The organism is Pseudoxanthomonas sp. USHLN014 (genome assembly GCF_037153335.1).
Classification (GTDB): Bacteria; Pseudomonadota; Gammaproteobacteria; order Xanthomonadales; family Xanthomonadaceae; genus Pseudoxanthomonas_A; species Pseudoxanthomonas_A winnipegensis.
Genome location: NZ_JBBCKO010000002.1, coordinates 225847 through 456532 on the forward strand (window position 1 = coordinate 225847; position 230686 = coordinate 456532).

A 230686-nucleotide genomic window follows, 5' to 3' on the forward strand; every position below is an offset into this window, starting at 1 on the left:
CCGGCGAATACCGCCACGACGGTGGCGCTGGCCTCCAGCGCGTCGTCGGGTTCGGGCTCACGGCCCTGTTCGGCCGCCAGGCGCCGGCGCATCGCCCGCAGCGGCGCCCCGGCCTGGCCGGGCCCGAGCCGCACCACGCGCAGCCCGGCCCCGGTCGGGGGGAGGGCGATGGCGATGGCGGAGGCGGCGGAGCCGATCGGAGACATGGGCGGACAAACAACATCAAACGCCCGGACGAGGCAGGGCCGTAACCCACTGTGAAGCAAGCATCGGGCCAATTCCCGCCAAAACCCGGTGAGCACACGCAACTGCGCGCCGATGCGGGGTTTTCCCGCCGGCCTGGGTGGAACGCGCGGGACCGCACCAGTGACGGTGGCGGTCACAAGCCGCCGCTGCGGCTCAGGCCGGTTCGTCGGGGATCAGCGCGCTTTCCAGCCGGGTGATGCAGTCCTTGAGCCACAGCTTGCGCTTCTTCAGGCGCTTGATGGTCAGCTCGTCGGCGTGCAGCTCGGCGATGCTGCGGCTGATCTGATCGTCCAGATCGCGGTGCTCCCGCCGCAGCGCGGCAAGCCGGATGACCGTATCGCTGGTGAGCTCCTGGTGCACGGCCCAAGCATACGCGGAAGACCGCAACGGGCGGTGCGCACGGGCCCGCCCGGCACCGCCCGGCGCGCGCCGGCCCGGGCAGGGACGGCGGCGGCCGGCTAGAATGCCCGACCCCCATGTCCACGCCCCTGCCCCTGCAGCTGATCGACAGCGCGCCGCCGGCCACGCCGGCCAGCGCCGATGCACGCGCGCGCCGCGAGCAGACCAAGCTGGCCAAGCGCCTGCGCCGCCAGGTCGGCCAGGCCATCGCCGACTACGCGATGATCGAGGCCGGCGACAAGGTGATGGTGTGCCTGTCCGGCGGCAAGGACAGCTACACCCTGCTGGACATCCTGCTGCAGCTGCAGCGCAAGGCGCCGGTGCCCTTCGAGCTGGTCGCGGTCAACCTGGACCAGAAGCAGCCGGGCTTCCCGGAGCACGTGCTTCCGGCCTATCTGAAAGACCTGGGTGTCCCCTTCCACATCATCGAGCAGGACACCTACTCGGTGGTCACGCGCGTGGTGCCCGAGGGCAAGACCCTGTGCTCGCTGTGCTCGCGCATGCGCCGCGGCGCGCTCTACGCCTACGCGGCCGAGCACGGCTTCACCAAGATCGCCCTGGGCCACCACCGCGACGACATGGTGGCCACGTTCTTCATGAACCTGTTCCACCACGCCAAGCTCTCCGGCATGCCGCCCAAGCTGCTGTCCGACGATGGCCGCCACGTGGTGATCCGCCCGCTGGCCTATGTGCGCGAGGCCGACATCGTCGACTACGCGCAACGCAGGGCGTTCCCGATCATTCCCTGCAACCTGTGCGGCAGCCAGGAGAACCTGCAGCGCCGCCAGGTCGGCAACATGCTCAAGGCCTGGGAGAAGGAACACCCCGGCCGGATCGAGCAGATCGCCCGCGCGATGGGCGACATCCGGCCCTCGCAGTTGGCCGATGCCAAGCTGTTCGACTTCGCCGCCCTTGGCCATGCCGAGGGCGCCTTGCAGCCCGATGCCCACGCCTGGCTGCGCGGCGAGACGCCCGGGCTGGACTGATGGCGGTGCGTGGGCTGAACAACGCATCGCGGCCGCTGGTCGCGCTGTCGGCGTTGGCCGTGCTGGCCGGCTGCGCGCGCGCCGGCGCCGATGCGCCCGTGGCCGCGCCCGAGACCTCCACGCCGACCCCGACCCTGGCCGCGCCGGCGGCGAGCGCCCGCCAGGCGGCCCAGCGCCAGGCCAAGATCGAGCAGGCCCTGGCCGGCCAGCAGTATCTGGACGATCCGGCCGGCCAGTGGGCGATCAGCGCCACGGCCAGCTCGACCTATGCCACCGCCCTGGCCGGCCACGACGGGCGCTGGACGCCCGAGGCGGCCACCGGCGCGCCCGACGCCGAAAGCGTGCGCTACCCCGAGAAGGGCTGGGCGCCCGAACAGGCGACCGGCAAGCGCCGCGCGCCGGAATGGCTGGAACTGCGCTACGACACCGCCGTGTCGGCCAGCGCGGTGCGCGTGCGCCAGGTCGGCCTGCCCGGCCGCCTGCGCCGGATCGAACTGATCGATCAGACCGGCGCGCGCCACGTGGTCTGGAACGGCCCGGACCGCAGCCCGCGCGACGCCCAGCAGATCACCTGGTTCCAGGCGCGCTTCGCGCCCACGCCCTACCAGACCCGCGCGGTGCGCCTGACCGTGACGCCCGGCGCGCCGACCGGTTCGATCGACGCGGTGCAGCTGGTCGGCACCCATCCCTGAAGGATCTTTTCGGCACTGCCGCCGCACCGACGTGTCAAGGCTGTCGGCGCGGTCCGCAGCGGTGATAATCCCCGATCCCTTTCGCCGCGCTGTCCGCCGCTTCCAGCGCGCCGCGCGCCCCATCCGGTCCCCTGCATGTTCTTTCGCAATCTCACCCTGTTCCGCTTCCCCACCTCGCTGGATTTCTCCGAACTCGACGCCCAGGTCGCCCAGGCCCCGCTCAAGCCGGTCGGCCCGCTGGAGATGAACTCGCGCGGCTTCATCAATCCCTTCGGGCGCTCGGAGGACGTCGCCACCCATCGCGCCGACGACGCGATCTGGGTCAGCGTCGGCGGCGAGGACAAGCTGCTGCCCGGCGCGGTGGTCAACGACCTGCTGGCGCGCAAGCTGGACGAGATCGAGGCCAAGGAGGGGCGCCGCCCCGGCGGCAAGACCCGCAAGCGGCTCAAGGACGACCTGCTGCACGAGCTGCTGCCGCGCGCCTTCGTCAAACCCTCGCGCACCGATGCGCTGATCGACGCGCGCTCGGGCTTCATCGCCGTGGACGCGTCCTCGCGCAAGAGCGCCGAGAACGTGGTGTCCGAGCTGCGCGGGGTGATGGGCAGCTTCCCGGCCATGCCGATCAACGCCGAGATCGCGCCGCGCGCGATCCTCACCGGCTGGATCGCCGGCGAGCCCCTCCCCGAAGGCCTGAGCCTGGGCGAGGAATGCGAGATGAAGGACCCCATCGACGGCGGCGCGGTGGTGAAGTGCCAGAAGCAGGAGCTGCGCAGCGAGGAAGTCGACAAGCACCTGGAGGCCGGCAAGCAGGTCACCAAGCTGGCGCTCAACCTCGACGACCACGTGTCCTTCGTCCTGGGCGAGGACCTGATCATCCGCAAGCTCAAGTTCCTCGATGGCGCGGTCGATCAGCTGGACGACAACATCGACGACCTGCGCGCCGAGCTGGACGCGCGCTTCGCGCTGATGAGCGCCGAGGTGCGGCGCCTGTTCTTCATCCTGGAAGGCGCGCTGAAGTTCAGCAAGGTGGAGTAGCGCCGCTGCGCGCGGGCGGTCCAATACCCATCACGCGCGTCCGTACAATGCCCCCATGCTGCTGCGCCGGCTCATCGCCAAACCCACCCGCACCGTCGAGCGGGACACCGTCCTGTACCCGGCGGCCGACGGCGGCGCCCCGCTGCAGATCCAGCGCGTGCGCGATCCGCGCGCCCGCCGCATCCGCCTCAGCGTGGACGAACGCGGCGCGCGCCTGACCCTGCCGCTGCGCGCCAGCCTCATCGCCGGCGATCGCTTCCTCGACCTGCATCGCGAGTGGCTCTACGAGCAGCTGGCCCGCAGCGTGCAGGCCTGCGAGGTGCAGCCGCTGCAGCCGGGCCAGAGCACGCACCTGCCGCTGCGCGGCGCGCTGATCCCGCTGCACTGGCAGCCCGGCCGCTACGCGCGCCTGGAACTGCGCGAGGACGGCCTGCACGTGCAATGGCCGGCGCGCGGCTCGCAGGCCACCCTGGCGCGCGCGCTGCGCGAGTTCTACGAGGCCCAGGCGCGCAGCGACGTGGCGCGCTGGATGCCGCGCCACCTGCCCGGCCTGCCGCGCGCGCCGACGCGGCTGCGGCTGAAGATCATGTCCTCGCAGTGGGGCTCGCTGAGCCCGGACGGCACGATGGCGCTGGACCTGTCGCTGGTGCTGGCCCGGCCGAGCGCGTTCGAGTACGTGCTGGTCCACGAGCTGTGCCACCTGGCCCAGGCCAACCACTCGCCGGCGTTCTGGGACGAGGTCGAACGCCGCTTCCCCGACTGGCGCGCCGAACGCGCCTACTTCCATCAGGAAGGCCGCGCCCTCAAGGCGCAGCTGCGCGCCTTGCTGCAGCCCTGAAGCAACAGGCACCCGTGGGTGGAGCCGGCTGTGGCTGGGTGGAAGCAACTGTCTCCTCGAATCTCGCAGCGGTCTGCCTGTAGAGCGGAGCTTGTGGCAATTCCCTCTTGGGGACTTCGCTGAGGCCTTCCCCACGAACCGAACGAAGAGCAGCGGAGCAAGCTCCGCTCTACAGGTGGGAGGCAATCGCAGGCCGGGCGCGGCCTCGGCCGACCGCAAGAACGATCAAACCGGCCCCGAGCCGCCTCGCTAAGCTGCCCGCACTCGCAGGGGACGGGGACCGATGGTCGCGGCGGAAAAAGCACTCTGGTACATCGAAAGCCACTACACCGAAGCGCTCTCGCTGGAAACCATCGCCTCGGTCGCCGGCGTGTCGCCCTTCCACCTGGCGCGACTGTTCCAGGCGATGACCGGCTGCTCGGTGGTGCGCTACCTGCGCGCGCGGCGACTCAGCGAGGCCGCGCGCCAGCTCGCCGAAGGCGCGCCGGATATCCTGGCCATCGCGCTGGCGTCGGGCTATGGCTCGCACGAGGCCTTCACCCGGGCTTTCAGCGAGCAGTTCGGCCTGACGCCGGCCGCGCTGCGCGCACGCGGCACGCTCGAAGGCCTCGACCTGGTCGAGCCCTGGCGCACGCCGGAAGGCCCCGCCGAGCTGCCCGAGACCCCACGCGTCGTCCACGCCCCGGCCTGGCGCATCGTCGGCATCGCCCGGCGCTACGTCGGAGGCACCACGCAGGGCATCCCCTCGCAGTGGCAGGCGCTGTATACCCATCCGTTTGCCCAGCCGCCGTCGGGCACCGCCTTCGGCGTGTTCTGCAACGGCGCGTCCGACGGCAGCTTCGACTATCTGGCCGGGTTCGAACGCCGCGATGCGCGTGATCCGGCCGCCGGGCTCACACGCCTGACGCTGCCCGCGCGCCGCTACGCGGTCGCGCTGCACCGTGGGCACATCTCGTCGATCCGGCGGACCTGGCGCGTGTTCGTCGGCGACTGGCTCCCGCGCTCCGGCCTGCCCGTGGCCGAGGCTCCGGATTTCGAGAAGTACAGCGACGACTTCGACACCCGCACCGGCATCGGCGATGTCGAGCTGTGGATACCCCTGACCGACTGATTCCCAGGACACCCCGATGACCCTGCTTCGTTTGACCTCCCTGATCGTGCTGACGGCGGGCCTGGCCCTCGGCGCGCGCGCCACGGCCGGCACCGCAGGCGAGGCCCATCGCCTGGCCCACGTGCCCAGCGCGGCCCTGCGCAATGCCGACCACCGCGATGACGTCCGGGTCACCGTGTGGTATCCGGCGGGGCCCGACGCGGCGGAAACACCGGTGCAGATCGGACCGCCGGGCGCGCCGCTGTTCGAATCCGGGCGCGCGGCCAGTGACGCGCCTGTGGCGCCGGGACGCTTTCCCGTCGTCCTGTTCTCGCATGGCAATGGCGGCTCGGCACGCATGATGGCGTGGTTCGGCACGGCGTTGGCGCGCGCCGGCTATGTCGTGATCGCGGTGGATCATCCCGGCAACAACGGCGTGGATGCGATGACGGTGGCCGGCAGCACCCTGGTCTGGGAGCGCGCCGATGACCTGCGCGCCGCGCTGGCGCTGGTGCGGCAGGATCCCGTGCTCGGCCCGCACCTGGACACGCGCCACATGGGCGTGGCCGGCTTCTCGCTGGGCGGCTTCACCGCCCTGCTCGCCCTGGGCGCGCGCGCCGACCTGGGCCGGCTCATCGCGCGCTGCCATGCCGATCCGCAGGAGGCCGCCTGCCTGCCGCAGGCCGAAGCGCCCGAGCTGACCCTGGCCGCGCGGGAGGCGGCGCTGAAGCGCGCGCCCCTAGCCGCGGAAGCGGCGCGCTCGGGCGATGACCACGCGATCCGCGGCCTCCAGGCCGCCTTCCTGATGGCACCGGGCGCCGCGCTGCTGCTGGCGCCGGACAGCCTGACCTCGCTGGATCGCCCCGTGACGATCGTGGGCGGCGAGGCCGATACCGTCGCACCGCTCGCCAGCGATGGCCGCTGGCTGGCGGAGCAGCTGCCGCAGGCCACGCTGACTACGCTTCCGCGGGTGGGGCACTACGACTTCCTCGGGCGCTGCACGCGTGCGGGCGTGGCGCGCATTGCCCTGTGCCAGCACCTGGCCGCACCGCAGGAGGCCACGCATGCCAGCGCGATCCGGCAGGCCATCGCCTTCTTCGATGCCCGTTTGAAAGTCGAGCGCCCTTAGTCGCGCCGAGGGTCAGGTGGCGCCTGCCGGGGCCTGGCCGAGGAGTCTGCGTGTGGCTGGGTGGGAGCAACTGTCTCCTCAAATCTCGCGACGGTCCGCCTGTAGAGCGGAGCTTGTGGCAATCCCCTCTTGGGGACTCCGCTGGGGCCTTTCCCACAAACTGAGCGAAGAGCAGCGGAGCAAGCTCCGCTCTACAGGCGGGAGCCGCCCTTGTGGCCTGTTGGGCCGATGCGGCGATGAAGCTTTACCGGGAGAGCCTCATCGCCGCCATGGCGGCTCCCACGGGGGTTAGTCGTTGCTGCCGAGGGCGTTGTCGATCAGGGCGGCCACGGCGGCGGGGTCGTCCATGTGCACGTGGTGGTGGCCGGGCAGCACGAAGGTCTGGCCGTGGCGCAGGCGCGCGGCGCGCTGGCTGCGGATCGGCTCGGGGAAGTAGGGCTGGGCGGGCGTGGCCAGGATCACCCGAGTCGGGCAGTCGATCGATTCGACGATGGCATCGACCTGGGCATGCGTGGCGCGATACAGCGAGGGCAGCATCAGGCGCGGATCGCTGCTCCAGACCCAGCCGGCGTCGACCGCGCGCACCCCGCGCTCGACCAGCAGGGTCGCGCTGGCCTGGCTCAATCCGTTGGCCTGTATGCGCGCGCGCACCGGCGCGTCCAGCGATGCGAACACGCGCAGCGGCCGTCGCGCGGGCTGGCGCGCCCGCTCGATGGCATCGCGCAGGCGGCTGCCGGCCTCGGCCGCATCCTCGGCCAGTCCGCCCAGCGCCTCGATGCAGACCAGCGCGCGCACGCGCCGCGGACAGGCCGCGGCGATCAGGCTGGAGATCCCCGCCCCCATCGAATGCCCGAGCAGCGCAAAGCGCGCCCAGCCCAGCGCATCGGCCGCGTCGAGCACGGCGTTGATCGCCACGAACGGCGAATACTCCACGCCCGGCGGCAGGTGCGGACTGTGGCCATGGCCGGGCAGGTCCAGCGCCAGCACGTCCAGCGGCTGCGGCAGATGCGCGAACAACGGCAGCCAGCTGGCCGCGTTGTCCAGCCAGCCGTGCAGGGCGATGACCTTGGGCCCGTGCGAATCGCCGCCGCGCAGCGCGGCCAGCGCGCCGACCTGGGTCGGCACCGTGACCGGGCGCAGGCTCATGCCCGCATCGGCCCGAACTGACGCTCCAGCATCGCCACCAGCGCGCGCGCATGGGCGGGCGCGTCGTTGAGGCAGGGGATGTAGCGCAGCGTGCCGCCGGCATGGGCGAAACCCTCGGCGAACTGCATGCCCACTTCCTCCAGCGTCTCCAGGCAGTCCACGGCGAAGCCCGGGCAGACCACGTCGACCTGGGTCACTCCGCGCGCGGCCAGGGCGGCCAGTTCGGTATCGGTGGCCGGTTCCAGCCAGCGTTCGCGGCCGAAGCGCGACTGGTAGGTCAGCGTCCACTCCCCCTCGCCCAGGCCCAGCGCCTGGGCGATCAGCGCGGCGCTGCGCTCGCAGCGCTGCGGATAGGGATCGCCGTTGTTGGCCACGCGCTGGGGCAGGCCGTGGAAGGAGAACAGCAGATGCGCGCCGGCGCCGTGGCGCGCGCGCCAGTGCGCGATCGACTCGGCCACCGCGGCGATCCAGTCCGGATCGTCCGAATAGTCCTCGACCCACTGCAGCCGTGCGTCCGGCGCGGCCGGATTCACCGCGCGCGCCACGTCCTGCATCGAGGCGGTGGTGGTGGTCGAGTACTGCGGATACAGCGGCAGCATCCGCACCAGCCCGCCCTCCTCCCGGGCCTGCTGCAGCAGCGCGCGCAGCGAGGGCTCGCCGTAGCGCATGGCCGGCACGACGCGCCAGTGCGGCAGCAGGGCCTGCACCTGCGCGGCCAGGCCGGTGGTATACACCGCCAGCGGCGAGCCGCCTTCCAGCCAGACCTTGGCGTACTTCTCGGCCGACTTGGGTCCGCGCAGCGGCAGGATCACCCCGCGCAGCAGCGGCTGCCACAGCAGGCGCGGAATCGCGACCACGCGCGGGTCGCTGAGGAACTCGGCCAGATAGCGGCGCACCGCCGGCGCGGTCGGCGCGGTCGGCGTACCCAGATTGGCCAGCACCAGGGTGCCGGCGATGGCGGAGGACGAGGAGGAAGCGGCCTGGCCCATGGCCGTGGCGAGGGGGGCGTCGGACATGGGCGGCATGATGACAGATGCCGCGCGGGCTCATGGCCGATTCACTCGCCGCTCACTAGGCTCGCGGCGTTGCATGGCGGCCGATGGCATCGTCGGCGCGCGCTGCGTTGTCCTGCCACTTCCCCCCGGAGCCTCCCGCATGCCCCTGTCCCGTTTCGCGCCGCGCCGCCTCGCCCGCCTGGGCGTGCTGCTGCTGGCCAGCCTCGCCGCCACGCAGGCCTTCGCCGGCACCGAACAGGACGACCGCGCCGTCAACGCCACGCGCGTGCTGACCGACATCCAGCGCATCCCCGAGGAGTCCATCCCCGACAAGCTGCTGGACGAGGGCAAGGCGATCATCGTCATCCCCGATTCGCTCAAGGTCGGCCTGCTGTTCGGCGGACGCAGCGGCCACGGCCTGATGTCGGTGAAGAATCCCGACGGCACCTGGTCGCAGCCGGTGTTCGTCAAGCTCACCGGCGGCAGCGTCGGCTTCCAGGCCGGCGTGCAGTCCTCGGACATCGTGCTGGTGTTCCGCAACGACCGCTCGCTCAACAACATCGTCAACGGCAAGGTGACCCTGGGCGCCGACGCCGGCGTGGCCGCCGGCCCGGTCGGGCGCAACGCCTCGGCCGCCACCGACGGCCAGCTCAAGGCCGAGATCTGGTCCTGGTCGCGCGCCCGCGGCCTGTTCGCCGGCATCGCGCTGGACGGGGCCGTGCTGTCCATCGACGACGACGCCAACGTGGCCGCCTACGGGCCGGGCGCCACGCCGCGCGCGATCTTCGAGGGGCGCACCGCTCACCCCTCCGCGCAGGTGGTGGGCTTCCGCGACGAGCTGGAGGAAGCCACCGCCGCCGCCCGCGCCGCCCGTGGCGGCGACGCGCGCCCGGTGGTGACCACCGGCACGCCCAGCGCGCCGCCGGCCGCGCCGGCCTATCCCGAGGCGCAGACCGCGCCGATCGGCGCGGGCCAGCCGGCCCAACCGCAGCCCGCGCAGCCGCAGCCGGCCCCGCAGCAGGGCTTCCAGCCGGTGGGCGAAGGTGAAATCCGCACCGAACAGCTGAACTGAACGCACAAGAACGGCACGCGACAGCGCGCTTGCGGTCGCCGCGGTCAGCGCAAGCGCGCGCGGCGTAGGCTATCCTGACTGTCCACTTCTACCCGGCGGGTCCGACATGGGCGGTTTGAGCATCTGGCACTGGATCATCGTGTTGGCCATCGTGCTGCTGGTGTTCGGCACCAAGCGGCTGACCAGCGGCGCCAAGGACCTGGGCAGCGCGGTGAAGGAATTCAAGAAGGGCATGCGCGACGACGAGGACAAGCCGGTCGCGCGCCTGTCCGACGAGGCGCGTGGCGCCGACGAGGCCGCCGCCAAGGAGCGCGAGCGCGAACGCAGCGGCGACGCCCGCTGATCGCAGGCGTGGTCGTGCTGGCCCCCTGCCCGCGCCGGCCCGGCGGACGCTGAGGGCCGCGTCATGTTCGAGATCGGCTTTCCCGAACTCATCGTCATCGCCGTGGTCGCCTTGGTGGTGCTCGGTCCCGAGCGCCTGCCCAAGGCGGCCCGCTTCGCCGGGCTGTGGGTGCGCCGGGCGCGCAACCAGTGGGACTCGGTCAAGCAGGAACTGGAGCGCGAGCTGGCCGCCGAGGAACTCAAGCGCAATCTGCACGAGGCCCAGGAGGCCCTTCGCCGCACCGAGGAACAGGCCCGCCGCGGCGGCGCCCAGGCGCAGCAGCAGTTCGACGAGTTGCGCACCGCGGTGAAGGACACCGGCACCGAGCACGGCGCCGCGGCGAACGCCGACACCGCTGCCGACGTGGCCGCCGCCTCCGCGCCGCATGCGCCCGTGGAATCCACCGCCGCCGAGTCGACCGCCGCCGAACCCGCCGCATCCGAGCCAGGCCATGAACGCCCCCGTGCCTGACCGTTCCGAGCACGAGGCCGAAAGCAGCCTGATGGAGCACCTGCTCGAGCTGCGCACGCGGCTGATCCGGGGCCTGGCCGGCGTGGCGCTGGTGCTGGTGATCGCCATGCCCTTCGCCAAGCGCATCTTCGAGCACCTGGCGCGCCCCCTGCTCTCGCAGCTGCCGGTCGATCAGGCCGCCAAGATGATCGCCGCCGACCCGACCTCGGGCTTCTTCGCGCCGATCAAGCTGGCCTTCTACCTGGCCCTGTTCGTGTCCTCGCCGTGGCTGATCTACCAGGCCTGGTGCTTCGTGGCGCCGGGCCTGTACCGGCACGAGAAGCGCCTGGCGGTGCCGCTGCTGGTGTCCTCGATCGCGCTGTTCTTCGCCGGCTGCGCCTTCGCCTACTTCGCCGTGCTGCCGGCGGTGTTCCATGCGCTGACGCTGTTCACCCCCGACGTGGTCACCCTGGCGCCGGACCCGGCCAAGTACCTGGACTTCGTGGTGGTGATCTTCCTGGCCTTCGGCCTGAGCTTCGAGCTGCCGGTGGCGATGGTGATCGTGGTGGCCGTGGGGCTGGTCACGCCGCAGCAGCTCAAGGAATCGCGCGGCTACGCCATCGTCGGCGTCTTCATCATCGCGGCGATCATCACCCCGCCCGACGTGGTCTCCCAGCTGATGCTGGCCCTGCCGATGTGCCTGCTCTACGAGCTCGGCATCCTCGCCTGCCGCTGGGTCCTCCCGCGCAAGGCCGCGCAAGCTTGAAGCTCGCACCCTGCGGGGCTCTAGCTCTTTGTGGGTAGAGCGGAGCTTGCTTCGCTGCGCTTCGTTCGGTTTGTGGGGAAGGCTCCAGCGGAGCAAGCTCCGCTCTACAGGAGACGGTTGCTCCTACATGGGTCGCACCCGGCCGATGACCCCGCTGAGAATGGATCAGGACTTCTTGCGCGCCGAAGCCGCTTAGCTCAACGCCTGCGGCAGCGGGCCGGCGGGCGGTGGCCGCGCCTAGCGAGGCAGGAGGCCGAGCGCCCGAATCAGGGCAGGATGCCCTGATTGAGGGACAAGCGGCCACCGCCCGCCGGACCGCTGCCCTTCCGAAGCCAAGAGCTCACGCGCCGCAATTCCCCAACAGGGGAGAACCCCGACCGGAGGAACGTCAGGCCGCGAAGGTCGAAGGCGGCGGCAGCGGCTCGGTCGGCGCGACGGCGCCAGGCTGGCCCAGCAGTTGGCTCCAGGCGCTGGTCACGCACCCGGCCAGCAGCGGCAGCATCACCCCCATCAGCAGCACATTGGTCAGCAGGATGCCCAGCAGCTGCCCGGCGACCATGGCCACGGCCAGGCCCAGCAGCTGCACCACGATCAGCAGCGGCACCAGCACGATCACCAGCAGCAGGTAGAACACCACCACCGCCGGCAGATTGTGCAGACAGGCGCGCAGGCTGTTGAACATCGCCTCCATGCCACGGCGCTGGCCGAACAGCACGTCCGGCACCGCCACGAACACCAGCAGGCTGGCCACCAGCCCGCCGGCGATCAGCAGCAGCAGCCACAGCAGCAGGCGCCCGGCCGGCAGCTGCGCCACCATGGCCGGATCGGGCTCGCCGCCGCTGGCGGCCTGCTGCTCGAGATGGCCGATGACCTCCTGCAGCTTCTGCACGCCCTCGGTGCCCAGCAGCGCCATCAGCAGCAGGCCGGCGGCGATGGCCAGCAGCACCTGCGGCAGCAGCGTGGCCACCAGGCTGGAGATGCGGCCGGAGCGGAACCCGCCGAACAGATCGCCCGGCACCACCGGCTGCGCGCCGGCCACCTTGCGCGCCGCGCCGACCATGCCGGCGAACAGCACCGGCGAGGCCAGCCCCAGCAGCAGCTGCAGGAACAGCCCCGGCACCGTGGCCAGCGCCATGACCTGGGCCACCAGCAGCGACAGCAGCGCCCACAGCGCGCCCAGCGCCCCCAGCTGCAGCGGCGCGCGTTTGAGCGCGGCCAGCCCGTCCAGCAGCCATTGCGCGCCGGCGCTCGCGGGCACCTTGTTGATCATCGACATCGAGACAGTTCCGAATGAACGCAGGGGGGAGGACAGGAAAGGCCCGGCGCGCCTGGCCGGGGTCAGCGGGCGCGGGCCTGGCGCGCGTGGCGCACGAACCGCCGCAACAGTGTGCGCGCCTGCGGCGCGGCCGTCACCTCGCGGTGGATGCGCACCGGGCACTGGCCGGTGCTGCGCAGGTGCTCGGCGCGGGCGACCACGTAGCCGCGCATGTGGTGGGTGGCGAACTCGGGGTGGAACTGCACGCCCCAGGCGCGCTCGCCCCAGCGGAAGGCCTGGCAGCCGTCGCGCTGCGAACGCGCCAGCACCGTGGCCCCTTCCGGCGCGCGCAGCACCGTCTGCACATGGCTGGTGTGGGCCATGAAGCCCTCGGGCAGGTGCGCGAACAGCGGGTCCTGCGCGGCCGGCGGATGCAGGTCGATGCGCACCGTGCCCGATTCGCGCCCGGCCGGGTTGTAGGCCACCTCGCCGCCCAGCGCGTGGGCCAGCAGCTGGTGGCCGTAGCAGATGCCCAGCAGCGGCTGGCCCTCGTGCGCGGCCTGGCGCAGCCAGCCGGCCGCGCGCTCGCTCCAGTCGGCGCGGTCGGTGACCATGGCCGAGGAGCCGGAGACGATGATCCCGGCGAAGTCGCCATGCGCGGGCAGCGCGTCGCCGCGCTCGACATTGGCCACCACCGCCTCGTCGGCCTCCAGGCCGGCGGCGACGCGGATCCAGTGGGAGAACCCGCCGTGGCGCTTGAGACTGCGCAGCGGCTGGCCGGTTTCGACGATCAGGAAGGGCGGGTTCATTCCCGGGGGGGCAGGACGGAGACGACTTCCTCGATTGTCGTCAGACCGCGCGCCACCATGTCAAGGCCTGCATCGCGCAGCGTGCGCATGCCCTGGATGCGCGCGGCGCGGGTGAAGGCGGCCAGGTCCATGTCGGCGCGGATCATCGCCCGCAGCTGCGGGGTCAGCGGCATCAGCTCATACAGGCCCACGCGGCCCATGTAGCCGGTGCGGCGGCATTCCAGGCAGCCGACCGGGGCGTTGGGCGCGGCGTCCTCGGGCACCTGGCGGCCGGTCTCCAGCAGCGCGTCCCAGGCGTGGGCCGGCAGTGTGGTGGGCTGGCGGCAGTGCGGGCACAGGGTGCGCACCAGGCGCTGGGCCAGCACGCCGCTCAGGGTCGAGGCGACCAGGTAGTGCGCCACGCCCAGGTCCAGCAGGCGGGTGATGGCCGAGGGCGCGTCGTTGGTATGCAGGGTGGACAGCACCAGGTGGCCGGTCAGCGAGGCCTGCACCGCCATCTGCGCGGTCTCCAGGTCGCGGATCTCGCCAATCATGATGATGTCCGGGTCCTGGCGCAGCAGGGTGCGCACGCCGGAGGCGAAGTCCAGGTCGATGTTGTTCTGGACCTGCATCTGGTTGAACTCGGGCGAGATCATCTCGATGGGGTCTTCGACCGTGCACACGTTGACGTCGGCGGTGGCCAGCTTGCGCAGCGTCGAGTACAGCGTGGTGGTCTTGCCCGAGCCGGTCGGGCCGGTCACCAGCACGATGCCGTGCGGCGCCTCGACCAGCGCGTTCCAGCCGGCGGCCTCGGTCGGGCTGAAGCCCAGCTCGGCGATCGGCTTGAACGCGGTGTCCGGGTCGAAGATGCGCATCACGCACTTCTCGCCGAAGGCGGTGGGCATGGTCGACAGGCGCATCTCCACCTCGCGCCCGCCGGGCGAGCGGGTCTTGATGCGGCCGTCCTGCGGGCGGCGGCGTTCGGCCAGGTCCATGCGGCCGAGCACCTTGATGCGCGAGACCACCGCGGTCATCACCGGCGGCGGCAGCTCGAACACCTTGTGCAGCACCCCGTCGATGCGGAAGCGGATGCGGCCCAGCTCGCGGCGCGGCTCCAGATGGATGTCCGAGGCGCGCTGCTCGTAGGCGTACTGCAGCATCCAGTCGACGATCTGCACCACGTGGTGATCGTCGGCGCCGACCTCGCCGCTCTGGCCCAGGTCGACCAGCTGCTCGAAGCTGGGCATGGATGTGTTCTGCTCGCGATCGCGCTGGTCCTTGGCGCCGCGCACCGAGCGCGTCACGCCGAAGAACTCCATCGTGTAGCGGTGCAGGTCCAGCGGATTGACCAGCGCCAGTTCGATGTGGCGGCGGGTCAGGTGGGTCAGGTCGGGCTTCCAGCTCAGGTCCAGCGGCTCGCTGGTGGCCATCAGCACGCGGTCGTGTTCGACCGCCAGCGGCAGGATGCGGTGGCGGCGGGCGTAGGCCTGGCTGACCACGGCGGTGACGCTGGCCACGTCCACCCGGGTCGGGTCGATGCGCAGGTAGCGCACCTCCACGCGGCGGGCCAGCCATTCGGTCAGGCGCTCCAGGCTCAGCTCGCCCCCGGCGGCCGCGGCCAGCTTGAGGTTGGCCAGCAGCACCAGCGGGTGCACCTCGCTGGCGCTGCGCGCGCCGGCGGCGGACATCTGGATGCGGCCGCGGTCGGCCTCGGCGACCAGGCCGTCGGCCAGCACCGCGCGGGCGACCTGGGCGAAGTCCAGCCGGCCCGACCCGAGCACCGTGGACTCCGGCGAGAAATCGGCCCTGCGCTGGGTCTGTTCCATTGCGGCATCGGCCCCCTGGCCATGTCCATGCGGCCAGAAGCGGTCGCATCACGCCCGTATACTAGCCCACCCCTTTTTCCGCCCTTCGCCGCATGACTGTCACGACGGCCACACCCATCACCTTCCAGGGCCTGATCCAGACCCTCAACCAGTTCTGGGCGGCGCAAGGCTGCGTGCTGATCCAGCCGCTGGACCTGGAAGTCGGCGCGGGCACCTTCCACCCGGCCACCTTCCTGCGCGCGCTCGGCCCCGAGCCGTGGAACGCGGCCTACGTGCAGCCCTCGCGCCGCCCCACCGACGGCCGCTACGGCGAGAACCCCAACCGCCTGCAGCGCTACTACCAGTACCAGGTGGCGATGAAGCCCAACCCGGACAACCTGCAGCAGCTGTATCTGGATTCGCTCAAGGCGCTGGGCATCGACCCGCTGGTGCACGACCTGCGCTTCGTCGAGGACAACTGGGAATCGCCCACGCTCGGCGCCTGGGGCCTGGGCTGGGAAGTGTGGTTGAACGGCATGGAAGTCACCCAGTTCACCTACTTCCAGCAGGCCGGCGGCCTGGAATGCAGGCCGGTGCTGGGCGAGATCACCTACGGGCTCGAGCGCCTGTGCATGTACCTGCAGGACTGCGACAACGTCTACGACCTGGTGTGGACCTACGGCCCGGACGGCACGCCGGTGACCTATGGCGATGTCTACCACCAGAACGAGGTCGAGCAGAGCGCGTACAACTTCGAGCATGCCGACGTGGCCGAGCTGTTCCACCGCTTCGACGCCTGCGAGCGCGAGGCGGTCAAGCTGGTCGAGGCCGGCCTGCCGCTGCCCGCCTACGAGCAGGTGACCAAGGCCAGCCACAGCTTCAACCTGCTCGACGCGCGCCGCGCCATCAGCGTGACCGAGCGCCAGCGCTACATCCTGCGCGTGCGCGCCCTGGCCCAGGCCGTGGCCAAGGCGTACTACGCGCAGCGCGAGAAGCTCGGCTTCCCGGGGCTCAAGCGCGCCGCGCACGAGGCCGCGGCATGATCCTGATCGGCATGTTCGACTCGCCGTTCGTGCGCCGCGTGGCGGTGAGCATGGACGTGCTGGGCATGCCGTTCGAGCATCGCGACTGGTCGGTGGGCCGCGACTTCGACCGCATCCGCGCCTACAGCCCGCTCGGGCGCGTGCCGGTGCTGGTGCTGGACGACGGCGAAGCGCTGACCGAATCGGCGGTGATCCTGGACTACCTCGACGAGGTCGCCGGGCCGCAGCGCGCCCTGCTGCCCGCGCACGGCGCGGCACGACGCCAGGCCCAGCGCCTGATGGGCTTTGCCACCGGCGCGGTCGAGAAGGCGCTGCACCAGGTGATGGAGCGCGTGTTCCGCCCCGCGGACAAGCGCCACGCGCCGTGGGTCGAGCGCTGCAACGCGCAGATGCGCGGCGCCCTGGCGGTGCTGGAGCAGGCCTGCGTCGAGGCCGGCGAGCGCGAGTGGCTCATCGGCGACGCGATGAGCCAGGCCGACATCACCCTGGCCTGCTGCACGACCTATGCGCGCGACGCGGTCCCGCACGATCTGGCCGACACGCCGGCGCTGGCCGCACGCGTGGCGCGCTACGAAGCGCTGCCGGTGTTCGCCAACCGCTACGTCCCGTTCTTCGCGCCGACCACCTGACGGCGCACGACGATCTTCCCGATGCATCTCGCTCGCCCAGCCGAGCGGACCCTTCTCCAAGGCTTGACCACATGAGCGAACAACTTCCCCTCCTGATCGAACTGGGCACCGAGGAGCTGCCGGTCAAGGCGCTGCCGGGGCTGGCCGATGCGCTGTTCGAGGGCATCAAGGCCGGGCTGGAAAAGCGCGGCGTGGCGGTGGACGCGCGCGAGGCGCGGCCGCTGTTCACCCCGCGTCGGCTGGCGGTGCTGCTGCCCGGCGTGGCGGTGGAGCAGCCCGAGCAGGCCAGCGAGGTGTTCGGCCCGTATGTGAACATCGCCCTGGATGCGGACGGCCAGCCGACCAAGGCGCTGAGCGGTTTCGCGGCCAAGGCCGGCGTGGACTGGACCCAGCTCGAGCGCACCACCGATGCCAAGGGCGAGCGCTTCGTGCTGCGCGCCACGCGCGCCGGCGCGCGCACCGCCGACCTGCTGCCCGAGGTGATCGCCGAGGCCGTGGCCGCCATGCCGATCCCCAAGCCGATGCGCTGGGGCGACCACGACTACGCCTTCGCCCGGCCGGTGCAGTGGCTGGTGGCGCTGCTGGGCGAGCAGGTCATCGACACCACGCTGATGGGCGTGGCCGCCGGCCGCGAGAGCCGCGGGCATCGCTTCGAGCACGACGCGCCGGTGTCGATCGCCGCGCCGGGCGACTATGTGGCCGCGCTGGAGGCCGCGCGCGTGCTGGTCGACCCGCAGCAGCGCCGCGCCCGCATCATCGAACAGGTCCAGGCCGCCGCGCGCAGCGTCGATGGCGACGCGCGCGTCACCGACGACAACCTGGAACAGGTCGTGTGCCTGACCGAGTGGCCGAACGCGGTCGCCTGCAGTTTCGAAGCCGCCTTCCTGGCCGTGCCGCAGGAAGCGCTGATCGAGACGATGGAGATCAACCAGAAGTTCTTCCCGGTGCTGCGCGACGGCGTGCTGACCGAGCACTTCATCGGCATCGCCAACATCGCCTCGCGCGATCCGGCGCAGGTGCGCGCCGGCTACGAGCGGGTGATCCGCCCGCGCTTCGCCGATGCCAAGTTCTTCTTCGACGAGGACCTCAAGCAGGGCCTGGTAGCGATGGGCGCCGGACTTGCGACCGTCACCTACCAGGCCAAGCTGGGCACGGTGGCCGACAAGGTCGCGCGCGTGGCCGCGCTGGCGCAGGCCATCGCCCCGCAGGTCGGCGCCGACGCGGCGCTGGCCCGGCGCGCGGCCGAGCTGTCCAAGAACGATCTGCAGTCGCGCATGGTCGGCGAGTTCCCCGAGCTGCAGGGCATCGCCGGGCGCCATTACGCGCTGGCGGCCGGCGAACCTCAGGAGGTCGCGCTGGCCATCGACGAGGGCTACCAGCCGCGCTTCGCGGGCGACGACATCGCGCTCTCGCCGCTGGGCAAGGTGCTGGCCATCGCCGAGCGCCTGGACACGCTGGCCGGCGGCTTCGCCGCGGGCCTCAAGCCGACCGGCAACAAGGATCCCTTCGCGCTGCGCCGCAATGCGCTGGGGCTGGCGCGGACGATCATCGAGAGTGGGTTTGATCTGGATCTGAAGTCGTTAATTGCACGCGCACACGGAGCCGTGAGTACCGATGTCGCCTCGACTATCGCGGAGAAGAGAACTCAAGCCGCGCTTTCCGCTTCCTCTGCGGGAGCCAAGGTAAGTGAATCCCAGGAGGGATCGTCTGAGTTATCAAGGAAGGACATCCTTGAGCTCTACGACTTCATCCTCGATCGCCTGAAGGGCTACTACGCCGACAAGGGCGTGCCGACCACGCAGTTCAACGCGGTGGCCGAGCTCAAGCCGGCCTCGCTGTACGACTTCGATCGCCGCATCGAGGCCATCGGCACCTTCGCCGCGCTGCCCGAGGCCGCCGCGCTGGCTGCGGCCAACAAGCGCATCGGCAACATCCTCAAGAAGGCCCAGGCCGAGGGCGTGCAGATCCCCGATCACCTGGATCGCGGCCTGATCGAACACCCGGCCGAGGCCGCGCTGGCCGAGGCCGTGCAGGCCGCGATCGGCGACACCGACACCGCCCTGCATCAGCACGACTACGTCGCGGTGCTGGCGCGCTTGGCGCTGCTGCGCGAGCAGGTGGACAGCTTCTTCGACATGGTGATGGTCAACGCCGAGAACCCGGCCGTGCGCGGCAATCGCCTGGCCCTGCTGCATCGGCTGCATGCGCGCTTCGGCAAGGTGGCCGATATTGCGCAGCTTTCGGCCTGAGGACGGCCCGGGAGGCCCGCTGGTCCCGCGCAGTCGGACACAGCGGGCTTGGGCTTTTCCAGGCGAAAGGCGCTGGGTTCCCGCGTTCGCGGGAACGACGGTGGGGCGTCTTGCGGCGCCTTCGGGACGCAACGCCATCATGGCGCCTTAACCCGGCGCAGGACGGCGGTTGGGTATGCTTTCCCCATGCGCGTCCTTTCCTCGCTTGCCCTCGCCGCCGCGTTGTCTCTGTCTCCGGCGCTGGCGTGGGCGGCGGCCATCGTCGACCAGGTCCAGATCAAGGGCCTGAACGAGGACGATGAGACCCAGGCCGCGATGGCCGAGAACATCCGCGTGGCCCTGACGCTGAACGACGCGCTGGGCAAGCGCCTGGGCGAGGCGCGGCTGGAGTATCTGTTGGAGCAGACCAAGGACGAGGCCGCCCACGCGCTGGAGCCCTTCGGCTACTACGGGCCGACCATCACCGTCACCACGACCCGCCTGGATGCCAGCCAGGCCGCGCGCGTGGAGCGGCAGAAGAAGACCGGCGGCAAGGACAAGGACGACGACGAGGATGACGACGACGATCGCGACACCGCGCCGCAGCCCAGCGCGCAGGTTCAGCGCGACGCCAGCGACGCCGACGGCAAGGTGACCACCTCGGTGGCCCCGGCCGACGTCAATCCCGATGCCAGCGAGGGCACCACCGCGCAGCAGGCCACCGGCGAGGCCGCGCCGAGCGCCGCCAACGCGCCGCGCGTGCGCGCGCCGGCCGATCACCTCACGGTGGTGGTCACCGTGGACCCGGGCGAACCGGTGCGCGTGCGCGATGCCGATATCCGCATCGAGGGCGAAGGCGGCAGCGACCGCTACCTGGCGCAGGACCTGAAGGACTTCGCGCCGCGCCCGGGTCAGGTGTTCGACCACCAGACCTACGAGGCCAGCAAGCTCAAGATCGTGCGCCGCCTGGCCGAGCGCGGCTATCTGGATGCGGACTTCCAGGACCGCCGGGTCGAGATCACCCGCGCCCAGCATGCCGCCGACATCGACCTGTCCTGGGTCAGCGGCATCCGCTACGACATGGGCCCGACGATCTTCCATCAGGATTACTTCCGGCCCGGCCTGCTCGACCAGCTGGTCTACTGGGACGAGGGCAGCTACTACCACCAGGGCAAGCTGGACCGGCTGCGCCAGTCGCTGGTGGCGCTGGACTACTTCAGCAACATCGACATCCAGCCCGATCCCGATCACGCGGTGGACGGCCGCGTGCCGATCGACGTCAACCTCAAGCTGGCCAAGCGCAACATCTACACCGCCGGCCTGAGCTACGGCACCGAGTACGGCGCCGGTGTGCTGGCGGGCATCGAGCGCCGCTACGTCAACTCGCGCGGGCACAAGTTCAAGGCGCTGCTGGACTACGCGCAGAACCGCAAGTCGCTCACCGGCACCTACCGCATCCCGGCGTTCAAGTGGCTCGATGGCTGGTATGCGGCCACCGCGCAGCTGTACGACGAGCAGACCGACTACATCGACACCCGCCGCATCGAGCTGATCGGCAGCCGCAGCGGCCAGCTCAACGAGAACTGGACGCTCACCGCCTCGATCCACGCCTTGCGCGAGCGCTGGAAGCTGGAGCTGGAGGACGAGAACGGCGACGGCGCCGAGGCGGCCGCGCCGTATCGCTACGCGACCTACGTCTATCCGCAGCTGGAGGCGCAGTACGTCAACGTGGACGATCGCCTGTTCCCGCGCAGCGGCATCGTCGCGCGCTCGACCCTGCGCGGCGGCCTGGAAGGCGCCGGCTCGGACACCAACTTCGCCCAGCTGCAGGTCGGCGCGAGCTGGTTCAAGGGCATCGGCGCCAACGACCGATTCATCCTGCGCGGCGAGATCGGCCAGACCAGCGCCGGCTCGCCCGACGCGCTGCCGCCGAGCCTGCGTTTCTACGCCGGCGGCGACAACAGCATCCGCGGCTACCAGTACCGCGAGGTCGGTCCGCGGGTGCGCACCGAGGGCGGCGAGTACTCGGTCGGCGGCAAGAAGCTGATCACCGCCAGCGCCGAATACGAGCACTACTACAAGGGCGGCCCCTTCGGCGGCGCAATCTTCGTCGACACCGGCAGCGCCTACAACGACTCGCCCGATCTCAAGACCGGCGTCGGCGTCGGCGTGCGCTACCGCTCGCCGATCGGCCCGGTGCGGGTGGACATCGCCCACGGCCTGAACGATCCCGACTCGGTCGTGCAGCTGTACTTGAGCATCGGAACCAGCTTGTGAGCCGCACGCCGCAGGACCTCACCCCCGAGGAGCGCGAGGCGCGCATCGCCGAACTGCGCGCCCGGCGCAAGGCGCGCATGCGCACGCTGGCCATCCGCAGCGCGATCGGCGTGGCCACGCTGGTGGTACTCGCGCTGGTCGGGCTGTACTGGCTGCTGCAGACCGTGGCCGGCCGCGACGTGCTGCTGGCGCAGGTGATCGCGCGCCTGCCGGCCGGCAGTTCGCTGACCTACGCCAGTGCCGAAGGCCCGGTCGCCGGGCCGCTGACGCTGCGCGACGTGCACTTCCACATGGACGGCATCGACTTCACCGCCAAGCGTGTGCTGCTGGATCCGGACCTGCGCCCGCTGCTGGGCAAGCGCCTGCGCCTGGACCGGCTGGAAGTGGAGGACGCCACGCTGGAGGTCGCGCCCAGCCCGGACAAGCCGTTCGAACTGCCGCGCTGGCCCGAGGTCATGCCGCAGATCGAGCTGCCGCTGAACCTGCAGGCCGACACGCTGCAGGTCGACCGCTTGCGTTACACCTCAGGCGGCGAGCCGGTGATCTACCTCGGCAGCATCCGCGGCGGCGTGGACCTGGGCGATGGCTATGCCGAGGCCAGCGCGGTGAAGATCACCAGCGACCGCGGCAACTTCTCCATCGACGGCCACTACCGGCCGGGCGACGACTACGACACCGACCTGACCGTCTCCGCCGGCTTCCCCGCACCGCGCGGCAAGACGCCGGCGCGGCTGGGGCTGGTCGCCCGCGGCGACGTCAAGCACATGCAGGTGGCGGTGGGCGGCAACGCGCCGGCGCCGGTGCGCGTGCATCTGGACGTGCGCGGCGCGACCAAGCCGGACTGGGCCATGCGCGCGGTCAGCAAGCAGCTGGACCTGTCGCTGCTGGGCGTGGGCGCGGCCGATGCGCCGCCGCTGGCCTTCGACCTGCAGGCCAGCGGCACCGACGGCGGCGCGGCCATCAGCGGCCACGCCCAGCAGGGCGAGAACGCGGTGGTGATCGAGCCCTCGCACGTGCGCATCGACGACACCACGCTGACCGTGCAGCCGCTGGCGGTTCAGCTGCTCGACGGCCGCGTCACCCTCAACGGCCATGCCGACTTCACCCAGACCGAGGACCCGAGCTTCAAGTTCGCGGTCAACGCGCGCGGCCTGAAGTGGGGCGAAGGCGATGCGCGCATCCAGGCCGATGCGGACCTGGGCGTGGCCGGGCGCAAGGCGGACTGGGCGGCGATCGGCACCGCCGATCTGGCGCGTGGACAGGACAAGGCGAAGGTCGACTTCGACGGTCGCGGTGACCTGGAGAAGGTGCTGCTCAAGACGCTCAAGGCGACCACCCCGGCCGGCGGGCTGCAGGTGACCGGCCAGGTCGGCTGGGCGCCGCAGCTGTCCTGGGACGTGGCGGCGACGCTGCAGAACTTCGACCCGGGCTACTTCGCCGCCGGCTGGAAGGGCGCGGTCACCGGCCAGCTGTCCAGCAAGGGCGCGCAGCGCGATCCGGCCGCGGGCAAGGGCACCGGCTTCGATGCGACGCTGGACATCCCGCAGCTGGGCGGCCGCCTGCGCGACCGCAAGCTGGCCGGCAGCGGCAACTTCGTCCTGCAGGGCGACAGCGGCCAGGGCAAGCTGGATCTGGGCCTGGGCGCCAGCCGCGTGCAGGCGCAGGGCAAGGTGGCCGACACGCTGGATATCGATGCGACCTTGAATCCGCTGGAGCTGGCCGACCTGCTGCCCGGCGCCACCGGCGTGCTGGCCGGCACGCTGAAGCTCTCCGGCCCGCGCGCCGCGCCGACCATCGAGGCCGACCTCACCGGCAACGCGCTCAAGTTCGACACCTATACCGCTCAGACCCTGAGCCTGAAGGGCCGGCTGCCGTGGAAGAGCGGCGATGGCCAGCTGGCCCTGACCGGCACCGGCGTGCAGGCCGGGCTGGCGCTGGACCGCCTGGACGTGCAGGCGCGCGGCGCGGTGCAGGACCTGCAGCTGCACGCGCAGGCCGACAGCCAGATGGCCTCGCTCACCCTCGCCGGCAACGCGCGTCAGGCGCAGGACGGCGCCTGGTCCGGCACGCTGGAGACGCTGCGCATCGTGCCGTCCAAGGGCGATGCCTGGGCGCTGACCCAGGCCGCGCGCTTCAGCCAGAAGGGCCAGGCCTTCACCCTGTCCGACAGCTGCCTGGCAGGCGGCGACGGCGGCAGCCTGTGCGTGTCGGCCGACTGGCCGCGCAACGGCGTGCGCGCGCACTCCGACCGCCTGCCGCTGACCCTGGTGCAGCCCTGGCTGCCGCAGCAGGACGGCCGCCAGCTCAGCCTGCGCGGCGACCTGACGCTGGAGGCCAACCTCAAGCCGCAGGCCAACGCCTGGCAGGGCCAGGTGCACATCGCCTCGATGGACGGCGGCCTGAAGATGGGCAAGAACAGCCGCGGCGAACTGGTCCACTACGATCACTTCAGCATCGATGTGGACATGACCCCGCAGAAGATCCACGGCCGCCTCGGTACGGGCTTCGCGGGCAACGGCTTCGTCGATGCGACCTTCGATACCGGCTGGGACAGCTACGCCCCGCTGACCGGCAACATCTATCTCTACAACGACCGCCTGTTCTGGCTGGAGCTGTTCTCGCCGGACCTGGTGCGTCCGCAGGGCAAGCTCAAGGGCCACATCGGCCTGGCCGGCACGCGCGGCGCGCCGCTGCTCAGCGGCGAGGCCGACCTGAGCGACTTCACCGGCGACCTGCCGGCGCTGGGCATCACCCTGGTGCAGGGCAATGCGCAGCTGGCCGCGCTGTCCGACGGTACCGCGCAGATCAAGGGCAGCGTGAAGTCGCAGTCGGCCACCGGCGGCGGCGGCACCGGCGGCGCGCTGTCCATCGACGGCTCGCTGGGCTGGCAGGGCGGCGACGAGCCGCTGCTGTTCCACGTGCGCGGCGACAACTTCCTGGCCTCGGACACCACCCAGCTGCGCGCGGTGATCGACCCGGACATGACCATCGCCCTGCAGGGCAAGGTGCTGGGCGTCGGCGGACAGGTCACGGTGCCCTCGGCCAACCTCAACCTGGAGAAGCTCAGCGAAGGCGTGTCCACCTCCGAGGACGTGGTGGTGCTGGACCCGGCCGATCCGGAGGAAGGCGGCAGCTCGCTGCTCAAGCTGGACCTGGCGGTGAACCTGGGCGACCAGGTGCGGATGAAGGGCTTCGGCCTGGAAGGCTCGCTGCAGGGCCAGATGAGCGTGCACTCGCGCGCCGGCCGCGCCATGTCGGCCACCGGCCAGCTCAACGTCGATGGCCGCTACACCGCCTATGGGCAGAAGCTGACCATCACCCGCGGCGAGCTGAGCTGGAGCAACGACGACGTCTCCGACCCCAACATCAACATCCGCGCCGAACGCGAAGTGGTCAGCGCCGGGGTGACGGCCGGCATCGACGTCACCGGCCGCGCCAGCGCGCCGCGCGCCAGCGTCTGGTCCAACCCGGAGACCTCCGAATCCGACGCGCTGGCCTACCTGGTGCTGGGTCGCCCGCTGAGCACCGCCAGCAGCCAGGAAAGCGCGCAGGTCAGCGCCGCGTCCTCGGCGCTGTCGGCCGGCGCCGGCCTGCTGGCCTCGCAGCTGGGCGCCAAGATCGGCCTGGACGACGCCGGCGTGCTGGAGTCGCGCACGATGGGCGCCTCGGTGTTCGGCATCGGCAAGTACCTCTCGCCCAAGCTCTACGTCAGCTACGGCGTGGCCATGGTCGGCGGCGGCTCGGTGGTCACCCTCAAATACCTGCTGCGCAAGGGCTTCAACGCCGAGATCGAATCGTCCACCGTGGAAACGCGCGCGTCGATCAATTGGCGCAAGGAGAAGTAGTCCTCATCGCCAGCAGCGCGAAGGCGCTGCGCAGCCAGCTCAACATCTTCAAAGGTCAAGGAATCAGGCCATGAACCGGGAAGACTGTATCGCTGTTGGATCGCGCCTGTTCGCGATCTTCCTGTTGATCACGTTGCTGCGGTCGTTCCTGCCGAGCATGGCGGCGCTGCGCGCGCAGCACGACACCACGGCGATGGTCTGGAGCCTGTCGGTGCTGGCCCTTGGCCTGCTGATCTGCGCCGCGCTCTGGCGCTTCCCGCTGACCATCGCGCGCAAGCTGCTGCCGGTGATGAAGGAGCCGCGCGCCGATCACGCCATGGGCGCCTCGACCACGTTGTCGGTAGGCCTGACCCTGCTCGGATTCTGGACGCTGCTGACGGCCCTGCCCGACGCCAGCTACTGGGTCACGATCTACCTGCTGACGCGACACGAAGCCTCCGGATATTTCGCCTGGGGCCCCGAGCAGTTGGGCGGCGTGGTCTCGACCTTGCTGCAGCTGGTCCTGGCGGTCTGGATGATCTTCGGAAGCACGGGCCTGCAGCGCCTCGTCACCCGTGTGCGATACGGCCGCGACGCCGACTCCGCCTGACCGCACTCGGCTCCGCGGACAACGATCTCGCGGTCTTTTGCAGCGCACCGGCTTTCGCATGACACGACGTCCATGACCGAACCGTCATGCGCTTCCCATTTGCCGCGTGCGCGGGCGGCCGCTACTGTCGCCGCCACGTTTCGCATCGCATTCGGATCCACATGACCCGCACCCTGCCCCTGGCCGCCTCGCTGGCGCTGCTGCTGTCCTCCACCGCCCGTGCCGACGAAGGCATGTGGCTGCCCACGCAGCTGCCGTCGCTGGCCGAGCCGCTGCGTGAGGCGGGTTTCCGCGGCGATCCGGCCGCGCTGGCCGATGTCACGCAGGCGCCGCTGAGCGCGGTGGTGAAGGTCGGCGGCGGCACCGGCTCGTTCGTCTCCGGCGACGGGCTGCTGGTCACCAACCACCACGTGGCCTATGGCGTGATCCAGTACAACATCAAGGCCGGCGCCAACCTCATCGACGATGGCTTCGTCGCGCAGGCGCGCGGCGAGGAACTGCCGGCCAATCCGGATTTCCGCGTGCTGGTCACCACCGCCTTCGACAAGGTCACCGACCAGGTGCTGGCCGATGCGAAGGGCAAGACCGGCCGCGCCTACTACGACGCCGTGGACGCGGCCAGCAAGCGCCTGGTGGCCGCGTGCGAGGCCGCCGGCAACGTGCGCTGCAGCGTGGCCACGATGGACTACGGCGCGGACTTCTATCGCGTGACCCAGCTGGAGCTGCGCGACATCCGCCTGGTCTATGCGCCACCGCGCGCCATCGGCAACTACGGCGATGAGATCGACAACTTCATGTGGCCGCGCCACGCCGGCGATTTCACCTTCCTGCGCGCCTATGTCGGCAAGGACGGCAAGCCGGCCGACTACAGCGCCGACAACGTGCCTTATCAGCCGCCGGCATTCCTCAAGATGGCCGTCGAGGGGCCGAAGGAAGGCGACTTCGCCATGCTGGCCGGCTATCCCGGCATCACCTATCGCAACCGCACCGCGGCCGAGTTCGAGGCGCAGGTCGGCCATGTGCTGCCGGCGCGGGTGGCGGTGTTCGATGCGCTGATCGCGCAGATCGAAGCGGCCGGCAAGGCAAATGCGGAGGCGCGCACGCGCTATGCCTCGCAGCTGCAGTCGCTGAAGAACAACCGCAAGCGCGCCGCCGGTGAGCTGGAAGGCCTGCAGCGCAGCGATGCCGCGCGCCTGCGCGCCACCGACGAGGCCGGCATGCTCGCGGCCACGCGCGGCGCGCAGAAGCAGCAGATCGATCAGCTGCAGCAGCTGCTGGCCCAGGGCCAGGCGCTGGGCGATCGCGACCTGCTGCTGGGCCTGGTCGCCGGGCAGACGCAGCTGCTGCGTTCGGCGCTGACCCTGGAGCGCCTGCGCCTCGAATCGGCCAAGCCCGACGCGCAGCGCGAGACCGGCTACCAGCAGCGCGACCAGGCGCTGATCGAAGGCCAGCTCAAGCAGGTCCAGCGCCGCTACGACGCGGCCACCGAGAAGGCGCTGCTGACCGTGCTGCTGGGCCGCTACCAGCAGCTGCCGGAGGCGCAGCGCGTGCCGGCCTTCGATGCCGCCTTCGGCCGCACCCCGGCCGAACTGGCCAAGGCGCTGGACGCGCTGTACGGCGCGACCACGCTGGGGACCGAAAGCGAGCGCCTGTCGCGCTTCGCCGCCGCGCGCCAGGGCCAGCCGCTGGCCGACGATGCGCTGATCGCGCTGGCCGCCAAGCTGGTGCCCGCGCAGCTGGAACTGGAGAACGCCCGCAAGACGCGCGAGGGCGATCTGCTGCGCCTGCGCCCGGCCTATATGCAAGCGCTGGCCGCCTGGCGCGCCAAGCAGGGCCGCGCCAGCTATCCCGATGCGAACAGCACGCTGCGCGTGAGCTTCGGCCGGGTGACGCCGCTGGCGCCGCGCGATGCGGTGGCCTATGCGCCGCTCACCACGGTGGCCGGCATCGTGGAGAAGAACACCGGCACGGTGCCGTTCGACGCGCCCAGGCCGCTGCTGGAGGCGATCGCCAAGGGCGATTTCGGCAGCACCGCCGACCCGGTGCTGAAGACCCAGACCGTGGACTTCTTGACCAACCTGGATACCACCGGCGGCAACTCCGGCTCGCCCGTGCTCAACGCCAAGGGCGAGCTGATGGGCCTGAACTTCGACAGCAACTGGGAAGCGGTCAGTGCCAGCTGGTGGTACGACCCGCGCTACAAGCGCGCCATCCACGTCGATGCGCGCTACATCCGCTGGCTGCTGGCCAAGGTCTATCCGGCCCCCGCCCTGCTGCGCGAGATGGGCGTGCCGGCGCAGTAAGCCTTGCTTCTGCCCCCTCCCCTTCGCCGTAGGCGAAGGGGAGCTTGAGGTCGCGAACTAGCGACGGATGGGAAGGGGTGCCTTGCTCTTCGCTTTGAGATCTGCGCGACCTGACCAAACCCCCTCCCAGCCTCCCCCTTCTGCGCAAGGGGAGGGGCAGCACGCTGCACCCTGCTTGGCCTTCTGGCCCAGTAAGCCCACAAACCCAAGACGCTGCACCGCTTCTGCCCCCTCCCTTTCGTCGTAGACGAAGGGAGCTCGAAGTCGCGATCTAGCGACTGAGGGGGAGGGGTGCTTTTGCTCTTTGCTTTGAGATCTGCTCGACCCAGGATCGCCTCGCAGTTGTCGGTGGTCTCAAGGTGCAGAATCCTGCTTTCCCCAATCCCCACAGGGAGCATGCCGCAGTGACCCAGACCGCCAACGTGATCGCCGTGGATCACACGGGCTTTGCCGTTTCCTCATTGGACGAGTCCATCCGCTTCTGGACGCAAGCGCTCGGCTTCACGCTGCAGCGGCAGTCGGAGATGGGAGGCGAGTTCCTCCATCAGGTCACAGGGGTGGACGATCCGAACGTGCGGACCGCAATCGTCGAGGCGCCGGACGGGTTCGTGGTTGAACTGCTGCAGTACTCCGGAGGCCGCGAGCATGGAGCCGTACCGGAGAGCGCAGGTGCGATCGGCGCCGCCCACCTGGCGCTGGCCGTGAAGGACATCCACGCCGCCATCGCGCGCGTCGAGGCCGCGGGTTGGAAAGCGAAAGGCAGCCCGCAGCCGATTCCGGGCGGGCCACGCAAGGGGACGTTGGTTGCCTATGTCGCGGGCCCCGATCGCATCACGATCGAGTTCATGCAACCGCCAGCGGAATGATCGGGCGCGTGAGAGGGGTAGCCGCGCCTGCAGTCCAAGTGATTAGCCAGCATTTCGTTTGATGATGTCGCCGCGCTGCGGAGCGACCCAGCGAAAACTCCGATTGCCGAGCCAGCGACTGAGAAGACGGCAGCTCTTCAGTTGAAATCGCCTCGGCTGAGACAACCCCCTCCCGGCCTCCCCCTGCTGCGCAAGGGGAGGGGCGGAGCGTGAGCTAGGTGACCTTCTTGAAGACCGTGATGCCTAGGACGAACAGGATCACGGCGATGATGATGAAGGCCCAGAACAGGAACTTGGCGATGGCGAACGCGCCGCCGGCGATGCCGCCGAAGCCGAGTACGCCGGCCACCATACCGATGATGGCGAAAATCAGTGCCCACTTGAGCATGGGATGTCTCCTTGCACGGTCAGATGACGGCACCCTAGCCAGCGCGCGGTGCGCATCGGGTGAGGACACGCAAACGCGATGCTCACATTCCGCGTAGCACGGCCAGCGACGACCGCGCGGCGCGTTGCTCAGGTATCCCATAGCCCGCGCGGGCCGGCGCACGCTGACGACCCGCCAACCTCGCAATCCCGGAAATCCCTGCGGTCCTCGTAGCCTCCTGACCTCTGACCTCTGACCTCTGACCTCTGACCTCTGACCTCTGGCCTCTGGCCTCTGGCCTCTGGCCTCTGGCACGAGTCTCCCGCGCAATCCCGCTCCAAGCCAACGAACCGCCCGCCAACGCACCACGCGCCGCCGCTGCTCTCAGCGCATCAACGGCGCGTGCTGCTGCACATCCTGATCGCGCGACTGCACCTGCGGCGGTGGCGCCTGCGGGCTCTGCAGGGCCTGTGCGCTCTGCTCCAGTGGCTGGCGGCTGGCCTGGGCGCTTTCGACATGGCTGCGCAGGGCGTCGGGCGAGCCCGGCTGGCCCTGGACGGAGAACAGCCGGCCATCCCGGCCTTCGTGCACGCTGTCGATCCGGTGCAGGCCGTCCTGCTGCGCCTGTGCCGCCATCGCCGCGGCGGTCTGGCGGAAGGCCATCCCGTCCAGGGCGGCACCGGTCTGCGTGCGTCCCAGGCCTTGCGCGGCATCATCGTAGAGGCGGTTGCCGGATAGCCCGTCAGGCGCCGCGGCCGGCACGCCGAGCCGTGGCTTGGCGCTGGTATCGACATACGTCGCGCTGGTGGAGACCTGGCCCTTGGACACGCCCAGCGCCTTGAGGTCGACCTCGATTTGCGGCGCGCCCTTGCCCGGGTGGTAGTGCGCCTCGGCCTGGCCGGCGTAGTCGAGCAGTTGGGAGACGTTCTGCTGCGGGTAGCCGCGCGCTTCGTAGAAGTAGGTGTTGACCGCGGCCAGGTTCTCCTTGGTCTGCGCCATCTTCAGCCCGTCCAGCGTGATGCCCGGACGCGGCGTGTAGGTCGGGTTGGCCGGCGTGCCGCCCTTCTGGATGTACGGATCCATATCGTTGGGCGAAGTGTTGTAGACATCGCGCAGCGTCGCCTTGGGGTTGTCCTTCAGCACCTGGGCGACCACGACGTTGTAACCGGTCAGTTCGGCATGCGTCTCCAGGCTGCGCGAAGTCTCGTTGAACTGCTTGATCACCGCGGTGTAGTCGTGGACCTTGCCGCCGCTGCCGGCCAGCGCATTGACGCCTTTCTCCAGGCTGGCGTCCGAGGTCATGATCTGCGCGCGATCGGCGGCGTGCTTGACCTCGTGGCCCAGGGTGAAGCGCACCGAGTTGAGCATCTCCGGGTCGGTGCGCGCGATGTGCAGCTGGCTGGGGGAAATCTGGATGGTGCGCGAATCGCCCATGTAGACGCCCAGTGCGCCGTTGACGTTGAGCGCCTCGATCCTGTCCAGCTGCTTCTTCTCGATCGCGTCGAGCACATTGGCCTTCAGGCCCGGCGTGCTGTCCAGCACGGCCTTGAGGTCTTCCCCCGGATGCACGCTGCCGCTGGCATTGGCCTTGTCGAAGGCATCCAGCATCGACTGCAGCTGCTGTTCGGGGGTGGGCGAGGGCTTGCCTGCGACGTGCTTGTCGTTCATGTCCTGGTCCTCGCCAACGCTACTGGTAGACGCCGATCACCATGGACGCCACGCAGTCCGGCGCGGGCGAGGCGCCGCGCGCGGGGCGGACATGCAGGTTCACGCTCACGCCCTGGCGGGTGAAGTACCAGGCTTCGTTGCCGCGGTGGCCGGCCGGCAGGTGCTGGCCGGAGAAGCCGGCGGCCGCCAGCGCGCTGCGGTAGCCCTCGACGCTGGCGCAGGGTGCGGCCGCATCGTCGGGTTCGAAGGAGAGCAGCAGGCTGTCGACCTGGCCGGAGGCGTTCTTGTGCGAGGACACCAAGCTGTAGCGGCCCTGGCCTTCGACCGGGCCGGCGATGCCATAGATCGTCGGATCTTCGGCATTGACCTCCACCTCCACGCCCGTCAGGCGCTGCAGCTGCGCCGGTGCGAGATCCTCGCGGCTGTGGATGCCGTCGATCAGGCGCAGGACGCGCTGGTTGAGATCGTCCAGGCTCAGGGGCGTGGCGGTGGTGGCATTCATCATCGGATCCTTCGAAAGGATGGAAGCGGCGGCGGGGGCGGCGTCCGGACGCGTCGGTGTCGCGCAGCCTGTGGTCGCAAGGCCGCTAACGGCCAGCCAGATCAGGCGCAGGGAAACGACGGCGGCAGATGGGGTCGGACGGTGCATGGAGATCGGTCTCGCTGCGAGAGAGAGGCCACCCCCGGATGGCCCGGTTCACCTTCTAGCAGCGCCCCGGAAAGCGGTCAAACCCGTCAGCTGCGACGTCTGTCCCAGCTTCAGTGTCTTCACCGGAAGAACTGGCTCGGCGTCTGCCCGAAGCGGCGCTTGAACATGGTCGCGAACGCGCTGGGGCTGTCGTAGCCCAGCGACAGCGCCACATCGATCACCTTCTCGCCCACCGCCAGGCGTTCCAGCGCGCGCAGCAGCCGCGCCTGCTGGCGCCACTGGCCGAAGGTCATGCCCAGCTCGCGCTGGCACAGGCGCTGGATCGTCTTGACGTCCACGCCCAAGCGCCCGGCCCAGTCCTGCAGGGTGGAGGCATCGTCGGGCGCCTGTTCCAGCTGGCGGCCGATCGCGCGCAGCCGCGCGTCGCGTGGCTCGGGCAGATGCAGGGGCAGCACCGGCAGGGTCTGCAGTTCGTCCAGGATCAGGCGCATGAGCCGGCCATCGCGCGAGTCGGCTGCGCACGGGGAGGCGACCTCGGCCGCGGCATGGATCAGCGCGGCCAGCAGCGGCGTCACCGAGACGGTCGAAGGCGCCTTCGGCGCGGCCGGCAGCGCGCCGGGCAGGATGTACAGGCTGCGCATGCGCACCAGGCCGATGCAGTGCACCTGATGCCCGACGCCGGCCGGCATCCACAGCGCACGCGTGCTCGGCACCACCCAGCGGCCATCGCCGGCGCGCACCGCCAGCACGCCGCCTTCGGCATAGACCAGCTGGTGCCGGTCGGGATGGTGGTGCAGCGGAATCAGGGTGTCGGCGGGGTAATCGCGGGCCAGGCAGGTCACCGGCACGTCGGCGGCCGCCCCGACGCGGCGGGGTTCGCCCAGGCCGTCGATGTCCTTTTCGCGGGAGGTCATGACCAGATCGCGCAAGAAAGGCGTTGGCGGCGACTTTACCATGCGCCCCCTGCCCGTCCCGGACCGTGCCGCCGTCATGTCGACCACCACCGCGCCCCTGCCCGCCCAGCCCGCCACGTCAGCGCCCGCGCGCAGCCCGGTCGCGGTGGGCGTGCTCGCCGCGCTGACCGGCTCGCACCTGGTCAACGACATGATGCAGTCGCTGATCCTGGCGCTGTATCCGATCCTCAAAGGCCAGTTCCAGCTTAGCTTCGCCCAGGTCGGCCTGATCACCCTGACCTATCAGCTCACCGCCTCGCTGTTCCAGCCGCTGATCGGCCTGCGCACCGACCGCAAGCCGGCGCCCTACTCGCTGCCGATGGGCATGGGTTCCACGCTGTGCGGCCTGTTGCTGTTGGCCTATGCGCCCAACTTCGTCATGGTGCTGTGCGCGGCGATGCTGGTGGGCATCGGCTCGGCGGTGTTCCATCCCGAGTCCTCGCGCATCGCGCGGCTGGCCTCGGGCGGGCGGCATGGGCTGTCGCAGTCGGTGTTCCAGGTCGGCGGCAATACCGGCACGGCCATCGGCCCGCTGATCGCCGCGGCGGTGATCGTGCCCAACGGGCGCACCAGCGTGGCCTGGTTCGCCGGTGCGGCGCTGATCGGCATGGGCCTGCTGACCTATGTCGGGCGCTGGTACGGCCTGCAGCTGGCGCGCAGCGCGGCCAGGCCCAAGGCGGCGGCGCCGGCCGGCATCGCGCCGCTGCCGCGACGCACGGTGGCCTGGGTGATCGGCGTGCTGCTGGTGCTGATCTTCAGCAAGTACTTCTACATCGCCGGCATCAGCAGCTACTACACCTTCTTCCTGATCCAGAAGTTCCACCTGTCCGTGCCCAGCGCGCAGCTGCATCTGTTCGGCTTCCTGCTGGCCTCGGCGGCCGGCACGCTGATCGGCGGGCCGGTGGGCGACCGCATCGGCCGCAAGCCGGTGATCTGGGCCTCGATCCTGGGCGTGGCGCCGTTCGCGCTGCTGCTGCCCTACGCCAGCCTGGGCTGGACCACGGTGCTGACGGTGATCATCGGCTTCGTGCTGTCCTCGGCGTTCTCGGCGATCCTGGTCTATGCGCAGGAGCTGATGCCGACCCGCATCGGCACGGTGTCCGGGCTGTTCTTCGGTTTCGCCTTCGGCATGGGCGGGCTGGGCGCGGCGGTGCTGGGCGTGCTGGCCGACCACACCAGCATCTTCTGGGTCTACCAGGTGATCTCGTTCCTGCCGCTGCTGGGCATCGTGGCCGCCTTCCTGCCCAACCGCCGGCACGCCTGAGCCGGCGTGCGGCCCGGCCCGGGCGGCAGCACCTACCGCGCGCCGAGGCCGCGGATCAGCAGGACCAGGATCACCGCGACGACGACCAGCAGCACCGGCACCCACCGCCGGACGCCCGACCGTCGGGGTCGCGGATTCGCATCACCCGGTAATCCCGCCGCCTCCGGCGATCGACGCGTCGTGGCCTCGGCTGGGCGAGCGGACGAGGACTGCGCGAGGGTCAGCTGGGTCAGCCGCGCCATGTAGCGGTCGGCGAAGGCGATCTGCTCGGCCTCGGGCAACCGCTGGACGACGGCCTCCAGCGCGCGACCGGCCTGGCGCAGCATCCGATCCTGCGGGCCTGCGAATTCGCGCGCGTGCTGTTCTGCCAACTGCTCTGGATCGGGGATCATGGTGACGTCCTGTCATGGGTGGTATTTCCGAGTCGGCCGGCGATCCACGGCCCTTAGTTCTTCTAGCAGCGGCTCGGCATCGCGTCAAACCGCAATTTGGACATGCGCGATGAAAGTCAACCGCTTGGACTGACGCACGCAGGACGCCACAATCGCCGGCCCTGTAGTCCCGGTTGAACCACGCAATGGCAGCACTCTCCGCGGCGCTCGCGCGCCAGATCGCCCAGACCATCGCCGACGAGATCGGCGCGCAGGCCGCGCAGGCGCAGGCCGCCATCGCCCTGCTGGACGAAGGCGCCACGGTCCCGTTCATCGCGCGCTACCGCAAGGAAGTCACCGGCGGCCTGGACGACACCCAGCTGCGCACGCTGGAAACGCGCCTGGTCTACCTGCGCGAGCTGGAAGACCGCCGCGCCGCGATCCTGGCCAGCATCGACGAGCAGGGCAAGCTGACCGACGAGCTGCGCAACGAGCTGCTCGCCGCCGACAGCAAGTCGCGCCTGGAAGATCTCTACCTGCCCTACAAGCCCAAGCGCCGCACCCGCGCGCAGATCGCGCGCGAGGCCGGCCTGGAGCCGCTGGCCGACGGCCTGCTGGCCGACCCCACGCGCGTACCGGAGACCTTCGCCGCCGGCTTCGTCGATGCCGACAAGGGCGTGGCCGACGCCAAGGCCGCGCTGGAAGGCGCGCGCGCCATCCTGATGGAGCGCTGGGGCGAGGACGCCGCGCTGCTGGGCGAATTGCGCACCTGGCTGCAGGACAACGGCGTGATCCGCGCCCGCGTGGTGGAAGGCAAGGAAGACGCCGGCGCCAAGTACCGCGACTACTTCGACCACAGCGAGGCGCTGGCCAAGATCCCCTCGCATCGCCTGCTGGCCCTGTTCCGCGCGCGCCGCGAGGAGTTCATCCAGCTCGACCTGGAGCCCGGCGCCGACGTCGAGGCCGGCAACGCCTATGCCGAAGGCCGCATCGCGCGCGCGGCCGGCATCGACCACCGCGGCCGCCCGGCCGACGCCTGGCTGGCGCAGGCCTGCCGCCTGACCTGGCGCGCCAAGCTGCACCTGCACCTGATGCTGGACCTGTTCAACCAGGCGCGCGAGAAGGCCGAAGGCGAGGCCATCGAGGTGTTCGGCGACAACCTCAAGGACCTGCTGCTGGCCGCCCCGGCGGGGCCCAAGACCGTGCTCGGCCTGGACCCGGGCATCCGCACCGGCTGCAAGGTCGCCGTGGTCGATGCCACCGGCAAGCTGGTGACCACCGACACCATCTACCCGCACGAACCCAAGCGCCAGTGGGAGCAGTCGCTGCAGACGCTCAAGCGCCTGTGCCAGCAGCACGACGTGGCGCTGATCGCCATCGGCAACGGCACCGCCAGCCGCGAGACCGACAAGCTGGCCGGCGAAGTCATCAAGGCCTGCAACAATCCCAAGCTGCAGAAGATCGTGGTCAGCGAGGCCGGCGCGTCGGTGTATTCGGCTTCGGAAACCGCGGCCAAGGAATTCCCCAACCTGGACGTGTCGCTGCGCGGCGCGGTGTCCATCGCCCGTCGCCTGCAGGACCCGCTGGCCGAGCTGGTGAAGATCGAACCCAAGGCCATCGGCGTGGGCCAGTACCAGCACGACGTGGACCAGTTCCGCCTGGCGCGCGCCCTGGACGCGAAGGTGGAGGACTGCGTCAACGCGGTCGGCGTGGACGTCAACACCGCCTCGGCCGCGCTGCTCACGCGCGTGTCGGGCCTGTCCTCGACCGTGGCCGAGAACATCGTGGTCTACCGCGACCAGCATGGCCCCTACCCGACCCGCAAGGCGCTGCTGAAGGTGCCGCGCCTGGGCGAGAAGACCTTCGAGCAGTGCGCCGGCTTCCTGCGCATCAACGACGGCGAGCAGCCGCTGGACGCCTCCGCGGTGCACCCGGAGGCCTATCCGGTGGTCGAGCGCATCCTGGCCCAGGCCGACGGCAAGACCATCAAGCAGATCATCGGCGACACCGCCTTCCTGCGCGGGCTCAAGGCCGAGCGCCTGACCGATGAGACCTTCGGCGTGCCCACCGTGCGCGACATCCTCAAGGAACTGGAGAAGCCCGGCCGCGACCCGCGCCCGGAGTTCAAGGCCGCGCGCTTCGCCGAGGGCGTGGAGGACATCAAGGACCTGCGCGAAGGCATGATCCTGGAAGGCGTGGTGAGCAACGTGGCCGCCTTCGGCGCGTTCGTGGACATCGGCGTGCACCAGGACGGCCTGGTCCACATCTCCGCACTGTCCGACACCTACGTCAAGGATCCGCGCGAAGTGGTCAAGGCCGGCGACATCGTCAAGGTCAAGGTGCTCGAGGTGGACGTGGCGCGCAAGCGCATCGCCCTGACCCGCCGCCTGGACGACGTCCCCGGCGCCCCCACCAGCGGCCCGCGCGAGGACCGCAATGCGCGGGGTAACGAGCGCGGCGGCCAGCGCCACGGCAGCGGCAACGCACGCCCGCCCAAGCCGACCGCCCCACCTGCGGACAATGCGCTGGCGGCGGCGTTTGCGCGGGCGCGGGGGAAGTGATTGCGCGCGTGCGGCCCAAATACGGGTGATCCGCACGCACTCGCCCAACCCAGGTCCGTCATCCCCGCGCAAGCGGGGATCCAGGGACTTTCGCGCGGACGCTGACGGCACCATCGTCGATGGGCGAGCCAGCATCCGCGGCTTGTCGCAGCCTGCGCGACCAGCACGCGTAGACTCCGAACCAGCCTGGCCAACAGAGGCGGTGCGCAGGTGTGTACCGGTTGGGGGCGTGTCGCCATGGAAGATCTGTCACCGTCGGACTTGAAGACGATCCTGCATTCCAAGCGGGCCAATCTTTACTACCTCCAGCATTGCCGCGTCCTGGTCAACGGCGGCCGGGTCGAATACGTCACCGACGCAGGCAAGCGATCGCTGTACTGGAACATCCCGATCGCCAACACCACCACGATCCTGCTTGGCACCGGCACCTCGGTCACGCAGGCGGCGATGCGCGAACTGGCCAAGGCCGGCGTGCTGGTCGGCTTCTGCGGAGGTGGTGGCACGCCGCTGTTCACCGCCAACGAGATGGACGTCGAGGTGGCCTGGTTCTGCCCGCAGAGCGAGTACCGGCCGACCGAGTACCTGCAGGCCTGGGTACGGTTCTGGTTCGACGACGACTTGCGCCTGACGGCGGCCAAGGCCTTCCAGCAGGCGCGCGCGCGACGCATTGGCGAACAGTGGCGGCATCGCGCGCCGCGCGAGGCCGGGTTCGCGCCGGACACCGCTCGGCTCGACGCGCTGCTCGCGCGCACGGCCGGGCAGATCAAGCTCGCGCAGGACGGCACCGCGCTGTTGACCGAGGAAGCGCGCCTGACCAAGGCGCTGTTCAAGCTGGCGGTGGACACGGTCGGCTATGGCGAATTCACCCGCGCCAAGCGCGGCACGGGCAGCGATCCGGCCAACCGCTTCCTCGACCACGGCAACTATCTGGCCTACGGCCTGGGCGCCACCGCCGCCTGGGTGCTGGGGCTGCCGCACGGGCTGGCGGTGCTGCATGGCAAGACCCGGCGCGGCGGACTGGTGTTCGACGTGGCCGACCTGGTCAAGGATGCCAGCATCCTGCCGCAGGCCTTCATCTCGGCCATGCGCGGCGATGACGAGCAGACCTTTCGCCGCGGCTGCATCGAGGCGCTGACCCGCAGCGAGTCGCTGGACTTCATGATCGACACGCTCAAGGCAGTCGCGCTGGACATCGCCGCGCAGGTCAAGGCATGAACATCCTGCTGGTGTCCGAGTGCGACAAGCGCGCCCTGACCGAAACCCGGCGCATACTCGACCAGTTCGCCGAACGTCGCGGCGAACGCACCTGGCAGACGCCGATCACCCAGGCCGGATTGGACGCGCTGCGCCGGCTGCTGCGCAGGACCGCACGCAAGAACACCGCCGTGGCCTGCCATTGGATCCGCGGCCTGGACCACAGCGAACTGCTGTGGATCGTCGGCGATGCGCGCCGTTTCAACGCCGAGGGCGCGGTGCCCACCAACACCACCGTGCGCAACGTGCTGCGAGGCGAGGACGAGAACGACTGGCACAGCGCCGAGGACATCCGCCTGCTCGCCCAGCTTGGCGCCCTGCTGCACGACCTGGGCAAGGCCAGCCTCGCCTTCCAGCGACGCCTGCGCGGTCAGCTGCAGGAAAAAAATCTATATCGCCACGAGTGGGTCTCGCTGCGGCTGTTCCAGGCCTTCGTCGGCGACGACGACGATGCGGGCTGGCTGGCGCGGCTGGCAGCGGCGGAGTACGACCAGACCTCATGGACCGCGCCGGGCCGCTACCTGCGGGACGGCGTCGATCCCGGCATCGAACGTCACCCGTTCCGGTCTATGCAGGCGCGCGCGCCACTGGCGGCCGCCGTGGCCTGGTTGATCGTCACCCACCATCGCCTGCCGGTGATCCCCGCGCGGAACGAGGACGGCACCCAGGCCCGGCTGGGGCGGCGTGCCTCGGAGTTCAGGCACGCCTGGCTCACCACGCCGTTGGCGGAGGTCGCCCACGACTGGAACGAGGTGCGGCCCGCAGCCGGCGCCGATGCGAAGCCGTACTGGGAACTGGCCGGTGAGCTGCCCGTCATCGCCGCGGGATGGCGCACGCAGGCGGCGCGACTGGCGCGCCGGCTCGCAGCTCTGCGCGGGCGACGCGACGGCGACTGGCTCGGCAATGCCTACGTCATGCATCTGGCGCGGCTGTGCCTGATGCTGGCCGACCACTATTACTCCAGCCTGAGCCTGGACAAGGCGGGCCAGCCGGTCGCCGCACGCCAAGGCTTCGTACGGAGCGGGCAAACGCTCTTCGCCAACACCGCAAAGAACCTCCGCGGCGAACGCATCGCCAACCAGTCGCTGTTGGAACACCTGCTCGGCGTCGCCCACAGCGCCGGCCTGATCGCCCATGCCCTGCCAGGCTTTGAACGCCACCTGCCACGGCTGGCCCAGCATCGAGGCCTGCGCAAGCGCAGTGCCGATTCGCGCTTCTCCTGGCAGGACAAGGCCTTCGATGCCGCGGCCAGTCTGCGCGGGCAGGCCGTCGAACACGGTGCCTTCGTGGTCAACATGGCCTCCACTGGTTGCGGCAAGACCCTGGCCAACGCGCGCATCCTGTATGCCCTGGCGGATCCGCAGCTGGGCCTGCGCGCCAGCTACGCGCTCGGCCTGCGCACGCTTACCCTGCAGACCGGCCGCAGTTACCGCCACGACCTGCACCTGGGCGACGACGAGCTGGCGGTGCTGGTCGGCGGATCGACCAGCCGCGCGCTGTTCGAATTCCACGAGCGTCAGGCCGAAGCCGGTGGCTCGGCTTCGGTGCAGTCGCTGCTGGAGGAAGACAGCCGCGTGCTCTACGACGGCAACGTGGCCGACCACCCGCTGCTGTCGCGCGCCCTGGCCGATGCCGACATCCGCAAGCTGCTTTCCGCGCCGATGCTGGTCTGCACGGTGGACCACCTGGCGCCCGCCACCGAGGCCCTGCGCGCCGGGCGCCAGATCGCGCCGATGCTGCGGCTGATGAGCGCCGACCTGGTGCTGGACGAACTGGACGACTACGACCTCGACGATCTGCCGGCGCTGACGCGGCTGGTGCACTGGGCCGGCATGCTCGGCACGCGGGTGGTGCTGTCGTCGGCGACGCTGCCGCCGGCGCTGGTGGAGGGCATGTTCATGGCTTACCGGGCCGGACGCCGCCTCCATCGCCGCAATCGCGGTGCCGACGGCGGCCGCGATGAAACGCTGGTCGAGGTGCCATGCCTGTGGACAGACGAGTTCGGCGTCCATGTGCAGACCTGTCGCGACGATGCGGCGTTCGCTGCGGGCCACAGGTCGTTCGTCGACAAGCGCGTCCGCAAGCTGGAACAAGCCGAACCACTGCGTCTGGCCGAAGTGATTCCGCTCCCTGTCGTCGCGCAGCAACGCGAACGCACCCGCATCGACTTCGCCACCCATCTGCATCGGGCCTGTCTGCGCCTGCATGCCGATCACGCCAGCCTCGACCCCGTCAGCGGCAAGCGGGTCAGCTTCGGCATCGTGCGCATGGCCAACATCGACCCGCTGATCGATGTCGCCCGTGCCCTGCACACGCAAGGCGCGCCGGAAGGCACGCAGATTCATCTGTGCGCCTACCATGCGCGCTTTCCGCTGGTGCAGCGCTCGGCGATCGAGCACCTGCTCGATGCCGCGTTCAATCGCCGCGACAAGGACGCCATCTGGCGGATGCCCGCGGTGCGTTTCGCGCTCGACGCGCATCCGGCGAACGATCACCTGTTCGTGGTGCTGGCCTCGCCGGTGTGCGAAGTGGGCCGCGACTGGGATGCGGACTGGGCTGTAGCCGAACCCTCTTCGATGCGATCACTGATCCAGCTTGCCGGCCGCGTACAACGGCACCGCCGGCTCGCGCCCCGCACGACGAATGTCCTGGTATTCGACACCAATCTGAAAGCACTAGAGTCGCCAGGCGGCGGAACGCCCGCCTTCTGCCTGCCCGGATTCGAAAAGCGCACCGCGGACGATCGCTTCCTGCTGGCCTCGCACCGTCTGGCCGACGTGCTGCGCGCGCAGGACTTCCGGCGCGTGGATGCCATCGCGCGGATCCGCCCCCGGGCCGAGGCCGAATGGAGGCCGCGCCACGACCTGGTCGATCTGGAGCAGGCCCGCATCGCCGCCAGCATGCGGCCCTACCTCGCGCCTGCGCCTGCGGGTTCGTCGCGCCGTGCGCCCCCGCCCTCGCCGGAGGCGGAACCCGACCACGCGCCCCTGGCATGGCGATATCCGCAGGCGGCGCTGATCGGCGTGCTGCCGCAGCAGCAGCCCTTCCGCAACGACCGCGAGCCCAAGGCCACGCTGGTATTCCTGCCCGGCGAGGAAGAGGACGAATGGATTCCGTATCGCGTCGAGGAGGCGCTGGAGCGCAGCGGCCAGTCGCCCTATGTTCCGGCGTGCGAGCTGCTGCACGAGATCGCGTTGTACTCGGCCCCCGGAATTGGCGCCTGGGGCCGCTTCGGGCTGGCCGACCTGCTGATCGAACAGGCCGAGGCATTGGACAAGCCTTTGGCCGCCATCGCGCCGGCGTACACCATGCTGCAGCTGCCGCGCAGCGACCAAGGCTGGCGGTGGCATCCCTGGCTGGGCTTCAGCCGCAGCCGCTGAGGCGATTCAATGCCAGCCGGTCAGTGCGAAAAGTCTGCGCCTTCAATCACACGCGGCGTGAGCGTCCGACAATGGCGCTGCCACTCAGGCGACACAATCGTATCGAGAAGGATCGGTCCGTGGGTCCGTTACGATAGAGATCTGTCGCGCGCGTGCGCACTCGCGTGCCGGCAACTCGAGTTCGATGCCGCCTAGTGGCTCGACTCGACCACGAATCACTGCATACAACGCGGCCCCAGAGTCATCCCAGGCGGGCGTCTCCGGCACGGCAACTTCCGCACGTGGGCGTAAGCGCGACTTCAAATCATTTCCGAGCTTGCGGATCGTCGTAATGAAAATGGAAACCTTACCGAAGTAGCTGCAATGCTTGCATTCTAAGCATTTCTAACGGAGGTTTCTCTTCGCTATCTCGTGTTGTGAGACAGCGACGCGCTAGTTATTCGACCAAGGAATGGAGCAATGAGGGGAGAGGAATGCCTGAACTAACCGGAAGAGCCGAAGCATTTTATGAGGCCATCGCCGCCTTCATCGAGACCCGCCGCGCGGCCAAGCTGAAGGGACAGGAGGACGCAGCCGGGGCCGCGTCCAAGTACGACTACGCCACCTGGCTCGCCGATGCCGCGCGCCGGGTGGGGCAGATCCAGGCGGTCACCCACGTGCTCAAGGCCACCCATCCGGACGCGCGCGGCAGCAGCCTGCACGTTGCGCCGGGCGGCCTGCCGGCGCACGCCGAGATCGGCAGCCATGTGCTGGGCAAGGACTATGCCGAGGACGTGGTCGGAAACGCCGCGGCGCTGGACGTGTTCAAGTTCCTCAAGATCGAAGTCGAAGGCCAGCGCCTGCTGGACTGGATGCAGGCCGGCGACGCCGATCTGCTGGCCGCCCTGTCCGACGACGCCGCGCAGGCGGCGGGCTGGATGCAGGCCTTCGCCTCGCTGCTGCGCGAGGACCAGCGGCCGGCCTCGCACCCGATGGCCAAACAGGTCTACTGGCTGGTCGGCGATGATCCGCTGGACGACGGCGGCTATCATCTGCTGCAGCCGATGTTCTCCAGCATGCTGGTACATGCGGTGCATACCGAGATCCAGGACGCGCGCTTCGGCGAGGCCAACACGGCCGCGCGCCAGGCCTTCCGCGCCGGCGCGCCCTCAGAGACCGTCTATCGCGACTATCGCGGCCTGGTCGTGCGCAAGCTGGGCGGCACCAAGCCGCAAAACATTTCCCAGCTCAACAGTGAACGGGGCGGCGTGAACTACCTGCTGTCGTCCTTGCCACCACCCGCATGGGCGTCGCGCAGCACCAATCTGTTCAAGCGCGATTCCGCCTTCGATGAGCTGCTCCGGTTCGGCGGGGTGCGCGAGCTGGTATACGCACTGGCCGACTTCCTCAAGACCAATCCCGATCCTGTGGCGGACACCCAAGCGCAGCGCGACACCCTGGCCCAGGCGATCGCCGACGAACTGGGCATGTTCGGCGCAACGATCCGCGGCGGCTACGCGCCGGGCTGGTCGCGCGAGGCGGAATGCAAGCTGCCCGACTGCGAACAGCTATGGCTCGACCCGGGACGGTACGACCTGGACATCCGCCAGGATCCGCAGCATCCGGAGTGGACCACGCAGGACGAAGCCTTCCGTCGCAACTACGACTGGGGCGACTGGCCCGACGAGCTGGCGACCCGCTTCGGACTGTGGCTCAACGGCCAGCTACGCAAGCGCGGCGGCGACGCCTTGGCCGGGCTTAACGAGCCGGAGATGCGCCATTGGGCCAGGCAGGCGGTCCTCGATGTCGCCTGGCCGGTGCCCATGCAGCGCCGCGCCAACCGGGGTGCGGCATGAGCGCCCTGCCCCGCTTCACCCATCTGCTGGTGCTGCCGCACGTGCGTGTGCAGAACGCCAATGCCATCTCCAGCTCGCTGACCCACGGTTTTCCCTCCATGACGGCCTTCCTGGGCCTGATGTGGGCACTGGAGCGCAAGGCACGCCAGGCAGGGCTGGCGCTGGAGTTCAACGCCGTCGGCGTGGTCAGCCACGGCTGGCAGGAACAGGTGACCGAGGGCGGCTTCGTCAAATCCTTCCGCCTGACCCGCAACCCGGTGGACAAGGACGGCAGCACCGCCGCCATCGTCGAGGAGGGCCGCATCCACCTCGACCTGAGCCTGGTCCTGGCGGTCCATGCCGAGCACTGGGACGCGCAGACGCAGGCGCACGATGTCTCGCGCATCGCCGATCTGCTGGCCGGCATGCGTGTGGCCGGCGGCAGCGTGCTGGCGCCCGCTCATGCCATTGCGTGGCGCCAGCGCCCCTGGCTGGCCGACCTTACCGGCAGCGAGGAGGATCGGCGCAAGTCGTTCCGCGAGGTCTGCCTGCGGCTGCTGCCCGGCTCGGCACTGGTCGCACGCGACGACCTGCTCGCCGCGCGCCTGTCCCAGCTGCGCGCGTCGGCGCCCGAGACCACGCACCTGGAGGCATGGCTGTCGTTCTCACGCCTCCACTGGCGTCACGACCCACAGGCGGACCACAACAAGGGCCGCTGGGTCAGTGACCGCAGGAAGGGCAGCGGCTGGATCGTGCCGATCCCGGTGGGCTACGGCGCGCTCGGCCCGGTGCACGCTGCGGGCAGCGTGGCCCACGCCCGCGATGCCGCCACGCCGTTCCGCTTCGTCGAAAGCCTGTACTCCCTGGGCGAGTGGATCGGCACCCACCGCCTGCAGGCCCCGCACCACCTGCTCTGGTACGCCGACAGCCGCCCCGACGACGGCCTGTATCGCTGCCGCAACGACTACCGCCCTGCCGGCTCCACGGCCGATCCGCTCTCCGCTTGACGCCCATCACGACAAGGAATTCCATCATGGCAACCGAAGCCCTCAAGACCGCCTCCGTCCTCGCCTTCGAGCGCAAGCTCGACCCGTCCGATGCCCTGCTCTTCGCCGGCCCCTGGGACCAGCGCAACGACGACGCCGACTGGCAGCCGGTCCTGGTTCGCGAGAAATCCGTGCGCGGCACCATCTCCAACCGCCTCAAGACCAGCGGCCAGGATCCGGCCAAGCTGGACGCGGCCATCCAGAGCCCCAACCTGCAGACCGTGGACGTGGCCGCGCTGCCCGCCGATGCCGACACGCTGAAGGTGCAGTTCACCCTGCGCATCCTCAGCGGCGTTGGCGACCCGTCCGCCTGCAACGACGCCGGCTACCGCCGCAAGCTGCTGGACACCGTGGCCGGCTACGTCCGCGAACACGGCCTGGGCGAGCTGGCGCGGCGCTACGCCGCCAACCTCGCCAACGGGCGTTTCCTCTGGCGCAATCGCATCGGCGCCGAGCAGGCCGAGGTCCACGTGGCCCATCTGCAGGACGGACTTCCGGTCGCCGAGTGGCGCTTCGATGCGCTGGCCCATGCCATGCCGACGCTGGCGCCGCCGCCGGCGCAGGCCGCATCCGTGAGCGCGCTGGCCGCGGTGATCGAAGCCGGCCTTGCCGGTACAGCCCACGCGCTGTTGCGCGTCACCGCCTTCGTCCGCCTGGGTCATGGCCAGGAGGTGTTTCCTTCGCAGGAGCTGATCCTCGACCGCGGGCGCGGCGACAAGAGCAAGACCTTGTACAAAATCGGAGACGACAAGGACGCCGCAGCCGCCATCCACTCGCAGAAGATCGGCAATGCGCTGCGCACCATCGATACCTGGTATCCGAGCGCCGATGAGAACGGCGCCATCGCCGTGGAACCGTATGGCTCGGTCACGACCCAGGGCAAGGCGTACCGACAGCCCAAGGAGAAACAGGACTTCTACACCTTGCTGGATGCCTGGGTGCTCAAGGACAAGGCGCCGCCGGTCGAGCAGCAGCACTTCGTGATCGCCACGCTGGTGCGCGGCGGCGTCTTCGGCGAGGCGGGTTGAGGCCATGACCACCCACTTCATCGACCTGCGCGTGCTGCCCGACCCGGAGACCGGGCCGGCGCAGCTGCTGGGCGCGCTGTACGACCGCCTGCATCTGGCCCTGGTCCGGCACCGCCGCGACGACATCGGCGTCAGCTTTCCCCACTACAGCCTCAACCCACGCGCGCTAGGACCGGTCCTGCGCCTGCATGGGGCCGCCGAGGCCCTGCGCGAACTGATGGACACCGCCTGGCTGGGTGGCGTGCGTGACCACGTCCGCATCGGCGAACTGGCACCCGTCCCTCCGCACGCCGAGCATCGCACCCTGCAGCGACGGCAGTTCAAGACCAGCGTGGACCGTCTGCGACGTCGCCGCATGCAGCGCAAGGGCGAGACCGCCGAGCAGGCGGCCCATGCAATTCCCGAAAGTGTCCAACGGCAACCCGACCTGCCCTATGTGCATCTGCGCAGCAGCAGTACCGCCCAGCCGTTCTGCCTGTTCCTCGCCCGCGGGCCGCTGCGCGAGCAGCCATCGCCAGGCCCCTTCAACAGCCACGGCCTGAGCAGCATCGCGACCGTGCCCTGGTTCTGACCCTTTTCTCCGCGGCAGGCGGAGGCTCTTTGAAAATCAATCACTTGGCCACGACTCCTGGAAAGGGGGCGTGGCCTTTTTGTGCGGCTATTCTTTGGGAATTCAGGGGTTTAGGAAAAGAAGTATCTAGTTCGCTGCCGCGTAGGCAGCTCAGAAATGATCGAGGCAGCTCGCAGCGGCACCGCGGACGTTCGCTGCCGCGTAGGCAGCTCAGAAACGTTCAACCAGATGATCCTGGACGTGGAAGCCGTTCGCTGCCGCGTAGGCAGCTCAGAAATCAAGTGGGTGGATGCGACCGAAGTCTCGACCGTTCGCTGCCGCGTAGGCAGCTCAGAAATGCCCTGGAAGGGCTTCGGAAGGAGCCGTGGTGTTCGCTGCCGCGTAGGCAGCTCAGAAATGACCATGGCCGACCGCATGGAGGAAAGCCGCGTTCGCTGCCGCGTAGGCAGCTCAGAAAGGCACGCCTGACGCGCGCGCGGCGATCACCTGGTTCGCTGCCGCGTAGGCAGCTCAGAAAATGCAGCTCGTCGCGACTTGGATGCCGCCCTCGTTCGCTGCCGCGTAGGCAGCTCAGAAAGTCCGCAGCAGTGAAATAGTGCTCGCTGTCGAGTTCGCTGCCGCGTAGGCAGCTCAGAAATGGCACCCGTCGCGTCCACTGGCCCGGCCGAGGTTCGCTGCCGCGTAGGCAGCTCAGAAAACGAGGCCTGGGAGCACACCGCCCGAGAAGCCGTTCGCTGCCGCGTAGGCAGCTCAGAAACTTCGCCTCACTTGCAGTGCGCCCGGACTGAAGTTCGCTGCCGCGTAGGCAGCTCAGAAAAACATCCCCGACGGCTATCGCCGCGATCGCAAGTTCGCTGCCGCGTAGGCAGCTCAGAAAGCACCTTCGAGCGGATCTACAACCGGTTGCCCGTTCGCTGCCGCGTAGGCAGCTCAGAAAAGCATTGTCGCCAGCTCTTCCCGCAGCAGTTCGTTCGCTGCCGCGTAGGCAGCTCAGAAAATCAGCGCGGCGTGCATCTCCTCGATGCGTTCGTTCGCTGCCGCGTAGGCAGCTCAGAAACGCATCCTGCGCATCGCCCAGCACCGGTTCAACGTTCGCTGCCGCGTAGGCAGCTCAGAAATGCCAGGCCCGGATCCCGGCGATCGCCGCTTGGTTCGCTGCCGCGTAGGCAGCTCAGAAATTCCAAGGTGATCGACGTGTGATCGTAGTTCGGTTCGCTGCCGCGTAGGCAGCTCAGAAACGAGAGAAGGCCCATGTCCGTGAATGAAGTGTGTTCGCTGCCGCGTAGGCAGCTCAGAAATTGCCGGGTTCATCCGGGAGGGCTGGCACGTCGTTCGCTGCCGCGTAGGCAGCTCAGAAAAAGAAGGGCCAGTTCAGCGCGGCAATCGCTGCGTTCGCTGCCGCGTAGGCAGCTCAGAAACTCGTAGGCGCGGCCGCTGGCGTATTCGGTCGGTTCGCTGCCGCGTAGGCAGCTCAGAAAAAGTTCGGGTGAGCACATGGGCCAGGCTTCGAGTTCGCTGCCGCGTAGGCAGCTCAGAAATGCATCAAGTCCCAGGACGAGCCGTTGCCCTTGGTTCGCTGCCGCGTAGGCAGCTCAGAAATGACCTGGCCGGGCAGTTCGGCATCCCCTTCGAGTTCGCTGCCGCGTAGGCAGCTCAGAAATGGTGGCGCCACCGGCGCAGCGTGACCACGCTGTTCGCTGCCGCGTAGGCAGCTCAGAAAAGGACGCGTGAGAACCTGAACTACTCCGCCGAGTTCGCTGCCGCGTAGGCAGCTCAGAAAGTCCAGCATCAGCGCGTCCTCGCACTTGCTGTGTTCGCTGCCGCGTAGGCAGCTCAGAAAATGCATCTGTGCCTGGCTTTCGCCGCCATTGGCGTTCGCTGCCGCGTAGGCAGCTCAGAAATTTGACAGAAAGACGGGAAGTTGCGTCGCGCCGTTCGCTGCCGCGTAGGCAGCTCAGAAAAACACCTGCCGCGCCCGCCTGTCGGGGATGGTGTTCGCTGCCGCGTAGGCAGCTCAGAAAAGCCAGGGCCTCGTACACCGCGCGCTCGTCTGGTTCGCTGCCGCGTAGGCAGCTCAGAAAACCAAGAAACTGCGCGAAGCCGAGGAAGATCTGTTCGCTGCCGCGTAGGCAGCTCAGAAAGGGCGGAAAGGTCAGCGCGATAGTGCTGCGCAGTTCGCTGCCGCGTAGGCAGCTCAGAAAGCCAGATGTTGTATCGCCTCGACGGTGACCTCGTTCGCTGCCGCGTAGGCAGCTCAGAAACGCAAGATGGTCGCGGAAAAGGCCAAGGTGTCCGTTCGCTGCCGCGTAGGCAGCTCAGAAAATGCAGGGGCCTGACGCGCAGTTCCGGTTCGGGTTCGCTGCCGCGTAGGCAGCTCAGAAAAACGGCAACTGGCGCACCTATGAAGCGAACGGGTTCGCTGCCGCGTAGGCAGCTCAGAAAAAACTCGGCATAGGCGCGATTGTTGTCACCATGTTCGCTGCCGCGTAGGCAGCTCAGAAAATGAAGACTTCGTGCCCGTCATCGTGACGGTGGTTCGCTGCCGCGTAGGCAGCTCAGAAAATCGCGATCCTTGCGCCGCGAGGTGGTGGCGAGTTCGCTGCCGCGTAGGCAGCTCAGAAATAGAAGGGGATGTCGTCGTCGGCGAAGTCGTCGTTCGCTGCCGCGTAGGCAGCTCAGAAAATGTCCAGCGCGAAGGACGCATCGTCCTCGCCGTTCGCTGCCGCGTAGGCAGCTCAGAAAAACCTGTACCCCAATCGGGACGGGTACAAGTAGTTCGCTGCCGCGTAGGCAGCTCAGAAATGATCGAGCTGCAGGCCCATTCGATCTCCAGTGTTCGCTGCCGCGTAGGCAGCTCAGAAAGTGGTTCCGGTGGTGCTGGCGCCGAACTGGCGGTTCGCTGCCGCGTAGGCAGCTCAGAAATGACCTACCGCGCATCCTGGCGCCCGGGCGAGGTTCGCTGCCGCGTAGGCAGCTCAGAAAATAAGCAGCACTGGCAGCGAGAACCCGAAGTTGTTCGCTGCCGCGTAGGCAGCTCAGAAACCAGAGCTGGACTTCTACCCGATCGGCAAAGCGTTCGCCGCCGCGTAGGCAGCTCAGAAACGGCAGGAAGATCGGCGGGGCGTGGTATGTCGGTTCGCTGCCGCGTAGGCAGCTCAGAAATCCAGCCGGTCCAGCGTGATCGACTTGCCTAGGTTCGCTGCCGCGTAGGCAGCTCAGAAATAGGTGCGCGATCAGCGCATCAGCATCGGCGTGTTCGCTGCCGCGTAGGCAGCTCAGAAAACGATCAATCGTGGTCTTGCCTGCTCAATGACGTTCGCTGCCGCGTAGGCAGCTCAGAAATTGCCCTCGTGTTCCAGCCACTCGCCGTTAGCGTTCGCTGCCGCGTAGGCAGCTCAGAAAATCTGGGGCGGCTCTCCGAGGACGGCCAGCAGGTTCGCTGCCGCGTAGGCAGCTCAGAAATGACGCCGGAGGGCGACGACGGCGCGGTGAGGGTTCGCTGCCGCGTAGGCAGCTCAGAAATCCCTGATCCAGCCGCCTGTGCGGGTGGACATGTTCGCTGCCGCGTAGGCAGCTCAGAAATGGCCCGCGTCCTGTTCGTCGAGGACGAAACCGTTCGCTGCCGCGTAGGCAGCTCAGAAATCCTGTCGCTTGCGCTGAATGCGCGCCTCTTCCTTCGCTGCCGCGTAGGCAGCTCAGAAATGGAAAAAAACTGATAGCGGCGGTCGAGGCGCGTTCGCTGCCGCGTAGGCACCTCAGAAAACCGCGGAAGCCCTGCTCGAACTTCTGACGCATTTCGCTGCCGCGTAGGCAGCTCAGAAAACACAAAGGGCGGCTGCTCTCTTGCGGAGGCTGTTCGCTGCCGCGTAGGCAGCTCAGAAAGTCCAAGGGCATGAATTTGCCGCAGTACTGGCAGTTCGCTGCCGCGTAGGCAGCTCAGAAAGCTCAATCAATCATTTCGGGCAATCGCCCACAGTTCGCTGCCGCGTAGGCAGCTCAGAAACCACCGCAGAGAGCGCCATGCAACGTGCTGAGGTTCGCTGCCGCGTAGGCAGCTCAGAAAATGTCCGGCTGATCGGCGAGGTGGGCGGAGGGGTTCGCTGCCGCGTAGGCAGCTCAGAAAATGACAGGGCAGCAACCGAGTCTGGCCCGCGGGTTCGCTGCCGCGTAGGCAGCTCAGAAATCTGAAGCGGCCGATAAGCCTAGGGAACGTTCGTTCGCTGCCGCGTAGGCAGCTCAGAAAACCGAACACAGCGCCGGTGTCGATGTAGCGAAGTTCGCTGCCGCGTAGGCAGCTCAGAAAACCGATGCCAGCCGAGAGCTTCGCCCAGTCCTGTTCGCTGCCGCGTAGGCAGCTCAGAAAATCCGCAAGGGCTGGCTGATCGACGGGACGTGGTTCGCTGCCGCGTAGGCAGCTCAGAAATGAGCGCATGGCCGTGGCCGACACGCGCGAGGGTTCGCTGCCGCGTAGGCAGCTCAGAAAAGTTCGCCGATGCGCTCCGGAAAGAGGCTGCATGTTCGCTGCCGCGTAGGCAGCTCAGAAAGCGCAACGGACAGTCCACCGCTACATCCCCAGGTTCGCTGCCGCGTAGGCAGCTCAGAAAGTTCCCCACCTCCCCGGCCTGGGCGGCGATGGGTTCGCTGCCGCGTAGGCAGCTCAGAAATTCAACGACCTGCGGGCCAAGGCCGGCAGCGAGTTCGCTGCCGCGTAGGCAGCTCAGAAACACCGACCAGGTCATCAGCGGCTGGGCCGCATGTTCGCTGCCGCGTAGGCAGCTCAGAAAGGCCACCGGGCGCTCGGCGGTCTTGATCGCACGTTCGCTGCCGCGTAGGCAGCTCAGAAAATGTGCCGTCCGGCGCTGATAGCACACCCGCCGTTCGCTGCCGCGTAGGCAGCTCAGAAAAACAGCGCGCATCCCTTCCGCCGCATTCCAGGGTTCGCTGCCGCGTAGGCAGCTCAGAAATTCGACCATGGCGGCACCAGGCCCCAGACCATGTTCGCTGCCGCGTAGGCAGCTCAGAAACGCCCGATGGCCTTGGCGCGCTGGCGATCACTGTTCGCTGCCGCGTAGGCAGCTCAGAAATCCATGTAGTTGTCGCGGTGGAGGTTCACTCAGTTCGCTGCCGCGTAGGCAGCTCAGAAAAAACCCATGGAAATGGAGCCCGCCGTGACCGTGTTCGCTGCCGCGTAGGCAGCTCAGAAAGAGAAGGAGGCCGGCCACGCCGACCACACCGGGTTCGCTGCCGCGTAGGCAGCTCAGAAATTGAGGAAACTCCCGTGCAGATCACTGCCGCAGTTCGCTGCCGCGTAGGCAGCTCAGAAACTGGTGGCGAACGCCGCGCCTCGCTCGGAGAGGTTCGCTGCCGCGTAGGCAGCTCAGAAACGAGATCCAGAAGGGTAACGAGGATTTGGTGCGTTCGCTGCCGCGTAGGCAGCTCAGAAAAGCCGGCGGCGCCTGTGCCGGCACCTATACCCGTTCGCTGCCGCGTAGGCAGCTCAGAAAACCGGAGGCGGCAACGATCTGTCCTACCCGACGTTCGCTGCCGCGTAGGCAGCTCAGAAATCGCACACCTCGCGCAGCCTGGGCTCGCTGTAGTTCGCTGCCGCGTAGGCAGCTCAGAAAACGGTGAACGCCTGCGGCCGCTTCTCGCCGATGTTCGCTGCCGCGTAGGCAGCTCAGAAATATCTCGACGACTGCAGGGAGGCGGGGGTGAAGTTCGCTGCCGCGTAGGCAGCTCAGAAAACAGCGACAGGTGCGGTCATGGCTGGGCTCCGGTTCGCTGCCACGTAGGCAGCTCAGAAAGTGGATCAAGGGCGCGCCCGCGGTCTGCGACAGTTCGTTGCCGCGTAAGCAGCTCAGAAAGCGTCGCATAGCTGTCTCTGGCCGCCGTGTTGGTTCGCTGCCGCGTAGGCAGCTCAGAAAGACGCGCTCGGTGCGCGCATGGCGCCAGGCGAGTTCGCTGCCGCGTAGGCAGCTCATAAAATGTGGAGCGGCCCAGCGTGGCCGACTTCCGAGTTCGCTGCCGCGTAGGCAGCTCAGAAAAACTTCGCCGGCCGGGTGAGGGAGGTCCTGACGTTCGCTGCCGCGTAGGCAGCTCAGGAAATCAACCAGACCGACAGCACGGCGGCCCAAGAGAAGGTCCGTTACCCCAGCCCTCTCACCCCGCCGGCTCGGCAATGATCACCTCAACCCCCATCCGCTGCAGCCCCTCGCGCGTGGCGGCGTCGATGCCGGCGTCGGTGATGATGGTCTGCACCTGCTCCAGCTTGGCGATGCGGTGCAGGCTGACCTTGCCGAACTTGGAGGCGTCGGTCAGCACGACCACGCGGCGGGCATGTTCGACCATGCGCTGGTTGAGGCGGGCCTCGGAGGCGTCGTGGGTGGTCAGGCCGAACTGCAGGTCCAGGCCGTCCACGCCGAGGAACAGGGTGTCGAAGCTGTAGGCGTTGAGGCTCAGCTCGGCCTGGTTGCCCTGCAGCGACAGCGACTGCTTGCGCAGCTGGCCGCCGGAGAGCAGCACGTTGACGCCGGGCGCGGTGGCCAGCTCCCAGGCGATGTTCAGGCCGTTGGTCATCACCGACACGTCGCGATGGCCGTGCAGGTGGCGCGCCAGGGTCATGGTGGTCGAGCCGGAGTCGATGATGATGTTGTCGCCGGGCCTGACCAGCTGCGCGGCGCGCAGGCCGATGGAATCCTTCAGCGGCAGGTTGAGCGTGTCCTTCTCATGGATGTCGCGCTCCTGCGGCGGCGTGCGCACCAGGCTGGCGCCGCCGTGCGTGCGCGTGGCCAGCCCCTGGGCCTGGAAGTGATTGAGGTCGGCGCGGATGGTCACCGCCGAGACGCCGAAGCGCTCGACCAGCGCGCCCACCTGCACGCCGCCCTGCTCGATCAGGGCCTGCAGGATCTGCTGGCGGCGGGAGCGGGTGTTGCGCGTGGCCATCGCGGGGTGCCGGGAGGGTTCGGCAGCTTAGCCGGACGCGTCGCCGGGGCGACGACCGGGAAGCGAGGACTGCGACGAGGACATGGCGTGCTCCTGGGGACTCGAGGACAGGCCCGGCTGGCAGGCCAGCAGGGCCGCGCCGCGCGCGCCGCCGGCATCGCCGAAGCGCGGCGGCACGATCGGCGGCACCTGCGCGCCGGCGAACAGGTGCGCGGCCACCGCACCGGGCAGCTGCGCATACAGCGGTGCGTACTGCGACAGCCCGCCGCCCAGCACGATCACGTGCGGGTCCAGGGCCAGCACCAGCGCGGCCAGGCTGTGGCCGAGCAGATCGCGATGGATCTCCAGCGCCTGGCGGGCACGCGCATCACCCGCCTCGGCCAGCGCGATCACCGCGGCCGCGTCGGGCGCGGTACCGCCCAGGTGGCGTTCCAGCGCGGCCAGGCCGCTGCCGGAGACATAGCGCTCCACGCAGCCCTGCAGGCCGCAGCCACAGGGCAGCAGCGGCAGGCCATGGCGCTGCAGCAGGTGGCCGGGCACGCTCCAGTGGCCCCATTCTCCGGCCAGGCCGTTGAAGCCGGTAATCAGCCGCCGGTCCACGCAGTAGCCGCCGCCCGCGCCGGTGCCGAGGATGGCGCCGAACATGCTCGGATAGCCCTGCGCGGCGCCGCCGTGGGCCTCGGACAGGGCGAAGCACTGCAGGTCGTTGCCGAAGGCCAGTGGCCGCGCCAGCCGCGCGCGCAGGTCGGCGGCGACGGTCTGTCCGGTCAGCGCCGGCACGTTGGCGCTGAGCTGGCGGCCGCTGCCGCGCTCGCGCACGCCCGGCAGGGCGATGCCGATGGCGCTGGTCGCCTGGCCCAGCGCGGCGTCGGCCTGCTCCACCAGCGCGGCGACCGCGGCGAGGAAGCCGGCGTAGTCGCCCTGCGGCGTGGCCACGCGCTGGCGCCAACGCACCTGCGCGGCCGCATCGCAGGCCACCAGTTCGATCTTGGTGCCGCCGATGTCGATGCCGTAGCAGGCGGGCGATGCGTCAGCCATGGTGGATGGTGACGCCCTGCACGACGCGGTTGACGGTGCCGTCGGGGAAGGGATTGTCCGGGGTCAGCCCCAGCGCCGCCGAGCGCCGCAGCGCGTAGAGCTGGGCCAGGCCCAGCCACACCGGCGCCAGCCACGCATCGTCCAGCGCCGGCGTGGTCGCCGGCACGGTCAGGGTGAAGTCGTCGTCGGCCCCGATGTCGGCGTGCGGACCGATCGCCAGCACCCGGCCGGCCACGCCGTCGCGGCGCAGTTCGGCCAGCAGGTCCTGCTCGTAGCGGCGCGCCAGCGGCTGCACGCTGCGCAGCACGATCACCAGGGTGCGCGCATCCAGCGTGGACTTGGGGCCGTGGCGGAAGCCCAGCGGCGTGTTGGCCAGCGCCAGCACGCGCCCGGCGGAGAGTTCGAGCACCTTCAGCGCGGCCTCGCGCGCCAGCGCCTCCAGCGGCCCGCTGGCCAGATAGATCACCCGCTCGAACGGGCGCGCGGCCAGCGCCGCCACCGGCGCGTCCCACTGCGCCAGGCCCTGGCGCGCCAGCGCGGCCACCTGGTGCAGGCGCGCGCCGCGCGTGTCCACATCGCCGCGGTCGAACACCGCCAGCGCCGCCAGCAGCATGCAGGTCAGGCTGCTGGTCATGGCGAAGGCCTGATCGCAGCTGGCCGGTGGCATCAGCAGGGTGAAGGTGTCGGCCCGCCCGGCGCCGCGCCGCGCCAGTTCGCCCTGGGCGTTGCAGGTGATGTCGAGGAAGCGCGCCTGGTCCACGCTGGCGCGCACCAGTTCGACCGCCGCCACGCTCTCCGGGCTGGACCCGCTGCGGCCGAAGGACACCAGCAGGGTCGGCCGGTCGCGCTGCAGGTACAGCGCCGGATGGGTCAGCAGGTTGGTGGTGTGCAGGGCCCGCACTTCGGCCGGCCACTGCGCGTTGATCGTGTCGGCCACCATCTCGGCGATGAAGCCCGAGCTGCCGGCGCCGGTGAACAGCACGCGCTGCCGCGGGTCGGTCAGCGCATCGCCCAGGAAGGCCTGCAGCTGCGGCCAGGTCTGGGCGAGGGTCCGGGCCAGCGCCTCCCACAGCGCCGGCTGCTGGGCGATTTCGGCCGCCGTGTGCGCGCCTCCCAGGCGCTGCCAGGCGGGGGCATCGGAAAGCGGAATCAGGTCCATGCAAGCATCCAGTTGGGCCGGCGCAACATCCCGTCTTCCTTTCGAAATGTCAAATAACGAAAGAAAATGAAAAGGTTCGCCATCGCATGCACCACGCTGTGGGCAGGCCGTCGCTGCTCCAGCGCATCGATCGAGCCAGCGGCGGGCGGCTCAACGCGGGGAGGCACCAGCGAAGCGAAACAATCCCGCCGGCCAATCTTTCTTTTCAGCACGCGATTAGTTGCTTTTGCCTTTCATTTCGTTGACACCTTTCGAAATACTGCCGTACAGTCGGCGGCGAACTGCAATTCGCACGTCGGTCGAACCGGCAAACGGAGCCTTCCAGGTGCAAGTCCGAGCCCCGCGATCGCCGCTGCGTACCACCCTCCTGTCAGCGCTGCTGCTGGCCTCCGGTGCGGCCGGGGCCATGTCGATCGGCAACGTGCGGTCGGTCAGCGCGCAGGGCGAGCACGCCTGGCTGCTGCGCACCGACAACGGCGGGGTGATGCGCATCGAGGTGGTCGCCGCCGACATCGTGCGCGTGCAGGCCGGGCGCGACGGCAGGCTCACCGGCGCCGGCGACAAGGCGACGCCGATCGTGCTGCCGCAGCCGGCCACCGGCGCGCAGGCGCGCCTGGAGGAAGACGCCCAGGAGCTGCGCGTGCGCACCGACGCGCTGGTGCTGCACGTGCAGCGCGCGCCCGTGCGCCTGCGCCTGGAGCGGCTGGACCAGGGCCGGGCGGTGGCGCTGTGGCAGGAGCTGCAGCCGCTCGACCTGGACCAGGACCGCAGCGTGCAGGTGCTGTCCTCGCAGCCGGACGAAGGCTTCTACGGCGGCGGCCAGCAGAACGGGCGCTACCAGTTCAAGGGCCGCGAGCTGGAGATCTCCTATTCCGGCGGCTGGGAGGACGGCGACCGGCCCAGCCCTGCACCGATGCTGCTCAGCGACCGCGGCTGGGGCATGTTGCGCAACACCTGGCGCGACGGCGACTACGACCTGCGCCAGCCCGACCAGGCCACGCTGCTGCATCGCGAGGACCGCTTCGACGCCTATTACTTCGTCGGCGCCGGCCTGCCGCAGCTGGTGGAGCGCTACACCCGGCTCACCGGCCGGCCCACCCTGCTGGCGCGCTGGGCGCTGTCCTACGGCGATGCCGATTGCTACAACGATGGCGACAACGCCAAGAAGCCCGGCACCGTGCCCGACGGCTGGCACGACGGCCCCACCGGCACCACGCCCGACGTGATCGACACGGTGGCGCGCCAGTACCGCGCGCACGACATGCCCGGCGGCTGGATCCTGCCCAACGACGGCTACGGCTGCGGCTACACCCAGCTGCCGCAGGTCGTGCAGGGGCTGGCCAAGTACGGCTTCAAGACCGGGCTGTGGACCGAGAACGGCGTGGACAAGATCGCCTGGGAGGTCGGCACCGCCGGCAGCCGGGTGCAGAAGCTGGACGTGGCCTGGACCGGCAAGGGCTATCAGTTCGCCATGGATGCCAACCGCGCGGCCTACGACGGCATCCTGGACAACTCCGATTCGCGCCCGTTCCTGTGGACGGTGATGGGCTGGGCCGGCATCCAGCGCTATGCGGTGGCCTGGACGGGCGACCAGAGCGGCAGCTGGGACTACATCGCCTGGCATGTCCCCACGCTGATCGGCTCGGGGCTGTCGGGGCTGGCCTACGCCACCGGCGATGTGGACGGGATCTTCGGCGGCAGCGCCGAGACCTATACCCGCGACCTGCAGTGGAAGGCGTTCACGCCGGTGCTGATGGGCATGTCCGGCTGGTCGGCCAACGACCGCAAGCACCCGTGGTGGTTCGACGAACCCTATCGCAGCATCAACCGCGCCGCGCTCAAGCTGAAGATGCGCCTGACGCCGTACATGTACGGGCTGGTGCACGAGGCGGCGCAGACCGGCGCGCCGCCGGTGCGCGGGCTGATGTGGGACTTCCCCGGCGACCCGCATGCGCACGATGAGACCTACAAGCACCAGTTCCTGCTCGGCCGCGACCTGCTGATCGCGCCGGTCTACCGCAGCCAGGCCGCCAGCCGCGGCTGGCGCCGCGACATCCACCTGCCGGCCGGCACCTGGATCGACTACTGGGACGGCCGCCGCGTGCGGGCCGGCGCGCAGGGGCGGCAGCTGGACCGCCAGGTCGATCTGGCCACGCTGCCGGTGTTCGTACGCGCCGGGGCGATCGTGCCGATGTATCCGGAGATGCTGTTCGACGGGCAGAAGCCGCTGGACGAGGTGACCTTCGACCTGTATCCGCAGGGCGACTCGCAGTACACGCTGTACGAGGACGACGGCAGCACGCGCCGCTACCAGCAGGGCGAATCGAGCACGCAGGACGTCGTCGTGCACGCTCCGGAGCAGGGCGCCGGCCCGGTGCGGGTGGAGCTCGGCGCGGTGCAGGGCCAGTACCAGGGCCAGCTGGCGCAGCGCCGCTACGCCTTGCGCGTGTCCAGCCGGCAGGCGCCGCGCGCCGTGCGGCTGGACGGCCGCGCGCTGCCGCAAGTGGCCGATGCCGCCGCGCTGGAACGCGCGACCGAAGGCTGGTCCTTCGACGCCGCCGAGCGCCGCGGCACGCTGCACGTACGCACCGCGGCGGTGGACATCCGCACGGCGCTGGCCCTGGAACTGGACTTCCCCGTCGCGCCCGCGCCGGCCGACGATGCCTACCCGGCCGCGCCGGAGCTGGGCCGCGCGCTGCCCGCCGACAGCCTGCTGGTCGTCAACCGACCAGCCGAGGAGCCCGGGCAGCCGCTGGAGAACGCCTTCGACGACGACCCCGGCACCTGGTTCCGCACCGTGCGCAACCAGGCCGTGCGCACCGGCGCGCACGAATGGGTGGTCGGCTTCGGCGAGCGCAAGCTGATCGACGGCATCGAACTGGCCCCGCGCAACGACGCCAACTGGAAGCACGGCCAGGTGCGCGACTACGAGGTCTACCTGGCCGACAGCAACGGCGAGTGGGGCGCGCCGGTCGCGCGCGGCACGCTCAAGCTGGCGCAGGGCACCCAGCGCATCGACTTCCCCGCCCACGCCGGGCGCCTGCTGCGCTTCCGCGTGCTCAGCGTGCAGAACCCGGAGGGCGATGGCGCCTCGGCCACCGATCCGATGGTGCTGGCCGCCCAAGGTGGCGGCGGCGCGCGCGCCATCGATGCGCTGCAGCCGCGCGATGTCGGGCCGATCACGCTGTCCACCTTCCATATCCTCGAACACGTCGAGCCCGAGCGCCCCGCCCAGCAGCGCTTCCTGTCCGAGCTGCCGCTACCGGCGGCGCTGGCCAGCCGGGTCATGCCGGACCGCGCGCTGCGCGGCGGCGAGCTGCGCATGAACGGCCTGCTGTTCCGCCGCGGGCTGGGCGTGGGCCCCGACAGCCGCATCGACCTGGCGCTCAAGGGCCAGTGGCGCCTGCTGCGCGCCGACCTGGGCATCGACGATGCCTGTCGTCAGGCCGGTGGGCTGCAGTTCCAGGTGTTCGGCGACGGCCGCCTGCTCTACGACAGCGGGCTGGTCCAGGCGCCGGGCGTGGTCAAGCCCGAGCTGGACATCCGCGGCCTGTCGACCCTGAGCCTGCGCACCACCGGTGCGACCGGCGCCTCCCCGTCCCAGGTCTGCGCCGACTGGGCCAATGCCGTGCTGATCGGCCAGGAGGGCGACACCGCCAGCGTCCTGCGCCCATGACCCCCGCGTAACACCGCTCTGCCCCGCCCTTCCAGCCGCGACCGCAAGGCCGCGGCCCTGGGATCGCTTTGTCCGGCGCACCGCCACCCAAGCGCCGTTATCTGCCAGGAGAGACCCTCGATGTTGCCCGCACGCCCGTTCCGCCCCCGCTCCCGTTCCCCGCTGTCGCTGGCCCTGGCCAGCGTGCTGCTGGCCCTCGCCCTGCCCGCCGCCGCCCAGGACACCACCGACCAGGACGCCGAGCAGGCCAAGGACCAGCAGGCCACCGACCTGGCCCGCATCCAGGTCACCGGCTCCAACATCAAGCGCACCGATGTGGAAACCGCCTCGCCGGTGCAGGTCATCAGCAAGCAGGAAATCGAGAACATGGGCGCGCGCACGCTGCTGCAGGTGCTCGACAACCTGCCGGCGGCGCGGCCGGCGCAGCAGGACTTCCGCTCGCTGTTCTCAGGCTCCGACGGCGCCTCGCAGGCCAACCTGCGCGGCCTGGGCGCGCAGGGCACGCTGGTGCTGCTCAACGGCCGCCGCCTGTCCTATTACGGCGCGCCGGCCGGCTTCCAGACCCAGTTCGTCAACATCGATGCGATTCCCGCCGCGGCGATCGAACGCATGGAAGTGCTCACCGACGGTGCCTCGGCCGTGTACGGCACCGACGCGATCGCCGGCGTGATCAACGTGATCACCAAGCGCGACTACCAGGGCGCCGAGATCAACCTGACCACCGACCGCTCCTCGCGCATCGACTCCTACGGCGAGCACCAGGCCAGCATCACCGGCGGCTTCGGCGACCTGGACCGCGACCGCTACAACGTCTACGGCTCGGTCAACTACTACAAGCGCGACGCGATCCCGCTGAGCGATGTCTACGACAAGCGCCCAGCGCAGTATTACGTCAACAATCCCAATTACCTCAAGAACCTGCGCCTGGGCACCGGCAGCAAGCCCGGCGAGTTCAATCCGGGCAGCTACTTCGCCTTCGACCCGGTCACCGGCGCACGCGTGCAGGAGGCCGCGCCGGGCTGCAACAACGTGCTCACCACCGAGGCGGCCGGCCCGCGCTGCATCTGGCAGACCTGGATGAACAACGAGATCGACGGCGGCGCGCAGTCCGAGCGCACCACGGTCTACCTCAACAGCCACTTCCTGGTCGGCGACACCACCGAGGCCTTCGCCGAGGGCACCTACACCGACATCGACCTGCGCGCCAATGGCGGCACGCCGCGCGCGTTCAACACCACCACCGGCAATCCGACCAGCTGGTTCTCGCGCAATACCGGCACCACGGTCAACCAGTTCCTGTATCCGTATCTGGGACCGAACAACGAGTACAACCACGCCAGCCCGGCGCTGAAGGCGATGATGGGCGGCGTGGTCGGCCTGCAGTACCTGCTGCAGGACGCCGGCGATGACTACTTCGGCCAGCGCAATACCGACAAGAGCTATCGCGTGGTCACCGGCCTGCGCGGCCAGCTGGGGCAATGGAACTGGGAGACGGCCTTCGCCACCGCCGGCAGCCACTCGGTCACCTACCAGACCGTCAACGTCAACCTGAAGGGCTTCGAGAAGGCCTTCGGCCCGTTCACCGTCGACCCGGGCACCGGGCGGGTGATCATCTCCGACCATCCGGCGTACAAGTTCGGTGAGATCAGTGAGGCCAACGCGGCGCTGATCCGTGAGGCGTTCCCGACCTTCGACATCCAGTCCTGGACGCGCCTGCATACCCTGGACGGCAAGATCGAAGGGCCGATCGCGCAGCTGCCGGCCGGCGAGATGCGCGCGGCGTTCGGCTTCAACGCCACCCGCGAGACCTTCTACACGCCGGGCAATCCGGACGCGGCCAATGGCCTGATCACCCAGCAGGGCGGCTCGTGGTTCGACGGGGCGCGCAATACCTATGCCCTGTTCGCCGAGACCGTGGCCCCGCTGACCGAGAAGCTGGAATTGGACGCGGCGTTGCGCGCGGACAAGTACCCCAACTTCGACACCAACCTGGCGCCGAAGATCGGCCTGAAGTACCAGGCGCTGCCCGAGCTGATGCTGCGCGGCACCTACTCCGAGGGCTTCCGCGCCCCCAGCCTGGCCGAGGCCGGCGCCGGCGGCGTGTTCGCCCAGCTCGGCGGCTACCGCGACGAGACCCGCTGCGCCGAGACCAACGCGATCGCCAACCTGCTGCTGCAGTCGCGGCGCGCCGGCGATGTGGACCTGGGCAATGCGCTGCTCAACAGCGACTGCAGCCGCACCGTGGCGCGCATGACCCAGCCCAACAAGAACCTGCAGCCGGAGAAGGCCAAGATCGCCACGCTGGGCTTCGTGTTCGAGCCCGTGCGCTGGCTGTCGGTGTCGGCCGACTACTGGTTCGTCTATCGCCGCAACGAGATCGTGGCGCCGGACTACAGCAAGCAGACCGACATCCTGTCGATGACCCGCTCGCCGATCACCGACGCCGACCGCGCCAACCTGGCGCAGCTGGCGGCCATGTGCGCCGACCCCAGCGCCGGCGTGGCCTGCCCCGGCACGCTGCCCGGCTACAGCGTGGGCAACGTGTCCGCCGTGGTGGGCCAGTACAAGAACCAGGGCAAGACGCTGATCGACGGCTTCGACATCGATGCGCGCAGCCAGTTCTCGCTCGGGGCCTGGGGCAAGTTGAACCTGGGCCTGGCCGCCACCATCGCGCGCCGCAGCGAGAGCTACATCGACGAGGAGTACCGCTGGTACTACGGCAACACCGTGGGCTACTACAACAACCCGCGCCTGCGCGCCACGCTCAACGCCGACTGGACCTACCAGGCGTTCACCACCAGCCTGTTCTTCAACTACACCGACGGCACCAAGTGGGGCTGGGACCGCATCGACGCGCAGGACAACAATGCGCAGACCTGCACCGCCGGCTACCTGCCGCTGGAGAAGAGCAAGTGCGACGGCGCGCCGTCGTGGTGGACGGCCAACCTCAGCGTGGCCTGGCGCCCGGACGCGCACTGGAACGTGGGCCTGACGCTGAAGAACCTGTTCGACCGCAAGCCCTTCTACGACCCCAACAGCTTCCTGGGCGACTCCAGCGACTACGCCAGCATCTACGGCCGGGTGGTCAGCCTGCAGGCGGGGTACAAGTTCTGACCGGCGTGTGCCCCTCCCCTTGCTAAGCAGGGGGAGGTGGGGAGGGGGTTGGCTCCGCGCGCGTGGTGGTGGAGCCCCCCTCCCCTCCCCTCCTCTCCTTCGCCTACGGCGAAAGGCAGGGGCGGAAGCCGAGCAACACGTGGCACCGTTTCAACGCGCCGGCGCGCCTTGCCGGCTCATCGCATTCCAATGAAGAGGACACCGCATCCATGAACCGCAGAGACTTCATCGCCGCAGGCGGCCTGCTGGCGGCCACCAGCCTGTTGTCGGCCACCCCCGCCTGGGCGCGCGGCCGGCGGCTGCGCATGGGCGTGATCGGCACGGGCATGCGCGGCCAGGTGCATCTGACCGAGCTGCTGCGCCGCGACGATGTGGACGTGGTGGCGCTGTGCGACATCGAGCCGATCATGCTCGGACAGGCCCAGGCGATGGTCGCCAAGGCCGGCAAGCCGGCGCCGAAGCTGTATGGCGCCGACGGCGACGTGAACGCGTGGAAGCGCCTGCTCGAGACGCGCGGGCTGGACGGCGTGATCATCGCCACGCCGTGGGAATGGCACGCGCCGATGGCCATCGGCGCGATGCAGGCCAAGGTGGCGGTGGGCTGCGAGGTGGTCGCCGGCATCACCCTGCAGGACCACTGGGACGTGCTGGAGACCCAGCTGCGCACCGGCACGCCGTACATGCTGCTGGAGAACGTGTGCTATCGCCGCGATGTGATGGCGGCGCTGCAGATGGTGCGCGCCGGGCTGTTCGGCGAGTTGATCCACCTGCAGGGCGGCTACCAGCACGACCTGCGCGGGGTGAAGTTCAACGACGGCAATCCCGCCCACCCCTACGACAGCGGCGTGGAGTTCGGGCCGAAGGGCTGGTCGGAGGCGCGCTGGCGCACCGAGCATTCGGTCGAGCGCAATGGCGATCTCTACCCCAGCCACGGCATCGGCCCGTGCGCGATGTACACCGGCATCAATCGCGGCAACCGCTTCACCCGCATCAATGCCTTCGCCACCAAGGCGCGCGGCCTGCACGACTACACGGTGGAGAAGAGCGGCGGCACCACGCATCCCAGCACCAAGGTCACCTTCAAGCTGGGCGATGTGGTCACCACGACCCTGGCCTGCGCCAACGGCGAGACCATCCTGCTGCAGCACGACACCTCGCTGCCGCGCCCGTACTCGCTGGGCTTCCGCGTGCAGGGCACCAAGGGACTGTGGATGGACCTCAACCACGGCGTCCATATCGAAGGACGCAGCCCGCCGCACGAGTGGGAGGACTTCAAGGCCTACCAGGACCAGTACGAGCATCCGCTGTGGAAGCAGTACGCCGGCGATGCCGCCGGCGCGGGCCATGGCGGCATGGACTGGTTCGTCATGCACGCCTTCGTCGAGGCGCTCAAGGCCCAGGCGCCGATGCCGATCGACATCTTCGATGCGGTGACCTGGAGCGCGATCACCCCGCTGTCCGAGCAGTCCATCGCGCAGGGCTTCCAGACGCTGGACTTCCCGGACTTCACCCGCGGCCAGTGGCAGCAGCGCAAGCCGATCTTCGCCTTCGACGCGCGCTACTAGCCCGCACGACGCTTCACCTCCCGGCGCCGCCCGGCTCTGCCTGGCGGCGTTTTTTTGCTGTTCGTCGCGATGCCGGAGAGACGAATCAGTCGAGGGGCATTGGATTGAGGCGCGTGAGCGGACTTTGCCCAGCCTCTATCCGGCACGCCCTCTTTGTAGAGCGGAGCTTGCTCCACTGCGTTTCGGCCGGGTCATGGGGAAAGCCCCAGCGGAGCGAGCGCCGTTGACTCTTGATCGGACAGCCTCTTGCCCTGTGGGGTCAGCTGTCTCTTCCGACCACGTCACGCCCTCCTTGTAGAGCGGAGCTTGCTCCGCTGCGTTTCGGCCGGGCATGGGGAAGGCCCCAGCGGAGCGAGCTCCGCTCTACACGTGGGAGCGCCCTTGTGGCCTTATTCGGCCAATGGCGGACCCAACAACGCGGGCCCTCCAACGCAACGCGCGCGGCAGCGGGCCGGCGGGGGGGGGGGCCGCCCCCCGCCGGCCGGCCCCCCGCCCCCCCCACCCCGGGCGGGTGCCCCTTTTGGGGGGAACCGCCCCCCCCGCCCGCGGGCCCGCTGCCCCTCCGAAGCCAAGCGGGCGCGCCACAAGCCCTCAATCGGGGAAAATTCCCGGTGCGCGAGGCCCGGCCATTGGACCAAGGTAGTAGCCCAACAGTCCGATATTCGCACCATCAAGCGAATATCGAACTTGAATGCTGCACTGCGATAAAACTAGCGTGTGCACCTGTCCTCGCGGGTGCCGGATCGACGGCGGCCGTTGCCGCGGCATCACGCGCGCCCCGCCCTTGCGGCATGCTGCGCGGCCCGCGCAGACACCCCTGTACCGCCGGAGATCCAGATGCGCCCCGTCCTCCTTGTCGCCAGCGGCCTGCTGGCCTGCCTGCCGCTGCTGGCCTCCGGCCATCAGGCCGAGCCCGATCCGGCCCCGCGCCAGGTGCTGAAGGTGGACCGCTACGACGATGACGAGGCCCCGGGCTCGCTGCGCTGGGCCATCACCACCGCCAACGCCGCTCCCGGCACCTACCGGATCGAGATCGCCGCGGTCGGCGCCGCGCCCTATGTGATCAAGCCGCGCGCGCCGCTGCCGGAGATCAAGGGCCCGGTCGCCATCGTCGGCCTGCCCTTCGCGCAGTCCGGCCAGTACGTGGCCATCGACGGCGCCGCCTACGTCACCGGCACCGGCACCCAGGCCTGCCCGGGCGCGGTGCCGGGCCAGTACGGCACCAACGTGCGCACCACGACCCTGCCGGGCCTGGTCCTACGCGACACGCAAGGCGTCGAGCTGGCCGGGCTGGAAGTGCGCAACTTCTGCATCGGCGTGCTGATCAACCGCAGCCACGACAACTGGCTGCACGACAACCGCATCGTCGCCAACAAGGGCGGCGCCGGGGTGATGCTGACCGGCGACGACGGCAACGGCCAGTCCACGCCCACGACCACCGTGCACAACCGCGTGGTGCGCAACGAATTCATCGACAACGGCGATGGCCTGGAGCTGACCCGCGGCGCGGCCTGGAACCTGGTGGCCGACAACCTGTTCCGCTCCACCGACGCCAATCCCGAGCCCTCCCAGGGCATCGAGATCCTGTGGGGCAACGACAACCTGGTGCTGCGCAACCGCTTCGAGGACTACTCCGACGGCCTGCAGATCAACTGGGGCAACCGCAACACCATCGCCGCCAACACCTTCACCGGCAATTCCATCGGCGTCAGCCTGACCGGCCGCGACAACGTGGTCGACGGCAACACCATCACCGGCAACGGCATCGGCGTGGCGCTGCGCCCGCAGCCGGTGTCACGGCCCAACCGGATCACCGGCAACGCGATCTTCGGCAACGGGCTGAAGATCGAGCGCTGCCAGGCCGGCGGCGCCTGCGTGCCGGGCCAGGTGCGCGGGGCGATCGTGTTCGGCGTGCCGGGGCTGGAACATGCCGACTTCGTCGGCTCGCGCGGCGGCGGCGTGGAGAGCGACCCCGCCAAGCTGGCCAAGATCTGCAGCGCGCGCGTCACCGACCACTGCCAGCCCGCGCCCAACGACGGCCTGGCCGCGCCGGTGGTCGAACAGGCCCGCCGCAGCGGCGCCACCCTGCAGATCCAGGGCCAGCTGCGCGGCACGGCCAACACCGTCCAGCGCGTGGAAGTCTTCGGCAACCCGCGCGCCAGCGACACCGAGGCGGCCCGCTACCTGGGCGATGCCCTGGTGACCACCGACGCCCAGGGCCAGGCGCGCTTCTCCTTCGCCGTGCCGGCCACGGCCGATGTCGCGGGCGTCACGGCGACCGTGACCGCCGTAGACGGGGCCACTTCGCCCCTGTCCGCGCCGCGCGCCGTGGCGCGCTGAAGTCCCTGCCCGACCGCCGCACCCGTAATTCCTTCGCATTCACAGGTAATCCCCCCATGTCGTACGTCTCCCGCCCCTTCCCCCGCGCCCTGACGCCGCTGGCGCTCGCCCTGCTGGCCACGCCGCTGCTGGCCCAGGCGCAGGACCGCTTCGATGCGACCACCATGACCGGCGGCTGGAACGGCGAGCGCGCCGCGCTGGTGGACAAGGGCATCAGCCTGCGCGGCGACTACGTCGGCGAGGCGATGGGCGTGGTCGATGGCGGCCTGGCCACCGGCGCGCGCTACGCGCAGCAGGTGCGCGTGGGCTTCGACCTGGACATGGGCAAGCTGGCCGGCTGGGACGGCGGCACCTTCCGCTTCACCCTCAACGACCGCCGCGGCCGCAGCACCTCGGCCGACCTGGTGGGCAACCGCTTCCCGATCCAGGAAGCCTACGGCGGCCAGTACACGCGCCTGTCCGAGCTCAGCTACGACCAGACCTTCAACGCCGGCCGCTCGTACTTCAAGCTCGGCTTCTACGCGATGGGCAACCAGTTCGGCCTGCTCAGCGCCGGCACCAGCTTCGTCAACGCCGCCTTCTGCGCCCACCCGCTGGCCATGAGCGGCAACAGCGGCTGGTACAACTACCCGACCGCGCGCTGGGGCGGTGAGTTCGCCGAGCAGCTGACATCCTCGGTGAACCTGCGCGCCGGCTGGTTCCAGGTCAATCCCAACCTGGGCGGCAACATCGAGCGCAACGCGTTCCGGCCCTTCGTCGAGGGCACCACCGGCTCGCTGTTCCCGGTCGAGCTGACCTGGAAGCCGGGCGCCGGCACGCTGTATCCGGGCGTGTACAAGTTCGGCGGCTATTACGACTCCTCGCGCGTGCCCAAGAAGGGCCTGGACACCAGCAGCGTCACCGGCCGCGACGGCGCCTACGTGCTGGCCGAGCAGAAGCTCTACACGCCGGGCAGCGACGCGAGCATCGGCCTGAACGCCTTCGCCGAGTACATGGTCTCCGACAGCGACACCGCCCAGCTCAAGCGCTGGTACGCCATCGGCGGGGTGTGGCAGGGCGTGGGCGCGCGCAGCAAGGACCGCATCGCGCTGGGCTACGTCGGCTCGGACATCAACCACCGTCTGCTCGATGCGCGCCGCGCCGCGCTGACCACCGCCGGCGTGCCGGCCGATTCGCCGCTGTTCGCGCTCACCGGCGCCGAGGAGCTGTACGAGCTGTCCTACAGCTTCCAGGTCAATCCGTGGCTGATGCTGCGCCCGGATGTGCAGTACATCACCAACCCCGGCACCTTCTCCTACGCCCAGACCGACAACGCCTTGGCCGTCGGCCTGCAGGCCAAGATCACCTTCTGAAAGACGCCGCACCGCACGCCATCGCTCCCGGGAGGGACTTGAGATGAAGCTCCGCCGTACTACCCTAGCCGCCCGCATGCTGCTGGCCCTCGCCCTGATGGCCGGCGCCGCTACCGCCGCCAATGCCGCCGACATGACCAACGCGTCCACCCCGCCCGCCGTCCGCACCATCGCCGTCAAGGGCGTGCAGATCGGCCAGGGCGCGCCGAAGACCATCGTGCCGATCACCGGCAAGACCGCGGCCGAGCAGCTGGCCCAGGCCCAGCGCATCGGCGCCAATGCCGATACCGACGTGGTCGAGTGGCGCATCGACTACCTGGACATCGCCAGCGACGCCAAGGCGCTGGTCAAGCTGGCCCCGCAGATCGCCGCGGCCGCGGGCGGCAAGCCGGTGATCCTGACCTTCCGCACCAAGGCCGAGGGCGGCGCCACCGCGATCGCCGATGCCGACTACGGCAAGCTCTACGCGGCGCTGATCAAGGCCCATGCCGCCGACCTGTACGACGTGGAGATGTTCCGCGACCGCGCGGTGGTCCAGGCCATCGTCGCCGCCGCGCACGCGGCGGGCGCCTACGTGGTGATGTCCAACCACGACTTCCACGCCACGCCGGACACGGCCGAGATCGTCGCCCGGCTGCGCCAGCAGCAGGCCCTCGGCGCGGACGTGCTGAAGATCGCGGTGATGCCGCAGAACCCCGGCGATGTCCTCAAGCTGCTCGATGCCACCTGGCAGCTGCGCCAGAGCAGCGACCGGCCGCTGCTGACCATGTCGATGGGCCCGGTGGGCGTGGTCTCGCGCCTGTCCGGCGAGACCTTCGGCCAGGCCATGACCTTCGGCATGATCGGCACGGCCTCGGCGCCGGGCCAGATCGAGGTCGGCGCGCTGCGCGGGATCCTGACCACGCTGGACAACGCCACCAAGAAGCCGCAGTAACGCTGCCCACGGCGCCCGTGACCGCCGCATGCGGCGGCGATGCGCGTCCGTGTGCGAGCAAGGTCGTCCTCGACGCGAGCGCTGTGCTATCGGCGCCGCGTCGGCCAGTCCGATTGAAGGAGTCGCCATGGCCCACGCCACAGCCCCCAACGCCCCGCTCACGCTGCAGTCGATGAGCCCGTTCCAGTGGCTGGCCATCGCCATCTGCGTGCTGCTCAACATGCTCGATGGCTTCGATGTGATGGTGATGGCCTTCGCCGCGCCGCACGTGTCGGCCGACTGGGGCCTGAGCGGCAAGGAGCTCGGGCTGATGCTCAGCGCAGGCCTGGTCGGCATGGCCGCCGGCTCGCTGGTGCTGGCGCCGCTGGCCGACCGCTACGGCCGGCGCGCGATGATCCTGTGGTGCCTGGTGATCCTGACCGTGGGCATGGCGCTGTCCGGCCTGGCGCGCAATGCCTGGCAGCTGGCCGGGCTGCGCGTGTTCACCGGCCTGGGCATCGGCGGCATGCTCGCCGGCGTGGGCGTGATCACCGCCGAATACGCCAGCCCCAAGTGGCGCAGCACCGCGGTGGCGCTGCAGGCCACCGGCTATCCCATCGGCGCCACGCTGGGCGGGCTGATCGCCACGGTGCTGCTGGAGCGCTGGGGCTGGCACGCGGCGTTCTTCTTCGGCGCGCTGGCCTCGCTGCTGTGCATCCCGGTGGTGCTGGCGCTGCTGCCCGAGTCCCTGGACTTCCTGCTCAGCCGGCGCCCGCCCGACGCGCTGGCCCGGCTCAACGCACTGCTGGCGCGCATGCGCGCCCCCAGGCTGGACGCGCTGCCGCCGGTGCCGCCGGCGCCGGAGAAGGCCGGCTACGCGGCGCTGTTCACGCCGCGCCTGCGCCGCAACAGCGTGCTGATCGCGCTGGGCTTCTTCATGCACATGTTCGCCTTCTACTTCGTGCTGAGCTGGACGCCCAAGCTGCTGGTGCAGGCCGGGCTGTCGGCCGAGCAGGGCGTCACCGGCGGGGTGCTGCTGAACCTGGGCGGCATCATCGGCGGGGCCTTGTTCGGCTGGCTGGCGGCGCGCTTCGCCCTGCCGCGACTGACCGCCGTCAGCTTCCTGACCGCCGCGCTGGGCATGGTGGTGTTCGCCTCGCTGGGCACGCAGCTGCAGCTGGCCTTCCCGGTGGCCTTCGTGATCGGCGCGGCGCTGTTCGGCTCGATGGCCGGCCTGTACGCGGTGGCGCCGATCGTGTTCGAGCCGACCGTGCGCACCACCGGCCTGGGCTGGGCGATCGGCATCGGCCGCGTCGGCGCGATCCTCTCGCCGATGACCGTCGGCGTGCTGGTCGACGCCGGCTGGCAGCCGGCCAACCTGTACTACGTGCTGGCCCTGCCGCTGCTGGTGGCCATCGCCGCGGTGCTGACGATGCGCCTGCAGCCGGCGCGCTGAGGGCGGGCGCGGAGGCGCGAAAGCCGGCCGCGCCCGAGGCATTCGACTTTGGTCCAGTTTGTGCGAATAACGAACTTAAAACCGATATTCGGATTGACGCGATTTTTCGCGCGGTCCACCTTGACGGCCCGCGCGGCTTGCGCGCGCGGACTGTCCAAGCGAGAGGATGCGACTTCGATGTCCCTGATTGCCCAAGCGCGCGCGGCCGGCGGCGGCGCGGTGATGCCATGATCGACAAGACCCTGCCCTCGTGCGCGGCGGCGGTGGCCGACATCCGCGACGGCGCCACGGTGATGATCGGCGGCTTCGGCACGGCCGGCATGCCCGATGCGCTGATCGAGGCGCTGATCGAACACGGCGCGCGCGAGCTGACCATCGTCAACAACAACGCCGGCAACGGCGAGACCGGCCTGGCGGCGCTGATCAAGCACAAGCGCGTGCGCAGGATCGTGTGCTCGTTCCCGCGGCAGAGCGACTCGCAGCATTTCGATGCGGCCTACCGCAATGGCGAGATCGAGCTGGAGCTGGTGCCGCAGGGCAACCTGGCCGCGCGCATCCACGCCGCCGGCAACGGACTGGGCGCCATCTTCACCCCGACCGGCTACGGCACCGAACTGGCCGCCGGCAAGGAAACCCGCGAGATCGACGGCAGGCACTACGTGCTCGAGTACCCGATCCATGCCGACGTCGCGCTGATCAAGGCGCACCGCGGCGATCGCTGGGGCAACCTGGTGTACCGCAAGACCGCGCGCAACTTCGGCCCGCTGATGGCCATGGCGGCCAAGTGCACCATCGCCCAGGTCCATGAGGTGGTCGAACTCGGCGGGCTCGATCCCGAGGCCGTCGTCACCCCCGGCATCTTCGTCCAGCGCGTGGTCGCGGTCGGCCACGCGGAGGCCCGCGCATGAGCGGCTATCAGCGCATGACCCGCGAACAGATGGCCGCGCGCGTGGCGCGCGACATCCCCGAGGGCGCCTACGTGAACCTGGGCATCGGCCTGCCCACCCAGGTGGCCAACTACCTGCCGGCGGACAAGGAGATCTTCCTGCAGAGCGAGAACGGCCTGCTCGGCATGGGACCGGCGCCCGCGCCGGGCCAGGAGGATCCGGACCTGATCAACGCCGGCAAGCAGCCGGTGACGCTGCTGACCGGCGGCTGCTATTTCCACCACGCCGATTCGTTCGCGATGATGCGCGGCGGCCATCTGGACATCTGCGTGCTGGGCGCCTTCCAGGTCTCCCAGCATGGCGATCTGGCCAACTGGAGCACCGGCGCGCCCGATGCCATCCCCGCCGTCGGCGGCGCGATGGACCTGGCCATCGGCGCCAAGCAGACCTACGTGATGATGGATCTGTTGACCAAGACGGGTGAGAGCAAGCTGGTCGCCGAATGCAGCTATCCGCTGACCGGCCTGCGCTGCGTCAGCCGGGTCTACAGCGACCTGGGCGTATTCGATCTCGGCCCCGACGGAGCGCGCGTGGTCGAACTGGTCGATGGCCTGTCCATCGAGGAACTGCAGCGCCTGACCGGCCTGACCCTGGCGCACTGAACGGAGCAAGCGCATGAGTGAAGTTTTCATCGTCGATGGCATCCGCACGCCCGTGGGCCGCTATGGCGGCATCCTGAGCGGCGTGCGCGCCGACGACCTGGGCGCGGTGCCGCTGGCGGCGCTGCTGGCGCGCCACCCCGACCTCGATCCGGCCGCGATCGAGGACGTCTACCTGGGCTGCGCCAACCAGGCCGGCGAGGACAACCGCAACGTGGCGCGCATGAGCCTGCTGCTAGCCGGCCTGCCGGTCAGCGTGCCGGGCAGCACGGTCAACCGCCTGTGCGGTTCGGGCCTGGATGCCATCGGCACCGTCGCCCGCGGCATCCGCGCCGGCGAGCTGGGCCTGGCCATCGCCGGCGGCGTGGAGTCGATGTCGCGCGCGCCATGGGTGATGGGCAAGGCCGAGAGCGCCTTCGCCCGCAACCAGCAGATCGAAGACACCACCATGGGCTGGCGCTTCATCAACCCGAAGATGAAGCAGCTTTATGGCGTGGACCTGATGGGCGAGACCGCCGAGAACGTGGCCGCGCGCTACGGCATCTCGCGCGAGGACCAGGACGCCTTCGCCCTGCGCAGCCAGCAGCGCACCGCCGCCGCGCAGGCCGCCGGCTTCTTCGAGGGCGAGATCACGCCGGTCACCGTCCCCGGCAAGAAGCGCGGCGAGACCATCGAGGTCAGCGTGGACGAGCATCCGCGCGCCGACACCACGCTCGAGGGCCTGGCCAGGCTCAAGCCGATCTTCCGCCAGCCCGGCACGGTCACCGCCGGCAACGCCTCGGGCATCAACGACGGCGCCGCCGCGCTGCTGCTGGCCAGCGCCGAGCAGGTGCAGGCGCTGGGCCTGACCCCGCGCGCACGCGTGCTGGGCTTCGCCAGCGCCGGCGTGGAGCCGGCCTACATGGGCATGGGCCCGGTGCCGGCCACGCGCAGGCTGATGGCGCGCCTGCGCCTGTCCATCGGCGACTTCGATGCGATCGAACTCAACGAGGCCTTCGCCGCCCAGGGCCTGGCCTGCCTGCGCGAACTCGGCGTCGCCGACGATGCCGCCCACGTCAACGCCAACGGCGGGGCGATCGCCCTGGGCCATCCGCTGGGCATGAGCGGCGCGCGCATCACCCTGACCCTGCTGCGCCAGCTCGAGGCCAGCGGCGGCCGCTGCGGACTTGCGACCATGTGCATCGGCGTGGGCCAGGGCGTGGCGCTGGCGATCGAGCGGGTTTGAGTGGCCCGAGGATCGTTCTGCCTCGTAGAGCGGAGCTTGTGGCAATCCCCTTTTGGGGACTCCGCTGAGGCCTTCCCCGAGCATCGCCCCGTCCTGTAGAGCGGAGCTTGCTCCGCTGAGGCCTTCCCAACGAGCTGAACACCTGCGCGTCTTTGGCGTGAAGCAAAATCAACAACAGCAACAACAACAACAACAGCAACAGCAGCGGAGCAAGCTCCGCTCTACATGAAGCAACAGCGGCGCCTCGGTGTCGCCCAGCCAACGGAGCCCGCGATGCGCGATTCCCCCCTTTCCGGTTACCGCAAGCCATACCCCGGCTCGCAACCGCCCTACATCCACCCGCCCTACGCCTCCACGGTGCTGCGCGGCGTGGGCAGCGACCCCATCGCCATTCCGGTGACGCTCTCGGAGGTCACCGGCCCCACGCTGGACCGCCTCACCCTGGGCGAGCATGCGGCCGACCTGACCGCGGGCTTTGCGGGCGAACCGCTGGGCGAGCGCATCATCGTCTCCGGCCGCGTGCTGGACGAGAACGGCAAGCCGGTGCGCAACACCGTGGTCGAGGTCTGGCAGTGCAATGCCGCCGGCCGCTACCTGCATGCAGGCGACCAGCACGACGCGCCGCTGGACCCCAACTTCAAGGGCACCGGCCAGGTGCTGACCGACGCGCACGGCCACTACCGCTTCAAGACGGTCAAGCCCGGCGCCTACCCGTGGCGCAACCACTACAACGCCTGGCGCCCGGCGCATATCCATTTCTCGCTGCATGGCGCGGGCATCGGCCAGCGCCTGGTCACGCAGATGTACTTCCCGGGCGATCCGCTGCTGGCCTTCGACCCGATCTACAACTGCGTGCCCGACCCGCAGGCCAAGGCGCGCATGGTCTCGGCCTTCGACTGGGAGACCACGCAGAACGAGTACGCGCTGGGCTATCGCTTCGACATCGTGCTGCGCGGCCGCAAGCAGACCGTCTGGGAGTAACGCATGAGCCTTCAATCGACCCCGTGGCAGACCGTCGGCCCCTACTACCGTCTGGGTCTGGAGCCGCTGTACCACACGCAGATCGCCCCGCCCGAGGCCAAGGGCGAACGCGTCACCATCACCGGCACGGTCTACGACGGCCTGGGCACGCCGGTCAGCGATGCGGTGCTGGAACTGTGGCAGGCCGATGCCGACGGCATCTACGACCACGCCGAGGACCCGCGCCGCGACGCGCACGACCCGACGTTCCACGGCTGGGGCCGCGTGCCGACCGACGCGCAGGGGCGCTTCTCCTTCAGCACCATCAAGCCGGGCCGCGTGCCGGGCCTGAAGGGTGTCGCGCAGGCGCCGCACCTGGTGGCGCTGGTGTTCATGCGCGGGCTGCTCAAGGCGGCGCCGACGCGCATCTACTTCTCCGACGAGGCCAGCAATGGCGAGGACGGCATCCTGGCGCTGGTGCCGGAAGCGCGCCGCGAGACGCTGATCGCGCGGCAGATGGCGCCGGGGCAGTACGCGTGGGATGTGAAGATGCAGGGCGAACGCGAGACGGTGTTCTTCAGCTACTGAGGGCGGCTTTTCGCTCTTTGCATTAGCGGTTGCTGTTGCTGTTGCTGTTGCTGTTGCTGTTGCTGTTGCGGTTGCTGTTGCTTTGCTTCACCTGTCTGAGCCGTAAAGCGAGCCGAGCATCGCAGGAAGACGGGGCCGAAGAGTCGCCCTGTTTGAGCGAAGCGAGTTTGGGCGACGTGCCCCGTCTTCCGAGAAGCGCAGGGGACCGCCGCGTAGCGGCGGCTCGCGTCCCGGCGAGAAGCGGTTTTGCTTCCTTTTGACAAGACAAAAGGAAGTCGCGCCGCAGGCGCGAAAGCTTTGCACTTGGCGCGCCGCAGGCGCGTTGCTCTTGTCCAATCAGCGCTGCGCCAGTTCTTAGCCAAACTTGAATTTAATTTGCAAGCAAAACTTGAGGGCCATGCGGGCGCTTTTCAAAAGCAAAGCTTTCGCACGGCTTCGCCGCGCGAGCTACTTTTGTCTTGTCAAAAGTAGCCAAAACCGCTTCTCGCCGGGACGCACGCCGACGCTGCGCGTCGGTCCCCTGCGCTCCTCGCGAAGCAGGGCACGGCGCCCAAACTCGCTTCGCTCAAACAGGGCGCCTCTTCGGCCCTGCTTCGCTGCGGTGCTCGGCGTGCTTTACGGCTCAGACAAAAAGCGAAGTGCAACAGCAACAGCAACAGCAACAACTAAAGCAACGGCAACGGCAACGGCAACGGCAACGGCAACGGCAACGGCAACGGCAACGGCAACGGCAACGGCAACATGCAGCTTGACGTCATCCTTCCTGCCATCGGCCCACCATAATCCCACCAAGCCTCACACCGAAGACCCGCATCGATGACTTCCCGCCTGCTCGCCCCTCTGTTCGGCGATCCCGACATCGACGCCCTGTTCGATGACCGCGCACGGCTGCAGGGCATGCTCGACTTCGAGGCCGCGCTCGCTCGGGCCGAGGCGCGCTGCGGCGTGATTCCCGACAGCGCCGTCGGCCCGATCGCCAAGGCCTGCCGGGCCGAAGCCTTCGATCTGGACGCCCTCGGCGCGGCCACCGCGCTGGCCGGCAACCCCGCCATCCCGCTGGTCAAGGCGCTCACCGCCAAGGTGAAGGCACATGACGAAGACGCCGCGCGCTGGGTGCACTGGGGCGCCACCAGCCAGGACGTGATCGACACCGGCACCGTGCTGCAGCTGCGTCAGGCGCTCGACACCCTGACGCCGAAGCTCGAACGGCTGTGCGCCATCCTGCGCACGCTGGCGCAGGCCGAGCGCGACACGGGCCTGCCCGGCCGCACCCTGCTGCAGCAGGCCGTGCCGGTCACCTTCGGGTTGAAGGCCGCCGGTTGGCTCGATGCGCTGCAACGCGCGCAACGACGCCTGCGGGCGCTGCGCGCCGACGCGCTGGCGCTGCAGTTCGGCGGCGCCGCCGGCACGCTGGCCTCGCTCGAGGACCGCGGCCTGGACGTAGCCGAGGCGCTCGCCCGGGAGCTGGAACTGCCGCTGCCCGCGCTGCCCTGGCACACCGTGCGCGACCGCATCGTCGAGGTCGGCACCGCCTTCGCGCTGCTGGCCGGCGCGCTGGGCAAGATCGCCACCGATATCGTGCTGCTGATGCAGTCCGAGGTGGGCGAAGCCTTCGAACCCAGCGGCGCCGGCAAGGGCGGCTCCTCGGCGATGCCGCACAAGCGCAACCCGGTCGGCTGCGTGGCGGCCATCGCCGCCGCCACGCGCGTGCCGGCGCTGGTGTCCACGCTGTTCGCTGCCATGAGCCAGCCGCACGAGCGCGCGCCCGGCCAGTGGCATGCCGAATGGGAAACGCTGCCCGAACTCATCCGCCTCACCGCCGGCAGCCTGGCGCAGATGACCGTGGTGCTAGACGGCCTGCAGCTGGACCGCGCACGCATGGCCGCGCATCTGGACAGCTTCGGCGGCCTGCTTTACGCCGAGGCGGTGTCGGTCGCGCTGGCCGCCACGCTCGGCAAGTCCGCCGCGCACGCGCTGGTCGAAGCCGCCGCCAAGCGCGCGGTCCGCGAGCAGCGCCACCTGCGCGAGGTGCTGGCCGAAGACACGCAAGTCAGTGGCGTGCTCGATGCCGCGCGCCTCGACGCGCTGTTCGCCGCCGACAGCTGGCGCGGCATGAGCGACACCTGGATCGACCGCGTGCTCGCGGCCGATTGATCCCTTTCCCGCGACGGAGCCAACCATGGCATTTCTCGACCTGCCCACCCATCGCCTGCACTACCGCATCGACGGCGCCGAGGGCGCGCCCTGGCTGACCTTCTGCAACTCGCTGGGCACCGACCTGTCGATGTGGGACCCGCAGGTGGCCGAACTGGCACGCGACTTCCGCATCCTGCGCTACGACCGCCGCGGCCACGGCCAGTCCACCGCGCCCGCCGGGCGCTACACGATCGACCAACTCGGCGGCGACGTGGTCGCGCTCTGGGACGCGCTGGGGATCGAACGCACGCATTTCTGCGGGCTGTCCATCGGCGGGCTCACCGGGCAATGGCTGGGCCTCAACGCCGCCGACCGGCTGGCACGGCTGGCGGTGTGCGCCACGGCCGGCAAGATCGGCACGGCCGAGAGCTGGGAGGCGCGCATCGCGCAGGTGCGCGAGCATGGCCTCAAGGCACTGGCCGAGGGCACGGTGATGCGCTGGTTCACCGAGCACTACACCGACACTCACGAGGAACAGGTGCGCGCGGTGCTGGACACCTTCCTGGCGACCTCGCCCGAGGGCTATGTCGGCTGCTGCAACGCGGTTGGCCAGGCCGACTTCCGCCACGACCTGGCCGGCATCGCCGTGCCGCTGCTGGCCATCGCCGGCGACGACGACCCGGTGTGCCCGCCGGCCGACCTGCAGTTCATCGCCCAGCACGTGGCCGACGGCCGCTTCGCCCAGGTGCCGGGCCGCCACATCTGCAATCTCGAATCGCCGGCCGCCTTCACCGCCGCGCTGCGCGACTTCCTCACCGCCTGAAGCCTTCGAAGGACCCCCACGATGGACGAACAAGCCCGTTACGAAGCCGGCCTGGCCGTGCGCAAGGCCGTGCTGGGCGAGGCGCACGTGCAGCGCTCGCTGGACGCGCGCACCGACTTCACCCACGAGTTCCAGCACTTCATCACCCGCGCCGCCTGGGGCGAGGTGTGGACACGCGACGGCCTGCCGCGGCACACCCGCTCGCTGCTGACCATCGCGATGATGGTCGCACTGGGCCACGACGAGGAATTCAAGCTGCACATCCGCGCCGCCCGCAACAACGGCGTCAGCGCGGACGAAATCAAGGAAGTGCTGCTGCAGACCGCGATCTACTGCGGCGTGCCGGCGGCGAACCACGCCTTCGCCCTGGCCAAGCCGATTCTGGAGGAGCAGGCGGCCGAGTCGGCTGAGTGAGGTTTTGGTCGGTGTGGTTGCCGGGAGGTCGTGGAAGGGATGTCCACGCCGTTTCCAAGGCCGACGCGCGCTTCGTGCATTGCCTTTGGGTGTTTGAACCGGCGTCCTCGGCGTGATCGATCTGATTCGGGTAGATCAAAAGCGAAGCAAGAGCGAGAAGCGCAAAGTCCCTGGATTCCCGCTTTCGCGGGAATGACGATCTGAAAGGACTGCTTCGGCCCCGGCTCCCCGCCTCCGCCCCACCTCCCGCTGTTGCTGTTGCTGTTGCTGTTGCTCACAGCCTCTGCTTTTGCAGTCGCTTTCCCTGTCTGAGCCGTAAAGCGAGCCGAGCATCGCAGGAAGTCAGGGCCGAAGAGTCGCCCTGTTTGAGCGAAGCGAGTTTGGGCGACGTGCCCTGACTTCCGAGAAGCGCAGGGGACCGCCGCGTAGCGGCGGCTCGCGTCCCGGCGAGAAGCGGTTTTGGCTACTTTTGCCGCGACAAAAGTAGCTCGCGCCCGCAGGCGCGAAAGCTTTGCCCTTGGCGCGCTGCAAGCGCGATGCCTTTCGCCTTTGATACCGACACCCAAGCGCCGGCTTTAAACCCAAGCCAGCGCAGGCGCTCAACTCAACTCAACACCGCCCCCAACCGCGCCGCCGCCTGCCGCAACGGCGGCAACAGCTGCGCATGCATCGTCTGCAGACTGACCCTTCCCGCCTGGGTCCCGATGTTGAGCGCCGCGATGACCGCCCCGGCCCGGTTGCGCACCGGCACGGCGATCGAGCGCAGGCCGATCTCCAGCTCCTGGTCGGTCAGCGAGAGCTCCTCGCGCCGCACCTTGGCCAGCACCTCGAGCAGCTCGGTCGGATGGGTGATGGTGCGCTCGGTCCGCGGGCGCAGCGGATTGCGCTCCAGATAACCTTCCAGCGTGTCCGGCGGCAGCGAGGCCAGCAGGATGCGGCCCATCGAGGTGCAGTACGCCGGCAGGCGGCTGCCCGAGCGCAGGCCGATGGACATGATGCGCACCGTCTCGGCGCGCGCCACGTACAGCACGTCGTCGCCGTCGAGCACGCCCAGCGAGCAGGACTCGTGCACGGCATCGCGCAGCGCGTCCAGCACCGGCTGGGCGGCCACCGCCAGCGGCGCGGAGGCCACGTAGGCGCCGCCGATGCCCAGCACGCGCGGCAGCAGCACGTAGCCGCGGCCGTGCTCGCCCACGTAGCCCAGCTTGGCCAGCGTGTACAGCGCGCGCCGCACCGCCGCGCGCGGGATGCCGGTCTCGGCGCTGATCTGCGACATGGTGACCTCGCGCCCGTGCTGGGCGAACACGCTCAGCACCGCCATGCCGCGCGCCAGCGAGGTCATGAAGTCCGGGTCGCCCTGGGCCGCCTCGATCTGCCGCATGATCTCGCGCGCCAGGCCGCGCTCGGCGATCGCCGAAGCCGGAGCGGGCTTGCGGCGAGCGCGGGGCTTGGAAGAGTCGGTCATCGGCGGGCGGTTCTGCGGGCGGGCGGAGCGCCATGGTAGCGGCGCGCGCGGCGGGCGCCCAAACGAGAAGCGGCGGACCGGTGAAGGTCCGCCGCTCGTCGCTGCCTTAGCGCCGGCGTGGCCGACGTGCGAAACGCGGCTTACTTGGCGTCCGGCAGGGTGTAGGCGATCACGTAGTCGCCGCGGTCCGGCGACTGGCGCGCGCCGCCGGCGGTGACCACGATGTACTGCTTGCCGTTGACCGCATAGGTCATCGGGCCGCCCTGGCTGCCGACCGGCAGACGCGCCTTCCACAGTTCCTTGCCGGTGCCGCTGTCGAAGGCGCGCAGGTAGTAGTCCTGCGTGCCGGCGATGAACACCAGGCCGCCCTGCGTGGCCAGCGTGCCGCCCAGGGTCGGCATGCCGATCGGCATGGGCATGTGCATCTTGATGCCCAGCGGACCGGTGTCCTCGACCGTGCCCACCGGCACCTGCCAGGCGATCTGGCGGGTCTTGAGGTCGATCGCGCTCAGCGTGCCGAACGGCGGGGCCTGGCAGGGGATGCCCAGCGCGGACAGGAAGCGGTTCTTGTTGACCGCGTACGGGGTGCCCTTGAGCGGCACCGCGCCCATGCCGGTGTTGACCGCCTCGCCGCCGCTGGAGGCGGCCGCCTTGTCGGCCTTCTGCGGGATCATCTGCACCCACAGGCCCAGGCGCATGTCGTTGGCGAAGGCGTAGCCATGCACCGGGTCGAACGACAACCCACCCCAGTTCATGCCGCCCAGCGAGCCGGGGAAGCTCAGCGACACGTCGGTGCCCGGCGCGGTGTACAGGCCCTCGTAGCGCATCTGCTTGAAGGCGATGCGGCACAGCATCTGATCCAGCAGGGTGGCGCCCCACATGTCCGACTCGGCCAGATGCTTGGTGCCGATCTGCGGCATGCCCACCGACAGCGGCTGGGTCAGCGAATAGGGCTCGCCGGGGATGTCGGCGGCCTTGACCGGGACTTCCTTGACTTCGGTCAGCGGCTTGCCGGTGGCGCGGTCGAGCACGTACAGCTGGCCAGCCTTGGTGCCGATCATCACCGCCGGGGTGGTGCCGTTGCCGGTGGGGAAGTCGATCAGGCTCGGCTGCATCGGCAGGTCGAAGTCCCACAGATCGTTGTGCACGGTCTGGTAGACCCACTTCACCTGGCCGGTGCTGGCATCCAGCGCGGTGATCGACGCGCCGAAGCGATGGTCCAGCGCGGTGCGCTCGGCGCCATACAGGTCGGTGGAGGGGCTGCCCATCGGCAGGAACACGGTGTTCATCGCCGCGTCGTAGGACATCGGCGCCCAGACGTTGGGCGTGCTGCGCGCGTAGGTCTGGCCTTCGGCCGGCGGCGCCTTGTCGTCCGGATTGCCCGGGTCGAAGGCCCAGCGCTGGGCGCCGGTGATCACGTCGAAGCCGCGGACCACGCCGCCAGGCATGTTGGCCTGCACGTTGTCGGCCACGCGCCCGCCGACCACCACGGTGGTGCCGGCCAGGGTCGGGGCGGAGGTGAGCTGATAGAACGGATCGGGCGCGGCGCCCAGCCCGGCCTTCAGGTCGACCTGGCCATCGGTGCCGAAGCCCTGGCAGAACGCGCCGGTATCGGCATCCAGGGCGATCAGGCGGCCGTCGATGGTGTTGGTCAGCAGGCGGCGCTCACAGTTGGCGCCGGCCGGCAGGCTGACCGGGGTCACCGCCGTGGAGCCGGCCGCGGTGGGCTGCACCAGCGGCTTGCTGGCATCGAAATAGGCCAGGCCGCGGCAGCGCTGCCAGACCGAGGACTGGGCGTTGATCTCGCGCTTCCACAGCTGCTTGCCGCTGGCCGCGTCCAGCGCGATCACGTTGTTGTGCGGCGTGCACAGGAACACCTTCTGGCCGATCTGCAGCGGCGTGTTCTGGTCCTCGGCGCCGTTGCCGTTGCTCTCGGCGATGTCGCCGGTGCGATAGGTCCAGGCGACCTTCAGGTCCTTGATGTTGTCGCGGTTGATCTGGTCCAGCGCGGCGAAGCGGCTACCGCCGTCGGTATTGCCGTAGGCCACCCAGTCGGTCTGCGCATGCGCCGGGTCCACCGGCACCAGCGCCGGGCCGGGGCCCTTGGCGGCCACCGTCGGATGCGGCACGAACATGCCGGCCAGGCCGCCGGCGCAGGCCAGTGCCAGCACCGCCGCCAGCGCGTAGGCGCCGCGGCCGCCGGGCAGGCCGCGGGCGCGGCGCAGCGTCGGGTAGGCCAGCGCCACCAGCAGCGCCAGCACCGCCGGCATCATCAGCCGCGAGGCCAGCGGCCAGAATTCCAGGCCGGCGTCCCACAGCGCCCAGACGACGCTGAGCACGAAGGCCACGGCGTACAGCCAGGCACCGGCCGGGCGGCGCAGCACCAGCAGCACCGCCGAGACCAGGCTGGCCGCGCCCATCAGCAGGAAGTAGAGGCTGCCGCCGAGGGTGGCGAGCCTGATGCCGCCGGCCAGCAGCGCCAGGCCGATCAGCGCCAGCAGCAGGCCGACGCTCCACAGCAGGATCCGGCCACCGGCCGGCACGTTCGTTTGGGTTTGCACGTTCTGATTCCTCTGCAACGTGATGGCGGCATCCGCCGTCGAAGGACGGCCGCAGCGAGGGCGGGCGCCGGGGCGCAGGATGGCATGCCGCGGCCCAGGCGGGCGTCGGCGGGTTGGGCGATTATCGCATTAGCGTTCGGTAATAGCACAGACGTGCGAACACCGATGGATGTGACGGACTGTGCCGGCTCCGACGTTTTTCCGACCTTGGTGAAGGGCGTACAACGCGCCGACGCGGGGATGTCGCGATGCAACACATCTGCGGAGTAGCGTTGCGCGCTTCTCACCGGCTGCAATCCCATGTCCGACCTTCCGCTGGCGCCTCGTCGTCTTGTTCACTGTGCCCTGTTGCTGGCCGTTACCGCGGCCGGGGGCTGCTCCGCCAACAAGCCGACCACCGAGACGCCGCCGCGAGTCGGGGTGATGACCCTGGGCGCACGCATGCTGCCGGTCGAGCGCACCCTGCCCGGCCGGACGGTGGCCTACGAGACCGCCGATGTGCGCCCGCAGGTCGGCGGGCTGCTGCGCCAGCGCCTGTTCGAGGAGGGCCAGGAGGTCAAGGCCGGGCAGCCGCTGTATCTGATCGACCCGGCGCCGTACCAGGCCGCCTACGACGTCGCCCGCGGCAATCTGGTCCAGGCCGAGGCGGCGCTGGCCAGCGCGCGGCCCAAGGCCGAGCGCACCCGCACCCTGACCGCCATGGACGCGGCCAGCAAGCAGGACGCCGACGATGCGCTGTCCACCCTGCGCCAGGACGAGGCGGCGGTGGTCGCGGCCAAGGCCAATGCGCAGGCGGCCAAGATCAACCTGGACTACACCCGCATCACCGCGCCGATCTCCGGCCGCATCGGCACCTCCGCCTACACCGTCGGCGCGCTGCTCACCGCCGACCAGGACACCGCGCTGACCACCATCCAGCGGCTGGATCCGATCTACCTGGACGTCACCCAGTCCAGCACGCAGATGCTGGCCCTGCGCCGTCAGCTCGATGCCGGGCAGATCCATGCCATCGACGGCAAGGCCCAGGTGCAGGTGCGGCTGGAGGACGGCAGCCCCTATGCGCACGCCGGCACGCTGGAGTTCGTCGGCACCCAGGTCAACGCCGGCACCGGCAACGTCACCCTGCGCGCGGTCGTGCCCAACCCCGAGCACCTGCTGCTGCCCGGCATGTACCTGCGCGCGGTGCTGCCGATGGCCACCGACCCGGGCGCGGTGCTGGTGCCGCAGCAGGCGGTGACCCGCGACAGCAAGGGCGAGCCGCTGGTGAAGCTGCTCGATGCGCACAATCAGGTGGTGGAGCGCCGCATCCGCACCGGCGAGGTGGTCGGCCACGACTGGGTGGTGGAGTCGGGCCTGAAGCCGGGCGATCGGCTGATCGTGATCAACGCCAGCCGCGCCGAGCCGGGCAAGCCGGCGCAGCCCTACCCGGTCAGCGCCGCGCAGCTGGACGCCACGCCGGCGCTGCCGACCGACGACGCCCAGGCCGAGTAAGGGACCCCTCGCATGTCGCGCTTCTTCGTCAACCACCCGACGGTGGCCTGGGTCATGGCCATCGTCATCGTGCTCATCGGCATGCTCGCCATCCATGCGCTGCCGGTCGAACGCTATCCGCAGATGGCGCCGCCGACCATCACCGTGCGCGCCAGCTACACCGGCGCCTCGGCGCAGACGGTGGAGAACACCGTCACCCAGCTGATCGAGCAGTCGCAGCAGAGCCTGGACCATCTGCTGTACATGACCTCCACCAGCGCCTCGGACGGCAGCGCCCAGGTCAACCTGGTGTTCGAGACCGGCACCAACGCCGACACCGCCCAGGTGCAGGTGCAGAACCAGCTGCAGTCGGTGATGTCGGTGCTGCCGCAGGCCGTGCAGCAGAACGGCCTGGTCATCACCAAGTCCAGCGGCTCGCTGTTCGAGGTGGTGGCGTTCACCTCCGACGACGGCAGCATGGACAACTTCGATGTCGCCAACTACATGGAGTCGAACATCGATGACCAGATCAGCCGCGTCAGCGGCGTGGGCAACATCCAGCCGCTGGGCTCGGAATACGCCATGCGCATCTGGCTGGATCCGGAGAAGCTGCGCAAGTACGCGCTGATGCCCTCCGATGTGGAGAACGCGCTGCAGTCGCAGAACACCGACGTGTCGGCCGGCGAGATCGGCGGCCAGCCGGCGCTGCGCGGCCAGCGCCTGGACGCGACCGTGACCACCCGCAGCCGCCTGCAGACCCCGGCGCAGTTCGGCGCGATCGTGCTCAAGAGCGACGCCAGCGGCGCCGCGGTGCGCCTGTCGGACGTGGCCACCATCGGCCTGGGTCCGGAGACCTACGACAGCATCACCCGCTTCAACGGCAAGCCCTCGGCCTCGCTGGGCATCGAGCTCAACTCCGACGCCAATGCGGTGGAGACCTCCGAGGCGATCGAGAAACGCCTGCAGGAGCTCAAGCAGTACTGGCCGCACGGCTACAACTACCACATCGCCTTCAGCACCACGCCCTTCGTCACCACCTCGATCAAGGAGGTGGTGATCACCCTGATCGAGGCGGTGCTGCTGGTGGTGGCGGTGATGTACCTGTTCCTGCAGAACTGGCGCGCCACGCTGATCCCGACCATCGCCGTGCCGGTGGTGCTGATGGGCACCTTCGGCGTGCTGGCCGCGTTCGGCTATTCGATCAACACCCTGACCATGTTCGCCATGGTGCTGGCGATCGGCCTGCTGGTGGACGATGCCATCGTGGTGGTGGAGAACGTCGAGCGCGTCATGAGCCAGGAAGGCCTGCCGCCCAAGGAGGCCACGCTGCGCTCGATGCAGCAGATCGGCGGCGCGCTGGTCGGCATCGTGCTGGTGCTGACCGCGGTGTTCGTGCCGATGGCGTTCTTCAACGGCGTCACCGGCGTGATCTACCGGCAGTTCTCGATCACCATCGCCGCCTCGATGATCCTGTCGGTGCTGGTGGCCATGACCCTGACCCCGGCGCTGTGCGTGACCATCCTCAAGCCGCTGCACCAGGGCGAGGAGGCGATCGGCTCGCACGGGCGCTTGGGCCGGTTCTTCCTCTGGTTCAACACGCGCTTCCGCCGGCTCACCGAGCGCTACCGCGGGCTGGTCGAGCGCGTGCTGGGCCGACGCGCGCTGGGCCTGATCGCCTATGCGCTGCTGATCGCGGTCACCGGCCTGCTGCTGTGGCGCCTGCCCGGCGCGTTCCTGCCCGACGAGGACGAGGGCATGCTCAACGTGCTGGTCAAGCTGCCGGCCGGCTCCACCCTGGAGCAGACCCTGGCGGTGACCGACCGCCTGACCCAGGCCGCGCTGAAGGATGCCGGCGTGCGCTCGGTGCTGTCCTCGGCCGGCTTCAGCGTGACCGGCGCCGGCCAGAACGTCGGCATGGCCTTCATCCGCCTGAAGGACTGGGACGACCGCGACGACGACGCGGCGACCATCGCCGATCATCTGAACAAGGCGCTGGCCGACGTGCCGGATGCGGAGCTGTTCGTGACCTCGCCGCCGGCGATCACCGGCCTGGGCGACGCCTCGGGCTTCACCTTCGAACTGATGGACTACGAAGGCGCCGGCCACGCCGCCCTGGTTGCCGCGCGCGACAAGCTGCTGCGCCTGGCCCAGCACGATCCCAAGCTGATGAACGTGCGCTACGCCAGCCTGGAGGACGCGCCGGTGTACGCGGTCAAGATCGACGACGCCAAGGCGCAGGCGCTGGGCCTGGATCCGGGCGACATCAACGCCACGCTCAACAGCGCGCTCGGCGGCGACTTCGTCAACAACTTCATCTACAAGGGCCGCATCAAGAAGGTCTTCGTCCAGGGCGATGCGCAGGCGCGCATGACGCCGCGGGACCTGGACCGCTGGACGGTGCGCAACAGCGGCGGCGACATGGTGCCGATGTCCTCCTTCACCCAGTCGCACTGGACCAGCGCGCCGGCCGCGCTGGAGCGCTACAACGGCGTGTCGGCGATGGAGCTGACCGGCCAGGCGGTGCCCGGGGTCAGCTCGGGCGCGGCGATGGACGAGATGGCCGAACTGAGCAAGCAGCTGCCGCACGGCTTCGGCTACGCCTGGTCGGACATGGCCTACCAGGAGAAGCTGTCGGCCAACCAGGCGCCGGCGCTGTACGGCATCTCGCTGCTGTTCGTGTTCCTGTGCCTGGTGGCGCTGTACGAGAGCTGGTCGATCCCGTTCGCGGTGATGCTGGCGGTGCCCGTGGGCGTGTTCGGCGCGGTGGCGCTGATGAGCCTGCGCGGGCTGGAGAACGATGTGTACTTCCAGGTCGGCCTGCTGACCACCGTCGGCCTGTCGGCCAAGAACGGCATCCTGATCGTCGAGTTCGCGCGCGAGCTCGAGCACAAGGGCGAGAGCCTGCTGGCCGCCACCCTGCACGCGGTGCAGATGCGCCTGCGGCCGATCCTGATGACCTCGCTGGCCTTCCTGCTCGGCGTGCTGCCGCTGGTGTTCAGCAAGGGCGCCGGCTCGGCCGCGCGGCACTCGCTGGGCACCGGCGTCACCGGCGGCACGCTGGCCTCGATCACGCTGGGCCTGTTCTTCGTGCCGCTGTTCTACGTGAGCGTGCGGCGGCTGTTCCCGGATCGCACGGCGGCCAGCACGGAGGTGCAGGCATGAGCACGCCCGTCCGCATCGGCGTGGCCGCGGCCACGCTGCTGGCCCTGGCCGGCTGCACCCTGGCGCCGACCTACCAGCGCCCGGCCGCGCCGGTGCCGGCCGACCTGGCCGCGGCCGACGCCGCGCCCGCCGCCGGCATCGCCGTCGACACGCTGGCCCTGCCGGACTGGCAGCAGGTGTTCCTGGATCCGCGCCTGCGCCAGACCATCGCGCTGGCGCTGCAGAACAACCGCGACCTGCGCGTGGCGATGCTGTCCATCGACAAGGCCCGCGCGCAGTACCGCCTCCAGCGCGCCGCGCAGCTGCCGTCGTTCGACGCCAACGCCAGCATGAGCCGCGGCCGCACCAGCGCCGCCAGCAACGACGACGGCGTGTCCGAGGTCAGCACCAGCGACGCGCTCCAGGTCGGCCTGAGCAGCTGGCAGCTGGACCTGTTCGGCCAGCTGCGCAGCCTGAGCCAGGAGGCCCAGCAGACCTGGCTGTCCAGCGCGGAGAATCAGCGCAGCGTGCGCCTGAGCCTGATCGCCCAGGTCGCCGCGGCCTGGCTGACCGTGGCCGCCGACCAGGCGCAGCTGACGCTGGCCCAGCAGACCCTGGACAGCCAGGCGCAGACCCTGCAGCTGACCGAGCGCCAGCACAGCGTCGGCAGCGTGTCGGGATTGGACCTGGCCCAGCAGCAGACCAGCGTCGAATCGGCGCGGGTCGCCGTGGCCAGCGCCGCCACCCAGCTGGCGCAGGCGCACGACGCGCTGCAGCTGCTGGTCGGGGCGCCGCTCGATGCCACCCTGCTGCCGACCGAGCAGGCGCTGCAGGACAGCGTCGCCCTGGCGCCGCTGCCGGCGCACCTGTCTTCGGCGGTGCTGCTGCAGCGCCCGGACGTGCTCGCCGCCGAGCACAGCCTGCAGGCGGCCAATGCCGACATCGGTGCCGCGCGCGCGGCGTTCTTCCCCTCGCTGAGCCTGACCGCGTCCACCGGCCGCAGCAGCGATGCGCTGTCCACGCTGTTCTCGGCCGGCAGCCGCACCTGGTCGTTCGTGCCCAGCATCACCGCGCCGATCTTCCATGCCGGCGCGCTGAAGGCCTCGCTGGATGCCTCCAAGCTCGGCAAGGACATCGCCGTGGCGCAGTACGAGAAGGCGATCCAGTCGGCCTTCGCCGAAGTGGCCGACGCCCTGGCCACGCGCGACCACCTGCAGGCGCAGCTGACCGCGCAGCAGGCCTTGGTGGACGCCAGCCAGCGCAGCTACACCCTGGCCGACGCGCGCTACCGTGCCGGCCTGGACGGCCACCTGGCGGTGCTGGATGCGCAGCGCTCGCTGTACGCCGCGCAGCAGGCGCTGATCACCCTGCGCCAGCAGGACGCCAGCAACCGGGTCACGCTGTACCAGGTGCTGGGCGGCGGCGCCGACGCCCAGGCCACCGCCGCGCGCTGAGCCGCCGCGGCGCGGGCATGCGCCCGTCATCGCCCGCGCATGAGCCCATGCGCGATCGCCATCTGCGCCGGCACCGCACGGCCGACGCGTGGCCGATAATCGCGGTCCATCGCCTGTGGGGAGATCGTCGATGTCGCGCCGCCTTGCCGCCCTGCTGATCCTGGGCCTGTTCGCCTCGTCCCTGGCCCCGGCGCGCACGCCGGCGCAGGGCGCGGCGCCGCCCACCGCGCACCTGACCGTGCCCGCCGACGACGGCCTGCCCCTGGCGGTCTGGGCGCGCGTGCCGGCGCATCCGCGCGGCACGATCCTGCTGGTGCACGGGCGCACCTGGAGTTCGCGCCCCAACTTCGACCTGCAGGTTCCAGGCGAGCCGGCCGATGCGCGCTCGGTGCTCGCGGCGCTGGCCAAGGCGGGCTACGCGGCGTATGCGCTGGACCTGCGCGGCTATGGTGCCACCCCGCGCGACGCCTCCGGCTGGGATACCCCGGAGCGCGCGACCAGCGATGTGATCGGCACGCTGCGCTGGCTCGCTCAGCGCCATCCCCAGCTGCCGGCGCCTGCCCTGCTGGGCTATTCGAACGGTTCGCTGGTGGCGCTGCTGGTCGCGCAGCAGCAGCCGGCCGCGCTGTCGACGCTGGTGCTGTACGGCTTCCCGGTCGATGTCGACGCGCCGCCCTCGCCGCCCGCCGACACGCCGGCCCAGCCGCCGCGCCAGCCCACCACCGCCGAAGCGGCGGCCTCGGACTTCATCACCGCCGGCGCGTTCCCGCCGGCGGTGCGCGAGGCCTACGTCGCCCAGGCGCTGGCCGCCGACCCGGTGCGCAGCGACTGGCGCGCGACCGAGCAGTTCCGCTTCACCCCCGAACAGGTGCGCCTGCCCGTGCTGCTGCTGCGCGGCACCCACGACCCGCTGGCCACCCAGGACGAGAGCGGCCACCTGTACCGGCGCCTGGGCAGCGGCGACAAGACCTGGGTGACCCTGCCGGACGCGGACCACGTCGCCCACGTCGAGGACGGCCACGCCGGCTGGGTGCGCGCAGTGACCGATTTCCTCAGCCGTCCGCGCGTGCCGGCGAAGTCCGCACCGTGAAGCGCACGACGCCCGGGATCGCCGGGCGTCGGATCGGTCACGCGTTGAAGTGAGGGCTTGGCGCCTCAGGCGACGCGGCTAGCGCCGCGCCGCGCGCGCTCCAGGTGCACCAGCAGCAGCGAGATCGCCGCCGGGGTCATGCCGGGGATGCGCTGGGCCTGGCCCACGGTCTGCGGGCGCACGCGTTCGAGCTTGCCCTGCACCTCGGCCGAGAGCCCGCGCACGCCGGCGTAGTCGAACGCCTCCGGAATCGGCGTGCCCTCGTTGCGCTGCTGGCGCTCGATCTCCACGCGCTGGCGATCCAGGTAGCCGGCGTACTTCACCGCGATCTCGACCTGCTCGGCCACCTGCGCATCGTCCACGCCCGGGCCGATGCCTTCGACCCGCATTAGCCGGGCGTAGTCCAGCTCGGGGCGCTTGATCAGGTCCAGCGCGCTGCTCTCGCGGCTGACCGCCACGCCGAGTGCGGCCTCCAGCTGCCGGCCCAGTGCGTTGGCCGGGGTGGCCCACAGCGCGCGCAGGCGCTGGGTCTCGCGCTCGACCGCCTCGCGCTTGGCCTCGAAGCGCGACCAGCGCGCGTCGTCGACCAGGCCCAGCGCGCGGCCGATCGGCGTCAGGCGCGCATCGGCGTTGTCCTCGCGCAGCTGCAGGCGGTATTCGGCGCGGCTGGTGAACATGCGGTACGGCTCGGAGGTGCCGTGGGTGATCAGGTCGTCCACCAGCACGCCCAGATAGGCCTGATCGCGGCGCGGCGACCAGGCGTCCCGGCCCTGCACCGCGCGCGCGGCGTTGAGCCCGGCCAGCAGGCCCTGCGCGGCGGCTTCCTCGTAGCCGGTGGTGCCGTTGATCTGGCCGGCGAAGAACAGCCCGGCCACCAGCTTGGTCTCCAGCGAGGCCTTCAGCCCGCGCGGGTCGAAGAAGTCGTACTCGATCGCATAGCCCGGCCGGGTGATGTGCGCCTGCTCGAAGCCGACGATGCTGCGCACCAGTTCCAGCTGCACGTCGAAGGGCAACGAGGTGGAGATGCCGTTGGGGTAGATCTCGGCCACGTCCAGGCCTTCGGGCTCGACGAAGATCTGGTGGCTGGACTTCTCGGCGAAGCGCACCACCTTGTCCTCGATCGAGGGGCAGTAGCGCGGGCCGATGCCCTCGATCTGGCCGCTGTACAGCGGCGAGCGGTGCAGCGCGTCGCGGATGATCTGATGCGTGCGCTCGGTGGTGTGGGTGACCCAGCAGGCGACTTGGCGCGGGTGCTCGCGCACATCGCCCAGGAAGCTCATCACCGGCAGCGGGTCGTCGCCGGGCTGCGGCGCCATGGCCGCGTAGTCCAGCGTGCGCCCGTCGATGCGCGGCGGCGTGCCGGTCTTGAGCCGGTCGATGGCGAAGGGCCGTTCGCGCAGGCGCGCGGCCAGGGTCGTGGCCGGCGCATCGCCCATGCGCCCGGCGGCGTACTGGGTCGGCCCGATATGGATCTTGCCGGCCAGGAAGGTGCCGGCGGTCAGCACCACGGCCGGCGCCTCGAAGCGCAGCCCGGTCTGGGTCAGCACCCCGCGCACGGCGTCGCCTTCGATCAGCAGGTCGTCCACCGCGGCCTGGAACACGGTCAGGCCCGGCTGCGACTCGACCATGCGCCGGATCGCGCTGCGGTACAGCGCGCGGTCGGCCTGGCAGCGGGTGGCGCGCACGGCCGGGCCCTTGGAGGCATTGAGCGTGCGCCACTGGATGCCGGCCAGGTCGGCGGCGCGGGCCATGGCCCCGCCCAGGGCGTCGATCTCCTTGACCAGGTGACCCTTGCCGATGCCGCCGATGGCCGGGTTGCAGCTCATCGCCCCGACCGTCTCGATGTTGTGGGTCAGCAGCAGGGTGCGGGCACCGGCGCGCGCGGCCGCCAGCGCGGCCTCGGTGCCGGCATGGCCGCCGCCGACCACGATGACCTCGTAGCGGTGGAAGGACGCATTCATGACGCGGATTTTCTCATGCGAAGGGCGGTCGCGGGCCCGGCAACGGGGCCGGCGCGAAAAAGTTGGCACGGCTTCTGCGTAATCCCATCGGCACCCATCGTGGCAAGCGACTTCGGGCGCCTAAGGCTGGTATTGGAACAGGGGCCAGCCGCTAGCGCACGTTGGGGACGCCGGGGTCGGCAGTCGGGGGACTGCCGGCCCCTCTTTTTTTGTGGCCACGGCGGCGGTCGAACAGCGGCGCGCCCTGGCCGGGAATCCAGCGGATCCCTAGAAAACACAACGCCCGGCATGGCCGGGCGTTGTGCTGTTTAGGCGCCGACGACCGGCAAGGGCCGGAACAGGGGGGATCCAGATTTCCCCACCGGGCGTCGGCATGGAAGCCGTTGTTAGCTCGTGTTACGTCAGAAAACGACGCAACCGGTCAACGTGGCGCTAGCTTGCGGGCGCGACCGGCTCGGACGCAAGCACTCATTCATCGTTGCCGATCGGGCGATGACGGAAGTGAGACGCCCGTGGCATTGCCTATTCCTCGTTGCGCGAACGCGGGGTCAGCCGCGGCGGCAGGGCCGGGCGGCTGGGCGTGGACCGCATCGGCCGCTCGACGCCTTCGGCGCGCGGCGGCATGGCCGGGCGCGACATGCCCGCCGGGTTGGACGGATTGGACGGCCGCTGCGGGCGCAGGCGGTCGGGCAGCTGCGGACGCCCGTTGTCGCCGGTCATCGGCGGGCGCGGCCAGCCGCCCGGGGGCGGGCGATGGTCGCCATCGCCGGGCCGGCCGTCGTGCGGCGGGCGCGGCACCGGGCGGATCACGTAGTAGGGACGGTTGTAGTAGTACGGCGCGTAGCCATACCCGTAACCGCCGCCGTAGCCGTAATAGCCATAGCCCGGGGCGCCGCCGTAGTAGCCGCCCCAGTAGCCGTCGGGATAGGTGTAGCGGTAGGTCGGGCTGCCCCGGTAATAGCCACCCGGGCCACTGCCGCCGGCGTAGTCGTAGGTGGCGCAACCGCCCAGCGCAGTGAGGGCGATGGCGGCGATCAGCAGGCGTTTCATGGTGGACCCCCCGGTCTGCACCGTTCTCAAGGTCGCCAGATTGGGCCTAACGCATTGAACCCGTGATTAATTCTGTCAGGCGCGTGACTTGCTGCAGTGCGGCGGCAAAAGCGCATCGGGTACGCTTAAGGCCATGTCCGACCTGCCCCATTTCGACGACGTTCTCGACGCCGCCGCCCGCATTGCGCCGCATGCGCGCCTCACCCCGACGCTGACCTCCTCCACCCTCGACGCCATGAGCGGCGCCCGGCTGTTCTTCAAGGCCGAGCACCTGCAGCGCACCGGCGCCTTCAAGTTCCGCGGCGCCTGCAATGCGGTCTGGGCGCTGGACGATGCGCAGGCCGCGCGCGGGGTGGTCACCCATTCCTCGGGCAACCACGGCGGCGCCCTGGCGCTGGCCGCGGCCACGCGCGGCATCCCCTGCCATGTGGTGGTGCCCGAGAACGCCGTCGAGACCAAGCTGGCCGCGATCCGCCGCAACGGCGCGGTGCTGCATCTGTGCGCGCCGACCATCGCCGCGCGCGAGGCGGGCGCCGCCCGGATCCAGGCCGAGACCGGCGCGCACCTGGTCCATCCCTACACCAACCCATTCGTAATCGCCGGCCAGGGCACCGCGACCCTGGAACTGCTGGAGCAGGCCGGCCCGCTCGATGCGCTGGTCACGCCGGTCGGCGGCGGCGGGCTGGCCTCCGGTTCGGCGCTGGCCCTGCACGCGCGCCATCCCGAGGCGCAGCTGTGGCTGGCCGAGCCGGAAGGCGCCGCCGACACCGCGCGCTCGCTGGCGGCCGGGACGCTGCAGCTGGACTTCGTCCCCGACACGGTCTGCGACGGCCTGCGCGGCACGCTGGGCGCGCCCAATTTCGACCTGCTGCGTCAGCACCGGGCCCGCGTGGTCACCGTGTCCGACGCCGACACCATCGCCGCCATGCGCCTGCTGTGGCAGGTGACCAAGCAGATCGTCGAGCCCTCCTCGGCCATCGTCCTGGCCGTGGTGCTGGCCAACCGCGAGGCCTTCGCCGGCAAGCGGGTGGGCCTGGTGCTGTCCGGCGGCAATGTCGACCTGGACGCGCTGCCCTGGTCCAGGGTGTGAGCCGCACGCGTCGCCGCTGGGGCCTGTGGGGCTGGGCGTGGCGCCTGGTCTGCGTGCTGCTGCTGTGGCTGGTCGGGGTCTCGGCCTACATCATCGGCGTGGGCTGGCGCGACCAGGCCGCGCCGGCCGACGCGATCATCGTGCTGGGCGCGGCGGCCTACGACGCGCGGCCTTCGCCCGTGTTCGAGGAACGCCTGCGCCATGGCATCGACCTCTACCAGCGCGGCCTGGCCGGGCATCTGATCTTCACCGGCGGCTTCGGCGGGGCCGGGGCGCGCTTCGCCGAATCGCAGGTCGGGCGGCGCTATGCGCTCAAGGCCGGCGTGCCCGAGCAGGCGATCCTGATCGAGACCACCTCGCGCACCACGCGCCAGAACCTGCAGCAGGCCGCGCGCCTGATGCAGGCGCACCAGCTGCACACCGCGATCATCGTCTCCGACCCGCTGCACATGGCCCGGGCGATGCGGCTGGCGCGCCAGGAAGGCATCAGCGCGCTCGCCTCGGCCACGCCGACCAGCCGCTTCCGCAGCGTCCGGGCCAGCTGGAAGTTCTTCCTGCAGGAGCTGTACTTCTTCCACCGCGACCTGGTGCTCGAAGCGGTCTAGGCCGGCCCCTTCAAGCCCCGCCATCCCCCGGGCGTTATCATTCCGCCTCACCCCACAGAAGCGACTGGCTTACATGAAGATCGACGGTACCCGGCGCCAGGACCGCGCCACCGAGTTGGTGCTGGCCTATTACGCGGCCTTCAACCGCAGCGATCGCGCGGCGATGCTGGCCCTGCTCACCGACGATGTGGCCCACGACCTCAACCAGGGCGCGCGCGAGATCGGGCGCGAGGCGTTCACCGCCTTCCTGCAGCGCATGGATGCCAGTTACAGCGAGCAGCTGCGCGACATCGTGGTGATGGTCTCGCCCGACGGCCGGCGCGCGGCGGCCGAGTATGTCGTGCACGGCACCTACCACCACAGCGATGCCGGGCTGCCCGAGGCCTCCGGCCAGACCTATGTGCTGCCGGGCGGGGCCTTCTTCGAGATCGAGGACGAGCGCATCGCGCGGGTCAGCAACTACTACAACCTGCAGGACTGGATCGCCCAGGTCGGCGGCTGAGGCCGCATCGGGATCGCACGCTCCACGCGTCCCGGGCGCCAGCGGCGTGCCGGGCGCCCTTCATCGTTGCTGCGGCGTGCCATGGCGATCGACGCGGGCGTGCGATGCTGGCGTCCCCCCGCGTCCCTGTCCGTTCAACGGAGCCTGCAATGATCAAGGTCAGCGTGATGTATCCCTACGTGGCCGGCGCGCGGTTCGATCACGCCTACTACGCCAACACCCACATGCCGCTGCTCAAGGCGCGCATGGGCGATGCCTGTCTGTTCTACACGGTCGACAAGGGACTGTCGGGCGGACTGCCCGGCAGCGATCCGGCCTTCGTGGCCATGTGCCACATCTATAGCGACTCGGTGGACAGCTTCACCGCGGGCTTCGGGCCGCATGCGCAGGAGATCCTGGGCGACATCCCCAATTACACCGACCTGGAGCCGGTCATGCAGATCAGCGAGGTCGTGATCAGTCAGCCCTGAGCGGGCGCCCGTCGCCGCGGCTCATTCGCCGCGACGGCGGATGGGGATGCGCGAGACCGGCACGGCGGCCACATCGCGGCCGCTTTCGCGGATCGGCGCGCCGGCCTGCGGCGCCCAGGCGTGGGCGTAGATGACCTCCCAACTGCTGGGCAGCACGCCCTGCGGCGTGCGCATCGCCTCGTAGGCGCGCGCGGCGGCGGCCAGTCGCGCCTTGCCGGTCAGCGTCGCGCGGCGCTGGGCCAGCGCATTGGTCGCGCCCAGCGCGCGCAGTTCGCGCATCAGCGCCGGCAGATCGGGATAGGTCAGGGTGAACAGATCGCGGTCCAGCACCGGATCGCGGAAGCCGGCCATCATCAGCGCATCGCCGAACTGGGCGATCTGCGGGAACGGGCTTACGTGCGGCGCCGGATCGCCGGCGAAGGCCTCGCGCAGCTCGATCAGCGTCTGCGGACCGAAGGTGGAGCACAGCAGCAGCCCGCCGGGCTTGAGCACGCGGCGAAAACCCGCGAACGCGGCCGGCAGGTCGTCGACCCACTGCAGGCACAGGTTGGCGAACAGCACATCGACGCTGCCCTCGGCCAGCGGCAGCGCGCGCGCATCGGCGCACACCCGCGCGAACGGCTTCCACCAGCCGGCCTGCTTCTTCGCCTCGCGCAGCATCGGCAGCGAGAAATCCAGCGCCACCACCTGCGCCTTGGGCCAGCGCTTGCGCAGCCTGGCCGCGGCGCTGCCCGGGCCGCTGCCCAGGTCCAGCACGACCTGCGGCACGCGCTGGTCCAGGTAGTCGAGCGATTCGAACAGGCGCTGCTCGACCTCGCGGTGGAGCACGGCGGCATCGGCATAGGTGCCGGCGGCGCGCGCCAGGGCGCGGCGCTGATGGCGGACATCGAACAGGGGCATGGGCCTATTGTCCGCCAGCGCACCGTCCCGCGTCAGGCGCGGCCCTGGCACGCTCCAGTTCACCGTCCGCGCAAGGCGCCGTCCAGGAACGGCACCAGCGCCGCCTCCACCGCGTCCAGGTGCGCCAGGAACGGCGCATGGCCGCCGCCGGCGATCTCCACGAAGCCGGCCTGCGGTGCCAACCCGGCGGCGGCGGCCATGCCGCGCGGCTGCACCAGCCGGTCGCGCGCGCCGGCGATCCACAGCGAGGGCATGCCCAGGCCCGGCAGCAGGTGGCGCAGGTCGCTGCGTTCGAGCAGCGCCAGGCCGGCCTGCAGCGCAGCCGGCGCCGGTTCGCCGCGGGCGAAGAGCATGGCGCGCAAGCTGCGCAGCGTGGCCTGCCCGTGCGCGCTGCCCAGCGTGTCCAGGGCGATGAAGCGCTCCAGCGTGCCGCGATAGTCCTGCGTCAGGTCGCGGCCGAACTGGGCGAACACCGCCGGCGGCACCGCGTGCGGCCAGTCCGGCGCGGCGGTGAAGCGCGGCACCGAGGACAGCATCGCCAGCGCGCGCACCTGGCCCGAGCTGGCCGCGGCCTTGAGCGCGAACAGGCCACCCAGCGACCAGCCCAGCCACGCCGCCGGCGGCGTGGCGGCGCAGATCGCCGCGACCGTGGCCGCCAGGGCCAGCGGCACCGTGCTGTCGCGGCTCAGGCCGTGGCCCGGCAGGTCGACCACGTGCAGCTCGAAGCGGTCGGCCAGGCGTTCGACCAGCGGCGCGAATACGCCGCCATGCAGTGCCCAGCCGTGCACCAGCACCAGGGGCGCGCCGTGGCCGTGGGTTTCGATGTGCAGGGTCATGAGGGTCGCGGTGTGGGCTGCAAGCGATCTGCCACGCGCGCGGACGCCGAACGGGCATCGACCCCGCGCGGCACGGAGACAGGCGCCGCGCTCACGCCACGCCGGCTGCCTCTTGCAGCTGCGGCGCGCGGGTGCGGGCCAATGCCTCGACCAGGCCGTCGATGTCCTCGGGCGTGTGCAGCGCGGTCAGCGTGACGCGCAGGCGGGCGGTGCCCTCGGGCACGGTCGGCGGGCGGATCGGCTTGACCCAGTAGCCGGCCGCTTCCAGCGCCGCCGACCAGGCCACCGCCTGCGCGTCGGCGCCGCACAGCACCGGCTGGATCGGCGTGTCCGAACGCAGCAGGTCCAGCCCGGCCGCCGCGGCCTTGGTGCGGAAGCGATCGATCAGGCCGGCCAGCCGCTCGCGCCGCCAGTCGTCGCGGCGCGCGTGGCGGATCGCCTCGCTGCTGGCGCGGGCCAGCGCCGGCGGCAGCGCGGTGCTGTGGCTGTAGGGCCGCGCGGTCTCGGCCAGGTGCTGGATCAGCGCGGCATCGCCGACCACCAGCGCGCCGTAGCCGCCCAGCGCCTTGTCCAGGTTGATCAGCTGCAGCGGGACGTCCTCCTCGGTCAGGCGCGCCTCGGCGACGCTGCCGCGACCGGCCGGGCCGCGCACGCCCACGCCGTGCCCATCGGCGACGTAGAACAGCGCCTTCTGCACCCGCGCCACCAGGGCCAGCGCGCGCAGCGGCGCCACGTCGCCGTCCATGCCGAACACGCCATCGGTGGCCAGCAGCGCCGCGCCATCGGGCACGTTGCGCAGCTGGCGGATCGCGCCTTCGGCGTCGCCATGCGGATAGCGGCGCAGCCGGCAGCCGGCCAGGCGCGAGGCGTCCATCAGGCTGGCGTGGTTGAGCCGGTCCTGCACGCAGACATCGCCCTCCTCGCCCAGCAGCGCCTGCTGCACGGCCAGGTTGGCCAGGAATCCATTGCCGAAAAGCAGCGCCGCCGGCGCCTCCAGCCAGTCGGCGACGTCGCGTTCCAGCGCCGCGTGCGCGGCGTGATAGCCGCTGGCCAGTGGCGAGGCCCCGGCGCCGGCGCCCTCGCGCGCGGCCGCCTCGGCCAGCGCGTTGGTCACCTGGAACTGCTGCGCCAGGCCCAGATAGTCGTTGCCGCAGCATTCGACCAGCCAGCGGCCGTCGACCTCGACCCGCACGCCGTCGCGGCGTGCGACGGCGCGGCGCACCCGCACGCGGTCCTGGGCCACGCGCAGCTTGCGCAGCGCGACGATGCGGTCGTGCAGATCGGGGCGGGCCATGCTGCGTCCTGTGCGTCTGGCGTGGGTCGGCCGGCTAGCGTAATCCAGCCGATGGCGACCCGGATGACCGGCCACGCCGCCTAAACGCGCCGCGTATCCGCCAGCGCCGGCCCGGCCACGGCACCCGCCGGCCCGACAGGCGCTAAAGTCGCCGTATGCATCGGCAAGGACTGCCCTGGACGATCCGCATGGAGGCTTCCCCCACACAGTGGTTGCAACGCCTGGGACGCGCGCTGCTGGCGCCGCGCTGCCTGGTCTGCGACGCGCGCGGCGAGAGCGGGCTGGACCTGTGCGCGGACTGCGCCGCTGCCCTGCCGTGGAATACCACCGCCTGCCCCCGCTGCGCGCTGCCGATGCTGCACGCCCAGACCTGCGGACACTGCCTGCGCCATCCGCCGCCGATGACCCTCACCGTCGCCACGCTGGTCTATGGCCCGCCGCTGGACCGGCTGGTGCCGCGCCTGAAGTTCCACGGCGACCTGGCGGCCGGCCGGCTGCTCGCCGCGCTGATGGCCCAGGCCATGTCCGGCGCACCACGGCCGCAGGCCCTGGTGCCGGTGCCGCTGCACGACCGGCGCCTGCGCCGCCGCGGCTACGACCAGGCGCTGGAACTGGCGCGCGCCGTGGGCCGCCGCCTCGACCTGCCGGTCCTGGACACCGCGCTGCTGCGCAGCCGCGACACCGCCCCCCAGTCCGAACAGGACGCCCAAGCCCGCCGCCGCAATCTGCGCGGCGCCTTCAGCGTGCGACCAGGCGCCGCCCTGCCCGCGCACGTGGCCCTGATCGACGACGTGATGACCACCGGCGCCACCCTGCACGCCGCGACGCGCGCCCTGCTGCGCGCCGGTGTCGCGCGGGTGGATGGTTGGGTCTGCGCGCGGGTGGAGTGAGTCGGCTGCTCACTGGGCCTGCCTTGGATGCTGGAGCAACGGCGAGAGGTTTATGCTGCTGGGCAGACCGCCGTGGCAGCGCGCCCGCGTGTCATCCTGCCCTCGCCCGCTTGTCAGGAGAATGCCGATGTCCTTCGCCGCCGTTTCGGTTTCGCGCAGTTGGTGGGTGTTCCTGCTGTTCGGTCTGGTCGCCGTGCTGTTCGGCGTGTCCACGCTGATCTGGCCGGGCGGCACCGTGCTGGCGCTGGTGCTGGTCTTCGGCGCGTTCTCGCTGGCCGATGGCATCGTCAGCCTGATCAGTGCCTTCAGTCGCGAACACGTGCTGCCGCGCTGGCTGCTGGCGCTCTATGCGCTGATCTCCATCGCCTTCGGCGTGCTGGCCATCGCCCAGCCGGCGCAGATGGCCGCCGCACTGCTGTGGCTGCTGGCGGTGTGGCTGGTGATCGCCGGGGTGGCGCGCATCGTGTTCGCCGTGCAGGTGCGCAAGCACATCCGCGGCGAGTGGCTGCTGGTGCTCAGCGGGGTGCTGTCGATCCTGCTGGGCGTGCTGTTCTTCGTCTACCCGGCGGCCGGGCTGCTGACCATGGCGCTGTGGTTCGGCATCGGCGCAATCGTTTACGGCGCGCTGCAGCTGGTGGTCGCCTTCCGCCTGCGCGGGCATCGCCTGGCGGCCTGAGCCCGTCCGCTCAACCGGCCGGCATCACCGGCGGGACGTAGGGCAGGGTCAGCCCGAGCAGCCACAGCAGGCCGATCACCAGCGGGATGTGCACCAGCAACTGGATGAAGGTGAAGCCGACGATGTCGCGCGCCTTCAGCCCCAGCACGCCCAGCAGCGGCAGCATCCAGAACGGGTTGATCAGGTTGGGCAGGGCCTCGGCGGCGTTGTAGACCTGCACCGCCCAGCCCAGGTGCGCGTGCAGTTCGTTGGCTGCCTGCATCACATACGGCGCCTCGATCAGCCACTTGCCGCCGCCGGAAGGGACGAAGAAGCCCAGGATGGCCGAATACACGCCCATCACCGCCGGGAAGGTGTCCTGCGTGGCCACGTGCACGAACAGCTGCGAGAGATGGTGCGCCAGGGTGTCGCCATCGGCGCCCTTGGCCCCGGTGAGGATCATCGCGATGCCGCCATACAGCGGGAACTGGATCAGCACGCCGGTGGTGCTGGGCACGGCCTTGGCCACCGCGTTGAGGAAGCTGCGCGGACGCCAGTGCAGCAGCAGGCCCAGGGAGAGGAACAGGAAGTTGTAGGTGTTCAGGCTGGCGATCGCGGTGACCACCGGCTTGGAGACGAATTCGCCGGCCAGCCAGCCGAAGGCCAGCAGCGACAGCAGCACGGTCAGCAGCGGGCTGTATTCGAGCCATTCGCCCGGACGCGTGCGCGGCGGCAGCGCCTTGTCCGGCTCGCTCTGCGCCGCCTCGGGGAAGTCGGCCGCGGTACGCGCGGCCCGGCCCTGCGGCGCGGTGACCCAGCAGATCAGCAGCGAGACCCCGATCAGCACCGCGGTCAGCACGATCGACTGCCACAGGAAGATCGTCTCGGTGAAGGGCAGCACGCCGGTGATCTCCAGCAGGCCGGGCGGCATCGAGGCCGGATTGGCCTGCAGCTGCGCGGCCGAGGAGCTCAGGCCCATCGCCCACACCGCGCCCAGTCCGAGGTAGGCCGCGGCACCGGCGGCGCGGTAATCCATCTTCAGCTCGCTGCGCCTGGCCAGCGCGCGCACCAGCAGGCCGCCGAATACCAGCGAGAAGCCCCAGCTCAGCAGCGAGGCCAGCATGCTCACCAGGCCCACGTACACGATCGCCCCGCGGCCGCTGCGCGGCACCCGGGCCAGCTGGTCGATGAAGCGCGCCACGATCGGCGCGGTCGCCACCGCGTAGCCGCCGATGACCACGAAGGCCATCTGCATGGTGAAGGGAATCAGGCTCCAGAAGCCGCCACCGAAGGCCTCGGCCGTGGCCTTGGGCGTGGCGCCGGCGAGCATCGCGGCGATGGCCACCAGGATCACGCCCAGCACCGCGAACACGTAGGCGTCGGGGAACCACTTCTCGGCCCAGGCCGCGCTGCGCAGCGCCGCGCGGGCCATCACGCCCTGCCGGGCCTCGCCTTCGTTCGCCGCCATGAGCCTGCCCTCGTCATCCGATCCCCGGCCCGCATTGTCCAAGCCCCGGCCCGGCGCGGTCTGCTGGACGATGGTCTAGGCAAGGCCGCGCCGGCCGCCCGGCCGCGGCGCGTCAGGCCTTGAGCGCCAGCGACACCGCGATCCCGGCGAACACCGCCGCGCCGACCCAGTTGTTGTGCAGGAAGGCGCGGAAGCACGGCCCGCGCTCGCGGTGCCGGCACAGCCAGAACTCGTAGGCCACCAGCGCCACGGCCACGCCCAGGCCCAGCCAGTACGGCCAGCCCAGCGCCGCCTGCCGCCCGACCAGCGCCAGCGCCACGAACACCAGCGCATAGAGCAACCCCTGGATCGCCAGGTCCAGATCGCCGAACAGGATGGCGGTGGACTTGGACCCGGCGCGCAGGTCGTCCTCGCGGTCGACCATGGCATACCAGGTGTCGTAGGCGGTGGCCCACAGGATGTTGGCCGCGTACAGCAGCCAGCCCAGCGCCGGCACCGTGCCCTGCACCGCGGCGAAGGCCATCGGGATGCCGAAGCCGAACGCCAGCCCCAGATAAACCTGCGGCAGGTAGGTGTAGCGCTTGAGATAGGGGTAGCTGGCGGCCAGGAAGGCGGCTACCACGCTCAGGCCAATGGTCAGCCGGTTCATGGTCAGCACCAGGCCGAATGCCACCAGCATCAGCACCGCAAATACCCACAGCGCCTCGCGGCCGCTGACCCGCCCGGCGGCCAGCGGCCGCTCGCGGGTGCGCTCGACCTGCGGGTCCAGCCAGCGGTCGGCGTAGTCGTTGATCACGCACCCGGCCGAGCGCGTCAGCCAGACCCCGGCGGTGAACACCAGCAGCGTCCACCAGGGCGGCAACCCGCCCGCGGCCAGCCACAGCGCCCACCAGGTCGGCCACAGCAGCAGCAGCGCCCCGATCGGCCGGTCGCCACGGACCAGCTTCCAGTATTCCGCCAGCCGCCCGGGCCGCGGCGCCGGCGGCGCGTCGAATCGTTCGTAAGCCATCGCAAAAGGGTAGCAGGCCCGCGCAAGCCACCGCGGCAGCGTGCGCTCGCCCAAAGTCGTCGCCTGCCTCGCTTCGTCGTCCTCCCGGGGGAGCCATTGACTCCTCCGATCACGTCGCGCCCTCCTTTGTAGAGCGGAGCTTGTGGCAATCCCCTTTTGGGGACTCCGCTGCTCTTCGCCCGGTCCGCGGGAAAGCCCCAGCGGAGCAAGCTCCGCTCTACAGGGGGAGCAGCCCTTCGGCCCATGGCGGCGAGAGGCCTTCCCCACGCCGCCCCGCACCGCATTGCCGCTTCCGGCCACAACTGGCGTTAGTCCCCCGCAGGACGCTGCGCAGCCCCCCAAGCCCCTCCCTTCCCCTCCACACCCCAGGAAAACTCGATCGCATGCACGTTCTGGTCTGTGGAGGAGCCGGCTACATCGGTGCGCACGCCGCGCTGGCGCTGGCGCGGGCGGGCCATGAGGTCACCGTCCTGGACAACCTCAGCACCGGCCACCGCGCGGCGGTGCGCTGGGGGCGGCTGGTCGAGGCCGACCTGCTGCAGCCGCGGACGCTGGACGCGGCCTTCGAGCGCCCGGTCGATGCGGTGATGCATTTCTGCGCGCACTCGCTGGTGGACGCGTCGGTGCGCGATCCGTACGCGTACTACGAGAACAACGTGGTCGGCACGCTCAACCTGCTGCAGGCGATGCGCCGGCACGGGGTGGAGCGGCTGGTGTTCTCCTCGAGCGCGGCGATCTTCGGCCATCCGCAGGGCGCACGGATCGACGAGGCCCATCCCTGCGCCCCGATCAGCCCCTACGGCGCCAGCAAGCTGATGGTCGAGCGCATGCTGGCCGACGCCGCGCGCGCCTACGAGCTGCGCTCGGTGTGCCTGCGCTACTTCAACGCGGCCGGCGCCGCGGCCGAGGAAGGCATCGGCGAATCGCATGCCCGCGAGACGCATCTGATCCCCAACACCTTGCGCGCGGCGCTGGGCCGCGGCCCAGCGCTGCAGATCTTCGGCGACGACTACGACACGGCCGACGGCACCTGCGTGCGCGACTACGTCCATGTGCTGGATCTGGCCGACGCGCACCTGCGCGCGCTGACGCTGATGGAGCAGACGCCCGGCGCGCATGCGTTCAACCTGGGCAACGGCCAGGGTTTCAGCGTGCTGCAGGTGCTGCAGGCCGCGCGCGCGATCAGCGGGCGCCAGATCGACTACACGCTCGCGCCCCGCCGCGCGGGCGATCCGGCGACGCTGGTGGCTTCCGGGGACAGGGCGCGCACCGCGCTCGGCTGGCAGCCGCAGCACGCCACGCTGGACGCCATGATCGGCAGCGCCTGGCGCTGGCATCGCGCGCAGGCGTACTGAGATCCGCCGCGAGCGGCCTGCACAGCGCCCGGGGCGCGTTGCGCGGGTGCGGCGGTCCCGCCCGGCTGCATCGGACGCACGCGGCGACGCGCCATTGGCTGGCGCGGCTGGCGGCAAGTTCGCGTCGGCCGATGTTTTCAGGGATAATGCGCGCCGCCGTCGGCCCGCCGCGGCGTGTTGTTGCACCATGCGCCTGTAGCTCAGCCGGATAGAGTAGTGGCTTCCGAAGCCATTGGTCGGGGGTTCGAATCCCTCCAGGCGCGCCAGCACTCGTTCCGGGCAAGTCCGGAAAAGTTCAAGACCCTCGAGAAATCGGGGGTTTTTCTTACCTGATGCCTGCCCACACGCGCTGATCCATTCGAATCAGAGCTCGCCGAGCGCAGATGGGCGCCTCGATGAGGCGGCCTCCGCCTAAAGATCGCCCCCGCAGGCAGCCAGCTCTGGCGATGGAAGTCGCGCTTGGGGAGCCCATGATGAACGACGGGCGCCGGGCCTCTACCCGATCAGCTTGCGCAACCAGCCGCCCTCACGGCGGTGCGGGCTCGAGCGCGGCTGCGCTTCACGCCCCGGCCACCCTGCCGCGACCGTCTGACATAAATGCCGAAACAAGGGAGGCACGGTGGCTGTGCGCCACCGTGCCGCTCGAGCGGACCCTTCCTGGTTGCTCAGAACTTGTAGGCCACACGCATTCCATAGGTACGCGGTGGCTGGAAATCACTGAACACCAGGCCGGTCGCCGAGTAGTCGCTGTTCTTGATCGTGTTGTTCTCCAGATTGTCCACATAGGCTGCCACCGTCCAGCGGTAGCTCGGATCGGTGTAGGTCAGCGACAGGTTGGTCTTGGAGTACGCATCAATCCGGTACCAGGAATCGTTGAACGCCTGGGTGTAGCTCTTGGACTGCCAGTACGCCTCAAGCTTGGGAGTGAGCAGCGCGCCGCTGGCCAGCGGGACGTCATGCGAATAGCTCAGCTTCATCGACCAGTCCGGCGCATTGGGCAACTGGTTCCCCGCCAGGCTGGCGATGGTCTCCAGCGTGCGCGAGTTGCGGGCGTTGTCGAACTCGGTGAAGCGGGCGTGCTGCCAGGTCAGAAAGCCACTGACGTGGTCGTTGGTCGTCGGCACCCAGTCTCCTTCCAGCTCGATGCCGTAGATCCTGGATGCGCCCGCATTGGTCGTGACCAACCGGCTGCTGGAATCGATCACCAGATACTGGAACACCTGCATGTCCTGGTAGTCGCTGTAGAACGCTGCCGCACGCAGGTTCAGCGAGTTGTCCAGCAGCTTGGACTTCAAACCCAGCTCGTAGCTGGTGACCGTTTCGGGATCGTAGGACTTGGAGAATCCCGCCGGTGCGCTGGGCTGCACACCGCCCTGCTTGTAGCCGGTGGTGACCGAGCCATAGCCCATGGTGTCCGCCGACAGGTCGTATTCGACGCCTCCCTTCCAGGTGACCTTGGAGGTCGAGGTCGACGCGCCCGGCGTGGGCGACACGGCACCGCACGCGCCTGTGTTGGCCTGAGCCGACATGGCCTGGTTCAAGGTGACGCCGGGATTGGAGGCCAAGCCGCAGTACAGCGACTCGGTCGTGGCCTGGGACTGATAGTCGCGGCTGTAGCGCGCGCCGGCGGTGATGCGCAACGCGTCTGTCAGGCTCAGCGTGGCCTGGTCGAAAATGCCCGAGGACCGCTTGACGATGCCGTCGTCGGCGAAACCGCGGTAGTACAGATCGATGTTGCGGTAGATGCCGGCCGACCCCTTGTTGGCGATGTCGTTGACGAAGTAGTTCAGGCCGAAGACGTTGGTCAGCTTGTCCGAGTCGAACGCCAGGTTGATCTCATGCGACTGGGATTCGGACGAGTAGCTGGAGTACTGCTCGTAGGTGGGGATATTGTCGGCCTCGCCGGTGGTGGCCCACTTGTAGGCCGCATCCAGGTTCTGATAGCCGGCCAGGTAGGACAGCGTCCAGGCATCCGACAGGCTGTAATCCATGCGCGAACGAAAGGCGTTGGATTTGATGTAGTTATAGGGCTCCTCCGTCCCGTAGTTGGGCTGATCGTAAACACCCACGCCGTTGGTCGGCTTGACGTTCGCATCGGTGGAAATGCTGGCGCCCGGCTTGCCCTTGGAAACGAAGCTCTCCACCGACATACGCCACTTGAAGTCAGCCGTCGGCGTCCAGAGCGCGGTCAGGCGGCCGCCGATGTCATCCACCGCACCGTAGTTGCGGCCGGTGCTGCCATGGGTATCGAAGTAGCCATCGCTGCGATGCGTGGTGGCCGAGGCGCGCAGCGCGAAGGTATCGCTGACCGGGAGATTGACCGTCGCGTGGGTGAGGACGTCGTTGAAGCTGCCGTATGACACATCGGCCGCTCCGCCGAACTCGTGCGTCGGCTCGGCGGTGATGATGTTGATGTTGCCGCCCGTGGCGTTGCGGCCGTACAGCGTGCCCTGCGGACCACGTGCGATCTCCACGCGATCCAGGTCATACATCACGTTGGAGAAGCCCACCGGCAGGTCGACATAGATCCCATCGACATAGGTGGAGACCGCCGGGTTGCCATCCGGCGTGTAGGTCGCGTTGGAGATGCCACGCACGGCCACGCCGACATAGCTGTCCACGCCGATGGTGTGGATCTGCACGCCGGGGGCGATGGTGGCCAGGTCCTTGACGCCGGTGACGCCCGCATTGCGCAAGCCATCGGCATCCAGCGCGGTCAATGCGATTGCGGTCTTGTTGACGGTCTGCACGCGCTTCTGCGTGGTGACCTTGACGTCCTTGAGCTGTGTCGGCGCGGCCTTCTTGTCGGCGTCTGCGCTGTCCTGCTCGGGCGTGGCAGCCTGTGCGGCCGCCATCATCTGCACGGAAATCGCCAGGGCCAGCAATGAATGTTTGATGCCCAACGTCTTGGTTGCCGGGAAACGGGTCATGGAAAGGCGGCCTATGTGGGGTTGGCGATAGGAAGGGGCGGAAGTTCGATCGGGCGTCATGCCGGCGGCGCTGGCGCGTTGGCGCCTCGCGCCGCGTGACTCAACACTATTCAAACCGCGTGAATAAAAATGGCCGCTTCCTGTTGGACTGAAAAAAATCTGCGATCGGTTTCGCACCCCGGCTTTCGCGGTATCCGTGCATGCAACGCGCGCCTTTCGATGAAGCCGCTTCCGACCAACCGAGGGTGACCGTCAAACCGCCTTGCGAAGCGAAAAATGCTGCTCCGGATCGCAACTGGACAGCACCTGCGGCTCCAGCTGTCGCGCAATCACGACCAGGAAGGGCGCCTGGTCCCGCACTTCGCGAGCCAGCGGCTGCAGCGGCGAAATCAGCCCGCCGACCGACTGAGCGCACACCAGTCCTGGCGCGCCTTCCAGCTCCACCAGCCCCTTGATGCGCAGCAGCTGCGCGCCACAGGCGCCGGCGAGATTTTCCATCCATTCGATGAGGTAGCCGGCGTTGGTGCGCCGGGGGGCGACAATGGCCACGACGACATCGTGTCCAGACGCGCGCGCGGTCAGCTGCGGCGCATCGAAACGTAGGATCGGCACATGCGGCGCCTCGATCGCGGCAGCCAGATCGTCGTCATCGACCAGCACCGCGAACGGATTGATGCGAGAGATGGCGGCCGTGCAACGCTGCTGTTCCACCGCGCTCGCCAGGTCGCCGCGCGAGCGCAGGATGAAATCCGCGCACGCCAGTTGATCGATCGCTTCGGGCTGCGCCTGCAGATCGAGGTCGGTACGTGCATCGATGACGCAGACCACGCGCAGAGCATTGGAGAATCCAGGATAGAACGCCGCCAGCTCGCGCAGCAGCTGGCTTGTCCGCGCCAGGCCGCTGGCTTCGATCACCACCCGCTGCAACGTGCGCCCCGTTCGCCGCAGGTGCGCATCGGCCAGTTGCGCAATGACCGGTCCCGGGCTGTTACCGGAGCTGCAGCACAGGCAGCCGTTCGCCAGCAGCTGCATCTGCACGGCGTTGTCGGCCTGCCCGATCAGGATCGAATCCAGTCCGATCTGCCCGACCTCGTTGACGATCAGCGCGGTGTCTCCGGTCTGGGCGCGCTCCAGCCAGCGCACGATGCGGGTGGTCTTGCCTGCGCCGAGAAACCCGGTGACCAGCACGATGTCCATCAGGCCGGCGCCGCGTTCTGCGCCACCATCTGGCGCACATCCGCCAGCAGCTGCGCGGTGTCGAACACGATGCCGTCCTTGATGGTGTACTGCAGCGCGCGCTGCCAGCCTGTTTGGCCCGTGCGCTCATCCAGGCGCAGCGCGCCGGTGCCATAAAGCAGCTTGAAGTCCGACAGCGGATTCTGTTCGTGGATCAGCAGATCGGCACGGTAGCCGGTCTCCACGCGACCGATCTCGTCCTCCAGCCCCATCAGCGAAGCGCCGACGCTGGTGGCCGCGCGCAGTACTTCCAATGGATGGAAGCCGGCCTCCTGCAGCAGTTCGAGCTCGCGCACGAATCCGAATCCATAGATCTGGAAGATGAAGCCCGAGTCGCTGCCCACGCACACGCGGCCGCCGCGATTCTTGAACTCGTTGATGAAGGCCATCCAGAGCTGGTAGTTCTGCTTCCACTCCACCTCGTTGGCGGTGGACCAGCGATACCAGTACGCGCCATGGCCGGTGGCCGAGGGCTGAAAGAACTTCCACAAGTTCTTCCACGTGTAGTCGGCGTGCCAGTCGGCTTGCCGCGCACGCATCAGGTCGCGGTTGGCGTCGTAGATGCCGAAGGTCGGTACGAAGCTGAACCCCAGCTCCAAGAACTCGTCCATCACCGCGTTCCACTTGGCGCTCCCCGGCCTGGCCGACTGCATGAAGGTGCGGCCGGCGGTGGCGAAGCGGTGATACTCGTTGGCGTAGTTGTAGTCGGACGGGTAGTCCTGAATGGTGCGATCTTCGAACAGCGCCTCGGGCAATCCGTAGTAGTGCTCCGCGCTGGTCAGTCCCATGCGGGCACTGGTCATCGCGGTCAGGCTGGTCACCGCCTGCTGCGCGTGATGGCATCCCGAGCGCAGACCGACTTCGGCACAGGCTTCCAGCGCAGCGCGCATGATCGCCGGCGATGCGCCGAAGAACTTCACGCCGTCAGCGCCGCGGTCCTTCAGCCGATAGACCCAGTCCTTGGCCTGGGCCGGCGTGAAGATGGTCTTGAGCATGTCGTTCACGGCGGGGAAGTACGCGTGCACCTGCATGCGCGGCGCGGCGATCGCGTTGCTCGCCGATCGTCGCTTCTGTTCCAGCGACCAACCCAGGCCGTTGATGCTGCCCATCTCACGCACCGTCGTCACGCCGTGGGCGAGCCACAGTTTGTAGATGTAGTCGGCCGGTGCCGACTCACCCACTTCCGCATGCGCCGGCCAGCCGATGTGCGCATGGCAGTCGACGAAACCCGGCGTGACGAATTTGCCGAAACAGTCGATCTCGTGATCCCCTCCCGGCAAACGCCCAATGGGCGAGAGGTCTTCGCGTCGAGACAACGGGCTACCGACGCCGGCCATCTGCACGATGCGACCGTGCTCGATCGCAATGTCCACCGGACCCCATGGCGGGGCGCCGGTGCCGTCGAGCACCGTCGCCGCGCGGAGCACCAGGCGCTTGAAGGGACCCTCCCCGCGGTCGCGCGGCGTTCCGCCCTGCACCGGCGGAAGCCCACGCTGGTTCAACAGCCGCGGATATTCCTCCCCGGCCGGGATCACTGCTTCACTCATGAGGTCTCTTGATCTTGCGAGTAGGGGCGACGCGGACTCACGGATCCCAGCGGCTGATCCGCTTCCAGGCGAACGGGGCGGCAAAGTCCAGTCGTTCGCGGTGATAGCCCGAGACCGGATGCGGCCCACCCTGCTGCGAGAACACCATCGTGGTCTCGCCCTGGGCATAAGCAGGCCACGGGGTTTGCGCCGTTCCGGGTTCCCCGGTCTTGGCGAAGTTGGTCCAGTAAGTCATCACCTGCTGTGAGAACGCCTTGTCCTGCGCATCGAGCGGGAAGGACCTGTCCGGCCCCGCCGACATGCGCGCCGCACCGAACACGAAGGCCAGCTCGCCCCCATGTGGCACGCCCGGCAGCTCGCCGACAGCCGCGGCAGGCAGGTGGTCGAAGGCATAGGTATAGGTCGGCACGCCATCGCGCGCGGCGACCTGGGCGTACATGCGATCCGAATACGCCATGTCGATATCGGACAGGAACGCGGTGCCCAGCTGCTGCTCGCTTCCCTCGGGCGCGGCCTGTCGATAGACCGCGCGGATGTTGTCGGCGTCATTGGGATATCCCGCCAGCGGATGGCTCAGATCGATGCCGTAGTACGGCATGTAGCTCGAGTCGAAGCTGTTGCTGCCCAGGATCCAAGGCTTATGCAGTGTTTTGCCATTCAACACCACCAGGTAGGGATCCTGCTGTACGAGCACGCCGTCCAGCACCGGATAAGTCCCCTTGAAGAAGGCAGGCTGCAGGAACGCGCTGGCTGGCAGCTTGCGCAGTGCCGCCAGCGCTTTGGCATCACGACCCTTGATGCCCAGCGTCTGTGCAAGTGTCTGGCCACGCGTTTCCGCGCTGCCCTGTCCGGCCAAGGGCTCGCTCAGGATGAAGCCTGGGCAGGAATGCGTGATCGCCTTGGAGAACAATCCTTGCGCGGCCGGCGAGGTCATCCAGATACTCACGTAGCAGCCGCCCGCCGACTCGCCGAAGAGGGTCACGTTGCCCGGATCACCCCCGAATGCCGCGATGTTCTCCCGGACCCAACGCATGGCCGCCAGCTGGTCCATCAGCCCGTAGTTTCCCAGCAGGGGGCCATCGGCCTTGGCCGCACTGAGCGCCGGATGCGCGAAATAGCCAAGGCGACCAAGACGGTAGTTGATGGTCACCACCACGACGCCATGACGGGCCAACGCACTGCCGTCGAAGGCCGGATCAGATCCTGATCCCACCACGCTGCCACCGCCGTGGATCCACAGCATCACCGGCAGCTTGCCCTGGTTCGCTTCGACGCCATCGCGCACGGGGCGCCAGAGGTTGAGGTTCAGACAGTCCTCGCTGGGCTCCACGGCCCACTGCCCTGGCTTGGCCGGCTGGATGCACGGCGCACCGTAATGGCTGGCATCGCGGACGCCCTGCCAATGCGCCGCGGGCTGGGGAGCACGCCAGCGCAATGCCCCGGTCGGCGGCGCCGCGTAAGGAATCCCCTTGAAGCTCTCCACACCTTCGACCGATACGCCCTGCACACGACCGGAAAGGGTCTCGGCCACGGGGTGCGACTGCGCCCGGGCGGCGGTCGGGGCCAGCGCCGCCAGCAGCAGGACGAGCGCGGGGATGTTGAGCAGGCTGGGCATGGCGCAAGGTCGGTCAGGCAGCGCGCGGGCAAGACGCGGGAGGGTTCGCCCGTCCCCCCGCGGCGTGAGACCGCGGCGAAAGACGACTTCTATCTTGGCGATTTTCCCCGCGCCGTCTGGCGCAAACCGGCGCAGAAATAGAACTAATCTGCCAATTGCCCCCGGAACTGGCGGCGGTACGACAGCGGCGCCTGCCCGACTTCTGCGCGGAAGGTGCGGGTGAAGTGGCTGGCGTCCTTGAAGCCGGTCGCCAGCGCCACCTGCAGGATCGACTTGTCGGTGCGGCCGAGCTGGGCCTTGGCCTCGCAGATCCGCTCGGAGATCACGTAGCGATGCGGCGAGACGCCGACGCTGCTGCGAAAGGCATGCGCGAAATGCGATTCGCTGACCTTGGCGATCCTGGCCAGCTCGGCCACGCGCAGCGGCAGGTCCAGGTTGCCGCGGATATGGCTGATGACCTGCTTCAGCGACGCGCTGCTGAGGATCGCGCTGGAGGCCGCGCTTTCGGTCTGGGTGGCATACCGCTCCAGCAGGTGGGCGACCATCGCGTGCACCAGCCCATCGACAAACGGAATGGCGAAGCGGCGCGAGCTGTTGGTCGCGTTCAGCAGCATGTTGCCTAACTGGGCGATGGTCGGATCACGGGTGTACATCGGCGCGCGCTCGCGCAGCTGGCGATGGACGAACTCGGCATCCTCGCCGGCGATACGGTCGACCGCGCTGGCCGGGATGCTGAGATGCAGATAATCGAAGGCGCCTTCGCTGATCCACTGCGGCGAGGCGCTGGGCGGCGTCAGGCGCATGGTGTTGGCGCTGATGGGGCCGGACCACACCACGGCGTTGTCCGCCCAGGCCCGGGCGGACATCGGCTGCAGGATGATCGAGAGCGTATAGGCCTGGTCCGGATGGCGGATCACCCCTGAGGGACCCGCGTCGGTCCGGCGCCACCGCATCACTGCCACGCCGGAGGAAGGCAGGTTGGGCACATACAGAGCCGGCTCCATGGCGTGGTCCTGTCGCAAGGCATCCACGAGGTGATCCGAATTCATGCTGCGCGCACTCCCCCTCGGCTGGAACCCCCGTCCTTGGATGGCCTAGCGTGTCGTTGCTGTCAGCATGAGCTTTGCCCGAATGTAAAGGCCGCGTCAATAGAGGGATTCGAGCGTCCTGCCCCTGGTCTGGACTCCGTACAGGCCGATCGCCAGCGCGCCGACCGCCAGCACCGCCGTGGACAGGCCGAACACCACCGCGAACCCGCCCAGCGGATAGACGAACCCCACCACGATCGGCGAGATCGCTGCGCCTACCCGGGAAACGGCGATGGCCAGGCCCTGCCCGGTGGCGCGGATGCGGGTCGGAAACACTTCGGGCGTGTAGGCATACAGGCCGGCGTAGGCACCATTCATGAAAAGAGAGAGGCATGCTGCCGCAGCGATGATCTTCCACTCCACGCTGCCGACCGCCATGACCAGCGCCATGCACGCGGCCAGGCCCAGGTAGGTCGAGACCACCGAGCGCCGACCGAAGCGGTCATTGAAATAAGCCGCGCTGAAGTACCCCGGCACCTGGGCCGCATAGATCAGCAGCGAGAAAGCGAAGCTGCGCTTGAGGTCCTGGCCGGAGGCCACCAGCAGGCTCGGCAGCCAGGTGAAGTAGGCGTAGTAAGTGAATCCGATCGAGAACCACACGGTGAGGACCACCAGGGTGCTGCGCACGTACGCGCGCGAGAACAGGTCGCCATAGCCCCCGCTGCGCGCGGCTGTGCTGGGTTCGACCGGCACGTCGACCGCGGCCGGCAAGGTCGGATGCTGCAGGCGGACCTCGGCTTCGATCGCATCGACGATCGCCGCCGCCTCGGCATCGCGGCCCTTGCTGACGAGCCAGCGCGGCGATTCGGGCAGGCGCCGGCGCCACCACAGGAGCAACAGGATCGGCGTGCTGGTGATCACCAGGATCCAGCGCCAGCCTTCGCTGCCCATCAGCGGGATGAACTGGGCCAGCAGGGCCGCGGCGATATAGCCGAACGAGAAGAAGCCTGTGAGCGCACCGGTGAAACGCCCGCGGAACCGCGCGCCGGCGAACTCGGCCAGGAACGGCGCGATCACCACGCTTTCGGCCGAAGTCCCGAGACCCGCCACGATCCGGAACACCAGGAACACCTGCCAGTCCTGCGCGAAGGCACTGGCGACGGTGGCCAGGCAGTAGATCGCAAGCGCCCACATCATCACCGCGCGCCGACCGAGCGTATCGGCCAGTCGCCCGGCCACCATCGCGCCGAACAGGCCTCCGATCGCGGTCGAAGCGCCGATCAGGCCGAGCTGCTCGCTGGACAGACCCCACAGGGTCTTCAGCTGCGGCATCAGGAAGGCAAGGATCGCCACGTCCATCGCGTCGAACAGATAGCCCGAGCCGCCGATCAGCAGCAGACGCAGGTGGAACCGCGAGAACGGCAGGCGTTCCAGCCGGGCGGCGATCGTGGACATCTGCCTTCGATGGGCGGTGGAAAAACTCACCTTACGACAACGAAATCCGCCCATCCGGCCTGCTGCCGCTGGAAATTGGTCGTTTCCTGCGAATGTGCGGGCCGGACCGATCATCGAGCGGACTGCGCGATGAGCGAGTCGGCACTCGCAGGCGAACGACGCCGAACGACACTGCCTGCTGCGATGGTCGGCCGGCGCTCGTTCGTCAGCTCGCGACTTGCTGGCGACACCGTCCGCTCGCGTCCCCGCGAAGGGCCGGCGGCAACACCCGCTGCGCCCATCGTTGAAGGAATGACGCGCACAGGCCAATGGATCGGGGCCGCACAGACCCGCCTCGTCAAGATCAACACGGCAGTGGCACACCGAGCGCGGCGGCGGCCACGTGTCCGCGCTCCCGCGTCCGATCGGACACGCGACGCTGTCCGATCGGACACCTTGCATCCAGAACACGCCGCACCACGGGCGCCGACGGTTGGCACGTGGCCTGCGTAAGAGACTTCCAGCCGGGCGATCTCGCGCGCCGCAATGGAGGATCGAAGTGATGCCGAGCCATGCACTTGCAGGGGCGCTGACGTTGCTGTCGCTGGTTTCCAGCCAACCACGGCTCGATGCTTCGACGCGCTACGAGCTCAGCGCCGAGACCGACGACGGCCGGATCACCGCGCTCGATGTGACCATCCGGCTGCAGGCCGACCCCTCTGGGCGGACCGTGATCGACTGGGCCGAGCAATGGGCGGGCGAGGAGCACTTGGGCCAGTGGGCGCGCGATATTTCAGTCGAAGGTGCGCGGCGCACCGCGGTGGCGCCACACGGGGGACGCATCGTGGACTCGGCCCCTGGCGCGCCGCTGGTGATGCGCTATCGGATCTTGTCGGCCCATCAGGCCGCTCCCGCTGTCTCGAACAGCAGGCAGCCGGATCCGATCGTGCGTCCCGACTGGTTCTACGCGGTCGGGTTCTCGCTCTATGCCCAGCCCGCCGGACGCGAGGACCGGCCGGCGACGTTCACCTGGCGCGGTCCGCACGGCATCGGCTTCGCTTCGGACGCGCAGCACCTGCAAGGATTGATGCACCAACCGCGCACGGGCAAGGACATTCGGGAAAGCGTGGCCATCGGCGGCCGCGACCTGCGGGTCTCGACCATGCGGGTGGGCGGTGAGCCGCTGCGCGTGGCCTCCATCGGCCGTTTCGGTTTCGATATGGCGGCCTTCGCCCGCCTTGCGGGGAAGGTCATTGCGTCCGAGCGCACGTTTTGGGGCGACGACCAGGCAGGCCCCTTCCTGATCACGGCCATCCCCCTGGCTTCGGAGCCGAAGCAGACGGGATTCAGCGGGACGGGCTTGGGCGATGCCTTTGCCACCTGGATCGGACAGGACACGCCGCTGCCGGATCTGGCCTGGTTCCTTGCGCACGAATACTTCCATAGCTGGAATCCCAGACAGCTGGGGCATACCGAAGACGCGACCGAGGCCCGGACGTACTGGATCAGCGAGGGGTTCACCGACTTCTTCGCGCGCAGGCTGATGCTGCGGGCGGGGCTGCTTTCGCCGGAGCGGTTCGTCGAGGAGTGGAACGAGGTCCTCGCCCACTACGCTCGCTCGCCGTATCGCACCTCGCCCAATGCCGTCGTCGCCGATCGCTTCTGGAAGGACGAACGCGCCCGCATGATGCCGTACCAGCGCGGCGCGCTGCTGGCCGCGGTCTGGGATCGCCGCTTGCGTCAGCGCTCCGGCGGGCGCACGAGCCTCGACGATGTACTTCATGACCAACGCAGACGCGCGCAGGCCGATCCCGCGCTTGCGCTGCAGGACGCGCTGGTCGCCGCGGCGGCCCACGCCGGGCTGGACCTGCGGCCGGAGATCTCCAGGTACGTCGACCACGCAGCGCCCGTGCTTCTGTCGGAAGACGCGTTCGGCGAATGCGCCTGGGTGGTCTCCGTCGACACGCCGGTGTTCGACAGGGGCTGGGACACCGAGGCGACGACGCGGCAGGGCGACGTCGTCACCGGGCTCGACCCCGCCTCCACGGCCTATGCCGCAGGACTGCGGAACGGGATGAAGTTGCTCTCGCAGTCCGGCGGAAACCCGGCCGATCCACAGGTCGAGATCACGCTCGTGGCCCAGGACGCGTCCGGCCAGCATCGTCTGCGTTTCAGGCCCCTCGGGCGGGAGACGGTGAGGCTCCAGCGCATCGAGTTGAACGCCGCGCGCTTCTCCGCCAGGCCGGAGGCGTGTCGCCAGGCCCTCGCCGGCTAGAGGCTGGTCGCGCGACGGGGAACACGGCGCCGCGCGGACCGCGCAGCGTCAGACCCTTTCCACCGCGATCGCCAGCCCCTGGCCGACACCGACGCACATCGTGGCCAGGCCCAGCCCGCCGCCGCCGACATGCAACTGGTGCATGGCGGTCTGCACCAGGCGGGTGCCGCTCATGCCCAGCGGATGGCCCAGGGCGATGGCGCCGCCGTTCGGGTTCACGCGGGCGTCGTCGTCGGCCAGGCCGAGCGCGCGGGTCACCGCCAGCGCCTGGGCGGCGAAGGCTTCGTTGAGCTCGATCACGTCGAAGGCCCGCAGCGGGCGCTGCAACCGCGCCAGCAGCTTGCGCACCGCCGGCACCGGGCCGAGGCCCATCACGCGCGGCGCGACGCCGCCACTGGCCATCCCCAGCACGCGTGCGCGCGGCGTCAGGCCGTGGCGCTGCACGGCGGCGGCCGAGGCCACGATCATCGCCGCGGCACCGTCGTTGATGCCCGATGCATTGCCGGCCGTGACCGTGCCACCCGGATTCACCGGCTTGAGGGCGGCCAGGGTCGCCGCATCGGTCTGCGGGCGCGGATGCTCATCGGTATCGACCACCGTCTCGCCTTTGCGCCCGGGGATGCGCACCGGGACGATCTCCTCGGCGAAGTAGCCCGCAGCCTGCGCCCGCGCGGCGCGCTGCTGGCTGCGCAGGGCCAGGGCATCCTGGTCCTCGCGCGACACGCTCGCGTCGGCCGCCACGTTGTCGCCGGTCTGCGGCATGGTGTCCACGCCGTACAGCGCCTTGAGCTGCGGATTGACGAAGCGCCAGCCCATGGTGGTGTCTTCCAGCTTCTGATCGCGGCCGAACGCGCTGCCCGCCTTGCCCATCACGAACGGCGCGCGCGACATCGACTCGACACCCGCGGCGATCGCCAGCTCCATCTCACCCAAGGCGATGGCCCGGTACGCCGCGCCCACCGCCTCCATGCCGGACGCGCACAGGCGGTTGAGCGTGACGCCCGGCGCCTCCTGGGGCAGGCCGGCCAGCAGCAGCGCCATGCGCGCGACGTTGCGATTGTCCTCGCCCGCCTGGTTGGCGCAGCCCATGAAGACCTCGTCCAGGCCCGACCAGTCCACGCCGGGATTGCGCTGCATCAGCGCGCGCAGCGGAAGCGCGGCCAGATCGTCGGTACGCACCGGCGCCAGGCCACCGCCATAGCGGCCGATGGGCGTGCGCACGGCATCGCAGAGAAAAACGTCCTGCATGGGAACTCCGTGAAGCGAGGGGGAAAGTCAGGGCCGGGCCGGCGCGCGCGTGGCGGCCACGATGGTGATGGCGCCGGCCAGCAGCAGCGTGCCGTAGGCCAGCTGCGAGGCGGCCAGGGTCCCGGTCTTGTCGATCAGCACGCCGACGATCATCGGCACGAACACGTTGCCCAGGCCGGCCAGGGTGGTGACCAGCGCGATGCTGCCTGCCGCCTTGGGGCCGGAGAAGGTGCTGCCCGGCAGGGTCCAGAACGGTCCGGTCGCGCCCAGCGTGGCCGCGGTGCACACGGTCAGCAGCGCGATCGCCGGCGCGGTGGTCAGGTGGGTCGTGCCCAGCACCAGCCAGGCGGCGGCGGCCGTGCCCAGGCACAGGGCCACGTGCCAGCGGCGCTCGCCGACCTTGTCCGAGTGGCGCGCCACCAGGAACTGGGTGACCAGGCCGGCCAGGAATGGGATCGAGGACAGCAGGCCGACGTGCAGCACGTCCTTGATGCCCGAGTTCTTGATGATGGTCGGGATCCAGTACGCATTGGCCGCCGCACCGCTGAAGACCGCCAGCGCGACGAAGGACAGGATGTAGACGCGCTTGTCGCCGAAGGCCTGCCACAGCGAGTGGTGCTGGCCCGGCGAGGCGGCGCTGTCGCGGTCCACGTCGGCCTGGACCAGCGCCTTCTCCGGAGCCGTCAGCCACTTGGCGTCGGCCGGCTTGTTGTCCAAAAAGTAGTAGACGACCACGCCCAGCACGCAGGCCGGCAGGCCTTCGACGATGAACAGCCACTGCCAGCCGTGCAGGCCAAGCGCACCGTCGAACAGGCGCATGATCGTGCCCGCCAGCGGTCCGCCCAGCATGCCGGCGATCGGCAGCGCGGCCATGAACAGCGCGGTGACGCTGGCGCGGCGCGCCTTGGGGATCCAGAAGGTGATGTACAGCAGCACGCCCGGGAAGAAGCCCGCCTCGGCCGCGCCCAGCAGGAAGCGATAGAGATAGAACTCGGTCGGCGAGCGCATCATCGCGAACGCCGCGCAGGCCAGCCCCCACAGGATCATGATGCGCAGGAACGTCAGGCGCACGCCGATCTTCTGCAGCCACAGGTTGCTGGGCACCTCGAACACGAAGTAGCCGATGAAGAACATGCCGGTGCCGATGCCGTACATGACCTCGTTGAAGCCCAGCTGGTGCATGAAGTCCAGGCGGGCGAAACCGATCACGTTGCGGTCGATCAGCGCCACGGTGTAGCACAGCATGATCAACGGCAGGATGCGCCACTTGATCTTGCGGTAGGTGGCATCGGCCGGCGAGGGCTCGGCCACGCCGGTAGCGGAAGAGGGTTGCACCTGGGAACTCATCGGGGATCTCGCATCAGGGTGTCAGGCGGCGCCGCGCCCCGCCAGACTGGCCGGCGGCGACGCGCTGCGTTAGGAGGAGGCTGCGGGCGGGCATTCAGTACTTGACGTGCAGGCCCAGGGCCAGGTTGTCGACCGTGGCGCCCACCGGCGCGCGCACCGGCGAGCCGTAGCTGGACGAGACGCCGTTGTCGATGCGCCCGGCCAGGGCGACCAGCGAGGTGTACTTGAACAGGCTGTACTGCACGCCGACGTTGTAGGCCTGCGCGCCCAGCCCGTAGGTGCTGCATGGCGCCGCGCCCGACAGCACGCAGTGGCCGGCGCCGGCGTGGATGTAGTTGGCCGCCAGGGTCAGCTTCGGCGTGGCCTGCCATTCCGCGCTGACCTTCCAGGTCGGCACGGTGTAGGACTTGAACTTGCCGTAGGCCGCGGTCGGGTCTTCGGCGTACTGCACGCGCGAGAGGTCCACGCCCAGCTTGACGCGCTTGGTCTGGTAGGCGGCGCTGAGGCGCAGGTTGCGGTCCTGCGAACCGCCGCCCTGGTTGGTGATCGAAGTGGCCGCCGGCGTGGTGGTCGGCACGCCGCTGATCACCAGATGGTTGGTATGCCGCTCGTATTGCAGCGCGGCGTACCAGGGCCCCTGCTCCCAACGGATGCCGTAGGAGTACGCGCGGCGAGGGCGGCCGTAGTCGGGGCCGTCCCGGTGCGGCATGTAGCTGGTCCCGAGGGAGAAGCCGTTCCACTTGGCGCTCTCCCACTTGTAGCCGTGGCTGGCACGGGTGACCCACGTCGTCGTCCCTGCGCGACTGCCCGTGCCGAAGGCCGCGCCGCCGAGCAACGCGGAGGTCGACACGAAATTGCTTTCGCTCACGCCGAGCATGCGCACCGGAGCGCCCCAGTTGGACAGGATGCTGTTGATGCGTCCGCCGGTGAAGGTCCCCAGGACGCGATGCGCCACGTAGACGTACGCATCGCGGCTGCGGTTGAAGTACTCGCTGTTGTCGTAGGGCTCGGTGACCTGCTCGTCCAGGCGGAAGCCGACGTCCCAGTCCGGGTTGAAGCGGTAGTGCCCGCGCATGGCGAAGAACGACTGCGACCAGTTGACCCGGTCGGCATCCGGCTTGTCGGTGACGCTGCGCAGGGTCGTGCTGGTGTTGGACTTGGTGGTCAGCGTGCTGACCTGGCTGCCGACCGCGGTGGGCTGACCGAACGAGGTCCATTGGTACTGCGGATACAGATTGCCGAAGAACTCGATGTTGGCGTCTTCGTTGCCGAAGGTGGCGGCATGGCCGCTGCCGACCATGGCCATCAGGCAGGCGCCGACGGCGATGCGATGGCGGCGCGGACGCGGCGAGGTGTTGCGGACAGGCATCGAGTTCCCTCCCAGGAGTGGATGCGAGAAGCGGGAGCGAGGCCGCCTGCGGCGGCACGCTGGATGGATGAAGCGCGGGGCGGGCGCGCGGCGGCTCAACGCAGGCCGGCCGACCAGCGGGCGATGGCCTCGACCACCTGCTGCGGCTGCTCGGGCAGCAGGGCGTGGCTGGCGCCGGGAATGGTGACCACTCTGACGCGCGGGCCCAGTTCCTCGCGCAGCTCCTGGCGGCGATCGGCCGGCATGAAGGGATCGGATTCGGCCTGCAGGTCCAGCAGCGGCACCTTGCCGCCCGCGCTCCACCACAACGCCTTGGGCGTGGCATCGCTGGCGTTGCGCTGGCTGGTGCGCACCTCGGGGTGCCAGCCGTCCAGCCACACCGAGGCATCGTTGCCCGGCGCGAAGAAGGTCGCCTGCAGCTCCTTCAGCCGATCCTCGCGCGAGGTCTTGGGATCGGCGATACGGATGATGCTGGCCGACAGGGACTTGGGATAGGTCTTGGCCGCCGCGGCCGCGACCACCACACCGCGCACGGACTGCGGATGCCGTGCGGCGAGCATGCGCGCCACCCAGTTGCCGTAGGCATGCCCGACGACGATCGCCGGCGCCTTGCCGGCCTGGTCGATCGTGCAGGCCACATCGTCGGCCAGATCCGCCAGCGTGATGCCTTCCATCGGCCCGCGGCTGTCGCCCAGCCCGCGCGGCTGCGGGCGCAGCACCTGGTAGCCCTTGGCGGCCAGGCCCTCGGCGATCGGGTCGTAATCCAGCGAATCGCGGCCCAGCGACGGCAGCAGCACGATGGTCGGCCCCTGGCCGTCCACCACCACGTCGATGCTGGCATCGCCGCAGCTCAGCTGACGATGCGCACGCGCACCTGCCGCCTCGGCGGCGCCCACGGTGGCCGGCAAGGCCAGACAGAACAGAACACGCACCCACGAGCGCTTCATCAGGCAATCCCTCCCGGTATTGCAGGCGCCGGGCCGGACGCGGCCGCACGACGCCTGTGCGCCGCATCCCAGGGACGACGGCACGACGGACTTCAATCGGACGACCGGCCTGACGCGGCCGGACGGTGTTAGTGGACCGGTCTTGGCACCGGCACCTGTCGCGTGCCGCAGGCGATCGCCTGGCGCGCGTCCTGGCTGGACATGAGGCCCTCCTCCTCGATGGCGTGGACCTGCGTTGCGCTGCAGGCGTCGATGGGGCGGAGTCTAGGCACGGTGTTTTTTCGGGCGCACGCCGTCGACGGTCAATCCAGCTATGGCGCGAATGCGATGGCTCGCAGCGGCCCTGCCGATCGCCCGCAAACGCGAGGTTTCCAGGGAATTCAAGGCGTCGCAGCGGCCCTTATCCTTTAGTCGAAGGGCGCGTCTGGAGGCGTTTGGCGCCGTTGGCCATCGGGCGGTTTGCTACCCTCGTTCACCTGATCCAGCGCGCCCGCCGTTCCGTCATGCCCACACCCAAGGTCACCAATCTTTCGCTCGATCTGGTGACCGATCTGGGGCGCTGGCGCGCGTTCGTGGCGATCGGCGAGCTGGGCAGCGTCACGCGCGCGGCGTTGTTCCTGGACACCAACCAGTCGGTGCTCAGCCGCCAGATCAACGCACTGGAGCGCGATTGCGGCGCGCGGCTGTTCAATCGCACCGGACGCGGCGTGCAGCTGTCCGAGCTGGGCGAACGCCTGTTTCCGCAGGTCAAGGCGCTGCTGGCCGACGCGGCGCAGCTCGAGCGCGACATCCGCGGCGAAGCACTGGAGCCGACCGGCCGGGTCACGATCGGCATGCTGCCGTCGATCTCGCAGGCGGTGACCGGCCGCCTGTTCTCGACCCTGCGCACGCGTTATCCCGCAGTCACGCTCAAGATCCTGGAAGGCTCCGGCGGCCAGGTCGAGGAGTGGCTGGCCGATGCCCGCGTCGATATCGCCGTGCTGTACCGCTATGGCACCTCGCTGCCGGAAGGCGAGCAGTCTCTGGCCGTGGTCGACAGCTATCTGATCGGCCGACGCGGCGATGCGCTGACCGCCGCCGAGACCGTACCGTTCACCCGTCTCGACCAGTTGCCCCTGGTGGTCCCCAGCGCGCCCAACGGCTTGCGCACGGCGCTGGATGCGCTGGCGCGCAGCTGCCATATCGGGCTCTCGCCGGCGATCGAGGCGGACTCGCTGCCGCTGCAGAAATCGCTCTCCGCCGGCGACGGCGTCTACACGGTGCTGCCCATCCATGCGGTGTGGAAGGAACTGGCCGACGGCGTGCTGCAGGCCGCGCGCCTGGTGGATCCGCCCATGCAGCGGATCATCTCCATGGCGCTGAGCCGCTCCAAGGCGCCGGCCCGCGCGGTCTCGGCCGTGGCCAGCGAGATCGATCACGCCTTCCAGTCGCTGGCGGCCGAGGGCCTGTGGCAGCGCGCCTTCGCCCCGACCCCCGACGCATAGCAGACATGCCGGCGGACGCGTAGCGCGCCCCGTCGCCCCACCCTATAACAGCCGATCGCGCGTCCGATGCGCGCCGTCCTGCGTTCGAACCGGAGTTGCCATGCCCCGCATCACCCTGCCCGATCCTGCCCACATGGATGCCGACCAGCGCGCGGTCCACGACCGCATCGTCAACGGCAAGCGCGGCAGGATCCAGGGCCCGCTGCGCGCCGCGCTGCATAACGCGGAGCTGGCGGCGCGCTGGTCGGCCCTGGGCGAACTGCTGCGTTACGACACGTCCCTGACGCCGCGCCAGAGCGAGCTGGCCATCCTGGTCACCGGCCGAGCCTGCAACTCGCCGTTCGAGTGGCACGCGCATCGGCTGGAGGGCGAGAAGGCCGGCCTGTCCGCGGAGATCCTCGAGGCGCTGCTGGCGCAGCAGATCCCCGCGGGGCTGGACGAGACCGAGCACGCCATCGTCTGCTTCGCCCGCGAACTCAACGCCGCCAACTCGGTCAGCGATGCGACCTACGCGCGGGCGCTGGCCCTGCTGGGCGAGAAGGCCGTGGTCGAGCTCACCGCGCTGGTGGGCTATTACACGATGGTGGCGATGACACTGAACACCCACGAAATCCCCCTGCCGGAGGGCGTCGCGCCGCCCTTCGACCTGCCGCAGCGCAACGGCCTGTGAGCGGCTGGGACTGCCATGCGCATGTCTTCGGCCCATATGCGCGCTTTCCGCTGGCCGACACCAGCGTGCATTCGCCCCCGCAGGCCAGCGTCGAGCAGTACCTGGCGCTGCTGCAGGCGCTGGACCTGCAGCATGGCGTGCTGATCCATCCCAGCGCCTACGGCCGGGACTTTTCCGCACTGTTCGACGCGCTGGACCGCTTTCCGCAGCTGCGCGGGGTGGCCGTGGCGCGTGTGCAGGATGGTATGGACCTGCGCGGGCTGCGCGAGCGCGGCGTGCGGGCCTTGCGCTTCAGCCACCGCAGCGGCGGCGACTTCCCCGGCGCGGCCACGCTGGAGGATCTGAAGCGGCTGGCGCCGGCGCTGGCCGCGGCGGGCCTGCATGCCGAACTGTGGAGCGACACCGCGGCGCTGTCCGGCGTCATCGGCACGCTGCGCGAACTGCCCGTGCCCCTGGTGATCGACCACGCGGGCGGCTTCGATCTGGAGGCCGGCGTCGACGCGCCGGCGTTCCGCGCGCTGCTGTCCTTGCTGGAAGGCGGCAACACCTGGATCAAGCTGTGCATGTACCGCAACCTGCTGCGCAAGCCGCAGCCCGAGCGCGGCCGTGCCTTCCAGCAGGCGCTGCAGCACGCGCGCGCGGACCGCATGCTGTGGGGCAGCGACTGGCCGCATCTGCGCGTGGAACCGGCGCCGGACACCGGCGCGCTGCTTGCGACGTTCCGCGACTGGGCGGGCGATGCCGCGCTGGCGCGCCGGATCCTGGAGGACCATCCGCGCGCGCTGTATGCCTGACCGGCGCGGCGCGCGCGCAATACGACCTTGGTCCTAACGGCTATGCGCGCAGCCGCATAGCAGCTCTGCCTGGCATCGCGTCGGCGCGCGCGCAGCGGCTTCCTAGACTGGCCTTCGACGAATCACCAAGGCCTTGCCGCAATGGACGACCTGACCCAGCTGCGCGTGGAGATCCAAGCCCACGTGGCGGTGCTGACGCTGGATGCGCCGCCGGTCAACGCGCTGACCCGCACGCTCAACGACGAGCTGGTGCTGGCGCTGGACCGCATCGGCGAGCTGGATGAGGTCCGCGCGGTGGTGCTCACCGGCGCCGGCAAGGTGTTCTGCGCAGGCGCAGACCTCAAGGGACGCGCCGAAGTGATCAAGGGCCCGGGCGATCTGGGCGCGCACCTGCGCCGCACCCGCGAATGCTTCCACGCGATCCGCGAATGCGCCAAGCCGGTGGTGGTGGCCATCAACGGGGCCGCGCTCGGCTCCGGCCTGGCGATGGTCGCCTCCTCGGACATCCTGGTCGCCTCGGAGCGCGCCTCGCTGGGCCTGCCCGAGATCGACGTCGGCTTGCTCGGCGGCTGCCGCCACGCGATGCGGCTGTTCGGCCACTCGCGCCTGCGCCGCATGGCGCTGACCGGCCTGCGCGTCGACGGCGCCGAGCTCTACCGGCTGGGCCTGGTCGAGGCCTGCGTGGCGCCGGAGGCGCTGCTGCCCACCGCGCTGGAGATCGCCCACACCATCGCCGCCAAGAGCCCGGTCGCCACGCGCATGAGCAAGCACACGCTCAACACGATCGAGCAGCTGAGCCTGCGCGACGGCTATCGCTACGAGCAGGACATGACCGCCGCGATCGGCCGCACCGAGGACGCGCGCGAGGCGCAGGCCGCCTTCCGCGAGAAGCGCGCGCCGGTCTTTGTCGGCCGCTGATGCCCTCCTTCCCTCTCCCATCGCCGCCGCGCGGCGATGTCGCACGGATATCCCGATGAGCTCCAACGCACGCCCGCTGTCGGGCATCAAGGTCCTGGATCTGAGCCGCATCCTGGCCGCACCGTGGGCCGGGCAGATCCTGGCCGACCTGGGCGCCGAGGTGATCAAGGTGGAGCGGCCCGGCGCCGGCGACGACACCCGCGCCTGGGGGCCGCCCTTCCTCAAGGACGCCGACGGCCGCAACACCGGCGAGGCGGGCTACTACCTGGCCGTCAACGCCGGCAAGCAGTCGATCACCATCCGCATCGACACGCCCGAGGGCCAGAACATCGTGCGCAGGCTGGCGGCGCAGGCCGACATCGTGCTGGAGAACTACAAGGTCGGCACGCTCAAGCGTTACGGCCTGGACGCCGACAGCCTGCGCGCCATCAACCCCAGGCTGATCTATTGCTCGGTCACCGGCTTCGGCCAGGACGGCCCGCGCGCCGAACAGCCGGCCTACGACTTCCTGATCCAGGCCATGGGCGGCCTGATGAGCGTCACCGGCGAGCGCGATGGCAAGCCCGGCGGCGGCCCGCAGAAGGTCGGCATCCCGATCGTCGACCTGATGACCGGCATGTATACCGCCGTGTCGGTACTGGCCGCGCTCAACCGGCGCCACGTCACCGGCCTGGGCGACACCATCGACATCTCCATGCTGGATGTCCAGGTCGCCTCGCTGGCCAACCAGGCGATGAACTACCTGGTGTCCGGCCGCACGCCGCAGCGCAACGGCAATGCGCATCCCAACATCCAGCCGCAGGACGTGTTCGCCTGCGCCGATGGCGACGTCATCCTGGTGGTCGGCAACGACGGCCAGTTCGCCAAGCTGTGCCAGGTGCTGGGCCAGCCCGCGCTGGCCGAGGGCGCATTCGCCACCAATGCCGGGCGCGTGGAAGGCATCCAGGCGCTGTCCGCGCGGCTCTCCGAGGCCTTCGCCGGGTGGCGGCGCGCCGACCTGCTGGCCGCACTGGATGCGGCCGGCGTGCCGGCCGGCGCCATCAACTCGGTGCCCGAAGTGCTCCAAGACCCGCAGGTGGTGGCCAGACAGATGGTCCGCCGCGTCCCGCATCCGCTGGGCGTGGAGGTGCCCCTGGTGTCCAGCCCGATGCGCTTCGCCGATGCGCCGCTGCAGCCGCGCGTGGCGCCGCCGCTGCTGGGCCAGCACAGCGAGCGCGTGCTGCAGGCGCTGGGTTACACCGACAATGACATCCAGGCCCTGCGGGCCAAGGGAGTGATCTGATGAAACTGCACTGGTCGCCCAAGTCGCCGTTCGTGCGCAAGGTGATGGTGGTGGCCCATGAGCTGGGCTGCGTCGAGGCGCTGCAGCTGCAGCGCTCGGTGGCGGCGATGCTCAAGCCCAATCCGGCCATCATGGCCGACAACCCGCTGTCCAAGATCCCCACCCTGGTGCTGGACGATGGCCAGGTGCTGTTCGATTCGGCGGTCATCTGCGAGTACCTGGATGCGCGCTTCCACGGCGCGCTGTTCCCGTCCGGCGATGCGCGCTGGAAGGCCCTGCAGCAGCTGGCGTTGGGCGACGGGCTGCTGGACGTGCTGATCCTGTGGCGCAACGAGCGCGAACGCGCGCTTCCGCTGCAGTCGTTGATCGATGCCTTCGCGCTCAAGACCGAGGCCTCGCTCGCACGCCTGGAGCGCGAGATCGAAGCCCGCCCCGGCGCGACGATCGACATCGGTCAGATCGCGATCGGCTGCGCGCTGGGCTATCTGGACTATCGTTTCGATGAGTTCGCCTGGCGCGCGCGAGCGCCGAAGCTGGCCGCCTGGTACGCCACGCTGGCGCAGCGTCCGTCCTTCGTTGCCACGGAGCCGGCCGATGGCTGATGCCCATGCCCTCGCGCTGGATCGCGCCGTGGTCGTCATCGGCGCCGGCACCATGGGCGCCGGCATCGCCGAGGTGGCCGCCGTCGCCGGCCATCGCGTCTACCTGTGCGACACCAGCGAGGCCGCGCTGGACCGGGGCCGTGCGCAGATCCGCGCCAGCCTCGACCGGCGCGTGGCCAAGGGCAAGGCCAGCGCCGAGGATGCCGCCTCCGCCTTCGCCCGGGTGATCGCCGCGGGCCCGAGCGCGCCGCTGCAAGGCGTGGGCCTGGTGATCGAGGCCATCGTCGAAAACCTCGACATCAAGGTCGCCGCGCTGACCGAGATGGCCAGGCGCGTGGACGACGATGCCATCCTGTCCACCAACACCTCCTCGCTGTCGGTGACCGCGCTGGCCGCACGCCTGCCCGCGCCGGAGCGCGTGGCCGGGCTGCATTTCTTCAATCCGGCGACCATCCTGCCGCTGGTCGAAGTGGTCCGCGGCCACGCCACCGACCCCGCCCTCGTCGAGACGCTGGTCGCCACCGCGCGCGCCTGGAAGAAGACGCCGGTGGTGTGCCAGTCCACGCCCGGGTTCATCGTCAACCGCGTGGCGCGCCCGTTCTACGGCGAGGCGCTGCGCCTGCTGCTGGAACAGCAGACCACGCCGGAGACCGTCGATGCGGTGATGCGCGAGTGCGGCGGCTTCCGCATGGGGCCGTGCGAGCTGATGGACCTGATCGGCCATGACGTCAATTTCGCCGTGACCCGCTCGGTGTGGCAGGCGTTCTTCCACGATCCGCGCTACCAGCCCTCGCTGGTGCAGCAGCAGCTGGTGGACGCCGGCTGGCTGGGGCGCAAGAGCGGTCGCGGCTTCTACGACTACCGCGACGATGCGCCGCGCCCCGATGTGCGCGACCTTCAGGGCCCCGCGCCGGCAAAGGTCCGCATCGAAGGCGCGCTCGGCCCCGCGCACGGCCTGGTGGCGCTGCTGGAACAGGCCGGCCTGAATGTCGAAAAGACCGAAGGCGCGGGCCTGCTGCGCGTGGACGGCGTCGCCCTGGCGCTGACGGATGGCCGCAGCGCCGGCGCACGCAGCCAGGCCCTGGGCGAGCCAGTGGTGCTGTTCGACCTGGCTCTGGACTACGCCGCCAGCAAGCGGATCGCATTGTCGGCCGCCGAGGGCACGCCCGCGGACGTCATCGCCCAGGCCGCAGGCCTGTTCACCGCGCTGGGCAAGCAGGTCTCGCTGCTGGGCGACGCCGCCGGCCTGGCGGTCTCGCGCACCGTGGCCATGCTGGTCAACGAAGCCGCCGACGCCGTGCAGCAAGGCATCGCCTCGGAAGCCGACATCGACGCGGCCATGACCGGCGGGGTGAACTACCCGATCGGGCCGCTGGCCTGGGGCCGGCGCGTGGGGCTGGACTACGTCGCCGCCGTGCTGGCCCATCTGTCGCAGGGCTACGGGGAAGACCGCTACCGCGTCTCGCCCTGGCTGCAGGCGCGTGCGCGTGAGGTGTCGCATGGCTGAGTTCGTCAGCGTGGCCACGCAGGCGCGCGTGGCGGTGGTGACCCTGTCGCGGCCGGCGCGCCGCAACGCCCTCAACCTGCAGGTCAAGCGGGAACTGGTCGACGCGCTGGAAGGGGCGCTGGCCGACGCGGAGGTCGCGGCGATCGTGCTCACCGGTGCCGGCGGCTACTTCGTGGCCGGCACCGACATCGCCGAGATGGCCGACATGCGGCCGATCGATCATGTGCTGCAGCGCTCGGGACACCTGTTCGAGGTCGTGCGTCATGCCTCCAAGCCCATCATCGCCGCGGTCGAGGGCTATGCGCTCGGCGGCGGCTGCGAGCTGGCGCTGGCCTGCGACCTGATCGTCGCCGCCGAGGACGCCCGCTTCGGCCAGCCCGAGATCAAGGTCGGCATCATGCCCGGCGCGGGCGGCACCCAGCGCCTGCTGCGCGCCGCCGGCCGCTACAAGGCCGCGCTGTGGGCGCTGACCGGCGAGATGATCCCCGCCGGCGAGGCCTACGCCGCCAACCTGGTTTCCATGCTCGTCCCCAGCGGCCAGGCGCTCGATGCCGCGCGTGAGATCGCCCTGCAGATCGCCGGGATGCCGCCGCTGGCCGTGCAGGCCATCCGCGAGGCCCTGCGGCTGGGCGCCGACGCCCCGCTGGAGACCGCCCTCTCCCTGGAGCGCCGCCTGTTCGAGCGCCTGTTCGACACCGCCGACCAGCACGAAGGCATGCGCGCCTTCCTCGAGAAACGCGCCGCGGTCTTCAGCGGGCGCTGAGCGTTGATGGCGCGGGCCGGCGTGACGCGGTCCCGTCCTGCTCCCCGGCCAACCGGATCGAAGCGCTGAACGCCTGGCTGGCAGCGCGTCTCGATTCCAGCGTCGCCGATGCCGACGGCGCGCGTCCGGATGTTCGCCTCAGCGCAGGATTCGCGCGCTTCTTCCAGATCCTTCGGCGCCAGGGGATCGCTATCCGCGCCGCAGCACCTCGCTCAGCGCGGCCTGCGCGAGGCGATTCTCCGCGGGCGTGCCGATGCTGATCCGGACCCAGGTGTCGTAAGGCGGGAAGGCGCGCGCGACCAGGATCTTGTGCGCCTTCAGTGCGGCGACGACCTCGGCCTGCGGTCGGCCGACGTCGAAGAAGACGAAGTTGCCCGCGGGCTCGGCGTAGCGCAGGCCCAGCCGGCGCAGGTGGTCGAGCCAGCGCGTGCGCTCGACGGCGACCTGTTCGCGCACCCACGCGAGGTGACCGGGATCGGCCAGGGAGGCGGCGGCGGCCGCGATCGAGAGCTGGTTCAGTCCGTGCGGACTGCCCACGCCGCGCTTGCGCAGCGCGGCGGCCAGATCCGGCGGCACCAGGGCGTAGCCGATCTGCAGGCCGGCCAGCGCGTGGATCTTGCCCAGGGTGCGGAACACCGCGACGTTGCGCCCGGCGCGCAGGTGCCGCACCGCGGTGCGCTCGGCCGCGTCCGGCAGGTAGTCCAGATACGCCTCGTCGACGATCACCAGCGCCTTGGCCGAGGCGGCCAGTACGAAGGCATCGAAGTCCTTCCCCGGACTCACCGTGCCAGACGGGTTGTGCGGATTGACCACGAACAGGGCCCGGGTGTCAGCCCGGATCGCGGCCAGCAGCCGGGGCAGGTCGTTACGCAGCGACGCATCCAGCGACACCTCGATGGCGCGCCCTCCGAACGGCGCGGCCGCATCGACCAGCGCGCCGTACCCGGGCACCGAGTACACGAAGGTGCCGCCCTTGCCCGCCACGGCAAGATGCTGGCCCAGCGGCTCGAGCACTTCGCCCACGATGACCTGCTCGGGCGCAACGCCCTCGAGAGCAGCGATCTGCCCGACCAGCGCCTGCCCCTGCTCGGCGGTAACATAGCGCGGCGCCAGCGGCAGGGCGCGCTGGATCGCCACCGGCACCTGAGGCGAGGGACCGTAGCTGCTTTCGTTGAGATCCAGGCGCACCAGCCCGTCGGCAGCGGCGGGCGCGTCGCGGCCGGCGCCGGCCGCCATGCCGGGCACGAGCGAGGCCAGCGGCGCGGCGACGGCCAGCGCGGCGTTGCGCGTCAGCCAGGCGCGTCGGGACGGATCGAAGGCATCGTGGTAGGCCATCAGAACTTCACCTGCAGTCTTCCGTAGTAATAGGCCCCGCTCCAACCGAACGGCGAGAGTTCGCTGTAGGGGAACACGCCATAGGTGTCGGCGCCAGAGACGGCGGGGGTGGTGGCGATATTGCGCGTGGGATAGGTGTTGAACACGTTGTCCGCGCCCAGCGTCAGCACCAGGTGCTTGGAAATGCGCAGGGACACATCCGCGTCGGTGATCCACTTGGCGTCCAGCCGCTGGATCACATCGTAGTTGCCGGCCGTCCCGGCCTCGGTGGGCAGGGTGCGGAAGGCGGTGCTGCCCTTGGCGAACTGCGCCACGTTGGCCGCGCTCTGGTTGGTGGCGGCGACCTGCTCGATCCGGCCATAGCGATGGGTGCCCAGGTGCACGCTCCACGGGCCTACATCCCATGCCAACGCCAGGGTCAGGTTGTCCCTGGGCTGTCCCTTCTCCACGCGGGTCCGCTCGGTGATGTCGAACAACGGCGTGCGCACGCCCAGCGCGAGGAGCTGCTCGGGGGTCGAGGCCACCCGGGTCAGCTCGGTCTTGTTGCGGTTGTAGCCCAGCGTGGCGGTCAGGCGGTCGCCGCCGTCCCATCGCCACACGTAGCGCGCGGACGCGTCCACACCCGTGGTGCGCGTGTCGGCGGTGTTGCTGAAGTAGCGCACGCTGGTGACGCCCGGCGAACCCAGCGCGGCAAGATAGTCGCGGATCGCCGAGGAGCCCGCGCCGTCGACGAAGTTGCTGGACAGGAAGATGCGGTCGTCGATGTCGATGCGGTACACGTCCAGCGAGGCCGTCAGCCCGGCGATGCCCCAGGTCAGGCCGGCCGTCAGATTGGTCGCCTTCTCCGGGTCCAGGTCGCGCGCGCCCAGGGCGCGGGCCTCGACCGAGTTCACCGGCGCGGTGCGCACCAGCACGTACTCGGGCAGGCCGGTGACGGCGTTGTTGAGCGTGCGGCTGCTGGTCGAGCTGAAATACTGCTGGGCCAGCGCGGGCGCGTGGAAGCCGGTGCTGGCCGAGGCGCGCAGCGCCACGCCGCCGTCGAGTTGATAGCGCAGCGCCAGCTTGCCGTTGGTGGTCGAGCCGAAGTCGCTGTAGTCCTCCCAGCGCCCGGCCAGCGAGACCAGCAGGCGGTCGGTCACATCGGTGTCTGCCTCGACATAGGCGGCGACGTTGTGCCGGCTGTAATCGCCCGCGTCGCCCGGCTGGATGCCGGCGAACCCCTGCGATCCGATCGTCGGCACGGTGCCGGCGGCCGGGCCGTCCAGCACGCGGTACGGGCCCCAGACGTAGGAGGCCTCCTCGCCCGGCCGGATCTCGTAGGTGTCGCGGCGGTACTCCAGCCCGAGCGCCAGCCGCAGCGGCGCGTGCCAGCCGACTTCGAAACTGTTGCCGGCATCCAGGTTGGTCGTCCACTGCGAGGCTTCGAGCGCGCCGTTGTAGAAGCGCGTCGGGCTGGCCGCGCCCAGGGTGGCGTTCAAGGTGTTGCGCGTGCGGTAGACCAGCTCGTTTCGGCCATAGACGCTGCTCAGATCCCAGCGCCACTGTCCCAGATAGCCCTTGAGCCCGGTCCCCAGCGAGCGGTCGGTGCTGTCGGTGTCCACCCAGGGCAGGAAGCCGTTCGGGTAGATCGCGCGCACGTTCTCCGGCTGCCCGGAGCGGCGCAGCGAGGCATTCGAACTGCCCTGGCTGTCGGTGGCGCCACCGAAGGCGTACCACTCCAGCCCTTCGGCCCAGGACAGCGGCTTGCGCAGGTTGGCGAAGAAGGTCTTGTCCTCGGTATCGGCGCTGTCGGCGAAGCGCCACAGCGCGTCGCGGTCGATCGTCGCCTCGCGCGGATCGGCCACCGCGCCGGCGGCCGCGCCGCCGATGGGGTTGAGGCCGGTGCCCGAGCCATAAGCGCCCGACAGCGCGACGGCCTGGCCGTTGCGCCCGATGCCGAAGTACTGCTGGCGCGTATCGGCCAGCGCGCGGTTGGCCGCCTTGCGGTCGCGATAGTCCCAGGTCAGGTGGATGCCGCCGCCTTCGGGAAAGGCGAAACCGGTGTCCAGCGAGACCTTGGTGGTGCCGCCGCCTCCGTCCTCGGTGGTGCCGCGGCTGACTGTGCCCTCGAAGCCATCGTCCTCGCGCAGCACGATGTTGATCACGCCGGCGATGGCGTCGGAGCCATATTGCGCCGAGGCGCCGTCGCGCAACACCTCGATCCGCGCGATGGCGCTGACCGGGATCGTGTTGAGGTCGGTGGAGACCGCGCCCTTGCCCACCGTGCCGCCGGTATTGACCCAGGCACTGGTATGCCGCCGCTTGCCGTTGACCAGGATCAGCGTCTGGTCGGGCGAAAGCCCGCGCAGCGTGGCCGAACGGATATGCGTATTGCCATCCGGCGTGGTCGGATGCGGGAAGTTGTACGACGGCAGCAGGGACTGGAGGATGGTGCTGACATCGGTATAGCCGCTGGCGCGCAGTTCGTCGCCACTGAGGACATCGATCGGGACGGGCGATTCCAGCACCGTGCGCGACTGGGTCCGGCTGCCGATCACGCTGACCTGGTCCAGGCGCTTGATCTCGGGGTCGGCGCCCGCCGCCGTCTGCGCGAACGACGGGGCCGCGACGGCAAGCAGCGATAAGGCGACGGCGGCGGGCAGCGCCGCGCGCGACGGGCGTGGATTCTTGGTTGGCGACATGGTGTGGATTCCCCTTTGGAGCCGGTGGGCACCTCGGTGCGAGACCGCGTCGTCACGCCCCCTGGCGTGTGGCATGCCCCCGACATGCTCGTGTTCATCCTCCGGATCTGCCGCACCGCGTCAAAGAGCATGGCGGCATATCCTGATAACGCGGCGCCGCGCCAAGCGGCCCGCGTTGGACGCGGATCCCAGGCGCATTCCGCCCCCGCCGGCACCGTCACACCGCCCGCACATGGGCGGCAGGAAGCTGGCTCCCCGGGGCTGCTGGAAGTGCGTCATGCGACTGCTCTCCTCCCTGCTGTTCTTCGCGCTGGGCCTGTCGATCGGCTCGGTCATCAGCGCCGTGCGCGACCAGCCCTTGCCCGAAACCGCAGCCCCGACCACCGAGCGGGTGAGCGCCAGCGGCGCGCTGCAGGAGCAAGGCGCGGTTCGGCCTGCGGCCAGCCCTGGCCCTAGCGCCGCCCCGAGTTCTGCGGGCTGCGGGTTTGATCAGGTCGCCTGCCCGACCGGCGCCGAGGCCTCCCTGCGCGGCTGAACGACGCGGGGCCGGCGCCAAGTGCTTGCGTGGACTGGGAAAGCTGCGCATAATGCGCGGCTCGCTGCGTCTGGCTTTCGGCCGGATCAGGGTCAGGAAGCGCGATTCCTTGCCCGCCTGGCAGCGGACCCATCCCGTATCGCATGGCCTGACCGCATCGGCGGCATGGGCCGGGGCCGCCATCTCCCAGGCTATGGGCGATCAAAATTACATCGAGGTGCACAGATGTCCCGCGTATGCCAAGTGTCCGGCAAGCGAGTGATGACGGGTAACAACGTCTCGCACGCCAACAACAAGACCCGCCGCCGTTTCCTGCCCAACCTGCACGAGCGCCGCTTCTGGGTCGCCAGCGAGAACCGCTGGGTCAAGCTGAAGGTTTCCGCGCACTCCCTGCGCACCATCGACAAGAACGGCATCGACTCCGTTCTGGCTGAGCTGCGTGCGCGCGGCGAAAAGATCTAAAGGAGATCAATCATGGCAGGCAAGCGCGACAAGATCCGCCTGATTTCTTCGGCAGGCACCGGTCACTTCTACACGACCGACAAGAACAAGAAGAACACCCCGGGCAAGATGGAAATGAGCAAGTACGACCCGGTGGTGCGCAAGCACGTGGTCTACAAGGAAGGCAAGATCAAGTGACCTCACGGCGCGGGCGCAAGCGCCCGCCTTTGCCGTGAGGTCATCCCCGCGAAAGCGGGGATCCAGCGCCTCCAGAAAAAGCCCGCCGCAAGGCGGGCTTTTTCGTGGGCGGATGGTGGGGCACCGAGCTCGATGCGCGTTGCTCGGTGGGAGCAATTGTCTCCTCAAATCTCGCAGCCGCCTGCCTGTAGAGCGGAGCTTGTGGCAATCCCCTCTTGGGGACTCCGCTGCCTTTCGTTCGGTTTGTGGGGAAGGCCCCAAGCGGAGCAAGCTCCGCTCTACAGGGGGAAGCCGCCGTGGCGGCTCCCACAACAGCAGGGGCTTCGGGATGACAGCGTCGACCGGATCTGGATGGGCAGGGCCGCACCGGCTATCGGCGCGGCGCGCGGATCGGCAGAATCGGGCGATGACCCGATCCGCGGTGACTGGATGACCGAGACCTCTGCCATCGGCGGCTGGCTGCTGTTCCTGGACTGGGTGATCCGGCTGGCGGCGCTGGCGTGGATTCCCTCGCGCACCACGCCGGCCGCGGCGCGCAGCTGGCTGCTGCTGGTGGGCTTCGTGCCGCTGCTGGGCCTGCCGCTGTATCTGCTGTTCGGCCATCCCTGGCTCTCGCGCGAGCGCATCCGCCGTCAGGCCGAGGCCTCGCAGATGATCCGCGACGAGCAGAAGCCCCTGGTCCAGCTGCGCTGGCATCCGACCGGCGACGGCGCCGACACCGAGATGGTGCCGCTGGTGGAACGGCTGGGCGATTTCATGCCCACCCATGGCAATGCGGTAACGCTGCTGGACGACTACGAGGGCTCGCTGCGCGCGCTGCTGGAGGACATCGCCGGCGCGCGCGATCGGGTGCACCTGCTCTATTACCTGATGTTCGACGACCAGGTCGGCGATCTGGTGTGCGAGGCGCTGCTTCAGGCGGCCGCACGCGGCGTGCAGTGCCGGCTGATGCTGGATGCGGTCGGCGCCAAGCGCGGCCTGCGCGCCTACACCGCGCGCCTGCGCGCCGGCGGCGTGCAGGTGCAGGAGCTGCTGCCCGGCGGCCTGCGCTGGCGCCGCAGCGGGCGCATCGACCTGCGCAACCACCGCAAGATCGCCGTGATCGACAACCGCGCCGCCTATGTCGGCTCGCAGAACCTGGCCGATGCCGGCGCCTTCGTGCGCGGCTATCCCAACCGCGAACTGGTCGCGCGCGTGGAGGGCCCGGCGGTGTCGCATCTGGAGGCGGTGTTCGCCAGCGACTGGTACCTGGAAACCGGGCAGCGCCTGGAGGTGATCGCCACCACCCCGGTGCGCGACGCCAACGTGGCCGCGCAGCTGCTGCCTTCGGGGCCGGCCTATCCGTTCTCCAATGCGCGCGACATGGTGTGCGCACTGATCCACCTGGCCCAGCAGAAGCTGGTGATGGTCACCCCGTACTTCGTGCCCGACGACGCCACGCTGAGTGCGCTGCGCATCGCCGCGCTGTCCGGCGTGGACACCCAGCTGATCCTGTCGGCCAGCAACAACCAGACTCTGACCGCCTGGGCGCAGGAGTCCTACTACGGCGAGCTGCTGGCCTCGGGGGTGAAGATCGCGCACTACCGGCCGCACTTCCTGCATGCCAAGCACATGAGCGTGGACGACTCGATCGCGCTGGTCGGCTCGATGAACCTGGACATCCGCTCGTTCGCGCTCAACGCCGAGGTCGGCATGCTCTGCTACGACGCCGACGTGGTCGCCAGCATGCGCAGGATCGAGGCCGGCTACCTGGCCCAGGCCGAGCAGCTGACGCTGGAGCGCTGGAACAGGCGCCCGGCGTGGAAGCGCAGCCGCGAGGGCATCGCGCGTCTGGCCGACTCGTTCATCTGAAGCCGCGCGTGGCGGCGGCGAAGCGCGTTGCGCGCGACGACGACGCCGCATGCGCGGAAACGCGCGACGACCGCCGGATTGGCGCGAGACGCGCCGCGCTTCAGCGCGGCCCGGACACCGCCAGCGCCTCGCGCGCCACGACCTCGGCCTGCCCGCGCAGCTCCGGGATCGCCAGCGATTCCCACAGCGCGCCGATGCGCAGACTGCCAATGGCCAGCAGCCCGGGCACGGGCTGGCCCTCGGCATCGCGCAGGCGGCCGTTGGGACAGGTGTCCAGGCCGATGCCGTGCGGACCGGGCGCGGCCAGGCCGCTGCCGATCAGCTCGGCCAGCAGCGGATTGCGCATGGCTTGCACGCGCAGCTCCACACCGGTGGCGTTGATCACGTGGGCCACTTCCAGGGCGAGGATCTCGCCGTGCGGGCCGTGGCCGTGCAGCTGCACGCAGCGCGCGCCGGCCATGGCCGTGTCCAGCCGCGCGCGATGGCGCCGCAGCTGGCCGCGGGCGAGCGCCTGTTGCAGCTGCGCGTGCACCGGAGCGGCGATACGGTGGCGGTGCACGTCCCACAGGCGCACGACGTGGCGCAGGAAGCGGCGCTGGTCGGCGGCGGACAGCGAAGTCCACAGCCGCTGCACGTGCGGGCGCAGGGCATCCATCACCGCCTGCCACGGCACGCCCTGCGCCTGGGCGCGGGCGACCTCGCGGCGCACGGCGCGCAGGCGCGCGCGCAGCGGCAGCGCGAGCAGGGCCTCCACATCGACGGCCTGCGCCGGCGCGCCGTCGACATGCGGCAGCGGCATCAGCCCATGGCGGGACAGCACATGCAGCGGACCGCGATGCCCGGCCGCCAGCAGCGCCAGCGCCGCATCGACCATGCTCAGGCCAGAGCCGACGATGCATACCGCGGCATCGGCCTCGATGCCGTCCAGCGCCGCGTTGTCCCAGGCCTCGATCCGGCGCGCCGGCGGCAGCGAGCGCGCGCCGCGCGCCGGCAGCGGACGCGGCGCGTTGCCGGTGGCCAGCACCACCGCCCGCGCGCGCACCGGGCCGGCGCCATCGAGCTGCAGCAGGAAGCCCTCGGCCTCGCGTTTCAGGCTCAGCGCGCGGGCCGGGAGGTGCTGCAGCGTGGCCGGACTGCCCGCATGCGCCTGGGCCAGGCGCGCGGCCAGGTAGTCAGCGAAGCGCTGCCGCGGCACGAAGGCCTCGGCGATTTGCGCGCGCGGCGTGTCGGGCTCGGCGTCCTGCAGCCAATCGACGAAGTCGCCGGGCGCCGCGTCGAAGGCGCTCATGCCGCCGGCGCGCACGTTGAGCAGATGCTCCGGGCGCTCGGTCGCGTGCGCGGCGCCGCAGCCCAGCACGGCGCGCGGCTCGAGCACCGCGATGCGCAGCGCCGTGGTGGCCTGGCGCAGCAGCTGGATCGCCACCAGCGTGCCGGCGGCGCCGCCGCCGACGATGGCGACATCGAACGGGGTTGCGCTCATCGGCGCCTGGCCTTGGCCGCCTCGGGCGGCGCCGTCTCGACCAGCGGCTGCGGGCAGCCGGTGGCGAAGAACTCGACCAGGAAGTCGATGAAGCTGCGCACCTTGGGCGCCAGGTGGCTGCGGCTGGCGTAGACGGCGAAGATCCGCAGCGGCGGCACCTCGTAGTCCGGCAGCACCCGCGCCAGGCGGCCATCCTCCAGCGCCTGGCCGACGATGAAGTCCGGCTGCAGGGTGATGCCCATGCCGGCGATGGCGGCCTCGCGCAGCAGGTCGCCGTTGTTGGCGCGCAGGCGCTCGGTCACGCGCAGGGTCTCCGCGCCCCCCGGCCCTTCCAGCGTCCAGGTGTCGCCGCCGGAGGAGTAGCGATAGCCGAGCACGCCCAGGCGCTCCAGATCGGCCACGCTCTGCGGCGTGCCGACCCGGGCCAGATAGGCGGGCGAGGCGCACAGGAACATCTGCGCCTGCGCCAGCGGCCGGGCGATCAGCGAGGGCGTGGGCTGGCGGGTGATGCGGATGGCCAGGTCGTAGCCCTCCTCGACCAGGTCGACCAGGCGATCGGACAGGTCCACGTCCACGGTGACCTGCGGATGCAGCTCGGCGAAACGCGCCACCAGTTCGCCCAGGCGGGCGATGCCGAAGCTCACCGGCGCGTTGATGCGCAGCAGGCCGGCCGGCTCCAGGGTCTGCGCGGTGACGGCGGCCTCGGTCTCGTCGAACTCGGCCAGCAGCTTCAGGCAGCGCTCGTGGTAGGCCGCGCCGGCGCTGGTCAGGCTGACGTGGCGGGTGGTGCGGTTGAGCAGGCGCGTGCCCAGGCGCTGCTCCAGCCAGGCCACGTGGCGGGTGACGCTGGGCGTGGACATGTCCAGGGCCTCGGCTGCGGCGGAGAAGCCGCTGCGTTCGACCACGGTCGCGAAGACGCGCATGGCATCGATGGTGTCCATTGTTGCTCGCCCTGTAACAAATTCTGGCCCGGGGCACAGTTTATCCCCGAGCGTTGCCACAATAGGGTGGTGGCCTGCTTCCCTGTCGTGACAGGTTCGCCCATGAACGCCGCCGCCCGCCTGCCCTCGCTGTACATCTCCCACGGCTCGCCGATGACCGCGCTGGACCCCAAGCTGGTCGGCGTGCGCCTGGGCGAGCTGGCGCGCACGCTGCCGCGCCCGCGCGCGGTGGTCATCGCCTCGGCGCACTGGCTGGCGCGCTCGCCGCTGGTGGGCGGCAGCGCGCGGCCGGAGACGATCCACGACTTCGGCGGCTTCCCGCAGGCGCTGTTCGACATCCAGTACCCCGCGCCGGGCGCGCCGGAGGTGGCCGGGCGCGTGGCGCAGCTGCTCGACCAGGCCGGCCTGGCGCCGCACATCGACCCGAACCGCGGCCTGGACCACGGCATGTGGGTGCCGCTGCGCCTGCTCTATCCCGACGCCGACGTGCCGGTGGTGCCGCTGTCGATCCAGCCGCTGGCCGGGCCGGCGCACCAGCTGGCGGTGGGCCGCGCGCTGGCGCCGCTGCGCGATGAGGGCGTGCTGGTGATCGGCTCGGGCAGCCTCACCCACAACCTGCACGACTGGCGCGGCGCCGACCACACTCGGCAGGCGCCGTATGTGCAGCCCTACATCGACTGGGTCGAGGCCACGCTGCGCCAGGGCGACGTGCAGGCGCTGCTGGACTACCGCCGGCGCGCGCCCAACGCCGCCCAGGCCCATCCCACCGACGAGCACTGGCAGCCGATCTACGTGGCCCTGGGCGCGGCCGGCGAGCACTTCCGCGCCACGCGCATCGATGCGGGCATCGACATGGGCTTCCTGGCGATGGACATCTACCGCTTCGACGACGCGGCACCGGCGCAGGCGGCGGCGTAGCGCGCCGCGGCGACCCAGCGACCCGCCAGCCCCGCCGCCCGCCCGCCATCGTCGTTCCCGCGAAGGCGGGAACCCATGGACTTTGGCGCATAGCGCTTGAGGCGCTGGGTTCCCGCCTTCGCGGAAAAGAAGGTTTCTAGCCGTCCGTAGCGCGAGCGCAAACCCAATCGCGTCCCCCGCGACGCCCCATGCGAAAATAGCGCGCATGAGTGACGGCACCCGCCCGGCGGCAGGCAAGGACACGGGCGAGGGGCAGCGCAGCCTCGATGACGCCCTGAAAGCGCGCATCCGCGACACCTACGCCGCGCTGCGCGCCAATACGCCCGGCTTCACCACGCGCCGCGCGCAGAGCCAGATGATCGGCGTGGCCTCGCGCGCGCTGGGCAGCAGCAGCGGCGTCGGCGTGGTCGAGGCGCCGACCGGCGTCGGCAAGTCGCTGGGCTATCTGACCGCCGGCGTGCCCATCGCGCTGGCGGCCAAGAAGAAGCTGGTCATCAGCACTGGTACGGTCGCGCTGCAGTCGCAGCTGGTCGAACGCGATCTGCCCGCCTTCCTCAAGGCCACCGGCATCCAGGCCAGCGTGGCCCTGGCCAAGGGCCGCACCCGCTACCTGTGCACGCGCAACGTGGCCGAGCTGCAGGGCACCGCGCCGGCGCAGGAATCGATGTTCGGCGACGAAGGCGCGCTGTACGACCGCCCGCTGAGCCCGGCCGACGCGACCCTGGCCAACCGGCTGGCCAGGCTGTTCACCGACAACCAGTGGAACGGCGACCTGGACGCCGCGCCCGAGGCGGTCGGCCCGGCCCTGCGCGGGCGCATCACCACCAACGCCGCCGGCTGCGCCGGGCGCAAGTGTTCCTACGCCAATCAGTGCCCGGTGTTGAAGGCGCGCACCGCCGTGCGCGAGGCGCAGATCGTGGTCACCAACCACGCGCTGCTGCTGTCCACCCTGGCGCTGGGCGACAACGAGAACGGCCAGCCGCTGATCGCCGCGCCCGGCGAGATGCTGCTGGTGCTGGACGAAGGCCACCACGTGGCCGGCGTGGCCATCGACCAGGGCGCCGCGCGCCTGCCGCTGGACGACATGGGCCGGCGCACCAGCCGCCTGCAGACGCTGATCGCGGCCACCTACCGGCTGGTGGACAAGGAAACCATCGCCAAGCTGCATCCCAACGAGGCGATCGAACTGGCGGTCAGCGTCAGCCGCCAGCTCAAGGCCTTCCACGGCCTGCTGGAGGCGGCGTGGACACCCGACCCGTCCGAGCGCGAGCCGCAGTGGCGCGCGCCCAACGGCCGGCTGCCGGCCGACTGGTCGGTGCCGATCGAGGCCCTGGCCGACGACACGCGCAGCCTGTTGAACTGGGTCAGCGCCGCCGCGCCGCTGGTGGGCAAGGCCAAGCAGGACGACGCCACCAAGGAGCGCGTGCAGCGCAACCTCGGCATGGCCCTGGAGCTGGTCCAGGCGCAGTACGACCTGTGGGCCGGCTGGCGCCGCGAGGACCCGGACGGCGCACCGCCGATGGCGCGCTGGATCACCCGCGACCGCGATGGCGACCTGGTGCTGCACTGCTCGCCGGTCTCGGCCGCGCAGGTGCTGCGCCAGCTGCTGTGGAAGGAGGTCGATTCGGTGCTGATGACCTCGGCCACGCTGACCGGCGGCAACGGCTTCACCGCGCTGGCCATCGACACCGGCCTGCCCGAGCATGCCGAGACCGTGACGCTGGAATCGCCGTTCGACCTGCCGCGCCAGGCGCAGCTGGTGGTGCCGAAGTTCCCCGCCGCGCCCGACGACCGCGAGGGCCATCCCAAGGAGGTCGCGCGCTATCTGGTACGCGAGCTGGACTGGGGCAAGGGCTCGATGGTGCTGTTCACCTCGCGCTGGAAGATGGAGAAGGTCGCCGACCTGCTGCCGGTGACCCAGCGCAACCGCGTACTGGTGCAGGGCGAGGGCAACAAGTCGCAGATCATCGGCGAGCACCTGCGCCGCATCGCGGCCGGGGAAGGATCGGTGCTGTTCGGCCTCAACTCCTTCGGCGAAGGCCTGGACCTGCCCGGCGAGGCCTGCACCACGGTGGTGATCACCCAGGTGCCGTTCGCCGTGCCCACCGACCCGCAGACGGCGACCCTGAGCGAGTGGCTGGAGAGCCGCGGGCACAACGCCTTCAACCTGATCGCCATCCCGCACGCGCTGCGCACGCTGACCCAGTTCGCCGGCCGCCTGATCCGGACCTCGACCGACACCGGCCGGGTGATCATCCTCGACTCGCGCCTGCTCAGTCGCCGCTACGGGCGTCAGATCATCGACGCCCTGCCGCCGTTCGCACGCGTGATCGGCTGACCGCTCCGCGGACGCAGCGGTTGTCGCCGTTTGCCGGTATTGTGCCTACGGTCACATCGCCGACGCTTCTTGAAGATGAGCGCCATCGCCCCCGCCCCCAAACGCCGCGCCGACGCCGAGCAGAACCGCACCCTGCTGCTGCAGGCGGCCGAGGAGGTGTTCACCGAACACGGCGTGCAGGCGCCGCTGGAGCTGGTGTCGCGCCGCGCCGGCGTCGGCCGGGCCACGCTGTTCCGCAACTTCCCCGACCGCCACACCCTGGTGCTGGCGCTGCTGGAGCGCGGCCTGGACCAGATCGAGGCCGAGGCCCAGCGCCTGGGGGACGATGCCGACGCGCTGGTGCCGCTGCTGCGCTTCGTGCTGGACCGGGTGGCGACCCATGCGCCGCTGGTGGACTACTGGCAGACCCAGGGCCGCGACCAGCCGGAGATCGAGGTGGCGATGATGCGGCTGGTGACGATCTTCCAGCCGCCGCTGCAGCGCGCGGTCGATGCCGGCCGCTGCCGGGCCGACCTGGTGGCCACCGACGTGCTGCTGCTGCTCAAGCTGTTCAGCGCCTGCGCGGTGCCGATGATGCAGCCGCTGGCGCCGTTCGAGCGCATCTGGGGCTTCGCGATGGACATCGTGCAGCCCGTCGCGGGCGAGGCCGACGCGGCCGGCTAGGGCCGCGTGCGCCTGCTTTCGCCCCTCCCCTTTGCGCGCAGCGCAAGGGGGAGGCTGGGAGGGGGTGCTTTTCGCGCAATGTTCGATGGTCAGCTCAGTACAGAACGCTGAAACGCTGGCCGCTGTGCTTGGGGGATTCGATCTCGTCGAGCAGGGCCACCGCGTAGTCCTCGTAGGAGATGCGGCTCTCGCCCTTGGCATCGGTGAGGAAGGCGTCGCCGCCCAGGCGGAACTGGCCGGTGCGCTCGCCCGGGCCGAAGAACGCCGCCGGCGACAGGAAGGTCCAGGTGATGTCCTTCACCCCGCGCAGCTCATCCAGGAAGGTCGCGCCGGGCAGCGCTTCGGACTTGTACGCGGCCGGGAACTCCGGCGTATCGACCAGGCGCACGCCCGGGGCGACCTCCAGCGAACCGGCGCCGCCGACCACGGCCAGGCGCGGGATCTTGGCCGCGCGCACCGCGGTCAACACGTGCTCGGGCGTGACCTCGGCGAACCTGGCGGCGCTGATGAAGACATCGTGGCCGGTCAGCTTGGCGCCCAGCCCCGCCGGGTCGGCGGTGATGTCGCCCTGGACGAAGGCCACGCCCTCGGGCAGAGCGTCGACCGGCTTGCGCGCGATGACGGTGACGGTGTGGCCGCGGCGCAGGGCCTCGGCCAGAAGACGACGACCGACGTTGCCGGTCCCGCCGAGCAGAGCGATGGATGCCATTGGAGCGACTCCTAGCTGGTTACGAAAAGGAACCATGCCATCATGGGCGTCACGCCCGCGTCTGCCAAGAAGGGAACCCCACGTGTCCAGGTAACCCCCAGGTAACCCCGTCACCCAGGTCCCCAACATCCCCAATCCCGAATCCCCAATCCCGATCAATCCAATGACCCTCCACCGCTCCACCGCCCCCTACGCCGCCCACTGCCCCGTGCGCGATGTGCTCGACCGACTGGGCGATCGCTGGAGCACGCTGGTGCTGCAGGCGCTGAAGGACGCGCCGCTGCGCTTCGCCGCGCTGCAGCGGGCCATCGACGATGTGTCCAAGCGGATGCTGGCCAAGACCCTGCGCGGGCTCGAGGAAGACGGGCTGGTCACGCGCACGGTGTTCCCCAGCAAGCCGCCGGCGGTGGAGTACGCGCTGACGCCGCTGGGCCGCAGCTTCGTGCCGCATATCGAGGCGCTGGTGGCCTGGGCGGAGACGCACCACGACGCGATCCGCAGCGCGCGCCGCCGCTATCAGGCCACGCCCGCGCACGACGCCGGACGCTGAAGTCGCGACCGCCGCGACAGGCGGCGCCGTCACCGGGTCGCGGGGAGCTTTGTCGTGTCGCTGGCGCGGTGCGGTCACGAACCGATGCGCGTCAGGACGCTACCCTGTGCGCATGACCTCTGCTGTGAACCACGGCTTCTCGCAGGACCACGCCGCCCTGCTCGATTCGCTCGCGGCCACGCCCGACCTGCTGCTGATCCAGGATCTGGACGGGGTGTGCATGGGGCTGGTGCACGACCCGCTGACGCGCACGCTGGAGCGTGAATACCTCGAGGCGGCGGCCCGGCTGGGCGATGCGTTCGCCGTGCTGACCAATGGCGAGCACATCGGCGCGCGCGGGGTGAACGCCATCGTCGATCGCGTGTTCGGCGCGCCCGGCCACGCCGCCGCGCACGGCGCCTACCTGCCCGGCCTGGCGGCCGGCGGCGTGCAGCTGCAGGACCGCTTCGGCACGCTCAGCCATCCGGGCGTCAGCGACGCGGAGCTGGCCTTCCTGCAGGGCGTGCCCACGCGCATGACGCGCTGGCTCTCCACGCTGCTGCTCGGCGCGCCCTACCACCTCGAACCGCATCGCGTGGCCACGCTGGCGGCCACCTGCGTGCTGGACAACCCGGCCTCGCCCACGCTCAACCTCAACGCCCTGCACCATGCTTTGGCCGAACAGCCGGCGCTGTACGCGCAGCTGCAGCGGCAGGCGGCGGACTTCATGCAGGCGCTGCTGCGCGAGGCGCGGGCGGAGGGGTTGGACGGCGCGTTCTTCGTCCACTACGCGCCCAATCTGGGGCGTGACGACGCCGGTGCCGAGCGCCTCAAGCCGGCCGCGGAGGGCGATGCGGGCACCACCGACTTCCAGTTCATGCTCGAGGGCGCGGTCAAGGAGGCCGGTGTGCTGGTGCTGCTCAATCACCATGTGCACGCGCGCACCGGCCGCTGGCCGCTGGGCGCGGATTTCAATGCGCGGCAGGCCCCACGCACCATCGAGGCCCAGGTGGCATTGGCACAGGCGCAGATCGCGCCGGCCGACATGCCGCGCCTGGTCGGCGTGGGCGACACCGTCACCAGCGTGGCGCACGACGGCGCGCAGCTGCGCGGCGGCAGCGATCGCGGCTTCCTGAGCCTGGTGCAGCGTCTGGGCGAGGCCTTCGGCACCGACAATCGCGTGCTGTTCGTGGACAGCAGCGCCGGAGAAGTACGACGGGCCGGGTTGGATGCGGCGCGCCTGTCGGCGGGCGCGGGCGATGCGGGCTTCGATCCGCGCACCGCGGCGCTCGGCATCACCGATGCGGACGATTCGCTGCGACTGGATGTGGTGTTCCCTGGTGGCCATGCGCAGTACGTGAGGTTCTTCTGCGCGCTGGCGCAGCGGCGCGCTGCGTAGCGCGTGCGACGCAGCTGGAATTGCCGGGGCTGGCACTTGGACTCACAGCGGCGCCGGCATTGGCATTGAGATGGACCTGGAAGCAGGAAGCCGTCGGCTGGTCGCGCGGCATGTCTTCCAAGCGCGCTGCTTTTGCCCCTCCCCTTTGCGCGCAGCGCAAGGGGGAGGTTGGGAGGGGGTTGCTCTTAAGCTTTTGCTGTTGCTCCATGCCAGTAGCAACGGCAAAGGCAACCGCAACAGCTCACCCCTCCCCGGCCCTCCCCTTCGCTGCGCGAAAGGGAGGGGGCCAAACGCTTGTGCGCTTGCGGTGCGTATGCCGTGTGGCTCAGTCGAGCAGGGCCAGGGCGCGCTGGACGTCTTCGGCGGTGCGGGGGCGGATCATGCGCGCGATCTCTTCGCCGTCGCGCAGCAGCACCACGGTCGGCCACAGCTTGACCCGGAACGAGCGGCCCAGCGGGCGGCCGCGGCCGTCTTCGATCTTCATGTGGGCGATGTCGCCGCGCGCGTCGAAGGCGCGCTTGAAGTGCGCCTGCGCCTCGATGCAGTGCGGGCACCAGGCGGTGCCGAACTCGAGGGCGGTCAGGCCGGGCATCGCGTCGATCTGCGTGCGCGCCGGCTCGGGGCTGGTGAATTGTCCGGTGTAGGCCATCGTGGTGCCCCTCCCAAGGCGTGGATGCAGCGCACCCTACCGCAGCGCACCTGACGCCGGCCAGCACAGGGCCGGCTACAGCGCCCGGACGTAGACCAGCTGCCCACCGTTGCCGCCGGCGGCGCGCTCCTGCACGGCGAAGTGGCGCGACTGGCTGCGGAACAGGTCGCTGAGCTTGCGATGGCCGTACAGGCGCGGATCGAAGTCGGGGCGGATCTTGTTGAGATAGGTGCCCACCGCGCCCAGCGAGGCCCAGCCTTCCTCGTCGGAAGCCTCCTCAATGGCCTGGCGCAGCAGCGACAGCGGCGGCGTATTGCCCTTGGCCTGCACCGGCTCGCTCGCCGCGGCGCTCGCGGCCTGCTTGCTCGCGCGCTTGGCCGGCGCGGGCTTGGCCGTCTCCGGCGCGGCACTGGCGGGCTCGGCGCGCAGCACATCGTTGTAGATGAACTTGTCGCAGGCCTGGACGAAGGCATCGGGCGTCTTGCGCTCGCCGAAGCCGTAGACCACCAGGCCTTCCTCGCGCAGGCGCTGGGCCAGGCGGGTGAAGTCGCTGTCGCTGGAGACCAGGCAGAAGCCGTCGAAGCGGTGCGTGTAGAGCAGGTCCATCGCGTCGATGATCATCGAGCTGTCGGTGGCGTTCTTGCCGCTGGTGTAGGCGAACTGCTGCACCGGCGCGATGGAGTGCTTGAGCAGCGCGGCCTTCCACTGGGTCATACGCGAGCTGGTGAAGTCGCCATAGATGCGCTTGACGCTGGCCACGCCGTACTTGGCGACCTCGGCCAGCAGGCCTTCGATCACCGCCGGCTGGGCGTTGTCGGCATCGATCAGCACGGCCAGGCGCTGCTGATCGTCCTCGCTGGCGGCCTTGAGCGGCGATTTGGGTTTCATGCGGGCTCCTTCGTAAAGCCGACATCCTACGCGCCACCCACGAAGCGCCGCGTCGCCGCAGCGTGCAATGGGCGCCGTGCTTCGGCCACACTTGCGCACCCGTCCGGATTCCAAGGCTTACCGCATGTCCGCTTGGCTGCGTCGCAAACCGCTCGACCAGATCACCGTCCACGAAGCCGGGCGCCGCCTGGTGCCCACGCTGTCCTGGCCGCATCTGGTGGCGCTGGGCATCGGCGCCATCGTCGGCACCGGCATCTACACGCTGATCGGCGTGGGCGCCAACCTGGCCGGGCCCGCGGTGCTGATCTCGTTCCTGGCCGCCGGCATCGTCTGCGCCTGCGCGGCGCTGGCCTACGCCGAGATGTCCACGATGATGCCCGCGGCCGGCAGCGCCTACACCTACAGCTACGCGGCGCTGGGCGAGCTCATCGCCTGGGTGGTGGGCTGGAGCCTGATCCTGGAGTACTCGCTGGTGGTGAGCACCGTGGCGGTGGGATGGTCGGGGTACTTCGTCGGCTTCCTGCAATGGCTGGGCGTCTCGTTGCCGCATGCGCTCGTCGCCGGGCCGCACGCCGGCGGCGTGCTCAACCTGCCGGCGGTGCTGATCACCTTCGCCGTGGCCGGGCTGCTGATGGCCGGCACCAAGGAGAGCGCCACGCTCAATGCGGTGCTGGTGGTGGTCAAGCTGATCGCGCTGGCGGTGTTCGTAGCGCTGGCGCTGCCGGCCTTCGACAGCGCGCACCTCACCCCGTTCATGCCCTATGGCTTCTCCAAGTCGCTGGGCGCCGATGGCGTCGAGCATGGGGTGATGGCCGCGGCGGCGATCATCTTCTTCGCCTTCTACGGCTTCGATGCGATCTCCACCGCGGCGGAGGAAACCAAGAACCCCGGCCGCGACCTGTCCATCGGCATCGTCGGCTCGATGATCGGCTGCACGCTGATCTACGTGCTGGTGGCGCTGGCGGCGGTGGGCGCGATGCACTTCACCGTGTTCGGCAAGAGCGCCGAGCCGCTGGCGCTGATCCTGCGCGAGCTGGGCCACGGCACGGCCGCGGCGGTGATCGGCATCGCCGCGGTGATCGCGCTGCCGACGGTGCTGCTGGCCTTCCTGTACGGGCAGAGCCGGATCTTCTTCGTGATGTCGCGCGACGGCCTGCTGCCGCGCGGGCTGTCCAAGGTCAACGCGCGCACCGGCACGCCGGTGGCGACCACGCTGTTCACCGCGATCCTGGTCGCGGCGCTGGCCGGGGTAGCGCGGCTGGACGAGATCGCCGCGCTGGCCAATGCCGGCACCCTGGCCGCCTTCACCGCCGTGGCCGCCTGCCTGCTGGTGCTGCGCAAGCGCGAGCCGGGCCGCGCACGCAGCTTCCGCACGCCGCTGGCCTGGGTCGTCGGGCCGGTCGCCATCGCCGGCTGCCTGTATCTGTTCTTCAGCCTGCCCAGCCGCACCCAGCTCTACTTCCTGGTGTGGAACCTGATCGGCCTGGTCGCCTACCTGGCCTACGGGCGGCGCAAGGCCGAGCTGGGCAAGGCCGACGCCCCGCGCTGAAGGCGCGGGCGCTTCCCTGCCCTGTGCGGACTAGGTCCGCTGGGCGGGGAAGCGCAGCAGGCAGATCAGCACGATGCCGATGACGCAGAACACCAGCGGCACGCACAGCGCGTAGGTCCAGTTGCCGGTGTGCGCCACCAGCTGCGCCATCACCACCGGGAAGATGCCCGCGCTCACGTTGCCCCAGAACGCGGTCCAGGCCGCCAGCAGCGGCGTGCGGCGCCCGCCGAAGTCCTGAACGGACGACCACAGCACGCCCTGCACCAGGCCCACGCCGCACAGCGACAGGCACAGCGTGACCACCACCAGGTGCAGGTTGCTGATGAACGGCACCAGCGCCAGCGCGCCGCCGCCCATGCACAGGCCGAGCACGCCGGCCGGCAGGCGCGCCTGCTTGAGCGAGCCACCGCGCTTGAGCAGGTGATCGGCGAAGAAGCCGTAGGCGGTCACGCTGGCATACAGCGCCAGCCACGGCATGGCGTTGTACCAGCCCGAGGCGGTAAGCGTGACGCCGCGTTCGCCGGTGAGGTACAGCGGCAGCCAGCTGAGGAAGAAGGCCTGCACGCTGATCAGGCAGAAGTAGAACGAGGACAGGAGCCAGGTGGTGCGCGAGGCCAGCATCTGGCGCAGCTCGGGCCAGATGTGCGTCTGGCCTTCGGCCGCCGCGACCGGCCCACCGGGCTGGCCGCGGGTGAGCAGGCACCACACCCCGCACAGACCGACGCCGATCAGCGCATAGGCGTAGAAACACACCCGCCATCCGTAGCGATAGGCCAGCGCGCCGGTGAGGATCGAGCCCACCACCGGCCCCAGGTACTGACCCGACAGCGCGATGGAGGTGAAGCGCGAGCGCCGCTCGGCGGGAAACCAGCGCGCGATCGCGGCCACCGAACTGGGCCAGTCCGGCGCCTGCGCCGCGCCCAACAGCAGGCGCAGCAGCAGCATGGTCCAGAAGCCGGCCGCCAGCGGCATCAGCCCGATGGCCAGCGACCAGCCGAACAACGCGATCGCCAGCAGCCTGCGGAAGCCATAGCGCTGGATCAGCCAGCCCGAGGGCAGCTGGAACAGCGCGTAGGTCCAGGAGATGGCCGCCAGGATGTAGGACATCTGCGCCAGTCCGAAACCGAACTCGCGCTGGATCACCGGCGCCACCATGACGAAGGCGTTGCGATCCACCGACAGGATCAGATTGATCGGCGCCAGCGCGAAGAAGAACGGCACCCAGGGCCGGATCCCTGCGCCGGTGGTACGCGCGCTCTGCTCACCCATGCTCATTGCATCCTCTGGTGGGGGGAACCGGACCTGGCATCGGACCGACGGACCAATGCCAGGCCATGGCGCTGGATCAGAAGTCGAAGGTCACATTGGCGAAGAACGTGCGCGGATCGCCGAGGAAGATGTACGTGGCCGAGCCGCCGATCCAGTAGGTCTTGTCGAACAGGTTGCTCACGCCCGCACGGTAGGTCACCGCGTGGCTGCCGACCAGCTGCTGGTACTTGGCCGTCAGGTCGTAGAGCGTGTAGCTGGGCGTGCTGACGGTGAGCTTCAGGGCGGTGTTCTGGTAGGCCACGGTCTTGCCGGTGTAGCGGGCCTGGGCCGAGAACGAGAGCCCTTCCACCGTCGGCACCGTGTAGTCGGCGTGCAGCGAGGCGCTGGTGCGATACGCACCGGGCACACGCTTGTTGAGCAGCCAGGGGAAGGAGGCGTTGAGGTAGTCGGCCTTGTCCAGCCACACGGCCGAACCGCCGACGACCAGATCGTCGCTGAGCTTCAGGTCCAGCTGGCCATCCAGGCCCTGATAGCGGCTGATGCCGCTCTGCACCCAGACGTTGCGCTCGTTGCCGTAGCCGGTGGCGCGGTCCACGCGGAAGGCGGCCAGCGCGGTGCGCACCAGGCTGCCGTCGTTCTTGAAGCCCAGCTCCCATTGCTTGCTGGTGCCCGGCTCCTTCAGCTCGCCGTAGTTGACGTACTGCGCGCCGACCGCGCTGCCCGGCTCCAGGGCCTCCGAATAGCTGGCATACACCGTGGTCTGCTCGCGCGGCTTGTACATCAGCGCCAGCGTCGGGGTGGTCTCGTCGGTGGTCACCTCGAGGCTGGACTTGGTGTAGCTGGTGGGCGAGGCGAAGGTGTAGCGGCTCTGCTGCTGGCTGTAATGGGTGAAGCGCACGCCGGCGATGGCCAGCCAGTGCGGCGTCAGCTGCACGGTGTCGCTGACGAACAGCGCCTGCTGCCGGTTCCAGTTGTTGGGGAAGCGCGCCTGGCCGTCCACGTCGATCGGCGTGTAGTTGAAGTCCTGATCGACATACAGGTTGCGATAGCCGTAGTTGCGATAGCCCGGCAGCTGGTGCGACAGGCCGCGCGTCTCGCGCTGCTTGATCGTGGTGCCGCCCAGCACCAGCCGGTTCTCCAGGCCGAACACGTCCACCGTGCCGGTCAGCAGCAGCTGCACCGCGTCGTTGTTGTAGATCTGCAGCCCCTCGAAGGTCCGGTCCTGATAGCGGCCGGCGGCGTTGATCAGGCTCAGATAGTCCTTGGAGAACACCTGGTCGGTGCGGCTGTGGGTCAGGCGCAGGTCGGCGGCCCAGTCCTGCGCGAACTTCCAGTTCAACCCCGTGCCCACGTAGAGGAAGCGCGGGTTATCGTAGGCCTGGTCGGCCTGCGGATTGCGCACCACACCTTCGGGCGAGGGCAGCCGCTCCTGGTTGTAGGAGGTCAGGAAGACCATCGGCGCCGGCTTGCCGAAGCGCGACTTGACGTAGATCGAGTCGAACGACCAGGTCAGCGCATCGGTGAGGTTGGCCGTAGTGGCCAGCGACAGCGCGCGCCGCTTGACGTCGGTGCCGGTCGGCGTGGTGCCGTCCTCGTTGACCGCGTTGAGGCGGAAGCCCAGGCCGCTGCCGTCCGAGGCGCCGCGGCCGATGTCCACGTGCTCCTTGAGGATGTTGTTCGAGGTCCAGCCCACATCGGCGCTGAGCAGGCTGCCCTCGACCGGCTTCTTGGTCACGTAGTTGACCGCGCCGCCCGGCGAGGTGAAGCCGTACATGAAGCCCGAGGCGCCCTTCATCAGCTGGATCTGGTCCATGACCTCGATCGGCAGGCTCAGGCCCCAGGTGGTGACCGGCACGCCGTTGAGCTTCTGGCTGCCGTCGGTGGAGGAGATCGCGATGCCGCGCACCGAGATGAAGGACGACCAGCCGGTGTAGGCGCTGCCGGCCTGGCGGGTCACGCTGGCGTCGCCGCCGAAGGCGTCGTACAGCGAGGCCGGCTGCTTGTCCTGCAGGGCCTCGGAGGACACGGCCGAGATGGAGAACGGCGTGTTGAGCTTGGACACCACGCCCAGCGCTCCGCCGGTCACGTCCTTGATCTGGCGGGTGCCCTTGGTGATGATCTTGCCCAGTTCCTTGACGTTGTCCTCGCCGCCGTCGGCGGGCGTGGCGCTCTGCGCGGCAAGCGGGCCGGCCGCGCCCAGCAGCACGGCGGCGATGACACAACACAGCAGGCGGGGCCGCGCGAGGGCGCGCCGCGCAGGGGCATGAGACACGACGGGGAAGGCGGAGCGGGTCATGGGGAGGTGTTCCTGAGAAGGCTGACAGGGAGGGCTGGCGAGCAGTGGAACGGCGGGAGGCGCGGGCGCGCTGAGCGGGTCAGTCGCCGATGCGGATGCAGTGCGTCGGCGGCAGCTGCCGCCGTTGGGACAGGGTGGGCAGGCGCTGGCGCGCGTCGATGACCTCGGCCGGATCCAGGCGCGCGCCAAGCACGGTGGGGTCATCGCCGGCGGCCGCGATGACCTGCCCGAAAGGCGCGACGATGCGGCTGTGGCCGTAGGTGTAAACGCCATCGCGCTGGCCGCACTGGGCCGGCGCGACCACGTAGCTGCAGGTCTCGATCGCGCGGGCGCGCAGCAGGACCTCCCAGTGCAGCGGGCCGGTGACCACCGAGAACGAGGCCGGGATCAGCAGGACATCGGCGCCGGCCTGGGCCAGGGCCTCGTAGAGATAGCCGAAGCGCAGGTCGTAGCAGATCGACAGCCCCAGGCGCAGGCCCAGCGGCACGATCTCCACCACCGTCGGCGCACCCTGGCCGGGGCGCACGCTGGCAGATTCCTGGAAGTCGCCGGCGCCGCCCAGGCGCACGTCGAAGGTGTGCAGCTTGTCGTAGCGCGCCACCACCTCGCCGCGCGGGTCGATCACATGGCTGCGGTTCCAGATGCGCGTGCCGTCCTCGGTGCGCAGCAGCAGCGAGCCGGTGTGCAGCCAGATGCCGAGCTCGCGCGCCAGGTCGGTGCACAGGGCCAGCGTGGTGTCCTGCGCCTCGGGCAGGCAGGTGCCCGGATAATCGCGGTTGTCGCGCAGCAGCAGGTTGGCCGCTTCCGGCAGGCATACCAGCTGCGCACCGGCATGCGCCGCCGCGCGCACCGCCGTGGCGATGGCGGCGTTGTTGGCGGCCACGTCCGCGCCGCTGCACAGCTGCACGGCGGCCACCTGCACCGGCGCGCTCATGCCGCGCCTCCACCGACGCGGTCGTGCGCGGCCAGGAAGGCATCGACATGCCGCATCGTCGCCTCGCGCTCCTCGACATGACACATGTGCGAGGACGCCGGCATGCACACCCAGCGCGCGTCGGGGATGCGCTCGACATAGGCGGCCACGCAGGCCGGCGTGGCCTCGTCGTGGGCGCCGGAGATGACCAGCGTCGGCGCCTGCACCTGGTCCAGGCGCGCGCCGATGTCCCAGTCGCGCAGGCTGCCGATGACGTGGAACTCGGTCGGCCCGTTCATGCTGAAGTAGACGGTGGGATCGTCGGCCATCGCGGCGAAGGTGCGCTGCACTTCCGCCGGCCACGGGTCCAGGCGACAGACGTGGCGCTGGTAGAAGACCTGGGTGGCGGCCTGGTAGTCCGGATGCTGGTAGTCGCCGGTGGCCTCGTGGCGCTCCAGCGCCTCGCGCACGTCCTGCGGCAAGGCCTTGCGCAGCCGTTGCGCCTCGCGCACCCACAGCGGAAACGACGAGGGCGAGGAGGCGATGACCAGGGCGTTGAGTCCGGCCGGCCGGCGCACCGCGTGCTCGGCCGCCAGCATGCCGCCCCAGGACTGGCCCAGCAGGTCGTAGCGCTGGGCGATGCCCAGGTGTTCGAGCAGCGCGTCCAGCTCGTCCAGGAACAGCTGCACCGTCCAGAAGGCATCCGGCGCCTTACGCAGGTGCGTGGAGCGCCCATTGCCCAGCTGGTCGTAGAACACCACCGGCCGGCCGCCCTGGGCCAGGTCGGCGAAGGCCTCCAGATAGTCGTGCGTGCAGCCCGGCCCGCCGTGCAGCAGCACCAGCGGGACCAGGCCGGAGCGCAGGTCGCCGACCACCCGATACCACGTGGCATGCCCCCTGAAAGAGACATGGCTTTCGCGGGGGACACTGCGCTGGTGCATCGATCGTTCCGGTTGCGGGGACAGTCCCCTTCGCAACCAAGACTCGCGATCCGGCGGGCTTGCGACAACTGTAAGAAATTGCAGTTTTATTGCGCGGGCCGGTCGCTAGCATGGATCCGCAACCCGCCAGAGCCCGCCGGCCTCACCGCCGCGGCGACGGCCCGCTCTTTGAGAATCCGCACATCAATCCAGCGGCTCGCGCAGATAGCCGAAATGCGCGGCACGGGCGATGGCCTGCGCCCGGTTGCGCCCGCCCAGCTTGCGCGCGGCGCTCTGCAGATGCAGCACCACGGTCGACTCGGAGCGCTTGAGCTTCCAGGCGATCTGCTTGGAGGACAGGCCCTGGGCCGAGAGCACGATGCACTCCTGCTCGCGCACGCTCAGGCCGATGCCGACCGGGGTGAGCTCCTCGCGGCCGAACAGCTGCGCCAGCCGATCGTTGGTCGCATGCGCCAGATAGGCCAGGCGCAGCACGTGCAGGTCCAGCGCCTGGCGCGCCTCGGCGAAACACGCGTCGTGCCACAGCGCGGTCATGGTGGCGAAGCGGTTGCCGGGCATGTGCAGCGGCACGGTGACCCCGCGCGTGTAGCGCCAGTCGTGCAGCACTTCGGCCACCGCGTGGCTGTCCTCGTCCAGATGCGGCTGCAGCGCCGAGGCCTCCTTGCGGTGATACGACCAGAAGAACGGGCAGGACCCGCGCAGCGCCAGCGCCTGCACCGGATCCTTCTGGTAGAGGCCCTGGCGCACCCACAGGTCGCGCATGTCCGAGGGCACGTTGCAGGGCTCGATCACGCTGGGCGTCATCAGCACGCCTTCGGGCGTGGTCGGCACCGGGGCGAAGTCGTAGATGAGCGCGTCGAAGCCGAAGCGACGCGCGATCTGCAGCGCATTGCGCAGGCAATCCTGGACGCTGGTCGCCGCGGGCACCATGTCGGGCAGTTCCCACGAATTGTCGATGGCGTGCATGAGCCGGATGTCCCCAAGCATCTCGCCCCGGCCCGCTGCAGGCCAGGAAGCGGCAATGGCGAACCCGGTCGTCCTGTCCGGGCGTGTAGCGCCCCTCCCCAGGGTCGCTTGCGGGGTCCTGGCCGGTCGCGGGCCGGTGCTGCGGCCCACCGCGCGCCTTGCGTCGCGCTGCCTCGCGCATCCGTGCCGACCGATCGCCAGGGCCGCGCTGGTGCAACCCCGAGCGCCTGCGTCCGGATCATAGCGCGGTTTTTTCGGCGCACGCGCGCGCAGGCCCCGACGGATTGATGTGCACCGATCGCCCTGGATTTCCCCATTTATTTCCGGAGTCGCGTCATCAACATCACCGTCAACAACAGCAAGCTGTTCACCCGCGGCCGCACCCCGCAGCTCGCGTGCCGCTACGACCAGCGCTTCAGCTACTGCCTGTATCTGCCGCAGACGCCGTACACCACCGCCTCGCGGATCGTGGTCGCCATGCACGGCAGCGAGCGCAGCCACCAGGACTACTGCGATGGCTTCGCCCAGCTGGCCGAGCGCTCCGGGGCGGTCGTGCTGGCGCCGCTGTTTCCCTGCGGCATCGGCGATCCGGACGACATGGACAACTACAAGTACATCCGCTACCACGACATCCGCTTCGACCTGGTGCTGCTGCGCATGGTCGAGGAGGTGCGCCAGCGCTACGGCCTGCAGCCGGCGCTGCTGCAGCTGTTCGGCTTCTCCGGCGGCGCGCACTTCGCGCATCGCTTCCTCTACCTGCATCCACGCACGCTGGAGGCGGTATCGATCTGCGCCCCGGGCCATCCCACGCCGCTGAACCTGCACGCGCCGTGCTGGCTGGGCGTGGCCGATCTGGAGCAGCAGTACGGGCAGGCCGTGGACCTGCCGGCGATCCGCCAGGTCGCCATCCACCTGGCCGTGGGCGAACTGGACACCGCCGAACTGCCGCCGCTCTCGCCGCGCGCCGCGCCCGGCGTGCCGACCCTGCAGCATGGCGCGGGCCAGACCCGCATCGAACGCCTGCAGGCGCTGTCGGCCAACTACCGCAGCTGCGGCATCGATCACCAGTTCGAACTGGTCCCCGGGGCCGGCCACCAGCGCGCGCCGCTGCAGGCCGCCGCGGCGCGCTTCTTCCTGCGGCAGCGGGGGCTGGGCGATGAATGAGCTGCCGACCAATCGCCTGGTCCAACGCCTGCGCGCAGGCGCGGTCTCGCGCGGCGCGTGGCTGTTCACCGCCAGTGCGGATGTCGCCGAGATCCTGGCCGGCTTCGCCCTGGACGCGCTGATCCTCGACCTGGAACACACGCCGACCAGCCTGGACCTGGCGCTGGCCCAGCTGCGCGCCATCGGCGCGCACGGCCCGACGCCGCTGGCACGGGTGGACGCGGCCGACAGCCGGCTGATCAAGCCGCTGCTGGATGCCGGCGCGCAGGGCATCCTCGCGCCGAACGTGGAGTCGGCCGAGCAGGCCGCGCAGCTAGTCGCGCACTGCCGCTATCCGCCCGCCGGCCGGCGCGGCCTGCACTACACGGTCTGCCGCGCCGCCGGCTGGGGCGCGCAGGCTTCGGCCTATGCCGCGCAGGCCGAGGCCAACACGCTGGTGGTGGCGATGATCGAGTCGTCGCGCGGCGTGGCCGCCATTCCCGAGCTGGCCCAGGTGCCGAGCCTGGACATGCTGTTCTTCGGCCCGCTGGATCTGTCGGCCAGCATCGGCGTGCCAGGCCGCTACGACGCGCCAGAGTTCCTCGAACTCTGGCACGAAGGCGAGCGCCGCTGCCGCGAGGCCGGGCTGGCCCTGGGCGGCACCGTCCTGCCCGGCCACGGCGCCGCGCGCCTGGCCGCGCGCGGCTATGGGCTGGTCACGCTGGGCGCGGACGTGGGCTTCCTGCGCGCCGGCGTGGCGGCGACGCTGGAAGACCTGGCGCACCGGCTGGCCTCGACCGCGGAGGTCGAGGCATGAGCGCCCTGCCACGCTACCGCCTCGGCGACTTCCCCGAGCCACTGGACGCTCCCCTGCGCGCCGCACTGGCCCAGGTGGAAACCTCCACCGTCGGCCACGGCGTCCCGTGGGGGCTGATGCGCCGCGACCTGCGTCCGGTCGCGCCCGGGCTGCGCCTGGTGGGGACCGCGGTCACCCTGGCCATCCCGGGCGCCGACTCGACCCTGCTGCACCACGCCCTGAGCCTGCTGCGCCCCGGCGATGCGCTGGTAATCGACCGCCTGGGCGATCGCGACCATGCCTGCCTGGGCGGCATCGTCGCCGCAGCGATCCAGCGCACCGGCGCCGCCGGCGTGATCCTCGATGGCCCCTGCACCGACCTGGAGCAGCTGCAGGCCACCGGCCTGCCGGTGTGGTGCCGCGGCACCTCATCGGTCACCACCCGCCTGCTGGACTGGGGCGGTCGCCTCAACCACCCGGTGAGCTGCGGCGGCGTGGTGGTCCAGCCCGGCGATGCGGTGGTGGCCGATGCCGACGGCGTGCTGGTGCTGCCGCGCCAGGAGGCCGCGGAGATCGCGCGCGCCGCGCTGGCCCTGCAGGCGCGGGCCGACACCCTGCTCGACGCGGTGCGCGCCGGCCAGGCGCTGGGCCTGCACAGCGGCGCCAGCGCCCTGGTCCTGGCCGGCGCCGGGCCCACGCGATGAGCTACCGCCACGTCATCGACGGCACGGCCTGGGACTTTTGCGATCTGCGCACGCTGCTGGCCAAGGCCAGCCCGCTGCGCTCGGGCGACCAGCTGGCGGGGCTGGCCGCCGACTCGGAACTGGAGCGCATGGCCGCGCGCCTGTGCCTGGCCGAGGTGCCGCTGCGGCGCTTCCTGCACGAGGCGCTGATCCCCTACGAGCAGGACGAGGTGACGCGGCTGATCCTGGACACGCACGACGCGGTCGCCTTCGCCCCGGTGGCGCACCTGACCGTGGGCGAGCTGCGCGACTGGCTGCTGTCCGAGCGCGCCACCACCGCGGCGCTGAACCAGCTGGCACCGGGCCTGACCCCGGAGATGGTGGCCGCGGTCAGCAAGCTGATGCGCAATCAGGACCTGATCCTGATCGCGCGCCGCTGCGAGGTGGTCACGCGCTTCCGCAACACGCTCGGGCTGGCCGGCACCCTGTCGGTGCGCCTGCAGCCCAACCATCCCACCGACGATCTGCGCGGGATCGCCGCCAGCATCGTCGATGGCCTGCTGTACGGCGCCGGCGATGCGGTCATCGGCATCAACCCGGCCAGCGACGATCTGCGCGGCCTGGCCGCGCAGGTGCGCATGCTCGACGACATCATCGCCGGGCTGGAGATCCCCACCCAGAGCTGCGTGCTGACCCACATCACCAACAGCCTGCGCATGATCGAGCGCGGCGCGCCGGTGGACCTGGTGTTCCAGTCCATCGCCGGCACGCAGGCGGCCAACGCCAGCTTCGGCATCGACCTGGCGCTGCTGGAGGAGGGCCACCAGGCCGCGCGCGCATTGGGACGCGGCAGCGTGGGCCAGAACGCCATGTACTTCGAGACCGGGCAGGGCAGCGCGCTGTCGGCCGGCGCGCACCATGGGGTGGACCAGCAAACCTGCGAGGCGCGGGCCTACGCGGTGGCGCGCCAGTTCCAGCCGCTGCTGGTCAATACGGTGGTGGGCTTCATCGGCCCCGAATACCTGCTGGACGGCAAGCAGATCATCCGCGCAGGGCTGGAGGACCACTTCTGCGGCAAGTTGCTCGGGCTGCCGATGGGCTGCGACGTCTGCTACACCAACCATGCGCAAGCCGACGCGGACGACATGGACAATCTGATGACCCTGCTGGCCGCCGCGGGCCTGACCTACATGATGGGCGTGCCCGGCGGCGACGACATCATGCTGATGTACCAGAGCAGCGCCTTCCACGACGCGCTGTACCTGCGCCGGCTGCTGGGGCTGCGGCGCGCGCCGGAGTTCGAGCGCTGGCTGCAGCGCGTGTCGCTGGCGGACGCCAACGGCGCGCTGCTGCAGCACGGGCGGCAGCCGGAGATGATGCAGCGCCTGCTCGCGCGCATGCCGCCGCAGGCCGGCCCATGAGCGAGGCCACCGATCCGGACCTGCGCGCGCCCCTGCCCGACCCCTGGCAGGCCCTGCGCGCGCACACCCCAGCCAGGATCGGCCTGGGCCGCAGCGGCACCAGCCTGCCCACGCGCGAGGTGCTCGCCGCGGGTGTGGCGCATGCGCGGGCGCGCGATGCGGTCCACGCCGCGATGGACTGCGCGGCACTGCGCGCCGCGCTGGCGCGGCTGGGCCTGCAGGCGATCGAGGTGGACAGCGCCGCGCCGGATCGCGCCCGCTATCTGCGCCGTCCCGACCTTGGACGGCAGCTGTCCGCCGAGAGCCGCCAGGCGCTGGGCCAGCACCCGCGCCTGCGCCAGGACGACGCCCTGCTGCTGGTGATCGCCGATGGCCTGTCGGCCACCGCCGTCGCGCGGCACGCCGTGGCGGTCTGCGCCCAGATCCTGGCCCAGCGCCCGGCCGACTGGTCGGTGGGGCCGGTGGTCCTGGCCCGGCAGGCGCGCGTGGCGCTGGGCGATGCCTGCGGCGATCTGGTCGGCGCGCCGATGGTGGCGGTGCTGATCGGCGAGCGCCCGGGCCTGAGCACCTGCGACAGCCTGGGGATCTACCTGACCCACACCCCGGGCCCAGGCCTGACCGATGCCGACCGCAACTGCATCTCCAATATCCACGCCGCCGGGCTGTCGCCCGCCCAGGCCGCCGCCAAGCTCTGGTGGCTGATCGGCGCTGCGCAGCTGTTGGGCGCCACCGGCGTGGCGCTCAAGGACGAAAGCCAAGGCCTGCTGCCCGGCTGAGGGCCTGGCCGGCAGGCCTGTGTTGGCCTACCTGCGCGCGGACAAATCGATCGCGCACACCGCCGCGCCGTCGCCGCCGCCGGAGAGCTCGCGGATCGGCGGCAGCTGCTGCGCCCGGGCGATGTCGAGCTTGCCGGCCGGGCAGTCGAAGGTCAGCGGGCCGGCGACCTTGACCGGGGCGAAGTGCCAGGAAGTCGGCTCGAGGTCGGCCGGCGTGATCCTGCCCTTGGCCTTGATCCAGGCCGCCAGGATCTCGCGGCTGCCGTCGGGCGCGGCCAGCACGATGTTGCGGCCATCCAGGCCCGGGAAGCCGCCACCGCCGCTGGCGCGGTAGTTGTTGGTCACCACCACGAACGGCTGCCTGGGGTCGATCGGCTTGCCCCGGTAGGTCAGCTGGGTGATGCGCTGGCCGGCCGGCTTGGTCACATCGATCACATAGGCCACGCCGCCCTGCAGCTGGTCGACGTTGTAGGGCACGTAGCGGGTGTTGATCAGCGCCTGCGGGCCGGGCTTGGCCGGGTCGATGGTGTTGTAGCGCTGGGCCGAGGTCTCCAGCCAGGCCTTGACCCCGGCGCCGTCGGTCTTCACCGCCGTCAGGGTGTTGGGATAGAAGTACAGATCGGCGGCGCTGCGCAGGGTCAGCGTGCCGGCGGGCACGTCGGTGTAGTCGTCCGGCCCGCCGAAGCCGGTGCGGAACGGCGCGGCCGCCGACAGCACCGGCACGTCCTTCAGTTCCGGATGCTGCACCGGCAGCTCGCGCAGCACGTAGTCGCGCTGGGCGGCGTTGACCACGGCCAGCGCGGTACTGTTGCCCACATCGGCGAAGTAGCTGGAGAAGTGCACGGTGCTGGTGCCGATCGGCGTGTCGACATAGGCCTGCGCGGCCGCATGCGCACGCGCCACCAGCGGTGCGATGGCCGGATCGACCGGCACGCACTCGGTCTTGGACGTGCAGATCGGGCGCACCTCGCTGTGCGTGCCGGCCGGGTCGATCGCCCAGCGCCCGTCGCGGCGCACCAGCTTCAGGTCGATCACGCCCAGGTCCTTGCCGAAGAAGCCGCCCATCACCGCCGGCTTGCCGCGCACGAAGCCGCGCGTGGCGTCGGTCTGCGGCAGATCCTTGTAGCGCGGCCCCGGGAATTCGGTATGCGAATGGCCCAGCAGCAGCACGTCGATGCCGGGCACGCCGGCCAGGTGCCAGCCGCCGTTCTCCATGTCCGGCGTGTACGGCGCGGCGTTGAGCCCGCCGTGCAGGATGCCGACCACCAGGTCAGGGTGCTGGGCCTGGATCTGCGGCAGGTAGCGCTGCGCGGCCTCGACCACGCCGGTCACGGTGACCTTGCCTTCCAGGTTCTGCTTGTCCCAGTCCAGGATCGGCGGCGGGGTGAAACCGATGATGGCCACCCGCAGCGGCACGCGCGCCGGCTTGCCGTCGGCGCCGGTGACGGTGATGTCCTTGGACACGATGGTCCAGGGCTGGAAGATCGGCTGGCCGTCGCGCGCGCTGAAGACGTTGGACAGCACCAGCGGGAAGTCGGGCCCCTTGCACTTGGTCTTGGTGCCGCCGTCGACGTTCATCGGCGTGCCGGTGACCTGCGACAGGAAGCCCAGGCCATAGTTGAACTCGTGGTTGCCGGCGGTGCCGCCGTCGTAGCCCATCGCGTCGAAGGCCTGGTAGATGCCCAGCTCCTCCTCGCAGCCGACCGGCTGCACCTTGGCCTGGAAATCGGCCAGCACCGAGCCCTGGATGGTGTCGCCGCTGTCGAACAGGAAGGTATTGGGAAACTCCGCCCGCGCGCGGCGGATCAGCGTGGCCACCCGCTCATAGCCCAGCGTCGGGTCTTCCTTCTGCTTGTAGTAGTCGTAGCTGAGGATGTTGGAGTGGACGTCGGTGGTTTCCAGGATCGCCACCTGCGCGGTGGCGCCATCGGCCAGCGCCGAGCGCGCGGCGGGCGCCGAGGCGCAGCCGGCCAGCGCGGCGGGAACGGAGCAGGACAGCAGGAGCAGGCGTTTTGAGATCACGAGCGTCACGCGGCGGAGCGGGCGGGCGAAAGTAGCAGATCGCGTTGGCCTGCCAATGTCACACCGGCGCATCGGGTGCGATTGAGGCGGGGACGCAGTGATGCGCTCGCTATACTGGACGCCTGCGCGCAGCGCTCCGGCTCCTTCCGCTCCAGGGACGTCCCCGATGCCCGAGATCAGCCATCTGCTTGCCTTCGCCCTTGTCGCCTTCGGCATGGTCCTGACGCCGGGGCCGAACATGATCTATCTGATCTCGCGCTCGATCAGCCAGGGCACGTCGGCTGGCCTGATCTCCCTGATCGGCGTCGCGCTCGGCTTCGTGTTCTACATGCTGTGCGCCGCGCTGGGCATCACCGCCTTCGTGGTGGCCGTGCCCTATGCCTACGACACCTTGCGCCTGGCCGGCGCGGCCTATCTGCTGTGGCTGGCCTGGCAGGCGCTGCGGCCCGGCGGCCGCTCGCCGTTCCAGGTGCGCGACCTGCCCAAGGACGATGCCCGCAAGCTGATCACGATGGGATTTCTCACCAATCTGTTCAATCCCAAGATCGCGGTGATGTATCTGTCCCTGCTGCCGCAGTTCGTCGATCCCACGCGCGGGGATGTGCTGAGCCAGTCGCTGGTGCTGGGCTCCACCCAGATCGTCATCAGCGTGGCGGTCAACGCCGTGATCGCCATGTTCGCCGGCCGCATCGCGCAGTTCCTGGCGCAGCGGCCGACCTGGCAGCGCGTGCAACGCTGGCTGATGGGCACGGTGCTGGCCGCGCTGGCGGTGCGCATCGCCACCGAATCGCGCCGCTAGCCTGCGGCGCCGGGCCGCGCCATACGCCGGCGCACGTGGCCGTGGGGCGATGCGGGGCTTAAGATGCCGCGCGCAACGTGTTCCCCATTCGAGAGGCATCGTCTTGATCATCCATCCCAAGGTCCGCGGATTCATCTGCACCACCACCCATCCGCTGGGCTGCGAGCTCAACGTGCGCGACCAGATCGCCGCCACGCGCGCGCGCGGCGTGCGCGGGGACGGTCCGAAGAAGGTGCTGGTGATCGGCGCCTCCAGCGGCTACGGCCTGGCCGCGCGCATCAGCGCGGCGTTCGGCTTCGGCGCCGACACGCTGGGGGTGTTCTTCGAGAAGCCCGGCAGCGACAAGAAGGCCGGCACCGCGGGCTGGTACAACGCGGCCGCCTTCGACAAGTTCGCCAAGCAGGCCGGGCTGTACGCGCGCTCGATCAACGGCGATGCGTTCTCCGACGAGGCACGCGCCAAGGTCATCGAGCTGATCAAGACCGAGATGGGCGGCCAGGTGGACCTGGTGGTGTATTCGCTGGCCTCGCCGGTGCGCAAGCTGCCGTCCACCGGCGAACTCAAGCGCTCGGCGCTCAAGCCGATCGGCGCGCCCTACACCTCCACCGCCATCGACACCAACAAGGACACCATCACCACCGCCAGCATCGAGCCGGCCACCGAGGAGGAGATCGCCGACACGGTCACCGTCATGGGCGGCCAGGACTGGGAACTGTGGATCGATGCGCTGGCCCAGGCCGGCGTGCTGGCCCCCGCGGCCAGGACGGTGGCCTTCAGCTACATCGGCACCGAGATCACCTGGCCGATCTACTGGCACGGCGCGCTGGGCAAGGCCAAGGCCGACCTGGACGCGACCGCGCAGCGCCTGGGCGCCAGGCTCGCCGCCACCGGCGGCAGCGCCAACGTGGCCGTGCTCAAGTCGGTGGTGACCCAGGCCAGCTCGGCCATCCCGGTGATGCCGCTGTACATCTCCATCGTCTTCAAGGTGATGAAGGAACTGGGCCTGCACGAGGGCACCATCGAGCAGCTGGACCGTCTGTTCCGCGAGCGCATGTACCGCGCCGACGGCGCCGCGCCGGAGCTGGACGACGAGCAGCGCCTGCGCCTGGACGACTGGGAGCTCAAGCCCGAGGTGCAGACCGCGGCCAAGGCGATCTGGCCGCAGGTCACCAGCGAGAACCTGTTCGAGCTGACCGACTACGCCAACTACAAGCGCGAGTTCCTCAAGCTGTTCGGCTTCGAGCGCGACGATGTGGATTACGACGCCGATGTCGATCCGGACGTGAAGTTCGATGTGATCGAGCTCTGAGGAGCTCTGAGCAGGAACGAGTAGGGAGGAACGAGGGACGCGTAAGCGCCTCCCTCGAGCCTCCCGCCTTCGTTCCCGCGAACGCGGGAAGTGCTTTTCGGCAGACGCACGTCTGACCATGCAGCGCCGCTGGCTTTACCGCGCGAACGTCCATGGGTTCCCGCGTTCGCGGGAACGACGGTAGGGGGTTGGTTGCGGGCTTCTGCTCGCGCCCCATTCCTCCGCCCTCGCTCCTGTTTCTCACGGAACATTTCCCCGCGCGGCGTATGTTTGCCGCTTCCGCTCTCCCCCTGTCTCCCCCACTTCCGCCACGATGAATCCAGCCTCGCCCCCCCACGGCGCGCCCGCGGTGATCCGTGTCACCGCCGGCAATTTCCTCGAGATGTACGACTTCATGGTCTATGGCTTCTACGCCACGACCATCGGTCACACCTTCTTCCCCTCTCAGAACGCCTTCGCCTCGCTGATGCTGTCGCTGGCGACCTTCGGCGCGGGCTTCCTGATGCGCCCGCTCGGCGCGCTGGTGCTGGGCGCCTACATCGACCGCCACGGCCGGCGCAAAGGCCTGCTGCTGACGCTGGGGCTGATGTCGCTGGGCGTGCTGCTGATCGCCTTCGTGCCCGGCTACGCCACGCTGGGCGTGCTGGCGCCGCTGCTGGTGCTGCTGGGCCGGCTGCTGCAGGGGTTCTCGGCCGGTGCGGAGCTGGGCGGCGTGTCGGTCTACCTGTCCGAGATCGCCACGCCCGGCCACCGCGGCTTCTACGTGGCCTGGCAGTCGGCCAGCCAGCAGGTGGCGGTGGTGTTCGCCGGTGCGCTGGGCGTGGCCCTGCACGCGTGGCTGGCGCCGGCGCAGATGGACGCCTGGGGCTGGCGCATCCCGTTCTTCATCGGTTGCCTGATCGTGCCGGTGATCTTCCTCATCCGGCGCTCGATGGAGGAGAGCCCGGAGTTCGCCGCGCGCACCGAGCGCCCGGACGGCCGCGCGGTGCTGCGCTCGCTGCGGCAGAACACTGGCGTGGTGCTGGCCGGCGTGGGCATGGTGATGATGACCACGGTGTCCTTCTACCTGATCACCGCCTACATGCCGACCTACGGCCGCGACGCGCTGCAGCTGTCCGACCTGGACAGCCTGCTGGTGACCTGCTGCATCGGCCTGTCCAACTTCGTCTGGCTGCCGGTGTTCGGCGCGCTGAGCGACCGCGTCGGCCGCCGCCCGCTGCTGGTGGCCGCGTCCCTGGCCACCCTGCTCACCGCCTGGCCGCTGCTGCACTGGCTGGTGGCCTCGCCCTCGTTCGTGCGGCTGCTGATCGCCGGCGAATGGCTCTCGCTGCTCTACGGCGCCTACAACGGCGCGATGGTGGTGGCGCTGACCGAGGTGATGCCGGCCTCGGTGCGCACCACCGGCTTCTCGCTGGCCTACAGCCTGGCCACGGCGACCATGGGCGGCTTCACCCCGGCGGTCTCGACCTGGCTGATCCACGCCACCGGCAGCAAGGCGGCCCCGGCGCTGTGGCTGTCGCTGGCCGCGCTGATCGGCCTGGTGGCGACACTGGTGCTGTTCCGCCGCGCGCGGGTGCAGGTCGGCGAGCCGACGCCTTCCTGAGCCTGGTGGCGGGCGTGGGCGAACGCTCCACGGTGCGCTCACCGCCCCGCCTCGCCCGCGTCCCTAGCTGCGCTGCATGCCCCAGCGCCGCACGGTCAGCCGCTCCAGGCCGCTGAAGACCACCACTTCCACCAGCAGCCCCAGCACGATCACCATCGCCAGGCCGGCGAACACCTTGTCGGTGTAGAGCTCGTTGCGGTTCTGGAAGATGTACCAACCCAGCCCGCCTTGGCCCGAGGTGGCGCCGAACACCAGCTCGGCGGCGATCAGCGTGCGCCAGGCGAAGGCCCAGGCGATCTTCAGCCCCGACAGAATCGAGGGCAGCGCCGCGGGCACCAGCAGCTGCACGACATAGCGCGGTCCGCGCAGGCCCAGGTTGCGCCCGGCCATGCGCAGGGTCTGCGGCACCGCCTCGAACCCGGCGAAGGTGCTCAGCGCCAGCGGCCACAGCACCGAGTGCACCAGCACGAACACCAGGCTGCCGGTGCCCAGCCCGAACCACAGCAGCGCCAGCGGCAGCAGCGCGATGGCCGGCAGCGGATTGAACATCGCCACCAGCGTGCCCAGCACATCGCGGCCGATGCGCGTGGAGGCCGCCAGCGCGGTCAGCGCGAACGCACCGAGCACGCCCAGCGCATAGCCCTGCGCCAGCACCCACAGCGAGGCGGCCACGCGCCGCGGCAGCTCGCCGGAGATCAGCCCGTCGTAGAAGGCGCGTGCGGTCTGCAGGAAGCTCGGCAGCAGCAGGTCGTTGCCGACCAGGCGCGCGGCGATCTCCCAGACGAGGGCCAGCACCACCAGCACCAGCGCGCGGCGCAGGCCATCCGGCCAGGGCCGGCGCCGCGCCTGCGGGATCGCGCGCGCGGCCTCCACCGGCACCACGCTGCGCGTGTATTCCGGGCGCACCGGCGGCTGCCGGCGCAGCGGCGTGGCCACCGCGCTCATGCCTGGGCCTCGGTGCGCACGCGCAGCGGCGTCGGCGCGGCGTGCGGCGCCTCGAACAGCAGGTGGTGGATATGCGCGCTGGCCTGCTGGAAGGCGACGCTGGCGCCGCTGCCGGCATCGAACTGGTGCGCGTTGAGTTCGGCGCGCACCTGGCCCGGGTGCGGCGAGAGCAGCAGCACCCGGCTGCCGACCACGAACGCCTCGTCGATGGAATGGGTGACGAACAGCAGGGTGAAGCGCACCTGCTCCCACAGCTCCAGCAGCTGGGCCTGCATGCGCTGGCGGGTCAGCGCGTCCAGCGCGGCGAAGGGCTCGTCCATCAGCAGCACGCGCGGCTGCATCGCCAGCGCGCGGGCGATGGCCACGCGCTGCTTCATGCCGCCGGACAGGGTGTGCGGATAGGCGTCGGCGAAGGCGGTCAGGCCGACCTTCTCCAGCGCATCGCCGGCGCGTTCGCGCGCCTCGGCCCGGCCCAGCCTGCGCGCGACGCGCAGGCCGAACTCGACGTTCTGCCGCACCGTCTTCCACGGCGCCAGCTGGTCGAACTCCTGAAACACCACGCCGCGATCCGGCCCGGGCGCGGCGACCGGCGTCCCGTCCAGCCGGATCTGGCCCTCGCTCGGCGTCAGGAAGCCGGCCACCGCCTTGAGCAGGGTCGACTTGCCGCAGCCCGACGGGCCCAGCAGCACGAAGCGGTCGGCCTCATGCACGTCGAAACTCACCCGATGGGTGGCGCGCACCACGCGCCCGGCCTCGGCGTACTCCAGGCTGACGTGGTCCACCTGCAGCATCGGCTGCGGCAATGCGTGCACGTTCACCGGCCTAGCTCCCGCCCGCGATGAGCGGGTCGTCGAAGAAGTAGTCGCCCACCGCGCCCGGCGCCTGCTTGATCGCGCCGACCTGCTGCATGAAGCGGCCCAGCCCCAGCGTGTTCTGCGGCGCGATGGTGAACTGCACCTGCGGATCGCGCAGCACGGCCAGCACCTGCTCGCGCTCGCTGCCCGGATTGCGCTGCACGTAGACCTCGGCCGCCTCCTCGGGATGGGCGACGATGAACTTGGCCGCCTGGTCCAGCCCGGCCAGGAAGGCGTGGTACAGCGCGGGATTGTCCTTGCGGAACTTCGCCGTGGCGTACAGCACCGTGGCCGAGGACGGACCGCCCAGCACCTGGTAGGAGTCCAGGATCACGTGCGCGGCCGGATTGCGCGCCAGCTCCTGCTGCTGGAACGGCGGAGTGGAGAAGTGCGCGGTGATCTCGCTGCCGCCGGAGATGATCGCCGCCGCCGCGTCCGGATGCGGCAGCGCGACCTGCTGCGCGTCCAGCTTCAGCGCCTGCGCCTGGCCCCAGCGCTGGGCCGAGGCGTACTGGAGGATGCGCGCCTGCACCGACACGCCGACCGCCGGTACCGCGATGCGATCGCTCGGGCGCAGATCGTCGATGCTGCGCACCGACGGCGCGTTGCTGATCAGCTGATAGGGGAAGTTGCCCAGCGAGGCCACGCCGCGCACGTCCTGGCGGCCGCGCGTGCGGTCCCACAGGGTGAACAGCGGCCCGGTGCCGGCGCCGGCCACGTCGATGGCGCCGCTGAGCAGCGCATCGTTGATCGCCGCGCCGCCCGACAGCTGCCGGGTCTCCACCTTGACCGCCAGGCCCTGGGTCTTGGCCTGCTCGACGATGAAACCCTTGGCGTCGGCCACGTCCAGCAGCAGGTAGACGATGCCGAACTGCTTGCCGATGCGCAGCGTGGCCTGCTGCGACGCCGCGCCCGCCGGCGCCTCGCCCTGGCCGGCGTTGCCGCAGGCCGCCAGCAGCGCGGCGCACAGCAGCAGCGCCGTGGCGGGCAGCAGGCGGCGGCGCAGGAACGCGCGGGTCGATGCGGAACGTGGGGGCATTGGACAGGCTCGGGATTGGGGATTCGGGATTCGGGATTGGGCGCGCTGCTTCAGAACGGCGCGTCGCCCTCGATGGTGGTGCGGTAGAGCAGGCGGCGTTCGCTGTCGGGCGTGCCGGCGGCCAGGTGCATGACCGAGCGGTTGTCCCAGAACACCAGGTCGTGCGGCTGCCAGCGATGGCGGTACACCAAGGATTCCCGCGTGCTCAGCGCGAACAGCTCGGCCAGCAGCGCATCGCTTTCGTCCTGCGGCAGGTCGACGATGCGGGTGGTGAAGTGCTCGCTGACGAACAGCGCGCGGCGGCCGGTCTCCGGATGGGTGCGCACCACCGGATGCCGCACCGGCACGACCTCGTCGATCTGTTCCTGGGTCAGCGCCGGGCGATAGGGATTGCGCGCACGCAGCTCCTCGTACTTGGCCAGGTAGCTGTGCTCGGCGAGGCGGCCGTCGATGGCGCGGCGCAGCTCGGCCGGCAGCGTGTCGAAGGCCAGGTGCTGGTTGGCGAACAAGGTGTCGCCGCCCTCGCGCGGCAGCTCCTGCGCATGCAGCAGCGAGCCCAGGCTGGGCCGCTCCTTGTAGGACAGGTCCGAATGCCAGTAGTGGCCCGCATCGCCCAGGCCGATCGGCTTGCCGTCCTGCTTGATGTTGGACACCACCAGCACCTCCGGATGCCCGGCCAGCTGGAAGTTGCGCAGCACGTGGATCTGCAGAGGCCCGAAGCGGCGGCTGAAGTCCACCTGCTGGGCCGGGGTGATGCGCGCATCGCGGAACACCAGCACGTGGTGGTCCAGGTGCGCGCGGTGGATGCGCGCGAAGGTCGCCGCGCTCAGCGGGCGCGACAGGTCCAGGCCCCAGACTTCCGCGCCCAGCGGCGCGTCGAAGGGGACGATCTCCACCGCGTCGGCGATGGCAGGGGAAACGGCGTGGGCAGCGACAGCCATGGGCGGCTCCGGGAGGGATCACGTCCAACGGCGCCGTGCGCCGCCGGACCTGCCACCCTAGGGGCCGTCAGACGGCGACTGAAATAGCCATCGGGCATGTCGTCCGCCTTCGATGGCATATGCCGCGCAAGGCGGTCGTCAGGAACGGGCCTTGCCCGGCCCGCCGGGCGCCCAGGCCGGCAGCGTGCGGCCGCGGGCGACCTTGAGGATGCGGCCCCAGATACGGGCGAACAGCTCGGTCAGCTGCTGATGGTCCATGCCGTGCGGATGGCCGCGCGATCCGGCCTCGTAATGCGCCAGCGCCTCGATCAGCGAGGCGCGCGGGTAACGCACGTACAGCGTGTAGACCAGCTCGATCAGCGGCCAGCAGCGGTGGATGTCGTCGCCCGCCTTGGCGCAGGGCAGGTCCATGAAGCGCGTCCGCCAGTATTCCTGCTCGACCTCGAGGTCCAGCCAGTCTGGCCAATCGCGGCGGCTCGCGTCCTGATCCATGGGGTGGGAAGTTACCCGGCGGCCGGGAAGCCGGCGTGACGGCAATCCCACTCCCTGGCCACCCGGGCGTGCTGCGCCGCGCCAGCCGGCGGCGCGATCCTGCGGCACCATGCGCTTCCCCAACGTGCGCCGGGAGCGCCATGTTCCGTCCCCTGTTCCTGCTGGCGTGCACGACGCTGTGCGCCGGCGCCGCGCTCGCCCAGCAGCCGCCGGCGCGCACCTGGGCCAATCCGGTCGACCTGGACTATCGCTACAACTTCGAGCAGCTCAACGAAGGCATCAGCTACCGCACCGGCGCGGACCCGGCGATCGTGCGCCATGGCGACGCCTGGTACCTGTTCCTGACCATCGCCGACGGCTACTGGCGCTCCACCGATCTGCTGCACTGGACCTTCGTCCGGCCCAGCCGCTGGCCGTTCGAGGCCCTGGTCGCGCCTGCGGCCGTGTCCGACGGGCAGCGCCTGGTGCTGATGCAGTCGGCCTTCGCCCCGCGCGCCGTGCTGCAGAGCACCGATCCGGCCAGCGGCCAGCTGGACTTCCTCACCCGCCTGCTGCCCGAACTGCCCGATGCGGTGAAGGAGAACTGGGACAGCCAGGTGCCGCCGGGCATGATCCCGTCCGGCCCCTGGGACCCGGATCTGTTCATCGACGACGACGGCCAGTGGTATCTGTACTGGGGCAGCTCGGACGTGTATCCGCTCTACGGCATCGCGCTGGACCGCACCGCGCGCGGCCTGGCCTATCGCGGCCATCCCCAGGCCCTGCTGGCACTCGACCCGGCGCGGCACGGCTGGGAGCGCTTCGGCCAGGACCATCGCGGCGCGGTCTTCCCCGACGGCCGGCCGGTGGGCAACTACCTGGAAGGCGCGTGGATGACCAAGCACGCCGGGCGCTACTACCTGCAGTACGCCGCACCAGGCACCGAACACAACAGCTACGCGACCGGCACCTATGTGGGCGATGCGCCGCTGGGGCCGTTCACCTACGCGGCCTACAACCCGGTCGCCTACAAGCCGGGCGGCTTCGTCCAGGGCGCCGGACACGGCTCGACCTTCCAGGACGCGCACGGCAACTGGTTCAACAGCGGCACGCCGTGGATCGGGGCGAACTGGACCTTCGAGCGGCGCATCGCCCTGTTCCCGGCCGGCTTCTACCCCGACGGCCAGATGCGCGTGTCCACGCGCTTCGGCGACTTCCCGCACTGGATGCCGGACGGCCCGGTCGATGATCCCGAGGCGCTGTTCACCGGCTGGATGCTGCTGTCCTACCGCAAGCGGGCCACGGCCTCGTCCGACGACGGCACCCATCGCGCGGCCAATGTCACCGACGAGGATCCGCGCACGTTCTGGGTGGCCGCCTCGGCCGACGCCGGCCAGACGCTGAGCGTGGACCTGGGCGGCGAGCGCACGGTGCGCGCGGTGCAGGTCGACTTCGCCGACTTCCAGTCCGGGGTGTTCGGCGACGGGCCGCAGGTGTACACCAGCTTCCGGCTGCAGCACTCGTACGATGGCCGGCACTGGGCGTCGCTGGCCGAGGTCGGCGACGACCCGGCCACGCGCCGCGACCGCCCCAACGCCTACCTGCCGCTGCCCGAGCCGGTGCGCACGCGCTACATCCGCTACGTGCACGGCCATGTCGGCGCGCAGCACCTGGCGATCAGCGACCTGCGCGTGTTCGGCAACGCCGACGGCCCCGCCCCGCCCGCGCCCACCGGCCTACGCGCCACGCGCGAGACCGATCGCCGCAACGCGACCGTCCGCTGGAACCCCGTCCCCGGCGCGGTCGGCTACAACGTGCGCTGGGGCCTGCGCGCCGACCGGCTGACCCTGACCTACCAGGTCTTCGCCGACCGCGGCACCACGCTGGAACTGCGCGCATTGAACACCGACCCTGGCTATGTGGTGTCGGTGGAAGCCTTCGACGAACGCGGCGTCTCGCCGCTGGCCGCGCCGGTCGCGCTGCCGTAGCCGCGGCGCGCGGGCAAAAAAAAGGCCGGGGGGAACCGGCCAGAAGGAGAACGCCACCGGCCCTGCGTGCGACTTGCTCAGGGTCGCGCCCATGGTCCTTGCGAGCGGCGTTCCTTGCCGTTGCGAGGGCTGCTGCCGGGGCGGATCGAGCATCGCCCGTCTCGCCTGGCGCAGGCCGTCGGGCGATATCCCGATACGGCGTAGGAAAAGTCCGAATGCGCGCAGGACTGCACACCCGGTCACGACCTTCGCCCCGGATCACAGGACCTGGCCGCTCGGTGGGAGCCACTGTCTCCTCAAATCCCGCAGTGGCCTGTCTGTAGAGCGGAGCTTGTGGCAATCCCCTCTTGGGGACTCCGCTGGGGCCTTCCCCACGAACCGAACGAAACGCAGCGGAGCAAGCTCCGCTCTACAGGGGGGGAGCGGAGAGCTGCGATGGCGCGCCTCAGGCGGCCGACGACCAGCGGCCCGGCATGCCGCCCGACTGCGGGATGGCGCGGCGCGCGCCGGCGCCGCCGCGCATGCAGCTCCAGCGCGGGCGGCCGCAGCCGACCAGGATGGTATCGGTGGCGATCTCGAAGGCCTCGGTCTGGGCGACGCTGAAGTTGCGCGTCAGGTCTTCGTAGACCTCGGCGAACGCGCTCCACCAGTCCTGCCCTTCGGGCGCCTGCTCGGTGTGCGTGGCCACGTACTCGGCCACCAGATCGATGGCCTGGCGCACTTCCTGGTCGCTCACGCCCCGGCGGAAGATGCGCTCCTCGATGTCGCGGGCCGCGGCCGACAGAGGCTGTTGTCTTACTGCGTTCATGCGATGCGCTGCCTGGCGGCGGGTCAAAACCGGGCGGCATGGTGGGCACAGCGATGTTTACGAGGGGTGTAGGCCAGATGCCATCCGCGTTGCAGGCCGCGCAGGCCTTGTCGCTACTGCGTTTGCCACTGAACAAGCGGTTGGGAATGTGATCGCCGGGCCGCGCCGGACGCCTTCGCTGGCGCAGTCAAGCCGCACTGCGGCAAGCACTTGCGCGATGAGCCCGGATGAGGGTCAGGCCCGCGCGGCGTGCGCGCGCTTGACCTGATACATGGCCACGTCGGCTTCGCGCATCAGCGCCGCGATGTCGTAATGCGGCCCGTACTGCACCGACACGCCGATGCTCGGCGTCACCTGCAGCGCGTGCGCGTTGGCCAGCAGCGGCGTGCGCATGGCGTACTCCAGCTTGCGCACCACGGCCTCCGGGTCCGAACCATCGTGCACGTGGTGCAGCAGCACCACGAATTCATCGCCGGCCAGGCGGGCGACGAAGTCCTCCGGGCGCAGCGTCTGGCGCAGGCGCTCGCCGAAGCCGCACAACACCGCATCGCCGGTCTCGTGGCCATAGGTGTCGTTGATCGGCTTGAAGCCGTCCAGGTCGATGAACAGCACCGCCAGCGGCTCGCCGGTGGTGCGCGCACGGGCCAGGGCGATGTCCAGCTCGACCATCCAGGCCAGGCGGTTGGGCAGGCCGGTGAGCGGGTCGGTCAGCGCGCGCTCCTGCAGCATGCGCGAGAGCCGGGTCTGGGCGGTGACGTCGTGCACGGTCAGCAGGAAGCCAGCGCGGCGCGCATCGCCGGGCGCCCGCGGGGTCGCGTCCGGCACGTAGATGGCGTGCATGTGGCGCAGCTCGCCGTGGCGGTCGACCACGTCCAGGTCGAACTCGGCCGTCTGCCCGGCCAGTGCGACATCGGCGTGCGGCAGGAGGCTGGCGAAGTGCTCGGGGGCGAGCACCTCGGCCATGTGCCGGCCGATGACATCGCCGGGCGGCCGCCCCAGCCAGTGCGCGTAATGGCTGTTGACGAACTCGTAGCGCAGATCCTGGCCCACCCGCGCCACCAGCGCCGGTACGTTGTCGGTGATGGTGCGCAGGCGCTGCTCGCTTTCGCGCAGCGCGGATTCGGCCTGACGCTGCTGGGTGAAATCCTGGATCTGCGAGACCAGGTGCAGCGGCGCGCCGTGCGCGTCGCGGATCAGCGACACCGACAGGTGGGCGTGGAGCAGGTGGCCGTCCCGGTGGAAGTAACGCTTGTCCAGCTGGTAGCTGGTGCGCTCGCCACGCAGTAGTTCGTCCAGCAGGTCCAGATCGACATCCAGGTCCTGCGGATGGGTCAGCCGCTGGAAATCCAGCCGCATCAGCTCATCGCGCGTGTAGCCGAAGATCGCGCACACCGCGTCGTTGACGTCCAGCCACCGGCCTTCCAGCGACACCAGCGCCATGCCCTGCGCAGCGGCGGAGAACGCCTCGCGGAAGCGCTGGCCTTCCACCAGCGCCGCCTCCTGCGAGGCGCGCAGCCGGGTGATGTCGTGCATCACCACCACCGCGCCCAGCAGCGAGCCGTCCGGCGCGCGCAGCGGGTCGCCGTTGCACAGCACCGAGCGCGAGGGCTGGCCGGCGGCCAGGATCACGATCTCGGCCTCCTGCACGTGTTCGCCCGACAGCGCGCGCACCAGCGGGATCTGGTCGGTGCTCAGCGGCGTCCTGCCGTCGGCCTGGAACAGGTCGAAATGCCGGGCCCACTGCGCCTGCGGCACCTTGGCCGGGTCCAGGCCGTGCCAGGCGCGCGCCTGGCGATTGAACTGGCCCAGCTGGCCCTGCGCGTCGCAGGTGACCACCGCATCGGGCATGGACTCGAGCAGGCGTTCGAGGGTCTGCTCGCGCGCCTCGGCGTGGTGCAGCACGCTGCGTGTCTCCAGCGCGCCGGTGGTGCGCGTGGCCAGCCGCAGCAGGCCCTCGCGCTGGGCCTCGGTGAGCTGGCGCGGCACCGTGTCGATGACGCACAGCGCGCCATAGACATGGCCGCCGCTGCCCACCAGCGGCGCGCCGGCGTAGAAGCGCATGTGCGGCTCGCCCAGCACCAGCGGGTTGTCCACGAAGCGCGCATCGGCGCTCAGGTCGGACACTTCCAGCAGCCCGCCGTGCTCCAGCGCGTGCGCGCACAGCGCCATGTGCCGGGGCGTCTGCGGCAGGCCCAGGCCGACGCGCGCCTTGAACCACTGCCGCTCCTCGTCGACCAGGCTGACCAGCGCGATCGGCGTCTGGCACAGGCAGGCGGCGAGCCAGGTCAGATCGTCGAACATCGGCTCGGCCGGGGTGTCCAGCACCTGCAGCGCGCGCAAGGCGGCCAGTCGATCGGGTTCGTGCGGGGGCGTCGGCTTGGCGGGATCGGCGGGTGCGGACATGCGAACGTCTCGTGGAAGACCGTCCGGCACGGCGCCGGCCTCGAGGAATTATCGGGCCAGCGCGCCCGGTTCGGAACACAGCCCGCTGCAGCCTGCCTGCAGCGGCGGCATGCCGTGGTGAGCGCGGGCGGACCTGCCTGAACGTCCGTACAGGCAGGCCGGGCGCGGCCCCGCATCGCTCGTACGGCGGACCCCGCGCTGGCAGGGCCTGGGCGCCCAAGGCGATGTGCTGTTGCAGCATCGGCAACGGACTTTGTCGCACAGCGGGCTGTCTGCACGGCGCGGGGCTGTTTAGGCTGGCCGCTGGATTCTCACCTTAAGGCCCTGCCGCCATGACCAACGCCTTCCTCGACGCGCACAAGACGCGTCGCACCCAGTACGCCCTCGGCAAGTCGCTGCCCGTCTCGCGCGAAGAGATCACCGCGCTGATCCAGGAAGCGGTCAAGCACGCGCCGTCCTCGTTCAACTCGCAGAGCTCGCGCGTGGTCATCCTCTACGGCGCGCAGAGCGACAAGTTCTGGGACCTGGTGCGCCAGGAGCTGAAGAAGATCGTGCCGGCCGATGCGTTCGATGCGACCGAGAAGAAGCTGACCAGCTTCGCGGCCGGCGCCGGCACCATCCTGTTCTACGAGGACCAGGACGTGATCAAGGGCCTGCAGGAGCAGTTCGCCCTGTACGCCGACAACTTCCCGGTGTGGTCCGAGCAGTCCAGCGGCATGGCCCAGCTGGCGGTGTGGACCGCGCTGGCCACCGTCGGCGTGGGCGCCAGCCTGCAGCACTACAACCCGCTGCCCGACGCCGCCGCGGCGGCCGAGTGGAACCTGCCGGCCAGCTGGAAGCTGCGCGCGCAGATGCCGTTCGGCTCGCACGAGGCCGAGATCGGCGGCAAGGACTTCATCGACGACGCCCAGCGTTTCCGCGTCTTCGGCTGAGCCCGCACGCCCGGCCGGCCCCGGTCGACGCGATCCAACACCGCGCCCCCGCAGGACACCTGCGGGGGCGCGGTCGTTTGCGCCGACGCTGCTTGAGCCCTTGCCGGCATCGGCAAGGCAACGGATAGTGACGCAGCTCTAACTTCTGCGTCAGGCGAACGCCATGACACTTGCGCCGCTGCTGCTGGGTCTCGTGCTGCTGCTCGTCGTTGGCGTGTGGTGGGCGGCACGACGTCGTCGACCCGGCAAGACCCTCGCCGTGGTCGCGGCCACGCCGGCGGCCGAGCAGGCGCCGCCGCCTTCGACCCCGGCGGAGGTTCCGCGTCTGCATCCGCTGATGCGCAGGCTGTATGCGGCGACCATGCACCGGCCGGACCTGGCCGACGCGACCCAGCCCATCGAGGGCCTGCAGGCGCAGGTGCTGCACCAGGCCGACTCGATCCTGGACTGCCTGGACCTGCAGCCGCAGTACATGCCGCGCCGCCCCAACCTGCTGCCGCAGCTGATGCGCGCGGTCAACGATCCGGCCGCCGACGGCCGCGCGATCGCCGCGATCATCGCCCAGGACCCGGCCCTGGCGACCAGCCTGCTGCGCATCGCCAACAGCGCGCTGTACCGCGCCGCCGGCGCGCCGCCGGTGGACACGCTGGAACGCGGCGTGGCGCTGATCGGCACCGACGGCATCCGCCGCATCGCCGCGACCGCCCTGATGCAGCCGGTGCTGAGCCTGGAGGGCGGCATGTTCGCCCAGCTCCCCGCCGCGATCTGGGGCTACGCCCTGCACGCGGCCACCGCCGCGGCCGACCACGCCGCGCGCCATGGACGCGGAGAAGACGCGCTGTCCGCGCAGCTGCTGGGCCTGCTGCAGGGCCTGGGCGCGGTGGTGGTGCTGCGCGTGCTGCAGGAGACCTACGCCCGCCATGAAGGCGCCGCGCCGGAGCTCGCGGTGGCCGCGACCCTGCTGGACCGCCATACCATCGCCACCGCCCGCACCGTCACCGCCGGCTGGGACCTGCCGCTGCCGATGGCCGAGGCGCTGATGGAGCAGCGCCCGCAACGCGATGGCCAGGCCCCGGCCACGCCGCTGGGCATCGCCCTGCGCTACGGCCGCCTGGCCGCCGCGCTGGCCGCGCTGGCGCGCCTGGACCAGCTGCCCGACGCCGACGCCCTGGCCCAGCTGGCCGCGCTCGAACCCGACGCCCAGGCCAACGCGCGCCTGTGGACGCGCCTGCGCGCCGAAACCCCGACCGACTGAAGGCCTCGGCTCAGAACGAGACCTGCGCGCGCACGCCGACCGTATTGCCCGAGTCCGGGCCCTGGTAGCTGCCGACCTTGTTGTCGGTGCGCCAGTGCACGACGTTGAGCATCAGCCGCGCGAAGCTGGTCAGATACCAGTTGACGCCGAAGGTGAAGGCCTCGCCCTCGCCACCGCGCGCGGCGTCGGTGAAGTCGTAGTCGTCGTAGCGCGCCAGCACCTCGAACGCGCCCCAGCCGCCCTCGGTCACCGGACGCAGCACCTTGGTGGTGGTCCACACGCCCGAACGCGAGGAGAAGCCGGGCTTCTCGCCGGTCAGCAGCCAGCCGGCGTAATAGCTGCTGGCCTTCTGCTCGCGCGAGGCCTCGGTGGAAGAATTGATGGTGCGCACCGTGGTCTCGGCGAAGGCCCAGCCGCTGCGCCAGGTACCGCCCAGCTCCGCGCCCCAGGCGTGGTCGTCGGTCACCCCGCCGATCGAACTGGCGGAGATGGCGACCTGACCGTTCCAGCCCAGCGCCACGCGCGAGGTCTTGTTGATGCTGGTGATGTCCTTGCCCAGGTCCTCGTACCAGTACCAGCCGCCCACATGCAGGAAGCCGGCGCTGGTCTTGATCGGATTCCAGTGCGCGCGCGCGGTGTAGGCGATGGTGTCGCTGGCGCTGCTGTCGCCGCCGATGTCGTCGCCGGTCACCGCCAGGCTGGCGTGCCAGTTGCTGCCGTAGAGCTTGGTCGTCACGCCCAGGCCGAAGAAGCCGCTCTGCATGCCGCCCACCGAGCCGACCGCGTTGCGCTCCATGAAGGGCGTGGTGGTGCCGCCGGTGGCGCCGTCGATGCTGCGGTCCTTGAGCTTGCTGCCCACGTAGACCTCGGCCGGCAGCCCGCCCAGCTTGGTGTCCCAGGACAGGTAGACGTCCTTCATGGCCACTTCGTTGCCGGCGAAGTCGGCCTCGATCTTGTAGCCCAGCGGACCTGCCTCGCCCTCGGCGCCGAGGCGGCCGCTGGCCAGGTCGGTGCCGGTGACGTTGCGCGCATCGAAGCGCGAGCCGTGCGTGCTGGTGAAGTCCATCAGCACGCGTCCACGCGGATGGAAGGTGAAGCGGCCATCGGCGCTCTTGAACTCCGGACCGCCGTCGCTCCAGCTGACGTTGCCGTCGCTCTTGGCGCCGCCACCGGCGACCGCCATCTGCGCGACCTGGGCCTTGAGGATCGCCAGCTCGTCGTCGCTGCGCGTGTCGGCCACCGCCGCGGCGACCTGGGCCTGGGTGGGATCGGCCGACGTGCCGGCCACCGCCGCGCCCGGCTTGCCGCCTTCCAGCGCCGACAGGCGTGCGTTCATCGCGCTGAGCTGTTGCTGCTGCTGCGCGATCTGCTGCGCCTGCAGCTCGATCATCTTGCGCAGCTGCGCCTCGGTGGCGCTGTCGGCCAGCGCCGGGGCGCTGAGCGCGGACAAGGCGCTGGCGATCGCCGCGGCCAGCGCGGCGTGTCGGACGTGCTTCATGGTGAGGATTCCCCGTAGAGGTGCGGCCCGCGGGCCGCGGGTGTCATTCGCCGTCGGCGGCGCCGGACGCGGCAGGATCGGCGCCGGACGCGCCGGCCGCCTGCATGAAGCCATGCATGCGCGCCCAGGTGGCGAACAGGCGCGGCCACTGCGCCGGTTCGGTGCCTGGCTTGCCCAGCCCCCAGCTGTGGCCGCCGCGTTCGAAGATGTGCAGTTCCACCGGCACCTTGGCCTTCAGCGCGGTCTGGTACATCAGCAGGCTGTGGCCGACATCGACGATGGGGTCGTCCACCGCCTGGGCCAGGAACACCGGCGGCATGTCGGCGCGCACGTGGTCCTCGACCGAATACGCGGTGCGGTAGTCGGCCTGGGTGGATAGCTCGCGCGCGCTGCGGGTCTTGTCCAGCGGCGGCTTCATCGACACCACCGGATACAGCATGCCTAAGAAGGCCGGACGCGCGGACAGCGCATCGGCCGCGTCCACGCGCGGATAGAAATCGTAGTCCCAGCGCGTGGCGATGATGCCGCTCAGGTTGGCACCGGCCGAGGAGCCGATGATGCCGATCCTGTCCGCATCGAAGCCCCACTGCGCCGCATGCTGGCGCATCAGCCGCATCGCCCGCTGCGCATCCTGGAAGGGCGCTTCGGCCTTCCATCCATCGGCCGGCAGCCGGTAGTACAGCACCGCACTGGTCACGCCGATCGAGGCCAGCCACTGCGCCATCGGCCGTGCCGCGGTGCCGACCTGGATGCGGAAGTAACCGCCACCGCCCACGATCAGCGCCGCGGTGCCGTTGGGACGCGCGGCGCGATAGATCTCGATGCGCGGGTTGGAGACCTGGCTCACCGAACCGGTGGCGCTGCCCTGCTTGCCGATCTTCTCCGGGCCCTTGACCACCTGCGGCAGGCTGCCTTCGGGCCAGAGCGCCAGGGTCTGTGTCGCCGTCTCGCCGGTCTGCGCCCATGCCGGCATCGTCGCCAGCAGCAGGCAGGCCATGCACCCGCGCATCGCATGCATCAATCGTCGCATCGTCCACCCCTCCCAAGGCTGTCGTGCCCTGCGCGCCTGACATCGAAGACAGACGCGAAGAGCCGGTGCGGAGTTATAGACCAGCGCGACGACGCGGCAGATAGCCCATTGGAGCTAATGCCTTGGTGCTAGCGGTGTCCCGGGCGACCGGTCCTGGCCACACGACGCACTGTCGCCAGCTGTAGGGTCGAGGTCGTCGGCGCGCCAGGAGCGGGCGTCATGGAGGCCTTGCGATACAGCGAAATCGTGCGCCGATAGGACAGCTTCAACGTCCTGGATATCGGGATCCGTCGTGCCGCGCTTCCTGCCTCGCCCACGAGTGCTGAGTACCGGCGACGGTCTGCCGTGGCCGCAACCGCTGGTGACAGCTCGTACGAACAGTGCGCTTCTTCGCATGCTTCTCACCCGCATAACTCCCGCTTGAACCCACGCGTTAAATCCGTCTGCGGCAAACGTGAAGGTTTGGATGCGCTTCAGATGCAAAGCCTCCTACTGGTTTGCGTCGCACACGGCGCATCCGCGCCAGCGACGGTTCTGAAACCGGCGATCCATGTGGACATCACCACGCTCGCCCCAGTCGAAAGGTCATTTGTATGAAGAAAATTTTCCTCCCCGCGGCCATCAGCGCAGCCCTCATCGCCCCGTCCGCGTTTGCGCAAACCGGCGGCGATACCTATCGCCCGGACCTGCAGGTCGGCCAGGGCAACTGGTTCGTCTCGGGCAGCGTCGGCCGCACCGACGGAGGCACCGCGGGTCGCTTCGGCAGCGGCGACTTCAACGTGTTCGAAGGCCGCCATGGCCGCCGCACCGGCTATGACGGCAGCGTGGGCTACCGCTGGAAGGTCGGCCCGCAGTGGGGCCTCGGCGTGGAAGGCGGTTACGCCGACCTCGGCAACCTCAAGGTCTCCAACGCGTTCAACAGCGATGAGGTCAACCAGCGCGACAGCGAGAACGCCCTGCGCGGCTGGCATGTGGGCGGCAACGCACGCTTCAACGTGACCCCGCAGTGGTACATCGGCGCGCGCGGCGGCTACTTCCGCGCCTCGGACAACAACATCAACTACTACAACTCCGTCGGCCAGAACCTGGGCCTGAAGAGCGGCGGCGACAGCGGTCGCAACAGCTACTACGCCGGCATCGGTACCGGCTGGAACGCCACGCAGAACTTCAGCGTCGGCCTGCACTACGATTACTTCCGGGCCAAGGCCGGCGAGGTGCGCGACCCGGCCACCGGCATCCGCTTCGATGGTCCCAAGCGCTCGACTGCCCTGCTGGGCCTGACGGCGGAGTACGCGTTCTAGGCCCGTTCCGCAGCGCATGAACCACCCCATCGCGGGCGTCGAAGCCGCCTGCGATGGGGCTTACTGATCAATACTCTTCGATAAGTGCCTGCTGGGCTTGGGCGTGACCAGCGCAGCACGGTGCAACCTCGCACGCGCGCAGCAGCCGCTGGTGGGAGCGCCAAGGACGATCGCATCGGGTCGCCGACATCGGGATTCTTCCGCAGCCCCTGGCCACGGCGCCAATGACCTTGTTCTTGGCTCCGGCGGCGAGCTCGGGTTAGCGCTTGGGGCGCACCGCTTTCAGCCGTCGGTCGAGACGGTCAGCGCTTCCCACTGCGCCAGCTCGGCCTCCAGCGCCTTCAACTTCTCGCGCACCAGCCGCAGGGCGTCGCTGCCCAGCAGCAGATGCGCGGGCGGCGCCGGCGCATCGATGACCGCCAGCATGGCGCGCGCGGCCTTGCGCGGGTCGCCCAGCTGCTTGCCGCTGACTTCCTGGCGGCGCTGGCGGATGGGATCGAACAGCGCGTCGTAGTCGCCGATGCTGCGCGGCGTGCGCACCATCGAGCGTCCGGCCCAGTCGGTGCGGAACGAACCCGGCGCCACCGAGGTCACGCGGATGCCCAGGTCGGCCACCTCCTTGCCCAGCACCTCGCCGATACCCTCCAGCGCGAACTTGCTGCCGCAGTAGTAGGCGATGCCCGGCAGGGTGATGAAGCCGCCCATCGAGGTGATGTTGAGGATGTGGCCGGCGCGTCGCGCGCGCATGTGCGGCAGGACCGCCTGGATCATCGCCACGGCGCCGAACACGTTGACCTCGAACTGCCGGCGCAGCTCCTCCAGCGGCGATTCCTCCAGCACGCCTTCGTGGCCGTAGCCGGCGTTGTTGACCAGCACATCGATCGCGCCTAGCTCGGCCTCGATGCCCTCGACGACCGGCGCAATCGCCACGGTGTCGGTGACGTCCAGCACGCGGGCGACGGCGCGGCCCGGCGCCAGGGCTTCGAACGCTTCGACGGCCTGCACGCTGCGCACCGTGCCGACCACGCGATGCCCGGCGGCCAGCGCCTCCTGGGCGAGCGCGCGGCCGAAGCCGCTGCTGACGCCGGTGATGAGCAGGTGTTTGGAGGTGGACATGGACGGACTCCGGTTGTGCGAGAGGAGTGCACAATAGAAATCAGCACTCCTCCTTCGAAGGCCGATCCGCCTCCAATCCTTGCCTATTCCTATGAACGACCCTCCATCACCGTCGGATGCGACCGGCGCCGGGCTGCTGCCGCTGGCGCCGCTGGTGCAGGCGCTAGCACCGCGCGAGGGCTATACGCTGACCGCGCTGGAGAGCGTGCGCCTGCTGCGCTCGGACCGGCCGCTGGCGCGCACGCCGGTGCTGTACGACCCCGGCATCGTCATCGTCTGCCAGGGCCGCAAGCGCGGCTACTTCGGCCGGCGCACCTATGTCTACGACGCGCACCAGTACCTGGCCGTCTCGGTGCCGGTGCCCTTCACCATGGAGACCGACGCCACCGCGCAGGCGCCGCTGCTGGCGCTGTACCTGCACCTGGACTTCCCGCTCGCCGCCGAGCTGATGCTGGAGATCGACCGCCACGGCGGCCCGCCCCGCACCGCCGCGCCGCAGAGCCTGCTGTCCAGCCCGATCGATCCGCCGCTGCACCAGGCCGTGCAGCGCCTGCTGCTGGCGCTGGCCACGCCGATGGAGGCGGCCATCCTCGGCCCGCAGCAGCTGCGCGAGCTGTACTACCGGCTCCTCACCGGACCGCAGGGCCCCACGCTGCGCGCGGCGCTGGCGATGCAGGGCCACTTCGGCCGGATCGGCAAGGCGTTGCGCCGCCTGCATGCGGCCTACGCGCAGCCGCTGACCGTCGCGCAGCTGGCCGAGGAAGCCGGCATGAGCGCACCGTCGTTCCACAGCCACTTCAAGGCCGTCACCTGCACCTCGCCCATGCAGTACCTCAAGTCCACGCGCCTGCACCAGGCGCGGCTGCTGATGGTGCGCGAAGGCATGACCGCCGCCGCGGCCTGCCATGCGGTCGGCTACGAGAGCCCCTCGCAGTTCAACCGCGAGTTCAAGCGCCTGTTCGGCCTGACCCCCGCGCGCGAGGTGCGGCGCATGCGCGACAGCTTCGCCGTGCCGCCGAAGCAGGCGGTGGCGGAGTATGTTTCGTCGCACTAGCAGCGCCGCGATAACCCCGTCCACCTTCCGATACCACTTCCGCCCGCCGTGACCACCACGACCACCCTCTACCGCCCCGTCGGACCTGAAGAGCTGGAACTGCTCAGGCAGTCCGACTTCACCCGTTGGCCGCCGCGCTTGCCGGAACAGCCGATCTTCTATCCGGTCACGAACGCGGAATACGCCGCGGAAATCGCCAGCAAGTGGAACGTCGCGGACAGCGGCTATGGCGCGGTGACCCGGTTCCAGGTCCATTCCCATTTCATGGATCGCTACCAGATCCAGAAGGTGGGCGGCGCCCGTCACACCGAATGGTGGGTGCCGGCCGAGGAACTCGAAGCACTGAACGACCATATCGTCGGCAAGATCGAGGTGATCCAGGAATTCGGCAGCAAGTAGTTGCCGCGCCGTCCTGCGATCAGTTCGGCGCCTGCGCGTCGCCATGCTGCACGGCTCTGCGCATCTGCTCCTCCGTCAACGGCGGCGGGCGGGCGATGGCAGGATGCTCGTAGGGGCGCATGCCGGTGACTTGCTTGATGCCTTTCCAGGTATGCCGCAGGCCCTGATTGATGCCGTAGATCACATAGCCGCCGTAGCGCGGATCGAGCGCCATCTGCTCGGGGCTGATGCCGGGGTCGTAGACCTTGTCGAAAGTGTTGGGCTCGACGGTGACGGGATTCTTGAAGGTGTAGAGATCCAGCACCTCCTCGTCCGGGCGAAGGGCCTGAACGCGATCGAGGGTGGTGACGGCGGTGGGCGGCGTTGTGGGTGGCGCCGGCGCGGGCGATGCCTGTTGGGCGAAGGCCGGAGTCGTGCCGATGCCTGGCGCCAGCACGGCGTAGGCGAACAGCCGCGCACACCGGGGCGCCCTCACGCGCTCACCTGCTCACATCGTTGGCCGAAGCGCCGTCCGCACAGCCCTGTCCGTCCTCGCCGCAGGCGCGGGCGGCGCGGTCCATCTGTTCCAGGCTCAGCGGCGGTGGGCGCGCGGTCGGAGGGTGGACCTGGCCCTTGACGCCGGGGATCGCCTGCAGGCCCTTGGCGGCGGCGCCGACCAGCTTGGAGAGGCCGTAGGCCACATAGCCGCCGCTCTCGGAGATGTCCTTGACCGACGGCGGCGGCTGATAGGCCTTGGAGAAGGGATTCGGATCGACCTGGATCGGATTGCGGAAGCGATAGAGATCGAGCACCTCGCCTTCCTCCGGCGGCAGCGCCTTGACCTCGCCCAGGGTGGGCACGTCGCTGCCGGCGCTCAGGCCGGGCGGCGGCGCGGCCGTGTCCTGCGTGTCTTGCGTGGCCTGGGCGCCGGCGGAGCGGTCGTCGGGCGCCTGCTGCGCATTGGCCAGCGGCGCGCAGGCCAGCAAGGCCAGCCAGAGGCTGCGGACGATGGCGATCCTGCTCAGAGTGCTGCTCCTTGACGGATGTCGTGCGGCGAAGGCGCCCATGCACCGCAGGCCAGACTCTACCGCCATCGCCCGGGGCCGCGGGTTGGTTTTCCGTTGCGCGGCCGGCGAGCACGCCCGCCGCGCGCAGGGGCGGTTCAGGCCTGGGGATCGACTTCGGTATCGCCAAGCGCATGGCGCACATAGAGCTGCTTGACCAGCACGTACAGCACCACCGTCATCGGCGCGGCCAGGACCACGCCCATCGGCCCGAACAGCGCGCCGATGCCGAACAGCGAGAACAGCAGCAGCGCCGGCGGCAGGTCCACCGCGCGCGCCTGGATCAGGGGCTGCAGCACATGGCCTTCGAGCTGCTGCAGCACCACGAACAGCGCCAGCGTGCCCAGCGCCACCTCCGGCGAGACGGTGAAACCGAGCAGGATGGCCGGGATCGCCGCCAGCACCGGGCCGACGATGGGAATGAAATCCAGCAGCGCGGTCAGCAGGCCGATGCCCAGCGCCACCGGCACGCCCAGCGCCCACAGGCCCAGGCCGGTCAGCGTGCCGATCACCGCCATGGCCAGCAGCTGGCCGCCCAGCCAGGCGCGCAGGGCCTTGCCGCTGCTGCTCAGGGCCTCGTCGGCGACCGGGCGCTGGTCCAGCGGCAGCAGGCGCAGCACGCCGCGGCGGTAGAGGTCCGGCTGCGCGGCCAGGTAGAGCCCGCCGACCACCATCAGCACCGCGTCGGTCACCCCGCGCCCGGCCGACATGACGAAGGCGCCGGCGTGCGCGGCCAGGGTCGAGGCGCCCTGGCGCAGCTGCTCGGGCAGGCGCTCCAGCTGCGGGCCCAGCGGGCTGGCCTGCAGCCAGGCGTGGAACTTGTTCCAGGCCGCCGGCAGGGTCTCGCGGAAGGTGTCGATCTGCCCGGCCACCTCGGTGCCGAACAGGGTGAAGATCCCGGCCAGCACCACCACCAGCACGGTGACCACCAGGCCCAGCGCGGCCCAGTCGGGTACCCGGACCCAGCGCCGCACCAGCAGGGTCAGCCCGTGCAGCAGCACGGCCACCACCACCGCGCCGAACATGATCAGCAGCAGCTCGGACAGCTGCCAGGCCAGCAGCGCCAGCGCGCCGATCGCCAGCACGACCAGCACGCGCGCCGCGAAGGGCCGCAGCGGGGAAGAAGGCACAGGGGTGGCGGTCATCCAGGACATCCAGGTAGGCAAGTGCGCAGACAGTAGCCGCAACCCGGGTCGAAACGAAGCGAAGGCGCCCGCGCCGGTCTCGCCGGCTGAGACGCCGCCGTGCTCCCCTGCCTCGCCCTGACCGCCCGGGCCCTCGCATGACCTACTCCCTCGCCCCCCGCACCGAAGCCAGCGAACGCGCCCTGGCGACCACCCAGGGGCAGCCCTCGCGCGACGGCGCGGTGCTGGGCGCGCGCCTGGCCCAGCGCTATGCCGACCGCATCACCGGGCGCTTCACCCTGCCCGGGCGCGAAGGCCGCTACGCGCCGATCCCGGACGATGTGCCGCGCGCGCTGGCCGACGCCCTGCGCGCGCGCGGCATCGAGCAGCTGTACGCGCACCAGGCGCAGGCCTGGGCCGCCGCGCAGCGCGGCGAGCACATCGCCGTGGTCACGCCCACCGCCAGCGGCAAGTCGCTGTGCTACACGCTGCCGGTGGTGAGCGCGGCGATGCGCGGCAAGGCCAAGGCGCTGTACCTGTTCCCGACCAAGGCGCTGGCGCAGGACCAGGTGGCCGAGCTGCTGGACCTCAACCGCGCCGGCGAGCTGGGGGTCAAGGCCTTCACCTTCGACGGCGACACGCCGGGCGATGCGCGTCAGGCCATCCGCCTGCATGGCGACATCGTGGTGTCCAACCCGGACATGCTGCACCAGGCGATCCTGCCGCATCACACCAAGTGGGCGCAGTTCTTCGAGAACCTGGCCTTCGTGGTGATCGACGAGATCCACACCTACCGCGGCGTGTTCGGCAGCCACGTCACCAACGTGCTGCGGCGGCTGAAGCGCATCTGCGCCTTCTACGGCGCCAACCCGCAGTTCATCCTGTGCTCGGCCACCATCGGCAACCCGCAGGCGCATGCCGAAAGCCTGATCGAGGACCGCGTGCATGCCATCACCGAATCCGGCGCACCGACCGGGGACAAGCATGTGCTGCTGTGGAACCCGCCGGTGGTCAACGCCGACCTGGGCCTGCGCGCCTCGGCGCGTTCGCAGTCCAACCGCATCGCGCGCATCGCGATCAAGTCGGGGCTGAAGACGCTGGTGTTCGCGCAGAGCCGGCTGATGGTCGAGGTGCTGACCAAATACCTGAAGGACATCTTCGACCACGACCCGCGCAAGGCGCCGCGCATCCGCGCCTATCGCGGCGGCTACCTGCCGACCGAACGGCGCGAGGCCGAGCGCGCGATGCGCGACGGCCGCATCGACGGCATCGTCTCGACCTCCGCGCTGGAGCTGGGCGTGGATATCGGCAGCCTGGACGTGGTGGTGCTCAACGGCTATCCGGGCAGCGTGGCGGCGACCTGGCAGCGCTTCGGCCGCGCCGGCCGCCGCCAGCGCGCCAGCCTGGGCGTGCTGGTGGCCAGCTCGCAGCCGCTGGACCAGTACGTGGTGCGGCACCCGGAGTTCTTCGCCGACGCGCCGCCCGAACACGCGCGCACCGCGCCGGACCAGCCGCTGATCCTGTTCGACCATATCCGCTGCGCGGCGTTCGAGCTGCCGTTCAATGCGGGCGAGGCCTTCGGCCCCATCGACCCGCTGGTCTACCTGCAGGCCATGGCCGAGAGCGAGGTCGTGCACCAGGAAGGCGAGCGCTGGGAGTGGATCGCCGACAGCTACCCGGCCAACGCGGTCAGCCTGCGCTCGGTGGCCGACGGCAACTTCGTGGTGGTCGACAAGACCAACGGCAAGCAGACCATCATCGCCGAGGTCGACTACTCGGCCGCCGCGCTGACCCTGTACGAGGGTGCGATCCACATGGTCCAGTCCACGCCCTACCAGGTCGAGCATCTGGACTGGGAAGGACGCAAGGCCTTCGTCACCCGCACGCACGTGGACTACTACACCGACAGCATCGACTACACCAAGCTCAAGGTGCTGGAGCGCTTCGACGGCGGCCCGGCCGGGCGCGGCGACGCGCACCACGGCGAGGTGCACGTGGTGCGGCGCGTGAGCGGCTACAAGAAGATCCGCTACTACACCCACGAGAACATCGGCTACGGCCCGGTCAACCTGCCCGACCAGGAGCTGCACACCACCGCGCTGTGGTGGCAGCTCCCGCAGGCCACGCTCGGCAAGGCCTTCGCCTCCAAGCAGGACGCGCTGGACGGCTTCCTCGGTGCCGCCTACGCGCTGCACGTGGTCGCCACGGTGGCGGTGATGGCCGACGCGCGCGATCTGCAGAAGGCGGTGGGCAATGGCGATGGCGCGTGGTTCGCGCTGGCCGACCAGACCGGCCGCGGCCAGCTGCGCGGCGCCGATGGCGCCGAAGGCGTGGTGGAACTGGAGCAGGCCTTCGTGCCCACCGTCTACCTGTACGACAACTTCCCCGGCGGGGTGGGCTTGAGCGAGCCGCTGTGGCAGCGTCAGGCCGAACTGGTGCAGCGCGCCGGCGAGCTCGTGCAGCGCTGCGACTGCAGCGCCGGCTGCCCCGCCTGCGTCGGCCCGGTCCTGGCCGCGCACGAGGACGGCAAGGGCGCCTCGCCCAAGACCCTGGCGCTGAAGGTGCTGGCGCTGCTGTCGGACCTGGAAGCGCATGCACGGCGCGAAGCGTCCTTCGACGGCGAAGCGGTGTTCGCGCCGATCAACCCCGCGCTGCAGATGCTGGATGAAGACCGTCCGGCCCGGGAGGCGCGGTCGTGAGCATGAGCCTGGAGCGCCTGCGCGCGCTGCGCAGGCAGGCCGGCGATCCGACGGTCCGGCAGGCGCCTGCGGCGCCGAGCGCCGCCGCGTCTGCTGCTGCGGAAACGGCGCAGGACAACGTTGCCCAACCTTCTCAATCGTTTCCCGCAATCCCGAACTCCGCTTCGCAGCGCGAAAGACAGGGCGCCCTCACTACCTCCGACCGCGCCGATCCCGCTTCTGCCCCCTCCCTTTGCGAAGCAAGGGGAGGGCTGGGGAGGGGTCAAGCTTTTGATCTTGATCCAAAGTCCAAACGCCCGATGCGCCTGGGGACACCCTCGACACCCGCCGCCAACGACACCCAGCCACCGCGCAGCCTGGACGCCCTGCGCCGGCTGATCGCCACCCGCGAACGCAAACCCGGCACGACGCCGGTACCGGCACGCAAGCCGGCCTCACTGGACCGCAGCCTGCCCGGGCGCGAACTCTCGCCCGGCCTGCACCTGATCGAGGCCTTCCTGCCGCAACCCATTCCCCGCGCGGCCCTGTCGCTGGCCTTCGCCAAGCGCCACGAAGACGCGGTGCATCCGCGCGACCTGCTGTTCTTCGATACCGAGACCACCGGCCTGGCCGGCGGCACCGGCACCCGCGCCTTCATGATCGGCGCGGCGGACTGGCATGTGGACGCCCACGGCGGCGAAGGCCTGCGCGTGCGCCAGCTGATGATCTCCACCATGGCGGCCGAAGCGCCGATGCTGCGCGCCTTCGCCAGCTGGCTGTCGCCGACCACGGTGCTGTCCAGCTACAACGGCCGCTGCTACGACGCGCCGCTGCTGAAGACGCGCTACCGCCTGGCGCGGATGGCCGAGCCCCTGTCCGCGCTCGACCATGTCGACCTGCTGTTCCCCACCCGCCGCCGCTATCGCGGCACCTGGGAGAACTGCCGCCTCGCCACCATCGAGCGCCAGCTGCTGCGCATCGTGCGCCAGGACGACCTGCCCGGCGCCGAGGCGCCGGCCGCGTGGCTGTCGTTCCTGCGCGGCGGCAGCGCCGGCAACCTGCGCCGCGTCGCCGAGCACAACCACCAGGACGTGGTCACGCTGGCCCAGCTGTTCCAGCGGCTGGTGCAGGCCGAAGCCGACGATCGCGAGGTGCTGTCGTTCGAAGAGGCGCCGTAGCGCGCGACGCGCTCAGCGGCCGAGGGCGCCCATCGACTCGTGCTGCTGCGGGGCCTGCCGCGCCTGCGCGGCCGCCTGCTGCTGCAGGGTTCGGCTCTGCTCGGCCTGGCTGAAGGACTGTTCGACCGGCGCCTGCACCGCCTCCTGCGTGGACACGGACGTGCGCAGATGCGCCGGATCGGCCGGATTGCCCTGCACGGCGAACACGCGTTCGCCGGCGCGCGACTGTGCGCCCTCGATGCTCAGATGCACGCCATCGACCCGGGTCATGCCCGACTCGACCGCCTTGGCGTAGAGGCTGGCGCTCATGCGCTCGCTGGCGGCATCCGGCGTGCGGCCCAGGCTCGCATCCAGCCGGGCCACATGCCCCTGGATCTGCTGGAACATCGGATCCAGCCGCAGATCCGCACGGCCCGGCAGCGGCACGGAGACCGGCTCGACCTCGCCACCGACCTGCCCATTGCGCGCCTCGCGCCCATGGCCCAGCACATCGGCCACACCGTGGACGACGTTGCGCGGCAGGGCCAGGCCCTGATGCACCAGATGGATGTCGTTGCGGTACTTGTCGATCATCGGCCGATACTCGGCGTAACGCGCCGCGTCCTCGGCGTTGATGATCGAGCCGCCGCCTTCGGGATTGGTCGGCAGGAAGTTGCTGCTGTAGTGCGCGGCGACGCCGACACCGAGCGCCACGCCGAACGGATTGCGCAGATCGGTCAGCACGCGATGGTCGTTGGCATAGCCGTGGCCCTTGAGCGCGGCGATGTCCTGCTCGGTCGCATAGGTGCGGACTTCACCGTAATGGCGGCTGGCGGCGCTCACGAAGTCGGTCGCGCGCACGTGATTGACGACGTCCTGGCCGCCTTCCGGGATGTGTCGGGTCAGCCCCGCGGCGCCGTATGCATCGAAGGTCTCGCCCTTGAGGCCGTACTCGTACGCGGTGATCTGGGCGAGCGTTCCGCCGAGGGAGTGGCCGGTGACGGTCAATGGAGCCGCGCGTTTGTCCTGGCCAAAATCGGCTGCACGCTCCATTGCATAGGCGGTGAACTTCTTGGCGTCCTCGGCCTGACCGTTAACGCCCAGCAGCACCATGCCGCCGTCAGCCACAATGCCGTCCTTGACGAGTTCACGGTCGAACTCAGTGCCTCTGTGAGCGAGAACCAGTTCACCCGAGTCGACCCTCTGGTAGATCGTGCCCTGATAACCGCTCCGGCTTGAGGTCTGATCGATGATGCGGAACTGCACGCCATCGACCGTGATCCCGTTTTCCCATTCCTCGCGGGGATAGGTTTTGTAGGCATCCGCTGCAAGCGCCGCGTACTCGTCCGTTGAGATCGCCATGCCTCGCTACTCCTTTGCGAGCGTGAAATCGATGAAGAACAGTTGGTCTCTCACCGAATCCTTGAACTTGGACGGATCCAGCTCGCTGGGAACCGTCATGCGGGGGAATGCGCCTTTGGGATAGCGGCCATCCCAGAAATACGTCCTGATGCGCGCGCCGTCCTTGAGGTCGTCGTGAAAAATGTGATGCGAGAACTCCGCATCCTCATCGTTGTCGTGGGCGCGGAGCTTGAACTGCACGGTCACCAGCGACCAATGGCAGACACCGAGTCCGTAGTAGTCCTCGTCCTTCAGGAGCCCGTCGTAGATCGTGCCGCGATAGGTGCCGTCGGCCTGCTTCGCCAGCTCGACGGGCACCCACTCCAGCAGGCTGGCGCGAGTGCCGGCCATGCCGCCGAGATCGGGACGACAGGCGGGGTCCAGGACCTCGTACTGCATGGCCGCCTCGACCACCTCGAACGGCCCCGGCGCATCCTTGATGGCCACGGTGACCTCGTACGCCGTGGGATGCGGATTGCGGTGGATGACCGGCTTCGGGGGCTGGTTGTCCTTGACGTCCACATGGGTGCGCGGGACTTGGCTTTGCATGGGCGTGGATCCACAGGCGGTGGCGACGAGCGCCAGAAGAAGGCCGGGCGCGATGACCGATGCGGATTTCATGGGCAGCGTCCTTGGCGGGAGGGAGATCGGCCTGCTCCGAGCAGGCAGGCCGATCTAAGCGCACTTCGGTGACGACTTCAACTTGCGCCGGGCAGCCTGCCTGTGGGCATCGCATTCGAGGCTCGACCGCTGACGCCGCGCGTACGGGTCGCGACGCGGACGCGTTCAGCGCCGCCTGGCGCCTGCGTCCAGCACCAGATGCGGCACGCCGTCGGAGGTCTTCTGCGGCGAGCGCCCGTGCGCATCGACCGTGGCGCGCACCAGGCTGCGCAGGTTGGAGAAACTGGCGAACCGCACCGTATCCACCGGCGCATCGAGCCGGATCTCGATCCGGAACAAGTCACCGACTGCAGACAAGCTCACGACGCGGCCGGTGAAAGGCTGCCCCAGGTAGCGCCCATGCACCCGCGCGTTCAAGTCCAGGGCGGGCAGCCCTTGCTGCCGCGCCAGGCGCGCATGCAAGGTGTTCCAGTCCTTCGCGCCGTGCTGGGCGGCGATCGCCTCCAGCGCCTGGGCATGACGGATTGCCGTCCCCTGCGCCTGCAGCGCCATGCGCAATGCCTTGGCTTGGCGTTTGGCTTCGACGAGGGTCAGGGTCATGGCGTCCCCTCGCGGGTCGCATCGCCAACCGGACCTCGCCCACGGCGCAGACGCCAGACGACAAACACGGCGCACAGCAGCATCGCGTCCGCCAACGGAAACGCCCACCACAGCGCGCGGCTGCCCCACGACGCGACGCAGATCAGGACAAGTGCCGGCGTGAGCACCCAGGGCTTGAGCAGCGTGAGCAGCGCCGCCTCGCGCGCCCTGCCCGCCGCCTGGACGGACAGCGCCAATACCAGCAGCGGCCCGGAGCAGACGTAGAACAGCAGCTGTGCGTGCAGGATCCTGGCGACGTCGTGGGCGACCTCGCGCGAGGGGGTGAACCACCACCCCAGCTCGGCACCGCCGGCCAGCAGCACGACCGCCACGCACAGGCACCAGAGCGCGGCGGCGACCATGCCCAGACGCACGCACGCCGTGGCGCGCTGCGGGAGGCCCGCGCCCAGGTGACGGCCCACGATCGTCTGCACCGCCAGCGCCATGGCCATCTGCACCAGGAAGGCCAACCCCATCAGGCGGGTCACGATGCCATAGGCCGCCAGCGTCGTCTCGCGATCCGGCGCCGTGCGCAGCGCCAGGATCACCGTCGCCGACACCACGACGGTGCCCAGCAGCCCCAGGCTGACCGGCAAGCCCAGCAGCAGGATGCTGCGCCAGGCCTGGGCGGGAATCGCGCCGGGTCGCGGGGGCGTCGGCAACCCCCGCACCGCGCGCCGGCGTGCAGCGACCAACAGGACCAACCCCACGGCCTGCGCCAGCAGCGTGCCGAGCGCGGAACCGGCCACGCCCAGGCCGCACCCTGCAATCAGCACCGCGTTGGCCGCGATGTTGACCAGGTTCATCACGACCGAAATCCGCGCGACCAGGGCGGCGCCGCCCTCGGTGCGCGAGGCGTCGGCGTAGACGCCGAGCAGCAGCTGCAAGGGCGCGGCCAGCGCGATGACGCGCAGGTAGTCGTGACTCAGCTGTGCCGCCCGCGAGCCGCCGCCTGCCAACGCCGCCGCAAGCGGCCTGCCGCACGTCAGGAACAGCGCCATCAGTCCGAAGCCGATGACCAGGGCCAAGGCCCGCGCCGCGCGCAGGTCATCGAACGCTGCGGCGTGTTGCCCGGCACCCAGGTGGCGGGCCATGCGGCTGGACAGACCACCGCCCACCAGCGCGGACAGCGCCGTGGTCAGCATGACCAGGGGAAAGAGCGCGCTGACGGCCGCCAGTGCGTCGGGGCCGACAAAGCGCCCGACGAAGACGCCATCGACCGCATTGAGCAGGCCGCCCAGCGACAACACGATCGCCATCGGCAGGGCGTTGGAAACGAATAGACGGCCAACCGGCGCCGTCAGGAACGGCTGCGCCGCTCCGGCTTGCTGGGCGTGTCGGGACGACATCGCTCACTCCTCATCCGAGGCATTTCGATGGGGGTGGGGCGCTTGCGTTGCCCACCTGCGAAATGCTTCGAGGGTGAGGGTTCACTGCTTCGGGGCTTCACCGTGACATGGCGTCAGCAAGCGGCCGGTGCCCGAGACCGGCGCGCATCTTACCCGACAAGCCGGCACCGCTGTCGCGGCGAAGCGGATGGAAGCCGCTGCGGGACGCTGGTTCATGCCCGAGGGCTGACGAGGACGGCCCCTGAGCGTGCCGCTCAGGGAGATCGCTCCAAGCTTCGATTCGCGACGCGTTCCGTAGCCGCTGCTCGCCTCACCGACGGGATGACGGCCTGCAGCATGTCTGCTTCGCTCTCACCGTCGCCGTGGCCCAGCGAGTGCCGAGACCGGCCGCGGTGCCGCGATTCGAAGAACCCGGAAAGCATTCGGCACCCGCATCATGCGGGTGCCGAAGCCTCGTTCACGACCCGCCCGCTTCTCGCACCAAGCACTCAGCCGTCGATGGGCTGGGCGAGGCCGCGCTGGAGGGTCTGGTTGATGATGAGCTCCGCCTCGCGTTGCGCACGTGCGCTGGCGGCGGCCTGCTGTTTGCCCAGCACGGCCTGCTGCTGGCCCAGCGCCTCCTGCTGGCGGGACAGCTCGGCCATCTCGCGTTGCATGGCCGGGTCTTCCATTTCCGCGCGGGCCTTCTCGGTGGCGCGGTGGGCGTCCTCGATGGCCTTGCGTGCGGCGGCGCTGTCGCCGCCGGCCACGCTTAGCTGCGCCTCGCGCACAGCGAGATCACCCAGGCGACTGCCGATCTCGCCCATGCGCCCGCCGATGCTGCCCTGCCGTTCGCCCAGCGCGCCCTGCTGCTCGCCGAGCTTGCCCTGGGCCTCGCCAATGCGAGAGGTCTCGGCATACACCGCCTTGAAGCGCGACAGGGTGGCCGCGTCGCGGATCACGTAGCTCTTGCCGGCGCGACGCACGAACAGCACGCCCTTGCCGTCGTCCAGCGCGCGCGCCCGGCGCAGATCTTCGGAGGACCCGCTCATCGTGCTCTCATTGCCCTGCACCAGCACGTAGGCGTCGCGGCTGGCGTCATGCGACTGGTGGAACAGGCCCCGGGTGCTGAACGGCGTGGCCGGCGGCTTGGGAGGGGCCGGCGGCGCAGGAACCGCGTCTGCAGGCGGCGCGGGCGGCGGCGGCGGCGGCGGAGCGGGAGGCGCCAGCAGGGCACGCATCCCGGCCGCCCGGGCCGCAGGCGCCGCGGGCGCGGCGGCGGCGGCCGGTTGCGCGGCGGCAGCGGGCTTGGCTTCGGCTACCGGCGTCTGCGGGGCCGGCGCGGCCGCCACCAGCCGCAGCGGAGTGACGCCGGCCACCGCAACACCGGCCAGGATCAGGGCCGCGCCGATGCGCGGGAAGGAGTGTGTGTTCTGCAGCATGAGCAGTCTCCGTTTGAGGCTGAGGAAGGACGGCGATGCACTGGCCAGGCCCGCGCCCGGTCTCGGCGCGACGCCGAGGCGGACCAGCAGGCGGCCGTAATCGCCGCGACAGTGACGGTTGCCCGCGATCACCGCGGCATCGACGGCGGCCTCGCGGGCCACGCCGTATTCGCGCACCGCGTAATGCACCAGCGGATGGAAGAAGGCCACGTGCTGGGCCAGCGCGGGCAGCAGGCCCCACCACAGGTCGCGGCGACGCAGGTGGACCAGCTCGTGGGTGAGGGCCATGTCCAGGTCGTCGTCGCCGATGCGGGCGGCTTCGGGCGTGGGCAGCAGCAGCACCGGGCGCCGCACGCCGACCAGCTGCGGCGAGCTGATCTGGCGCGACAGCCGCAGCGGCGGTGCGGTGCGCAGGCCGTGGGCCTCGGCCGCCAGGCGCAGGGCGCCGGACAGCACCGCGTCGTCGCAGGGATGCGAGGCGCGCACCAGCGCGCGGCTCGCGCGCCAGGCCAGCGCCGTGCGCAGGCCCATCACGACGATCCCGGCCAGCCACAGCGCCAGCAGCACCGTCTGCCAGGCCGGCAGCGCCCACAGCGGCGCGAGGGTGGGCGCCGAAGCGAGCGGCGCGACTGGCGCGAGAACGAGCGGCGCGGTCGCTTCGGTCGCAGGCATGAGGACGGCCGATGCGCGCGCGGCGGTCGGCAGCCACGGCAGCTCCAGCGGCGCGGCGACCAGGCCGATCACCGCCTGCAGCGCCACCGTCCACCACAGCCAGCATTGCGTGGACGCCGGCAGGCGCGGCAGCGCGCGGCACAGCGCCCACACCAGCGCGACCAGCAGCGCGGTCTGCACGCTGGTCGTGGCCAGGCGCGTGATCAGTTCCGAGGCGAAGGCGTCCATGCTCAGCCCTCCTTGCGCTGCGACTGCAGCTTGGCGACCAGCGCCTCGAGTTCGGCCAGCTCATCGTCGCTGACCTCGCTGCGCTGGGACATCCACGCCACGAACGGCGAGACCGAGCCCTGCAGCGTCTTCTCCACGAAGCTCTGTACCGCGCCCTGGACCACCGCGTCCTGGCCGGCCGTGGCGGCGTAGCGGTACACGCCATCGACCTGCTTGCGGCGCAGGTAGGCCTTGGTGCGCAGGCGCTCCATCATGGTCAGCACGGTCGAGCGCGCCAGCCCGCGCGCCTCGCCGAAGCCGGCGGCCACCTCGCCCACCGTCGCCTCGCCCTGCTCGCCGATGTACTGGAGCAGCGCCAGCTCCTGGTCCCCGATGCTCTTGCGGCGCATGGCCGTCTCCGGTTGCCTACACTTGTAGTCAACCTAGCGGTGCCGACAACTGTAGTCAACCCTGCCGGAGGTCATGGCCGACGAATGGCGTGGGTGTCAGGTCTCCAGGGGAACGGTCGGCACGATGTTCGGGTAGATCCGCTCCAGGTGTGGCTCGCCGCCCTTCTCCAGGTCGGGCATCAGATAGCCGTTGACCGGCTGGGAGCGGTTGACCCACAGCGCGTAGTACAGGTGATCGGCGCGCTCGTCGCCGGTGTTGGGGTGCAGCAGGATGGTCAGGCCCAGGCTGTTCAACTGCAGCCACGGCACGACCACCGGCAGCAGGTCATTGGTGAAGCCGAAGTAGAACGACGGGGTGACGTGCGGGCCGCGCGGCTCCAGGTTCCAGTTGCCCAGCTCCACCGGGAAACGCTCGGCGGTCCAGCGGCGGATCAGCGCGGCCTTCTCGTAGGTGTCCTCGTCGAAGTAGATATGCGCGTGATAGCTCTTCACGTCGGTATAGGCGCGCGGCTTGGCAGGCAGCGTCTTCTCGCCGGGCCGGATGCTGCGCGGACGCGGCGTGGCCTCGGCGGCGGTGTGCTCGCCCCAAGGGCTCTTGCCCGCATCCGGCGGCGGCACGAGGGCGCGGAAGCCGGGCTTGCCCGGCTCGGTGAAATTCTCGCCAGCGGCCGGCGCGGCCGCCGCGCCCTGCGCCGACAGCGCCAGCCCCCCGGCGGCCAGCGCACTCGCCCCGATCAGGCGGCGCCGCGCCGGCGACAGCAGATCGGCCCAGTCCTGATCCTGCGGCGTATTGCGTATCAGGCGCCCATGTCGGTCCACCAGGCGGTGGGCATGTTCCTCATCCTGCGGGCGCAGGGCGTCGTCGTGCGTGGCAGACATCGTGCAGGTCCAGGGCTCGTGCACGCACCCCATGCGTGCTTCGCGGCCATGGTAGGCAGCGCATCGAACTACACGATATGGCGATCGCGCATGAGCTCATGCGCTGGGCATGCCCGAGCCGTCGCGTCCGAGTTGCCTTGAGTCCGGGCAGCTTGAAATCGGAACATTCAAGTCAGGCCGAAGATCGGCACTGCATCGCGAAGCCCGATCCCGGCGGGTGGAGGAGCGACCCGCCGCTCAACACCCCAGAAAGCGCAGCCCCACCCCTGGCTCGGTCGCCAGGTACTTCGGCGCCAGCGCCGAATCGCCGAGCTTGGCGCGCAGCTTGCCGACCAGCACGCGCAGGTAGTGGGTGTCCTCGGTGTGGGTGGGGCCCCAGACCTCGCGCAGCAGCTGCGGCTGGGTGACCACGCGGCCGGCGTTGGCCACCAGCAGCGAGAGCAGGGCGAACTCCTTGCGGGTCAGCACCACGGGGGCGCCGTCCAGGTGCACTTCGCGGCGCACCAGATCGATGTGCAGGTGGCCGTCGTCGAACAGCGGCGGCGCGCTGGCGTCGGCCACCACGTGCTGGCGCAGCAGGCCGCGCACGCGCGCCATCAGCTCCTGCGTGCCGAACGGCTTGGTGACGTAGTCGTTGGCGCCGCCGTCGAGCGCGGCGACCTTCTCGCTTTCGGCGGCGCGCACGCTGAGCATCAGCACCGGCACCTGGCTCCACTGGCGCAGCTGCGCCAGCACTTCGTGCCCATCCAGATCGGGCAGGCCGATATCCAGGATCACCAGGTCCGCGCCCTGCGTGGCCAGCGTCTCCAGGCCGGCGCGACCATCGGCCGCCTGCAGCACCACGTAGCCCTGCGCGCGCAGGGAGATGTCGAGGAAGCGGCGGATCTGCGCTTCGTCGTCGATCACCAGCACGCGCGCGGGCGTGGTGGGGGCTTCAGTCGTCGTCGGCATCGTTGCGGGGCGGTGGCTGCAGCAGCGGCAGGGTGATGCGGATCAGCGTACCGCGCCCATCCTGACCGGGAAGTGCCTCCACGCTGCCGCCGTGCGCGCCGATCATGCCCTGGCAGATGGTCAGCCCCAGGCCGGTGCCGTGGCGGCCGCGGTCGCCGCGCTCGACGCTGTAGAACATGTCGAAGATGCGCGCGCGCTCGTCCTCGGGGATGCCCGGGCCACGGTCGGCCACGTCGATGCGCAGGCCGCCGGGCGCCAGCTGGGCCGACACGCGCACCGCTTGGTCCGGCGGGGAGAACTTGGCCGCGTTCTCCAGCACGTTGAACACCGCCTGCTCGACCAGCGCCGGATGCACCCACAGCATCGGCAACTCCGGCGCCAGCGCGGTCTCCACGCGCACGCCGGGCTGGTAGCGCTGCAGCCGGCGCACGGCCGAACCGATCAGCTCGTCCACGCCGATCCAGTCGCGGTTGAGGGTCAGGCCGGTGTGGCCCAGGCGGGTCATGTCCAGCAGGTTCTGGATGTAGCGGTCCAGGCGCTCGCCTTCGGTGAGGATGGTGTCCAGCAGCGCGCGCCGGTCCTCGACCGGCATGGCCTGCCCGTAGCCGGACAGGCTGCTGGCCGAGCCGATCATCGCCGCCAGCGGCGAGCGCAGGTCGTGGCTGACCGAGGACAGCAGGGCCGAGCGCAGGCGCTCGGTCTCGCCGCTCATGCGGGCGTTCTCCAGGTCGCCGACCAGGCGCGTGCGCAGGGCAGCCTGGGCGATGTCCTCGACCATGGCCTCGGCCAGGCGGCGGCGCTCTAGCCCCGGGGGCGAGGGATCGTCCATGCGCAGCCCGGCCACGCCGATGGTGGTGCGCTCGCCGGCGGTCATCGGCACGAACCACCAGCCCGCGCCGGCCAGGGTGTCGGTATGCCGGCCGCTGGGCGCGCCGTGGCGCTGGGTCCAGGCCGCGGCGGCGTGGTCGGTGTCGCCCAGCGCGGCGGTGGGCGCGGCCTCGACCTGCTCGCCCACGCGCAGCCAGGCCTGCGCGTCCAGGGCGCGCTCCAGCGCCCGGCGCCCGGCCTGCAGCACCTGGCCCAGGTCGGCGGCGGTGGAGAGCTCGCGCCCCAGCTGCTGCATCGCCGTGGCGTGGCGGTTGGCCGCCGCCAGCGCCAGCACCTGCATGCGCAGGCGCGAGGCCAGGCGCCCGGCCACCAGCGCGGCGGCCAGGAACAGGAACACCGTCACCACGCCCTGCTCGGCGCTGATGTGCAGGGTGAAGCGCGGCTCGATGAAGAAGAAGTTGTAGGCCAAAAAGCACAGCACGGCGCTGAGCACCGCCGCGGCCATGCGCGTGCGCGCGGCCACCACCACCACCGCGACGATGAACACCATCGACAGGTCGTCCAGCCCGACCCAGCGCTGCGCGATCCAGGCCAGCGCCACCGCGGCGACCGTCGCCAGCAGCGAGAAGCCGGCATCGTGCCGGCTCAGCCGCTGCGGCAGCGCATGCAGGCTGCGCCGCGCCCGGGCGCGCGCGGCCGGCGTGCTGACGATGTTGATCTCCAGGTGCGCGCCGCGCTGGATCAGCTGCTGGGTCAGGGTGCGGTTGACCATGCGCGCCAGCGGCCGCTCGCGGGTGCGGCCCAGCACCAGGGTGGACACGCCGGTGTGGCCGGCGTGGTCGAGCAGGGCGTCGGCGATGTTGGGGCCGTGCAGCAGTTCGGCCTCGCCGCCCAGGCGGCGCGCCAGGGCGAAGGCGCGGTCGATCTCCTGCTGGCTCTCGGCGTCGAACCCGCGCCGCTGCACGGTGACCACGGTCCACGGCGCGCCGCGGCGTTCGGCGATGCGCCGGGCCACGCGCACCAGGTATTCGCTCTGGCCGCCGCCGTCGATGGCCACCAGCACGCGCCGGCGTACGGGCACGCCGGCCTGGCCGCGCGCGGCGGCGTCCTCGCGCAGCGCGTTGTCCACGTGCTCGGCCGCGGTCTGCATGGCCAGCTCGCGCAGCGCGGTCAGGTTGGACGGCGAGAAGAACGCCTGCAGCGCCTGCGCCGCCTGGTCGGGCAGGTAGACCTTGCCCTGCTGCAGGCGTTCGACCAGCTCGCGCGGCGGGATGTCCACCAGCACGATGTCGTTGAGCCGGTCGAACACCGCATCGGGCACGGTCTCGGACACGCGCACGCCGGTGATGCGCAGCACCATGTCGTTGAGGCTTTCCAGATGCTGGACGTTGATCGTGGTCCACACGTCGATGCCGGCATCGAGCAGCTCGACCACGTCCTGCCAGCGGCGCTCGTGGCGGCTGCCCGGCGCGTTGCGGTGCGCCAGCTCGTCCACCAGCACCAAGGCCGGCTTGCGCGCCAGCAGCGCGTCCAGGTCCATCTCCTCCAGCACCCGGCCCTGGTACTCGACGCGCTTGCGCGGCTGCTGCGGCAGGCCTTCGGCCAGGGCGGCGGTCTCGCTGCGGCCATGGGTCTCCACGATGCCGACCACCAGGTCGGTGCCGCGCCGGAGCTGCTCGCGCGCGCGGCCGAGCATGGCGTAGGTCTTGCCCACGCCGGGCGCCGCGCCGAGGAACACGGTGAGCTGGCCGCCATGCTCGCGTTGCAAGCCCTCGATGAGGGCGTCGGCCTGGCGGGTGCGGGGGTCGGTCATGGGGAGATTTTGCTTGGGTTGCCTGGGGTTTTGTGGGTTGGGGGGCTTTCGATCTACGCGGAGCCAGGCGCCGGCACGGGGCACCAGCCTGAAATCCGTTATTCCCGCGAAAGCGGGAATCCAGGGACGTTGCTTCTCGCTTTGCGCATGCGGCGCGCTTCCAGCGGCAGGCCCCGGGAGAGCCCAAGGCAAGGGCAAAAGCGCAAAGTCCCTGGATTCCCGCTTTCGCGGGAATGACGAATTGGGGGGAGCCGACGCCAATGACGGATTGGGGGGAGCCGACGCCTGCCTCGATCTCAGCGCTTTGCGGCGTCCTCCAACGCCAGATTCAGCGCCACCACATTCACCCGCGGCTCCCCGAACACGCCGAACTGCTTGCCGGTTGTATGCGACTGCACCAGTGCGGCCACCGTCTCCACCGGCAAGCCGCGCGCACGGGCCACGCGGGCAATCTGGATCCGCGCCGCGGCCGGCGAGATGTCCGGGTCGAGCCCGCCGCCGGACTGGGTCACCAGATCGGAGGGCACCTGCGAGGGCGACACCCCCTCGCGCGCGGCGACCTGCGCGATCGCATCGTCCACGCGCTTGATCGCGTCGGGATTGCTGCGCGCCTGGTTGCTGCCGGCGGCCGACATCGGGTCGTACTTGGCCGCCGAGGGGCGCGGCTGGAACCACTGATCGCCCGCGAACGGCTGCGCCACCAGCGCCGAGCCGATCACGGTGTCGCCGCGCCGCAGCAGGCTGCCGGTGGCCTGCTCGGGAAACGCCACGCGCGCCAGGCCCGTGCCGATCAGGGCGTACAGCAGCCCCATCACCAGCAGCGCGACCAGGGACAACACCAGGGCCGGCCGCCACGCGGCGCGGTCCTGCAGAACGTGGGAAGACATGGCAGCTCCTTTTCCGGAAGGGCGGGACATCAGGGTCTGGGCGAGGTCGACGCGGCTCATGCGCCCACCACCGCGGCCAGGACGAGGTCGATCAGCTTGATCGCCACGAACGGCAGCACCACGCCGCCCACGCCGTAGATCAGCATGTTCCGGCGCAGCAGCACGGTGGCCGTGGCCGGGCGGAAGCGCACGCCGCGCAGGGCCAGCGGGATCAGCGCCGGGATCACCAGCGCATTGAAGATCAGCGCCGCCAGCACCGCGTTGCGCGGGCTGGACAGGTGCATGACGTTCAAGGCGGCCATCGAGGGGATCGCCGCGGCGAACAGCGCCGGCAGGATGGCGAAGTACTTGGACACGTCGTTGGCCAGCGAGAAAGTGGTCAGCGCACCGCGCGTGATCAGCTGCTGCTTGCCCACTTCCACCACCGCCAGCAGCTTGGCCGGATCGCTGTCCAGGTCGACCATGTTGCCGGCCTCCTTGGCGGCCTGGGTGCCGGAGTTCATCGCCAGGCCCACGTCGGCCTGGGCCAGCGCCGGGGCATCGTTGGTGCCGTCGCCGACCATGGCCACCAGCCGCCCGCCGGCCTGTTCGGCGCGGATGCGGGCGAGCTTGTCCTCGGGGCGGGCCTGGGCGATGTAGTCGTCCACGCCGGCCTCGGCGGCGATGGCCGCGGCGGTGAGCGGGTTGTCGCCGGTGATCATCACCGTCTTGATGCCCATCGCGCGCAGCTGGGCGAACTTCTCCTTGATGCCGTGCTTGACCACGTCGGACAGCTCGATCACGCCCAGCACGTGCCGGCCTTCGGCCACCACCAGCGGGGTGGCGCCGCCGCGCGCGACCTGCTCGACGCGGCCGGCCAGTTCGGAGGGCACGCTGCCGCCCAGCGCGGTCACGTAGGCGGCGATGGCATCCACGGCGCCCTTACGGATCGCGCGGCCGGCCACGTCCACGCCGGACATGCGGGTCTGCGCGGTGAAGGCCAGGTACTCGGCCTGGTCGGGCTCGGTGGCGGTGCAGCCCTGCTCGCGCGCCAGCCGCACGATCGACTTGCCCTCCGGCGTCGGGTCGGCCAGCGAGGACAGCAGCGCGGCCTCGCGCAGCTGGGTCGCGTCGATGCCGGCCAGGGTATGGAAGTGGGTGGCCTGGCGATCGCCGTGGGTGATGGTGCCGGTCTTGTCCAGCAGCAGCACGTCCACATCGCCCGCAACTTCCACCGCCTTGCCGGACTTGGCCAGCACGTTGGCGGCCAAGGCGCGGTTCATGCCGGCGATGCCGATGGCCGGCAGCAGGCCGCCGATGGTGGTCGGGATCAGGCACACCAGCAGTGCGATCAGCAGCAGCGGGTCGACGCGCACGCCGACGAACGCACCGATGGCCGGCAGCGTGGCGACCACGATCAGGAAGGTCAGCGTCATCGCCGCCAGCAGCAGGGTCAGGGCGATCTCGTTTGGCGTCTTCTGCCGGTTGGCGCCTTCGACCAGGGCGATCATGCGGTCCAGGAAGCTGTTGCCCGGCTCGGCGGTGACCTTCACCACGATCTCGTCGGTCAGCACCTTGGTGCCGCCGATCACGCCGCTGCGGTCGGTGCCGGCCTCGCGCAGCACCGGCGCCGACTCGCCGGTGACCGCGGCCTCGTTGATGGTCGCCAGGCCACGCACGATCTCGCCGTCGGCCGGGATCTGCTGCCCGGCCGAGACGATCACCAGATCGCCCGGGCGCAGCTGCGCGGCCGGCAGGCTGCGTTCGCTGGCATGGCCCTGGATGGCATCGACCTTGCGCGCGATCAGGTCCTGGCGCGCGGTGCGCAGCGAGGCGGCCTGGCCGCGGCCACGCGCCTCGGCGATGGCCTCTGCGAAATTGCCGAACAGCACCGTCAGCAGCAGGATCGCGCTGACCGCCAGGCCGAAGCCCAGCGGCGCGTTGCCGGTCAGCGTGACCAGCAGCGCGACCAGGGTGCCGGCCATGACCACGGCCATGACCGGGCTGCGCACCAGCTTGGCGGGATTGAGCTTGAGCACCGCATCGCGCAGCGCGGCACGGATGGCCGCGCCATCGAGCAGGCGCTGCGGCGCGCGGTGGGAATGGACTTGGGAATTCATGTTCAGCGTCCTTCAGTGCGCCATCAGCGCCAGGTGTTCGGCGACCGGGCCCAGCACCAGCACCGGCATGAACTGCAGCACGGTCAGCACGGCGATCACCGCGATCAGGGTCAGGGCGAAGGTGGGGGTCTCGATCTGCAGGCTGCCCGGCGACTCGGGCGCGGCGCGCTTGGCCGCCAGCTGCGCGGCGACCACCAGCGGCACGATCAGCGCCGGGTAGCGGCCCAGCAGCAGCACCAGGGTGCAGCTGAGGTTCCACCACGGCGTGCTGTCGCCCAGGCCCTCGAAGCCCGAGCCGTTGTTGGCGAAGGCCGAGGCGTACTCGTAGAACACCTGGCTGATGCCGTGGAAGCCGGGATTGGAGTTGGCGGTCAGCGCGGGCACCGCCAGCGCGATGGCGGTGAACAGCAGCAGCACGATCGGCTGCAGCAGGATCAGCAGCGCCAGCAGCTTGACCTGGCCGGTCTCGATCTTGCGCCCGAACAATTCCGGCGTGCGCCCGGTCATCAGCCCGGCCAGGAACACGCCCAGCAGCAGGTACACGATGAACTGCTGCAGGCCGCAGCCGATGCCGCCCCAGATGGCGTTGATCAGCATGTCGATCATGGCCACGCCGCCGCTGAGCGGGCTGAGCGAATCGTGCATGGCGTTGACCGAGCCGTTGGAGGTCTGCGTGGTCAGCGCCGCCCACAGCGCGGAGGCATCGGCGCCGAAGCGTACCTCCTTGCCTTCCATCAGCAGCGGGCTGGCGGCGCTGGCCGAATGGCCTTCGGCCCACACCAGCGCGGCGGTGGAGGCGGCCGACATCGCCACCATGCTGCCGAAGATCAGCCCGGCCAGCTTCCGCCGGCCGGTGAACGCGCCGACCATCACCACCACCGCGATCGGGATCAGCACCAGCGCGATGCATTCCAGCGCGTTGGAGAACGGGGTCGGGTTCTCCAGCGGCATCGCGCTGTTGGGCCCGTACCAGCCGCCGCCGTTGGTGCCCAGCTGCTTGACCGCGACCATCGCCGCGACCGGGCCCAGCGGCAGCTTCTGCGCGCTGAAGTCCGCGCTGTGCGCGATCGGCGTGGCCGTGGGACCGGCCTGCAGCGTGGAGGGCACGCCCTGGCTGCCGAGCAGCAGCGTCCACAGCAGGCACAGCGGCAACATGAAGCGCACGCAGGCGCGGATCACATCGCTGTAGTAATTGCCCACGTCGACCGCGCGCGCATCGCCTTCCTGGGCATCGGCGGCGCGGCCCTTGCCGAAGAACGCGCGCAGCGTGGCCACCGCCAGCCCCAGGCCCATCATCGGGGTGATCACCTGCAGCCCGGTGATGGCCACCATCTGCGACAGGTAGGACAACTGCGCCTGGCCGGAGTAATGCTGCTGGTTGGTGTTGGTCAGGAACGAGACCGTGGTGTGCAGCGCTAGGTCCCAGCGCATGTTGGGCACACCGTCGGGATTGAGCGGCAGCCAGGCCTGGGTCATGAACATCGCCCACACCAGCACGCCCACCACCACGTTGCTCAGCACGAAGGCGCCGGCATAGCCACGCCAGGACATGCCGCGCGCCGGGTCCACGCCCAGCAGCGCATAGAGCGGCCGCTCGACGAGGCCGAACAGCGCATCGCCGCGCATCGGCGCGCCGCGCATGACCCGGGCCAAGTACAGACCCAGCGGCCAGGCCAGCAGCAGTGCGGCGGCCAGGATCAGGAAGATCTCAAGCATGTCGTGGGTTCCTTCAGAAGTCTTCGGGTCGCAGCACGACGTAGAGCAGGTAGGCGGCGGCGAGGATCACCAGCGCACCACAGGTCAAAGCTAGCCAGCCAGGCATGGTTGTGTCTCCATGGACTGCGATCGGCGGCCATGCGTGCCGCGCGATCCGCAGGGGAATGAGGGAAGGGGGCATGCAGCTCCCTGCATGCGGCGCCCGCCCCGGGTGTGCCGGAACGGGCGAAAGTGTCGAGCGCGTGCCGGTAAAGGCGCTAGGCGCGATGCGCCGCCCTGCGTAAATTCTTCATCAAATCTCCGCCCGGCCAGGCCGCGCGGCTCAGAACCGATGCGCGAATCCGACGTAGCCCTGGACATCGGGCGTCCGGTCGTTCAGACCGAAGTTGGCGCCAAGATCGACCTGGAAGCCGGGAGCCAGCAGGTAGCTGACCGCCACGTCCGCGGAGGCCTGCCTGATCGTGCCGGCCGGGTCCTTGTTCACCGAGGACCACAGCTCCACCGCCACGCCCAGTCGCGGGGTGAGCGCGTGGGAGAGGTTGACCAGATTGGTCACGCCCAGGTGCGTGCCGCTGCCATCGCTGTCGGCCAGCGCATCCAGCTCCGGCCCCAGCAACAGGGTGAAGCCGCGCGGCAGGCTGAGGCTGATCGGCAGGGCCACGCCCCCCTCCCACTTGTCGTTGCCCAGGCCGTCGGCGGCGGTCGGCATCTTGACGAAAGGAATGACCGCCACACTCACCGATGGGCCCTCGTAGAAGCGGGTCTTCAGGCGCAGGGTCGCATCACCGCCGCCGGACAGGCGGGACATGGCGCCATCGGTGCGATCCAGCGTCCGCACTTCCACCTGTGGGGACCAGTACAGCTGGATGTCGGTGTTGTCGCTCAGTCCGTACTTCAGCCCGGTATTGGCGAAGGCGAAGGTCTCAGTCCTGGTCGCGGGCTGGGTATCGCGGGTGTAGCTGGTGACATCCGCTTCCACCTGCCAGTCGCCGGCGGGAACGGTGCAGACCGCATTGCTCTTGGTCGGGCGGTCGGTGCAGAGCGGTGCGTCGTCGCCGGCCGCCATGGCCGGGGCCGCACAGGCCAGGCCGAACAGCACGAGTGCGCCAGAGGCCAGCGGCGCGCGCCCACGCGGCGCGTTGAGTGAGGTCTCGATGTTCAAAACGAAGCTTCCTTGGCGTCGCCCGGCAATCAGCGGACGCGCGGTATGACGACATTCCGTGGCCTTCACACGGGATGTCGATCTGCTGGGTTGGGTGCGTGGGTGGCCTCGCCACGCCACGCTGCAAGGCCAGCGCAAGATAGGAAGGGGCGGCGTAAAGACACCATCCGCGCCCGCTGCCTCTGACATAAAAACCGCATCAAATCGCCAGGCGCGCGTGCTGCGCGGCGCAGAGATTGCGAAGAATTTATGCCGCAAGCGCCAATGCGCATGGCGCGTTGATGCCCTCGGCGCGAACCATGCGCGTCCCGCACCGTGGTGCGCTGTCAGCTGCCATGTTCATGTCCATCGTGTTGCTCCAAGGGCCGGCCGCCGGCCCGGTCTCACTGCCCCCGCATGCCGCGCTGTCCATCGACCTGATCCAGTGCGACACGCTGCCGGCCATGGTCGGCGGCCTGCACCTGGCCCGCTGCCAGCGCGCGCCGCTGGTGGTGCTCGACCCCGGCGCGTGGTCCGCGCGCGACTGCGCCCTGCACGGCGCGGCCTTGCGCGACGCGCTCGATGCGCTGGACGCGCCGTATATCGAACTGCACGACCACAGCGCCCAGGAATTCGCACACTGGGCCCATCCGCAGCACGAGGCGCTGGCCGTGTTCAACGTCGACCGCGACGCCGCCGCGCGCCTGACCATGGCGCTGGCCGTGGCCGCGCGCCTGGTCGCCGCGCCCCTCGACCCGCACTGAGGGCCGCCGCCATGTCCATCGTCATCGTCCGCGGCCCCGACCTCCTGCATGCGCCGCCGACGCCGCCGGCCTCCCTGCCCTCGCCGGTGATGCACGGCCTGGCCGAGCTGGCCTGCTGCGCCGGCAAGACCATCGCCCTGCGCAGTTGCGCCAGCGAGCGCGAGCTGCTGCAGACCCTCACCCTGTGCCGGCGCACCCAGGTCGAGCTGGTGCTGCTCGATCCCGGCGCCTGCAGCGCCAGCCCGCGCCTGCAGGCGCTGCTCGCACAGCAGCCCCTGCCCTACATCGAAGTGCACGACGATCCGCCCGGCCAGCCCGAGGCCTGCCTGCCCGACGCCAGCGGCCGGCGCGTCGGCCGGGCCCAGGGCTACGGCGCGCACAGCTACACCCTGGCACTGTCGCTGGCGCTGGAACACCTGGGCTGCAGCGAACTGGACGATGTCCATGTGGGCACCTGAGCCGGGCCCGGCGCGCACGCCGGTCGCGGTGCGCTACTTCGTCGATTACGAAGTGTGGGTGGGCGGCCAGGCGATCGCCTGGGGCCAGCTGATCCAGGCCGGGCCGCCCGGCGACCCGCTGCCTGGCGCGGACGCGGCCTGGCTGCACGACCTGCAGCAGCGCGCGGCCGACCGCCACGGCGTGGGCGCCGCCGAAGTGCGCATCCGCACGCTGGCGCGGCTCTAGGGCACGCTAGGCCCGCTGACATGCAATGACACGCGGCTTCATCACGCCGCAACACGATCGCGGCAATGCTTGGCTCTGCTGCCCATTGGAGAGAGTTGCCATGCGTCTTGCCCTGACCGCCGCCGCCGTGTCCCTGGCCCTGTCCGCCTGCGCCTCGGCGCCGCTGGCGTTCCAGCCGCTGGACGGCACCATCTCCGGCACCTGCCATACCGACATGGTCAAGGGCGCGGTCGGCCTGGCCGCCGCGCAGCCGACGCTGGAGCGCATCCGCGTGGACAGCGACAGCACCGCGCTGTCCACCGGCGATCAGGCCGCGACCGCGACCGAAGGCGGCTCGACCGTGCACGTGCAGGTCGGCGAACACAATGCGATCACCGCCATCGGCTGCAGCGGCACCACGGTGGCCATGCAGTAAGCCTCTCGCGGGCGCATCCGCTGTCCCGACGCCGGCGCTCGCGCCGGCGTCGTCGTGTCCGGGTCCGGATCAGGCCGCGGCCGCGCGCTTGGCCTTGCCCAGCGAGACCTTGTGGACCTTGGCCATCAGCTTCAGCGCGGCCTGCTCCCACTGCCGCTCGCCGCGCGCGTCGCCGGCGATCTTCTGCAGCCGCCCGTCCTCCCAGGCCACGAACACGCAAGGGTCGATGTACGCCTTGCGGCACACCGCCGGCGTGTTGCCCAGCGCCCGGGCGACCTCCTTGATCACCCCATTCTTGGCACGGTTCAGCCCGGCCTTGCTGGGCGGCTCGGGCAGCGGCGTGGCCGCCAGCAGCTTGAACGCCGCCAGCGTGCCGCCCCAGGTGCGGAAGTCCTTGGCGGTGAAGTCCTCGCCCATCACCTCGTGCAGGTAGGCGTTGACCTGCCCGGAGTCGACCGGCTGCAGCGTGCCGTCGTCGTCCTGGTACTGGAACAGCGCCTGCCCCGGCAGGTGCTGCACCGCGCGGATCAGCTTGACCAGGCGCGCATCGTCGATGCCGATGTCGTGCTCCAGCCCGCCCTTGCCGCGGAACTTCAGCCGCACCCGGTCGCGGGCGAAGGCCACGTGCCGGTTGCGCAGCGTGGTCAGGCCGAAGGAGCGGTTCTCGCGCGCATAGGTGGCGTTGCCGATGCGCACCAGCGTCTCGGCCATCACCGCCACCACGATCGCCAGCACCTTCTCGCGCGGGAAGCCGGCGCGCTTGAGATCCTGGCGCAGGCGCCGACGCAGGCGCGGCAGGGCGGCGCCGAACTGGACGATGCGGTCGAACTTGCCCTCGCCGGTGACCTGCATCCAGTCCGGGTGATAGCGGTACTGCTTGCGCCGGCGCGCATCGCGCCCGGTGGCCTGCAGATGCCCGCGCTCCTGCAGGCAGATCCAGACCTCGGTATAGGCCGGCGGGATGGCCAGCGCGCGGATGCGGGTCAGGGTCAGCGCATCGCGCACCGCGCGCCCCTCCGGGTCGCGATAGCCGAAGCCCTTGCCGGCGCGTCGCCGCGAGTAACCGGGCTCGGCATCGCTGACATAGACCAGGCCGGCCAGCTTGGCCACGTCGGCCATCGGCGGCGGGACCACCGGCGGGGCGGGGGTGCGCTTGCGGGAATTGGGAGAGGCAGCCATGCCGGCGGCACGTTGTCTGCTCGTGCATGAAAGCGCCGTCAACCGACGCATGCGCGGGCGCGTCGGCTGGTTAACATGAAGCCCTCATCGTCACGGAGCCTTCGCATGTCCCCCCTCTCCGCCTCCTCGCTGATGTTGCTGCTCGCGCTGGCCGGCTGCGCCGCGCCCAATCCCGACGAACAGGAACAGGCCGTGGCCCAGTCCGAGCAGCGCGCCGATGCCGCCGCCACCCCGACGCCGGAGGCCGCGCCGCCGGCCGACGCCAGCGCCTGCGACGCCACCCAGGCGCAGTGGATCGTCGGCAAGACGCCGGCCCAGGCCGACGTGGACCAGGCGCAGAAGGACGCCGGCGCCAAGAGCGCGCGCACGCTCAAGCCCAACCAGCCGGTGACGCTGGAATTCAACGAGAGCCGGCTCAACATCGAGGTCGACGAGAAGGGCGTGGCGGTGTCGGTGCGCTGCGGCTGAACAGCCCGCCCGCGCCCGGGTCGGCCCCGGGCGCGGAACCCCTGAAAACGCGGCGGTTTCGTTGCCCCTGAAACCGTCACTGCACCAAGGTGGCGCAGGCGTTGCGGCGGCGCACCAAGTTGTGGTGTCATCGCAAGTCCGGTGACACCTTCTTCACGTCTGCGCCGCCCATCGAAGGGCTCGGGTGCCGCCTGCCCCTCCTTCGTTTTCGAGGTAGCACCAATGGCCCCCCGCAACCGCCACGGGCTGTACGACCCCAACGACGAACGCGATGCCTGTGGCTTCGGCATGATCGCGCAGCTGGACGACCAGCCCTCGCGCCAGCTCGTCGATACCGCCATCACCGCCCTGTCGCGCATGACCCATCGCGGCGGCGTGGCGGCCGATGGCCTCACCGGGGACGGCTGCGGCCTGCTGATCCGCAAACCGGAAGGCTTCCTGCGGGCGCTGGCGCGCGAGGCGCATCTCGAGGTCGGCGCCCGCTTCGCCGCCGGCCTGGTGTTCCTGCCGGGCGACGGCGATGCCGCGCACGACTGCCGCGACCGCCTGGAGGCCGAGCTCACCGCCACCGGCGTGCGCGTGTGCGGCTGGCGCGTGCCGCCGACCGACGAATCGGTGTGCGGCGAGCTGGCCAAGGCCACCCTGCCGCGCATCGAGCAGATCTTCGTCGAGGCCGGTGCCGAGCAGGACGTGGAGGCCTTCGCCCTGGCCCTGTTCCTGGCGCGCCGCCGCGCCGAGCAGGCCCTGCGCGAGACCACGCCCGATTTCTATGTAGTGACCCTCTCGCCGCACGTGATCGGCTACAAGGGCATGGTGCTGCCCGACAAGCTGCCGGTGTTCTACCCGGACCTGCAGCGCAACGACCTGACCTCCAGCGCGGTGGTGTTCCACCAGCGCTTCTCGACCAACACCATGCCGCGCTGGCCGCTGGCGCATCCGTTCCGCCTGCTGGCGCACAACGGCGAGATCAACACCATCGAGGGCAACCGCTCCTGGGCGCAGGCGCGCAGCAAGGTGTGGAAGACGCCGAAGTTCGACATCGCCCAGTTCGATCCGGTGATCTCCATGCACGGCTCGGATTCGCAGAGCCTGGACAACATGCTCGAGCTGCTGGTCGCCGGCGGCATGGAGCTGATCCAGGCGCTGCGCATCCTGGTGCCGCCGGCGACGGCCTCGCTGGAGTTCAAGGACGCCGACCTGGCCGCGTTCTACGAGTTCTACGGCCTGAACACCGAGCCGTGGGACGGCCCGGCCGGCATCGTCGCCTGCGACGCGCGCTATGCGGCGTGCATGCTCGACCGCAACGGCCTGCGCCCGGCGCGCTGGATGCTGACCTCCGACCGCCACTTCCTGGTCGCCTCCGAGGCGGGCGTGTGGGAGCTGCCGGCCGAGCGCATCACCCGCAAGGGCAAGCTGGGCCCGGGCGAGATGATGGCCATCGACCTCAAGCGCGGCGACCTGCTCGACTCGGATGCCATCGATCGCATCAACCGCGGCCGCGCGCCGTTCAAGCAGTGGCTGCAGCAGGGCGTGACCTATCTGCAGACCGAGCTGATCGACCCCTCGCTGGTGGAGGAGCCGTTCGACGAGAAGACCCTGCGCAGCTACCACAAGCTGTTCCAGCTCAGCACCGAGGAAGTGGAGCAGATCCTGCGTCCGCTGGCCGAGACCGAGCAGGAGGCCACCGGCTCGATGGGCGACGACACGCCCATGGCCGTGCTGAGCCAGCACACCCGGCCGCTGTACGACTACTTCCGCCAGGCCTTCGCGCAGGTGACCAACCCGCCGATCGACCCGCTGCGCGAAGGCATCGCCATGTCGCTGTCCACCCAGCTGGGCCGGGAGACCAACATCTTCCACGCCGGCCCGGAGACGGTGAACCACGTCATCCTCAACTCGCCGGTGCTGTCCCAGCGCAAGCTGCGCCAGCTGTTGAAGATGGACCAGTACGCGCACAAGAACCGCTTGATCGACCTGTCCTATGCGCCCGAGGAAGGCCTCAAGGCCGGCATCGAGCGCATCTGCCGGGAGGCCGAGGCCGCCGCGCGCGAAGGCATGGTCATGCTGCTGCTGTCCGACCGCTATCCGGTCGCCGACCGGCCGATGGTCCACGCGCTGCTGGCCACCGGCGCGGTGCACCACCACCTGTCCAACGTCGGCCTGCGCTGCGACGTCAACCTGATCATCGAGACCGGCACCGCGCGCGATCCGCACCACATGGCCTGCCTGCTCGGCGTGGGCGCCACGGCGGTGTATCCGTACCTGGCCTACCAGACGCTGTTCGACCTGGGCCGGCGCGGCATCCTGCTGCTCAAGGCCGGCGGCGAAGTGGCCCAGATCGGCCGCAAGTACCGCAAGGGCGTCTACAAGGGCCTGTCCAAGATCATCTCCAAGATGGGCATCTGCACCATCGCCAGCTATCGCGCCGCGCAGCTGTTCGAGGTGGTGGGACTGGACCGTGAGGTGGTGGAGCTGTGCTTCCCCGGCGCGGCCAACCGCGTGGGCGGCGTGGGCTTCGAGCGCCTGGACACCGAGGCCCGGCAGCTGACCCGCAACGCCTGGAACGACCTGCGCAAGCCCGAGGTCGGCGGCCTGATCAAGTACGTCCACGGCGGCGAGTACCACATGTACAACCCGGACGTGGTCATGACGCTGCAGCGCGCCACCCGCACCGGCGATGCGAAGGATTGGCAGGCATACACCGACGCGGTGCACAACCGCCCGGTCTCGACCCTGCGCGACCTGCTGCAGCTCAAGCTGGCCGACACGCCGCTGCCGCTGGATCAGGTCGCCGAGGCCGGCGACGTGCTGCGTCGCTTCGACACCGCCGCCATCTCGCTGGGCGCGCTCTCGCCCGAGGCGCACGAGGCGCTGGCCATCGCCATGAACCGGCTGGGCGGGCGTTCCAACTCCGGCGAGGGCGGCGAGGACCCGGCCCGCTACGGCACCGAGAAGCGCTCCAAGATCAAGCAGGTGGCCTCGGGCCGCTTCGGCGTCACGCCCGAGTACCTGGTCAATGCCGAGGTGCTGCAGATCAAGGTCGCCCAGGGCGCCAAGCCCGGCGAAGGCGGCCAGCTGCCCGGGCACAAGGTCAACGAGCTGATCGCGCGCCTGCGCTACGCCAAGCCCGGCATCGGCCTGATCAGCCCGCCGCCGCACCACGACATCTATTCCATCGAGGACCTGGCCCAGCTGATCTTCGACCTCAAGCAGGTCAACCCGAAGGCGCTGGTCTCGGTGAAGCTGGTCAGCCATGCCGGCGTGGGCACCATCGCCGCCGGCGTGGTCAAGGCCGGCGCGGACCTGATCACCATCTCCGGCCACGACGGCGGCACCGGCGCCTCGCCGATCAGCTCGATCCGCTATGCCGGCGTGCCGTGGGAGCTGGGCGTGGCCGAGGCCCACCAGGCCCTGGTGCAGAACCAGCTGCGCGAGCGCACCGTGCTGCAGACCGACGGCGGCCTGAAGACCGGCCTGGACGTGATCAAGGCCGCGCTGCTGGGCGCGGACAGCTTCGGCTTCGGCACCGGCCCGATGATCGTGCTGGGCTGCAAGTACCTGCGCATCTGCCACCTCAACAACTGCGCCACCGGCGTGGCCACCCAGGACGAGCGGCTGCGCGCGGACCACTTCACCGGCCTGCCCGAGCGCGTGGAGAACTACTTCCGCCTGCTCACCGAGGAAGTGCGCGTGTGGCTCTCGCGCCTGGGCGTGCGCTCGCTGGACGAGATCGTCGGCCGCACCGACCTGCTCGAGCAGGTCGTCCACAGCCCGCGTCCGGGCGTGCACGTGGACCTGACGCGGCTGCTGGCCGGCGCCCAGGTCGACGGCGGCACCTGCGCCGCGCAGCGCATGTACGAGCCGCCGGACAGCCTGGCCACGCAGCTGGATTCGGAGCTGGCGCGGGCGATCGCGACCAAGGCCGGCGGCGACCACCGCCATCTGATCCACAACACCGACCGCTCGATCGGCACGCGCCTGTCCGGCGCCATCGCCCGCGCCCACGGCAACCACGGCATGAGCGATGCGCCGATCCAGCTGCGCTTCCGCGGCACGGCCGGGCAGAGCTTCGGCGCGTTCAACGCCGGCGGCCTGAACATGGAGCTGGAAGGCGAGGCCAACGACTACGTGGGCAAGGGCATGGCCGGCGGCCGGCTGGTGGTGCGCCCGCCGCGCGGGGCGCGCTTCGAGGCGCGCAACACCGCGATCCTGGGCAACACCTGCCTGTACGGCGCCACCGGCGGCGAGCTGTTCGCCGCCGGCCGCGCCGGCGAACGCTTCGCGGTGCGCAACTCCGGCGCGCTGGCGGTGGTGGAAGGCGCGGGCGATCACTGCTGCGAGTACATGACCGACGGCATCGTCATGGTGCTGGGCCGGGTCGGCCTGAACTTCGGCGCCGGCTTCACCGGCGGGCTGGCCTATGTGCTGGACGTGGACCGCGATTTCGTGGACCGCTACAACCACGAGCTGATCGACATCCACCGCATCAGCGGCGAAGGCTTCGAGAGCTACCGCCAGCACATCCACACCCTGATCCAGCGCCATCGCGAACTCACCGGCAGCATCTGGGCCCAGCAGATCCTGGACGAGTTCCGCGACTACATCGGCAAGTTCTGGCTGGTCAAACCCAAGGCCGCCAGCATCGAGTCGCTGACCGACGCGTTGCGGCGCGCCGCCTGACGGCGGCGGGATTGGGGATTGGGGATTGGGGATTGGCTGAAGCGATCCCTCCCCGATCCCCCCGCCCGGTCCCGCTTCTTCGAATCCCCAATCCCGAATCCCGAATCCCACCCCAATGAGCCGCAAGCACGCCTTCCAGTTCCTCGACCTGCCCCGGCAGATGCCCTCGCGCATCCCGGTGGAGCTGCGCACGTCCGGCGACTGGGGCGAGCTGTACGGCAAGTTCGACAAGGCCGACGCGCAGTACCAGGCCGGCCGCTGCCTGGACTGCGGCAACCCGTACTGCAGCTGGAAGTGCCCGGTGCACAACGCCATCCCGCAGTGGCTGCAGCTGGTGCAGGAGAACCGCATCCACGAGGCCGCCACGCTGTGCCACTCGACCAATCCGCTGCCGGAAGTCTGCGGCCGGGTGTGTCCGCAGGACCGCCTGTGCGAAGGCAGCTGCACGCTGGAGGAGTTCGGCGCGGTCACCATCGGCGCGGTGGAGAAGTACATCGTCGACACCGCGCTGGCCACCGGCTGGCGCCCGGACCTGTCCAGCGTGCAGCCCACCGGCAAGCGCGTGGCGGTGATCGGCGCCGGCCCGGCCGGGCTGGGCTGCGCCGACCGGCTGGCGCGCGCCGGCATTCATGCGGTGGTGTTCGACCGCTATGAGCAGATCGGCGGGCTGCTGCAGTTCGGCATCCCCAGCTTCAAGCTGGACAAGACCGTGATCGCCCAGCGCCGCGAGGTGCTCGAGGGCATGGGCGTGGAGTTCCGCCTGGGCGTGGAGATCGGGCGCGACGTCAGCCTCGATGCGCTGCTGGAGGAATTCGACGCGGTGTTCCTGGGTACCGGCGCGTATCGCTACACCGATGGCGGCCTGCCCGGGCAGGACCTGCCCAACGTACTGCCGGCGCTGCCCTTCCTGGTGCAGAACAGCCGCATCGTCACCGGCAGCGACGGCTGGGGCCGGCCGATCGCGGGCTGGGAGGACAAGATCACCCTGCCCGACCTCACCGGCAAGCGCGTGGTCGTGCTGGGCGGCGGCGACACCGGCATGGACTGCGTGCGCAGCGCCATCCGCCTGGGCGCGGCCAAGGTCACCTGCGCCTACCGCCGCGACGAGGCCAACATGCCCGGCAGCGCGCGCGAGGTCGCCAACGCGCGCGAGGAAGGCGTGCGCTTTCTGTTCAACCGTCAGCCGCTGTCGATCGAGGCCGGCGCCGACGGCCAGCTGGTCGGCGTGCGCGTGGCCGAGACCCGCCTGGGCGAGCCCGACGCGCGCGGCCGCCGCAACGCCGAACTGATCGAAGGCAGCGAATCGCTGCTGGACGCCGACGTGGTGATCATCGCCTTCGGCTTCTCCCCGACCCTGCCCACTTGGCTGTCGGCGGTGGGCGTTGAGGGCCAGGCCAACGGCCGCATCGTCGCCGGCGGCGACGAGCGCCTGCCCTACCAGACCACGCACCCCAAGCTGTTCGCCGGCGGCGACGCCGTGCGCGGCGCCGACCTGGTGGTCACCGCTGTGGCCGAAGGCCGCGACGCCGCCCAGAGCATCGCCGAGCTGCTGCTGGGCTGACAGCGCCCGACGAACAGAGACCCCCATCGTCATTCCCGCGAAAGCGGGGATCCATGGACGGCTTGGCAGACCGCGTAACGTCCATGGACTCCCGCGTTCGCGGGAGCGACGGGGTGTTGGCTATCGCGCAGCTTTGGTTACCGGAGCGGGGAACTGCACCGCCCGCGCATGACCTCACCTCGTCATCCCCGCGAACGCGGGGATCCATGGACGTCCTGTCGGTCCAAGCAACGTCCATGGACTCCCGCGTTGCGCGGGAGCGACGCGTGACTTGCGGACGCGTGTCTTGCGATCGCAGCGGCGGACTGCATCGCCCCCAGCTAACAACCCTTCGTCATTCCCGCGAAGGCGGGAATCCAGCGGCCTTCCACGTCCTGCATCCGGTTGCCGATGCAACCGAACTGGGCGTCGTTGAAGCTGCCCGTTAAGCTCAACGCTTCCCTCCCCTCGTCTCGCCTCGAACATGCCTGCCTTGCCTGCGCGCGTGCTGCGCGATTCTTCGCTCTCGGCCATGGCGGCCGGCTTCGTCACGGTGCTGGTGGGCTTCGCCAGTTCGGTGGTGATCGTGTTCCAGGCGGCGCAGGCGGTGGGGGCCAGTCAGGCGCAGATCGGCTCGTGGATCCTGGCGCTGGGGCTGGGCATGGGCGTGAGCTGCATCGCGCTGTCGCTGCGCTACGGCGTGCCGGTGGTCACCGCGTGGTCGACGCCGGCGGCGGCGATGCTGGCGGCCAGCCACACCGGCCTGCCGCTGCCCGAGGCGATCGGTGCCTTCGTGGTGTGCGCGGTGCTGGTGGCCGTGGCCGGGTTCTCCGGCCTGTTCGAGAAGACGCTGCACCGCATCCCGCTGCCGCTGGCCGCCGGCATGCTGGCCGGGGTGCTGCTGCGCTTCGGCCTGGACACCTTCGTCGCGCTCAAGACCCAGCCGCTACTGGTGCTGGCGATGCTGGTCACCTACCTGGTGATGCGCCGCTGGTGGGCACGCTATGCGGTGATCGCCTGCCTGCTGGTCGGCGTGCTGGTGGCCGCCGCCAGCGGCACCCTGCATCTGGAACAGGCGCATCTGACCCTGGCCCAGCCGGACTGGGTGACGCCGCGGTTCTCGCTGGCCGCGCTGCTGGGCATCGCGTTGCCGATGTTCGTGGTGACCATGGCCTCGCAGAACGTGCCGGGCGTGGCGGTGATCCGCGCCTCGGGCTTCGAGGTGCCGGTCTCGCCGGTGATCGGCTGGACCGGCGTGCTCACCGCGCTGCTGGCGCCGCTGGGCGCGTTCTCGTTGAACCTGGCGGCGATCACCGCGGCGATCTGCATGGGCCCCGAGGCGCATCCGGACCGCACGCGGCGCTACATGGCCGCGGTCTGGGCGGGGCTGTTCTATCTGGTCGTCGGCCTGTTCGGCGCCACGGTGGTGACGCTGCTGGCGGCGTTCCCGAAGGAACTGGTCATGGCCATCGCCGGCATCGCGCTGCTGGGCACGCTCGGCGGTGCGCTGGGCACGGCGGTGAAGGACGAGGGCAGCCGCGAGGCGGCGCTGGTCACCTTCCTGATTACCGCCTCGGGCCTGAGCCTGGCCGGCATCGGCGCGGCGTTCTGGGGCCTGGTCGGCGGCGTGCTGACGTTGCTCGTCCTGAAACCCCGCAAGGCATGACACCTGCGTCAGTCACCGCGGGTTTCATGCTGCGGTCGCACACGATCGCCTAGGCTCGGGATCACGATGCGGCCGTTCCCCCACCTGCCGCCGATGGCTGCTCGCAGCCGTGAGTCTTTCGCATCGTGGCCTGTCGTGCTCCGCGCCCGCGCGGAACCGCCAACGGCCGGCGGCGCCTGATCCGGAGACGTCCCATGCGCCCGATCCGCTATCGCCCCGCCGGCCTGCTGCTGGCGACCGCCCTGGCCTTCGCCCCCCTGGCCCACGCCGAACAGGCCCTGCGCTACGCCGGCGTCAACCTGGCCGGTGCCGAATTCCAGTCCAGCAAGAAGCCCGGCACGCTGTACAAGGACTACACCTACCCGTCCGAATCGGACTTCGCCTACTTCGCCGCGCAGGGCATGAACGTGGTGCGGCTGCCGTTCCTGTGGGAACGCCTGCAGCCGACGTTGAACGGCGAGTTCGACCGCGCCCAGCTGGACCTGCTGCGCAAGACCGCGCAGACCGCGAGCAAGCACGGCATCACCCTGCTGCTGGATGTGCACAACTACGGCGGCTACAACGGCCAGACGATCGGCAGCGCCGCCGTGCCGGTCGCGGCCTTCGCCGACCTGTGGCGGCGGCTGGCCAGCGAGCCGGCCTTCGCCAACAACGACAAGGTGCTGTTCGGCCTGATGAACGAGCCGCACGACATCAGCGCCAACGACTGGGCCGCCGCCGCGCAGGCGGCGATCGATGCGATCCGCGGCACCGGCGCGAAGAACCTGATCCTGGTGCCGGGCACGGCCTGGAGCGGCGCGCACAGCTGGACCAATGCCTCGGCCGGGCGCGGCGTCTCCAACGGCGATGCGCTGGCCGGGTTGAAGGATCCGGCCAACCGCCTGGCCTTCGAGGCGCATCAGTATCTGGACCGCGATTCCTCCGGCACCAAGCCCGAGTGCGGCGACGATCCGCAGATCGGCGCGCGCCGGCTGGAAGGCTTCACGCGCTGGCTGGAGGCCAACAAGAAGGTCGGCTTCCTGGGCGAGTTCGGCGCCAGCGCGGAATGCATCCCGGCGCTGGACGCGATGCTGGCCTATATCCAGGCCCATCCGCAGCAGTGGCTGGGCTGGAGCTACTGGGCGGCGGGCGCGTGGTGGGCACCGAGCTATCCGTTCAACGTGCAGCCCAATCGCGATGGCAGCGCCAAGCCGCAGCTGCCGACCCTGCGCAAGTACGCCGGGCAGGTCACCGGCAAGCCCGCGCACGACTGATTCGGCACCACCCAGCCGGAATCGCCGCCGGGTGGGCGGCGGTCCGGCATTGGCGCACGCGGCCGGGAGGCACGGCCACGGCGCGAGCTGGATAGCGCGCGACGCAAGGCCGCACGCGGCTTGCGCGATCGGTCCGGAACGAAGCATGCGGCGTGTTCCAGAACGCGACACGACCCGAGGATCCATCGGATCCGGCATCCGGCTTGCGCCTATGCTGGGTGCGTGCGCTCGGCTCCCGAGCCCAGGGACCAACCACCGAGCGCATCGGTGAGGACGCGGCGCGATCGCAGCATCGAGCGCCTGCAGCGTCTGCGCAGGATCGTGGTCGCCGCCGAGTTCGCCCTCTTCGCAACGCCGCCATCGGCCTGCCTCGTGCTCGCCGCTCCTTCGCCCGTTTGCCGTCGCCCGCGTCCGCGCCGACGGTGACTGACACCAGAGCCATCGCCATGCGCCCGATCGCCTCCCCCGTTCTGATGCGTTTCGCCCTGGCCTTCGCGTTGGCCTGCCTGTCGGCGCTCGCCGCCGCGCAGACCCGCGCGCTCGCGTACGTGGGCGTCAACCTGGCTGGCGCCGAGTTCGCCTCGGACAAGAAGCCCGGCGTGCTGTTCCAGGACTACACCTACCCTTCCGACGGCGACTTCGGCGACTTCGCCGATCGCGGCATGAACGTCATCCGCCTGCCGTTCCTGTGGGAGCGACTGCAGCCGGCGCTCGGCGGCACGTTGGATAGCGCCCAGCTGGCGCAGCTGCGCACCGCCGTCACCCGCGCGCGCGACCATGGCCAGGTGTTGATCCTGGATCCGCACAACTACGCGGCGTTCAACGACCAGGCGATCGGCTCGCAGGCGGTGCCCGACTCGGCCTTCGCCGATCTCTGGCGGCGGCTTGCGCTGGCCTTCGGCAACGATGAGGCGGTGATCTTCGGCCTGATGAACGAGCCGGTGGGCCTCAAGGCGACCCGCTGGGCGCGCACGGCGCAGACGGCCATCGACGCCATCCGCGCCACCGGAGCGAACAACCTCATCCTGGTGCCGGGCGTGGCCTGGACCGGCGCGCACAGCTGGACCAGTGCCGAGGCCGGCGGCGGCGTGTCCAACGCCGATGCGCTGGTCGGCCTGCGCGACCCGGCCAGCAACCTGGCCTACGAAGTCCACCAGTATCTGGACAGCGATTCCTCGGGCACCTCGCCCACTTGCGTGAGCCCCACCATCGGCGCCGAGAAGCTCGAGGCCTTCACCGACTGGCTGCGCGCCAATGGCAAGCGCGGTTTCCTTGGCGAGTTCGGCGCCGCCGCCAACGCCACCTGCCTGGCCGCGCTGGACGGCATGCTGGGCTACATCCAGAACAACGCCGAGGTCTGGGCGGGCTGGACCTACTGGGCCGGCGGTGCGTGGTGGGGCGACTACATGTTCAGCGTGCAGCCAAAAGACGATGGCAGCGCCAAGCCGCAGATGGCGATCCTGTCCGAGCGTGCGCGCCAGGCGCTCGATGCCGCGGTTACGGCGCGTCTATCCATCGGCGAGTCGCAAACGGCCAAGGCTCAGCCGGTCGAGATCAAGGCCAAGGGCAAGCGCTGAGTCCAGCCGCCGGCGCCGCTCCACGCCCGGGATCAGTCCGGATCGCGCAGCTGCAGCAGCCAGTGGCTGACCTGGCCGCGGCTGGCCGGCAGCGGCTCGAAGTCGAACTGCTGCAGCACCGGGTCGGCATTGGCCACGCGCAGCGGCAGCACCGCATTGCTGGGTTCGCGCGCGTGCAGGCCCTGCTTGAGCGCCTGCAGCTGCGCCTCGGACACCGAGGGGTCGAGCAGGGCGCGCATGTCGCGGCCGATCATGCCGCTGGCGTCCTCGTCGGCCAGGTGGGCGAAGGCGTCGTTGGCGAACAGCACCCGGCCGATCCCGGTCGGCCCGCGCTCGATGATCGCCACGCCCTGGCGCAGGCGCGCCAGCGAGGCTTCCAGCAGGCTGAAGTCCTGCTGCACGCGCTTGCGCTCCATCAGCTCGATCAGCACGCGCAGGCTGCGCGCCGATTCCAGATGCAGCAGCGACCACGGCCGCGCCTGGCCGCGCACGGTCTGCTGCCACAGATCGAAACTCTTGCGCGGCGACAGGCGCGAGTTGGGGATGTCCACCAGCTTGGCCAGCTCCGGGTTGCCGGCCCAGTTGATCGTCTCGATCTGTTCGCGGCGCGTCCACAGCAGCGCGCTGCGCGCCTGCGGCATCAGCGGCACGAAGATCAGGCCGGCCGCCAGCGGCGCCAAGTCGGCCAGTTCCGGGAAGGCGCTGCCGATGGCGTCCACGTGCAGCGCGCCGACCACGCCCTCGCGCAGGACCTCGTCGTCGCGCGCTTCGATCTGCTGGCGGATGCGCGCCAGATCCTCGACCGACGGCAGCGTGCCGTAGCCGATCACCTCATCGCCGTTGTAGATCGCCACGCCGTCGGCATCGACCACGTCCATCAGTTCCGGCGCCAGCTCGGTCAGCATCTCGGTGGAGAGCGTGTCGGCATTGTTGAAGGCGGTGATCAGCTTCTCGCGCACGGTCAGCAGCACGGCCTCGGTGCGCGCGCGCTCGACCGCCTGCAGCGCGCCGATGCGCGCGGCCAGGCCGCGGGTCAGCGCATCGGCGACATCGCGCATGGCGTGGCTGGCGAACAGCGGCGCGTAGTGATGGCAGGCGATCAGCCCCCACAGCACGTCGTTGACCACGATGGAGGTCACCAGCGTGGCGCTCACGCCCATGTTGCCCAGGTACTCCAGGTGCACCGGCGAGACGCTGCGGATGCTGACGTCGCTCAGATCCACCGGCGCGTGGTCGCGCGGGTCCAGCGGCGGTTCGATCGGCGAGGGCCGGTAGCCCACGTGCGCGATCTGGCGCACGCGGTTGCGCAGGTACAGCGCGCGCGCCTGCGCCGGGATGTCGGTGGCCGGGTAGTGCAGGCCCAGGTAGGCCTCGAGCTCGGGACGCCTGGCCTCGGCGATGACGTCGCCGTTCCACTCATTGTCGAAGCGGTAGACCATCACCCGGTCGTAGCCGAGCTGGGCGTGGATCTCGCGCGCCACGCGCAGGCTGGCCTCGTGGATGTGGCGGTCGCGCTCGACCAGGCGCAGCACCGGCAGCACGTCGCGCACGCCGACGTCGGAGGCCTGCGAGTCGCGCGGCTCGATCTCCACCAGCCACTGGCTGGGCGCCAGATGCCAGGCCGCCACGTAGACCTCCGACGGCGCATCGGCGCGCTGGGGGAAGCCGACGGCTTCGTGCGCCAGGTGCAGGGGCTCGCGTACCTCGTCGGCCGCCGGCAGCGTGCGCGCCTCCAGCGTCAGCAGCGCGTCCCAGCGCTGGCCGATCAGCTGCGCATGCGGCACGCCCAGCAGGTCGGCGGCGCTGCCGCTGGCCTGCAGTACCTGTCCGCTGGCAGGCTCGATGACGAGCAACGCGCCGTACGGCTGGACCGAGCCGGGGATATGGATCGGCTCGCGCGCGCAGGCATCCATGTCCACGGTGTCCGGCGACAGGCTCATGCGGCCACCCCGGCGGCGAGCTGCTGATGGAAACGGGCGAACATCGACTGCGCGCCGCCGATGGCGGCCTGGCGCTGCGCGGCGGAGGGCAGCGCCGCCTCCAGGCAGGCCTGGAACTGGCGCCAAGCGCCGGGCGCCTCGCTGCCCAGGTCGAAGTAGGCCAGCGCGGCGGACAGCGCCGGCTGGGCGGCGCGGAAGGCGCGCGCGATCAGGCGCCCGCCCAGCAGCGAGCCTTCGATCACATACAGCTGGCCCCAGGCCGCGGCCGCCGGCTCCGCCTCGGTCAACGGCGCGGCCGCGGGCGCGGCGACGCCGAGCGTGGCCAGGTCGGCGCGCAGCGCCGGCCCGCGCGCACGGTAATGCCAGCCCTGCGCCGCCAGCGTCTGCAGCCAGGCAGCATGCGTGCGTTCCCAGGGTTCGACCAGGGCCAGATGCTGTTGCAGCACCCGCACGTACTGGTCGCAGGGCAGCGCGCCGTGCGCGAGCGCGTGCATGTGCGGCAACGCCTCGACCGCGGCGTGGGCCTGGGCGGTCGCCTCACGCAGCGCGCGCGCCAGGGGAACGGGGGCAAGGGCGGCGTCAGCGGGCATGCGGGGTCGGACGAGGGTGGGAGGGCATCGCGCCAAGCCTACCAGCGGCGTCAGCGGCGCCATACCCGGACGTGTGGTCGCAGCGCATCGAGGCTCACGCCTGCAGCGCGGGGAAGTACAGCCGCACGCAGGCACCCTGGCCCGGCTCGGACCGCACCGAGGCGAAGCCTTCGGACTGGCGCATGAGCCCGGACACCTGGGCCAGGCCCAGCCCGGTGCCCATCCCTTCGGGCTTGGTGGTGAAGAAGGGTTCGAAGATGCGCGCGCGGGTGGCCGCGTCCATGCCGCAGCCGTCGTCGCGCACCTCTACATAGGCATAGCGGCCGCCGGCGCGCTGCAGCGTGCCGTCCTGCCCGGCGGCGACGTCTTCGAGGCCCAGCGCGACGTCGATGCGACCGTGCCCCTGGCAGGCGTCGCGCGCGTTGACGCACAGGTTCATCAGCGCCTGCTCGATCGAATGCCGGTCCGAGCGGATCGGCAGCGCCACCTCGGCCGGCGCCAGGGCCATCGTCATGCGCGCGCCCAGGCCATGCGCGATCAGCGGCAGCATGTCGGTCACCACCTGCGCCAGGTCCAGGGCCTCGGCGCGGTAGGGATGCTCGCGCCCGAACGCCAGCAGACGCCGGGCCAGGTCCACCGCGTGACCGACGGCCTCCTGCGACCGGGCCAGCAGGCGCGCCTGGCGCGGATCGGCCGCGGCCTGCAGCGCCATCATGTCCAGCGTGGTCTGCACGATCTGGAGCATGTTGTTGAAGTCGTGCGCGATGCCGGCCACCAGCTGGCCCATGGCCGCGCGCTTCTGCGCCTGACGGCTGATCTGCTCGGCGCTGTCGCGGGCCACGGTGGCCAGATCGAGCTGGTCCTGCAGCGCCTGTTCGCGGCGCACGCCCAGGGCCACATCGTCGCGGGCGCGCAGCAGCCGATGGTCGGCCCTGTGCGGGTCGGGCTCGCGCTGTACGCCATCCCCGGCGGCCGCCGCTGCGGCCTGCACAAGCGTGCCCGCGTATGGAAGGGCGTCGTGGGCGTACGCCGCAGCCTGGTCGTGGCGCTCCTCGCTGATCCGGCGACTGATCGCGACCACCGCGTCGATCGCGCCGTGGACATCGCGCAGCGGGGCCATGTGAATCTCCCAGCCGTCCGCTTCGCCGTCCGCGGTCTGGGCCTGCGGTGCGACGCGGCGCTCCGGCTCCCCGGCCCAGGCTGCGTCCAGCGCCTGTCGCAGCTGAGCGCGCTGCGCCTGGTCCCAGCGCGCCAGCCAGAGATCGCCGGGCTGGGGATCGGGATGCGCCGCGCTGGTCAGGCGCACCCGGCCGTCGGCATCGACGATGTCGATGCGCTCCTTGGCGCGCATCGTGCCCTGCGGTTCCCTCGCCCCGAACGGGGAACGCACGCTGTCTTCCATCTGATCGAACGCCGCAGAGACGGTGGTTCAGTGTAGGTGCGCGCCGCGGCGTGTCCGTTGCAGCGCTGCAACGTCGGCAGGCAAACGCGGCAGATGTACAGAACCGGTGACGGTGCCTGCGTCCCCACCTCGGGCTGTGCCACGGGCCGAAAACGTGACAGGTGTCCTGAATTGGCCGCTTTTGGTGTTAGCACAGGGACAAGCCGGGATTCCCCCGCCCGGCGCCACGCCGGAGGTCCGCGTGTCTCCTGCCCTGCTGCATGCCCTGCGTTCGTCGTCCTTCGCGCTGGTCCTGATCCTGGCGGCGTGCTCGCGTCCGCCGCCGCCTGCCGCCGCGCCCGTCGCTGCGCCACCGTCCACGGCGCCGGTGGCCGAGGCCAAGGCAGAAACGGTGTGCGACCTGATCACCGCGGATGAGCTGGAGACCGTCTTCAGCGGCACCTCCACCGCCACGCCCGAGCACCACCAGACCTTCGGCATCAAGGCCTGCGAGTGGAACGGCGACTTCGGCCGCCTGCTGGTGCAGCAGTGGCCTTCCAAGGGTCATACGCCGCAGGATGAGGTCAGCGACCTGGTGACCGGCTTCATCGACGCGAGCAAGCCCGGCGCGCGCGCCAGCGTCCGCCTGGTCTCGCCCCCGGGCCTGGGCCACTACGCCACCGCCGTGGTCGAGCCGCGCGATCTCGAGCGCGGCGTGCTGGCCGATATCGCGGTGCTGTCCATCGCCCGGGACGGGCAGACGCTGGTGTTCCTGACCAACGGCCTGGAGGGGATGGAGCGCCAGGCGGCGCTGGCCAAGCTGGTGCAGCTGGGGCGCTTCGCCTATCCCAGGCTGTAAGGGCCGCCGGCCGCCGATGGCCGGTTCCCGACGCAATCGAGGTTCTTCCAGCTGTGCGGTCCGCAGTGTGGACCGCCGGGAGGCTTGGATGAGGGAGTGGAAAGCGGCGGGCGCCGGGCTGGGCGGCCTGCTGATCGCCGTCGGCCTGTGCGGCTGCCGGCCCGAGGCCGACGCGCGCGCGCCTTCGCAGATCAGCACGTCACCCGCGGCGAGCCGTGCGCCCAGCGACAGCCTGGTGTGCGCACTGACGACCGATGCCGGGCTGGGCGCGGCCGAGCCGCTGGCCGGACGCGGACGCGTCGCCCTGCTGCGCCGGCGGTTCGGCGAGGTCGGCTGCGAAGCCAGCGGCGCGGCCGATCTGGCCGGCACGCACCAGTGGATCCCCCGCGCGCTGCCATCGCCGGACGCGGCGGCCGGCGTGCCGGTGTCGATGGGTGCGGGTCGACGGCTGAGCCTGGTCGCGCCTGCCTGCGGCGCGCAGCGGGCCTGCGCCACGGCGGCCGTGCCCTGACGCCAGGCCGCGCATCTTCAGGCGGGCGGCCTGCGTGAGGCGGACGCCGCCTAAGCGGTCAGCACTTCCACGGCCTGGCCGAGGGTGTGGCTTGCGCCGGGGGCCAGCTTGATGACGTCGTGCCCGGCGTTGGCGGCCTCGACGCAGACGAAGGCCGGCCACGCGTCATCGGGCACGTCGGCCATGGTCTGCGCCCCGCCCTGCCCGGGGTTCCACACCACCACCGAGCGGCTGCCCGTGGTGCTGATGCGCAGCTGCCGGGACAGCACCGGATCGTGCAGCACGTAGTGCCCGCCGGCATCGTGATAGATGCGGTCGCTGCGGCCGGAATCGCGCGGGTCGGACAGGCTCCAGTCGCCGGACTGAGGGAAGGTCCGCCCGGTGAACTTGTCGTCGTAGTCCAGCCCGTCCAGCCCGCTCAGCCGAACCTGGCGCGCGTCGCCGACGTGGAAGTAGCTGTGCAGCGCATCGGTGAAGGCGACCGCCTCCGCGGAAGGGTTGTGCGTGGTCAGCGCCTGCTGCAGGCCTGCGCCCAGCACCAGCGTCTGCCTCAGGCGCAGCGGTGTGGAGGCGTGCGCCGGCAGGTCCAGCGTCAGGTGCACGTTGCCGTCGCCGTCCTCGCGCGCCTCGGCCAGCGTCCACGGGCTGATCCGCGCGAAGCCATGCTGGATCGCGTCGGCCGGCTGATGCTCGCGGGCGAAGTAGGGCCAGCACACCGGCACGCCGCCGCGGATCGCCTTGGGCGCACCTTGGGCCAGCGGCGACAGCCACAGCACATCGGCACCGCCGGCGGGCACGAACGACAGCAGCTGGCCGCCGTAGAGCGAGAGCTGCGCGGTGCACAGCGGCGTGTCGATCCGCAGTACGGGCAGGCCGTGCAGCGTGGTCTCGGTCAGCGTGTGGGTCATGACATCGCACATGAAGACGGGCGGCCAGTGTAGCCGCCCGTCGCTTCGCCGCCTGTCGTATGAGGCCTTAGGCGGCCTTGTCCAGCTTGGCCAGATCCATCACGAAGCGGTACTTCACATCGCCCTTGAGCATGCGCTCGTAGGCCTCGTTGATCTGCCGGGGCTCGATCATCTCGATGTCCGACACGATGCCGTGCTTGGCGCAGAAATCCAGCATCTCCTGGGTCTGGGCGATGCCGCCGATCAGCGAGCCGGCGATGGTCCGGCGGCGCATGATCAGGTTGAACACCGTCGGCGTCGGATGCGGATGTTCCGGTGCACCGACCAGCACCATCGCGCCGTCGCGCTTGAGCGCATTGAGGAACGGATCCAGGTTGTGCGAGGCGGCCACGGTGTTGAGGATGAAATCCAGCTTGCCGGCCTGCGCGGCCATCTGCTCGGGATCCTTGGAGATCACCACCTCGTCGGCGCCCAGGCGCTTGCCGTCCTCGCGCTTGCTCTCCGAGGTGGTGAACAACACCACGTGCGCCCCCAGCGCCTTGGCGATCTTGACCGCCATGTGCCCCAGGCCGCCCAGACCGACCACGCCAACCGACTGGCCCGGACCGACCTGCCAGTGCGCCATGGGCGAGTACACGGTGATGCCGGCGCACAGCAGCGGCGCGACCGCGGCCAGGTTGTCGGTGCCGTGGGTCACGCGCAGCACGTAGCGCTCGTCGACCACGACATGGTCCGAGTAACCGCCGTAGGTGTTCTCGCCGCCGCCGAACAGTGGGCCGTTGTAGGTGCCGGTGAAGCCGTTGTCGCAGTACTGCTCCTCGCCCGCCGCGCAGGAAGGGCAGGTGCGGCAACTGTCCACCATGCAGCCGACGCCGGCCAGGTCGCCGACCTTGAAGCCCTTGACCTCACTGCCGACGGCGGTGACACGGCCGACGATCTCGTGGCCCGGCACCGAGGGAAAGATCGTGTTCTGCCATTCGTTGCGGGCGGTGTGCAGGTCCGAATGGCAGATGCCGCAGTACAGGATGTCCATCTGCACATCGTGCGGACCGGGGGTGCGACGTTCGAACACGAACGGCGCCAGCGGCGCATCGGCGGAAGTCGCGGCATAGCCGTGGGCTTGGGACATGGGGGAGTCTCCTTGGCGAAGTGTCGAAAAAAGCGCGCGCACTAAGGCGCAACGTCATGCGACAGATGCTAGACCCGTTGCGCGAGAAACCCACCGCAGCACTGCAACGCTGCATCACGCGCGGCTGGTCTTGACCGCCACTTCGTGCGCGCGCGCCGCGCCGCTTTCAGCCGACGTCGCCGTCCACGTAGAACCAGTGCCCGCCTTCGCGTACGAAGCGGCTGCGTTCGTGCATGCGCTGGGCCGAGCCGCCGCCCACGCGCAGCCGCGCGGTGAACACCACCTCGGCGGTGTCGGCGCCGGTGACGGTGTGCGATTCCACCTTCAGCCCCAGCCAGACGGTGCGCTGGCCGGGCGCATCGGCCAGCGACAGCTGCGCCGGACGCGTGGACGGATGCCAGCTGGCGCGCAGGTAGTCGGCCTCGCCCAGCACATAGGCGCTGTAGCGCGAACGCATCAGCGCCGCGGCATCCGCTGCCGGCGCGCCGCCGTGCAGCGGGCCGCAGCAGCGCGCGTAGGGCGCGCCGCTGTCGCAGGGGCATACCTTCGGTGCCGGCTTAGCCACCGGCCGCGCCGCTGAGGTGTTCGTAGAGGATCGCCGCGCCGACCAGGATCAGGATCACGCCGCCGACCAGCTCGGCGCGGCGGCCGATCACCGCGCCCAGCGCGCGCCCGGCCATCACGCCGATGGTGACCATGGTGAAGGTGCACAGGCCGATCACGCCGGCCACCAGGTAGATCGGCACCTGCACGAAGGCCAGGCCCACGCCCACGGCCATCGCATCGATGCTGGTGGCCAGGCCGGTCAGGGCCAGGGTGACGATATTGCCGTGGCGGTTCTCGCCGGTCTCGGCGGCGTCCTCGTCGTCTTCGTGCAGCGCCTTCCAGATCATGTGCAGGCCCAGCGCGCCGAGCAGGACGAAGGCGATCCAGTGGTCGAAACGCTCCACGTACTTGGAGGCGGCCGAGCCGATCAGCCAGCCGATCACCGGGGTGATGGCTTCGACCACGCCGAAGATCAGGCCGACGCGCAGCGCCTGGGCGAGCGTGGGCTTGGCCATGGCCGCGCCCTTGCCCAGGGCGGCGGCGAACGCATCGGTGGACATGGCCAGACCGAGCAGGAGGATGGAAATCGGGTTCATGGGGGTTGGGACACCAGGCCGGGAATGCGGACAGAACGAACCGCCCAACACGCCGGCCATCAGCCGTGCTGGACTGCTCGTTGGTCTCGCCAACCGGTGTGGTTGCATCCGCCATGGCCGGTACAGGCCAAGTGTGTTGACGGCTACGCGCGCGCTGTTGGGCGGACGCTGGCTACTCCCCAAGGAGACCCCGTCAGCCGCACTGAGCGCCTTTCGGGGCGCGCAGTATACACACCCGATCAGGTCATGCGTTGCAGGGCGTTGTCCCGCCGCACCAGCAGGTGGAACAGGGCCGCCAGGATGTGCAGGCCGATCACCCAGTAGAACGCCTCGCCCAGCCAGACATGGGCCGATTCCAGGGTGTGCGCCAGGTGCTCGTGGGTGCCGAAGAAGGACGGGATCGCCCAGTCGGTGAACGGCAGGCCGATGCCCCGGCCCGTGGCCAGGCGCGCGACGATGCCCAGCAGCGGCTGCACGATCAGGAAGGCATAGAGCAGCACGTGCGTGACATCGCCGGCACGCTGCATCCAGCCCGGCAGCGGCGGCGCGATCGGCGGCGCGCGCTCGCCCAGCCGCGCCGCCAGCCGCGGCAGCACCACCAGCAGCACCGCGATGCCGATGAGGAAATGCGACTCGACCACCAGCATGCGCGCGTCGCTGCCACGCTCGAAGGCCTTGCGCAGGTTGATGGTCACGTAGGCGGCGACGACCAGGGCGAAGGTCGTCCAGTGGAAGATGCGGGCGCGCCGGCTGTAGCGCGCGGTCTCGACCTGGGTCATGGCGATTGCCTGGGCGGGGGGGGGGGCTCCAGCGCGATCCTAGCCAGCGCCGAGCCGATGCGGCGCTGACGATCCGGTCAGCGCTTGCCGCCGACCTCGATGAAGCGCAGGAACTCGGCGCGGGTGCGCGCGTCCTCGCGGAAGGCGCCCAGCATCTTGGAGGTGACCATGCTGACCCCGCGCTTGTGCACGCCGCGGGTGGTCATGCATTCGTGGGCGCCCTCGACCACCACGCCCACGCCGCGCGGCTGCAGCACGTCCTGGATGCACTGGGCGATCTGCGCGGTCATCTTCTCCTGCACCTGGAAGCGCCGGGCGTAGGCATCGACCACGCGCGCCAGCTTGCTGATGCCCACCACCTTGCCGTCGGGCAGGTAGCCGACATGGACCTTGCCGATGATCGGCGCCATGTGGTGCTCGCAATGGCTTTCGTATTCGATGTCGCGCAGCACGATCAGCTCGTCGTAGCCGGCCACTTCCTCGAAGGTGCGCGCCAGGTACTCGTGCGGGTCGCGCTGGTAGCCGCTGAACCAGTCGCCATAGGCCTTGGCCACGCGCTTGGGCGTGTCCAGCAGGCCCTCGCGCTGCGGGTCCTCGCCGGCCCAGCGCAGCAGGGTGCGCACGGCATCCTCGGCCTGGTCGCGGCTGACGCCGCCACGGGTGTTGTCGAATTCGCTCATCGGAACAGCCTTCTGCTGCACCACCAAAGGGGGCGGGCATCGTACCGGACCGGCCGGGGCCGCGCCCGCGCGCGCGGCGCAACGCCGTGTTGCCCGGCCACCTTCACCCGGCCTGGGCGGCGGCGCCCCTAACGTCCAGGGCCCACCCGCCCAACGAAAAGATGCCGGCATGACGCCCTCCCCTGCCCGGTGCCCGCGCACCTCCCGCACCGGCCCGCGCCATGTCGGCTGACGCGCGCGGGGCCCAGACCGGCGCCATCGCGCCGCAGCGCGTGGAGGGGGTGCTGCCGATCGCGCATTACGGCGCGCTGGGCGAGGGCCGCTCGGTGGCGCTGAGCGGGCTCGATGGCGGCCTGGACTGGTGGTGCGCGCCGAACATGGACAGCCCGCCCCTGTTCGACCGGCTGCTCGACGGCCCCGAGGGCGGCCACTTCACCCTGGCGCCGGAGGGCGCGTTCACCGCCCGGCGCCGCTACCTGCCGGACAGCAACGTGCTGGTGACCACCTTCACCACCGACACCGGCGAGGCGACGCTGACCGAGTCGCTCAACAGCGGCAACGCCGGCCGCCTGCCCTGGTCCGAGCTGGCCCGGCGCATCGACGGCGTGCGCGGGCAGGTGCGCTTCGGGCTGGAGATGAAGCTGGGCATGCGCGCGCGCAACGCCAACCCGTACCACTCGCGCATCGGCCCGCACACCGTCTTCCATGTCGAGCGGCTGCTGGGACTGATGATCCACCACGACCGCCTCGACATCGCCTGGTCCGATGCCGGCGCCTGCGGCACGGTGGAGGTCAGTGCCGGCGAGCGCATCACCGTGGCGCTGGTGGTCGGCGAGGAGGAGCCACTGGTGGCCCCGACCATCGAGGAGATCGACGGCCGCATCGACCTGACCGACCGCGAGTGGCGCGACTGGGCGCGCAACGTGTCCTTCGACGGCGACCAGCGCGAGGCCTTCGTGCGCAGCGCCCTGGCGCTGAAGCTGCTGCTGTACTCGCCCTCCGGCGCGATCGCCGCGGCCGCCACGACCTCGCTACCCGAGCGCATCGGCGGTCACAAAAACTACGACTATCGCTACGCCTGGATCCGCGACGCGGGCTACACCATCCAGGCCTTCCTGGCGGCGGGGCTGGAGGCCGAGTCCAAGGCCGCCTTCACCTGGCTGCTGCGCCAGTTGCGCCGGCATGGCTCGCGCGTGGTCTTCACCCTGGACGGCGCCCTGGTGCCGGACGTGTCGGAACTGCGCGCACCGGGCTATCGCGGCAGCCAACCGGTGGTGAGAGGCAACCTGGCCGGCGCCCAGCACCAGCACGGCATCTACGGCGACATCTTCGAGACCGCGTACTGCTTCGTCGACTGCGGCAACATCCTGGACCCGGCCAGCGCCGAACTGCTCTCGCATATCGCCGACGAATGCGCCGACCGCTGGCGCCTGCCCGACTCAGGGATGTGGGAGCTGCAGGAGCTTCAGGACTACACCATGTCCAAGGTCAGCTGCTGGCAGGCGCTGGCGCGCGCGGTCGAACTGGCCGACCAGGGCCAGCTGCCGACCACCTGCCGCGACCGCTGGGGCCGCGAGCGCGATCGCATCAAGGACTGGATCGAGACGCACTGCTGGTCGGAGGACCTGCAGGCCTTCGCGATGTATCCAGGCAGCGACAAGCTGGACGCGGCCATCGCGCTGGCGGCGCGCTTCGGCTTCGACGGGCCGGAGCGGTTGAAGCTGACCATGGCGGCGCTGGACCGGGAACTGGGCGCCGGCGATTTCCACTACCGCTACAGCGGCATGGACCAGGAGGAAGGCTGCTTCCTGGCGTGCTCGTTCTGGATCGCGGAGAGCTACGCGCGCCTGGGCGATCCGCAGGAGGCGCGGCGCCGGCTGGAACGCCTGGGCCAGGCGCTGACGCCGTGCAATGGGGTGATGAGCGAGATGATTGACCCGGGCACCGGCGCCTTGCTGGGCAACACGCCGCAGGGGCTGAGCCATCTGGCGCATGTCATGGCGCTGTCGACGCTGGCGGAGATTGAAGGCGGGGGATGAGGGGTGGGATGTGCCGCATGTGCTTCGTATTCGAGTACGAGGCAACCCGCGATCCACGGCTTGGCCCTCTAACCCAGCGGCTCTCTAACCGCTCCTCGCCAT

General features: G+C 70.2%; 181 protein-coding genes, 1 tRNA gene, 5 pseudogenes and 1 CRISPR repeat array (1 of these 188 cut by a window edge). Of the genes and pseudogenes, 102 read left to right on the forward strand and 85 right to left on the reverse strand.

What is annotated here, in order from left to right; genetic code table 11:
* Together WFQ05_RS05010 and WFQ05_RS05015 are read right to left on the reverse strand one after the other, a co-directional pair.
* A protein-coding gene (locus WFQ05_RS05010) for a hypothetical protein (RefSeq protein ID WP_337052931.1) crosses the window boundary here: on the reverse strand, nt 1–206 show its 5' end (the start). Its footprint begins 463 nt before the window's first position; 206 of the gene's 669 nt are visible here — the first part of the coding sequence; the start codon lies at nt 204–206; the stop codon falls past the left edge of the window.
* 193 nt (nt 207–399) lie between these two features.
* Nucleotides 400–606 (reverse strand): YdcH family protein, encoded by a 207-nt coding sequence (locus WFQ05_RS05015; protein ID WP_130523903.1) that lies wholly within the window; start codon nt 604–606, stop codon nt 400–402.
* Nucleotides 607–722: 116 nt separating this feature from the next.
* Here WFQ05_RS05015 and ttcA point away from each other — a divergent pair, with 116 nt between their 5' ends.
* The 6 genes from ttcA to WFQ05_RS05045 all read left to right on the forward strand — a co-directional run bounded on the left by ttcA (nt 723) and on the right by WFQ05_RS05045 (nt 6415).
* Nucleotides 723–1631: a tRNA 2-thiocytidine(32) synthetase TtcA gene (gene ttcA, locus WFQ05_RS05020; protein ID WP_337052932.1), complete on the forward strand. Its 909-nt coding sequence runs from the start codon at nt 723–725 to the stop codon at nt 1629–1631.
* Nucleotides 1631–2323 (forward strand): hypothetical protein, encoded by a 693-nt coding sequence (locus tag WFQ05_RS05025; RefSeq protein WP_337052933.1) that lies wholly within the window; start codon nt 1631–1633, stop codon nt 2321–2323. Before ttcA ends, WFQ05_RS05025 begins: the two co-directional genes overlap by 1 nt.
* A 135-nt stretch (nt 2324–2458) precedes the next feature.
* A complete protein-coding gene (locus WFQ05_RS05030; protein ID WP_130534929.1) occupies nt 2459–3358 on the forward strand; it encodes a recombination-associated protein RdgC in 900 nt (299 codons plus the stop codon).
* 55 nt (nt 3359–3413) lie between these two features.
* A complete protein-coding gene (locus tag WFQ05_RS05035) occupies nt 3414–4196 on the forward strand; it encodes a SprT family zinc-dependent metalloprotease (protein ID WP_337052934.1) in 783 nt (260 codons plus the stop codon).
* A 283-nt stretch (nt 4197–4479) separates the two neighbouring features.
* Nucleotides 4480–5307 carry an AraC family transcriptional regulator gene (locus WFQ05_RS05040; RefSeq protein WP_337052935.1) on the forward strand — a complete coding sequence of 276 codons (828 nt, stop codon included), beginning with the start codon at nt 4480–4482 and terminating at the stop codon, nt 5305–5307.
* Nucleotides 5308–5323: 16 nt separating this feature from the next.
* Nucleotides 5324–6415: an alpha/beta hydrolase gene (locus WFQ05_RS05045; RefSeq protein ID WP_337052936.1), complete on the forward strand. Its 1092-nt coding sequence runs from the start codon at nt 5324–5326 to the stop codon at nt 6413–6415.
* Between the two features lie 288 nt (nt 6416–6703).
* On the opposite strand, the gene WFQ05_RS05050 is transcribed toward WFQ05_RS05045, so the two are convergent.
* On the reverse strand, nt 6704–7561 hold the full coding sequence (locus tag WFQ05_RS05050; RefSeq protein ID WP_337052937.1) for an alpha/beta hydrolase: 858 nt from the start codon (nt 7559–7561) through the stop codon (nt 6704–6706).
* Complete coding sequence (gene hemH, locus WFQ05_RS05055) at nt 7558–8550, reverse strand: ferrochelatase (protein WP_130524215.1); 993 nt, start codon at nt 8548–8550, stop codon at nt 7558–7560. The genes WFQ05_RS05050 and hemH overlap by 4 nt, the downstream gene beginning before the upstream one ends.
* 166 nt (nt 8551–8716) lie before the next feature.
* Between hemH and WFQ05_RS05060 the strand changes: the two genes are divergently transcribed.
* From WFQ05_RS05060 to tatC, 4 genes are all read left to right on the forward strand, one after another.
* Nucleotides 8717–9628 carry a lipid-binding SYLF domain-containing protein gene (locus WFQ05_RS05060; RefSeq protein WP_130514839.1) on the forward strand — a complete coding sequence of 304 codons (912 nt, stop codon included), beginning with the start codon at nt 8717–8719 and terminating at the stop codon, nt 9626–9628.
* A gap of 106 nt (nt 9629–9734) precedes the next feature.
* Nucleotides 9735–9971 (forward strand): Sec-independent protein translocase subunit TatA, encoded by a 237-nt coding sequence (gene tatA / locus WFQ05_RS05065; RefSeq protein ID WP_130514837.1) that lies wholly within the window; start codon nt 9735–9737, stop codon nt 9969–9971.
* A 63-nt stretch (nt 9972–10034) separates the two neighbouring features.
* Nucleotides 10035–10481 (forward strand): Sec-independent protein translocase protein TatB, encoded by a 447-nt coding sequence (tatB, locus tag WFQ05_RS05070; RefSeq protein ID WP_130523912.1) that lies wholly within the window; start codon nt 10035–10037, stop codon nt 10479–10481.
* Nucleotides 10462–11226, forward strand: coding sequence for a twin-arginine translocase subunit TatC (gene tatC, locus WFQ05_RS05075; protein WP_130523913.1), 765 nt, complete (start codon nt 10462–10464; stop codon nt 11224–11226). The genes tatB and tatC overlap by 20 nt, the downstream gene beginning before the upstream one ends.
* Nucleotides 11227–11614: 388 nt before the next feature.
* Here the strand turns inward: tatC and WFQ05_RS05080 are convergent, their stop codons facing one another.
* From WFQ05_RS05080 to WFQ05_RS05090, 3 genes are all read right to left on the reverse strand, one after another.
* A complete protein-coding gene (locus WFQ05_RS05080; RefSeq protein WP_130514829.1) occupies nt 11615–12502 on the reverse strand; it encodes a BPSS1780 family membrane protein in 888 nt (295 codons plus the stop codon).
* A 62-nt stretch (nt 12503–12564) separates the two neighbouring features.
* The gene (locus WFQ05_RS05085; protein ID WP_130514827.1) at nt 12565–13290 is read right to left on the reverse strand and encodes a glutamine amidotransferase; all 726 of its coding nucleotides are present in this window, start codon (nt 13288–13290) and stop codon (nt 12565–12567) included.
* On the reverse strand, nt 13287–15095 hold the full coding sequence (locus WFQ05_RS05090) for a GspE/PulE family protein (RefSeq protein ID WP_130530264.1): 1809 nt from the start codon (nt 15093–15095) through the stop codon (nt 13287–13289). The genes WFQ05_RS05085 and WFQ05_RS05090 overlap by 4 nt, the downstream gene beginning before the upstream one ends.
* 92 nt (nt 15096–15187) lie before the next feature.
* Here WFQ05_RS05090 and glyQ point away from each other — a divergent pair, with 92 nt between their 5' ends.
* The 9 genes and pseudogenes from glyQ to WFQ05_RS05135 all read left to right on the forward strand — a co-directional run bounded on the left by glyQ (nt 15188) and on the right by WFQ05_RS05135 (nt 28854).
* Nucleotides 15188–16117 (forward strand): glycine--tRNA ligase subunit alpha, encoded by a 930-nt coding sequence (gene glyQ, locus WFQ05_RS05095; protein ID WP_130530262.1) that lies wholly within the window; start codon nt 15188–15190, stop codon nt 16115–16117.
* Complete coding sequence (locus tag WFQ05_RS05100) at nt 16114–16746, forward strand: glutathione S-transferase family protein (RefSeq protein ID WP_337052938.1); 633 nt, start codon at nt 16114–16116, stop codon at nt 16744–16746. The genes glyQ and WFQ05_RS05100 overlap by 4 nt, the downstream gene beginning before the upstream one ends.
* A gap of 71 nt (nt 16747–16817) precedes the next feature.
* A complete protein-coding gene (gene glyS / locus WFQ05_RS05105; RefSeq protein WP_337052939.1) occupies nt 16818–18995 on the forward strand; it encodes a glycine--tRNA ligase subunit beta in 2178 nt (725 codons plus the stop codon).
* A gap of 186 nt (nt 18996–19181) precedes the next feature.
* Nucleotides 19182–19469: pseudogene (locus WFQ05_RS05110) on the forward strand (POTRA domain-containing protein); the annotation flags it as partial.
* 279 nt (nt 19470–19748) lie between these two features.
* Nucleotides 19749–21251 (forward strand): annotated as a pseudogene (locus WFQ05_RS05115) (autotransporter assembly complex family protein); the annotation flags it as partial.
* Nucleotides 21248–25096, forward strand: a complete 3849-nt coding sequence (locus WFQ05_RS05120) for a translocation/assembly module TamB domain-containing protein (protein WP_337052940.1) — start codon at nt 21248–21250, stop codon at nt 25094–25096. The pseudogene WFQ05_RS05115 and the gene WFQ05_RS05120, both read left to right, overlap by 4 nt.
* A 70-nt stretch (nt 25097–25166) precedes the next feature.
* The gene (locus tag WFQ05_RS05125) at nt 25167–25685 is read left to right on the forward strand and encodes a hypothetical protein (RefSeq protein ID WP_130523919.1); all 519 of its coding nucleotides are present in this window, start codon (nt 25167–25169) and stop codon (nt 25683–25685) included.
* Between the two features lie 155 nt (nt 25686–25840).
* Nucleotides 25841–27988, forward strand: coding sequence for a S46 family peptidase (locus WFQ05_RS05130; protein WP_337053252.1), 2148 nt, complete (start codon nt 25841–25843; stop codon nt 27986–27988).
* A 422-nt stretch (nt 27989–28410) separates the two neighbouring features.
* Nucleotides 28411–28854 carry a VOC family protein gene (locus WFQ05_RS05135; RefSeq protein ID WP_337053253.1) on the forward strand — a complete coding sequence of 148 codons (444 nt, stop codon included), beginning with the start codon at nt 28411–28413 and terminating at the stop codon, nt 28852–28854.
* 214 nt (nt 28855–29068) lie between these two features.
* Here the strand turns inward: WFQ05_RS05135 and WFQ05_RS05140 are convergent, their stop codons facing one another.
* The 4 genes from WFQ05_RS05140 to WFQ05_RS05155 all read right to left on the reverse strand — a co-directional run bounded on the left by WFQ05_RS05140 (nt 29069) and on the right by WFQ05_RS05155 (nt 32452).
* Entirely contained in the window at nt 29069–29242 is a 174-nt protein-coding gene (locus tag WFQ05_RS05140; RefSeq protein WP_337052941.1) for a DUF1328 family protein, read from the reverse strand.
* Between the two features lie 363 nt (nt 29243–29605).
* Nucleotides 29606–30889 carry an XVIPCD domain-containing protein gene (locus WFQ05_RS05145; RefSeq protein WP_337052942.1) on the reverse strand — a complete coding sequence of 428 codons (1284 nt, stop codon included), beginning with the start codon at nt 30887–30889 and terminating at the stop codon, nt 29606–29608.
* Nucleotides 30890–30908: 19 nt separating this feature from the next.
* Nucleotides 30909–31391 carry a hypothetical protein gene (locus WFQ05_RS05150; protein ID WP_337052943.1) on the reverse strand — a complete coding sequence of 161 codons (483 nt, stop codon included), beginning with the start codon at nt 31389–31391 and terminating at the stop codon, nt 30909–30911.
* A gap of 266 nt (nt 31392–31657) precedes the next feature.
* Nucleotides 31658–32452, reverse strand: a complete 795-nt coding sequence (locus WFQ05_RS05155) for a helix-turn-helix transcriptional regulator (RefSeq protein WP_337052944.1) — start codon at nt 32450–32452, stop codon at nt 31658–31660.
* A 76-nt stretch (nt 32453–32528) separates the two neighbouring features.
* On the opposite strand from WFQ05_RS05155, the gene WFQ05_RS05160 reads away from it, so the two are divergent.
* Nucleotides 32529–33755, forward strand: coding sequence for an MFS transporter (locus WFQ05_RS05160; protein ID WP_337052945.1), 1227 nt, complete (start codon nt 32529–32531; stop codon nt 33753–33755).
* Nucleotides 33756–33787: 32 nt separating this feature from the next.
* Here WFQ05_RS05160 and WFQ05_RS05165 read toward each other — a convergent pair whose 3' ends face one another.
* Nucleotides 33788–34147: a hypothetical protein gene (locus tag WFQ05_RS05165; RefSeq protein WP_337052946.1), complete on the reverse strand. Its 360-nt coding sequence runs from the start codon at nt 34145–34147 to the stop codon at nt 33788–33790.
* Between the two features lie 185 nt (nt 34148–34332).
* Between WFQ05_RS05165 and WFQ05_RS05170 the strand changes: the two genes are divergently transcribed.
* The 7 genes from WFQ05_RS05170 to cas6f all read left to right on the forward strand — a co-directional run bounded on the left by WFQ05_RS05170 (nt 34333) and on the right by cas6f (nt 45780).
* The gene (locus WFQ05_RS05170; protein ID WP_337052947.1) at nt 34333–36687 is read left to right on the forward strand and encodes a Tex family protein; all 2355 of its coding nucleotides are present in this window, start codon (nt 34333–34335) and stop codon (nt 36685–36687) included.
* 237 nt (nt 36688–36924) lie between these two features.
* On the forward strand, nt 36925–37902 hold the full coding sequence (gene cas1f / locus WFQ05_RS05175) for a type I-F CRISPR-associated endonuclease Cas1f (protein ID WP_337052948.1): 978 nt from the start codon (nt 36925–36927) through the stop codon (nt 37900–37902).
* Nucleotides 37899–41321 carry a type I-F CRISPR-associated helicase Cas3f gene (cas3f, locus tag WFQ05_RS05180; protein ID WP_337052949.1) on the forward strand — a complete coding sequence of 1141 codons (3423 nt, stop codon included), beginning with the start codon at nt 37899–37901 and terminating at the stop codon, nt 41319–41321. The genes cas1f and cas3f overlap by 4 nt, the downstream gene beginning before the upstream one ends.
* Nucleotides 41322–41794: 473 nt before the next feature.
* Entirely contained in the window at nt 41795–43156 is a 1362-nt protein-coding gene (gene csy1 / locus WFQ05_RS05185) for a type I-F CRISPR-associated protein Csy1 (protein ID WP_337052950.1), read from the forward strand.
* Entirely contained in the window at nt 43153–44142 is a 990-nt protein-coding gene (csy2, locus tag WFQ05_RS05190) for a type I-F CRISPR-associated protein Csy2 (protein WP_337052951.1), read from the forward strand. Before csy1 ends, csy2 begins: the two co-directional genes overlap by 4 nt.
* Before the next feature lie 26 nt (nt 44143–44168).
* A complete protein-coding gene (gene csy3, locus WFQ05_RS05195) occupies nt 44169–45209 on the forward strand; it encodes a type I-F CRISPR-associated protein Csy3 (RefSeq protein WP_337052952.1) in 1041 nt (346 codons plus the stop codon).
* A gap of 4 nt (nt 45210–45213) precedes the next feature.
* Nucleotides 45214–45780, forward strand: a complete 567-nt coding sequence (gene cas6f / locus WFQ05_RS05200; protein WP_337052953.1) for a type I-F CRISPR-associated endoribonuclease Cas6/Csy4 — start codon at nt 45214–45216, stop codon at nt 45778–45780.
* 129 nt (nt 45781–45909) lie between these two features.
* Nucleotides 45910–51885: a CRISPR direct-repeat array (repeat unit 28 nt; unit sequence GTTCGCTGCCGCGTAGGCAGCTCAGAAA).
* A 54-nt stretch (nt 51886–51939) separates the two neighbouring features.
* Here cas6f and WFQ05_RS05205 read toward each other — a convergent pair.
* From WFQ05_RS05205 to WFQ05_RS05220, 4 genes and pseudogenes are all read right to left on the reverse strand, one after another.
* Nucleotides 51940–52722: a DeoR family transcriptional regulator gene (locus WFQ05_RS05205; protein ID WP_337052954.1), complete on the reverse strand. Its 783-nt coding sequence runs from the start codon at nt 52720–52722 to the stop codon at nt 51940–51942.
* A gap of 105 nt (nt 52723–52827) precedes the next feature.
* A pseudogene (locus tag WFQ05_RS05210) lies at nt 52828–53760 on the reverse strand (ROK family protein); the annotation flags it as partial.
* Nucleotides 53753–54919 carry an SIS domain-containing protein gene (locus WFQ05_RS05215; RefSeq protein ID WP_337052955.1) on the reverse strand — a complete coding sequence of 389 codons (1167 nt, stop codon included), beginning with the start codon at nt 54917–54919 and terminating at the stop codon, nt 53753–53755. The gene WFQ05_RS05215 and the pseudogene WFQ05_RS05210, both read right to left, overlap by 8 nt.
* Nucleotides 54910–55131: a hypothetical protein gene (locus WFQ05_RS05220; RefSeq protein ID WP_337052956.1), complete on the reverse strand. Its 222-nt coding sequence runs from the start codon at nt 55129–55131 to the stop codon at nt 54910–54912. Before WFQ05_RS05220 ends, WFQ05_RS05215 begins: the two co-directional genes overlap by 10 nt.
* A 194-nt stretch (nt 55132–55325) precedes the next feature.
* On the opposite strand from WFQ05_RS05220, the gene WFQ05_RS05225 reads away from it, so the two are divergent.
* From WFQ05_RS05225 to pcaC, 15 genes are all read left to right on the forward strand, one after another.
* Nucleotides 55326–58595, forward strand: a complete 3270-nt coding sequence (locus tag WFQ05_RS05225) for a TIM-barrel domain-containing protein (protein WP_337052957.1) — start codon at nt 55326–55328, stop codon at nt 58593–58595.
* A gap of 120 nt (nt 58596–58715) precedes the next feature.
* Entirely contained in the window at nt 58716–61709 is a 2994-nt protein-coding gene (locus WFQ05_RS05230; protein ID WP_337052958.1) for a TonB-dependent receptor, read from the forward strand.
* Between the two features lie 209 nt (nt 61710–61918).
* Complete coding sequence (locus WFQ05_RS05235) at nt 61919–63274, forward strand: Gfo/Idh/MocA family oxidoreductase (protein WP_130514786.1); 1356 nt, start codon at nt 61919–61921, stop codon at nt 63272–63274.
* 837 nt (nt 63275–64111) lie between these two features.
* The gene (locus WFQ05_RS05240) at nt 64112–65614 is read left to right on the forward strand and encodes a NosD domain-containing protein (protein ID WP_337052959.1); all 1503 of its coding nucleotides are present in this window, start codon (nt 64112–64114) and stop codon (nt 65612–65614) included.
* Nucleotides 65615–65670: 56 nt separating this feature from the next.
* Nucleotides 65671–66966, forward strand: coding sequence for a carbohydrate porin (locus tag WFQ05_RS05245; protein WP_337052960.1), 1296 nt, complete (start codon nt 65671–65673; stop codon nt 66964–66966).
* Nucleotides 66967–67009: 43 nt separating this feature from the next.
* Nucleotides 67010–67900, forward strand: a complete 891-nt coding sequence (gene aroD, locus WFQ05_RS05250) for a type I 3-dehydroquinate dehydratase (RefSeq protein WP_337052961.1) — start codon at nt 67010–67012, stop codon at nt 67898–67900.
* Nucleotides 67901–68027: 127 nt separating this feature from the next.
* Nucleotides 68028–69335 carry an MFS transporter gene (locus WFQ05_RS05255; RefSeq protein ID WP_337052962.1) on the forward strand — a complete coding sequence of 436 codons (1308 nt, stop codon included), beginning with the start codon at nt 68028–68030 and terminating at the stop codon, nt 69333–69335.
* Nucleotides 69336–69562: 227 nt separating this feature from the next.
* On the forward strand, nt 69563–70243 hold the full coding sequence (locus WFQ05_RS05260) for a 3-oxoacid CoA-transferase subunit A (protein WP_130534901.1): 681 nt from the start codon (nt 69563–69565) through the stop codon (nt 70241–70243).
* Nucleotides 70240–70884, forward strand: coding sequence for a 3-oxoacid CoA-transferase subunit B (locus tag WFQ05_RS05265; RefSeq protein ID WP_130514751.1), 645 nt, complete (start codon nt 70240–70242; stop codon nt 70882–70884). The genes WFQ05_RS05260 and WFQ05_RS05265 overlap by 4 nt, the downstream gene beginning before the upstream one ends.
* Before the next feature lie 13 nt (nt 70885–70897).
* Nucleotides 70898–72106: a 3-oxoadipyl-CoA thiolase gene (gene pcaF, locus WFQ05_RS05270; RefSeq protein ID WP_337052963.1), complete on the forward strand. Its 1209-nt coding sequence runs from the start codon at nt 70898–70900 to the stop codon at nt 72104–72106.
* Between the two features lie 273 nt (nt 72107–72379).
* Nucleotides 72380–73087: a protocatechuate 3,4-dioxygenase subunit beta gene (pcaH, locus tag WFQ05_RS05275; protein WP_130514747.1), complete on the forward strand. Its 708-nt coding sequence runs from the start codon at nt 72380–72382 to the stop codon at nt 73085–73087.
* 3 nt (nt 73088–73090) lie between these two features.
* A complete protein-coding gene (pcaG, locus tag WFQ05_RS05280) occupies nt 73091–73654 on the forward strand; it encodes a protocatechuate 3,4-dioxygenase subunit alpha (RefSeq protein ID WP_337052964.1) in 564 nt (187 codons plus the stop codon).
* An 816-nt stretch (nt 73655–74470) separates the two neighbouring features.
* On the forward strand, nt 74471–75808 hold the full coding sequence (locus tag WFQ05_RS05285) for a 3-carboxy-cis,cis-muconate cycloisomerase (RefSeq protein WP_337052965.1): 1338 nt from the start codon (nt 74471–74473) through the stop codon (nt 75806–75808).
* Nucleotides 75809–75833: 25 nt separating this feature from the next.
* A complete protein-coding gene (gene pcaD / locus WFQ05_RS05290; protein ID WP_337052966.1) occupies nt 75834–76613 on the forward strand; it encodes a 3-oxoadipate enol-lactonase in 780 nt (259 codons plus the stop codon).
* 21 nt (nt 76614–76634) lie between these two features.
* Nucleotides 76635–77027 carry a 4-carboxymuconolactone decarboxylase gene (gene pcaC / locus WFQ05_RS05295; protein WP_306994127.1) on the forward strand — a complete coding sequence of 131 codons (393 nt, stop codon included), beginning with the start codon at nt 76635–76637 and terminating at the stop codon, nt 77025–77027.
* Nucleotides 77028–77631: 604 nt separating this feature from the next.
* Here the strand turns inward: pcaC and WFQ05_RS05300 are convergent.
* Both WFQ05_RS05300 and WFQ05_RS05305 read right to left on the reverse strand, forming a co-directional pair.
* On the reverse strand, nt 77632–78492 hold the full coding sequence (locus WFQ05_RS05300; protein WP_286576220.1) for an IclR family transcriptional regulator C-terminal domain-containing protein: 861 nt from the start codon (nt 78490–78492) through the stop codon (nt 77632–77634).
* 140 nt (nt 78493–78632) lie between these two features.
* A complete protein-coding gene (locus tag WFQ05_RS05305) occupies nt 78633–81053 on the reverse strand; it encodes a membrane-bound PQQ-dependent dehydrogenase, glucose/quinate/shikimate family (RefSeq protein WP_337052967.1) in 2421 nt (806 codons plus the stop codon).
* A 423-nt stretch (nt 81054–81476) separates the two neighbouring features.
* On the opposite strand from WFQ05_RS05305, the gene WFQ05_RS05310 reads away from it, so the two are divergent.
* The 4 genes from WFQ05_RS05310 (at nt 81477) to WFQ05_RS05325 (ending at nt 88208) form a co-directional block, all read left to right on the forward strand.
* The gene (locus WFQ05_RS05310) at nt 81477–82544 is read left to right on the forward strand and encodes an efflux RND transporter periplasmic adaptor subunit (RefSeq protein WP_337053254.1); all 1068 of its coding nucleotides are present in this window, start codon (nt 81477–81479) and stop codon (nt 82542–82544) included.
* A gap of 12 nt (nt 82545–82556) precedes the next feature.
* A complete protein-coding gene (locus WFQ05_RS05315) occupies nt 82557–85685 on the forward strand; it encodes an efflux RND transporter permease subunit (RefSeq protein ID WP_337052968.1) in 3129 nt (1042 codons plus the stop codon).
* Nucleotides 85682–87118: an efflux transporter outer membrane subunit gene (locus WFQ05_RS05320; RefSeq protein ID WP_337052969.1), complete on the forward strand. Its 1437-nt coding sequence runs from the start codon at nt 85682–85684 to the stop codon at nt 87116–87118. Before WFQ05_RS05315 ends, WFQ05_RS05320 begins: the two co-directional genes overlap by 4 nt.
* Before the next feature lie 130 nt (nt 87119–87248).
* The gene (locus tag WFQ05_RS05325) at nt 87249–88208 is read left to right on the forward strand and encodes an alpha/beta fold hydrolase (RefSeq protein WP_337052970.1); all 960 of its coding nucleotides are present in this window, start codon (nt 87249–87251) and stop codon (nt 88206–88208) included.
* A gap of 65 nt (nt 88209–88273) precedes the next feature.
* Here WFQ05_RS05325 and mnmG read toward each other — a convergent pair whose 3' ends face one another.
* Both mnmG and WFQ05_RS05335 read right to left on the reverse strand, forming a co-directional pair.
* Nucleotides 88274–90169 (reverse strand): tRNA uridine-5-carboxymethylaminomethyl(34) synthesis enzyme MnmG, encoded by a 1896-nt coding sequence (gene mnmG / locus WFQ05_RS05330; protein WP_337052971.1) that lies wholly within the window; start codon nt 90167–90169, stop codon nt 88274–88276.
* Nucleotides 90170–90691: 522 nt separating this feature from the next.
* A complete protein-coding gene (locus tag WFQ05_RS05335; RefSeq protein WP_337052972.1) occupies nt 90692–91219 on the reverse strand; it encodes a hypothetical protein in 528 nt (175 codons plus the stop codon).
* Between the two features lie 133 nt (nt 91220–91352).
* Between WFQ05_RS05335 and WFQ05_RS05340 the strand changes: the two genes are divergently transcribed.
* The 4 genes from WFQ05_RS05340 to WFQ05_RS05355 all read left to right on the forward strand — a co-directional run bounded on the left by WFQ05_RS05340 (nt 91353) and on the right by WFQ05_RS05355 (nt 93886).
* Nucleotides 91353–92309, forward strand: coding sequence for a pyridoxal-phosphate dependent enzyme (locus WFQ05_RS05340; protein ID WP_337052973.1), 957 nt, complete (start codon nt 91353–91355; stop codon nt 92307–92309).
* Entirely contained in the window at nt 92294–92914 is a 621-nt protein-coding gene (locus WFQ05_RS05345; protein ID WP_130516119.1) for a YdcF family protein, read from the forward strand. Before WFQ05_RS05340 ends, WFQ05_RS05345 begins: the two co-directional genes overlap by 16 nt.
* A gap of 73 nt (nt 92915–92987) precedes the next feature.
* Nucleotides 92988–93416 carry a ketosteroid isomerase-related protein gene (locus WFQ05_RS05350; RefSeq protein ID WP_130514722.1) on the forward strand — a complete coding sequence of 143 codons (429 nt, stop codon included), beginning with the start codon at nt 92988–92990 and terminating at the stop codon, nt 93414–93416.
* A gap of 149 nt (nt 93417–93565) precedes the next feature.
* The gene (locus WFQ05_RS05355) at nt 93566–93886 is read left to right on the forward strand and encodes an EthD family reductase (RefSeq protein ID WP_337052975.1); all 321 of its coding nucleotides are present in this window, start codon (nt 93566–93568) and stop codon (nt 93884–93886) included.
* A 21-nt stretch (nt 93887–93907) separates the two neighbouring features.
* Here the strand turns inward: WFQ05_RS05355 and bioC are convergent, their stop codons facing one another.
* From bioC to WFQ05_RS05370, 3 genes are all read right to left on the reverse strand, one after another.
* The gene (gene bioC, locus WFQ05_RS05360) at nt 93908–94786 is read right to left on the reverse strand and encodes a malonyl-ACP O-methyltransferase BioC (RefSeq protein WP_130514719.1); all 879 of its coding nucleotides are present in this window, start codon (nt 94784–94786) and stop codon (nt 93908–93910) included.
* Nucleotides 94787–94845: 59 nt separating this feature from the next.
* On the reverse strand, nt 94846–95616 hold the full coding sequence (bioH, locus tag WFQ05_RS05365; protein WP_337053255.1) for a pimeloyl-ACP methyl ester esterase BioH: 771 nt from the start codon (nt 95614–95616) through the stop codon (nt 94846–94848).
* 97 nt (nt 95617–95713) lie between these two features.
* The gene (locus WFQ05_RS05370; protein WP_337052977.1) at nt 95714–96916 is read right to left on the reverse strand and encodes an 8-amino-7-oxononanoate synthase; all 1203 of its coding nucleotides are present in this window, start codon (nt 96914–96916) and stop codon (nt 95714–95716) included.
* A 188-nt stretch (nt 96917–97104) separates the two neighbouring features.
* Here WFQ05_RS05370 and WFQ05_RS05375 point away from each other — a divergent pair, with 188 nt between their 5' ends.
* Together WFQ05_RS05375 and WFQ05_RS05380 are read left to right on the forward strand one after the other, a co-directional pair.
* Nucleotides 97105–97806 (forward strand): ComF family protein, encoded by a 702-nt coding sequence (locus tag WFQ05_RS05375; protein ID WP_337052978.1) that lies wholly within the window; start codon nt 97105–97107, stop codon nt 97804–97806.
* Nucleotides 97807–97933: 127 nt separating this feature from the next.
* Nucleotides 97934–98482 (forward strand): DUF308 domain-containing protein, encoded by a 549-nt coding sequence (locus WFQ05_RS05380; protein ID WP_130523952.1) that lies wholly within the window; start codon nt 97934–97936, stop codon nt 98480–98482.
* A 10-nt stretch (nt 98483–98492) separates the two neighbouring features.
* On the opposite strand, the gene WFQ05_RS05385 is transcribed toward WFQ05_RS05380, so the two are convergent.
* Together WFQ05_RS05385 and ubiA are read right to left on the reverse strand one after the other, a co-directional pair.
* Nucleotides 98493–99893: a TIGR00366 family protein gene (locus tag WFQ05_RS05385; protein ID WP_337053256.1), complete on the reverse strand. Its 1401-nt coding sequence runs from the start codon at nt 99891–99893 to the stop codon at nt 98493–98495.
* Between the two features lie 148 nt (nt 99894–100041).
* A complete protein-coding gene (gene ubiA / locus WFQ05_RS05390; RefSeq protein WP_337052979.1) occupies nt 100042–100938 on the reverse strand; it encodes a 4-hydroxybenzoate octaprenyltransferase in 897 nt (298 codons plus the stop codon).
* Nucleotides 100939–101321: 383 nt separating this feature from the next.
* Between ubiA and galE the strand changes: the two genes are divergently transcribed.
* Both galE and WFQ05_RS05400 read left to right on the forward strand, forming a co-directional pair.
* Complete coding sequence (gene galE / locus WFQ05_RS05395) at nt 101322–102293, forward strand: UDP-glucose 4-epimerase GalE (RefSeq protein ID WP_337052981.1); 972 nt, start codon at nt 101322–101324, stop codon at nt 102291–102293.
* Between the two features lie 189 nt (nt 102294–102482).
* Nucleotides 102483–102559: transfer RNA gene (locus WFQ05_RS05400), tRNA-Arg, on the forward strand.
* 399 nt (nt 102560–102958) lie between these two features.
* On the opposite strand, the gene WFQ05_RS05405 is transcribed toward WFQ05_RS05400, so the two are convergent.
* The 6 genes from WFQ05_RS05405 to WFQ05_RS05430 all read right to left on the reverse strand — a co-directional run bounded on the left by WFQ05_RS05405 (nt 102959) and on the right by WFQ05_RS05430 (nt 112104).
* Complete coding sequence (locus tag WFQ05_RS05405) at nt 102959–105223, reverse strand: TonB-dependent receptor (RefSeq protein ID WP_337052982.1); 2265 nt, start codon at nt 105221–105223, stop codon at nt 102959–102961.
* A 252-nt stretch (nt 105224–105475) separates the two neighbouring features.
* Nucleotides 105476–106420, reverse strand: coding sequence for a GTP-binding protein (locus WFQ05_RS05410; protein ID WP_337052983.1), 945 nt, complete (start codon nt 106418–106420; stop codon nt 105476–105478).
* Nucleotides 106420–108006, reverse strand: coding sequence for an amidohydrolase family protein (locus WFQ05_RS05415; RefSeq protein WP_337052984.1), 1587 nt, complete (start codon nt 108004–108006; stop codon nt 106420–106422). The genes WFQ05_RS05410 and WFQ05_RS05415 overlap by 1 nt, the downstream gene beginning before the upstream one ends.
* Before the next feature lie 37 nt (nt 108007–108043).
* Nucleotides 108044–109621 (reverse strand): carboxylesterase family protein, encoded by a 1578-nt coding sequence (locus tag WFQ05_RS05420; RefSeq protein WP_337052985.1) that lies wholly within the window; start codon nt 109619–109621, stop codon nt 108044–108046.
* 143 nt (nt 109622–109764) lie between these two features.
* The gene (locus WFQ05_RS05425) at nt 109765–110625 is read right to left on the reverse strand and encodes an AraC family transcriptional regulator (RefSeq protein WP_337052986.1); all 861 of its coding nucleotides are present in this window, start codon (nt 110623–110625) and stop codon (nt 109765–109767) included.
* 141 nt (nt 110626–110766) lie between these two features.
* Nucleotides 110767–112104 (reverse strand): MFS transporter, encoded by a 1338-nt coding sequence (locus WFQ05_RS05430; protein ID WP_337052987.1) that lies wholly within the window; start codon nt 112102–112104, stop codon nt 110767–110769.
* A 541-nt stretch (nt 112105–112645) separates the two neighbouring features.
* On the opposite strand from WFQ05_RS05430, the gene WFQ05_RS05435 reads away from it, so the two are divergent.
* Complete coding sequence (locus WFQ05_RS05435) at nt 112646–114358, forward strand: hypothetical protein (RefSeq protein ID WP_337052988.1); 1713 nt, start codon at nt 112646–112648, stop codon at nt 114356–114358.
* 48 nt (nt 114359–114406) lie between these two features.
* Here WFQ05_RS05435 and pcaF (WFQ05_RS05440) read toward each other — a convergent pair whose 3' ends face one another.
* The 4 genes from pcaF (WFQ05_RS05440) to WFQ05_RS05455 all read right to left on the reverse strand — a co-directional run bounded on the left by pcaF (WFQ05_RS05440) (nt 114407) and on the right by WFQ05_RS05455 (nt 119269).
* Nucleotides 114407–115606: a 3-oxoadipyl-CoA thiolase gene (gene pcaF, locus WFQ05_RS05440; RefSeq protein WP_130530146.1), complete on the reverse strand. Its 1200-nt coding sequence runs from the start codon at nt 115604–115606 to the stop codon at nt 114407–114409.
* Nucleotides 115607–115633: 27 nt separating this feature from the next.
* On the reverse strand, nt 115634–116953 hold the full coding sequence (locus WFQ05_RS05445; protein WP_130530145.1) for an MFS transporter: 1320 nt from the start codon (nt 116951–116953) through the stop codon (nt 115634–115636).
* 94 nt (nt 116954–117047) lie between these two features.
* The gene (locus tag WFQ05_RS05450) at nt 117048–118322 is read right to left on the reverse strand and encodes a porin (protein WP_337052989.1); all 1275 of its coding nucleotides are present in this window, start codon (nt 118320–118322) and stop codon (nt 117048–117050) included.
* Nucleotides 118323–118417: 95 nt separating this feature from the next.
* Nucleotides 118418–119269, reverse strand: a complete 852-nt coding sequence (locus WFQ05_RS05455; RefSeq protein ID WP_337052990.1) for an alpha/beta hydrolase — start codon at nt 119267–119269, stop codon at nt 118418–118420.
* Nucleotides 119270–119772: 503 nt separating this feature from the next.
* Between WFQ05_RS05455 and WFQ05_RS05460 the strand changes: the two genes are divergently transcribed.
* From WFQ05_RS05460 to WFQ05_RS05495, 8 genes are all read left to right on the forward strand, one after another.
* On the forward strand, nt 119773–120753 hold the full coding sequence (locus WFQ05_RS05460; protein ID WP_337052991.1) for a LysR substrate-binding domain-containing protein: 981 nt from the start codon (nt 119773–119775) through the stop codon (nt 120751–120753).
* 100 nt (nt 120754–120853) lie between these two features.
* Entirely contained in the window at nt 120854–121423 is a 570-nt protein-coding gene (locus tag WFQ05_RS05465) for a carboxymuconolactone decarboxylase family protein (RefSeq protein WP_337052992.1), read from the forward strand.
* Nucleotides 121420–122217, forward strand: coding sequence for an amidohydrolase family protein (locus WFQ05_RS05470; protein WP_337052993.1), 798 nt, complete (start codon nt 121420–121422; stop codon nt 122215–122217). The genes WFQ05_RS05465 and WFQ05_RS05470 overlap by 4 nt, the downstream gene beginning before the upstream one ends.
* Nucleotides 122218–122358: 141 nt before the next feature.
* Entirely contained in the window at nt 122359–123135 is a 777-nt protein-coding gene (locus WFQ05_RS05475; RefSeq protein ID WP_130514688.1) for an enoyl-CoA hydratase/isomerase family protein, read from the forward strand.
* Nucleotides 123136–123190: 55 nt separating this feature from the next.
* Complete coding sequence (locus WFQ05_RS05480; RefSeq protein ID WP_337052994.1) at nt 123191–124417, forward strand: CaiB/BaiF CoA-transferase family protein; 1227 nt, start codon at nt 123191–123193, stop codon at nt 124415–124417.
* Nucleotides 124417–125019: a glutathione S-transferase gene (locus tag WFQ05_RS05485; RefSeq protein WP_130530131.1), complete on the forward strand. Its 603-nt coding sequence runs from the start codon at nt 124417–124419 to the stop codon at nt 125017–125019. The genes WFQ05_RS05480 and WFQ05_RS05485 overlap by 1 nt, the downstream gene beginning before the upstream one ends.
* The gene (locus WFQ05_RS05490) at nt 125012–126526 is read left to right on the forward strand and encodes a 3-hydroxyacyl-CoA dehydrogenase (RefSeq protein WP_337052995.1); all 1515 of its coding nucleotides are present in this window, start codon (nt 125012–125014) and stop codon (nt 126524–126526) included. The genes WFQ05_RS05485 and WFQ05_RS05490 overlap by 8 nt, the downstream gene beginning before the upstream one ends.
* The gene (locus WFQ05_RS05495; protein ID WP_337052996.1) at nt 126519–127289 is read left to right on the forward strand and encodes an enoyl-CoA hydratase-related protein; all 771 of its coding nucleotides are present in this window, start codon (nt 126519–126521) and stop codon (nt 127287–127289) included. Before WFQ05_RS05490 ends, WFQ05_RS05495 begins: the two co-directional genes overlap by 8 nt.
* A 189-nt stretch (nt 127290–127478) precedes the next feature.
* On the opposite strand, the gene WFQ05_RS05500 is transcribed toward WFQ05_RS05495, so the two are convergent.
* Together WFQ05_RS05500 and WFQ05_RS05505 are read right to left on the reverse strand one after the other, a co-directional pair.
* Nucleotides 127479–128624, reverse strand: coding sequence for a histidinol-phosphate transaminase (locus tag WFQ05_RS05500; RefSeq protein ID WP_337052997.1), 1146 nt, complete (start codon nt 128622–128624; stop codon nt 127479–127481).
* Nucleotides 128624–131305 carry a TonB-dependent receptor gene (locus WFQ05_RS05505; RefSeq protein ID WP_337052999.1) on the reverse strand — a complete coding sequence of 894 codons (2682 nt, stop codon included), beginning with the start codon at nt 131303–131305 and terminating at the stop codon, nt 128624–128626. Before WFQ05_RS05505 ends, WFQ05_RS05500 begins: the two co-directional genes overlap by 1 nt.
* A 277-nt stretch (nt 131306–131582) precedes the next feature.
* Between WFQ05_RS05505 and WFQ05_RS05510 the strand changes: the two genes are divergently transcribed.
* The 4 genes from WFQ05_RS05510 to cls all read left to right on the forward strand — a co-directional run bounded on the left by WFQ05_RS05510 (nt 131583) and on the right by cls (nt 134330).
* On the forward strand, nt 131583–131840 hold the full coding sequence (locus WFQ05_RS05510) for a hypothetical protein (protein ID WP_337053001.1): 258 nt from the start codon (nt 131583–131585) through the stop codon (nt 131838–131840).
* A gap of 225 nt (nt 131841–132065) precedes the next feature.
* On the forward strand, nt 132066–132302 hold the full coding sequence (gene rpmB, locus WFQ05_RS05515; RefSeq protein WP_014159265.1) for a 50S ribosomal protein L28: 237 nt from the start codon (nt 132066–132068) through the stop codon (nt 132300–132302).
* Nucleotides 132303–132311: 9 nt separating this feature from the next.
* Nucleotides 132312–132479: a 50S ribosomal protein L33 gene (rpmG, locus tag WFQ05_RS05520; RefSeq protein ID WP_122231031.1), complete on the forward strand. Its 168-nt coding sequence runs from the start codon at nt 132312–132314 to the stop codon at nt 132477–132479.
* Nucleotides 132480–132908: 429 nt separating this feature from the next.
* Nucleotides 132909–134330: a cardiolipin synthase gene (gene cls, locus WFQ05_RS05525; RefSeq protein ID WP_130514676.1), complete on the forward strand. Its 1422-nt coding sequence runs from the start codon at nt 132909–132911 to the stop codon at nt 134328–134330.
* Between the two features lie 100 nt (nt 134331–134430).
* On the opposite strand, the gene WFQ05_RS05530 is transcribed toward cls, so the two are convergent.
* On the reverse strand, nt 134431–135810 hold the full coding sequence (locus WFQ05_RS05530) for an FAD/NAD(P)-binding protein (RefSeq protein ID WP_337053004.1): 1380 nt from the start codon (nt 135808–135810) through the stop codon (nt 134431–134433).
* On the reverse strand, nt 135807–136751 hold the full coding sequence (locus WFQ05_RS05535) for a LysR family transcriptional regulator (RefSeq protein WP_130523974.1): 945 nt from the start codon (nt 136749–136751) through the stop codon (nt 135807–135809). Before WFQ05_RS05535 ends, WFQ05_RS05530 begins: the two co-directional genes overlap by 4 nt.
* Before the next feature lie 102 nt (nt 136752–136853).
* Between WFQ05_RS05535 and WFQ05_RS05540 the strand changes: the two genes are divergently transcribed.
* From WFQ05_RS05540 to WFQ05_RS05550, 3 genes are all read left to right on the forward strand, one after another.
* A complete protein-coding gene (locus WFQ05_RS05540) occupies nt 136854–137669 on the forward strand; it encodes a class III extradiol ring-cleavage dioxygenase (RefSeq protein ID WP_337053005.1) in 816 nt (271 codons plus the stop codon).
* Between the two features lie 205 nt (nt 137670–137874).
* A complete protein-coding gene (gene dinG / locus WFQ05_RS05545; RefSeq protein WP_337053007.1) occupies nt 137875–140007 on the forward strand; it encodes an ATP-dependent DNA helicase DinG in 2133 nt (710 codons plus the stop codon).
* 75 nt (nt 140008–140082) lie between these two features.
* Nucleotides 140083–140670 (forward strand): TetR/AcrR family transcriptional regulator, encoded by a 588-nt coding sequence (locus WFQ05_RS05550; protein WP_337053008.1) that lies wholly within the window; start codon nt 140083–140085, stop codon nt 140668–140670.
* A 94-nt stretch (nt 140671–140764) separates the two neighbouring features.
* Here the strand turns inward: WFQ05_RS05550 and WFQ05_RS05555 are convergent, their stop codons facing one another.
* On the reverse strand, nt 140765–141379 hold the full coding sequence (locus WFQ05_RS05555; protein WP_337053010.1) for an NAD(P)-dependent oxidoreductase: 615 nt from the start codon (nt 141377–141379) through the stop codon (nt 140765–140767).
* Between the two features lie 163 nt (nt 141380–141542).
* On the opposite strand from WFQ05_RS05555, the gene WFQ05_RS05560 reads away from it, so the two are divergent.
* Nucleotides 141543–141929, forward strand: coding sequence for a helix-turn-helix domain-containing protein (locus WFQ05_RS05560; protein ID WP_306994272.1), 387 nt, complete (start codon nt 141543–141545; stop codon nt 141927–141929).
* Nucleotides 141930–142041: 112 nt separating this feature from the next.
* Nucleotides 142042–143307: a glucosylglycerol 3-phosphatase gene (gene stpA, locus WFQ05_RS05565; RefSeq protein WP_337053011.1), complete on the forward strand. Its 1266-nt coding sequence runs from the start codon at nt 142042–142044 to the stop codon at nt 143305–143307.
* A 325-nt stretch (nt 143308–143632) separates the two neighbouring features.
* Here stpA and WFQ05_RS05570 read toward each other — a convergent pair whose 3' ends face one another.
* Complete coding sequence (locus WFQ05_RS05570) at nt 143633–143956, reverse strand: thioredoxin family protein (RefSeq protein ID WP_130514667.1); 324 nt, start codon at nt 143954–143956, stop codon at nt 143633–143635.
* Between the two features lie 75 nt (nt 143957–144031).
* Entirely contained in the window at nt 144032–144844 is an 813-nt protein-coding gene (locus WFQ05_RS05575) for an NYN domain-containing protein (protein ID WP_130530109.1), read from the reverse strand.
* Nucleotides 144845–144968: 124 nt separating this feature from the next.
* On the opposite strand from WFQ05_RS05575, the gene WFQ05_RS05580 reads away from it, so the two are divergent.
* Nucleotides 144969–146393, forward strand: a complete 1425-nt coding sequence (locus tag WFQ05_RS05580; protein WP_337053012.1) for an amino acid permease — start codon at nt 144969–144971, stop codon at nt 146391–146393.
* Nucleotides 146394–146423: 30 nt separating this feature from the next.
* On the opposite strand, the gene WFQ05_RS05585 is transcribed toward WFQ05_RS05580, so the two are convergent.
* From WFQ05_RS05585 to WFQ05_RS05605, 5 genes are all read right to left on the reverse strand, one after another.
* Nucleotides 146424–147662 carry an MFS transporter gene (locus tag WFQ05_RS05585; protein ID WP_337053013.1) on the reverse strand — a complete coding sequence of 413 codons (1239 nt, stop codon included), beginning with the start codon at nt 147660–147662 and terminating at the stop codon, nt 146424–146426.
* Nucleotides 147663–147738: 76 nt separating this feature from the next.
* A complete protein-coding gene (locus tag WFQ05_RS05590) occupies nt 147739–149958 on the reverse strand; it encodes a TonB-dependent receptor (RefSeq protein ID WP_337053014.1) in 2220 nt (739 codons plus the stop codon).
* Between the two features lie 79 nt (nt 149959–150037).
* A complete protein-coding gene (locus WFQ05_RS05595; RefSeq protein ID WP_337053015.1) occupies nt 150038–150892 on the reverse strand; it encodes a nitrilase-related carbon-nitrogen hydrolase in 855 nt (284 codons plus the stop codon).
* Complete coding sequence (locus tag WFQ05_RS05600; RefSeq protein ID WP_337053016.1) at nt 150889–151812, reverse strand: proline iminopeptidase-family hydrolase; 924 nt, start codon at nt 151810–151812, stop codon at nt 150889–150891. Before WFQ05_RS05600 ends, WFQ05_RS05595 begins: the two co-directional genes overlap by 4 nt.
* Nucleotides 151813–151995: 183 nt before the next feature.
* The gene (locus WFQ05_RS05605) at nt 151996–152778 is read right to left on the reverse strand and encodes an autoinducer binding domain-containing protein (protein ID WP_337053018.1); all 783 of its coding nucleotides are present in this window, start codon (nt 152776–152778) and stop codon (nt 151996–151998) included.
* Nucleotides 152779–153255: 477 nt separating this feature from the next.
* On the opposite strand from WFQ05_RS05605, the gene WFQ05_RS05610 reads away from it, so the two are divergent.
* From WFQ05_RS05610 to eutC, 5 genes are read left to right on the forward strand one after another with little or no spacing between them, the layout of a single operon-like run.
* Nucleotides 153256–153942, forward strand: a complete 687-nt coding sequence (locus WFQ05_RS05610) for a hypothetical protein (protein ID WP_337053019.1) — start codon at nt 153256–153258, stop codon at nt 153940–153942.
* Nucleotides 153935–154738, forward strand: a complete 804-nt coding sequence (locus WFQ05_RS05615; RefSeq protein WP_337053020.1) for an aldolase/citrate lyase family protein — start codon at nt 153935–153937, stop codon at nt 154736–154738. Before WFQ05_RS05610 ends, WFQ05_RS05615 begins: the two co-directional genes overlap by 8 nt.
* Entirely contained in the window at nt 154735–155421 is a 687-nt protein-coding gene (locus WFQ05_RS05620) for an RraA family protein (protein WP_337053021.1), read from the forward strand. Before WFQ05_RS05615 ends, WFQ05_RS05620 begins: the two co-directional genes overlap by 4 nt.
* Entirely contained in the window at nt 155418–156821 is a 1404-nt protein-coding gene (locus WFQ05_RS05625; RefSeq protein WP_337053022.1) for an ethanolamine ammonia-lyase subunit EutB, read from the forward strand. The genes WFQ05_RS05620 and WFQ05_RS05625 overlap by 4 nt, the downstream gene beginning before the upstream one ends.
* A complete protein-coding gene (gene eutC / locus WFQ05_RS05630; RefSeq protein ID WP_337053023.1) occupies nt 156818–157597 on the forward strand; it encodes an ethanolamine ammonia-lyase subunit EutC in 780 nt (259 codons plus the stop codon). The genes WFQ05_RS05625 and eutC overlap by 4 nt, the downstream gene beginning before the upstream one ends.
* Before the next feature lie 27 nt (nt 157598–157624).
* Here the strand turns inward: eutC and WFQ05_RS05635 are convergent, their stop codons facing one another.
* Complete coding sequence (locus tag WFQ05_RS05635) at nt 157625–159628, reverse strand: bifunctional 2',3'-cyclic-nucleotide 2'-phosphodiesterase/3'-nucleotidase (protein ID WP_337053024.1); 2004 nt, start codon at nt 159626–159628, stop codon at nt 157625–157627.
* Between the two features lie 157 nt (nt 159629–159785).
* Here WFQ05_RS05635 and WFQ05_RS05640 point away from each other — a divergent pair, with 157 nt between their 5' ends.
* The 3 genes from WFQ05_RS05640 to WFQ05_RS05650 all read left to right on the forward strand — a co-directional run bounded on the left by WFQ05_RS05640 (nt 159786) and on the right by WFQ05_RS05650 (nt 163330).
* Nucleotides 159786–160418 carry a LysE family translocator gene (locus WFQ05_RS05640; RefSeq protein WP_130514646.1) on the forward strand — a complete coding sequence of 211 codons (633 nt, stop codon included), beginning with the start codon at nt 159786–159788 and terminating at the stop codon, nt 160416–160418.
* 103 nt (nt 160419–160521) lie between these two features.
* A complete protein-coding gene (gene fabV, locus WFQ05_RS05645; RefSeq protein ID WP_337053025.1) occupies nt 160522–161727 on the forward strand; it encodes an enoyl-ACP reductase FabV in 1206 nt (401 codons plus the stop codon).
* Between the two features lie 313 nt (nt 161728–162040).
* Entirely contained in the window at nt 162041–163330 is a 1290-nt protein-coding gene (locus WFQ05_RS05650; protein ID WP_130514642.1) for an MFS transporter, read from the forward strand.
* 63 nt (nt 163331–163393) lie between these two features.
* Here WFQ05_RS05650 and WFQ05_RS05655 read toward each other — a convergent pair whose 3' ends face one another.
* The 5 genes and pseudogenes from WFQ05_RS05655 to WFQ05_RS05675 form a co-directional block, all read right to left on the reverse strand.
* The gene (locus WFQ05_RS05655; protein ID WP_130514640.1) at nt 163394–164275 is read right to left on the reverse strand and encodes an ABC transporter permease subunit; all 882 of its coding nucleotides are present in this window, start codon (nt 164273–164275) and stop codon (nt 163394–163396) included.
* A gap of 44 nt (nt 164276–164319) precedes the next feature.
* Nucleotides 164320–165078, reverse strand: a pseudogene (locus WFQ05_RS05660) (ABC transporter ATP-binding protein); the annotation flags it as partial.
* Nucleotides 165079–165097: 19 nt separating this feature from the next.
* Nucleotides 165098–166168: an ABC transporter substrate-binding protein gene (locus WFQ05_RS05665; protein WP_337053026.1), complete on the reverse strand. Its 1071-nt coding sequence runs from the start codon at nt 166166–166168 to the stop codon at nt 165098–165100.
* Nucleotides 166169–166218: 50 nt separating this feature from the next.
* Nucleotides 166219–167109 carry a TauD/TfdA family dioxygenase gene (locus WFQ05_RS05670; RefSeq protein ID WP_130514636.1) on the reverse strand — a complete coding sequence of 297 codons (891 nt, stop codon included), beginning with the start codon at nt 167107–167109 and terminating at the stop codon, nt 166219–166221.
* A 138-nt stretch (nt 167110–167247) separates the two neighbouring features.
* A complete protein-coding gene (locus WFQ05_RS05675; protein ID WP_337053027.1) occupies nt 167248–167601 on the reverse strand; it encodes a hypothetical protein in 354 nt (117 codons plus the stop codon).
* A 140-nt stretch (nt 167602–167741) separates the two neighbouring features.
* Between WFQ05_RS05675 and WFQ05_RS05680 the strand changes: the two genes are divergently transcribed.
* Nucleotides 167742–169568 (forward strand): family 43 glycosylhydrolase, encoded by a 1827-nt coding sequence (locus WFQ05_RS05680; protein WP_337053028.1) that lies wholly within the window; start codon nt 167742–167744, stop codon nt 169566–169568.
* Nucleotides 169569–170013: 445 nt separating this feature from the next.
* On the opposite strand, the gene WFQ05_RS05685 is transcribed toward WFQ05_RS05680, so the two are convergent.
* Both WFQ05_RS05685 and WFQ05_RS05690 read right to left on the reverse strand, forming a co-directional pair.
* Entirely contained in the window at nt 170014–170376 is a 363-nt protein-coding gene (locus WFQ05_RS05685; protein ID WP_130514630.1) for a hypothetical protein, read from the reverse strand.
* Nucleotides 170377–170610: 234 nt separating this feature from the next.
* Entirely contained in the window at nt 170611–172779 is a 2169-nt protein-coding gene (locus WFQ05_RS05690; protein ID WP_337053029.1) for a diguanylate cyclase, read from the reverse strand.
* Between the two features lie 332 nt (nt 172780–173111).
* On the opposite strand from WFQ05_RS05690, the gene WFQ05_RS05695 reads away from it, so the two are divergent.
* On the forward strand, nt 173112–173711 hold the full coding sequence (locus WFQ05_RS05695) for a nitroreductase family protein (protein ID WP_337053031.1): 600 nt from the start codon (nt 173112–173114) through the stop codon (nt 173709–173711).
* 163 nt (nt 173712–173874) lie between these two features.
* Nucleotides 173875–174966, forward strand: a complete 1092-nt coding sequence (locus WFQ05_RS05700; protein WP_337053032.1) for an HDOD domain-containing protein — start codon at nt 173875–173877, stop codon at nt 174964–174966.
* 10 nt (nt 174967–174976) lie between these two features.
* Here WFQ05_RS05700 and WFQ05_RS05705 read toward each other — a convergent pair whose 3' ends face one another.
* Nucleotides 174977–176464, reverse strand: a complete 1488-nt coding sequence (locus WFQ05_RS05705; protein ID WP_337053033.1) for a porin — start codon at nt 176462–176464, stop codon at nt 174977–174979.
* Between the two features lie 43 nt (nt 176465–176507).
* On the reverse strand, nt 176508–177461 hold the full coding sequence (locus tag WFQ05_RS05710; RefSeq protein WP_337053034.1) for an alpha/beta hydrolase: 954 nt from the start codon (nt 177459–177461) through the stop codon (nt 176508–176510).
* Nucleotides 177462–178087: 626 nt separating this feature from the next.
* Between WFQ05_RS05710 and WFQ05_RS05715 the strand changes: the two genes are divergently transcribed.
* On the forward strand, nt 178088–178795 hold the full coding sequence (locus WFQ05_RS05715; RefSeq protein WP_337053035.1) for a hypothetical protein: 708 nt from the start codon (nt 178088–178090) through the stop codon (nt 178793–178795).
* Nucleotides 178796–179077: 282 nt separating this feature from the next.
* On the opposite strand, the gene WFQ05_RS05720 is transcribed toward WFQ05_RS05715, so the two are convergent.
* Nucleotides 179078–179911 (reverse strand): oxidoreductase, encoded by an 834-nt coding sequence (locus tag WFQ05_RS05720; RefSeq protein WP_337053036.1) that lies wholly within the window; start codon nt 179909–179911, stop codon nt 179078–179080.
* A 91-nt stretch (nt 179912–180002) separates the two neighbouring features.
* Between WFQ05_RS05720 and WFQ05_RS05725 the strand changes: the two genes are divergently transcribed.
* Together WFQ05_RS05725 and WFQ05_RS05730 are read left to right on the forward strand one after the other, a co-directional pair.
* A complete protein-coding gene (locus WFQ05_RS05725) occupies nt 180003–180965 on the forward strand; it encodes an AraC family transcriptional regulator (protein WP_337053037.1) in 963 nt (320 codons plus the stop codon).
* Nucleotides 180966–181013: 48 nt separating this feature from the next.
* Nucleotides 181014–181364, forward strand: coding sequence for a hypothetical protein (locus tag WFQ05_RS05730; protein ID WP_337053038.1), 351 nt, complete (start codon nt 181014–181016; stop codon nt 181362–181364).
* Nucleotides 181365–181383: 19 nt separating this feature from the next.
* Here the strand turns inward: WFQ05_RS05730 and WFQ05_RS05735 are convergent, their stop codons facing one another.
* From WFQ05_RS05735 to WFQ05_RS05745, 3 genes are all read right to left on the reverse strand, one after another.
* Nucleotides 181384–181839 (reverse strand): hypothetical protein, encoded by a 456-nt coding sequence (locus tag WFQ05_RS05735; RefSeq protein ID WP_337053039.1) that lies wholly within the window; start codon nt 181837–181839, stop codon nt 181384–181386.
* Nucleotides 181840–181843: 4 nt separating this feature from the next.
* Complete coding sequence (locus WFQ05_RS05740) at nt 181844–182410, reverse strand: hypothetical protein (protein WP_337053040.1); 567 nt, start codon at nt 182408–182410, stop codon at nt 181844–181846.
* 95 nt (nt 182411–182505) lie between these two features.
* A complete protein-coding gene (locus WFQ05_RS05745) occupies nt 182506–183489 on the reverse strand; it encodes an AI-2E family transporter (protein WP_337053257.1) in 984 nt (327 codons plus the stop codon).
* Nucleotides 183490–183689: 200 nt separating this feature from the next.
* Between WFQ05_RS05745 and WFQ05_RS05750 the strand changes: the two genes are divergently transcribed.
* Nucleotides 183690–186230 (forward strand): DEAD/DEAH box helicase, encoded by a 2541-nt coding sequence (locus WFQ05_RS05750; RefSeq protein WP_337053041.1) that lies wholly within the window; start codon nt 183690–183692, stop codon nt 186228–186230.
* A gap of 2 nt (nt 186231–186232) precedes the next feature.
* A pseudogene (locus WFQ05_RS05755) lies at nt 186233–187387 on the forward strand (ribonuclease H-like domain-containing protein); the annotation flags it as partial.
* 12 nt (nt 187388–187399) lie between these two features.
* Here the strand turns inward: WFQ05_RS05755 and WFQ05_RS05760 are convergent.
* The 14 genes from WFQ05_RS05760 to WFQ05_RS05825 form a co-directional block, all read right to left on the reverse strand.
* Nucleotides 187400–188728, reverse strand: coding sequence for an XVIPCD domain-containing protein (locus WFQ05_RS05760; protein ID WP_337053042.1), 1329 nt, complete (start codon nt 188726–188728; stop codon nt 187400–187402).
* Between the two features lie 6 nt (nt 188729–188734).
* Nucleotides 188735–189388 (reverse strand): hypothetical protein, encoded by a 654-nt coding sequence (locus tag WFQ05_RS05765; RefSeq protein WP_337053043.1) that lies wholly within the window; start codon nt 189386–189388, stop codon nt 188735–188737.
* 165 nt (nt 189389–189553) lie between these two features.
* Nucleotides 189554–189988 (reverse strand): glyoxalase superfamily protein, encoded by a 435-nt coding sequence (locus WFQ05_RS05770; RefSeq protein ID WP_337053044.1) that lies wholly within the window; start codon nt 189986–189988, stop codon nt 189554–189556.
* Complete coding sequence (locus tag WFQ05_RS05775) at nt 189985–191376, reverse strand: MATE family efflux transporter (RefSeq protein ID WP_337053045.1); 1392 nt, start codon at nt 191374–191376, stop codon at nt 189985–189987. Before WFQ05_RS05775 ends, WFQ05_RS05770 begins: the two co-directional genes overlap by 4 nt.
* A gap of 488 nt (nt 191377–191864) precedes the next feature.
* Nucleotides 191865–193697: a M56 family metallopeptidase gene (locus tag WFQ05_RS05780; RefSeq protein ID WP_337053046.1), complete on the reverse strand. Its 1833-nt coding sequence runs from the start codon at nt 193695–193697 to the stop codon at nt 191865–191867.
* A gap of 2 nt (nt 193698–193699) precedes the next feature.
* Nucleotides 193700–194086 (reverse strand): BlaI/MecI/CopY family transcriptional regulator, encoded by a 387-nt coding sequence (locus WFQ05_RS05785; protein WP_130514591.1) that lies wholly within the window; start codon nt 194084–194086, stop codon nt 193700–193702.
* Nucleotides 194087–194182: 96 nt separating this feature from the next.
* Nucleotides 194183–194965 carry a DOPA 4,5-dioxygenase family protein gene (locus WFQ05_RS05790; protein ID WP_337053048.1) on the reverse strand — a complete coding sequence of 261 codons (783 nt, stop codon included), beginning with the start codon at nt 194963–194965 and terminating at the stop codon, nt 194183–194185.
* Nucleotides 194966–195202: 237 nt separating this feature from the next.
* The gene (locus tag WFQ05_RS05795; protein ID WP_130514587.1) at nt 195203–195916 is read right to left on the reverse strand and encodes a response regulator transcription factor; all 714 of its coding nucleotides are present in this window, start codon (nt 195914–195916) and stop codon (nt 195203–195205) included.
* A complete protein-coding gene (locus tag WFQ05_RS05800; RefSeq protein WP_286576124.1) occupies nt 195900–198557 on the reverse strand; it encodes a sensor histidine kinase KdpD in 2658 nt (885 codons plus the stop codon). Before WFQ05_RS05800 ends, WFQ05_RS05795 begins: the two co-directional genes overlap by 17 nt.
* Before the next feature lie 296 nt (nt 198558–198853).
* Nucleotides 198854–199444: a potassium-transporting ATPase subunit KdpC gene (kdpC, locus tag WFQ05_RS05805; protein WP_337053049.1), complete on the reverse strand. Its 591-nt coding sequence runs from the start codon at nt 199442–199444 to the stop codon at nt 198854–198856.
* Nucleotides 199445–199500: 56 nt separating this feature from the next.
* Nucleotides 199501–201543, reverse strand: coding sequence for a potassium-transporting ATPase subunit KdpB (gene kdpB, locus WFQ05_RS05810; protein WP_337053051.1), 2043 nt, complete (start codon nt 201541–201543; stop codon nt 199501–199503).
* A gap of 12 nt (nt 201544–201555) precedes the next feature.
* A complete protein-coding gene (kdpA, locus tag WFQ05_RS05815; protein ID WP_337053052.1) occupies nt 201556–203259 on the reverse strand; it encodes a potassium-transporting ATPase subunit KdpA in 1704 nt (567 codons plus the stop codon).
* A gap of 13 nt (nt 203260–203272) precedes the next feature.
* Nucleotides 203273–203365, reverse strand: a complete 93-nt coding sequence (locus WFQ05_RS05820) for a potassium-transporting ATPase subunit F (RefSeq protein WP_130514578.1) — start codon at nt 203363–203365, stop codon at nt 203273–203275.
* 216 nt (nt 203366–203581) lie between these two features.
* Nucleotides 203582–204325, reverse strand: a complete 744-nt coding sequence (locus tag WFQ05_RS05825; protein WP_337053258.1) for a transporter — start codon at nt 204323–204325, stop codon at nt 203582–203584.
* Between the two features lie 437 nt (nt 204326–204762).
* Between WFQ05_RS05825 and WFQ05_RS05830 the strand changes: the two genes are divergently transcribed.
* From WFQ05_RS05830 to WFQ05_RS05845, 4 genes are all read left to right on the forward strand, one after another.
* Nucleotides 204763–205164, forward strand: a complete 402-nt coding sequence (locus WFQ05_RS05830) for a hypothetical protein (protein ID WP_337053054.1) — start codon at nt 204763–204765, stop codon at nt 205162–205164.
* Between the two features lie 11 nt (nt 205165–205175).
* A complete protein-coding gene (locus tag WFQ05_RS05835) occupies nt 205176–205622 on the forward strand; it encodes a 3-dehydroquinate dehydratase (RefSeq protein WP_337053055.1) in 447 nt (148 codons plus the stop codon).
* Complete coding sequence (locus WFQ05_RS05840; RefSeq protein WP_131659815.1) at nt 205609–205848, forward strand: hypothetical protein; 240 nt, start codon at nt 205609–205611, stop codon at nt 205846–205848. The genes WFQ05_RS05835 and WFQ05_RS05840 overlap by 14 nt, the downstream gene beginning before the upstream one ends.
* A 100-nt stretch (nt 205849–205948) precedes the next feature.
* Nucleotides 205949–206263: a hypothetical protein gene (locus WFQ05_RS05845; protein ID WP_337053056.1), complete on the forward strand. Its 315-nt coding sequence runs from the start codon at nt 205949–205951 to the stop codon at nt 206261–206263.
* A 69-nt stretch (nt 206264–206332) separates the two neighbouring features.
* Here the strand turns inward: WFQ05_RS05845 and WFQ05_RS05850 are convergent, their stop codons facing one another.
* Nucleotides 206333–207382, reverse strand: a complete 1050-nt coding sequence (locus WFQ05_RS05850; RefSeq protein ID WP_337053259.1) for a DNA topoisomerase IB — start codon at nt 207380–207382, stop codon at nt 206333–206335.
* Nucleotides 207383–207547: 165 nt separating this feature from the next.
* On the opposite strand from WFQ05_RS05850, the gene WFQ05_RS05855 reads away from it, so the two are divergent.
* The 6 genes from WFQ05_RS05855 to WFQ05_RS05880 all read left to right on the forward strand — a co-directional run bounded on the left by WFQ05_RS05855 (nt 207548) and on the right by WFQ05_RS05880 (nt 218626).
* Complete coding sequence (locus WFQ05_RS05855; RefSeq protein ID WP_165394609.1) at nt 207548–207910, forward strand: I78 family peptidase inhibitor; 363 nt, start codon at nt 207548–207550, stop codon at nt 207908–207910.
* A gap of 222 nt (nt 207911–208132) precedes the next feature.
* Nucleotides 208133–212590 carry a glutamate synthase large subunit gene (gene gltB, locus WFQ05_RS05860; RefSeq protein WP_337053057.1) on the forward strand — a complete coding sequence of 1486 codons (4458 nt, stop codon included), beginning with the start codon at nt 208133–208135 and terminating at the stop codon, nt 212588–212590.
* Nucleotides 212591–212705: 115 nt separating this feature from the next.
* Complete coding sequence (locus WFQ05_RS05865) at nt 212706–214151, forward strand: FAD-dependent oxidoreductase (protein WP_130534308.1); 1446 nt, start codon at nt 212706–212708, stop codon at nt 214149–214151.
* A 463-nt stretch (nt 214152–214614) separates the two neighbouring features.
* Nucleotides 214615–215796: a benzoate/H(+) symporter BenE family transporter gene (locus WFQ05_RS05870; protein ID WP_306994383.1), complete on the forward strand. Its 1182-nt coding sequence runs from the start codon at nt 214615–214617 to the stop codon at nt 215794–215796.
* A gap of 194 nt (nt 215797–215990) precedes the next feature.
* On the forward strand, nt 215991–217049 hold the full coding sequence (locus WFQ05_RS05875; protein WP_337053059.1) for a glycoside hydrolase family 5 protein: 1059 nt from the start codon (nt 215991–215993) through the stop codon (nt 217047–217049).
* 473 nt (nt 217050–217522) lie between these two features.
* Nucleotides 217523–218626 carry a glycoside hydrolase family 5 protein gene (locus WFQ05_RS05880; RefSeq protein WP_337053260.1) on the forward strand — a complete coding sequence of 368 codons (1104 nt, stop codon included), beginning with the start codon at nt 217523–217525 and terminating at the stop codon, nt 218624–218626.
* Nucleotides 218627–218658: 32 nt separating this feature from the next.
* Here WFQ05_RS05880 and bphP read toward each other — a convergent pair whose 3' ends face one another.
* The 3 genes from bphP to WFQ05_RS05895 form a co-directional block, all read right to left on the reverse strand.
* A complete protein-coding gene (bphP, locus tag WFQ05_RS05885) occupies nt 218659–220566 on the reverse strand; it encodes a bacteriophytochrome BphP (protein WP_130524015.1) in 1908 nt (635 codons plus the stop codon).
* Entirely contained in the window at nt 220563–221156 is a 594-nt protein-coding gene (locus tag WFQ05_RS05890) for a biliverdin-producing heme oxygenase (protein ID WP_130524016.1), read from the reverse strand. The genes bphP and WFQ05_RS05890 overlap by 4 nt, the downstream gene beginning before the upstream one ends.
* Before the next feature lie 94 nt (nt 221157–221250).
* On the reverse strand, nt 221251–222546 hold the full coding sequence (locus tag WFQ05_RS05895; RefSeq protein WP_337053060.1) for an ATP-binding protein: 1296 nt from the start codon (nt 222544–222546) through the stop codon (nt 221251–221253).
* A gap of 253 nt (nt 222547–222799) precedes the next feature.
* On the opposite strand from WFQ05_RS05895, the gene WFQ05_RS05900 reads away from it, so the two are divergent.
* Together WFQ05_RS05900 and WFQ05_RS05905 are read left to right on the forward strand one after the other, a co-directional pair.
* On the forward strand, nt 222800–223396 hold the full coding sequence (locus WFQ05_RS05900) for a hypothetical protein (protein WP_337053061.1): 597 nt from the start codon (nt 222800–222802) through the stop codon (nt 223394–223396).
* Nucleotides 223397–223484: 88 nt separating this feature from the next.
* A complete protein-coding gene (locus WFQ05_RS05905; protein WP_337053062.1) occupies nt 223485–223907 on the forward strand; it encodes a hypothetical protein in 423 nt (140 codons plus the stop codon).
* Between the two features lie 50 nt (nt 223908–223957).
* On the opposite strand, the gene WFQ05_RS05910 is transcribed toward WFQ05_RS05905, so the two are convergent.
* From WFQ05_RS05910 to folE, 6 genes are all read right to left on the reverse strand, one after another.
* Nucleotides 223958–224815, reverse strand: a complete 858-nt coding sequence (locus WFQ05_RS05910) for a D-hexose-6-phosphate mutarotase (RefSeq protein WP_337053063.1) — start codon at nt 224813–224815, stop codon at nt 223958–223960.
* Between the two features lie 67 nt (nt 224816–224882).
* The gene (locus WFQ05_RS05915; RefSeq protein ID WP_130514542.1) at nt 224883–225944 is read right to left on the reverse strand and encodes an NAD(P)-dependent alcohol dehydrogenase; all 1062 of its coding nucleotides are present in this window, start codon (nt 225942–225944) and stop codon (nt 224883–224885) included.
* Nucleotides 225945–226110: 166 nt separating this feature from the next.
* Nucleotides 226111–226509, reverse strand: a complete 399-nt coding sequence (locus WFQ05_RS05920) for a YchJ family metal-binding protein (RefSeq protein ID WP_306994403.1) — start codon at nt 226507–226509, stop codon at nt 226111–226113.
* The gene (locus WFQ05_RS05925) at nt 226502–227086 is read right to left on the reverse strand and encodes a manganese efflux pump MntP family protein (RefSeq protein ID WP_337053064.1); all 585 of its coding nucleotides are present in this window, start codon (nt 227084–227086) and stop codon (nt 226502–226504) included. The genes WFQ05_RS05920 and WFQ05_RS05925 overlap by 8 nt, the downstream gene beginning before the upstream one ends.
* A gap of 239 nt (nt 227087–227325) precedes the next feature.
* Complete coding sequence (locus tag WFQ05_RS05930; protein ID WP_337053065.1) at nt 227326–227865, reverse strand: cytochrome b; 540 nt, start codon at nt 227863–227865, stop codon at nt 227326–227328.
* A gap of 77 nt (nt 227866–227942) precedes the next feature.
* On the reverse strand, nt 227943–228545 hold the full coding sequence (gene folE / locus WFQ05_RS05935; RefSeq protein ID WP_337053066.1) for a GTP cyclohydrolase I FolE: 603 nt from the start codon (nt 228543–228545) through the stop codon (nt 227943–227945).
* A 221-nt stretch (nt 228546–228766) separates the two neighbouring features.
* Between folE and WFQ05_RS05940 the strand changes: the two genes are divergently transcribed.
* On the forward strand, nt 228767–230584 hold the full coding sequence (locus WFQ05_RS05940) for a glycoside hydrolase family 15 protein (protein WP_337053067.1): 1818 nt from the start codon (nt 228767–228769) through the stop codon (nt 230582–230584).
* The last annotated feature ends 102 nt before the right edge of the window (nt 230585–230686 follow it).

Bases quoted from the DNA above. Each gene is read 5' to 3' on its own strand.
- ttcA (WP_337052932.1), top strand. From the start codon at position 723: ATGTCCACGCCCCTGCCCCTGCAGCTGATCGACAGCGCGCCGCCGGCC.
- WFQ05_RS05025 (WP_337052933.1), top strand. From the start codon at position 1,631: ATGGCGGTGCGTGGGCTGAACAACGCATCGCGGCCGCTGGTCGCGCTG.
- WFQ05_RS05030 (WP_130534929.1), top strand. From the start codon at position 2,459: ATGTTCTTTCGCAATCTCACCCTGTTCCGCTTCCCCACCTCGCTGGAT.
- WFQ05_RS05035 (WP_337052934.1), top strand. From the start codon at position 3,414: ATGCTGCTGCGCCGGCTCATCGCCAAACCCACCCGCACCGTCGAGCGG.
- WFQ05_RS05040 (WP_337052935.1), top strand. From the start codon at position 4,480: ATGGTCGCGGCGGAAAAAGCACTCTGGTACATCGAAAGCCACTACACC.
- WFQ05_RS05045 (WP_337052936.1), top strand. From the start codon at position 5,324: ATGACCCTGCTTCGTTTGACCTCCCTGATCGTGCTGACGGCGGGCCTG.
- WFQ05_RS05050 (WP_337052937.1), bottom strand. From the start codon at position 7,561: ATGAGCCTGCGCCCGGTCACGGTGCCGACCCAGGTCGGCGCGCTGGCC.
- hemH (WP_130524215.1), bottom strand. From the start codon at position 8,550: ATGGGCCAGGCCGCTTCCTCCTCGTCCTCCGCCATCGCCGGCACCCTG.
- WFQ05_RS05060 (WP_130514839.1), top strand. From the start codon at position 8,717: ATGCCCCTGTCCCGTTTCGCGCCGCGCCGCCTCGCCCGCCTGGGCGTG.
- tatA (WP_130514837.1), top strand. From the start codon at position 9,735: ATGGGCGGTTTGAGCATCTGGCACTGGATCATCGTGTTGGCCATCGTG.
- tatB (WP_130523912.1), top strand. From the start codon at position 10,035: ATGTTCGAGATCGGCTTTCCCGAACTCATCGTCATCGCCGTGGTCGCC.
- tatC (WP_130523913.1), top strand. From the start codon at position 10,462: ATGAACGCCCCCGTGCCTGACCGTTCCGAGCACGAGGCCGAAAGCAGC.
- WFQ05_RS05080 (WP_130514829.1), bottom strand. From the start codon at position 12,502: ATGTCGATGATCAACAAGGTGCCCGCGAGCGCCGGCGCGCAATGGCTG.
- WFQ05_RS05085 (WP_130514827.1), bottom strand. From the start codon at position 13,290: ATGAACCCGCCCTTCCTGATCGTCGAAACCGGCCAGCCGCTGCGCAGT.
- WFQ05_RS05090 (WP_130530264.1), bottom strand. From the start codon at position 15,095: ATGGAACAGACCCAGCGCAGGGCCGATTTCTCGCCGGAGTCCACGGTG.
- glyQ (WP_130530262.1), top strand. From the start codon at position 15,188: ATGACTGTCACGACGGCCACACCCATCACCTTCCAGGGCCTGATCCAG.
- WFQ05_RS05100 (WP_337052938.1), top strand. From the start codon at position 16,114: ATGATCCTGATCGGCATGTTCGACTCGCCGTTCGTGCGCCGCGTGGCG.
- glyS (WP_337052939.1), top strand. From the start codon at position 16,818: ATGAGCGAACAACTTCCCCTCCTGATCGAACTGGGCACCGAGGAGCTG.
- WFQ05_RS05125 (WP_130523919.1), top strand. From the start codon at position 25,167: ATGAACCGGGAAGACTGTATCGCTGTTGGATCGCGCCTGTTCGCGATC.
- WFQ05_RS05140 (WP_337052941.1), bottom strand. From the start codon at position 29,242: ATGCTCAAGTGGGCACTGATTTTCGCCATCATCGGTATGGTGGCCGGC.
- WFQ05_RS05145 (WP_337052942.1), bottom strand. From the start codon at position 30,889: ATGAACGACAAGCACGTCGCAGGCAAGCCCTCGCCCACCCCCGAACAG.
- WFQ05_RS05150 (WP_337052943.1), bottom strand. From the start codon at position 31,391: ATGAATGCCACCACCGCCACGCCCCTGAGCCTGGACGATCTCAACCAG.
- WFQ05_RS05155 (WP_337052944.1), bottom strand. From the start codon at position 32,452: ATGACCTCCCGCGAAAAGGACATCGACGGCCTGGGCGAACCCCGCCGC.
- WFQ05_RS05160 (WP_337052945.1), top strand. From the start codon at position 32,529: ATGTCGACCACCACCGCGCCCCTGCCCGCCCAGCCCGCCACGTCAGCG.
- WFQ05_RS05165 (WP_337052946.1), bottom strand. From the start codon at position 34,147: ATGATCCCCGATCCAGAGCAGTTGGCAGAACAGCACGCGCGCGAATTC.
- WFQ05_RS05170 (WP_337052947.1), top strand. From the start codon at position 34,333: ATGGCAGCACTCTCCGCGGCGCTCGCGCGCCAGATCGCCCAGACCATC.
- cas1f (WP_337052948.1), top strand. From the start codon at position 36,925: ATGGAAGATCTGTCACCGTCGGACTTGAAGACGATCCTGCATTCCAAG.
- cas3f (WP_337052949.1), top strand. From the start codon at position 37,899: ATGAACATCCTGCTGGTGTCCGAGTGCGACAAGCGCGCCCTGACCGAA.
- csy1 (WP_337052950.1), top strand. From the start codon at position 41,795: ATGCCTGAACTAACCGGAAGAGCCGAAGCATTTTATGAGGCCATCGCC.
- csy2 (WP_337052951.1), top strand. From the start codon at position 43,153: ATGAGCGCCCTGCCCCGCTTCACCCATCTGCTGGTGCTGCCGCACGTG.
- csy3 (WP_337052952.1), top strand. From the start codon at position 44,169: ATGGCAACCGAAGCCCTCAAGACCGCCTCCGTCCTCGCCTTCGAGCGC.
- cas6f (WP_337052953.1), top strand. From the start codon at position 45,214: ATGACCACCCACTTCATCGACCTGCGCGTGCTGCCCGACCCGGAGACC.
- WFQ05_RS05205 (WP_337052954.1), bottom strand. From the start codon at position 52,722: ATGGCCACGCGCAACACCCGCTCCCGCCGCCAGCAGATCCTGCAGGCC.
- WFQ05_RS05215 (WP_337052955.1), bottom strand. From the start codon at position 54,919: ATGGACCTGATTCCGCTTTCCGATGCCCCCGCCTGGCAGCGCCTGGGA.
- WFQ05_RS05225 (WP_337052957.1), top strand. From the start codon at position 55,326: ATGTCGATCGGCAACGTGCGGTCGGTCAGCGCGCAGGGCGAGCACGCC.
- WFQ05_RS05230 (WP_337052958.1), top strand. From the start codon at position 58,716: ATGTTGCCCGCACGCCCGTTCCGCCCCCGCTCCCGTTCCCCGCTGTCG.
- WFQ05_RS05235 (WP_130514786.1), top strand. From the start codon at position 61,919: ATGAACCGCAGAGACTTCATCGCCGCAGGCGGCCTGCTGGCGGCCACC.
- WFQ05_RS05240 (WP_337052959.1), top strand. From the start codon at position 64,112: ATGCGCCCCGTCCTCCTTGTCGCCAGCGGCCTGCTGGCCTGCCTGCCG.
- WFQ05_RS05245 (WP_337052960.1), top strand. From the start codon at position 65,671: ATGTCGTACGTCTCCCGCCCCTTCCCCCGCGCCCTGACGCCGCTGGCG.
- aroD (WP_337052961.1), top strand. From the start codon at position 67,010: ATGAAGCTCCGCCGTACTACCCTAGCCGCCCGCATGCTGCTGGCCCTC.
- WFQ05_RS05255 (WP_337052962.1), top strand. From the start codon at position 68,028: ATGGCCCACGCCACAGCCCCCAACGCCCCGCTCACGCTGCAGTCGATG.
- WFQ05_RS05260 (WP_130534901.1), top strand. From the start codon at position 69,563: ATGATCGACAAGACCCTGCCCTCGTGCGCGGCGGCGGTGGCCGACATC.
- WFQ05_RS05265 (WP_130514751.1), top strand. From the start codon at position 70,240: ATGAGCGGCTATCAGCGCATGACCCGCGAACAGATGGCCGCGCGCGTG.
- pcaF (WP_337052963.1), top strand. From the start codon at position 70,898: ATGAGTGAAGTTTTCATCGTCGATGGCATCCGCACGCCCGTGGGCCGC.
- pcaH (WP_130514747.1), top strand. From the start codon at position 72,380: ATGCGCGATTCCCCCCTTTCCGGTTACCGCAAGCCATACCCCGGCTCG.
- pcaG (WP_337052964.1), top strand. From the start codon at position 73,091: ATGAGCCTTCAATCGACCCCGTGGCAGACCGTCGGCCCCTACTACCGT.
- WFQ05_RS05285 (WP_337052965.1), top strand. From the start codon at position 74,471: ATGACTTCCCGCCTGCTCGCCCCTCTGTTCGGCGATCCCGACATCGAC.
- pcaD (WP_337052966.1), top strand. From the start codon at position 75,834: ATGGCATTTCTCGACCTGCCCACCCATCGCCTGCACTACCGCATCGAC.
- pcaC (WP_306994127.1), top strand. From the start codon at position 76,635: ATGGACGAACAAGCCCGTTACGAAGCCGGCCTGGCCGTGCGCAAGGCC.
- WFQ05_RS05300 (WP_286576220.1), bottom strand. From the start codon at position 78,492: ATGACCGACTCTTCCAAGCCCCGCGCTCGCCGCAAGCCCGCTCCGGCT.
- WFQ05_RS05310 (WP_337053254.1), top strand. From the start codon at position 81,477: ATGACCCTGGGCGCACGCATGCTGCCGGTCGAGCGCACCCTGCCCGGC.
- WFQ05_RS05315 (WP_337052968.1), top strand. From the start codon at position 82,557: ATGTCGCGCTTCTTCGTCAACCACCCGACGGTGGCCTGGGTCATGGCC.
- WFQ05_RS05320 (WP_337052969.1), top strand. From the start codon at position 85,682: ATGAGCACGCCCGTCCGCATCGGCGTGGCCGCGGCCACGCTGCTGGCC.
- WFQ05_RS05325 (WP_337052970.1), top strand. From the start codon at position 87,249: ATGTCGCGCCGCCTTGCCGCCCTGCTGATCCTGGGCCTGTTCGCCTCG.
- mnmG (WP_337052971.1), bottom strand. From the start codon at position 90,169: ATGAATGCGTCCTTCCACCGCTACGAGGTCATCGTGGTCGGCGGCGGC.
- WFQ05_RS05335 (WP_337052972.1), bottom strand. From the start codon at position 91,219: ATGAAACGCCTGCTGATCGCCGCCATCGCCCTCACTGCGCTGGGCGGT.
- WFQ05_RS05340 (WP_337052973.1), top strand. From the start codon at position 91,353: ATGTCCGACCTGCCCCATTTCGACGACGTTCTCGACGCCGCCGCCCGC.
- WFQ05_RS05350 (WP_130514722.1), top strand. From the start codon at position 92,988: ATGAAGATCGACGGTACCCGGCGCCAGGACCGCGCCACCGAGTTGGTG.
- WFQ05_RS05355 (WP_337052975.1), top strand. From the start codon at position 93,566: ATGATCAAGGTCAGCGTGATGTATCCCTACGTGGCCGGCGCGCGGTTC.
- bioC (WP_130514719.1), bottom strand. From the start codon at position 94,786: ATGCCCCTGTTCGATGTCCGCCATCAGCGCCGCGCCCTGGCGCGCGCC.
- WFQ05_RS05370 (WP_337052977.1), bottom strand. From the start codon at position 96,916: ATGGCCCGCCCCGATCTGCACGACCGCATCGTCGCGCTGCGCAAGCTG.
- WFQ05_RS05375 (WP_337052978.1), top strand. From the start codon at position 97,105: ATGGAGGCTTCCCCCACACAGTGGTTGCAACGCCTGGGACGCGCGCTG.
- WFQ05_RS05380 (WP_130523952.1), top strand. From the start codon at position 97,934: ATGTCCTTCGCCGCCGTTTCGGTTTCGCGCAGTTGGTGGGTGTTCCTG.
- WFQ05_RS05385 (WP_337053256.1), bottom strand. From the start codon at position 99,893: ATGGCCCGCGCGGCGCTGCGCAGCGCGGCCTGGGCCGAGAAGTGGTTC.
- ubiA (WP_337052979.1), bottom strand. From the start codon at position 100,938: ATGGCTTACGAACGATTCGACGCGCCGCCGGCGCCGCGGCCCGGGCGG.
- galE (WP_337052981.1), top strand. From the start codon at position 101,322: ATGCACGTTCTGGTCTGTGGAGGAGCCGGCTACATCGGTGCGCACGCC.
- WFQ05_RS05405 (WP_337052982.1), bottom strand. From the start codon at position 105,223: ATGACCCGTTTCCCGGCAACCAAGACGTTGGGCATCAAACATTCATTG.
- WFQ05_RS05410 (WP_337052983.1), bottom strand. From the start codon at position 106,420: ATGGACATCGTGCTGGTCACCGGGTTTCTCGGCGCAGGCAAGACCACC.
- WFQ05_RS05415 (WP_337052984.1), bottom strand. From the start codon at position 108,006: ATGAGTGAAGCAGTGATCCCGGCCGGGGAGGAATATCCGCGGCTGTTG.
- WFQ05_RS05420 (WP_337052985.1), bottom strand. From the start codon at position 109,621: ATGCCCAGCCTGCTCAACATCCCCGCGCTCGTCCTGCTGCTGGCGGCG.
- WFQ05_RS05425 (WP_337052986.1), bottom strand. From the start codon at position 110,625: ATGGAGCCGGCTCTGTATGTGCCCAACCTGCCTTCCTCCGGCGTGGCA.
- WFQ05_RS05430 (WP_337052987.1), bottom strand. From the start codon at position 112,104: ATGTCCACGATCGCCGCCCGGCTGGAACGCCTGCCGTTCTCGCGGTTC.
- WFQ05_RS05435 (WP_337052988.1), top strand. From the start codon at position 112,646: ATGCCGAGCCATGCACTTGCAGGGGCGCTGACGTTGCTGTCGCTGGTT.
- pcaF (WP_130530146.1), bottom strand. From the start codon at position 115,606: ATGCAGGACGTTTTTCTCTGCGATGCCGTGCGCACGCCCATCGGCCGC.
- WFQ05_RS05445 (WP_130530145.1), bottom strand. From the start codon at position 116,953: ATGAGTTCCCAGGTGCAACCCTCTTCCGCTACCGGCGTGGCCGAGCCC.
- WFQ05_RS05450 (WP_337052989.1), bottom strand. From the start codon at position 118,322: ATGCCTGTCCGCAACACCTCGCCGCGTCCGCGCCGCCATCGCATCGCC.
- WFQ05_RS05455 (WP_337052990.1), bottom strand. From the start codon at position 119,269: ATGAAGCGCTCGTGGGTGCGTGTTCTGTTCTGTCTGGCCTTGCCGGCC.
- WFQ05_RS05460 (WP_337052991.1), top strand. From the start codon at position 119,773: ATGCCCACACCCAAGGTCACCAATCTTTCGCTCGATCTGGTGACCGAT.
- WFQ05_RS05465 (WP_337052992.1), top strand. From the start codon at position 120,854: ATGCCCCGCATCACCCTGCCCGATCCTGCCCACATGGATGCCGACCAG.
- WFQ05_RS05475 (WP_130514688.1), top strand. From the start codon at position 122,359: ATGGACGACCTGACCCAGCTGCGCGTGGAGATCCAAGCCCACGTGGCG.
- WFQ05_RS05480 (WP_337052994.1), top strand. From the start codon at position 123,191: ATGAGCTCCAACGCACGCCCGCTGTCGGGCATCAAGGTCCTGGATCTG.
- WFQ05_RS05485 (WP_130530131.1), top strand. From the start codon at position 124,417: ATGAAACTGCACTGGTCGCCCAAGTCGCCGTTCGTGCGCAAGGTGATG.
- WFQ05_RS05490 (WP_337052995.1), top strand. From the start codon at position 125,012: ATGGCTGATGCCCATGCCCTCGCGCTGGATCGCGCCGTGGTCGTCATC.
- WFQ05_RS05495 (WP_337052996.1), top strand. From the start codon at position 126,519: ATGGCTGAGTTCGTCAGCGTGGCCACGCAGGCGCGCGTGGCGGTGGTG.
- WFQ05_RS05500 (WP_337052997.1), bottom strand. From the start codon at position 128,624: ATGGCCTACCACGATGCCTTCGATCCGTCCCGACGCGCCTGGCTGACG.
- WFQ05_RS05505 (WP_337052999.1), bottom strand. From the start codon at position 131,305: ATGTCGCCAACCAAGAATCCACGCCCGTCGCGCGCGGCGCTGCCCGCC.
- WFQ05_RS05510 (WP_337053001.1), top strand. From the start codon at position 131,583: ATGCGACTGCTCTCCTCCCTGCTGTTCTTCGCGCTGGGCCTGTCGATC.
- rpmB (WP_014159265.1), top strand. From the start codon at position 132,066: ATGTCCCGCGTATGCCAAGTGTCCGGCAAGCGAGTGATGACGGGTAAC.
- cls (WP_130514676.1), top strand. From the start codon at position 132,909: ATGACCGAGACCTCTGCCATCGGCGGCTGGCTGCTGTTCCTGGACTGG.
- WFQ05_RS05530 (WP_337053004.1), bottom strand. From the start codon at position 135,810: ATGAGCGCAACCCCGTTCGATGTCGCCATCGTCGGCGGCGGCGCCGCC.
- WFQ05_RS05535 (WP_130523974.1), bottom strand. From the start codon at position 136,751: ATGGACACCATCGATGCCATGCGCGTCTTCGCGACCGTGGTCGAACGC.
- WFQ05_RS05540 (WP_337053005.1), top strand. From the start codon at position 136,854: ATGAACGCCGCCGCCCGCCTGCCCTCGCTGTACATCTCCCACGGCTCG.
- dinG (WP_337053007.1), top strand. From the start codon at position 137,875: ATGAGTGACGGCACCCGCCCGGCGGCAGGCAAGGACACGGGCGAGGGG.
- WFQ05_RS05550 (WP_337053008.1), top strand. From the start codon at position 140,083: ATGAGCGCCATCGCCCCCGCCCCCAAACGCCGCGCCGACGCCGAGCAG.
- WFQ05_RS05555 (WP_337053010.1), bottom strand. From the start codon at position 141,379: ATGGCATCCATCGCTCTGCTCGGCGGGACCGGCAACGTCGGTCGTCGT.
- WFQ05_RS05560 (WP_306994272.1), top strand. From the start codon at position 141,543: ATGACCCTCCACCGCTCCACCGCCCCCTACGCCGCCCACTGCCCCGTG.
- stpA (WP_337053011.1), top strand. From the start codon at position 142,042: ATGACCTCTGCTGTGAACCACGGCTTCTCGCAGGACCACGCCGCCCTG.
- WFQ05_RS05570 (WP_130514667.1), bottom strand. From the start codon at position 143,956: ATGGCCTACACCGGACAATTCACCAGCCCCGAGCCGGCGCGCACGCAG.
- WFQ05_RS05575 (WP_130530109.1), bottom strand. From the start codon at position 144,844: ATGAAACCCAAATCGCCGCTCAAGGCCGCCAGCGAGGACGATCAGCAG.
- WFQ05_RS05580 (WP_337053012.1), top strand. From the start codon at position 144,969: ATGTCCGCTTGGCTGCGTCGCAAACCGCTCGACCAGATCACCGTCCAC.
- WFQ05_RS05585 (WP_337053013.1), bottom strand. From the start codon at position 147,662: ATGGGTGAGCAGAGCGCGCGTACCACCGGCGCAGGGATCCGGCCCTGG.
- WFQ05_RS05590 (WP_337053014.1), bottom strand. From the start codon at position 149,958: ATGACCCGCTCCGCCTTCCCCGTCGTGTCTCATGCCCCTGCGCGGCGC.
- WFQ05_RS05595 (WP_337053015.1), bottom strand. From the start codon at position 150,892: ATGAGCGCGCCGGTGCAGGTGGCCGCCGTGCAGCTGTGCAGCGGCGCG.
- WFQ05_RS05600 (WP_337053016.1), bottom strand. From the start codon at position 151,812: ATGCACCAGCGCAGTGTCCCCCGCGAAAGCCATGTCTCTTTCAGGGGG.
- WFQ05_RS05605 (WP_337053018.1), bottom strand. From the start codon at position 152,778: ATGCACGCCATCGACAATTCGTGGGAACTGCCCGACATGGTGCCCGCG.
- WFQ05_RS05610 (WP_337053019.1), top strand. From the start codon at position 153,256: ATGCACGGCAGCGAGCGCAGCCACCAGGACTACTGCGATGGCTTCGCC.
- WFQ05_RS05615 (WP_337053020.1), top strand. From the start codon at position 153,935: ATGAATGAGCTGCCGACCAATCGCCTGGTCCAACGCCTGCGCGCAGGC.
- WFQ05_RS05620 (WP_337053021.1), top strand. From the start codon at position 154,735: ATGAGCGCCCTGCCACGCTACCGCCTCGGCGACTTCCCCGAGCCACTG.
- WFQ05_RS05625 (WP_337053022.1), top strand. From the start codon at position 155,418: ATGAGCTACCGCCACGTCATCGACGGCACGGCCTGGGACTTTTGCGAT.
- eutC (WP_337053023.1), top strand. From the start codon at position 156,818: ATGAGCGAGGCCACCGATCCGGACCTGCGCGCGCCCCTGCCCGACCCC.
- WFQ05_RS05640 (WP_130514646.1), top strand. From the start codon at position 159,786: ATGCCCGAGATCAGCCATCTGCTTGCCTTCGCCCTTGTCGCCTTCGGC.
- WFQ05_RS05650 (WP_130514642.1), top strand. From the start codon at position 162,041: ATGAATCCAGCCTCGCCCCCCCACGGCGCGCCCGCGGTGATCCGTGTC.
- WFQ05_RS05655 (WP_130514640.1), bottom strand. From the start codon at position 164,275: ATGAGCGCGGTGGCCACGCCGCTGCGCCGGCAGCCGCCGGTGCGCCCG.
- WFQ05_RS05665 (WP_337053026.1), bottom strand. From the start codon at position 166,168: ATGCCCCCACGTTCCGCATCGACCCGCGCGTTCCTGCGCCGCCGCCTG.
- WFQ05_RS05670 (WP_130514636.1), bottom strand. From the start codon at position 167,109: ATGGCTGTCGCTGCCCACGCCGTTTCCCCTGCCATCGCCGACGCGGTG.
- WFQ05_RS05675 (WP_337053027.1), bottom strand. From the start codon at position 167,601: ATGGATCAGGACGCGAGCCGCCGCGATTGGCCAGACTGGCTGGACCTC.
- WFQ05_RS05680 (WP_337053028.1), top strand. From the start codon at position 167,742: ATGTTCCGTCCCCTGTTCCTGCTGGCGTGCACGACGCTGTGCGCCGGC.
- WFQ05_RS05685 (WP_130514630.1), bottom strand. From the start codon at position 170,376: ATGAACGCAGTAAGACAACAGCCTCTGTCGGCCGCGGCCCGCGACATC.
- WFQ05_RS05690 (WP_337053029.1), bottom strand. From the start codon at position 172,779: ATGTCCGCACCCGCCGATCCCGCCAAGCCGACGCCCCCGCACGAACCC.
- WFQ05_RS05695 (WP_337053031.1), top strand. From the start codon at position 173,112: ATGACCAACGCCTTCCTCGACGCGCACAAGACGCGTCGCACCCAGTAC.
- WFQ05_RS05700 (WP_337053032.1), top strand. From the start codon at position 173,875: ATGACACTTGCGCCGCTGCTGCTGGGTCTCGTGCTGCTGCTCGTCGTT.
- WFQ05_RS05705 (WP_337053033.1), bottom strand. From the start codon at position 176,464: ATGAAGCACGTCCGACACGCCGCGCTGGCCGCGGCGATCGCCAGCGCC.
- WFQ05_RS05710 (WP_337053034.1), bottom strand. From the start codon at position 177,461: ATGGCCTGCCTGCTGCTGGCGACGATGCCGGCATGGGCGCAGACCGGC.
- WFQ05_RS05715 (WP_337053035.1), top strand. From the start codon at position 178,088: ATGAAGAAAATTTTCCTCCCCGCGGCCATCAGCGCAGCCCTCATCGCC.
- WFQ05_RS05720 (WP_337053036.1), bottom strand. From the start codon at position 179,911: ATGTCCACCTCCAAACACCTGCTCATCACCGGCGTCAGCAGCGGCTTC.
- WFQ05_RS05725 (WP_337053037.1), top strand. From the start codon at position 180,003: ATGAACGACCCTCCATCACCGTCGGATGCGACCGGCGCCGGGCTGCTG.
- WFQ05_RS05740 (WP_337053040.1), bottom strand. From the start codon at position 182,410: ATGGGCGCCTTCGCCGCACGACATCCGTCAAGGAGCAGCACTCTGAGC.
- WFQ05_RS05750 (WP_337053041.1), top strand. From the start codon at position 183,690: ATGACCTACTCCCTCGCCCCCCGCACCGAAGCCAGCGAACGCGCCCTG.
- WFQ05_RS05760 (WP_337053042.1), bottom strand. From the start codon at position 188,728: ATGGCGATCTCAACGGACGAGTACGCGGCGCTTGCAGCGGATGCCTAC.
- WFQ05_RS05765 (WP_337053043.1), bottom strand. From the start codon at position 189,388: ATGAAATCCGCATCGGTCATCGCGCCCGGCCTTCTTCTGGCGCTCGTC.
- WFQ05_RS05770 (WP_337053044.1), bottom strand. From the start codon at position 189,988: ATGACCCTGACCCTCGTCGAAGCCAAACGCCAAGCCAAGGCATTGCGC.
- WFQ05_RS05775 (WP_337053045.1), bottom strand. From the start codon at position 191,376: ATGTCGTCCCGACACGCCCAGCAAGCCGGAGCGGCGCAGCCGTTCCTG.
- WFQ05_RS05780 (WP_337053046.1), bottom strand. From the start codon at position 193,697: ATGGACGCCTTCGCCTCGGAACTGATCACGCGCCTGGCCACGACCAGC.
- WFQ05_RS05785 (WP_130514591.1), bottom strand. From the start codon at position 194,086: ATGCGCCGCAAGAGCATCGGGGACCAGGAGCTGGCGCTGCTCCAGTAC.
- WFQ05_RS05790 (WP_337053048.1), bottom strand. From the start codon at position 194,965: ATGTCTGCCACGCACGACGACGCCCTGCGCCCGCAGGATGAGGAACAT.
- WFQ05_RS05795 (WP_130514587.1), bottom strand. From the start codon at position 195,916: ATGCCGACGACGACTGAAGCCCCCACCACGCCCGCGCGCGTGCTGGTG.
- WFQ05_RS05800 (WP_286576124.1), bottom strand. From the start codon at position 198,557: ATGACCGACCCCCGCACCCGCCAGGCCGACGCCCTCATCGAGGGCTTG.
- kdpC (WP_337053049.1), bottom strand. From the start codon at position 199,444: ATGTCTTCCCACGTTCTGCAGGACCGCGCCGCGTGGCGGCCGGCCCTG.
- kdpB (WP_337053051.1), bottom strand. From the start codon at position 201,543: ATGAATTCCCAAGTCCATTCCCACCGCGCGCCGCAGCGCCTGCTCGAT.
- kdpA (WP_337053052.1), bottom strand. From the start codon at position 203,259: ATGCTTGAGATCTTCCTGATCCTGGCCGCCGCACTGCTGCTGGCCTGG.
- WFQ05_RS05820 (WP_130514578.1), bottom strand. From the start codon at position 203,365: ATGCCTGGCTGGCTAGCTTTGACCTGTGGTGCGCTGGTGATCCTCGCC.
- WFQ05_RS05825 (WP_337053258.1), bottom strand. From the start codon at position 204,325: ATGGCGGCCGGCGACGACGCACCGCTCTGCACCGACCGCCCGACCAAG.
- WFQ05_RS05830 (WP_337053054.1), top strand. From the start codon at position 204,763: ATGTCCATCGTGTTGCTCCAAGGGCCGGCCGCCGGCCCGGTCTCACTG.
- WFQ05_RS05835 (WP_337053055.1), top strand. From the start codon at position 205,176: ATGTCCATCGTCATCGTCCGCGGCCCCGACCTCCTGCATGCGCCGCCG.
- WFQ05_RS05840 (WP_131659815.1), top strand. From the start codon at position 205,609: ATGTGGGCACCTGAGCCGGGCCCGGCGCGCACGCCGGTCGCGGTGCGC.
- WFQ05_RS05845 (WP_337053056.1), top strand. From the start codon at position 205,949: ATGCGTCTTGCCCTGACCGCCGCCGCCGTGTCCCTGGCCCTGTCCGCC.
- WFQ05_RS05850 (WP_337053259.1), bottom strand. From the start codon at position 207,382: ATGGCCGACGTGGCCAAGCTGGCCGGCCTGGTCTATGTCAGCGATGCC.
- WFQ05_RS05855 (WP_165394609.1), top strand. From the start codon at position 207,548: ATGTCCCCCCTCTCCGCCTCCTCGCTGATGTTGCTGCTCGCGCTGGCC.
- gltB (WP_337053057.1), top strand. From the start codon at position 208,133: ATGGCCCCCCGCAACCGCCACGGGCTGTACGACCCCAACGACGAACGC.
- WFQ05_RS05865 (WP_130534308.1), top strand. From the start codon at position 212,706: ATGAGCCGCAAGCACGCCTTCCAGTTCCTCGACCTGCCCCGGCAGATG.
- WFQ05_RS05870 (WP_306994383.1), top strand. From the start codon at position 214,615: ATGCCTGCCTTGCCTGCGCGCGTGCTGCGCGATTCTTCGCTCTCGGCC.
- WFQ05_RS05875 (WP_337053059.1), top strand. From the start codon at position 215,991: ATGCGCCCGATCCGCTATCGCCCCGCCGGCCTGCTGCTGGCGACCGCC.
- WFQ05_RS05880 (WP_337053260.1), top strand. From the start codon at position 217,523: ATGCGTTTCGCCCTGGCCTTCGCGTTGGCCTGCCTGTCGGCGCTCGCC.
- bphP (WP_130524015.1), bottom strand. From the start codon at position 220,566: ATGAGCCTGTCGCCGGACACCGTGGACATGGATGCCTGCGCGCGCGAG.
- WFQ05_RS05890 (WP_130524016.1), bottom strand. From the start codon at position 221,156: ATGCCCGCTGACGCCGCCCTTGCCCCCGTTCCCCTGGCGCGCGCGCTG.
- WFQ05_RS05905 (WP_337053062.1), top strand. From the start codon at position 223,485: ATGAGGGAGTGGAAAGCGGCGGGCGCCGGGCTGGGCGGCCTGCTGATC.
- WFQ05_RS05910 (WP_337053063.1), bottom strand. From the start codon at position 224,815: ATGACCCACACGCTGACCGAGACCACGCTGCACGGCCTGCCCGTACTG.
- WFQ05_RS05915 (WP_130514542.1), bottom strand. From the start codon at position 225,944: ATGTCCCAAGCCCACGGCTATGCCGCGACTTCCGCCGATGCGCCGCTG.
- WFQ05_RS05925 (WP_337053064.1), bottom strand. From the start codon at position 227,086: ATGAACCCGATTTCCATCCTCCTGCTCGGTCTGGCCATGTCCACCGAT.
- WFQ05_RS05930 (WP_337053065.1), bottom strand. From the start codon at position 227,865: ATGACCCAGGTCGAGACCGCGCGCTACAGCCGGCGCGCCCGCATCTTC.
- folE (WP_337053066.1), bottom strand. From the start codon at position 228,545: ATGAGCGAATTCGACAACACCCGTGGCGGCGTCAGCCGCGACCAGGCC.
- WFQ05_RS05940 (WP_337053067.1), top strand. From the start codon at position 228,767: ATGTCGGCTGACGCGCGCGGGGCCCAGACCGGCGCCATCGCGCCGCAG.